Annotated in this window: 188 protein-coding genes and 2 tRNA genes; 93 read left to right on the top strand and 97 right to left on the bottom strand. The window is 36.6% G+C overall.

Annotation, left to right across the window (positions count from 1 at the left end; genetic code table 11):
- Both LGQ90_RS09405 and LGQ90_RS09400 read left to right on the top strand, forming a co-directional pair.
- Positions 1–1,524: T9SS type A sorting domain-containing protein (locus LGQ90_RS09405; RefSeq protein WP_229340454.1), on the top strand; the 1,524-nt coding region annotated here is incomplete at its 5' end.
- 191 nt (positions 1,525–1,715) lie between these two features.
- Positions 1,716–2,078: a hypothetical protein gene (locus LGQ90_RS09400; RefSeq protein WP_229340452.1), complete on the top strand. Its 363-nt coding sequence runs from the start codon at positions 1,716–1,718 to the stop codon at positions 2,076–2,078.
- 91 nt (positions 2,079–2,169) lie between these two features.
- Here LGQ90_RS09400 and LGQ90_RS09395 read toward each other — a convergent pair whose 3' ends face one another.
- From LGQ90_RS09395 to tamL, 9 genes are all read right to left on the bottom strand, one after another.
- Positions 2,170–3,168 carry a YpdA family putative bacillithiol disulfide reductase gene (locus tag LGQ90_RS09395; RefSeq protein WP_229340450.1) on the bottom strand — a complete coding sequence of 333 codons (999 nt, stop codon included), beginning with the start codon at positions 3,166–3,168 and terminating at the stop codon, positions 2,170–2,172.
- The gene (gene rpe, locus LGQ90_RS09390; RefSeq protein WP_229340448.1) at positions 3,155–3,817 is read right to left on the bottom strand and encodes a ribulose-phosphate 3-epimerase; all 663 of its coding nucleotides are present in this window, start codon (positions 3,815–3,817) and stop codon (positions 3,155–3,157) included. The genes LGQ90_RS09395 and rpe overlap by 14 nt, the downstream gene beginning before the upstream one ends.
- Positions 3,818–3,865: 48 nt before the next feature.
- Positions 3,866–4,276 carry a BLUF domain-containing protein gene (locus LGQ90_RS09385; RefSeq protein WP_229340446.1) on the bottom strand — a complete coding sequence of 137 codons (411 nt, stop codon included), beginning with the start codon at positions 4,274–4,276 and terminating at the stop codon, positions 3,866–3,868.
- A 195-nt stretch (positions 4,277–4,471) separates the two neighbouring features.
- Positions 4,472–5,335 carry a sigma-70 family RNA polymerase sigma factor gene (locus tag LGQ90_RS09380; RefSeq protein ID WP_011708302.1) on the bottom strand — a complete coding sequence of 288 codons (864 nt, stop codon included), beginning with the start codon at positions 5,333–5,335 and terminating at the stop codon, positions 4,472–4,474.
- Positions 5,336–5,655: 320 nt separating this feature from the next.
- Positions 5,656–7,911, bottom strand: a complete 2,256-nt coding sequence (locus LGQ90_RS09375; protein ID WP_229340444.1) for a polyribonucleotide nucleotidyltransferase — start codon at positions 7,909–7,911, stop codon at positions 5,656–5,658.
- A 204-nt stretch (positions 7,912–8,115) separates the two neighbouring features.
- Positions 8,116–8,385 (bottom strand): 30S ribosomal protein S15, encoded by a 270-nt coding sequence (rpsO, locus tag LGQ90_RS09370; protein ID WP_229340442.1) that lies wholly within the window; start codon positions 8,383–8,385, stop codon positions 8,116–8,118.
- 111 nt (positions 8,386–8,496) lie between these two features.
- Positions 8,497–9,354, bottom strand: coding sequence for an acetyl-CoA carboxylase, carboxyltransferase subunit beta (gene accD / locus LGQ90_RS09365; protein WP_229340440.1), 858 nt, complete (start codon positions 9,352–9,354; stop codon positions 8,497–8,499).
- Between the two features lie 82 nt (positions 9,355–9,436).
- On the bottom strand, positions 9,437–10,504 hold the full coding sequence (gene fbaA, locus LGQ90_RS09360) for a class II fructose-bisphosphate aldolase (RefSeq protein ID WP_229340438.1): 1,068 nt from the start codon (positions 10,502–10,504) through the stop codon (positions 9,437–9,439).
- A gap of 44 nt (positions 10,505–10,548) precedes the next feature.
- Positions 10,549–13,113, bottom strand: coding sequence for a translocation and assembly module lipoprotein TamL (tamL, locus tag LGQ90_RS09355; RefSeq protein ID WP_229340436.1), 2,565 nt, complete (start codon positions 13,111–13,113; stop codon positions 10,549–10,551).
- Positions 13,114–13,150: 37 nt separating this feature from the next.
- Here tamL and LGQ90_RS09350 point away from each other — a divergent pair, with 37 nt between their 5' ends.
- Complete coding sequence (locus LGQ90_RS09350; protein ID WP_229340434.1) at positions 13,151–13,891, top strand: TrmH family RNA methyltransferase; 741 nt, start codon at positions 13,151–13,153, stop codon at positions 13,889–13,891.
- On the opposite strand, the gene porT is transcribed toward LGQ90_RS09350, so the two are convergent.
- Positions 13,878–14,585, bottom strand: coding sequence for a type IX secretion/gliding motility protein PorT/SprT (gene porT, locus LGQ90_RS09345; protein WP_229340432.1), 708 nt, complete (start codon positions 14,583–14,585; stop codon positions 13,878–13,880). The two genes, LGQ90_RS09350 and porT, sit on opposite strands and share 14 nt — an antisense overlap.
- A gap of 4 nt (positions 14,586–14,589) precedes the next feature.
- Positions 14,590–15,318: a bifunctional demethylmenaquinone methyltransferase/2-methoxy-6-polyprenyl-1,4-benzoquinol methylase UbiE gene (ubiE, locus tag LGQ90_RS09340; RefSeq protein WP_229340430.1), complete on the bottom strand. Its 729-nt coding sequence runs from the start codon at positions 15,316–15,318 to the stop codon at positions 14,590–14,592.
- A 132-nt stretch (positions 15,319–15,450) separates the two neighbouring features.
- On the opposite strand from ubiE, the gene trkA reads away from it, so the two are divergent.
- Together trkA and LGQ90_RS09330 are read left to right on the top strand one after the other, a co-directional pair.
- The gene (gene trkA / locus LGQ90_RS09335; RefSeq protein WP_229340428.1) at positions 15,451–16,800 is read left to right on the top strand and encodes a Trk system potassium transporter TrkA; all 1,350 of its coding nucleotides are present in this window, start codon (positions 15,451–15,453) and stop codon (positions 16,798–16,800) included.
- Positions 16,800–18,296 carry a TrkH family potassium uptake protein gene (locus LGQ90_RS09330; protein ID WP_229340426.1) on the top strand — a complete coding sequence of 499 codons (1,497 nt, stop codon included), beginning with the start codon at positions 16,800–16,802 and terminating at the stop codon, positions 18,294–18,296. The genes trkA and LGQ90_RS09330 overlap by 1 nt, the downstream gene beginning before the upstream one ends.
- Before the next feature lie 69 nt (positions 18,297–18,365).
- On the opposite strand, the gene LGQ90_RS09325 is transcribed toward LGQ90_RS09330, so the two are convergent.
- A complete protein-coding gene (locus LGQ90_RS09325; RefSeq protein WP_229340425.1) occupies positions 18,366–19,553 on the bottom strand; it encodes a pyridoxal phosphate-dependent aminotransferase in 1,188 nt (395 codons plus the stop codon).
- Between the two features lie 158 nt (positions 19,554–19,711).
- Here LGQ90_RS09325 and rsmG point away from each other — a divergent pair, with 158 nt between their 5' ends.
- Positions 19,712–20,341, top strand: coding sequence for a 16S rRNA (guanine(527)-N(7))-methyltransferase RsmG (gene rsmG / locus LGQ90_RS09320; RefSeq protein ID WP_229340423.1), 630 nt, complete (start codon positions 19,712–19,714; stop codon positions 20,339–20,341).
- 1 nt (position 20,342) lies between these two features.
- Here rsmG and LGQ90_RS09315 read toward each other — a convergent pair whose 3' ends face one another.
- The 3 genes from LGQ90_RS09315 to pruA form a co-directional block, all read right to left on the bottom strand.
- Entirely contained in the window at positions 20,343–26,852 is a 6,510-nt protein-coding gene (locus tag LGQ90_RS09315) for a LamG-like jellyroll fold domain-containing protein (RefSeq protein WP_229340420.1), read from the bottom strand.
- 120 nt (positions 26,853–26,972) lie between these two features.
- A complete protein-coding gene (locus LGQ90_RS09310) occupies positions 26,973–37,139 on the bottom strand; it encodes an Ig-like domain-containing protein (protein WP_229340418.1) in 10,167 nt (3,388 codons plus the stop codon).
- A 287-nt stretch (positions 37,140–37,426) separates the two neighbouring features.
- Positions 37,427–39,070, bottom strand: a complete 1,644-nt coding sequence (pruA, locus tag LGQ90_RS09305) for an L-glutamate gamma-semialdehyde dehydrogenase (RefSeq protein ID WP_229340417.1) — start codon at positions 39,068–39,070, stop codon at positions 37,427–37,429.
- A gap of 140 nt (positions 39,071–39,210) precedes the next feature.
- On the opposite strand from pruA, the gene LGQ90_RS09300 reads away from it, so the two are divergent.
- On the top strand, positions 39,211–39,930 hold the full coding sequence (locus LGQ90_RS09300; protein ID WP_229340415.1) for an NRDE family protein: 720 nt from the start codon (positions 39,211–39,213) through the stop codon (positions 39,928–39,930).
- Here the strand turns inward: LGQ90_RS09300 and apaG are convergent.
- From apaG to LGQ90_RS09285, 3 genes are read right to left on the bottom strand one after another with little or no spacing between them, the layout of a single operon-like run.
- Positions 39,915–40,301, bottom strand: coding sequence for a Co2+/Mg2+ efflux protein ApaG (apaG, locus tag LGQ90_RS09295; RefSeq protein ID WP_229340413.1), 387 nt, complete (start codon positions 40,299–40,301; stop codon positions 39,915–39,917). The two genes, LGQ90_RS09300 and apaG, sit on opposite strands and share 16 nt — an antisense overlap.
- A gap of 2 nt (positions 40,302–40,303) precedes the next feature.
- Positions 40,304–41,416: a DUF3667 domain-containing protein gene (locus tag LGQ90_RS09290; protein WP_229340412.1), complete on the bottom strand. Its 1,113-nt coding sequence runs from the start codon at positions 41,414–41,416 to the stop codon at positions 40,304–40,306.
- Between the two features lie 12 nt (positions 41,417–41,428).
- Positions 41,429–42,682 carry a type IX secretion system plug protein gene (locus tag LGQ90_RS09285; protein ID WP_229340410.1) on the bottom strand — a complete coding sequence of 418 codons (1,254 nt, stop codon included), beginning with the start codon at positions 42,680–42,682 and terminating at the stop codon, positions 41,429–41,431.
- 161 nt (positions 42,683–42,843) lie between these two features.
- Between LGQ90_RS09285 and LGQ90_RS09280 the strand changes: the two genes are divergently transcribed.
- Genes LGQ90_RS09280 through LGQ90_RS09245 form a run of 8 tightly spaced genes read left to right on the top strand, consistent with a single transcriptional unit; the run spans position 42,844 to position 50,237 of the window.
- Positions 42,844–44,187, top strand: coding sequence for a Na(+)-translocating NADH-quinone reductase subunit A (locus LGQ90_RS09280; protein ID WP_229340408.1), 1,344 nt, complete (start codon positions 42,844–42,846; stop codon positions 44,185–44,187).
- Between the two features lie 14 nt (positions 44,188–44,201).
- Complete coding sequence (locus LGQ90_RS09275; protein ID WP_229340405.1) at positions 44,202–45,380, top strand: NADH:ubiquinone reductase (Na(+)-transporting) subunit B; 1,179 nt, start codon at positions 44,202–44,204, stop codon at positions 45,378–45,380.
- 2 nt (positions 45,381–45,382) lie between these two features.
- A complete protein-coding gene (locus LGQ90_RS09270) occupies positions 45,383–46,126 on the top strand; it encodes a Na(+)-translocating NADH-quinone reductase subunit C (RefSeq protein ID WP_229340403.1) in 744 nt (247 codons plus the stop codon).
- A gap of 3 nt (positions 46,127–46,129) precedes the next feature.
- A complete protein-coding gene (locus LGQ90_RS09265) occupies positions 46,130–46,876 on the top strand; it encodes an NADH:ubiquinone reductase (Na(+)-transporting) subunit D (RefSeq protein WP_229340401.1) in 747 nt (248 codons plus the stop codon).
- A gap of 27 nt (positions 46,877–46,903) precedes the next feature.
- Positions 46,904–47,518, top strand: a complete 615-nt coding sequence (gene nqrE / locus LGQ90_RS09260; RefSeq protein WP_229340399.1) for an NADH:ubiquinone reductase (Na(+)-transporting) subunit E — start codon at positions 46,904–46,906, stop codon at positions 47,516–47,518.
- A gap of 15 nt (positions 47,519–47,533) precedes the next feature.
- Positions 47,534–48,820 carry an NADH:ubiquinone reductase (Na(+)-transporting) subunit F gene (nqrF, locus tag LGQ90_RS09255; RefSeq protein WP_229340397.1) on the top strand — a complete coding sequence of 429 codons (1,287 nt, stop codon included), beginning with the start codon at positions 47,534–47,536 and terminating at the stop codon, positions 48,818–48,820.
- A gap of 43 nt (positions 48,821–48,863) precedes the next feature.
- Positions 48,864–49,220 carry a Na(+)-translocating NADH-quinone reductase subunit F gene (locus tag LGQ90_RS09250; protein WP_229340395.1) on the top strand — a complete coding sequence of 119 codons (357 nt, stop codon included), beginning with the start codon at positions 48,864–48,866 and terminating at the stop codon, positions 49,218–49,220.
- Between the two features lie 3 nt (positions 49,221–49,223).
- Positions 49,224–50,237 carry an FAD:protein FMN transferase gene (locus LGQ90_RS09245; protein WP_229340393.1) on the top strand — a complete coding sequence of 338 codons (1,014 nt, stop codon included), beginning with the start codon at positions 49,224–49,226 and terminating at the stop codon, positions 50,235–50,237.
- Here LGQ90_RS09245 and LGQ90_RS09240 read toward each other — a convergent pair whose 3' ends face one another.
- The 6 genes from LGQ90_RS09240 to gpmI are packed head-to-tail and all read right to left on the bottom strand — an operon-like array spanning position 50,238 to position 54,930.
- Positions 50,238–51,002, bottom strand: a complete 765-nt coding sequence (locus LGQ90_RS09240) for a class I SAM-dependent methyltransferase (RefSeq protein WP_229340391.1) — start codon at positions 51,000–51,002, stop codon at positions 50,238–50,240.
- A 3-nt stretch (positions 51,003–51,005) separates the two neighbouring features.
- A complete protein-coding gene (locus tag LGQ90_RS09235; protein ID WP_229340389.1) occupies positions 51,006–51,569 on the bottom strand; it encodes an HNH endonuclease in 564 nt (187 codons plus the stop codon).
- Positions 51,562–52,377 (bottom strand): type I methionyl aminopeptidase, encoded by an 816-nt coding sequence (gene map / locus LGQ90_RS09230; protein ID WP_229340387.1) that lies wholly within the window; start codon positions 52,375–52,377, stop codon positions 51,562–51,564. Before map ends, LGQ90_RS09235 begins: the two co-directional genes overlap by 8 nt.
- Before the next feature lie 8 nt (positions 52,378–52,385).
- Positions 52,386–52,787: a BT0820 family HAD-type phosphatase gene (locus LGQ90_RS09225; protein WP_229340385.1), complete on the bottom strand. Its 402-nt coding sequence runs from the start codon at positions 52,785–52,787 to the stop codon at positions 52,386–52,388.
- A gap of 52 nt (positions 52,788–52,839) precedes the next feature.
- Positions 52,840–53,403 carry a TlpA family protein disulfide reductase gene (locus LGQ90_RS09220; protein WP_229340382.1) on the bottom strand — a complete coding sequence of 188 codons (564 nt, stop codon included), beginning with the start codon at positions 53,401–53,403 and terminating at the stop codon, positions 52,840–52,842.
- A gap of 9 nt (positions 53,404–53,412) precedes the next feature.
- Positions 53,413–54,930 (bottom strand): 2,3-bisphosphoglycerate-independent phosphoglycerate mutase, encoded by a 1,518-nt coding sequence (gene gpmI / locus LGQ90_RS09215; RefSeq protein ID WP_229340380.1) that lies wholly within the window; start codon positions 54,928–54,930, stop codon positions 53,413–53,415.
- A gap of 500 nt (positions 54,931–55,430) precedes the next feature.
- Here gpmI and LGQ90_RS09210 point away from each other — a divergent pair, with 500 nt between their 5' ends.
- On the top strand, positions 55,431–56,168 hold the full coding sequence (locus tag LGQ90_RS09210) for a murein L,D-transpeptidase catalytic domain family protein (protein WP_229340378.1): 738 nt from the start codon (positions 55,431–55,433) through the stop codon (positions 56,166–56,168).
- On the opposite strand, the gene LGQ90_RS09205 is transcribed toward LGQ90_RS09210, so the two are convergent.
- Genes LGQ90_RS09205 through LGQ90_RS09195 form a run of 3 tightly spaced genes read right to left on the bottom strand, consistent with a single transcriptional unit; the run spans position 56,169 to position 58,674 of the window.
- A complete protein-coding gene (locus LGQ90_RS09205; protein WP_229340376.1) occupies positions 56,169–57,800 on the bottom strand; it encodes a L,D-transpeptidase family protein in 1,632 nt (543 codons plus the stop codon).
- 30 nt (positions 57,801–57,830) lie between these two features.
- Positions 57,831–58,115 carry a GNAT family N-acetyltransferase gene (locus LGQ90_RS09200; RefSeq protein WP_229340375.1) on the bottom strand — a complete coding sequence of 95 codons (285 nt, stop codon included), beginning with the start codon at positions 58,113–58,115 and terminating at the stop codon, positions 57,831–57,833.
- A gap of 7 nt (positions 58,116–58,122) precedes the next feature.
- Complete coding sequence (locus tag LGQ90_RS09195) at positions 58,123–58,674, bottom strand: ClpP family protease (protein ID WP_229340373.1); 552 nt, start codon at positions 58,672–58,674, stop codon at positions 58,123–58,125.
- 48 nt (positions 58,675–58,722) lie between these two features.
- Here LGQ90_RS09195 and LGQ90_RS09190 point away from each other — a divergent pair, with 48 nt between their 5' ends.
- Both LGQ90_RS09190 and LGQ90_RS09185 read left to right on the top strand, forming a co-directional pair.
- The gene (locus LGQ90_RS09190) at positions 58,723–59,175 is read left to right on the top strand and encodes a GNAT family N-acetyltransferase (protein WP_229340371.1); all 453 of its coding nucleotides are present in this window, start codon (positions 58,723–58,725) and stop codon (positions 59,173–59,175) included.
- 46 nt (positions 59,176–59,221) lie between these two features.
- Positions 59,222–59,294, top strand: a tRNA-Gly gene (locus LGQ90_RS09185).
- Positions 59,295–59,659: 365 nt separating this feature from the next.
- Here the strand turns inward: LGQ90_RS09185 and rho are convergent.
- A complete protein-coding gene (gene rho / locus LGQ90_RS09180; RefSeq protein ID WP_229340369.1) occupies positions 59,660–61,324 on the bottom strand; it encodes a transcription termination factor Rho in 1,665 nt (554 codons plus the stop codon).
- Between the two features lie 192 nt (positions 61,325–61,516).
- Here rho and LGQ90_RS09175 point away from each other — a divergent pair, with 192 nt between their 5' ends.
- Positions 61,517–61,927, top strand: a complete 411-nt coding sequence (locus LGQ90_RS09175) for a DUF4293 domain-containing protein (protein ID WP_229340367.1) — start codon at positions 61,517–61,519, stop codon at positions 61,925–61,927.
- Between the two features lie 144 nt (positions 61,928–62,071).
- Here the strand turns inward: LGQ90_RS09175 and LGQ90_RS09170 are convergent, their stop codons facing one another.
- Positions 62,072–62,560, bottom strand: a complete 489-nt coding sequence (locus LGQ90_RS09170; protein WP_229340364.1) for a metallophosphoesterase family protein — start codon at positions 62,558–62,560, stop codon at positions 62,072–62,074.
- Positions 62,561–62,668: 108 nt separating this feature from the next.
- On the opposite strand from LGQ90_RS09170, the gene truA reads away from it, so the two are divergent.
- Together truA and LGQ90_RS09160 are read left to right on the top strand one after the other, a co-directional pair.
- A complete protein-coding gene (gene truA, locus LGQ90_RS09165; RefSeq protein WP_229340362.1) occupies positions 62,669–63,415 on the top strand; it encodes a tRNA pseudouridine(38-40) synthase TruA in 747 nt (248 codons plus the stop codon).
- Complete coding sequence (locus LGQ90_RS09160) at positions 63,416–65,182, top strand: ABC transporter ATP-binding protein (protein ID WP_229340361.1); 1,767 nt, start codon at positions 63,416–63,418, stop codon at positions 65,180–65,182.
- A 44-nt stretch (positions 65,183–65,226) separates the two neighbouring features.
- On the opposite strand, the gene cdaA is transcribed toward LGQ90_RS09160, so the two are convergent.
- Positions 65,227–66,000, bottom strand: coding sequence for a diadenylate cyclase CdaA (cdaA, locus tag LGQ90_RS09155; protein ID WP_229340359.1), 774 nt, complete (start codon positions 65,998–66,000; stop codon positions 65,227–65,229).
- A 37-nt stretch (positions 66,001–66,037) separates the two neighbouring features.
- Positions 66,038–66,862: a dihydropteroate synthase gene (gene folP / locus LGQ90_RS09150; protein WP_229340357.1), complete on the bottom strand. Its 825-nt coding sequence runs from the start codon at positions 66,860–66,862 to the stop codon at positions 66,038–66,040.
- A gap of 87 nt (positions 66,863–66,949) precedes the next feature.
- On the opposite strand from folP, the gene LGQ90_RS09145 reads away from it, so the two are divergent.
- The 6 genes from LGQ90_RS09145 to LGQ90_RS09120 all read left to right on the top strand — a co-directional run bounded on the left by LGQ90_RS09145 (position 66,950) and on the right by LGQ90_RS09120 (position 70,843).
- Positions 66,950–67,510 carry a DUF1599 domain-containing protein gene (locus LGQ90_RS09145; RefSeq protein ID WP_229340355.1) on the top strand — a complete coding sequence of 187 codons (561 nt, stop codon included), beginning with the start codon at positions 66,950–66,952 and terminating at the stop codon, positions 67,508–67,510.
- A 9-nt stretch (positions 67,511–67,519) separates the two neighbouring features.
- Positions 67,520–68,614, top strand: a complete 1,095-nt coding sequence (locus LGQ90_RS09140) for a BT_3928 family protein (protein ID WP_229340353.1) — start codon at positions 67,520–67,522, stop codon at positions 68,612–68,614.
- 149 nt (positions 68,615–68,763) lie between these two features.
- The gene (tpiA, locus tag LGQ90_RS09135) at positions 68,764–69,516 is read left to right on the top strand and encodes a triose-phosphate isomerase (protein ID WP_229340352.1); all 753 of its coding nucleotides are present in this window, start codon (positions 68,764–68,766) and stop codon (positions 69,514–69,516) included.
- Between the two features lie 2 nt (positions 69,517–69,518).
- Positions 69,519–70,352 carry a 50S ribosomal protein L11 methyltransferase gene (gene prmA / locus LGQ90_RS09130; protein ID WP_229340350.1) on the top strand — a complete coding sequence of 278 codons (834 nt, stop codon included), beginning with the start codon at positions 69,519–69,521 and terminating at the stop codon, positions 70,350–70,352.
- Between the two features lie 54 nt (positions 70,353–70,406).
- Complete coding sequence (locus LGQ90_RS09125; protein WP_229340348.1) at positions 70,407–70,682, top strand: ATP-dependent Clp protease adaptor ClpS; 276 nt, start codon at positions 70,407–70,409, stop codon at positions 70,680–70,682.
- Positions 70,683–70,769: 87 nt separating this feature from the next.
- Positions 70,770–70,843: transfer RNA gene (locus LGQ90_RS09120), tRNA-Arg, on the top strand.
- Positions 70,844–71,067: 224 nt separating this feature from the next.
- Here LGQ90_RS09120 and LGQ90_RS09115 read toward each other — a convergent pair.
- The 3 genes from LGQ90_RS09115 to LGQ90_RS09105 form a co-directional block, all read right to left on the bottom strand.
- Positions 71,068–71,427: a response regulator transcription factor gene (locus LGQ90_RS09115; RefSeq protein WP_229340346.1), complete on the bottom strand. Its 360-nt coding sequence runs from the start codon at positions 71,425–71,427 to the stop codon at positions 71,068–71,070.
- Positions 71,428–71,505: 78 nt separating this feature from the next.
- Positions 71,506–73,881: a PAS domain S-box protein gene (locus LGQ90_RS09110; RefSeq protein WP_229340344.1), complete on the bottom strand. Its 2,376-nt coding sequence runs from the start codon at positions 73,879–73,881 to the stop codon at positions 71,506–71,508.
- A 440-nt stretch (positions 73,882–74,321) separates the two neighbouring features.
- Complete coding sequence (locus LGQ90_RS09105; RefSeq protein WP_229340341.1) at positions 74,322–75,176, bottom strand: M57 family metalloprotease; 855 nt, start codon at positions 75,174–75,176, stop codon at positions 74,322–74,324.
- Positions 75,177–75,490: 314 nt separating this feature from the next.
- Here LGQ90_RS09105 and LGQ90_RS09100 point away from each other — a divergent pair, with 314 nt between their 5' ends.
- The 3 genes from LGQ90_RS09100 (at position 75,491) to LGQ90_RS09090 (ending at position 78,375) form a co-directional block, all read left to right on the top strand.
- Positions 75,491–75,664 carry a hypothetical protein gene (locus LGQ90_RS09100; protein ID WP_229340339.1) on the top strand — a complete coding sequence of 58 codons (174 nt, stop codon included), beginning with the start codon at positions 75,491–75,493 and terminating at the stop codon, positions 75,662–75,664.
- Positions 75,665–75,866: 202 nt separating this feature from the next.
- Positions 75,867–77,717, top strand: coding sequence for an ATP-binding protein (locus tag LGQ90_RS09095; protein ID WP_229340337.1), 1,851 nt, complete (start codon positions 75,867–75,869; stop codon positions 77,715–77,717).
- Positions 77,701–78,375: a response regulator gene (locus tag LGQ90_RS09090; RefSeq protein WP_229340335.1), complete on the top strand. Its 675-nt coding sequence runs from the start codon at positions 77,701–77,703 to the stop codon at positions 78,373–78,375. The genes LGQ90_RS09095 and LGQ90_RS09090 overlap by 17 nt, the downstream gene beginning before the upstream one ends.
- 37 nt (positions 78,376–78,412) lie before the next feature.
- Here LGQ90_RS09090 and LGQ90_RS09085 read toward each other — a convergent pair whose 3' ends face one another.
- Both LGQ90_RS09085 and LGQ90_RS09080 read right to left on the bottom strand, forming a co-directional pair.
- Complete coding sequence (locus tag LGQ90_RS09085; protein ID WP_229340333.1) at positions 78,413–78,973, bottom strand: DinB family protein; 561 nt, start codon at positions 78,971–78,973, stop codon at positions 78,413–78,415.
- A 225-nt stretch (positions 78,974–79,198) separates the two neighbouring features.
- On the bottom strand, positions 79,199–79,546 hold the full coding sequence (locus tag LGQ90_RS09080; RefSeq protein WP_229340331.1) for a hypothetical protein: 348 nt from the start codon (positions 79,544–79,546) through the stop codon (positions 79,199–79,201).
- A 184-nt stretch (positions 79,547–79,730) separates the two neighbouring features.
- Here LGQ90_RS09080 and LGQ90_RS09075 point away from each other — a divergent pair, with 184 nt between their 5' ends.
- Positions 79,731–80,384, top strand: coding sequence for a DUF2461 domain-containing protein (locus LGQ90_RS09075; protein ID WP_229340329.1), 654 nt, complete (start codon positions 79,731–79,733; stop codon positions 80,382–80,384).
- Between the two features lie 9 nt (positions 80,385–80,393).
- On the top strand, positions 80,394–80,909 hold the full coding sequence (locus LGQ90_RS09070) for an adenine phosphoribosyltransferase (protein ID WP_229340327.1): 516 nt from the start codon (positions 80,394–80,396) through the stop codon (positions 80,907–80,909).
- Here LGQ90_RS09070 and LGQ90_RS09065 read toward each other — a convergent pair.
- From LGQ90_RS09065 to LGQ90_RS09050, 4 genes are all read right to left on the bottom strand, one after another.
- Positions 80,906–81,058 carry an SsrA-binding protein gene (locus tag LGQ90_RS09065; RefSeq protein ID WP_229340324.1) on the bottom strand — a complete coding sequence of 51 codons (153 nt, stop codon included), beginning with the start codon at positions 81,056–81,058 and terminating at the stop codon, positions 80,906–80,908. The two genes, LGQ90_RS09070 and LGQ90_RS09065, sit on opposite strands and share 4 nt — an antisense overlap.
- Positions 81,059–81,163: 105 nt before the next feature.
- Complete coding sequence (locus LGQ90_RS09060) at positions 81,164–83,221, bottom strand: M56 family metallopeptidase (protein ID WP_229340322.1); 2,058 nt, start codon at positions 83,219–83,221, stop codon at positions 81,164–81,166.
- Positions 83,221–83,583 (bottom strand): BlaI/MecI/CopY family transcriptional regulator, encoded by a 363-nt coding sequence (locus LGQ90_RS09055; protein ID WP_229340320.1) that lies wholly within the window; start codon positions 83,581–83,583, stop codon positions 83,221–83,223. Before LGQ90_RS09055 ends, LGQ90_RS09060 begins: the two co-directional genes overlap by 1 nt.
- Before the next feature lie 72 nt (positions 83,584–83,655).
- Positions 83,656–84,672 carry a carboxypeptidase-like regulatory domain-containing protein gene (locus LGQ90_RS09050; RefSeq protein WP_229340318.1) on the bottom strand — a complete coding sequence of 339 codons (1,017 nt, stop codon included), beginning with the start codon at positions 84,670–84,672 and terminating at the stop codon, positions 83,656–83,658.
- Between the two features lie 95 nt (positions 84,673–84,767).
- Here LGQ90_RS09050 and LGQ90_RS09045 point away from each other — a divergent pair, with 95 nt between their 5' ends.
- The 8 genes from LGQ90_RS09045 to LGQ90_RS09010 all read left to right on the top strand — a co-directional run bounded on the left by LGQ90_RS09045 (position 84,768) and on the right by LGQ90_RS09010 (position 93,945).
- Positions 84,768–85,712, top strand: coding sequence for a calcium/sodium antiporter (locus tag LGQ90_RS09045; RefSeq protein ID WP_229340316.1), 945 nt, complete (start codon positions 84,768–84,770; stop codon positions 85,710–85,712).
- Between the two features lie 389 nt (positions 85,713–86,101).
- Positions 86,102–88,288: a glutamine synthetase III family protein gene (locus tag LGQ90_RS09040; protein WP_229340314.1), complete on the top strand. Its 2,187-nt coding sequence runs from the start codon at positions 86,102–86,104 to the stop codon at positions 88,286–88,288.
- 124 nt (positions 88,289–88,412) lie between these two features.
- A complete protein-coding gene (locus LGQ90_RS09035) occupies positions 88,413–89,594 on the top strand; it encodes an AIR synthase related protein (RefSeq protein WP_229340312.1) in 1,182 nt (393 codons plus the stop codon).
- Between the two features lie 59 nt (positions 89,595–89,653).
- Positions 89,654–90,247 (top strand): hypothetical protein, encoded by a 594-nt coding sequence (locus tag LGQ90_RS09030; RefSeq protein WP_229340310.1) that lies wholly within the window; start codon positions 89,654–89,656, stop codon positions 90,245–90,247.
- A 169-nt stretch (positions 90,248–90,416) separates the two neighbouring features.
- Complete coding sequence (locus LGQ90_RS09025; RefSeq protein WP_229340307.1) at positions 90,417–91,115, top strand: hypothetical protein; 699 nt, start codon at positions 90,417–90,419, stop codon at positions 91,113–91,115.
- Between the two features lie 62 nt (positions 91,116–91,177).
- On the top strand, positions 91,178–92,254 hold the full coding sequence (gene prfA / locus LGQ90_RS09020; protein ID WP_229340305.1) for a peptide chain release factor 1: 1,077 nt from the start codon (positions 91,178–91,180) through the stop codon (positions 92,252–92,254).
- Between the two features lie 88 nt (positions 92,255–92,342).
- Positions 92,343–93,161, top strand: a complete 819-nt coding sequence (gene pyrF / locus LGQ90_RS09015; protein WP_229340303.1) for an orotidine-5'-phosphate decarboxylase — start codon at positions 92,343–92,345, stop codon at positions 93,159–93,161.
- A 10-nt stretch (positions 93,162–93,171) separates the two neighbouring features.
- Positions 93,172–93,945 carry an ABC transporter substrate-binding protein gene (locus tag LGQ90_RS09010; RefSeq protein ID WP_229340301.1) on the top strand — a complete coding sequence of 258 codons (774 nt, stop codon included), beginning with the start codon at positions 93,172–93,174 and terminating at the stop codon, positions 93,943–93,945.
- Here the strand turns inward: LGQ90_RS09010 and LGQ90_RS09005 are convergent.
- Positions 93,926–94,144: a Lacal_2735 family protein gene (locus tag LGQ90_RS09005; protein WP_229340299.1), complete on the bottom strand. Its 219-nt coding sequence runs from the start codon at positions 94,142–94,144 to the stop codon at positions 93,926–93,928. The genes LGQ90_RS09010 and LGQ90_RS09005 overlap by 20 nt on opposite strands.
- 137 nt (positions 94,145–94,281) lie before the next feature.
- Entirely contained in the window at positions 94,282–94,986 is a 705-nt protein-coding gene (locus LGQ90_RS09000; RefSeq protein ID WP_229340297.1) for a DUF4197 domain-containing protein, read from the bottom strand.
- Positions 94,987–95,211: 225 nt separating this feature from the next.
- Here LGQ90_RS09000 and LGQ90_RS08995 point away from each other — a divergent pair, with 225 nt between their 5' ends.
- On the top strand, positions 95,212–98,667 hold the full coding sequence (locus LGQ90_RS08995) for a methylmalonyl-CoA mutase family protein (RefSeq protein ID WP_229340296.1): 3,456 nt from the start codon (positions 95,212–95,214) through the stop codon (positions 98,665–98,667).
- A gap of 240 nt (positions 98,668–98,907) precedes the next feature.
- Here the strand turns inward: LGQ90_RS08995 and LGQ90_RS08990 are convergent, their stop codons facing one another.
- Together LGQ90_RS08990 and LGQ90_RS08985 are read right to left on the bottom strand one after the other, a co-directional pair.
- Complete coding sequence (locus LGQ90_RS08990; RefSeq protein ID WP_229340293.1) at positions 98,908–99,381, bottom strand: helix-turn-helix domain-containing protein; 474 nt, start codon at positions 99,379–99,381, stop codon at positions 98,908–98,910.
- Between the two features lie 155 nt (positions 99,382–99,536).
- A complete protein-coding gene (locus LGQ90_RS08985) occupies positions 99,537–99,935 on the bottom strand; it encodes a hypothetical protein (protein ID WP_229340292.1) in 399 nt (132 codons plus the stop codon).
- Between the two features lie 113 nt (positions 99,936–100,048).
- Between LGQ90_RS08985 and LGQ90_RS08980 the strand changes: the two genes are divergently transcribed.
- The 3 genes from LGQ90_RS08980 (at position 100,049) to LGQ90_RS08970 (ending at position 102,444) form a co-directional block, all read left to right on the top strand.
- Positions 100,049–100,501 carry an Lrp/AsnC family transcriptional regulator gene (locus LGQ90_RS08980; protein WP_229340290.1) on the top strand — a complete coding sequence of 151 codons (453 nt, stop codon included), beginning with the start codon at positions 100,049–100,051 and terminating at the stop codon, positions 100,499–100,501.
- A gap of 215 nt (positions 100,502–100,716) precedes the next feature.
- Positions 100,717–100,914 carry a DUF1328 domain-containing protein gene (locus LGQ90_RS08975; RefSeq protein ID WP_229340288.1) on the top strand — a complete coding sequence of 66 codons (198 nt, stop codon included), beginning with the start codon at positions 100,717–100,719 and terminating at the stop codon, positions 100,912–100,914.
- A 105-nt stretch (positions 100,915–101,019) separates the two neighbouring features.
- Positions 101,020–102,444 (top strand): hypothetical protein, encoded by a 1,425-nt coding sequence (locus tag LGQ90_RS08970; protein ID WP_229340286.1) that lies wholly within the window; start codon positions 101,020–101,022, stop codon positions 102,442–102,444.
- Here LGQ90_RS08970 and LGQ90_RS08965 read toward each other — a convergent pair.
- Positions 102,441–103,646: an MDR family MFS transporter gene (locus LGQ90_RS08965; protein ID WP_229340284.1), complete on the bottom strand. Its 1,206-nt coding sequence runs from the start codon at positions 103,644–103,646 to the stop codon at positions 102,441–102,443. The genes LGQ90_RS08970 and LGQ90_RS08965 overlap by 4 nt on opposite strands.
- A 79-nt stretch (positions 103,647–103,725) precedes the next feature.
- On the opposite strand from LGQ90_RS08965, the gene LGQ90_RS08960 reads away from it, so the two are divergent.
- The gene (locus LGQ90_RS08960; RefSeq protein ID WP_229340281.1) at positions 103,726–104,340 is read left to right on the top strand and encodes a DUF1684 domain-containing protein; all 615 of its coding nucleotides are present in this window, start codon (positions 103,726–103,728) and stop codon (positions 104,338–104,340) included.
- Positions 104,341–104,346: 6 nt separating this feature from the next.
- On the opposite strand, the gene LGQ90_RS08955 is transcribed toward LGQ90_RS08960, so the two are convergent.
- The 6 genes from LGQ90_RS08955 to LGQ90_RS08930 all read right to left on the bottom strand — a co-directional run bounded on the left by LGQ90_RS08955 (position 104,347) and on the right by LGQ90_RS08930 (position 109,105).
- A complete protein-coding gene (locus tag LGQ90_RS08955) occupies positions 104,347–105,435 on the bottom strand; it encodes a porin (RefSeq protein ID WP_229340279.1) in 1,089 nt (362 codons plus the stop codon).
- 140 nt (positions 105,436–105,575) lie between these two features.
- Positions 105,576–106,802, bottom strand: a complete 1,227-nt coding sequence (locus LGQ90_RS08950) for an ammonium transporter (protein ID WP_229340277.1) — start codon at positions 106,800–106,802, stop codon at positions 105,576–105,578.
- 31 nt (positions 106,803–106,833) lie between these two features.
- Positions 106,834–107,172 carry a P-II family nitrogen regulator gene (locus LGQ90_RS08945; protein ID WP_229340275.1) on the bottom strand — a complete coding sequence of 113 codons (339 nt, stop codon included), beginning with the start codon at positions 107,170–107,172 and terminating at the stop codon, positions 106,834–106,836.
- Between the two features lie 255 nt (positions 107,173–107,427).
- Entirely contained in the window at positions 107,428–107,796 is a 369-nt protein-coding gene (gene crcB / locus LGQ90_RS08940) for a fluoride efflux transporter CrcB (RefSeq protein ID WP_229340461.1), read from the bottom strand.
- Entirely contained in the window at positions 107,792–108,847 is a 1,056-nt protein-coding gene (locus LGQ90_RS08935; protein ID WP_229340273.1) for an SRPBCC family protein, read from the bottom strand. The genes crcB and LGQ90_RS08935 overlap by 5 nt, the downstream gene beginning before the upstream one ends.
- 69 nt (positions 108,848–108,916) lie before the next feature.
- The gene (locus tag LGQ90_RS08930; RefSeq protein ID WP_229340271.1) at positions 108,917–109,105 is read right to left on the bottom strand and encodes a hypothetical protein; all 189 of its coding nucleotides are present in this window, start codon (positions 109,103–109,105) and stop codon (positions 108,917–108,919) included.
- 46 nt (positions 109,106–109,151) lie between these two features.
- Between LGQ90_RS08930 and LGQ90_RS08925 the strand changes: the two genes are divergently transcribed.
- Positions 109,152–109,538 carry a pyrophosphohydrolase domain-containing protein gene (locus LGQ90_RS08925; protein ID WP_229340269.1) on the top strand — a complete coding sequence of 129 codons (387 nt, stop codon included), beginning with the start codon at positions 109,152–109,154 and terminating at the stop codon, positions 109,536–109,538.
- Between the two features lie 75 nt (positions 109,539–109,613).
- Here the strand turns inward: LGQ90_RS08925 and LGQ90_RS08920 are convergent, their stop codons facing one another.
- A complete protein-coding gene (locus LGQ90_RS08920; RefSeq protein WP_229340267.1) occupies positions 109,614–110,681 on the bottom strand; it encodes a branched-chain amino acid aminotransferase in 1,068 nt (355 codons plus the stop codon).
- Between the two features lie 100 nt (positions 110,682–110,781).
- Between LGQ90_RS08920 and LGQ90_RS08915 the strand changes: the two genes are divergently transcribed.
- The 3 genes from LGQ90_RS08915 (at position 110,782) to LGQ90_RS08905 (ending at position 112,945) form a co-directional block, all read left to right on the top strand.
- Positions 110,782–111,294 (top strand): DUF4920 domain-containing protein, encoded by a 513-nt coding sequence (locus tag LGQ90_RS08915; protein WP_229340265.1) that lies wholly within the window; start codon positions 110,782–110,784, stop codon positions 111,292–111,294.
- Between the two features lies 1 nt (position 111,295).
- Entirely contained in the window at positions 111,296–111,970 is a 675-nt protein-coding gene (gene mnmC2 / locus LGQ90_RS08910; RefSeq protein ID WP_229340263.1) for a tRNA (5-methylaminomethyl-2-thiouridine)(34)-methyltransferase MnmC2, read from the top strand.
- Between the two features lie 72 nt (positions 111,971–112,042).
- Complete coding sequence (locus LGQ90_RS08905) at positions 112,043–112,945, top strand: TIGR01777 family oxidoreductase (RefSeq protein ID WP_229340261.1); 903 nt, start codon at positions 112,043–112,045, stop codon at positions 112,943–112,945.
- Between the two features lie 53 nt (positions 112,946–112,998).
- On the opposite strand, the gene LGQ90_RS08900 is transcribed toward LGQ90_RS08905, so the two are convergent.
- Positions 112,999–113,667: a YceI family protein gene (locus tag LGQ90_RS08900; RefSeq protein WP_229340259.1), complete on the bottom strand. Its 669-nt coding sequence runs from the start codon at positions 113,665–113,667 to the stop codon at positions 112,999–113,001.
- Between the two features lie 154 nt (positions 113,668–113,821).
- Here LGQ90_RS08900 and LGQ90_RS08895 point away from each other — a divergent pair, with 154 nt between their 5' ends.
- The 7 genes from LGQ90_RS08895 to LGQ90_RS08865 all read left to right on the top strand — a co-directional run bounded on the left by LGQ90_RS08895 (position 113,822) and on the right by LGQ90_RS08865 (position 120,980).
- A complete protein-coding gene (locus LGQ90_RS08895; protein WP_229340257.1) occupies positions 113,822–114,415 on the top strand; it encodes a nucleotide exchange factor GrpE in 594 nt (197 codons plus the stop codon).
- A 33-nt stretch (positions 114,416–114,448) separates the two neighbouring features.
- Positions 114,449–115,567: a molecular chaperone DnaJ gene (gene dnaJ, locus LGQ90_RS08890; protein WP_229340255.1), complete on the top strand. Its 1,119-nt coding sequence runs from the start codon at positions 114,449–114,451 to the stop codon at positions 115,565–115,567.
- Positions 115,568–115,775: 208 nt separating this feature from the next.
- A complete protein-coding gene (locus LGQ90_RS08885) occupies positions 115,776–116,705 on the top strand; it encodes an ABC transporter ATP-binding protein (RefSeq protein WP_229340253.1) in 930 nt (309 codons plus the stop codon).
- Positions 116,698–117,996, top strand: a complete 1,299-nt coding sequence (locus LGQ90_RS08880) for an ABC transporter permease (protein ID WP_229340250.1) — start codon at positions 116,698–116,700, stop codon at positions 117,994–117,996. The genes LGQ90_RS08885 and LGQ90_RS08880 overlap by 8 nt, the downstream gene beginning before the upstream one ends.
- A gap of 2 nt (positions 117,997–117,998) precedes the next feature.
- Positions 117,999–118,925 (top strand): mechanosensitive ion channel family protein, encoded by a 927-nt coding sequence (locus LGQ90_RS08875; RefSeq protein ID WP_229340248.1) that lies wholly within the window; start codon positions 117,999–118,001, stop codon positions 118,923–118,925.
- Positions 118,918–119,814 (top strand): DUF6268 family outer membrane beta-barrel protein, encoded by an 897-nt coding sequence (locus tag LGQ90_RS08870; RefSeq protein ID WP_229340246.1) that lies wholly within the window; start codon positions 118,918–118,920, stop codon positions 119,812–119,814. The genes LGQ90_RS08875 and LGQ90_RS08870 overlap by 8 nt, the downstream gene beginning before the upstream one ends.
- Positions 119,814–120,980, top strand: coding sequence for a sigma-54-dependent transcriptional regulator (locus LGQ90_RS08865; protein ID WP_229340244.1), 1,167 nt, complete (start codon positions 119,814–119,816; stop codon positions 120,978–120,980). Before LGQ90_RS08870 ends, LGQ90_RS08865 begins: the two co-directional genes overlap by 1 nt.
- Here the strand turns inward: LGQ90_RS08865 and LGQ90_RS08860 are convergent.
- Positions 120,977–121,582, bottom strand: a complete 606-nt coding sequence (locus LGQ90_RS08860; RefSeq protein ID WP_229340242.1) for a hypothetical protein — start codon at positions 121,580–121,582, stop codon at positions 120,977–120,979. The two genes, LGQ90_RS08865 and LGQ90_RS08860, sit on opposite strands and share 4 nt — an antisense overlap.
- Before the next feature lie 79 nt (positions 121,583–121,661).
- Between LGQ90_RS08860 and LGQ90_RS08855 the strand changes: the two genes are divergently transcribed.
- The 5 genes from LGQ90_RS08855 to LGQ90_RS08835 all read left to right on the top strand — a co-directional run bounded on the left by LGQ90_RS08855 (position 121,662) and on the right by LGQ90_RS08835 (position 126,292).
- Positions 121,662–122,546, top strand: coding sequence for a PPK2 family polyphosphate kinase (locus LGQ90_RS08855; protein ID WP_229340240.1), 885 nt, complete (start codon positions 121,662–121,664; stop codon positions 122,544–122,546).
- 57 nt (positions 122,547–122,603) lie between these two features.
- Positions 122,604–124,025, top strand: a complete 1,422-nt coding sequence (locus LGQ90_RS08850; protein WP_229340238.1) for a M20/M25/M40 family metallo-hydrolase — start codon at positions 122,604–122,606, stop codon at positions 124,023–124,025.
- 82 nt (positions 124,026–124,107) lie between these two features.
- Entirely contained in the window at positions 124,108–125,469 is a 1,362-nt protein-coding gene (locus LGQ90_RS08845; RefSeq protein ID WP_229340236.1) for an MATE family efflux transporter, read from the top strand.
- A gap of 10 nt (positions 125,470–125,479) precedes the next feature.
- Entirely contained in the window at positions 125,480–125,710 is a 231-nt protein-coding gene (locus tag LGQ90_RS08840; RefSeq protein ID WP_229340234.1) for a hypothetical protein, read from the top strand.
- Positions 125,711–126,292: a phosphatase PAP2 family protein gene (locus LGQ90_RS08835; RefSeq protein ID WP_229340232.1), complete on the top strand. Its 582-nt coding sequence runs from the start codon at positions 125,711–125,713 to the stop codon at positions 126,290–126,292.
- Here the strand turns inward: LGQ90_RS08835 and meaB are convergent.
- On the bottom strand, positions 126,278–127,354 hold the full coding sequence (gene meaB, locus LGQ90_RS08830) for a methylmalonyl Co-A mutase-associated GTPase MeaB (RefSeq protein ID WP_229340230.1): 1,077 nt from the start codon (positions 127,352–127,354) through the stop codon (positions 126,278–126,280). The two genes, LGQ90_RS08835 and meaB, sit on opposite strands and share 15 nt — an antisense overlap.
- Before the next feature lie 103 nt (positions 127,355–127,457).
- Between meaB and LGQ90_RS08825 the strand changes: the two genes are divergently transcribed.
- Positions 127,458–127,883 carry an organic hydroperoxide resistance protein gene (locus LGQ90_RS08825; protein WP_229340228.1) on the top strand — a complete coding sequence of 142 codons (426 nt, stop codon included), beginning with the start codon at positions 127,458–127,460 and terminating at the stop codon, positions 127,881–127,883.
- A gap of 11 nt (positions 127,884–127,894) precedes the next feature.
- Here LGQ90_RS08825 and LGQ90_RS08820 read toward each other — a convergent pair whose 3' ends face one another.
- Entirely contained in the window at positions 127,895–128,482 is a 588-nt protein-coding gene (locus LGQ90_RS08820) for a DUF2911 domain-containing protein (RefSeq protein WP_229340226.1), read from the bottom strand.
- Between the two features lie 176 nt (positions 128,483–128,658).
- Between LGQ90_RS08820 and LGQ90_RS08815 the strand changes: the two genes are divergently transcribed.
- Genes LGQ90_RS08815 through LGQ90_RS08800 form a run of 4 tightly spaced genes read left to right on the top strand, consistent with a single transcriptional unit; the run spans position 128,659 to position 131,897 of the window.
- Entirely contained in the window at positions 128,659–129,204 is a 546-nt protein-coding gene (locus LGQ90_RS08815) for an RNA polymerase sigma factor (RefSeq protein ID WP_229340223.1), read from the top strand.
- The gene (locus LGQ90_RS08810; protein WP_229340221.1) at positions 129,188–129,799 is read left to right on the top strand and encodes a hypothetical protein; all 612 of its coding nucleotides are present in this window, start codon (positions 129,188–129,190) and stop codon (positions 129,797–129,799) included. The genes LGQ90_RS08815 and LGQ90_RS08810 overlap by 17 nt, the downstream gene beginning before the upstream one ends.
- Positions 129,750–131,180, top strand: coding sequence for a DUF4097 family beta strand repeat-containing protein (locus LGQ90_RS08805; protein WP_229340219.1), 1,431 nt, complete (start codon positions 129,750–129,752; stop codon positions 131,178–131,180). Before LGQ90_RS08810 ends, LGQ90_RS08805 begins: the two co-directional genes overlap by 50 nt.
- 39 nt (positions 131,181–131,219) lie before the next feature.
- Positions 131,220–131,897 (top strand): peptidoglycan DD-metalloendopeptidase family protein, encoded by a 678-nt coding sequence (locus LGQ90_RS08800; protein ID WP_229340217.1) that lies wholly within the window; start codon positions 131,220–131,222, stop codon positions 131,895–131,897.
- A 213-nt stretch (positions 131,898–132,110) separates the two neighbouring features.
- Here LGQ90_RS08800 and LGQ90_RS08795 read toward each other — a convergent pair whose 3' ends face one another.
- The 3 genes from LGQ90_RS08795 to LGQ90_RS08785 all read right to left on the bottom strand — a co-directional run bounded on the left by LGQ90_RS08795 (position 132,111) and on the right by LGQ90_RS08785 (position 133,786).
- Positions 132,111–132,416: a GIY-YIG nuclease family protein gene (locus tag LGQ90_RS08795; RefSeq protein WP_229340215.1), complete on the bottom strand. Its 306-nt coding sequence runs from the start codon at positions 132,414–132,416 to the stop codon at positions 132,111–132,113.
- 318 nt (positions 132,417–132,734) lie between these two features.
- Positions 132,735–133,217 carry a DUF4199 domain-containing protein gene (locus tag LGQ90_RS08790; RefSeq protein ID WP_229340212.1) on the bottom strand — a complete coding sequence of 161 codons (483 nt, stop codon included), beginning with the start codon at positions 133,215–133,217 and terminating at the stop codon, positions 132,735–132,737.
- Between the two features lie 218 nt (positions 133,218–133,435).
- A complete protein-coding gene (locus LGQ90_RS08785) occupies positions 133,436–133,786 on the bottom strand; it encodes a DUF6249 domain-containing protein (protein ID WP_229340211.1) in 351 nt (116 codons plus the stop codon).
- A gap of 138 nt (positions 133,787–133,924) precedes the next feature.
- Between LGQ90_RS08785 and LGQ90_RS08780 the strand changes: the two genes are divergently transcribed.
- On the top strand, positions 133,925–134,512 hold the full coding sequence (locus tag LGQ90_RS08780; RefSeq protein WP_229340209.1) for an RNA polymerase sigma factor: 588 nt from the start codon (positions 133,925–133,927) through the stop codon (positions 134,510–134,512).
- Positions 134,496–134,882, top strand: coding sequence for a hypothetical protein (locus tag LGQ90_RS08775; RefSeq protein WP_229340207.1), 387 nt, complete (start codon positions 134,496–134,498; stop codon positions 134,880–134,882). Before LGQ90_RS08780 ends, LGQ90_RS08775 begins: the two co-directional genes overlap by 17 nt.
- A 367-nt stretch (positions 134,883–135,249) precedes the next feature.
- On the opposite strand, the gene secA is transcribed toward LGQ90_RS08775, so the two are convergent.
- From secA to LGQ90_RS08745, 6 genes are all read right to left on the bottom strand, one after another.
- Positions 135,250–138,609 (bottom strand): preprotein translocase subunit SecA, encoded by a 3,360-nt coding sequence (gene secA, locus LGQ90_RS08770; protein ID WP_229340204.1) that lies wholly within the window; start codon positions 138,607–138,609, stop codon positions 135,250–135,252.
- An 89-nt stretch (positions 138,610–138,698) separates the two neighbouring features.
- The gene (locus LGQ90_RS08765; protein WP_008272287.1) at positions 138,699–138,920 is read right to left on the bottom strand and encodes a DUF2795 domain-containing protein; all 222 of its coding nucleotides are present in this window, start codon (positions 138,918–138,920) and stop codon (positions 138,699–138,701) included.
- A 152-nt stretch (positions 138,921–139,072) separates the two neighbouring features.
- Positions 139,073–139,645: a cob(I)yrinic acid a,c-diamide adenosyltransferase gene (locus tag LGQ90_RS08760; protein WP_229340202.1), complete on the bottom strand. Its 573-nt coding sequence runs from the start codon at positions 139,643–139,645 to the stop codon at positions 139,073–139,075.
- 561 nt (positions 139,646–140,206) lie between these two features.
- Positions 140,207–140,926, bottom strand: coding sequence for an ABC transporter ATP-binding protein (locus tag LGQ90_RS08755; RefSeq protein ID WP_229340200.1), 720 nt, complete (start codon positions 140,924–140,926; stop codon positions 140,207–140,209).
- A 307-nt stretch (positions 140,927–141,233) separates the two neighbouring features.
- Positions 141,234–142,070 (bottom strand): O-methyltransferase, encoded by an 837-nt coding sequence (locus LGQ90_RS08750; RefSeq protein ID WP_229340198.1) that lies wholly within the window; start codon positions 142,068–142,070, stop codon positions 141,234–141,236.
- Between the two features lie 636 nt (positions 142,071–142,706).
- Positions 142,707–144,581 (bottom strand): ABC-F family ATP-binding cassette domain-containing protein, encoded by a 1,875-nt coding sequence (locus LGQ90_RS08745; protein ID WP_229340196.1) that lies wholly within the window; start codon positions 144,579–144,581, stop codon positions 142,707–142,709.
- Positions 144,582–145,255: 674 nt separating this feature from the next.
- On the opposite strand from LGQ90_RS08745, the gene LGQ90_RS08740 reads away from it, so the two are divergent.
- The 3 genes from LGQ90_RS08740 to LGQ90_RS08730 are packed head-to-tail and all read left to right on the top strand — an operon-like array spanning position 145,256 to position 149,379.
- Entirely contained in the window at positions 145,256–146,044 is a 789-nt protein-coding gene (locus LGQ90_RS08740) for a polysaccharide biosynthesis/export family protein (protein WP_229340194.1), read from the top strand.
- Positions 146,044–148,509, top strand: coding sequence for a polysaccharide biosynthesis tyrosine autokinase (locus LGQ90_RS08735; protein WP_229340191.1), 2,466 nt, complete (start codon positions 146,044–146,046; stop codon positions 148,507–148,509). The genes LGQ90_RS08740 and LGQ90_RS08735 overlap by 1 nt, the downstream gene beginning before the upstream one ends.
- 12 nt (positions 148,510–148,521) lie before the next feature.
- Positions 148,522–149,379: an ABC transporter permease gene (locus tag LGQ90_RS08730; RefSeq protein WP_229340190.1), complete on the top strand. Its 858-nt coding sequence runs from the start codon at positions 148,522–148,524 to the stop codon at positions 149,377–149,379.
- A 51-nt stretch (positions 149,380–149,430) separates the two neighbouring features.
- Here the strand turns inward: LGQ90_RS08730 and asnB are convergent, their stop codons facing one another.
- The 19 genes from asnB to LGQ90_RS08635 all read right to left on the bottom strand — a co-directional run bounded on the left by asnB (position 149,431) and on the right by LGQ90_RS08635 (position 168,023).
- Positions 149,431–151,137 (bottom strand): asparagine synthase (glutamine-hydrolyzing), encoded by a 1,707-nt coding sequence (gene asnB / locus LGQ90_RS08725; protein ID WP_229340187.1) that lies wholly within the window; start codon positions 151,135–151,137, stop codon positions 149,431–149,433.
- Positions 151,137–151,832, bottom strand: a complete 696-nt coding sequence (locus LGQ90_RS08720; RefSeq protein ID WP_229340185.1) for an acylneuraminate cytidylyltransferase family protein — start codon at positions 151,830–151,832, stop codon at positions 151,137–151,139. Before LGQ90_RS08720 ends, asnB begins: the two co-directional genes overlap by 1 nt.
- Before the next feature lie 32 nt (positions 151,833–151,864).
- Positions 151,865–153,022, bottom strand: a complete 1,158-nt coding sequence (gene neuC / locus LGQ90_RS08715; RefSeq protein ID WP_229340183.1) for a UDP-N-acetylglucosamine 2-epimerase — start codon at positions 153,020–153,022, stop codon at positions 151,865–151,867.
- An 86-nt stretch (positions 153,023–153,108) separates the two neighbouring features.
- The gene (locus tag LGQ90_RS08710; protein WP_229340180.1) at positions 153,109–154,104 is read right to left on the bottom strand and encodes an N-acetylneuraminate synthase family protein; all 996 of its coding nucleotides are present in this window, start codon (positions 154,102–154,104) and stop codon (positions 153,109–153,111) included.
- Positions 154,095–154,904, bottom strand: coding sequence for a hypothetical protein (locus LGQ90_RS08705; protein ID WP_229340178.1), 810 nt, complete (start codon positions 154,902–154,904; stop codon positions 154,095–154,097). Before LGQ90_RS08705 ends, LGQ90_RS08710 begins: the two co-directional genes overlap by 10 nt.
- The gene (locus tag LGQ90_RS08700) at positions 154,901–155,815 is read right to left on the bottom strand and encodes an FkbM family methyltransferase (RefSeq protein ID WP_229340176.1); all 915 of its coding nucleotides are present in this window, start codon (positions 155,813–155,815) and stop codon (positions 154,901–154,903) included. Before LGQ90_RS08700 ends, LGQ90_RS08705 begins: the two co-directional genes overlap by 4 nt.
- A complete protein-coding gene (locus LGQ90_RS08695) occupies positions 155,812–156,747 on the bottom strand; it encodes a glycosyltransferase family 2 protein (RefSeq protein ID WP_229340175.1) in 936 nt (311 codons plus the stop codon). Before LGQ90_RS08695 ends, LGQ90_RS08700 begins: the two co-directional genes overlap by 4 nt.
- On the bottom strand, positions 156,747–157,766 hold the full coding sequence (locus LGQ90_RS08690) for a glycosyltransferase family 2 protein (protein ID WP_229340173.1): 1,020 nt from the start codon (positions 157,764–157,766) through the stop codon (positions 156,747–156,749). Before LGQ90_RS08690 ends, LGQ90_RS08695 begins: the two co-directional genes overlap by 1 nt.
- 5 nt (positions 157,767–157,771) lie before the next feature.
- Positions 157,772–158,713 (bottom strand): glycosyltransferase family 2 protein, encoded by a 942-nt coding sequence (locus LGQ90_RS08685; RefSeq protein WP_229340171.1) that lies wholly within the window; start codon positions 158,711–158,713, stop codon positions 157,772–157,774.
- Positions 158,714–158,752: 39 nt separating this feature from the next.
- Entirely contained in the window at positions 158,753–159,457 is a 705-nt protein-coding gene (locus tag LGQ90_RS08680; RefSeq protein WP_229340169.1) for a glycosyltransferase family 2 protein, read from the bottom strand.
- A 24-nt stretch (positions 159,458–159,481) separates the two neighbouring features.
- Complete coding sequence (locus LGQ90_RS08675; RefSeq protein WP_229340167.1) at positions 159,482–160,384, bottom strand: glycosyltransferase family 2 protein; 903 nt, start codon at positions 160,382–160,384, stop codon at positions 159,482–159,484.
- Positions 160,385–160,386: 2 nt separating this feature from the next.
- On the bottom strand, positions 160,387–161,292 hold the full coding sequence (locus LGQ90_RS08670; RefSeq protein WP_229340165.1) for a glycosyltransferase: 906 nt from the start codon (positions 161,290–161,292) through the stop codon (positions 160,387–160,389).
- Entirely contained in the window at positions 161,289–162,185 is an 897-nt protein-coding gene (locus LGQ90_RS08665) for a glycosyltransferase family 2 protein (protein ID WP_229340163.1), read from the bottom strand. The genes LGQ90_RS08670 and LGQ90_RS08665 overlap by 4 nt, the downstream gene beginning before the upstream one ends.
- Before the next feature lie 53 nt (positions 162,186–162,238).
- Positions 162,239–163,045: a glycosyltransferase family A protein gene (locus LGQ90_RS08660; protein ID WP_229340161.1), complete on the bottom strand. Its 807-nt coding sequence runs from the start codon at positions 163,043–163,045 to the stop codon at positions 162,239–162,241.
- A complete protein-coding gene (locus LGQ90_RS08655; protein ID WP_229340159.1) occupies positions 163,042–163,950 on the bottom strand; it encodes a glycosyltransferase family 2 protein in 909 nt (302 codons plus the stop codon). Before LGQ90_RS08655 ends, LGQ90_RS08660 begins: the two co-directional genes overlap by 4 nt.
- 107 nt (positions 163,951–164,057) lie before the next feature.
- The gene (locus LGQ90_RS08650) at positions 164,058–165,170 is read right to left on the bottom strand and encodes a glycosyltransferase (protein ID WP_229340156.1); all 1,113 of its coding nucleotides are present in this window, start codon (positions 165,168–165,170) and stop codon (positions 164,058–164,060) included.
- The gene (locus LGQ90_RS08645; RefSeq protein ID WP_229340153.1) at positions 165,167–165,874 is read right to left on the bottom strand and encodes a class I SAM-dependent methyltransferase; all 708 of its coding nucleotides are present in this window, start codon (positions 165,872–165,874) and stop codon (positions 165,167–165,169) included. The genes LGQ90_RS08650 and LGQ90_RS08645 overlap by 4 nt, the downstream gene beginning before the upstream one ends.
- On the bottom strand, positions 165,874–166,761 hold the full coding sequence (locus LGQ90_RS08640; RefSeq protein WP_229340151.1) for a class I SAM-dependent methyltransferase: 888 nt from the start codon (positions 166,759–166,761) through the stop codon (positions 165,874–165,876). The genes LGQ90_RS08645 and LGQ90_RS08640 overlap by 1 nt, the downstream gene beginning before the upstream one ends.
- Positions 166,761–168,023: an ABC transporter ATP-binding protein gene (locus LGQ90_RS08635; RefSeq protein ID WP_229340149.1), complete on the bottom strand. Its 1,263-nt coding sequence runs from the start codon at positions 168,021–168,023 to the stop codon at positions 166,761–166,763. Before LGQ90_RS08635 ends, LGQ90_RS08640 begins: the two co-directional genes overlap by 1 nt.
- 174 nt (positions 168,024–168,197) lie before the next feature.
- On the opposite strand from LGQ90_RS08635, the gene LGQ90_RS08630 reads away from it, so the two are divergent.
- Complete coding sequence (locus tag LGQ90_RS08630; RefSeq protein WP_229340147.1) at positions 168,198–169,130, top strand: class I SAM-dependent methyltransferase; 933 nt, start codon at positions 168,198–168,200, stop codon at positions 169,128–169,130.
- 8 nt (positions 169,131–169,138) lie between these two features.
- Here LGQ90_RS08630 and LGQ90_RS08625 read toward each other — a convergent pair whose 3' ends face one another.
- Complete coding sequence (locus LGQ90_RS08625; protein WP_229340145.1) at positions 169,139–169,987, bottom strand: class I SAM-dependent methyltransferase; 849 nt, start codon at positions 169,985–169,987, stop codon at positions 169,139–169,141.
- Between the two features lie 138 nt (positions 169,988–170,125).
- On the opposite strand from LGQ90_RS08625, the gene LGQ90_RS08620 reads away from it, so the two are divergent.
- From LGQ90_RS08620 to LGQ90_RS08560, 13 genes are all read left to right on the top strand, one after another.
- On the top strand, positions 170,126–171,541 hold the full coding sequence (locus tag LGQ90_RS08620) for a hypothetical protein (RefSeq protein WP_229340142.1): 1,416 nt from the start codon (positions 170,126–170,128) through the stop codon (positions 171,539–171,541).
- The gene (locus tag LGQ90_RS08615; RefSeq protein WP_229340140.1) at positions 171,538–172,614 is read left to right on the top strand and encodes a glycosyltransferase family 4 protein; all 1,077 of its coding nucleotides are present in this window, start codon (positions 171,538–171,540) and stop codon (positions 172,612–172,614) included. Before LGQ90_RS08620 ends, LGQ90_RS08615 begins: the two co-directional genes overlap by 4 nt.
- The gene (locus LGQ90_RS08610; protein ID WP_229340137.1) at positions 172,605–173,750 is read left to right on the top strand and encodes a glycosyltransferase family 4 protein; all 1,146 of its coding nucleotides are present in this window, start codon (positions 172,605–172,607) and stop codon (positions 173,748–173,750) included. The genes LGQ90_RS08615 and LGQ90_RS08610 overlap by 10 nt, the downstream gene beginning before the upstream one ends.
- Positions 173,740–175,278 (top strand): glycosyltransferase family 2 protein, encoded by a 1,539-nt coding sequence (locus tag LGQ90_RS08605; protein WP_229340135.1) that lies wholly within the window; start codon positions 173,740–173,742, stop codon positions 175,276–175,278. Before LGQ90_RS08610 ends, LGQ90_RS08605 begins: the two co-directional genes overlap by 11 nt.
- Positions 175,279–175,327: 49 nt before the next feature.
- The gene (locus LGQ90_RS08600) at positions 175,328–176,344 is read left to right on the top strand and encodes a glycosyltransferase family 2 protein (RefSeq protein WP_229340133.1); all 1,017 of its coding nucleotides are present in this window, start codon (positions 175,328–175,330) and stop codon (positions 176,342–176,344) included.
- A gap of 403 nt (positions 176,345–176,747) precedes the next feature.
- Complete coding sequence (locus LGQ90_RS08595) at positions 176,748–177,545, top strand: class I SAM-dependent methyltransferase (protein WP_229340131.1); 798 nt, start codon at positions 176,748–176,750, stop codon at positions 177,543–177,545.
- Positions 177,546–177,565: 20 nt separating this feature from the next.
- Positions 177,566–178,114, top strand: a complete 549-nt coding sequence (locus LGQ90_RS08590; protein ID WP_229340129.1) for a serine O-acetyltransferase — start codon at positions 177,566–177,568, stop codon at positions 178,112–178,114.
- Positions 178,115–179,248 carry a glycosyltransferase family 4 protein gene (locus LGQ90_RS08585; protein ID WP_229340127.1) on the top strand — a complete coding sequence of 378 codons (1,134 nt, stop codon included), beginning with the start codon at positions 178,115–178,117 and terminating at the stop codon, positions 179,246–179,248. It begins immediately after the preceding gene.
- An 18-nt stretch (positions 179,249–179,266) separates the two neighbouring features.
- Positions 179,267–180,346: a glycosyltransferase gene (locus LGQ90_RS08580; protein ID WP_229340125.1), complete on the top strand. Its 1,080-nt coding sequence runs from the start codon at positions 179,267–179,269 to the stop codon at positions 180,344–180,346.
- Positions 180,347–180,620: 274 nt separating this feature from the next.
- Positions 180,621–181,814 carry an O-antigen ligase family protein gene (locus LGQ90_RS08575; protein WP_229340123.1) on the top strand — a complete coding sequence of 398 codons (1,194 nt, stop codon included), beginning with the start codon at positions 180,621–180,623 and terminating at the stop codon, positions 181,812–181,814.
- A complete protein-coding gene (locus LGQ90_RS08570) occupies positions 181,768–182,781 on the top strand; it encodes a glycosyltransferase family 4 protein (protein ID WP_229340121.1) in 1,014 nt (337 codons plus the stop codon). The genes LGQ90_RS08575 and LGQ90_RS08570 overlap by 47 nt, the downstream gene beginning before the upstream one ends.
- A gap of 481 nt (positions 182,782–183,262) precedes the next feature.
- A complete protein-coding gene (locus LGQ90_RS08565) occupies positions 183,263–184,270 on the top strand; it encodes a glycosyltransferase family 4 protein (protein ID WP_229340119.1) in 1,008 nt (335 codons plus the stop codon).
- A 38-nt stretch (positions 184,271–184,308) separates the two neighbouring features.
- Positions 184,309–185,703: a sugar transferase gene (locus tag LGQ90_RS08560; RefSeq protein ID WP_229340117.1), complete on the top strand. Its 1,395-nt coding sequence runs from the start codon at positions 184,309–184,311 to the stop codon at positions 185,701–185,703.
- 392 nt (positions 185,704–186,095) lie between these two features.
- On the opposite strand, the gene lnt is transcribed toward LGQ90_RS08560, so the two are convergent.
- Entirely contained in the window at positions 186,096–187,688 is a 1,593-nt protein-coding gene (gene lnt, locus LGQ90_RS08555; protein WP_229340115.1) for an apolipoprotein N-acyltransferase, read from the bottom strand.
- Positions 187,689–188,057: 369 nt separating this feature from the next.
- Between lnt and LGQ90_RS08550 the strand changes: the two genes are divergently transcribed.
- Complete coding sequence (locus LGQ90_RS08550; protein ID WP_229340113.1) at positions 188,058–188,807, top strand: CDP-alcohol phosphatidyltransferase family protein; 750 nt, start codon at positions 188,058–188,060, stop codon at positions 188,805–188,807.
- Here the strand turns inward: LGQ90_RS08550 and lptB are convergent.
- From lptB to LGQ90_RS08530, 4 genes are read right to left on the bottom strand one after another with little or no spacing between them, the layout of a single operon-like run.
- Positions 188,804–189,544 carry an LPS export ABC transporter ATP-binding protein gene (gene lptB, locus LGQ90_RS08545; RefSeq protein WP_229340111.1) on the bottom strand — a complete coding sequence of 247 codons (741 nt, stop codon included), beginning with the start codon at positions 189,542–189,544 and terminating at the stop codon, positions 188,804–188,806. The genes LGQ90_RS08550 and lptB overlap by 4 nt on opposite strands.
- A gap of 43 nt (positions 189,545–189,587) precedes the next feature.
- Entirely contained in the window at positions 189,588–189,938 is a 351-nt protein-coding gene (locus LGQ90_RS08540) for a carboxymuconolactone decarboxylase family protein (RefSeq protein ID WP_229340109.1), read from the bottom strand.
- A 3-nt stretch (positions 189,939–189,941) separates the two neighbouring features.
- Positions 189,942–190,775 carry a twin-arginine translocase subunit TatC gene (tatC, locus tag LGQ90_RS08535; RefSeq protein ID WP_229340107.1) on the bottom strand — a complete coding sequence of 278 codons (834 nt, stop codon included), beginning with the start codon at positions 190,773–190,775 and terminating at the stop codon, positions 189,942–189,944.
- On the bottom strand, positions 190,775–191,740 hold the full coding sequence (locus LGQ90_RS08530; protein ID WP_229340104.1) for a KpsF/GutQ family sugar-phosphate isomerase: 966 nt from the start codon (positions 191,738–191,740) through the stop codon (positions 190,775–190,777). The genes tatC and LGQ90_RS08530 overlap by 1 nt, the downstream gene beginning before the upstream one ends.
- Before the next feature lie 84 nt (positions 191,741–191,824).
- On the opposite strand from LGQ90_RS08530, the gene recQ reads away from it, so the two are divergent.
- Positions 191,825–194,023 carry a DNA helicase RecQ gene (gene recQ / locus LGQ90_RS08525; protein ID WP_229340102.1) on the top strand — a complete coding sequence of 733 codons (2,199 nt, stop codon included), beginning with the start codon at positions 191,825–191,827 and terminating at the stop codon, positions 194,021–194,023.
- Between the two features lie 202 nt (positions 194,024–194,225).
- On the opposite strand, the gene LGQ90_RS08520 is transcribed toward recQ, so the two are convergent.
- The 3 genes from LGQ90_RS08520 to LGQ90_RS08510 form a co-directional block, all read right to left on the bottom strand.
- On the bottom strand, positions 194,226–194,828 hold the full coding sequence (locus LGQ90_RS08520; protein WP_229340100.1) for a porin family protein: 603 nt from the start codon (positions 194,826–194,828) through the stop codon (positions 194,226–194,228).
- A 120-nt stretch (positions 194,829–194,948) separates the two neighbouring features.
- Complete coding sequence (locus tag LGQ90_RS08515) at positions 194,949–195,902, bottom strand: transketolase family protein (protein WP_229340098.1); 954 nt, start codon at positions 195,900–195,902, stop codon at positions 194,949–194,951.
- A 27-nt stretch (positions 195,903–195,929) separates the two neighbouring features.
- Positions 195,930–196,775: a transketolase gene (locus tag LGQ90_RS08510; protein ID WP_229340095.1), complete on the bottom strand. Its 846-nt coding sequence runs from the start codon at positions 196,773–196,775 to the stop codon at positions 195,930–195,932.
- A 169-nt stretch (positions 196,776–196,944) separates the two neighbouring features.
- Between LGQ90_RS08510 and tgt the strand changes: the two genes are divergently transcribed.
- From tgt to LGQ90_RS08480, 6 genes are all read left to right on the top strand, one after another.
- Positions 196,945–198,075 carry a tRNA guanosine(34) transglycosylase Tgt gene (gene tgt / locus LGQ90_RS08505; protein WP_229340093.1) on the top strand — a complete coding sequence of 377 codons (1,131 nt, stop codon included), beginning with the start codon at positions 196,945–196,947 and terminating at the stop codon, positions 198,073–198,075.
- A gap of 9 nt (positions 198,076–198,084) precedes the next feature.
- A complete protein-coding gene (locus LGQ90_RS08500) occupies positions 198,085–199,161 on the top strand; it encodes an LptF/LptG family permease (RefSeq protein WP_229340091.1) in 1,077 nt (358 codons plus the stop codon).
- A 98-nt stretch (positions 199,162–199,259) separates the two neighbouring features.
- A complete protein-coding gene (locus LGQ90_RS08495; protein ID WP_229340089.1) occupies positions 199,260–200,213 on the top strand; it encodes an acetyl-CoA carboxylase carboxyltransferase subunit alpha in 954 nt (317 codons plus the stop codon).
- A 168-nt stretch (positions 200,214–200,381) separates the two neighbouring features.
- Positions 200,382–201,932 carry a replicative DNA helicase gene (gene dnaB, locus LGQ90_RS08490; RefSeq protein ID WP_229340087.1) on the top strand — a complete coding sequence of 517 codons (1,551 nt, stop codon included), beginning with the start codon at positions 200,382–200,384 and terminating at the stop codon, positions 201,930–201,932.
- A 94-nt stretch (positions 201,933–202,026) separates the two neighbouring features.
- Complete coding sequence (locus LGQ90_RS08485; RefSeq protein ID WP_229340459.1) at positions 202,027–203,256, top strand: asparagine synthetase B; 1,230 nt, start codon at positions 202,027–202,029, stop codon at positions 203,254–203,256.
- Positions 203,256–203,678, top strand: coding sequence for a secondary thiamine-phosphate synthase enzyme YjbQ (locus LGQ90_RS08480; RefSeq protein WP_229340457.1), 423 nt, complete (start codon positions 203,256–203,258; stop codon positions 203,676–203,678). The genes LGQ90_RS08485 and LGQ90_RS08480 overlap by 1 nt, the downstream gene beginning before the upstream one ends.
- A 53-nt stretch (positions 203,679–203,731) precedes the next feature.
- On the opposite strand, the gene rplT is transcribed toward LGQ90_RS08480, so the two are convergent.
- From rplT to thrS, 4 genes are all read right to left on the bottom strand, one after another.
- The gene (gene rplT, locus LGQ90_RS08475; RefSeq protein WP_229340085.1) at positions 203,732–204,076 is read right to left on the bottom strand and encodes a 50S ribosomal protein L20; all 345 of its coding nucleotides are present in this window, start codon (positions 204,074–204,076) and stop codon (positions 203,732–203,734) included.
- Between the two features lie 135 nt (positions 204,077–204,211).
- Positions 204,212–204,409 carry a 50S ribosomal protein L35 gene (rpmI, locus tag LGQ90_RS08470; protein ID WP_011708523.1) on the bottom strand — a complete coding sequence of 66 codons (198 nt, stop codon included), beginning with the start codon at positions 204,407–204,409 and terminating at the stop codon, positions 204,212–204,214.
- A gap of 107 nt (positions 204,410–204,516) precedes the next feature.
- A complete protein-coding gene (gene infC / locus LGQ90_RS08465) occupies positions 204,517–205,074 on the bottom strand; it encodes a translation initiation factor IF-3 (protein ID WP_341481961.1) in 558 nt (185 codons plus the stop codon).
- A gap of 15 nt (positions 205,075–205,089) precedes the next feature.
- Positions 205,090–207,042 carry a threonine--tRNA ligase gene (gene thrS / locus LGQ90_RS08460; protein ID WP_229340083.1) on the bottom strand — a complete coding sequence of 651 codons (1,953 nt, stop codon included), beginning with the start codon at positions 207,040–207,042 and terminating at the stop codon, positions 205,090–205,092.
- Between the last annotated feature and the right edge of the window lie 392 nt (positions 207,043–207,434).

Raw genomic sequence — 207,434 nt, 5'->3', positions numbered from 1 at the left:
CTAAACAGCACGAGTACTGATGCCTGTGGTATTGCCAGTGAGGTATTGAGTCAGACCAGTTTTGGTTGCTCCGATGTGGGAACTTTTGATATCACTTTAACTGTAAAAGATGTCAACGATAATGAAACTGTAGAGACCATATCAGTAACGGTAGTAGACGATACTGCTCCAAACATTACTTGTGTAGAAGATCAGACTAGAGCTAACGATCCAGAAACCTGTACCTATACAGTGATAGGCACAGAATTCGATCCAACATTTGATGATAACTGTTCCGGTGCCATGGTGTCAAATGATTATAATAATTTGGATAGTCTATCTGGAGCGATATTCGAAGAAGGAGATACTACGGTTAAATGGATGGTTACGGATGCTTCAGGAAATAAAACAACTTGTTCTTTTAGAGTAACTGTAAGTAACGAAGTACCGGTAACAAACAACATTTCTGGACCTATAGATCCTGTACAGGTAAATACAGGAGGGGTAGAATTGACCGCAACCTATACAGATAATAATGTAACTTCTGCAACCTGGAAACTAATCACTAACGATGGGGTGGTGGATCAATATACTTGTGAGGAATGCGTAGATAATGGAATTATAACAGGCAGCTTTAATCCTCAGCCTGGTGTTTATACGATAGAATTGACAGTAACAGATGCATGTGGAGCAGTAGATACATTTGTCTATGAATATATTGTAATATTTGATCCATCTGGCGGATTTGTAACTGGGGGAGGATGGATAGATTCTCCCGTTGGCGCTATGCAGGGAAATTACGCAAGTGTAACCGGCAAAGCGAACTTCGGCTTTAATGCTAAATACAAAAACGGTAAAAATAATTTTACAGAAGTAGATGGTCATACCAACTTCCAGTTTAAAGCAGGAGATTTACATTTTTCAAGCTTTGAGCACGAAGATATGAGTTTGGTGATTTCAGGTAAAAAAGCTACTTATACTGGGTATGGAACTGTAAATGGTACCGGCTCCCATAAGTTCAGAGTGATCGCTATAGATGGTGATGCCAATGGTGGTAATGATCCTGATGAATTCAGGATCAAGATTTGGGGAAGTAATTCCAATAATGAAGTTCTTTACGACAATATGCGTGGAGAGGCTGAGAGTTCAGATCTTGCTACAGTACTTGGTGGGGGTTCTATTGTAATTCACAAGCCTAAAGGTGCAGGTAAGACTAAAACCATGGAAGATTCTACACTAACTACTAAGGAAAAAATAGAGGTAGAAGCAGAACCTATGGAAATTCTTAATAATCTTGAGATCGCTCCTAACCCGGTAACTGCATATGCCAATATCAGGTTTAGCCTTAAAGAGAGATTGAAAGCCGATCTTCGGATTTATGATTTAAACGGAAAACTAATTAAAAGTCTATATTCCGGGATAGTAAATGCAGATCAGGTTGTAGAAGTTGGGTTTGAACGTGAGAATCTAATGAGTGGAATATATATCTGTAAACTGCTAACCGGTGATGGAAGATCTTATGAAAAACAGATCGTAATAAATTAATTATCTAATAATTTTCAGAAAACAAGTCCGGCCTAAAAAACCGGACTTTTTATTTTTTCAATTTCTCATAAATATAAAGCGACTAAAATCTTATTTTGTTTTTTTTAAGCCTTAGCGTTAAATCTTGCATAAATAGTTTTATTAAGTGAGCTTATCCAATAAATTAGCCGTCTAAGAAAAACTTAATACCTATGGCAGCTTATTTTAATTCTAATCAATTGAGAACTTCTTTGCAGGAGTTAGTAAAAACATATATTGCTGAATGTAAGGAGTGTAATATATTGTCACAAGACTGTATTGATCTATTAAGACACAATTTTTTAGCGGAATTTGTGATTTATAATAAGGCAAATAATTCGATTGAGATCGGGATGAATAAATCTGAAGATTTTGATGGGTATCCTGAAATTGAAATCTATACTTTCCCATTAGAGGATATTGGGAAAAAAGTAGATTACTCATTTAAAAATAATAATGAAGACCTTGAGTTCTACGGAAAATTAATTGGTAGGAGAAAAGGAATAGGATCTAATTCTATTGTTTTAATGGAATAGAAAATTTATCCACTCCCCGGAAAAAGCAATTTTAATTTATTTTAAAATTGCTTTTTTTATGAATTAAAGTTATATGGTGCCTCGATGATCTTTACTTTTCTGTTAATAAAGTATTCTTTTTATCAATTGTTTGCATGATGATCTTAGCATGAATCCTGGAATTTTCGATGAACCATTTGTGAGTTTCTACACCCCCACAAATTACTCCGGCAAGAAAAATTCCCGGCACATTGGTTTCCATGGTTTTTTCATCGTAAAGAGGGATTTTTCTTCCGTCGTCAGAGAGTTTAATGCCCATATCCTGTAAAAATCCGAAATTAGGCCTGTAACCCGTAAGTAAAAGCACAAAATCATTTTCAAGAATATCTTCTCCTTGAAGAGTATCTAAGACAACTTCGTTTTCCTTTATTTCTTTGATAGAAGAGTTAAAATATGCTTTAATACTTCCTTCTTCAATTCTATTGATGATATCAGGTCTTACCCAGTATTTTACACGCTCCCCAATCTCAGGTTTTCTAACGATCATGGTAACATCGCCACCCTTTCTATATATTTCTAAAGCAGCATCCACAGCAGAATTACTGGCTCCCACAACAATTGTTTTTTGGGTTGCATAATAATGCGGATCATTGTAATAATGAGACACCTTAGGTAATTCTTCTCCTTTAATACCCAGGTAATTGGGGATATCATAAAAACCTGTAGCAACGATCACATTTTCTGCCTCATATTCACTCTTTGAAGTAATAACAGTATGCGTGTTTTTTTTATTAGATCTTACCGCAGTTACTTTTTCAAAAAGATGAATATTTACCTTATTATTTGTTGCAATCCTTCTGTAATATTCTAAAGCCTCACGTTTTCCAGGTTTTGGGTTATTACTGATAAATGGAATATTATCCAGTTCCAGTTTTTCCGAAGTTGAAAAGAACGTCATATTAGTAGGGTAGTGGTAAAGTGAGTTTACCAGACAACCTTTTTCAAGAATAACGTAGGAAAGACCTTTTTTCTCGGCCTCAAGGGCACAGGCTATACCTATAGGACCACCACCAATAATTACGACTTGATATTTATTTTCAGGAATTTGCAATTTGTTTTAGGTTTTTTATAGTTTGCGGCTGATCTTCTGCTTTAAAAACAAAACTACCTGCCACAAGTACATCAGCCCCAGCTTTAGCAAGCTCAGCGGCATTTTTATCTGTTACACCCCCATCTATTTCAATGATAGTGGTGGCATTGTTCATGGCAATAATTTCTTTTAAGCGTTGCACTTTACTAAAAGTATTTTCAATAAAACTTTGACCGCCGAAACCGGGATTAACACTCATTACAAGTACTACGTCGATATCTTTGATCACATCTTTCAATAAGTCTACGCTGGTATGTGGATTTATCGCTACACCGGCTTTCATACCTTCTGCTTTAATAGCCTGTAAGGTTCTATGTAAATGAGTGCATGCTTCGTAGTGTACGGTAAGAATATCTGCGCCTAACTGAGCAAATTCTTTGATGTACCTATCGGGGTCAACAATCATCAAATGAACATCGATCGTTTTTTTTGCATGTTTGGTGATAGCTTTTAGAACGGGCATTCCATAGGATATATTAGGTACAAATACTCCGTCCATAATATCTATATGGAACCAGTCAGCTTCACTATTGTTAACCATTTCAATATCACGCTGAAGATTTCCAAAATCAGCAGCCAATACAGAAGGGGCAATTAACTTTTTACTCATATTTGTGTTGTTATGTCTTTAATGCACACAAAAATAACAAGTTTAAATCTATTTGATGCCTTCTGTAAACTTATTTAGAATGTACCGGACAGAACTTTGAATATTAGGATTTAATTTTTCGATTTGGGAAAAGTAGACGTCAATTTCTTCCGGTTCGAAACGAGAATCCAGGGAAATAAAATCTGATTGATAATCTTCGAATTTAGGCTGAGATACTTCCTTTTCAAATATTACCATAACATTCTGATGTCTCTTATCAATTAAAATTCTAGAGAATAGGGTTTTTAATAGTTCCTTTTCACCCTCTAGAACCTGAAAAAAATTACCTTCAGAATAGAGTAGAATTCCTGTAATATCATGGTCATTATTCCAATTCCTGCTAAAATTTAGAACTTCCTGTATTTGAGTTTCGGTAAGATTTGGATTTACGCTGCTTACGTAGCTTATAGCAAAACGCATATTTCAATATTTAGGTTAAGTATGACAAAATAGAAAACCTAAAGAAATGCAGGAAATTTTTAGATTGAAATTTTGTTTATAGAAAAGAAAAAACCCCGGTCATCACTCCGGGGTCATTCATCAATCAAAAAACGAACAGTTATTTTCATAACGGGTCATCACTCCCGTCACTAAACTGTTGTTGCTTTAAATATCTTAGCCAAGATACGTTTTTAAAATTTTACTTCTAGACGTATGCTTTAATCTTCTAATGGCTTTTTCTTTAATTTGTCTAACTCTTTCCCTTGTAAGATCAAAAGTCTCGCCAATTTCTTCTAAAGTCATAGGATGTTGATCTCCAAGTCCAAAATAAAGTCTGATCACATCAGCTTCACGCGGAGTAAGAGTTTCTAATGCACGCTCTATCTCTGTTCTAAGAGACTCATGCAATAGCTCCTTATCGGGATTTGGTGATTCACCAGAACGTAAAACGTCATAAAGGTTAGAATCTTCTCCTTCTACTAAGGGAGCATCCATAGATACGTGACGCCCGGAATTCTTCATAGATTCCTTAACGTCATTTATAGTCATGTCAAGTTCTTTCGCTATTTCCTCAGCACTTGGCGGACGCTCATGTGACTGCTCTAAAAAGGCGAAAGTCTTGTTAATCTTGTTTATTGAACCAATTTTGTTCAGTGGCAAACGAACAATTCTTGATTGCTCGGCTAATGCCTGAAGGATAGATTGACGAATCCACCATACAGCATAGGAAATGAATTTAAAACCACGGGTTTCATCGAAACGCTTCGCAGCTTTAATTAGTCCTAAATTCCCTTCATTAATAAGGTCAGGAAGGGTCAAACCTTGATTTTGATATTGTTTTGCTACAGAAACCACAAAACGAAGGTTCGCTTTGGTTAATTTCTCTAAAGCACGGTCATCACCCGCTTTGATTCTTTGTGCCAATTCTACCTCTTCATCAGCGGTGATCAGGTCTACTTTTCCAATTTCTTGCAAATACTTGTCTAACGAAGCGGTTTCACGATTGGTAACCTGCTTCGTAATCTTGAGTTGTCTCATCTATCTTCTACTTGGATTTTAATTGTGCATAGCTCTTGTACATAGTTATACGTAAGAATTACTCTTAATGTTACAAAATCAAAATAAAATTTTATTTGGGCGTTGCACTTCGTGCCGGACTTTACGCTTCAAGTCCTCGCTCCTTGCAGTCGCTGCGGGCTTTACACTGCAATCCCTAACGCGAAACACCACTCAATTAAAAATAAATATTTTATTTCAACTGAAGGGTAGTCGCAAGTTTGTAACTGAAATTTCAAAAAAAATTAAAAATAAAAAAGCCCATGCGATCGCATGGGCTTTTCAATGTAATCAAAGAAAGACTATTCTTTATCTTCTCTTGGTTTTCTATCGTCACGACGATTATCACGACCACGGTTATCTCTATCTCTACTACCACGATTGTCTCGGGAGCCACGATTATCTCGTTTATCATCTCTAGGAGGTCTCGCCTGGTAACCTTCCGGTTTTTCTAACAAGGCTTTCCTGGAAACTTTATCTTTTCTTGTTTTAGGATCAAGACCAAAATATTTTACATCGATCACATCACCTAATTTAAGAACATCGTTCACATCATTGGTGCGTTCCCATGCTAATTCAGAAATATGAAGCAATACTTCGTTACCCGGAGCATCTAAATATTCTACAACAGCACCAAAATCAAGGATTTTAATGACTTTTACTTCGTAAACGCTACCTTTTTCAGGTTTAAAAGTGATAGAGTCTATTTTTGCAAGAACTTTATCAATTCCTTCCTGTTGTGTTCCAAGAATTTCAACGATACCTTCTTCAGTTACCGGATCTTCATTGATCACGATCTCAGTTTTGGTTTCTTTTTGAAGTTCCTGAATCACTTTACCGCCAGGTCCAATCAATGCACCAATAAATTCGTTAGGAATTCTTCTGGTGATAATTTTTGGAGAATGTGCTTTTACTCCCTGGTTTGCTGTGGAAATGGTTTCATTTAATTTATCAAGAATATGAAGTCTTCCTGCTCTGGCTTGTTTTAACGCATTCACAAGGATTTCGTAAGAAAGCCCTTTTACCTTAATGTCCATCTGGCAGGCGGTGATACCATCTTTGGTACCAGTAACTTTAAAGTCCATATCGCCAAGGTGATCTTCATCCCCAAGTATATCAGAAAGTACTGCGTAGTTTTCACCTTCAGAAATTAATCCCATAGCAATACCAGAAACTGGCTTTTTCAACTGCACACCTGCATCCATCAAGGCCATAGTTCCTGCACAAACGGTTGCCATAGAAGAAGAACCATTAGATTCTAAAACTTCAGATACTACCCGAACAGTATAAGGACAATCGGCTGGAATCATTCCCTTTAAAGCTCTTTGAGCAAGGTTTCCATGTCCAATTTCTCTTCTTGAAGTACCTCTTATTGGGTAAGCTTCTCCAGTTGAGAAAGGAGGGAAGTTATAATGTAAATAGAAAGTCTCTTCACCCTGTTGCGTTGGAAGATCTACCTGGTTCGCTTCTCTTGAAGTACCTAAAGTTACTGTTGCCAGTGCCTGAGTTTCTCCACGAGTAAAGATTGCTGAACCATGTGTAGATGGAAGGTAATCTACCTCACTCCATATTGGTCTTATTTCATCAGTTTTTCTACCATCTAATCTAATTCCTTCGTTAAGAGTTAGATCACGAATAGCTTTTTTCTGTGCATCTGCAAAATAACCTGATATCATTTTGCCTTTCTCTTCCAATTCTTCTTCAGAGAACATAGCTTTCACTTCTTCTTTTAGTTCAGAAAAAGCTTCGCTTCTTTCTTTTTTGCTGGTTGCGCTTTTCGCGATATCGTAAGATTTCTGGTAAGTAGCGTCAAGAATTTTCTTCTCGATAGCCTCATCAGTTTCCGCTACTTCATACTCACGTGTTTCTTTCTTTCCGAATGCTTCCGCAAGTTTTACCTGGGCTTCACACTGAACTTTAATAGCTTCATGTGCAAATTTGATTGCTTCAGCCATCTCTTCTTCAGAACATTCGTCAAACTGTCCTTCTACCATCATCACAGAATCTGCAGAAGCTCCAACCATGATATCCATGTCGGCTTCCTTAAGAGCTTCTCTGCTTGGGTTAAGCACAAACTCACCATTAATTCTGGCTACACGAGCTTCAGAAATAGGAGTTTCAAAAGGAATATCAGATAACTGTATAGCTGCAGAAGCGGCTAGACCTGCTAATGCGTCTGGCATAACATCATCGTCATGAGACATTAGCTGGATCATTACCTGTGTTTCGAATTTGTAATCTTTTGGGAATAGGGGACGCAAAACACGGTCTACTAAACGCATTACTAGAATTTCTTCACTACTTGGTCTGGCTTCTCTCTTGAAGTAACCTCCAGGAAAAAGACCTGCAGCAGCAAATTTTTCGCGGTAATCCAATGTTAATGGAAAGAAATCCATGGTTGTAGGCTTGTATGAAGATACTACCGTACAAAGTAACATGGCATTACCCATTTGAACAACAACCGACCCGTGAGCCTGTTTTGCCAATTTTCCGGTTTCGAGGGAAATGGTTCTACCATCTCCTAGATCGATAACCTCTTTAAATGTTTTTGGAATCATAATAATTTCGAATTCTTGATCTGAATAACTTCAACCAGATCATTTTGTTAAACAAAGGTCTCCGCCATCCGGACGGCCGGGTTGTGTGTTGTGTGTAGTTGTTTGTAGACCAATGAAAAACTACCCCTCTGGGCGACAATTTTTGAAAACCTGAATCAGGCCAAACTAATATATAAAAAAAGGGGGCATAAAGCCCCCTGAAAATTATTTTCTTAATCCTAGTTCCTTCACAATGGCACGATACCTCATGATATCTTTCTTTATTAAGTAGTCTAAAAGACTTCTTCTTTTACCAACCAGCCTTACAAGTGAACGCTCTGTGTTATAATCTTTACGATTAGATTTCAAGTGTTCTGATAGGTGAGCAATACGGTGAGTGAACAATGCGATCTGTCCTTCAGCAGATCCGGTATCGTTCTTTCCGTTCCCGTGCTTAGTGAAGATCTCTTCTTTTTTTTCTTTTGTTAAATACATTCCAATATTATTTAAATGATTTTTATGTATGGACAGTTTTTCTGTCAGGCGGCAAAGATACTACTAATTTAAAAATTACCTACTCTTACCGCATTTTTTATTCAGGGGGATTTAAGCTCTTACAGGTTGATTCTGAATAAGATCGAGATAAAGATTTACTTTATCCTTAAGTTCAGAACGTTTGGTGATAAAATCCAGAAATCCTTTTTCCTTTAAGAATTCTGAAGTTTGGAAGTCTTTTGGAAGATCTTTTCCCGTAGTGTCTTTTACTACACGCGGTCCGGCAAAACCAATTAAAGCTCCAGGTTCAGAAATGTTAATGTCACCAAGCATGGCAAAAGAAGCAGTTGTTCCACCTGTGGTGGGGTCTGTAGCCAAAGAGATGTAAGGTATTTTAGCATCTGCAAGTTGGGCTAATTTTACCGAAGTTTTAGCCAATTGCATTAGAGAAAGTGCCGCTTCTTGCATTCTTGCTCCACCAGACTTGGAAATGATCATAAATGGAAGTTTATTTTTCAAGGCATGATCTGCAGCACGGGCAATCTTTTCACCTACTACAGACCCCATACTTCCACCTACAAATTTAAAATCCATACAGGCAATTACCAGATCTTTGCCTTTAGATTTTCCAACAGCACAACGCACAGCATCTTTCAATCCTGTTTTTTCCTGGGCTGCCTTAAGTCTATCAGTGTATTTTTTAGTGTCTTCAAAATCCAGCGGATCTTTTGAGGTCATCCCTTTATCAAGTTCCTTATATTTATTATCGTCAAAAAGAATTTTAAAATATTCATTACTTCCAATTCTTACATGATATCCATCTTCCGGACTTACATAAAAATTGCTTTCTAATTGTTCTGCATCAACGATCTTTCCTGTCGGTGATTTATACCACAAACCTTTTGGAACATCCTTTTTGTGTTCTGTAGGGGTCTGGATTCCTTTTTGTGTTCTTTTAAACCAAGCCATTTCTTTCAATTTTTATCTGCCGATTCTCAATTTATGGCAATAAAAAACAGCCTTTTCATAGAAAAAGGCTGTTAGTGATATTTTATAATGTATTTACATTGTTTAGGTCCTCAAAAGCTTTCTTAAGGCGAGCTTTAAAAGTAAGTTCTCCTTCACGAAGCCATTTGCGAGGATCGTAGTATTTTTTATTTGGTACATCATCACCATCGGGATTTCCTATTTGAGTAGCAAGATAATCTTTCTTATCACCCATATAATCTCTTATTCCTTCAAGAAATGCGTATTGAAGATCAGTATCGATATTCATTTTTATTACTCCGTAACCAATAGCTTCCCGAATCTCTTCAACTGTAGAGCCACTACCACCGTGAAATACAAAATCGATATGATTTTCTTCTACATTGTATTTTTTAGTGATGTACTCCTGAGAGTTCTTTAGAATTTTTGGAGTTAACTTAACATTTCCTGGCTTATATACCCCATGTACATTTCCAAAAGCAGCAGCAATTGTAAATTGATCGCTTACTTTGCTTAATTCTTCATAAGCATAGGCAACTTCTTCAGGCTGAGTATACAATTTTGAAGAATCCACATCTGTATTATCAACACCATCTTCTTCACCACCGGTTATTCCTAATTCAATTTCAAGAGTCATTCCCATTTTGGACATTCTCTTCAAATATTTTTTACAAATTTCGATATTTTCCTCCAATGGTTCTTCTGAAAGATCAATCATATGAGAGCTGTAGAGCGGTTTTCCAAACTGCTCAAAATGCTTTTCACTGGCATTTAATAAACCGTCAATCCAAGGGAGTAATTTCTTTGCACAGTGGTCTGTATGCATGATCACGGTAGCTCCATATACTTTCGCCATTTCGTGAACATGTTTTGCCCCGGCTACACCTCCTGCTATCGCAGCTTTTTCATTTTCATTAGAAAGTCCTTTTCCTGCATTAAACTGAGCTCCTCCATTGGAAAACTGAATAATCACAGGAGATTTTAATTCCGCAGCTGTTTCAAGTACAGCATTAATGCTACTTGAACCAATAACATTTACAGCAGGTAAGGCAAAACCTTTTTTCTTTGCATAATTAAATATATCCTGAACTTCTTTTCCTGTGGCTACGCCTGGTTTAATATTGTGACTCATAATTTTTGTTTATTAGGCTTACAAAAATAAGAAAATAAACTGGCTTAGAAAGGATAATTAATACCTACGTTATAAACTGCATGGTTGAAGTTATAATCCTTGAACCATCGTTCTCCTTCAGGTCTTGCAGGATCATGTGTTTTGAAGCCAACATCGAATCTTAAAACGAAAAAGTTAAAATCGTATCTCAAACCAAAGCCACTACCCACGGCAAGTTCTTTTAGATCCTGAAATCCTTCAAATACAAATTCTTCAGAGGTATTGGAATCAAGTACATTCCAAATATTTCCTACATCTACAAATAAAGCGCCTTTAAACTGATCTATCAGGCTAAAACGATATTCACCATTAAAAGCTAGTTTAAAATTTGCTTCATTAAACTCCAGGATGCTGCCACTGCTTCCAGGGCCAAGATCATAGGCCTGCCAGGCACGATTATCATTTGGACCCCCGGCAAAGAAAGTTTTGGTTATAGGGATGGTGTTAGCATTTCCATAAGGTATTGCAATTCCGCCAAATGCTCTTGTGGCAAACACCTGATCTTTACCAATATCCCAATGTTTTATAAAATCAATCTCTGTCTTTACGTATTGTGAATAGGCCACTCCAACCACTTTACTTTTGCCCTGTTCATTCTGTTCATAATCTAAAACACCAGATAATGCAGAAAGTATATTTCCAGCGGTTTCAAGCTTAAATCGAAAACGTGAAAACTCCCTATCATAAAGACTTTCTCGGGTATTCCACAAATAGGTGAAAGCAGAAGCAAAAATCAGGTTGTTTTCTGTCAACCGTAGTTTACGTTCATAAATATCTAAAACATTGAAAAAATCATCCTCATTTAAACCTGTATTTGGAAAATTATCAGAAACTACATAATTAATAAATTCATCTGCCTCGTTAGGGATTTCAAGGCTGGGATCATTGTTAGGATTATTGAACTCAAAATTGCTTTGCCGTGCAATTTCATTTAACTCTTCGTAGGAATTACGGTAGACATTGAAGTAATTTTCAGTATTTAAATTACGTACATACTGGATGTTTAAAAGATCAAAACTATTGGTAAGTTTTTTAGAAGGCTTCCATGCGTAATTAAGTATTCCGGAAAATGTTTGTTTGTCCAGTCCAATATTTCTTTGGGTACTAAACCCAAGACTCATATTGGTGAAGGGAGACATGTATTTAGGAATAATTTTTTCAGTATTAACCGGAAGAAAAATTCTAGGCAAACTAAGTTTCATATCTGCGCCTACCTCTGTAATATCAAAAAAGCGATTATCATTATTACTTTTGGCTGCATCTGTTGAAGAAGCGATACTGCCTCTTCCGGAAACCTCTAAATTTTCAAGGCCGCCAAAGATATTTCTGATTAAAAAGGAACCTCCAAAGCCAATACCAAATTCCTGAATGTTACTTTGTGAAACATCAAAATCAAAACCCAGGGAATATTTTGGAAGTGGAGTCAAAAAAATATTTGTAACCAGATCTGTGCCCGTACTATCGTCTGGATCTAACGTATATTTAATTTCTGGATATTTGAAAATTCTTAAAGTATTCAGCCGGTTATATGTTCGGGTTCTATCTATGTCACTATAAATACTTCCTGGTTTTACAAAAACCGCATCGCTAATAGACTCTGGTTTGTAGCGCATTTCTTCAAAGCTATATAATGAATAGCCTTCATGACGGGCACTATCTGCTAATACCTCGTTCCTATTGGAGAATTCATAATCTGTAAAAATATTGACCTTACTAATTTTATGAATTTTAAAAGGGATACTAGAAATACTGTCGCCAATATTATTTCTTTGGTTTTTAATAATAAGCGTAGTATTCAATTTGTGATTGGTCTCTACAGTATCGGCGTCAAAGCTTATATATTCCTGGTCAAAATTATAAACTCCGTTATTTCTGAATAACTGAGAAAGTCTATCGCGTTCTTCATTAAAATCAAGGGTATTATATTGAGTGCCCGATTTTATCTCGCTTTCAGCTTTATTCAATTCATAGAGTGAATCCAGGGCTTTTGAAGGAATGTCCGTGTTAATAGAATCTAGAATGTAAGGCTCATGTGGAGTTACATAGTATTCTATCCTGGCTCGTTTTTCTTTATTTTCCAGCGGAATAATCTTATAATCTGTCTCAACGTTAAACCAGCCATTGTTCCAATACCAGGATTGAAGCCTGTTTTCAGATTTCTTGGTGTCTTCCTCGCTAACGATTACCGGAGCTTCCCCCGTTCTTTTTAGCCACTCATTAAACTCAACTCCAGACTTTAAATAACGATCGAATTGTTTTTTAGAAAGTAGGCTTACTAATTTTTTTTGTTTTTGATCATTCTCCAGGAATTTTTCAGAAAGAATACTATCAATATTTGGCCTTGCAAGATTATAAATATGAAGGCCTAAAGGAAAATTGAGTATTCGGGTATTCGGTTCCTGGTATAACTGGCTGTATATTCTGGAATCCTTAACATCTTCCCCGTTGCTGAAAATTTCGTTTTTCACCAGAAGATTCTGGTCAGCATCCAGTCTTTTTACGGCGTTGCAGCTAATTATTAAGACAGGGGTTAAAAAAAATAATAATATTTTTGCGAAAAGCCGTTTCAAACATTCACGTTTAGTGGCTCAAAAATACATATTTTTAATGCTTAGCAAAAGCCAGATTAAGTTAATAAAAAGTCTTTCACAAAAAAAGTTTAGAAATAAGCACCAACTTTTTGTAGTGGAGGGAATAAAAGGGATTCAGGAGTTTTTAAATTCTGATTTTGAATTAGTTTCTCTTTACTCTGCTAATTCAGAATTTGATGTTTCAGATAAATTTTTGGAAATCATTGACGAAAAGGAGTTAAATAAAATAAGTTTTCTAAAGACTCCGCAAAAAGCTTTGGCTGTTTTTAAGATTTTGGAGAATATATGCCCTGAAATTAATGATTTGACCCTAATTCTGGATGGAGTTAGAGATCCGGGTAATTTGGGAACCATAATTAGGCTGTGCGATTGGTTTGGGATTGAAAACCTAATATGTTCTTTAGATACAGTAGATTGCTATAACCCGAAGGTGGTACAGGCAAGTATGGGTTCTCTGGCACGAGTAAAAATTTTTTATAAAGCTTTAGAGCATTTTCTAAACGAGAATCCCGAAATACCAGTTTTCGGAGCTTTGCTCGATGGAAAAAATATATATTCAGAAAAATTGCCTCAAAAAGCTTTTATAGTAATGGGAAATGAAGCTAATGGAATTTCTGAAGAAATTAAAAACCTGATCTCACAAAAAATAACAATTCCTCAATTTGGTAAAAGGAGGGAGACTGAAAGTCTTAATGTGGCAACTGCAACTTCTATTGTTTTGAGTGAATTCCGAAGAAGCTCTGTTATTGAAAAGTAAAGTTTACAAATATAGCCCTGGAGGACATTTTATCAACGTTCCCAGTATATAGACTATTAGGATCTGAATCCCGAATCAGCTCGTCATTGATAGCAAAAACGCCTCGTATTGATGGTGATAATTTGAAATAATAGAGATAAAGGTCAATTCCAAAACCAATCTCATAATAATAAGAGTTTGTAGTCATTCTAAACTGTCCCGCGCTATTATCATCCGGATTATTCTCATTACTACTAAGATTTATAGAGGTAGATACCCCTCCCACTACAAAAGGTCTAAAATTATTGAGCCTATTTGCATTGAATTTTACCAGTAAAGGAATGTGCACGTAGGTGGAGCTTATTTCTCTGTAAGTGTTAGCATCTGCTCTTAAAGCTTGGAATCCCCGGGTGCTAAAATTAACCCCTGGTTCCAGTCTTAAGTCGATATTATTGTTAAGCCTCAAATTTCCCACTAGACCAACATTAAATCCCATTCTTTTTTCTACTACAAGGTCTTGACCTGTCACAGGACTTGGATTGTAATCTTCATAGTCAAAATTGAAGTCATAACTATTAAGACCTAAAAAATAGCCCCAGGACCATCTTTGCTGATCAAAATTCTGTTGATTTAATACACGTTCTCCTGAAAATATCTGAGCCTGTGCGGTATTATAACTTAGAGCAATAATAATTATCGCAATTAATTTTTTCATGGTATTACTTTGAAGCAATATAAATTGTTGAGACGCCAAATGTCTGAGGCAGATCTTCTACATCTATAAACCCGATTTTCTGTAAAATATTGTTGAAAGCTGTGCCGTAAGGAAAATTAGCAGCGCTTTTACTAAGATAAGAATATGCATCCTTATCTTTTGAGAATATCTTACCAATAACAGGCAATATTAAATTAGAATATAAATGATAACCTTGTTTGTAGGGAAATTTGGTAGGCACCGAAGTTTCCAATACTACGAAAATACCGCCGGGTTTCAAAACTCTATAAATTTCTTTAAGTCCTTTTTCCAGATTCTCAAAATTTCTAACACCAAAGGCTACGGTTATAGCGTCAAAAGAATTTGCTTCAAAGGGAAGATTTTCAGAGTCACCCTGAATCATCTCTATCTTAGAATCCAAAGATTTTGCAGAGATCTTTTTGCGACCAACCTTCAGCATTCCTTCTGAAAGATCCAGGCCAACAATCCTTTTAGCTCCTGTGTTGACCATTTGTATAGCCAGATCACCAGTTCCGGTTGCAATATCCAGAATGCTTTCTGGATTGGTAGCTGCTACAGTTGCAACTACTTTTTTTCTCCATTTTACATCTGTTCCTAAAGAAATCACACGATTAAGCCCATCATAATTATCTGATATATTATCAAACATTTGCTCAACCTGCTTCTTTTTTGTGAGTTTGGAGTCCTTGTAAGGCGTAACCTTCTTACTCATAGAAAAAATTTGGTTCAAAGATAACCCATATGCTTAAAATAACCTGTTAATCAATAAAATTTATCTTTTAAAGTCTAATTTTTCGTTTCTCTAAAATAGCTTAACTTTGCCCTCACATTTTTAAGCTTTTATATGAAAATAATTATCGCCGGTGCAGGTGAAGTAGGATTTCATTTAGCTAAATTACTTTCCTTTGAATCTCAGGATATCACGCTAATTGACCCCAATAGAGATAATCTTGCTTACGCAGATACTCATTTGGACATTAGAACGATTAAAGGTGATGCGAGTTCTATAAAAATTCTTAAAGAAGCCCAGGTCAAACATACAGATATGCTTATTAGTGTGACTTCCAGTGAAGCTACTAATATTACCGTTTGTGTTCTTGCGAAACAACTTGGAGCCAAAAAAACTATTGCCCGAATTTCTAATACTGAATTTCTTGAAAATCAGGGAGAGCTTGGATTTACAAGATTTGGAATAGACGAATTAATTTCTCCGGAAGCTCTTGCTTCCCGTGAAATTGAATTACTTCTCAACCAATCGGCTTTTAATGACAGTTACGAATTTGAAGAAGGAGCTTTGACCATGATCGGTGTGAGTTTATCTCGTACAGCAACCTTCGTTGGTAAAACAGTTAAGGAAGCCGCGAAAATTTTTCCTGAATTAAATTTTGTTCCCATTGCCATTCAGAGGTTTGGAACCCAGTATACACTTATTCCAAGAGGTGATACCCAATTCAAAGATGGCGATCAGGTCTATTTTGTAACCTTAAAGAATGGAGTGGAAGAGCTTTATAAACTTACGGGCAAGGTAAGGCAGGAAATAAAGAATGTGATGATTTTGGGTGGTAGTAAAATAGGTAGAAAAACAGCTCAGGATCTTTGTCGAAATAATTTTAAAGTTAAGCTCGTAGAAAAAGATAGGGAAAAGGCTTATGAACTTGCAGATGAACTTCCGGAAACTCTAATTATTAACGGTGATGGCCGAAATGTAGAACTTTTAGAAGAAGAAAACATCCATGATATGGATGCATTTATAGCCGTAACAGGAAATTCAGAGACAAATATTATGTCCTGTCTTGTTGCCAAATCAAAAAGCGTTAAAAAAACGATCTCTTTGGTTGAAAATATGGATTATTTTCAATTGAGCCATTCTATAGGAATTGATACTTTGATCAACAAAAAGCTATTAGCTGCAAATAATATTTTCCGATTTGTTCGTAAAGGTGAAGTAGTAGCCATGACCAAATTGAATAATATGAATGCCGAGTTACTGGAATTCATAGTCAAACCAAAATCACAGGTAAGCAATAAAAAGATTAAAGACCTTGATTTTCCAAGATCTGCTATTATAGGAGGTATTATAAGGAATGGAAAAGGTCTCATCGCTCTGGGTGATTTCCTTATCAAACCCGGTGATAGGATAGTTGTTTGTTGTCTACCACGTTCAATCAATAAAGTTGAAAAACTCTTTTTATAATGCCCAGACTGAATTATAAAATTATTCTTCATGTAATGGGATTATTGCTGCTATGTAATGGCGGCTTTATGCTTTTAGCAACATTAGTAAGCTGGTTCTATCAGGATGGGGTGACGCTTGAAATTTCGACTGCAGCTTTAATAACTCTTTTTATAGGTACCTTATTAATGTTTACCACTCGTGGGCATAGTAAGGAAGTTAAAATTCGGGAAGGTTATATTATTGTGACTTTCGGATGGATATTCATGACCTTAAGTGGAACGCTTCCGTATTTGGTTAGCGAATCTATTCCGAGTTTTACTAATGCTTTCTTTGAAACAATGTCTGGTTATACTACAACCGGAGCTTCAATTTTAAATGATATTGAGGCTATTCCGAAAGGGATTTTATTTTGGAGAAGCCTTACACACTGGATTGGTGGAATGGGAATTATTGTATTAGCCATCGCTATTCTTCCATTGTTAGGAATAGGAGGGATGCAGTTATTTACCGCAGAATCTCCCGGTCCCAGCGCTGATAAATTAAAACCTAGAATTACTGATACTGCAAAGCGACTCTGGCTGATCTATGTATCTTATACTCTAGCGGAAACAATATTACTTTGGGCAGCAGGAATGACATTTTTTGATGCCATCAACCACGCTTTTAGTACACTTTCTACAGGAGGATTTTCCACTAAGAATGCAAGTCTGGCTTTCTGGAATGGTAATCCTTTAATTCAGTATATTATTATATTATTCATGTTATTGGCAGGTAGTAACTTTGTCCTGAGTTATTTCGCTTTTAAAGGAAGGGTTAGTAAGGTTCTTCATGATGATGAGTTTAAGTGGTATATATATTTTATTGCCGGATTTACAGCAATTTCAGCATTGATCGTCTACTTCCAGGCAGATGTTAGTATTTCCTCTATTGATCATCCAATGGTATGGGGAGAGGCGGAAAGCGCTTTTAGACATTCGTTATTCCAGGTTTTAACCATAATTACGACCACTGGGTTTGTTTCTGCCGACTATACCATGTGGACTCCATTCCTCACGATATTATTTTTTGGGCTCTTCTTTCTTGGTGGATCTGCAGGTTCTACTGCGGGTGGTGTCAAGGTGATGCGTCATATTATAATGATCAAAAATGGAATTATTGAGTTTAAAAGAACATTACACCCTAACGCAATTTTACCGGTAAGATTCAATGGAAAATCTATTAGTAAGGAGATCGTATTCAATATTCTTGGATTCTTTATCCTCTACATGCTGTCATTTATCATTGGCGCTGTGGTCCTTGCTTCATTAGGACTGGACTTTGAGACAGCAATTGGTGGAGCTGCTTCATCACTGGGTAATATTGGTCCTGCCTTTGGTGGTTTGAGCCCGGTTAATAATTTTGATATGTTACCAGATTTTGGAAAATGGTGGACGGCATTCCTGATGTTGATAGGAAGACTTGAATTATTTACTGTACTAATACTTCTTACTCCTTTTTTCTGGAGGAATAGATAATATATAAATTTGAAAACATTAAAAAACCGGCTTTACGCCGGTTTTTTAATAAATATTTTTTTTGAATTCTTAAGAAAGAGCTTTTTTGATCCTTGATAAAGCTTCAGTAATTTGAACTTCGCTGGCCGCATAAGAAATTCTTATACATTCAGGATTTCCAAATGCATCACCGGTAACGGTGGCAACATTTGCTTCTTCAAGTAGAAAAAGGCTGAAATCTGTAGCATTCAGAATTTCGTGACCTTTAATGGTTTTCCCGAAGAAAGATGAAACGTTAGGAAATACATAAAAGGCACCTTCCGGTTCAGTCGTTACAAAACCCTTAATTTCATTCAGCAGATCTATGATCAGTTTTCTTCGATTCTTAAAAGTATCGATCATATGACTAATTTTACTAACCGGTGCCTCGAGGGCAGTAATAACAGCACGCTGTGCTATACAGTTCGCGCCACTGGTAATTTGTCCCTGCATTTTATTACAGGCCCGTGCGATGTAAGAAGGAGCGCCAATATAGCCAATTCTCCAACCGGTCATGGCAAAAGCTTTAGAAACGCCGTTTACGGTCACTGTTCTATCGTACATGTCTTCAAAGCCTGCCATAGAAGCATGATCTCCAACAAAATTTATATGCTCATATATTTCATCACTCACTACAATGATATCAGGATACTTTTTAAGGACATCGGCTAATTCTCTAAGTTCCTCTTTGCTATAAACCATTCCGCTGGGATTACAGGGCGAACTATACCAGATCATCTTTGTTTTAGGCGTAATTGCAGTTTCTAGTTGTTCCGGAGTTATCTTGAAATTCGTTTCTACGCTGGTAGGAACTTCTACGGGAACACCTTCAGCTAATTTCACAATTTCGGCGTAACTAACCCAGTATGGGCAGGGTAATAGTACTTCATCTCCAGGGTTAAGTACAACCATCGCCACATTTGCCAGGGATTGCTTAGCTCCTGTGGACACTACGATCTGTGACCTGTCATAAGTTAGGTTATTGTCTCTTTTGAATTTATTGATAATAGCATCCTTCAACTCTACATATCCATCTACCGGAGTATAAGAATTGTAATTATCGTTGATTGCCTTTATAGCTGCTTCTTTAATAAAATCTGGTGTGTTAAAATCTGGTTCGCCAAGGCTAAGACCAATAATATCTTTTCCTTCAGCTTTTAGTTCACGCGCTTTCGCAGCCATGGCGAGCGTTTGAGAGGTTGCCATTGAGTTAATGCGATTCGATAATTTTTCTTGCATAATTTTAATTTTTTTAATTTCTAAAGCAACTTTTTTGCGCGTGTCCTTTAGATATATTTGAGATTAACTTCAAAGTTAAAATATTATAAATTCCACCGATCTGATTTTGAAAAAAATTAGCGATAAAAAATAACTACTTTTGCAGAAAATACATCACTTTGGAATTAGTTAAAAAATATTTCCCTGAATTAACTGAGGATCAAATCTCGAAATTTGAAAAACTAGGAGACCTTTATAAGGATTGGAATTTAAAGATTAATGTAGTCTCCCGTAAGGATATAGATGAACTTTATCTTAGGCATGTTTTACATTCTCTGGGAATTGCTAAAATTCAAAACTTCAAAGCCGGTTCTAAAATACTTGATGTTGGTACCGGAGGTGGCTTTCCAGGAATTCCCTTAGCTATTCTGCATCCTGAAAGTACTTTTCATCTGGTAGATTCTATCGGAAAAAAAATTAAGGTGGTAGATGAGGTTTCTGAAGGTCTTGGCTTAAAGAATGTTACATCTTTTAATCAAAGAGTAGAAGATTTAGAGGGGAATTATGATTTTATCGTTAGCAGGGCAGTCGCTATAATGCCTACTTTTGTAAGATGGGTCAAAGGTAAGATTGCTAAAGAAAATAAGCATGAAAGAAAAAATGGCATCCTTTATTTAAAAGGGGGAGATTTATCAGAAGAACTCAAAGATTATCGCACCGCAAAAATCTTTGAGCTTTCAGACTATTTTGAAGAAGACTTTTTTGATACCAAGAAAGTGGTTTATCTTCCTATGAAATTTAAAGGTTAATTTATTTTGTGATAATTACTTTTCTGGAATAGACCTTTTCACCTGAATACATCTTAACTATATATACAGCTGAACTTAGCTTTTGATCTATGCTCAGTAATATGGATCTTTCTGTAGGTACTTCCTGGAATGATTTGATCAATTGTCCTGAAATACTATAAAGTTCAACATGATCTACCTGTAATAAATCCGGGTTAAGAACCGCAATTTCGTCGGTATTTCTTAAGTAGTTTAAACCTAATTGCGGTTGTTCCAATTCTTCGGGAATTTCCTCAATAGGTTTTTCAGCAACTTGTTTCTTAAAGACGATCTCATAACGCTCATTGAAGTATCCCAGTTCTTGTGCCGTAGTAGTGTAATCTTCTTTACTTAAATTAGTATAAGTGTCGTTTAAATTATCCTTTAAATAAATATTGAATTCTGTTTTTATATTTTCCAGCTCGTCTATTTTAATAGTATACTCACCTTCTTCTGATAATTTTATACCCAGAGGTAATACCTGATCCAGGTTGAAATTTGGAACAGCCTGGATAACAAATTCTGTTTCATCAATCATCCAATACATATCCTCAACATTATTTTCAATAAGAGGAGCGTCGTAGCCAAGATCGAAACCTCCAGAAGCATTTGCATCTGCCGTAACTAGAATCTGTCTGTGATATCCTTTTGGGGATTCAAATTTGAGCCTGATTTTGAATCTGCTGTCGGTGGCATTTCTAGTCTGATCCTTTTTAGGATTAGTCTTTTCCTGCATGTGGAATTGAGATTTTTCACTTTTTTCTGTCACAAAAAACCTATGGCTGTTTTTAAATAAAATTTCACCACCGCTAGAAGAACTTATAAAGAATGCCTGTCCTACTGGAATATATCTTCCCGGAGCTGCCTTTCCACTAATTTCACCGGTATCATCAATTCTCCAGTCATCTGAAACCGCTCGGGAGCCTTTAGTGGATAAAGATGCTACACCTCCAGATTTATTATAAATAGCATAACCGCCCACATAATCTTCCAAATAATGAGAATTAGAAGGACCAAAATGGTCCCAATAATAGATTGCACCATTAAATGAGGAACTGTTGTCATTAATGAAAGCATTAGCATCAATTGCAGAGGGATAGGGGTTACCAATTAGAATGTCATTTCCGGCATCAACAGATAATTTAATATTACCATTATTAGGTTTTCCACGGAAGGTATAATTCTGTTTTCTATTTACGTCAACATACCCTGTGGTCCCTTTCATTGTATAACCTAATCCCGGAGGTAATTGATCAGATTCTGAAATTGGTGACCACTCACTATAATCGTCAGATAATCCATGGAATGTCCATAACCAGTATCTACTTATTCGTTTAATTCCGGAGTAATTACCATCTGCCCAATGATATTGTTCGTTAAATTTAATTTTTGGAGCTTCGCTTGTTTTGGTTCCATCCCGGAGTACCTCTTCCAGTTTAAAGCCTACGTTATTATTTATATTCTGTAATGATACAGGTGGCGTCCAATAATTATAATTAAAGCTATTGGCAGTACCTTGCTGATCCCTGTCTAAATAACCACTTGCAGTACCTTCAAGAATACTTCCTTCTGGTTGTATAAGTTGAGACTCTCCATTAAGATCAATAACCCCGTTAAGTTCCAGGTAATGACTAATGTATAATTCATTACCTGTTTCGTTTACTACGGAACCATCCATTACCAATTTGCTAGACTCGTTTGTTCCAGCTTTGGAAATAAGACCAAGTAATTCAATATTTTTATAATCGGAATTTAGCACATGTGAAGTTATTGCAATATTCCAATTTATAGTATCAGAATTTATACCTAAACTGTTCGGGACATCCCAGACAGTTGGTCTCAACCAGGAGGTTTTATCTCTCCACAACCCATTTTTAGAAGATATGTAGGGAAGAGGTGCGGTATTTTCCTGAGTTGTTTTAATATTTATGAGCTTACCGTTTATTTTATTCGTAGCGATATCAAAAGTTACTCCGTTAGACACTTCACCTGGTAAGAGTCTATAGTAACCTTGTAAGTCTGTCCATGATAAACCTTCAGCATCAATAGGAATAATTTCACCTCTTACCTTTGAATTATTAGATGATATTCGTTGATTCATCAATAATCTTATATTTTCAACGCTTAAAGATTTGGACCATAATCTCACTTCTTCCATCCATCCATGGAAGAAGTTTTTGGGATTATTGGGGGCACTAGAATCATATGTGGCACCTAGAATGAATGGTGCAGAGGTATTCACAGGATTGGTAGCATTTCCTTTAGAACCAAGCGGAATTCCATCCACATATAATGTAGCAGTTGAGCCGTCAAAGGAAACCGCAATATGGTACCATCGGTCTGTGTCTACATTATTACTCGCAAGTCCTGAAACTCCTATTCCTTCTATTGATGGAACTCCGTTTGTTAGTTTAAGCTCAAAACCACCTGATGGGTTTGAAATGTCTTTTTTGGATAAAATAGTCCTGCTTCCGTCCTTGGACTTTGGTTTTATCCAGGCTTCAAAAGTAAATGGACCACCGGTAAACCCATAATTGTCTCCAAAGTTCACATGATCATCAATCCCATCAAAATCCAATGTGCTACAGTTGGTAAATGTAATTTTAACATCATCAGATTTACCGCAATCTACGCTCCATCTTAGAGTATATGTTCCCTGATTTCCCTTGAAAATTGTGTTAGGAATAGTGGCATCAGTAAAACTTCCTCCGGATGGACCGTTCACGATTGTCCATACACCGGGTACTGGTTCGTTATTTATATCGAGATTTACTTCTGCATCCAATTGGGTGGAATTGAAACCGCATCCCAGCACCTGATCGGGTCCTGCATTTGCAATGAGCTCTGCTGGTTGTTCAATAGTAACTGTTTCTAATATCTCACAACCGTTAGCATCAATTATGCTAACTTCATAAGTTCCGGCAGCTAAGTTTGTTGCAGTTGGACCTGTCTGTCCATCAGGCCATACATAGATATAGTCTGGGGTGCCTCCTACAGCAGTAATAGTGGCGCTACCATCTGAACCTCCAAAGCAGGATACATCTGTTTGTGAAATAGATGAAACTTCTAGGGGGTTACTAGGTTGTGTTATTTCTACTTCTTTTGTTATATAGGTATCTCCGCTATCAGTATCTGTTACCTTTACCCTGTATTTTCCGGCTGATACCTCTGTGAATATACCTCCAGAATTTGGTACATTAACAATATTGCCTGCAGAGTTTAGGAGGTCGAAAGAATAATTACCTGAACCTCCAGAGGCTCTATATGTTACTGTTCCGTTCGAAGCACCATTACACAAGAGTTCATTTGCAAACGCGACTGCAAAAAGTGGCGAGCTAACGGTCGCTTCATTATTAGTAGAAAAACATTTTGGATTATTTCCGTTCCCTTGAGTTGTACCACACGCGTCCTTTTTATTATTCTGAAAAGTTAGATAGATCCCTTCTACTTTTACAATATCACCACAATCATAATCTATCGAAAATGTTTGAGCTACTTTTGGTATATCATCTTTATTAAAAAAACAGTCGGTAACTTTGTAGTTACTTATTTCACCAGATTCTATATCCTCCACAGAATATATCAACTCGATCTGTAAAGAATACCTTGTTGCATTGGTTGGAAAATTAATGTAGATGAATTTTTCGTCAGCTGTGTCACAATTTGCAGATGTTATTTCATTCTTAGAGCTATCACCAATGAAGTAGTTTTCTAATCCAAGGTCATTTGATCCACAGTCGTCTGCAAAACATCCTCCAACATATTGAATTATACGCTGTTCAAATTCCCTGCCTTCAGCGTCTGTTACTGTTAGAATAATAAGTTTCTCACCTATATTGTCATAAGTGACATCTGTTGGTCCTACACCAGTACCAGTCGCCGGATTTGCTCTTTCCCCATAATCCCAGGAGTAGGTATAGGGAGCAGTACCACCAATGGCAGTTCCGTTCTCTACAGAAAAAGTAGACGTCCTAATTAATTCACCTTCCTCACATAAGGAAATAGGTACAATATTGGCAGAAAGTGCATCAACAACTTCTATCTGTTCAGTAGCGGTACATTGATTTGAATCTGTTACGGTAACAGTATAAGTTCCTGCAGGTAGGTCTCTAGCTGTCTGCCCCGTTTTACTAATATTAGAGGGTCCTCCAGTCCAGGCAAATGTATAGCCCGGAGTTCCTCCTGAAACTTGTGCGGTAGCGGTACCAGTTGCAGACCCAAATGAAGTTGTTTCTGTGGTTAAAAATCCGGTAATCTTTAATTCGGTCGGTTGAGAAACAGTGACGGTACGTTCTTTAGAGCATTCATTTGCATCGCTTATAGTTACGGTGTGAGTTCCCGGAGCTAAATTTGTGGCAGTTTGAGTGGTTTGACCATTATCCCAAAGATAAGTATAATCTCCTGTTCCCCCCTGGGCAGTTACAGTAGCAGTACCATTATTTTCTCCAAAACAACCTGATGTAGTTTTAACGTCTACGATCTCAATAAATGTGTCAGGTTCATTAACAGTTACAGATACTGGATCTGCAGTACATCCGTTAGCATCAGTTACCGTAACTGTATAGGTTCCTGCCGGTAAATCTGTCTTCTTTGCTCCTGGTCCCAGAGAACCCCAGTTATAGGTTAAAGGGGCAATTCCACCTGTAGCCGTCGCCTCAACTTCCCCGGTGGCAAGACCATTACAAAGAACATCAACCTTGGTAGCTTGGGCTATAACTGGGTCTATAATAATGTTTTGTGTAGTAGAAGAAGAGTTCCCTGCATCATCGGTAAAAATCCAGTTAATAGTATAAGTTCCAGCGTTTGAATAAGTCAGAGGATCAGTAGTGGTACCAATTATCTCACCCGAACAATTATCAACCGTCACAGGTGCTTCTACCGTATATTCACAACCCCACGTAATATCTTCTATCGTAGGTATTTCAGGAGGTTCATTATCTAATACAACCACATTTTGAACAACCTGCTCCGCCTCATTGCCATTGGCATCCTGAACATTCCAGGTTATGGTAGTTGTACCTACTGGGTAAGGTTCGTCCAGTCCCAGTCCATCACTTCTTATACCTGAAGGATTTCCAACACTACAATTATCTGTGGCGGTTGCCGGAGCTATTCCAAGTCCTGCCTGGCAAATTCCTGTATCATTAGTTGCTTCGATGTCATCACCCGCAGAAATTACAGGAAGAATATTGTCTTCAACAGTAACAGTTGCAGTTTGAGAGGCTGAATTTCCATTGACGTCAGTTACAGTTAAGGTAACTGTATTGTTCACTGCTACATTAGAGCAATCAAATGTCGTCTTGTTTAAAGAAATATTATCAACAGCGCAGTTGTCAGATGAGCCATTATCAATATCTTCTGGAGTAATATTAGCATTTCCTGAAGCATCGAGTTGAACCGTAAAATTTTGTACTTGTACGGTAGGTACTATATTGTCTTCAACAGTAACAGTTGCAGTTTGAGAAGATGAATTTCCATTGACATCAGTTACAGTTAAGGTAACTGTATTGTTCACTCCTACATTAGAGCAATCAAATGTCGTCTTGTTTAAAGAAATATTATTAACAGCGCAGTTGTCAGATGAGCCATTATCAATATCTTCTGGAGTAATATTAGCATTTCCTGAAGCATCGAGTTGAACCCTAAAATTTTGTACTTGTACGGTAGGTACTATATTGTCTTCAACAGTAACAGTTGCAGTTTGAGAAGCTGAATTTCCATTGACGTCAGTTACAGTTAAGGTAACTGTATTGTTCACTCCTACATTAGAGCAATCAAATGCCGTCTTGTTTAAAGAAATATTATCAACAGCGCAGTTATCAGATGAGCCATTATCAATATCCTCTGGAGTAATATTAGCATTTCCTGAAGCATCGAGTTGAACCGTAAAATTTTGTACTTGTACGGTAGGTACTATATTGTCTTCAACAGTAACAGTTGCAGTTTGAGAAGCTGAATTTCCATTGACATCAGTTACAGTGAGTGTAACGGTGTTATCGCCAATATTGGTGCAATCAAAATTTGATTTGTTTAAGGTTATGGTATCAATTCCGCAATTGTCAGAAGATCCATTATCAACGTCGGCAGGAGAAATTGATCTCTGACCATTGTTGTCAAGATTGATATTTATGCTTTTAGTGACAATAGTTGGAAGCTGATCATCTATAAAACTTAGTTCGAAAGTCTTTTGAATTGAACTTGAGTTGGAATCTGTGACCGAAAGAGTGTAGTTGCCTGCAGTAAGATTAGAAAGATCCTGAGAAGTATTTGAATTTACTCCCGGTCCACTCCAGGAATATGAGTACGGAGCGGTTCCTCCTGTAACAGTAACATCAATGGCTCCATCAGAAGCATCAGCGCATGTAGGTGCATCAATATTTGCACTTATTTCCTGCGCAAATAATTCACCACTCGTCCATACAGACAGTGTTAAAAATATAAGCGTTAATGTAATTACATAATGGATTCGGGGTCCAAAAGTAGTTTTATACATAGGCTACCAATAAAGATTTTCATCGGTAAAAGTACGTATAAAATAGATAAATGGTTTTAAATTAATAAAAAAATATTTGAATAAGCTACTTTATATCAGGTAGGTAAGTAGTGTTTTCTACTATTTAATTACCACTTTCTTGTCAGAGATTCCATTTTCGCTAAATACTTTTATTATGTAAACTCCCGAACGCACAGGTCGCATTCCCAATAATATCTCTCTTTGCGTAGGGATCTCATCATATTGTTGAATTAATTTTCCTCCCATATCAAAGATCATTACTTTAGAAACATCCAACATATCAAAGTTGCTAATCTTTACTTGTTTACTGAAGGTACTGTAGCTAATACCTACAAGCCCATCAATAACTGGTAGATCAGGATTTAAAATATCATCTGGATCTGGAAGAGTAGGATCCTGAGACTTTTCTTTGAAGAACACGATCTCAAATCTATCATTGATTTCTCCTCCAGTTTCAGCAGTGCCTATATAAGATTCAGTTAGGATATCATGAATGCTGTCTAAAACTTTGTCCTTAAGATAAAGTTCTTTGCCAGATGGCCAGTTTTCAGTTGTATCTATTTTTATGGTGAATTCTCCACCTTCTTTAGACTTTATTGCCAATGGTAATATCTGTTCTTTTTCGAAATCTGGAACTCCCTGTATTACGTATGGTTTTTCATCGAAATACCAGTACATATCTTCCATATTATTTTCAATCAAGGGAGCGTCGTAACCTAAATCGAAACCATTAGTTGTATTCTGATCCATAGTTACAAGTAACTGTCTATAATATTTCATTGGAGATTCAAACTTCACTCTTATCTTGATCCTGTTATCTTCAGCAATTTTTCCTTTGCTTTGATTTTTTCCTTTTACGATGTCTTCTTCGTGCTGTAAGAAAATTGAAGGATGAGTAGATTCTTTGGCAAAAACTCTCTGAGTATTTTTGAAAATAATGTCTCCTCCAAAAGTTTTACCTGCCACAGGAGCGGCAGTAATATAGAACCCTTGAGCTACAGGAATATATTGTTTAGGTAGTACACCGGTATTTTCATCATCGGTAACATTAATACGCCAGTCATTGGAGATAGCTTCAGCAGAGCCGGATAAATTATAACTAGCATATCCTCCTACATACTCAGCGAGAATATGCGTCGCTCCTGCGAAATGATCCCAGTAATAGATTGTTCCATTAAAGACATTTTCATTATTTTCATTACTTCCCGATCCCGTTCCTACATTAACCAAATTGTCTCTTATAAATTTATCAGCATCAATGGCAGATGGAAAAGGGTTTCCGATCAGATAATCATTTCCTTCCGCTACATCAAGAAATGCAGTAGGAATATTACCATTGTTTGGTTTACCTCGAAATACATAGTTTTGAGTATCTGTTAAACTAGCATTGCCGGTAGTCCCTTTCATAGAATAACCAGCGCCAACTATTTCTAAATAAGCTGAGCCAAGATGCAGCCAATCTGCATAAGTATCATTTTTTCCGCCTCTAAAATCCCATATCCACTCATCACTAATGGTAATTGGATTCGTTTTATTTCCGTCTGCCGAAAAGTATCCTGGTTCAAAATTAACAGGAGGTTCATCTATGCTTACATCTGATCCATCAAAAAGGACCTTATTTAAGATAAAACCAGAATTATTATCAGTTCCCTGATTACTAAATGGACTGGTCCAGTAATTATAATTAAAGCTACTCATTCTTCCCTGTTGGTCAATTTCAGCCCAACCTTTACTACTATTAGCCAGAATACTTCCATGATCCTGAAGTAATTGTGATTCATCAACAAGATCCATATTACCATCAAGTAATAAATAATGTGTAATCCTAATAGCATGATTACCATTAATACTTAGCAAGGCACCCTCAGTTTCAGAAAGTAGACCTAACATGGTTATCTCTTTGCTGTCTGAGGTAATATTGTGATTAATCCTGGCGATATTCCATTCTAAAGCTGTTCCATTATATGTGCTATTTGGATAATCCCATACATCTGGTCTGGCCCATGTAGAGCTTTGCGCCCACGTAGCATCAGACCCTGAACAATAAGGGGTGGGAGAAGTGTTTTCCTGGTTTGTGGTAATATTTACAAGCCTGCCCGGTATTTTGTTTATGGAATGATCTGGAGTGTATCCACCAATAGGTTTTAGGCTGTCGTCGAATGTGGCACATTCCGTTAAATTTAATGGATCCGGTTCGTCAGATATCAATCTGTAATATCCGGCAAGATCTCCCCAGGTTTGATTGTAAAATCGATCTCCATCCTGATCGAGATTATGTGTGCCATCGGTATAATAACTACTTATTCCATCCGGAATTTCCAAATTTGGAACGACTTCACCTTCAATTAAAGAACCTGTTGAAGCAGTATTATTAAGTTTTATACGCTGATTCATCATAAAACGAAGTTCCTTAAGGTCTGGAGCTGTATTCCAGATTCTTACTTCTTCAATCCACCCGGAGAAATGATTTTCGGTTGTTTTATCGTCTGTATTCCATCTTGCACCAATTAAAGTTCTTACTCCCCCTTTTCCAGTAGCTGTTTCTGATATAGGTACTCCATCTACCCAAATATTTCCACCATTGGATACAGCTATATGGTACCATCTGGTATTAGGAGTAACCGAAGATGGTAAATCCTCCATTTTTATTTCAAATCCCGGCCCGCTAATGATTGTTCCTTTTGAAGCGTCAGTTCTACTTGAGCCATTAATTTCTCTGTCAAATGGTCTTATCCAGGCTTCGATAAAATAACTACCGGTATAAGCGGCTGTTCCTAAATCGATATAATCATCATCACCATCAAAATCCAAAGTAGTACAGTCTACTAAGTTGATATTTGATGGATTTTCAATTGGAGGACATCCAGAATTATCAATAAGATTATCATTCTCATCTACCGCAGTAGGAGTTAGGACCCATTTAAAATTATAATCACCTAAGTTTTCAGCTGTGAAAATTGCATTAGGATCTTTTTTTGGATCCAGGCCAGTTGATGAATCCTGGTTTGTTATGGTGAAGCCGGTGGTAACTTCATTACCATCTAAATCTTCTACTCTCCATGAACCTTCATAACCATCCAGGGTTGGATATTCGGTAATTGTTTTTGCTTGATATTCTGCGCTTACTGATGCGTCAAGTTTAACAGTTAGGCTACCACAAGCGCCTACTTCTGAAGTAACCGTAGTAGTATACCTATCAAATGCCCAAACTCTTATTGTTTCAAAATTGTCAATACTTTGACAGGCATCTCCATTACTATCCAGAATAATTCTGGTTTGAACCTCAAAATCATTCCATCCTATTTTTCTGGGAATAAAGTTTACGGTGTATTGATTAACAACACCTATCTCTTCCAATTCATTATCAGGATCATTTAAGTCCTCATCGTAGTACCATTGCAATAAAATATCCTGAGGTCCTTCTGGAACTTCAATATTATCTACCGCCCATACATCACCATCTATGGTGCCAATATAAGTAAAACGTATCCTTAGATTACTCATTCCCAGATAATCCCCAAGATCGATAGACATTTGATTTATATCTGGAGTTCCTTCTCCAAAATGGTCGTAATTACCACTACTACCGGTGGCTACGGTTCCATCACCAATATTGTAATAAAGAATTTTTGGGTTTGAAAAATCAATTGGTTGATTTACGTTAGTTACAGGGTAGGTATTTCCTCCATCAGTTGAGATTTCGACGATGATTGTTGCACCATCAGTTAAATTATAGGCCTGATCCCAGGTGAGGATTGCTTCATCCAATCCGCCAAGAGAGAAGACCGGGGTTTCCATATGAGAATCGTTATCACCGGTTACTAATCCAAATCCTTTATTACCCTCACTTCCTGAATAGGTTCTAAAATTCACCAAAGATCCAGTAGAAGGATTCGTAATATTTGCAGTATAAACTTTTTCATTAGCTGGATTACTGCCATGAGGGTTCATTCTTAACCAATGGTCTGCACGTCCATTATTGGCAGCGGAGTCAAAATCGTTAGAGCCACCATTTGGATTTGTAAAATCCCATCCATTTTTCTTAATCCCGGCATTATCAAAAGCTCCACCTGTAAATTTTCCCCCTTCTGAACTGTAACCTGTTTCTGAAGTTAAAGATATCTGGTCTCCAATACAAATAACCTCTTTATCAACCTCTACAGGTGTTGGTTTAATATCTGCCACGATAACGCTTGTAATGGCAGTTTCAGAATAAACACCATCTGTGCAGCTTCCATTACTTAATACCGCTCTAAAAGTTGTAGAAAGATTATTGATTACACTTTCTATCTGAGTACTTTCTAAAAAAGTCTCATTAGTTTCAATTCTAATCCATGTATTAGAAGGTGCATTGCGATATTCCCAGTATGCAACTTCACCGGTATGACCGCTCAATACCAAATCAGTACCAAAACCGTCTGCCGGATTTTCACAGGTTAGGAAAAGACGTTCGCTATTTGATTCCCATAAAAGTTCACCGCCAACCGGTAATTGGTCAACTATGACTGTTGCTTCGGCAGTATCTTCAGAACAGACCCCACTTTTAACAGTCACTCTGTAAGAAGTGGTTTCGGTTAGACTAGTGAAAGTTCTGGAATCATTTAGATCGATGTCTTCTGTTTCTGTCCACGCATCAGCAGTGGTAGCATTTTTATATTCCCATTTTATAATTTCCCCAACCCTGCTTTCCAGGCTTAGAGTTGCAGTACCACTGGAAACACATATTCTTTCCGGAGCATTCAAGTTTCCTGCAACTGAAGTATCATCTACAAAGACCGAGATATTATAGGAGTTTGTGCATCCTTTGGTCGTTCCAACCACGGTATAGATATTTTCTCCCAAGGTGGTGGGAGTTGCCTGATAGGCAGCAGTGGTACCAGTCTGTAATTCAGTTTCTCCCAGGAACCAGGTATAGGTATCGGCTCCAGTCGCGGTTAAATCGATACTGCTTCCCAGACAAATGGTATTTTCTTCTCCAACAATATCCACAACAACATTTGGTATGGCTTTTATAGTTACTTCAACCGGTGTTATATCACTTTCACATCCTGTGGTTGCTGTAAATGTCTGGCTAACATAATAGGTAGTTGTGCCTACTACATCTGTAGCCGGTAGCGGAGGAGATGTTAATGGATTTTCAGCATCGGCCGTATTGTACCAGTTAATTTCCGCTCCCTCGGCAGGTGTTACTGCTAAAGATTCTAAAACTTCCTCATTATGGCAATATTCAAATTTTATGATTTCAGAGGAAACAGGAGGCGGGGTGTCCAGAATTTCTATTGTTAATTTTTCTGAGAAATCACTTTCACAACCATTAGGCCTTGTTTGTGTCGCGTAATACTCGAAAGTATTAGGAGATGAGGTATCAATTGAAATATTGTCACCGATATAAGTGTATGTGTCTCCTTCAAGAGTATACCATTTAATATCATTTCCATCTTCGCCTGCAGCAGTTAAATTTCCTGCATTAACATCTAAACAGAATTGTTGGCTTGTAACCGATGGAGCTTCTGGTCTTGGATCAACTCTAAATGTGAATGTTTTTGAGGTGGCTTCAGGACAGGTGAAATAATCCGGTCCATCTACGGTTACCCAATAAACTCCAGAATCACCAGTCTCTCCAGATTCAGGATCGATTATAGTAAGGGTGCCTGTATATTCTCCATTTGGTCCTGAAGGTTCGGAAACATTCATTTCGATCTTATTTGTAACTTCGGTTACTACTTGGCCATCTTTAATCCACTCAAAAGTCAATGGTGCGCCGTTGGCATGTCCTTTAAATAAGAAAGTAACTTGTTCTTCCTGGTCTTCACAAATAATAATGTCTTCTGTTGGTTCAGTAATTACAATGTCTTCGTCAACGTTTAAGGTTACAGTTTCTGAAGTAACTTCAGTACAGGCATTATCACCGGTAACGGTTACGAAATACTGTAAAGCATCAGCAGAAGTTACATTTGTAAAACTTAAAATCGGCTCATCCTCCCCGGGTATGGATTCTGTTGTACCATCAACAATTCTATACCACTGATAAATCAAATCATCGCCGGTAGCAATAACTTCAAATTCTGCAGGATTGTTGGAGCATACCCCGGTATTAACTGGATCTGTTGTTATTAATGGAGCCTCCTTAATAGTAAAGTTTGCGGTGGCAATCACTTCCGCACAGCCGGCATCAGAGGCGATGATATAAGTTACTGTATGAGGACCTGTGGTGCTTTCTGTCGCGTTAATTGTGCCATCTGTAGAAATAGATAAACCGCCAGTACCAGAATAGACACCACCTTCATAATTGCCATCTTCGCCTGAAATGTTTACAGGGATGGATGTTTCTGAAGAACAAATTGTTTCTGGATAAGAGATATTGATTTGCGGAGTTTGCGTAATAATAACCTCTGTAGTTACAAGAACCTCGTTACAGCCAGAACCTTCACCAATCGTATAATATACATCATAAGTTCCGGGACTGCTGGTTTGTGGATTTATCTTCCCGTTTTCCGGATCTATTGTCAAACCTCCAGGTTCAGAAGATGAAAATGTTCCATTTTCATAATCTCCCACTCCATTGGTGAAGATGGGGTCTTTTAAAACTGAATCGGAATTGCAAAAAGGATCCTCGTAAGATATTTCTACAAATGGTTCGGCTATGATGGTTACTTCAAACGTGGCCACGGCAGGCTTGCAGGTGTCGGGACCATTATAAGATACTGTATAAGTCCCAGGTTCGCTGGAAGCAGGAGTTATAGCACCAGAACTTGCACTTATAGTTAATCCGACAGGTGTGGCGCTGAAATTTCCTCCCGTAAAATCCCCTGTACCCTCAAGGTTTACATTTACACTACCTGCAATAGAAGTACAAATATCCTCAGGATAAGAAATCGTTGCCGTTGGATCTGGGATAACGGTGATCGTTCCACTTTCACTTGTCTGTAGACAACCTCCTTCTGTTTGGACCGTATAGTTAAATACACCATTTTCACCTGCTACAGCACCAGCTTCTGTAGGGATTCCTGATATAGTTAAAATACCATTTGAAAATGAGGTGTCTAATCCCTCAGGTAAACCGGTTACAGTCGCGTGAGTGCCCGGAGAGGTAATTGTAAATTCAATATTATCAATAGCTGTATTAATACAAAGGCTTTGATCACTATTGGCCGGACTACTAATAGTCACATCTGGATTTACGATAATCGTACCAGTGGTGGTGGCAGTCTGGCAGGTTCCCGCCGTTGTTAGGGAATAAGCAAAAGTTCCTGCTTGAGTAGGAGAACCACTTAGAATGAATTTTCCATTGGAAATACTTCCCGTAATTCCCGTTGGTAAACCAGTACTATTAACTGAGGTTACAGTGGAATTTACTGGAAATTCCATGTTTATAAGTTGTTGATTGATACATACCGTCTGATCTTTGTTTGATGCATCGGTAATCGTGTTATTTGGAGTAACTGTAATAGTTCCTGCTCTTGAAATTTGTTGAGCGGTACATGTTCCTGTTGTGCTCACGGTATAAGGATAGGTTCCCGCCTGGCTTGGAGTTCCTGAAATGGTAAACACACCTGCGTTAAAACTTCCACTTAATCCCGGAGGTAAACCTGATACTGAGGCACCTGTTCCACCGCCACCTATATTAAAAATAATATTATTTAAAGCAGTATTGATGCAAACCGTTTGATCCTTGTTTGCAGGATCACTTATCGTAGCATTAGGTGTAAAATAAAGAACCATGGAATCACTCGATGCCCCGCATCTATTTCCATCATTATCTTTTCCATTTGGAGCAGGAACATTCATGGTTAAAGTTACCTGACCGTTGTTTTTATCAGCCTGACTTGGTGTATAAATTACTGTAAAGGGGCCATTTTTATTATTTCCACCTGCGGTAGAACTTGAAAAACCCGAAGAACCTGAACTCGAGCTTGAAAATTGCACATTAAGAGATGCATCTCCAAAACTTCTGTTTCCAGTAATTTGTACCGAGTTTTGGGATTTGCAAATGGTAATATCCGGTCCGAAATTCGCTACAATGTGGTTGTCTACGGTGATTCCTGTAAATACGGAACTTCCACTATCACCACAAATATTTTGAGCTACTACAGAAACATCATAGGTATTACTTGGTGAGGCATCTGTAATTCGGACAGAAATATTGTTAGTACCTGCACCAGACAAAATATCCCAACCTGTTGGTAAGGTCCATTTATGTTTTCCGCTACCTGCCACGCTAAAAGATAAGTCATAAGGGGGACAAACCGTTTTATTATTTGCAGGAATACTGGATGTAATTGTTCCCGGATTTGAAGGAACTCCATTTACTGATGTAACGGCTAAATTGTTAGAAGAAGAACTGTCACCACATGTATTGGTTGCAGTAACTGTAATATTACCACTACTGCTTCCGGCATTCACAGTAACGCTCGATGTTCCAGCTCCAGATGTAATATTCCAACCTGCTGGAAAAGACCAATTATAACTGTCGGCATTTTGTACAGGTGACACCGAATATATTAAACCTGTTGTGGTAGAACATACTTCGGTATTTCCTGAAATTGTTCCTGGGGTATCAGGGGCAGGGGGAAATACCTCCATAGTAATACTATTACTTTCAATATTATTGTTTGCCAGGCAGGTTTCATTAGAACTAAGAATAACAGAAACGCTCTGCCCATCCTGTATGTTCGAAGTGACAAAAGTGGGACTATTAGTTCCTATATTATTTCCATCTACTTTCCATTGGTAAGAAGCTAAAGAACCCCCATTAATAGGTGTTGCCGTAAAAGTTACTTCATCACCAGGGCAAATATCACTATCACTGGCACTAATTGAAACCTCGGGTGTAAGATTTTCATTGACTATTGTAACAATCGAGTTACTTGTGGCTATTGCCTGGGTAAGACAGGTTTCGTTGGATGTTAGTTCTACGCTTACAGATTGATTTCCCAGTGCTAAAGCATTAGTCGTAAAAGTATTGCTATTAGTACCAACATTCGTAGTGCCAATTTTCCATTGATAAGAAGGACTTACTCCCCCATTTGTGGATGTTGCTGTAAAGGTAACTTGGGTTCCCTCACAAATAGTGTTATCTGTATCTGAAGAAGTTATCGATACCGAAGGAGTAAGATTTTCGTTAATTGTAATGGAGCCATTAAGACTTTGCGAATCTCCACAGCTACCAGTAGCGGTAATCGAATAATTATGTGTTCCAATCACAGAGCTTGAACCAGAGATAGTATAAACTCCTCCTGCAAAATCCCCTGATATACCATTCGGTAAACCATTAATACTTGCGCCGGTTCCTGTTTCACCTATATCATAGGTAATGTTTGCAATGCCTTCATTTTGACAAACCTCTTGTTGGTTATTAGCTGAGGTAAGACCAATAGTGGCATTCTTAAGAATGGTTATTGTTCCCGTTTCTGTTACAGACCCACAAGGACCGGTTGCAGTAACTGTGTAATTGAAGGAACCATCAACCGAAGGAGATCCACTAACAGTAAAGTTGCCTGAACTATAATTTCCTGTTACTCCTGTTGGTAATCCTGTTACACTGGCTCCAGTTCCGCTTCCGCCTATTGCAAATACGATGGGATCTATAGCAGTATTAATACAAACATCAGATTGATCCTTGTTACCAGGACTACTAATAGTGGCATTATCTGTAATTGTAATATTGGCAGTGCTTTCTGCAGTAGACGATGTGACGCACGTAAGACTACTGGTTAAAACTACCCGAACACTATTTGCACCAGCCGCAAGATTGCTAATAGAAAATGTATTTGAAGAAGATGTTTGTGCAGGTATTGAACTTGAATTTACATACCATGCATAGGAAGGATTCGAGCCTCCATTTGTGTTAGATGCAGTAAAAGTTACACTCGTTCCAATACACTTGGTAGAAGGAGTGGAACTTAAGCTGACGGTTGGAGTTTTATTTGAATTGACCGTCATGGTGTAATTACTGCTGGTAATAGAACAGGATGTTCCATTAGCGTCGGTAACCACCACCGAAATCTTTTGACCATTTGTTAAGGAAGAGGTGCTGAAGGTATTAGCCGTTGCTGAATTCACATCGGTACCGTTTATTTTCCATTGAAAAGTGAATGGCGCTGTACCGTTATTAGTACTTGCAGTAAAAGTTACATTGGTTCCCTCACAAATTGTATTACCGGTGTCAGCCGATATAGAAACAGAACTAGGACATTCCTGCCCCCAAATAGAAATTGGGAGAAATATGAAGAACCAAACAGGAAGCAAAAGTAATTTTTTCCCCATAGTTGCTAAGGTTTAAATACAAATAATAATCGTGTAGGGTACTCTTTTGTGGGGCAATAAACAGTGGGGCTGTAATAAAAATACTAAATCACAATTGATTGGGGGAAAGTGGTTTAGCAGATAAATTTAACTGAAATATATTAAATAATCCTAAATTTTCGCTAAAAAACGTTAATAGTCGACAAGATTAGTATAAAATTATAATTAGTTATGATTCAGTAGAATATAGCTAAAAATAAAAAACCGCTGTGAAAACAGCGGTTTGTAATAATGTATGTATTATGTGATTACTCTCCCATAAATGGGTATCTGTAATCTGTCGCTGGAACAAAAGTTTCCTTGATCAATCTTACAGAGATCCATCTCATAAGGTTCATCTTAGATCCGGCTTTATCATTGGTACCACTGGATCTTGCTCCACCGAATGGTTGCTGACCTACTACGGCCCCAGTCGGTTTATCATTAATATAGAAATTACCTGCCGCATTTTGAAGTAAATCAGTAGCCTGGGCAGCTGCATAACGGTCTCCAGATAAAATTGCTCCTGTTAATCCGTAAATACTTGTATTATCCACAGTTTCACAGATATCAATCCATTTCTTTTCGCTAAAGTTTTTATCGTCGTATACATAGATAGTTACCACTGGTCCGAATAATTCAGTTTCCATGGTAGTGTAGTGAGGATCTGTAGTTAGAATCACCGTAGGTTCGATAAAGTAACCTTTAGATTTATCATAATTACCACCTACTACGATCTCAGCATTCTTATCTTTTTTGGCTTTATCTATATAACTGGCCAATTTATCAAATGAACTTTCGTGAATAACGGCATTGATAAAATTGGTCATATCTTCCGGAGATCCCATTTTGAAAGATTCAACATCTTCTATCACAAAATCTTTGACTTCCGGCCACAGGCTTTTTGGAATATATACTCGTGAAGCAGCACTACATTTCTGCCCCTGGTATTCAAAAGCACCTCTGGAAATTGCCGTAGCTACTTGTTTAGCTTTGGCAGTTGGATGGGCAAGAATAAAATCTTTACCTCCTGTTTCACCAACAATTCTAGGGTATGTTTTATACTTCTGGATGTTATTACCAATTTTCGACCAGATACCTTTAAATACATCTGTACTTCCGGTAAAATGAATTCCGGCAAAATCAGGACTTGCAAGTACGGTATCAGTGATCATTTCAGGGTCACCATTGATCATATTAATAACACCATCTGGAACTCCGGCTTCCTTAAATACTTCCATAAGAACCTGAGCAGATAGCATCTGGCTGTCACTAGGTTTCCAAACAGCAACATTTCCCATAAGGGCTGCACTGGTAGGAAGGTTACCTGCGATTGCGGTAAAGTTAAAAGGAGTGATCGCGTATACAAATCCTTCAAGAGGTCTATATTCTACGCGGTTCCAGCATCCCTCAGAAGATTCCGGTTGTTCGTTATATAGCTGCGTCATATACTCCACATTAAAACGGAGGAAATCACAGATTTCACAGGCAGAATCTATCTCAGCCTGATAAATATTTTTGGACTGCCCAATCATAGTGGCAGCATTCATTTTTTGTCGGTATGGTCCGGCAATAAGATCTGCTGCTTTAAGAAAAATAGCAGCACGTTGTTCCCATTCTAATTTGGACCATTTCTTTCTGGCTTCCAGGGATTCAGCAATTGCCTTTTCTACATGTTTTTTATTAGCCAGATGATATGTTCCCACTACATGTTTATGATCGTGGGGAGGATTTATAGTTTTGGTGTCACCTGTTTTTATTTCTTCAGATCCAATATATAGTGGAACTTCAGTATTTGCGTTCCATAGATCTTTATAAGTAAGTAATACTTCTTCTCTTTCTGGTGTTCCTGGCTCATAACTCTTAACTGGTTCATTAACAGCGACCGGAACGTGAAAAAATCCTTTTCCCATAAATATTATTTTTGTTTTTTCTAGTATATTTTAATTCCGTTAAAGGTAAAAAAATAAAGTGGTTTGAAATAAGAAGTAAGCTCACTTCACGAAAGCTTAACTTTTTTTGTAATTTTCCTTAAAATTTTTGAGACTTAAACATGTGCACAATCACATTGGTTCCCCATCCAGACTCCATGAATGGTTTTATACTCACTTCTAATAGGGATGAAGCTGTAAGCAGAACTACGCTTCCTCCAAAGAAAGAAGTTTACAAAGGAAAAAGCCTTTTTTTTCCGAAAGATGAACAGGCAGGAGGCACCTGGATTGGGGTAAGTGAAAATTTACGTTGTATCTGCCTGATGAATGGAGCCGAAAAACCCCACGTTAGAAAACCGGAATATCGTAAAAGCAGGGGAGTGGTCGTAAAAGATTTTCTGGCCGGAAATAAACTGAAAGAGCTATTTGGCAATTATGACCTGGATGATATAGAGCCTTTCACCATGATTGTTGTAGACTGGCATAACGGACTTGCTTTTTATGAATTATTATGGGATGGAAATAATCGAAACGTGACCAAACTTCCCATGAAAGAACATATCTGGTCTTCATCTCCATTATATTCGAAAGAAATGAAGGCTTCCCGGGTTAAATGGTTCAAAGATTTAAAAGAGTCTGAAGGTTTTTCTTCGGAGACTTTACTTGATTTTCATCATAAGGGAGGAGAGGGTAACAAGCAATTTGATCTTATCATCGACCGTGGTTTTCTAAAAACACAAAGTATAACTCAGGTATACAATTCACCTAAGGAATTAAAATTCTGGTATAAAAGTCTAATTACAAAAGAGGTGACTGAAAATTTTCTTCAGTTTAAAACATGAGAAACACTTAATTTGAAGGAAGGGATCTTCACCTTAAAATTTTGAGTAGTATCCAGATTTATCATGTTATAGTGACCTTTCATAGCTCCCATGGGTCCGGTTAATAAGCATCCGCTCTGGTAGGTATGTTTTTCTCCGGGTTTTAGAACAGGTTTTCTTCCTACCACACCTTCTCCGGAAACAATCTTAGTGACATTTAAGGCATCCTTTATTTCCCAGAATCGCGATTCCAATTTTACTGAATTGTTACTTTGGTTCTCGATAGTGATCTTGTAACCAAATGCGAATTGCATTTTATATTCCTTATAAAAGCTTCCTTCGAAATGAGTTTCGACTGAAATTTTTATACCCCTGGTTACTTGCTGGATCATTTTTAAAAAATTGAGAATGAAACAATTATAGCGATAATTGCTGCGATCACAGCTAATGTAAAGAATATAATGTTCAGTAATACGAATTTTAAAATCGTTTTAACACGACCCTGTCCGTAAAAATTGCGTAATGCTTTGTATAAATAGAATATAAACACCGTATTGGCAAGCCCAAAGCCCCAATTTGAATTTAAAAGATAGTCGAGAGAATAAGCTATTATATAAAGGACAAAGAGTGTGGTTTGCACATGAAATGCAAATACAAGATGTTCCATATAATTAAATGGACGCCTTAGGTAAAGCAACCAGATAAACAAGGCGAAAACTGGTAGGTAAAAGAAAATGATGAATGGAAGTTTACTTATAAAGTAGTCTGCAAAGATCTTTGGGTTGGCATAGATCAGGTTAAATTTTATAGCTTTTTCATAGAGCCAGTAATTCCATTTAGTTTTTGGGTATTCAAGTTCCGTCATTACCGCTTCCGCAGAAATTTCTTTGGTAGCCCTGTAATACCGATAAAAAACTGTAAGCTTACTAAAATTACGATTCAGGTAATTCATAGTATCCAATTCCTGCTGCGTATGATAATCATCCAGATAAGAATCTTTTTCCTGCTTAGTTGGAATGTTCTTTATTAAAGAATCCAGTTGAATATTGTTCTGTTTTAAAGCAGGGATCTCATTGATTTCAGACTGAAGCGTGGTGTCCTGCTGAATTTTGGTGACTTCATTTCGAAAATTTTCATCCTGTTCCTGCAAATTCACGCCCTCAAACCTGTCAGAAAATCCCGCGATTAGAAAAAATACGATAGAGGCGCTTAAGTAGAAGCGAAAAGGATTGGCATAACGCATCCTTTTTCCTCTTATGTAATCCTTTGAAATTTTCCCCGGCTTAAATAAAAGTACTCGTAAGGTTCTTTGGAATCTCGAATCATAAGCGAATAGTCCGGAAAATAATTCCAGAAAGAAATCGCTAAAATTGAGTTTCTTTGTACTGTTTACCTGGCCGCAATTCGGGCAAAAATGATCGCTTTTATCTAATGGAAGTTCACAGTTGAGACAGGTTTCTCCGCGATATTTATAAAGTGCATCCTTCTTTTCAAATTTTTCCGACATTGGAAATAAGAATTAGTTTCGAATATTTTCAGAGTTTGCGTATCCAACACCAATTAGACGATCATAGCGTGCGCCCGGAGTGCGATAGTAGACCATAATAGTGTATACATTTTCAGTCTCATCAAAATTTCCACTTATAAAGCCATCGTCAATACTACCTTCTTCGTTTAAAAGAACATACTTGTAATTATAATACCCTTGCTTAAATAATCTTGCGCCTTCGTAATATCCGGATTTTTCGTTATAGGTCAATAAAGTGCTTTTATCCAGTTCAAAATTATTGAAACCGCCATAGAGATGTATTTCGCCATCTTCAATAATATCATAATTTTTCAATCGAAAATGCATCCAAATATAATCTGCTTCAGTATCTGAATTTTGCGCCTGGATATTTCTCACCACAAATCCACCATTAATATCAGGATTGTAGGTATAGGGCTGATTTTTTCTGGTGAAATCCAGAAACAGAAAATGATGATAAAGTTCCCCCAGTTCCACGCTGGAAATATCTGAAGTGCTTACCCTTATCTCTTTATTATCAAATTGAAGAAATTCATTCCCTCCCCAAAAGGATGATTCAGTGTCATAACGGTAGATAAGTTCGTTGGCGATGGTGTATTGCGGTTTTAGATCGGTGATGGCAAGTTTGAGATTAAAATTCTGGACAAGGCTTACCATTACATTCTGATCTGGATTTTTCAAAAGAAGATCGGGGGAATTTATACTGAAATTAACCACCTGTTTCTCATCGATAAAATTTAGATCCCGGGACCTTTTAACTTCAGCACTTATCTGAGCAATGGGTTCGTAGACCATAAATTTTCTGGAAAAAACCAGTTCACGGTTGGAATTAAAAACACTCAAAAGATAGTTTCCGGAAACTATTAGTTGCTTTACATTATTGTTAGGTATAGATAACTCATAATGAGTATAGGGCTGAAGGGTGTTGAGGGCATTGGTGTATTGTATGATCCTTACGTCATCAAAACCTTCCATATACTCATTTTTGGAAAGCTGGCTGGGTGTCCAGTCAAAATTATAATGTTCTATACGGTAATAATAATCTGCTTCATCTCCTATAATATCGTCAAAGCTGAGGTTAATTCGGCTCCCCAGCCTAATAATCGGGTTGCCGGTATTTTCCACAGAATCTCCCTGAAATAGTATAGTTCTTATAAATGTAGGGGGAGGCGTTTCTTCAGCAACCTGCGCAAGGCCTGAAAAATATATTCCTCCCAGAAAAAAGATGAATAGAAAAACTTTCATAAAATTTAATTATAAACAAAGTTAATAGAAATAAGCATTTTCAGTGAAATTATTTTAACAGTTGCTCAAAGTAAAATTCTTCTAATTGTTGGGAGAAATGGAGCGAAAATTCTTAAATTTGCCCGACTTTAAACTAAAAATTTTAACATACACTCCATCCTATGTCAAAAGACATTCGAATTAAAAGAGGATTATCTCTGCGATTAGAAGGAGCGGCGGAAAAAGAGCTTGTAAAGGCTCCAAGATCCAAGACTTACGCGATCAAACCGCCAGATTTTCACACTGTTGTACCTAAAATGGTTGTAAAAGAAGGAGCAAAACTTCTTGCCGGTGATGAGATTTTCTATTCAAAATATACAGATCAAATTCGCTTTACCACGCCAGTAAGTGGTGTTCTTAAAGAAATTAAAAGAGGGGATAAAAGAAGGATCCTTGAAGTAATTATCGAGGCAGATGCCGAAGATGCTTATCGTGATTTCGGTAAATTAGATGCATCTAAAGCTGACGTTAAAGACGTAAAGGAAAAAATTCTGGAAAGCGGTTGTGGTGCTTTTATCTATCAGCGACCTTACGATATCGTTGCCGATCCAAAAGACACTCCTAAAGCTATTTTTATCTCAGCGGTTACTACTGCTCCTCTTGCAGCCGATAAAGGTTTTATCATTAAAGATAAGGTTGCGGCATTTCAGGAAGGGATCAATGCTTTAAGAAAACTAACTCCGGGAAAAGTACACGTTTCTGTAGATGATAGTTCAGCGGAATATTTAAAAAATATTCAGGGAGTTGAATTGCATCATGTAAAAGGAGAGCATCCTGCCGGAAATGTTGGTATTCAGATCCATAAGATCGATCCTATTAACAGAGGAGAGTTTGTTTGGACGGTTGGTGTTGAAGATGTTGCCATTATAGGAAATGTTTTTCTAACCGGTGAATTACGTGCCGATCGTACTATTGCGGTGACAGGAAGTGAAGCAAAAGACAGAAAATATTATCAAACTACTATAGGGGCAAATGTGGCCGATCTTATTGGTCAGGCTCCAGATGGAGTTCGAATAATTTCAGGAGATGTATTGACGGGAACTCAGCTTTCCAATAAACAATATATTGGATTCTTTGAAAATGAAGTGACTTTGATCCCGGAAGGTGATAATTACCGAATGTTTGGCTGGTTGCCATTTACATATAATCACATTCATTCAAATTCACATACTTCTTTATCCTGGTTGTTTCCGAAGAGAAAATTTACGCCTACTACCAACCTAAATGGGGAGGAACGTGCTTTGGTGGTAACTGGAGAAATGGAAGAGGTTCTGCCAATGGATATATATCCTATGCAGCTTATTAAAGCCTGTATGGCAGGTGATATTGAGAAAATGGAAAATCTAGGAATCTACGAAGTAGCCCCTGAAGATTTTGCTTTGGTAGAATATGTGAATACTTCTAAAATTGAAATTCAGGAAGTAATTAGATTAGGTCTGGATTTAATGATCACTGAAGTAGGTTAAAAAGCTGAAGAACTATGGAATGGATTAGACAACGATTAGATAAAATTAAGGAGCCTTTTAGCAAAGGACAAAAATTAGAAAAATATGCCCCGGCGGTTAATGCTTTGGATACTTTTCTTTTTACTCCTAATCATACAACAAAAAAAGGAGCTCATATTCGTGATGCGGTAGACCTTAAAAGAACCATGATCACAGTGGTTCTTGCTTTAATTCCGGCACTTATCTTCGGAATGTGGAACGGGGGGTACCAGTATTATTCTCAATTAGGAGAAGCATTTACGACGTTAGACGCTTTTCTTCATGGTGCAATGAAAATCTTACCAATGATCGCCGTATCTTATGGAGTAGGTCTTGGTATTGAATTCGCCTTTGCGATCTTTAGAGGTCACGAAGTGAATGAAGGTTATTTGGTAACCGGACTTCTTATCCCTATGATCATGCCAATAGATATTCCGCTTTGGATGGTGGCATTATCTGTAGTATTTGCAGTACTAGTGGGGAAAGAAGCATTTGGAGGTACTGGAATGAATATTTTAAATCCTGCGCTTACAGCAAGGGCATTTGCATTCTTTGCGTATCCTACTTATATGTCTGGTAACTCGGTATGGGTTAGTAATGCATATGAAGTTGATGCAGTTTCAGGAGAAACTATCTTAGGTACTTTGGCCTCAGGATCAGATGTCTCTTATTCAGCGATGAACATGTTTTCTGGAGTAATTCCAGGGTCTATTGCTGAAACTTCAGTAATTTGTATTCTTGCCGGAGCATTACTGCTAGTATTGACTAAGGTAGGAAGCTGGAGAATTATATTGAGTGCCTTTATTGGTGCAGCGATCATGGGTCTTATTTTTAATGCCCTTCCTTCATTAGGATTAGAAGGTAATGCACTTACCAACTTTCCCTGGTATTTACATCTAATGGTAGGTGGATTGGCCTTTGGTATCGTCTTTATGGCAACAGATCCTGTATCTGCCGCTCAAACGATGAAAGGTAAATGGATCTACGGATTTCTTATCGGATTTTTATCGGTAATGATTCGTGTATTCAATCCGGCTTATCCAGAAGGAGTAATGCTGGGAATTCTATTGATGAATGTATTCGCTCCTACTATAGATCATTATGTGGTTCAGGCTAATGTGAATAGAAGAAAGAAAAGACTTAAGACTGCTAATCCTCAGGTAGAAACAGCATAGTTATGGAAGAGAAATCAGTAAATAAAACAAACAGCAACGGCTATACTTTTATGTTCGCCGTGATCCTTGTAGTGGTGGTAGCTTCAGTACTTGCTTTTACTGCTACTTCTTTACAGCCAACGCAACGTGAGAATGTGCGTCAGGAAAAAATGCAGAACATTCTGGCTACAGTAGGTATTGAAACCGATAGACCTGGAGCACAGAAATTATATGATCAGTATATTGTAGAAGAACTGGCTCTGAACCAAAATGGTGAAGTAGACGAATCTAAAAATGCGTTTGAGGTAGACTTGGCAAAAGAGCTGAAAAAACCGGTTGAAGAGCAAACATTTCCACTTTATATTGCGGAGGTTGAGGGTAAGAGATATTACGTACTTCCTTTAAGAGGTAACGGACTGTGGAATGCGATCTTCGGATATATTTCTCTTAAAGATGATGTGAATACCATAAAAGGAGCAACCTTTGATCACCTTGGTGAAACACCAGGACTTGGTGCAGAGATCACAAAGCAGTGGTTCAAAGAGGCTTTTGAAGAAGAGAAGATCTTTGATTCCAATGGTAATCTTGTAGGAGTATCGGTTGTTAAAGGAAACATTGATGCTTCAGATAAGGATGATAATAAAGTAGATGCGATTTCCGGAGCAACAATTACCGGGGATGGTGTTTCAGATATGATCTCAGAAAGGTTAAAACGTTATTTACCTTATTTTGAGAAGCAAAAAGATATTAAAGTAGCAATAAAATAAATTATGGCTAAAGAGAAAAAATATAACTCTGCTAAAGAGGAAGAGAAGAAACAGGAAATGATCCTTTTTCTTTCAGATTCTGAAGAAAAAGAGCATTTTCTTTCCAAAGGGAATAGAAAATTACTATCAGATCCTTTAGATGATAACAACCCGATTACCGTACAGGTTCTTGGTATTTGTTCTGCACTTGCGATTACAGTGCAGCTGGAACCGGCGGTAGTTATGGCTATAGCGGTAATGGCGGTAATGGCATTTAGTAACATGATAATCTCCATGTTACGTAATTTGATCCCAAGTAGGATCAGGATCATTGTTCAGCTGGTGGTTGTAGCGTCACTGGTTATTCTGGTAGATCAGATATTGAAAGCTTACGCCTATGATGTAAGTAAACAACTTTCAGTATTTATAGGTCTTATTATTACTAACTGTATTGTAATGGGTCGTTTGGAAGCCTTTGCACTCGGGAATGGAGTTTATAAATCTTTCCTTGATGGTATTGGTAATGCCGCAGGATACGGACTTATTTTAATCATCGTTGCTTTCTTTAGAGAACTTTTAGGTTCCGGAAAATTATTCGGATTTGAAGTTCTTGGTCATAAAGGAGCTACGCTTGCTGATTCTACAGGTCTTTATGCACTGGGTTATGAGAATAACGGTTTAATGTTGCTTTCTCCAATGGCTCTTATCGTAGTTGGGCTTATTATATGGGTACAACGTGCGAGAAACCGTAAACTAATTGAAGCAAACTAATAGCTGAACAGCAAAAAAGTATAGAAAATGGAATTAGTTAATCTATTTGTAAGAAGTATTTTCATTGAAAATATGATATTTGCCTACTTTCTGGGAATGTGTTCCTATCTGGCGGTATCAAAAACTGTAAAAACAGCTGTTGGTTTAGGTGCTGCGGTAATATTCGTATTACTTGTTACCGTTCCAATTAACTTTTTACTGGACAATTATCTTTTAAAGCCGGGAGCCCTTAATTGGCTAGGTGCAGAATATGCTAATGTTGATCTAAGCTTCTTGAGTTTTATCATGTTTATTGCGGTTATCGCATCTATGGTACAACTTGTAGAGATGATCGTGGAGAAATTTGCTCCGGCACTATATGGTGCTTTAGGTATTTTCCTTCCTCTTATTGCCGTGAACTGTGCGATCCTTGGTGGTTCGTTATTTATGCAGCAAAAAGATTTTAGTGGAATGGCTGAAGCTGTTACCTACGGTTTAGGTAGTGGAATTGGATGGTTTCTTGCAATTCTTGCAATTGCAGCCATTAGAGAAAAAATTGCATACTCAAATGTTCCTGCTCCATTAAAAGGTCTTGGTATTACATTTATCATTACCGGTTTAATGGCTCTAGGATTTATGAGTTTCATGGGAATTAAATTATAATCGTAAAGAAAGATTATGACAGTTATTATAGCGAGTGTAGTAGTATTTTTAGTACTGATTTTGTTATTGGTTTCTATCCTATTAGGAGCCAAGGCCAAATTGACCCCATCTGGTCCTGTAACTATCAATGTGAATAATGAAAAAGATATCGAAGTAGGTTCCGGCGGAACTTTACTTTCAACTTTAGGTGATAATAAGCTTTTCCTTCCTTCTGCCTGTGGTGGAGGTGGAACCTGTATCCAGTGTAAGTGTATCGTAAAAGATGGTGGTGGTGCAATTCTTCCTACTGAAGAACCTCACTTTACCAGAAAAGAGATCGCAGATGGATGGAGACTTGGTTGCCAGGTGAAGGTTAAGCAGGATATGAAAATCACTATTCCTGAAGAAGTTTTCGGGATCAAGAAGTGGGATGCTACCGTGGTTAGGAATTATAATGTTGCTTCCTTTATTAAGGAATTCGTTGTAGAGATTCCTGAACCAATGGACTATAAAGCAGGTGGATATATTCAAATTGAGATTCCTAAAACGGAAGTTAAATTTGAAGATTTCGATATTACTGCTCACCCTGAAGAACATGAAACTCCAGATAAATTTCAGGCAGAGTGGGATAAATTCAAATTATGGCCACTGGTAATGAAGAACCCGGAGACTGTGGAAAGAGCATATTCAATGGCTTCTTACCCAGCAGAAGGTCGTGAGATCATGTTGAATGTGCGTATTGCTACTCCGCCTTTCGATCGTGCTAAAGACGGTTGGATGGATGTGAATCCTGGAGTTGCTTCTTCTTATATTTTCAGTTTGAAAAAAGGAGATAAAGTTATTATTTCAGGACCTTATGGTGAATTCTTTATCAATGAGAGTGATTCTGAAATGTTATATGTAGGTGGTGGAGCCGGAATGGCGCCGATGAGATCGCACCTATATCACCTCTTCAGAACTTTAAAGACTGGTAGAAAAGTAACTTACTGGTACGGTGGTAGATCTAAAAGAGAGTTATTCTATACAGAACATTTTAGAGCATTAGAAAGAGATTTCCCTAATTTTAAATTCTATTTGGCCCTTTCAGAGCCAGCTGAAGAAGATAACTGGAAAGTGAAATCCAACCTTGATGATGAAGGAGATGGATTTGTAGGATTTATTCACCAGGTAGTGATAGATAACTATTTATCACATCATGAAGAACCGGAAGAAATTGAATTATACTTCTGTGGACCGCCATTGATGAACAAAGCTGTTCAGAAAATGGGTGAGGACTTCGGAATCCCGCCAGAGAATATCAGATTTGATGACTTTGGAGGATAGTAATTATAATCCCGCTTCGGCGGGATTTTTTTATATTTAGCACATGCCGAAATTAAACGAACAGGAACTGCATAATCTCGCGATGAATATCGTGGGGAAAGATCTCGAGGATAATGGCTATGAATTTTTAGGGGTCAATAGCAAATTGAAAAGAAATCCTCAGTTTGTAGCTCTTAAGGATACCAAGCTTCATTTTGTGATCGTAAGAGCGATCATTTATCCGGATGATCCAGGTGCTTTTGATCCTGCCTTTATGAAGGATATAAAAGAACATGCCGAAAAATTTAATGCCCGTACTTTTTATGCCGGGGTGGGGCTGGCTAATTCCAGTGATTATGATGAGCCCATTACCAGCGATGAAGATTATATTGTGAATTATTCCGGTTGGAAAGAATTTTAGTTTATGAAGAACGTATTTTTTTTAGTCATACTCGGTTTGGTGCTGTTTTCCTGCAATTCTGAAACTGAAGTAAAAAGTCATCAGTTTAACGGGGAGGCTCTGGGAACCACTTATATGGTGAAATATTTTTCAGATGATGAAATTGACTTTGAAAAATCTCTAGATAGTATTCTGGACGAAATCAATTCTTCTATGAGTACTTATATTACCAAATCTGATATTTCTAAAATAAACCGGGGCGATACTACTGTAAAGGTCGATCATAACTTCGTAAAGGTTTTTAATGCTTCAGATAAGATATATAAAGAGAGTAATGGCTTCTTTGATCCTACAGTGGGAATTCTGGTTAATGCCTACGGTTTTGGGCCGGGAGACGCTCTTAAAAAGATCGATAGTGTTAAGCTGGATTCTCTCAGAAAACTTGTGGGTTTTGATAAGATCAGGATTAAAGAAAATGGGACCATTCACAAAGAAAATCCTTCTGTTTACCTTGATTTTAATGCCATCGCCAAAGGTTATACCATAGATGTTATCGCGGAATATCTTGAAGCTAAAAATGTCCAAAATTACCTGATAGAACTTGGTGGTGAACTTAGGGCAAAAGGTAAAAATCTTGAAAATGAAGCTGAATGGGTGGTAGGAATCGATGATCCCAATCAAGAGGAAGGAAAACGTAAACTTCAGGCTAAAGTTAAATTGTCAAATTCAGCTATGGCTACCTCTGGAAATTATAGAAAATACAGGCTTGATTCTATTTCAGGTCAGAAATACGTACATACTATTAATCCTCTTACGGGAAAGGCGGAAAGAAGTAATATTTTAAGCTCTTCTGTTATCGCTGAAAGCTGTATGTTGGCCGATGGTTATGCTACTGCATTTATGGCTTTGGGTCTAGAGAGAAGCAAAGAAGTTCTAAAAAACCTGGAAAATATCGAGGTGTATATTTTATATTCGAATAAAGAGGGTGACATGGAGATATTTTCATCTCCAGGTTTTCAAAAGAATTTAGTGGAATAATTATTTATAGCAAACGGGAATGATCTCTCCCTTGGCCAGACGAAATTGGTCAATTTCCTGAGCCGTTAATTCTGAAGTATAATCTGCTTCCTCCACTTTAAAACCTATAGATCTAAGTTTATCGAAGTAGTCTCTTCCATATACCCGGACATGATCATATTGGCCAAAGATCTTTGCCCGTTCCTTAGGATCTGTAATAGTATCATCCTGAAAGGTTTCCGCTCTGTTCAATTCCTGCGGAATTTGTAAAATAGCAGTCCCGCCAGGGCTTAGGATGCGATATAATTCCTGCATCGCCTTCTTATCATCAGGAATATGTTCCAGCACGTGGTTGCATAAAATAAAGTCGAAACTATTATTTTCAAAAGGGAGATTACAAATATCTGCCTTAACATCTGCCAGCGGTGAATTAAGATCTGTAGTGGTATATTCCAGATTATTTAATTTCCTGAAACGTTTGTAAAAAGCCTGCTCTGGTGCAAAATGAAGAACTTTGAGCTTCTTCTTGAAAAATTCAGTTTCATTTTTCAAATAAAGCCATAAGAGCCTATGCCTCTCAAGAGAGAGGGTAGAAGGGGAAAGTACATTTTCCCGCTGTTGCTCGTAACCGTAAGGTAAAAACTTTCTGAAACCGCTCCCATCTATTGGATCGGTATACCGGGTACCTTTAAGATATATCTTTAAAAACGGCCTTACCAGGTAACTAATTCTAATAAGAACAGGCCTGGGAATTGAATTTAAGGCCAGTTTAAAAAGATTACTCATTCTCTATACTTCGATATCTCCCCAGTTTTCACCCGATTTAATACGATACAACTGCATCTCAGACACTCCAAATTGCTTTGCAAGTACCCTGATACGAGTTTTTCTGTCGGGATCTAAAAGTTTTTTCTTCAGGATAACAGCCTGTGCATAGGTTAACTTGGAATAGGAAGTAACTTTTCTAAGTTTCCTTTTCTTTTTGTTTTCCTGTACTTTAGGACTGTTGTATTGATGCTGGACCCATTCGTCTTTGGTGGCCCATGCCAAATTAGAAACGCGATTGTCGTTCTTCACAAAATTCTTGTGGATCACATACTGATCACCTTCTTTTTTCTCTAAAAACATTTCAGCAATAATGCGATGAATGTAATACGTCTTGTGTTTTCCATTCTTCAATTTTACCGCGAAGTTTAAATATCCACCTACTCTTCCGCCTTTCATTAAGTCTCCTTCGGGATTTTTCAGATAACTGATCATTCTTCCGAAATTTGAGACTTTGTAGATAAAGCGGTCTTCCCAGGAATCTTTGTGTAGGGTTTTCCAGATTTCCTGTCTGTAACTTTTAATCATAAACTTTTGCTCTAAATTCTTCTTCTTCTTTAGTATTAATATTTAAGGATTCATAGATGTATTTAAATGTAGATAATAATTCTGGTTTTCCGTCAACCAATGCCACATCATGTTCAAAATGGGCACTTGGCTTATTGTCGGCGGTTAATATGGTCCAGCCGTCTGGCAGCTGTTTGATTCTTTTTGTTCCCAAATTGATCATGGGTTCTATAGCTACCACCATACCTTCAACAAATTTCTTTCCTCTTCCTCTTTTGCCATAATTGGGCATTTCAGGATCTTCATGCATGGTCTTTCCTAATCCATGGCCTACAAGTTCTCTAACAACTCCGTAACCATGATCTTCAGTATATTTCTGTATAGCATAGCCTACATCACCAACGCGGTTTCCCGCTTTAAATTCTCTAATTCCAACATACAGTGACTCTTTGGTCACTTGAAGTAACTTTTTTACTTCAGGAGCCACTTCCCCAACTTCAAAAGTATAGGCATGGTCTCCATAAAAACCATTTTTTAATGCACCACAGTCAATAGAAATAATATCACCTTCTTTTAGAGGTGTGTCATTTGGAATCCCATGCACTACCTGAGCATTAGGGCTCATGCATAGTGAGTTTGGGAAATCATAAAGTCCCAGGAAACCAGGTACTGCACCATGGTCTCTGATAAATTCTTCTGCTAACTTATCAAGCTTTAGGGTAGTAACCCCCGGTTTGATCTCGGGTGCAAGGATTCCTAAGGTTTTAGACACAATAAGTGCACTTTCACGCATCAATTCTATCTCTTCTCTGGACTTTGATATTATCATATTCTTTATTACAATCTTCCGAATAAACCGGATCTTTTCTTCTTTTTCTTTTTTTGAGGATTTTCAATGCTTAGCATCTGGCATATTTCACCCCAGCCTTTAAGACCACCGAGATTACGGTCGTCAATAAAAATATCTGCTAGAATTTTTCTACTGATGGTATTATCAAATTCTTCTTCAGGATAACTCTTATTTACGGCATAGAATTTAAGTCCATTCTTGGCGCAAAAATCTACTGCTTCCTCAAGTCTTACTCCGCTACGATATGTCCATAAAATTAAGCGATGACCTTCATCTTGTAATTTTTTGAGGGATTCAAAAGCAAAAAGTATAGGTTTTCCAATTTCAGGAAATCTGTTCTCTACTATAGTGCCGTCAAAATCAACTGCTATGGTAAGAGAATTGGGCATATTGCGAAATTACTTATTATTTTCTAATTTGAGTATTGATGTGAGGTTTAAGTTATTCTGTGTAGGAATTTTTGTACTCTTTCCCACTCACTATATCAGCGATATCTTCTTCAATACTTTCCCCCTGAGAATATTCTACAAACCTGTTCACTTCTTCACCATTTTTATAAAAAATGATTGTAGGTACCCGGTGAACATTTAATTCTTCCTCAATTTTTGAAGGGGTGGTCTTATTATAATCTACCGCCACCATTTCAATATTCTTGTAATTATAATCGGCATTATCAAGAATTTTTAAAAGCTTAGGAAGTTCTCTTTTACTATCACCGCACCAGGTCCCCATAAGTACTTTGATCTTATAGTCATTGATGTTTTCCTGGATGGTTGCCATCGACTCGGTTTCAGGTGAAAATTCTTCGTAGCGTGGTGAAAACCATTTAGAGAAAGGTTTTTGCTGGAGATCCTGCTTATGGAATTCGCCTAAAAGCATATCCTGTTGAATTTCTTCTTCATCTAGAATTTCTTCTTCTAACGTTTGTGTTTCTGCCGTAGCTTTACTTACAGTATTTCCACAACTAATAGTGATAACTGCCAGTAGGATAAAGAACTTGTTCATATAAATAATTTAAATTAAGGGATCTTCTGTCATTAGATCTGGTTGGGTTATACCCATAAGTTTTAAGATAGTCGGGGCGATATTTCCTAACTTACCATCTTTAATATTTTTTATGTCCTTGTCCATCAAAATTAGCGGGACAGGATTTGTAGTATGGGCCGTATTAGGACTGCCGTCAGGATTTTTCATAACCTCACTATTCCCGTGGTCAGCAATTATAATTACAGAGTAATTTTTCTTAAATGCAGCTTCACCTACTGCTTTGGCACAAATATCAACCGTTTCACAGGCCTTGACTGCAGCATCAAAATCTCCGGTATGTCCTACCATGTCTGGATTAGCGAAATTAAGACAGATGAAATCTGCTGATTCTTTTTCAATTTCAGGAAGAATCTTATCTTTTATTTCATACGCACTCATCTCTGGCTGAAGGTCATAAGTAGCTACTTTTGGAGAATTACACATTATCCTTTTTTCTCCGCTAAAAGGTTCTTCCCTTCCTCCGGAAAAGAAAAATGTAACATGGGGATATTTTTCAGTTTCAGCAATTCTAATTTGCTTTTTACCTTCATATTCAAGAACCTCTCCCAGGGTTGCCTTGATATTGGATTTCTTAAAAATTACGTTTACATTTTTAAATCTATCATCATACTTGGTCATGGTCACGTAGTATAATGGAAGTTTTTTCATATCGTATTCGGGAAAATTATCCTGGGAAAGCGCCTGGGTAAGTTGCCTGCCTCTATCGGTTCTAAAATTGAAATAGATCACGACTTCTTTTTCACCAAGTTTGGCTACAGGATTTCCACTGTCATCAGTAATTACGATTGGTTTTATAAACTCGTCGCTAATATCCTGGTCATAACTTTCCTGGATGGCAGTCACCGCATTCGTAGATTTTTTACCTTTTCCTTTTACAATAAGATCATATGCCTGTTTAACCCGTTCCCACCTGTTATCACGATCCATCGCGTAATACCTTCCAATAACGGATGCCAGCTTGGTATTCGTTTCTTTAAGATGAGGAAGGAGATTCTCAATAAAACCTTTTCCGGAGTGAGGATCTACATCACGCCCATCGGTGAATGCATGAACATATTTTTCTTTTACTCCCAACTTTTCAGCAGCGGAGAGCAATCCCTTTAGATGATTTATATGTGAATGAACTCCACCATCGCTCACCAGGCCTAAAAAATGAACAGGTTTTTTATTTTTTACAGCATAGGTAAAAGCTTCTTCTAATACTGGCTCGTCTATAAGTGTATCTTTCTCAACCGCCATATTTATCTTCACGAGATCCTGATAAACTATACGACCTGCTCCCAGATTCATGTGACCAACTTCACTGTTTCCCATCTGGCCTTCAGGAAGTCCCACGTTCATTCCATCAGTTCTTAGAGTGGCATGCGGAAATTTATCCGGCAACGAATCCATGAATGGAGTTTTTGCTTTGGCAACCGCTGAGACTTCCTCATTCTGAGTTATGCCCCAGCCATCTAATATCATTAAAAGGACTTTCTTATTCATCTACTAAATACTTTGGGGTTAAAGATAAAAACATTTCAATGCAATGCCTGAAGTGCTGAGTATAATGTTTTATTAAAACTAACTACAATATTCAAGTTTTCATGGCTATTTCTGGTTCTGATTTTTTCTTAAGTTCACTCGTTTGTGGATGGAATATATCTCTCTGAGTAAAAAATTATTATTATTTCTACGTATGGTGAATAAAATTTTTACTCTGCAATCTTCAGGGATGTTAGCTTAAATGAGCCTTAACAAATTTTTTAAAACTCTTTAATCATAAATAGCTTAAAAATTTAACAATTAAATTTTTATAAAATAAAATAATTAACGAACCTCTTCGTTTTACTAAAACATTTAAAGTTCGATCTAATAAGTTCATTATTAGTAATATAAAAGTCCTATTTGTTAAATTTTGAGTTTTATTAAAATTCTTTCTAAATTTTCGTATGTTGGCAAGGCTTTTGGTTTTTATTAACAAAACATAGAAAAAACGATATTATATGAAGTACAGAATTCTTACGGTTGTTGGAGTATTAATTTTCTCATTTGCTTTTAGTAGCACAGCTGAAATCAACAATTCTAAAGATTCCAAAATAACTCCGGAATTATCTCTCGAAATTGAAGTTAAAAAGTCTTTTGAAGAAAAAGTGGCAGATCTTTACAAGATCTTTTCGGTGAATAATTCTACAATGCCTAATCTTTCTGTATTCGAAAAGGCCATTAGCGGGTATACAAAACTTGACGAAGCAGGCAAAGTTTCCAATCCATTATTAACGGTTATAGATTTTAATCTTTCTTCTAAAAAGAAGAGGATGTGGATCCTTAATATGGATACCAGAGAGGTTGTATTTAACACGTATGTGGCCCACGGTAGAAATACTGGGGGTGAATTTGCCAGGAACTTTTCTAATAAGGTGAATTCTCACCAGAGTTCTCTTGGTTTTTATGTGACCGGAGAAACTTATTATGGTAAAAATGGACTATCTCTATTTATAGACGGGATGGAAAAAGCTTTCAATTCTAAAGCACGTGAGCGTTATGTGGTAATCCATGGAGCAGATTATGCTGAACCTGAGTTCATCAACAGATATGGAAGACTGGGAAGAAGCTATGGTTGTCCCGCCGTTCCTAATAAGATTGCAAAAAACCTTATCCATAAAATTAAAGGAAAGTCAGTAGTCTACATTCATAAAAGTGATGAAGATTACCTGGAGAAATCAGGGCTTCTAAACGTATAATCAGGATTCGGGTTTTAATTTATCCCATGTTTTCTGATCTAAATTATAGATATCATCAATAAATTTGATGGTATCTTTTTTTTGGTAGGCAGTCCAGTAAAAGTGATGAACCTTTACCTTTTGTTTTACCGGAATTTCAGTTGTCCTGCCAGATTTGAGAATATCCTCAATTTTCTTGTCGTCATACTTCTCCTGGTCATTTAAAAGATAACTGGCCAGTCCAAGTGCATCCTGTACCCGCACACAACCTGAACTTTGTGCCCTGGTATTCTTTTCGAATAAATTTTTAGAAGGGGTGTCATGTAGATAGATCATATACTTATTGGGATAAATGATCTTGACAAGACCCAGAGGATTTGTAGGTCCGGCCGGTTGTCTGTAGATGTAAGATCGGGCTTTTGAAGAGTTCCAGTCTACTGTAGAAGGGTCTACACTGTTACCTTTACTGTCATATATTCTGATATTCTTTTTCTGAAAATAGCCTATATCTTTTTTAGCTCCCGGGATCACATCATTCTTTTTTATTGTTGGGGGAATGGTCCAGGTTGGATTGTAGATAATATAAGCTATCTCATCTGAGAAAACAGGGGTTTTTCTAACTTCAGTTCCCACCATGATCTTATGAGTTCCTACCGTATCGGTATTTTTTACCACATTTAATTCATAACCGGGAATGTTCACAATGATATAATGTTCCCCTAGATCCCTGGGGAACCAACGCCATCTCTCCAGATTTACAATAATTTGGTGATAGCGATCTTCCTTGGTGAGATTAAGATTGGAAATAGTGGTTTTGCCAAGAAGTGCATCTACCTGCAAGTCGTGATCAAGTTGAAATTTTTTAACTGCTTCCTGAATGTCTTCGTTATAAGCTGTATTTGTAGAGTCAATAGTGCCCTTAAAATAACCCAGTTCAGTAAGTCTTTTGGTTACAGAGAATATTCTATCGCTACTTTCACCTGGTCTTATAAGCTTTCCCTGGTTTATTTTTGTAGTAGTTTTATCTGCAATACCGGTCTTCTTGAAATCTTTTAAGGCAGATTTTAATTGACGATATACAATATGTTTAGATTTTAGAGTATCTAAGCTTTTCTGAATATCACCGCGTAAAATGGCATTTTCTAATAATTCCAGGGAATTAATTTCATTTAAGGGTGTTCCCCAGATTTCATGGATAGTGGTAGGATCTAATTTTCCGGTGGCGAGGTCTTTTGAAAGTCTTAAATATGAATCTGTAAGAAGTATTTCCAACAGGTTATTCTCTTCTTCAGAATTAGTATCCAGCGAACGGAATAATTTTTGAAGTTCTTCTCCATGATAATCTTCAAAAAATAGTCCTTCCTCCTCAATATTTTCAATATTTCTGAAAAGATCTTCCCGCAGCTCTCGTTTGGTCCAGACTGGCTGAAAATCGCGTTCCCTATAAAAACCTGAAACCTCGGTGCTATTGTATAATTGGGTTATTCCCGCTTCAGAATCATCAAAAAAGTCTTCAATATCGTCATTCTCGGTAAGGAAAGTTATTTCTTCAACTTCATTTCGCTCTTCTATCCCAGGTTCTTCCTGATCACTCTTACAGGCCGAAATAAGTAGCAGGCAAATAAAGGCGAATGTTAATCTGGGGCTTCGCATAAAAGAAATTTAATCAAAGTTGTTCAGGCCTTAGCTAGCCCGAACATCTTCATAAGATTTATGCAGGTCAAACTGAACTTCTGCAAAAGGACAAAGCGGGTCTATCTTTAAATTATGTTTTCGTGCAAATTCAACACTTTCTTTGATTAGGCTGGAACCAATACCCTGGTTCTCCATTTCACGTTTCACTTCGGTATGATCTATCGTAAGAACATTGTTTTCATTCTTACGATAGGTTAATTCACCGATGAGGCCTTTTTCATTTTCTATATAGAACATGCCGCGGCTGTTGCTTTCTTTATGCTTGATCTCCATTTGCAAACTATTTTTTATAAATCCCATCTACAATTCCATATTCCATAGATTCCTCAGCATCCATCCAGTAATCACGGTTAAAATCTTTCAGAACCTTCTCCACAGTCTGGCCACAATTTTCAGCAAGTATTTCAGCGCTTAGGTGTTTTGTTTTTAAGATCTCATTTGCTGCAATTTCAATATTTGAAGCCTGTCCGCGAGCACCTCCACTAGGTTGATGTATCATCACTTTTGCATGCGGCTGGATAAATCTTCTTCCTTTTTTTCCTGCAGAAAGTAGAATAGATCCCATAGAGGCTGCCAGTCCCGTACATATTGTAGAGACAGGAGATTCTAGGCTCATAATGGTGTCATAGATGGCGAATCCGTCAGTAACATAACCTCCGGGACTATTAATGAATAATTGAATTTCTTCATCTCCTTCAAGATCCAGGTATTCAAGCCTGTCGATCACATATTTGGCGGTTTTATCACTTACCTCACCCCACATGTAGATCTTTCTTTTTTCTAATAATTTATTATCTATTAAATCCTGAATTTTTCCGGTTTTATTTTTCATGAAATCCATTTAAAGCTTATTTATCTTGTTCTAAGTGTAGCTAAAAATATGACTATTTTAGCAGAAAAAAGAATCATGGAACTGGCATTTAACAAGATTTTAAAAGAAGATTTTAACCTGGTTTTGCCTTTTCTGAAGAAACTCCATGAACAGCCACCAAATGATGGATTACTTAAAGAACGCTTGCTGGAAATGTTCGACCAGAATTATGAATGTTTTGGGATTTACAAGGCTGATGAAATGATAGGAGTTTTTGGATTATGGTTTATGACCCGTCATTATGCGGGAAGAGCTTGTGAAGTTGATCATATTTATATTGAGGATCCATACCAGAGGAAAGGAGTAGGGAAGGCTTTGATGGAATTTATACATCAATTTGCTGAATCAAAGGGTTGTGAAACCATGGAATTAAACACTTATGTAGAGAATTTTGGATCTCACAAATTTTATATGAACCTCGGTTATATTATTAGAGGATATCATTTTTTAAAAAAGCTGTAAAAATTTTGGTTTTTGGAATTGTTTCAGATTATATTTGCAGCCTAAGGCGGGAGTAGCTCAGTTGGTAGAGCGTCAGCCTTCCAAGCTGAATGTCGCCGGTTCGAACCCGGTCTCCCGCTCTAAAAGCTTCATCGAAAGATGGAGCTTTTTTTATGCCCGAATTTAAGTATGGATGAATTTTGAAAATTTCCCGGAAAAATCATTGATGCTGAATGCTCTCAGGCTTCCGTTTTACTCGCTTTAAAGAGGCTTTTCAAAAGATCTAAAATAAATTTAATAAGGAATAAATGTGGTTTTATCATTTCGAAGGAGCACGGTAATTAAGAATCTAATTGATCACAGATTTCTCTGTTTCGTAAGTATAACTCTATGAATATTTAGCTGCTATAGAAGGTTACATCGTAGTAAGAGTATACATACTGGAAAATAAAAAAGCCGGAAGGTTGATCTTCCGGCTTTAATAAGTAGGGTTTAACAGTATATTTTAACCGTTCATGGAGATTAAAAACTCTTCGTTGTTTCTGGTGTTTCTTATCTTATCATTAATGAATTCCATAGCTTCCACAGGATTCATATCTGCAAGATATTTTCTAAGCACCCACATACGTTGAATTGTAGTATCGTCTAATAGAAGGTCATCTCTACGCGTACTTGAAGATACAAGGTCTATTGCAGGGAAGATTCTTCGGTTAGAAATTCTTCTGTCTAACTGAAGTTCCATGTTACCTGTTCCTTTAAATTCTTCAAAAATCACTTCATCCATTTTAGATCCTGTCTCTGTTAGCGCAGTGGCTATAATAGATAAGGAACCGCCGTTCTCAATATTACGTGCAGCACCAAAGAATCTCTTTGGTTTGTGAAGTGCATTTGCATCTACACCACCACTTAATACTTTACCGCTGGCAGGCTGAACTGTGTTATAAGCTCTTGCAAGCCTTGTGATAGAATCCAGTAAGATCACTACATCATGACCACATTCAACCAGACGCTTTGCTTTTTCCAGCACAATATTTGCAACTCTCACATGCTCGTGAGCCTCTTTATCAAAAGTTGAAGCTACCACTTCACCTTTTACGTTACGTTGCATATCGGTAACCTCTTCAGGTCTCTCATCGATTAGTAATACGATTTGATATACTTCGGGATGATTCGCTGCAATTGCATTGGCGATATCCTTTAGTAACATCGTTTTACCGGTCTTAGGTTGAGAAACGATCATTCCACGCTGACCTTTTCCGATAGGTGCGAAAAGATCCATTACCCTTGTAGAGATGGAACTCTGCTTATCGGCAAGGTTAAATTTATCTTTAGGGAAAAGCGGGGTAAGGTGTTCAAAAGAAACACGATCTCTTACTACCTGCGGATCAAGTCCATTAATTTTATTGATCTTGATAAGAGGGAAATATTTTTCACCTTCTTTTGGTGGTCTAATTTGCCCTTGTACAGTATCGCCTGTCTTAAGACCAAACAGTCTTATTTGTGACTGAGATACATAAATATCATCTGGTGAAGTAAGATAGTTATAATCTGAAGATCTCAGGAAACCGTAGTTATCCTGCATGATGTCCAGCACTCCTTCGCTTTCTATGATCGCATCAAATTCGTAATCTGGTTCGCGGTAACGATTTCTGTTATCACGGTTTCCATTATTTTTCTTATTGTCGGTACGATTATCGTTGCGATTGGTATTCCTGTTATCGCTGCGGTTCTCATTTCGGTTCTCATTGCGATTATCACTTCGATTCTCATTGCGATTTTCATTTCTACCACGGCTCTCCTTTTTAGGATTCGGACTTCTGTCTCTATCTTTTTTTGGAGGGGGAGTATTCCTTTTTTCATCTCTTTGAGAAGAATGAGAGGAGTCTTTTCCTGAAGGTTTTGAATGAGCGGCTTTTGGATTAGAATCAGGTCGGGATGGCTTTTTATCACTACCAATCTTCGCCGGTCTTTTAGGTTTTTCTTTAGCCTTCTCGTCTTTATCGTCGGTAAGAACTTCTTTCACTTTAGTAGGATTTGATGCCTGGTAATCCAGAATCTGATACACCAAATCTAGTTTTTTCAAAGTCTTATACTTAGGAACGTTAAGAGTTTGAGCAATTTCCTTAAGTTCAGGAAGCTTTTTAGCTTTTAATTCTGAAATTTCAAACATGAATGCGTTTAAATAATTTTTTTTGGATTGATTTTAAAAACTTCTCGTGGAAGAATAAAAAGTTTTGGAGACTTAAGTAACCAATGTTGAATGGGTTACGAAATGTTCCTGCAATAATACAACTTTATTTTAAACTTTTACACAGTAATTCTAAAAAGAATCTTTTATTTTTGTGCCGCAACAGCGACAAATATGCTCCAAAGAATACAAACTGTTTACTTACTTTTAGCAGCTATAACGGCGGCTGGTCTTATTTTCGTATTTTCACTCTGGACAAATTCAGCAGGGGAAGAGATTTATGCTCAGGATCAGTTAATTGCCTTTGGAATGTTCCTTGGATCGGCAGCTATCTCGTTAGTGAGTATCTTTATGTTTAAAAATAGAAAACTCCAGTTTGTACTGGGGCGTCTAAATATAATATTGAACCTTTTTTTACTAGGAGTGTTTGTTTATTGGTCTCTAACTTTACCTGGAGAAATGGATATTTCAGAGAAGGGTATTGGGATGTTTCTTCCTATTATTTCTATCGTTTTTATTGTTTTGGCCAATAAGGCCATCAAAAAGGACGAAGATCTCGTAAAATCTGTTGACCGATTACGATAAGCCTATCATCTTAGTAGTATTAGTGCGTGAAAAACCCGAAGTGAATGCTTCGGGTTTTTTGATAGAATAATTTTCTGATGTTTTATTTTTTCCTCTCCGCGGCGGAAAGGGTAGGGAGAGGGAGATTAAAAAAATGCAATTTTTTTATTCTAATTCAATAACTTCCAGGTCCTTAATTTCCTTTCCATCAATTTTAAATCTTAGCATCGTTCGTTTTTGGTGAAATCCCTGTTTTCCTGCGGCTCCTGGATTCATATGAAGCAGTTTCAGAGTTTTGTCATTCATCACCTTTAATATATGAGAGTGGCCGGATATAAAAATCTTTGGAGGATTTTTCCTGATTTCTTCTCTTACTGCGGGAGAGTATTTTCCAGGATAACCACCAATGTGAGTGATCCATACATCCACATCTTCACACATAAATCTATTGTTTAGCGGAAACTCTTTTCTAATGGTCGCATTATCAATATTTCCGTAAACTGCTTTTAAAGGTTTCAGGGCCTGAAGTTGATCGGTTACCTCAAGAGTGCCTATATCTCCTGCATGCCATATTTCATCAGCCTGTTCCGCATAATGCAGAATTCTGTCATTCATATGGGCATGAGTATCACTTAGAAGAAGGATCTTTTTCAAATCTTAGGATTTTAAAATTCGTTTAACAAAGGATGCTGCGGCAAAGACTTTTTCCTTGCTATAATTGCCTTATCTTTGCATTTCGCTAATATAAAAATAAAGCGGAGCTTGCGGTACTTTATAGAACTCTCATATTTTGGAAAAGCCTATCATGGTTGGCAAAATCAGCCGAACTCTTTAAGTGTTCAGGAGCTCCTGGAAAAAAACCTTAGCAAAGTTCTGGGTTCTTCTATTCAGATTGTTGGTGCAGGAAGAACAGATGCCGGGGTTCATGCCAGGCAAATGTTTGCCCACTTTGATTCTGCTAAACCTATTAATAGAGAACTTTTAAAGTATAAGCTAAATTCCATGCTTCCGAAAGATATAGGCATTGCAAGTATTTTTTCTGTAAAAAAGGAGGCTCATGCCCGTTTCGATGCATTATCCAGAAGTTATGAATATCATATTATTCAGGAAAAAGATCCGTTTAATAGAGATAACTCCTGGTTTTTGAAGCATGAACTGGATGTAGAAAAGATGAATATGGCCGCGGCTATTTTAAAAGAGTACACTAATTTTAAATGTTTCTCTAAAAGCCGTACTGATGTGAGAACTTATAATTGCAGAATTGATGAAGCTGAATGGCGCTTAGAAGAAAATAAGTTGATTTTCCATATTACCGCCGACAGATTTCTTAGAAATATGGTTCGGGCAGTGGTTGGAACTCTTATAGAAATTGGCCAAAATAAATATCCTGTTTCTCATATGCATGAAGTAATTAAGAGTGAAGACAGGGGAAAGGCAGGAACGTCTGTTCCTGCACAAGGATTATACTTAACCAGGATAGAATATCCTGAAAATATCAGAATAGACTAAATGGCATCAAATACTGGAAATGCGTTCGATATGGATTTGTTTAAGCGTTTGCTTAGATATACGAATCCTTATAAGCGAATATTTTATTTCGTTGGAGTCGCGGCTATTCTGGTTTCCTTATTTGCCGTTTTAAGACCAATTCTTTTACAGGAAACGGTAGATGAGGCCTTAATTCCATCAGATTTTGATAGCTTAATTTACTACGTAAGCCTGATGATGGGCGTTTTGGTTCTGGAAGTTATATTCCAGTTCTGTTTTATCTATTATGCTAACTGGCTGGGGCAGGAAGTTGTGCGTGATATCAGAGTGAAGCTATTTAAGCATATGCTTGGCTTTAGAATGAAGTATTACGATAAATCGGCTGTTGGAAGATTGGTAACACGGGCGGTCAGTGATATTGAAACCATTGCCAGTATTTTTAGTCAGGGTCTGTTTATGATCATTAGTGATCTTCTTAAAATGCTGGTTGTTATTGGGGTGATGTTCTATAAAAGCTGGGAATTAACCTTATTGGTGCTCACAGTTCTTCCGTTTATTATTTATGCTACCCGTGTTTTTCAGAAAAAAATGAAACTGGCTTTTGAAGAGGTAAGAACCCAGGTAGCGAATCTCAATACTTTCGTTCAGGAGCGAATTACGGGAATGAAGATCGTTCAGCTTTTTACCAGGGAAAAAACTGAATATGCCAATTTTCAGGAGATCAACGATAAACATAGAAAAGCCTGGGTAAAAACAGTCTGGTATAACTCCATTTTCTTTCCAATTGCGGAAATGTCTACCTCTATCACCATCGGACTCATTGTGTGGTTTGGAGGTTTAAGAGTAGTGGCAGGAGACGATATGTCGCTGGGTATCATCGTAGCCTTTATTGAATTGTCACAAATGCTCTTCAGACCACTAAGGCAGATAGCAGATAAGTTCAATACCCTGCAAATGGGAATGGTCGCGGCAAATCGTGTTTTCGATATCATAGATACCAAAGCGAATATTGAAGATAACGGCACTATAGAAGTTGGAAATCTAAATGGAGAGATCGAATTCAAAGATGTTCGTTTTAGCTATGTAGATGATGAAGAAGTGCTTAAAGGAATTTCCTTTAAAGTAAATCCCGGAGAAACCGTTGCGATTGTTGGAGCCACGGGTGCCGGAAAATCAACCATCATCAATCTGCTTAGCCGTTTTTATGAAATTGATAGCGGTACTATTTTGGTGGACAACACCAACATTAAAGAGATTCAGCTTAGGTCTTTAAGGGCTCAAATAGCCGTGGTATTACAGAATGTTTTTCTTTTTGCTGATACTATTATGAATAATATTAACCTTGACAATCCTGATATTTCTGATGAAGATGTGATCAACGCAGCTAAACAGATCGGGATACACGAGTTTATAAGCTCATTACCTGGCGGGTATTATTACAATGTAAAGGAAAGAGGAGCGATGCTTTCCTCAGGTCAACGGCAGTTGATCTCATTCTTAAGAGCCTATGTTAGTAATCCAAGTATTCTTGTCTTGGATGAAGCGACCTCTTCTGTAGATTCGTATAGCGAACAGTTAATTCAGGATGCTACAGATAAAATTACTGAAGGTAGGACTTCTATCGTGATCGCACACCGTCTTGCTACTATCAAAAAGGCCGATAAGATCATTGTGATGGATCAGGGGGAGATTGTTGAAATTGGTAATCATAAAGAATTACTTCAGAAAACAGAGGGTTATTACAGAAAGCTTTATGAAGTTCAGTTCAAGGAAGAAGAAGCGATTTAAACCAAGTTAATAGAGAAATAAATTAAATTCTCTTTTAAGGAAATTTAGGTGATATCCTCTTTGATCTTGTCTTTCAATTCTTCCATCGTTTCGAACATTATAAACTGGCCGTCTTTTATATAAGAGGTTTGTCCCGTTTCCTCACTTACCACAAGGGCGAGGGCATCTGTTTTTTCAGTAATTCCAACCGCAGCACGGTGCCTTAATCCAAACCTGAGGGGAATGGATCTATCGTTAGAAACAGGTAATATCACCCGGGTGGCCGTGATCTTATTTTCTTCAATAATCATCGCCCCGTCATGTAACGGACTATTTTTAAAAAAGATAGATTCTATAATAGGCTGATTCAGTTCGATCTTCATTTTATCTCCCGTATTCTTAACGAAATCAAGCTTATTGCTTTGCTGAATAACCATAAGTGCTCCGGTATAGGTCTTCCCCATCGTTTCGCAGGCATCTATGATCGCATCCACATTAATTTTTGAATCAAAATCATCCCGGTTAAATTTAAAGCTTCTGAAAAATCTACCTTTTTGGGTGAAGTTCGTAGAACCTATCATTAAAAGGAATTTTCGGATTTCCTGCTGAAAAACCACGATAAGCGCAAATACACCAACTCCCACAAATTCACCCAGCACACTGCTTAGCAATTCCATTTGTAGTAACTGTGTAAGTAGCCAGACAAGGTAAATTACTACGATACCAATAAAAATGTTGACGGCAGCGGTTCCACGTACCAGTTTATATACATAGTAGAGTAGAAGGGCTACAAAAACAATATCCAGGATATCGAGAATTCGAAGATCTATGATGTCCAAATTGCGGGGGTTTTATGTAAAAATAGAAAAACTAAAATTAGTTTCTTAATTCATGAGTTAATTTGATGCATTCCAAGGCTTCTTTCACATCATGAACCCTTAATATATTTGCTCCTTTAAAGAGGGCTGCCGTGTTTAGGACAGTAGTACCGTTCAGGGCTTCATTTGCTGAAATATTCAATTTTTTCCAGATCATACTTTTTCTTGAAACACCCACCAGTAAAGGTAATTCCAGGTTATTAAAAAGTTCAAGTTTGGAAAGTAATTCAAAATTCTGCGCAATATTCTTCGCAAAACCAAAGCCGGGATCAATAATAATATCATTAATTCCAAGTTCTCTGGCAGCTCTGATCCTTTCTGAAAAGTAAAAAAGAACTTCAGAAGTCAGGTCTTCGTATTGATTAAGATCTTTCATGGTTTGCGGAGTTCCCTTCATGTGCATCATGATATATGGAACCTGATTTTCAGCAATAACAGAAAGCATCTCTTGGTCCAGTTTTCCGGCGGAAATATCATTGATCATGGCTGCGCCTGCCTGGATACTATTATTAGCTACTTTGGCTCTAAAGGTATCTACTGAAATTACAGCTTCAGGAAACTCTTTCAAAATAAGTTCAATTGCCGGAATCATTCTTTTTAATTCCTCCTCCACTGAAATATCATCTGCTCCCGGCCTGGAACTATAAGCACCCAGATCAAGAAAGGTAGCTCCCTCCGTTAGCATTTTTTCCGCCTGTTTGAGAATCTCTTTTTCGCTTTCAAAACGGCTTCCGCTGTAAAAAGAATCGGGGGTGATATTAATAATTCCCATCACTTTTGGATGTGAAAGGTCTATCAGGCTTCCTTTACAATTGATAAACATGCGATTGTTCAGATTTTTTGATAGTGCAGAAATAACTTTGACTATCTGAAATATTTGCCCGAAATTTACGGAAATTACATCTACTTCATGCAGGATACTTCAAAACAATACGACGCGGTAATTGAAGGCTGCCGCAGTTTGTTTCTAAATAAAATGAAAGATTACGGTTGTGCCTGGAGAATTTTAAGGCTACCGTCGCTTACCGATCAAATATTCATAAAAGCCCAGCGAATTAGACAATTACAGGAAAGCGATGTGCGTAAAGTAGATGAGGATGAAAAATCTGAATTCATAGGGATCATCAATTATTCTGTAATGGCGCTTATCCAATTGGAGAAAGGGATAGCGGTACAACCAGATCTAAATCCTGATGAAGCTATTGCTCTTTATGATGAAAAGATAGCTGAAACTAAGGAACTAATGATGAATAAGAATCACGATTATGGTGAAGCCTGGCGCGACATGAGAATTAGTTCTTTGACAGATCTTATAATCCAGAAGCTACTTCGGGTAAAACAAATAGAGGATAATAAAGGTAAAACCCTGGTTAGTGAAGGTATAGATGCCAATTATCAAGATATGATCAACTATTCAGTTTTCGCTATGATACATTTTAGCGAAGCCGAAGAAATAACTACTGCTAAATAACACTAGGATATGAAAGCAATTGTAAGTATCGCCAGAATACTGGTTGGAGTTCTTTTTATTTTTTCAGGATTTATAAAATTGAACGACCCGGTTGGTTTCTCTTATAAATTGCAGGAATATTTTAGCGAGCCTGTGCTTGATATTCCGTTTCTAATTCCTTTTGCGCTTGTTATCGCCATATTGTTAGTGATATTTGAGTTAGTAGTGGGGATAATGTTGCTAATTGGCTATGTTCCTAAATTTACCAGTTGGAGTCTTTTGGTGATGATCGTTTTCTTTACCTTCCTTACTTTTTATTCTGCCTATTTTAATAAAGTAACAGATTGTGGATGTTTCGGAGATGCTATTCCGCTCACCCCATGGGAGTCTTTTTATAAGGATATCATTCTGCTGGTTCTGATCTTGATAATTTTCTTCAATCAAAAATTTATCAATCCTATTTTTCCAGTAAAATATCATAAGTGGGTGGTGTTTATCTCTTTTTTGGCTTGTTTTGCCTTTTGCTATCATGTATTGATGCATTTACCTGTATTCGATTTCAGACCCTATAAAGTTGGAAATAATATTCCTGAAAAAATGAAATTACCTGAAGGTGCAGAAAAAGCTGAAGTAGTCTATAGCTGGAAATTCAATGTGAATGGAGAAGAGAAAATAATTAAAAATAATGGTGCTTATCCTCAAATTGATGGGGAGTTTATAGGAGTGGAAACTTCACAATCTGGAGAGAATGCGCTCCCTCCAATTCATGACTTCGTGATAGAAGGAGAGGAAGGAGATATTACCGAAGAAGTTCTTTCTGCAGATAAGGTTTTATTGATAGTAGCTTATAATCTTCGTTCGACAGAAATGGAAGGTTACAAAGCGGTTAAATCACTGAGTGAGAATGCCCGTCAGAAAGGATACCGGGTAATTGGGCTTACCGCATCGGGAGGCGATCTTCAGACTGAATTAAAGAAAAAATACCAGCTCAACTTTGATTTTTACCAGACCGACGAAACGGCGCTAAAAACCATTGTTCGTGCAAACCCCGGATTTCTTACCCTTGAAAACGGAACAATTACACAGAAAAAGCACTGGTTTGATGCTTCAGATATTGAATTATAAATTAATTAGTGTGGTCTTTGAATATTTTCTAAAATTTCAAGGTTTGGCATCGGTTTAAGATTCAGTGAATTCTCCTTTCCTTATATTTGTTTTAACTGATATCTTCTGGTATCAGCTAAAATGATCTAGCAAAAACCAAAAATAAAATCATGAGAGATAATATAGTTGCCGGAAACTGGAAAATGAATAATGACCTTGCGGAAACCGAGGAACTGTTAGGAAAGTTAAAACTTCAGATGGTTAAGGAACCCGAAGCAAAAGTGATGGTTGCTCCTTCTTTTACTAATCTATATCCAACTTTTCAGGCACTTAAAGGCACCCCGGTAATTGTGGCTGCTCAAAATATGCACGAAAGCGAGAAAGGCGCCTATACGGGGGAAATTTCTGCTAGCATGCTTAAAAGTATTGGTGTTACTACCGTGATTATTGGTCACAGTGAGCGAAGAGCTTATTTTAATGAAACCAATGATATCCTGGCTAAAAAGGTAAAGACCGCAATAGAGAATGAAATGACCGTAATTTTCTGTTTTGGTGAGGAATTGGACGATCGAAAGAGCGATAAGCATTTCGATTTGGTAGAAACTCAGTTAAAAGAAAGTCTTTTTCAACTGCCTCAAAGTGCGTGGAAATATATAATCCTGGCTTATGAACCGGTTTGGGCAATTGGAACCGGAGAAACTGCCAGCCCGGAGCAGGCTCAGGAAATGCATAAACATGTACGTGCGCTTTTAAATAAAAATGTTGGAAAAGAAGTGGCTGAAAATACTTCTATTCTTTACGGAGGGAGTGTAAAACCTAATAATGCCAGGGAAATTTTCGCAAAAGAGGATGTAGATGGAGGTCTTATTGGTGGAGCAAGTCTTAATGCCGTAGACTTTGTAGAGATTGTAAATTCATTTTAAGAATGGCTGGAAATTATTTCGAATTTCAGTTTAAAATAGATCCGGTTCAGCCGGCTTCTGAAATCCTTATTGCCGAATTGGGTTACCTGGGATTTGAGAGTTTTGTAGAGAATGATGATGGTATTACCGCTTATATTCCGGAAGAAGAATATGAAGATGATATACTGGCTAATGTTCATATTCTGCAATCAGAAGATTTTAAGATCACTTATAGTCAGAATGAAATAGAACGGGTGAACTGGAACGAAGAGTGGGAGAAGAATTTTACTCCTATTCTTGTAGATGAACGTTGCAGTGTAAGAGCGCCATTTCATGAAAAACTTGATGTTAATTTTGATATTGTTATTGAACCTAAAATGTCCTTTGGTACTGGTCACCATGCCACTACCCATATGATGATACAGCATATTCTGAAGAATGACTGGGAAGGAAAAAGCGTTTTGGATATGGGCTGCGGAACAGGGGTTCTAGCTATTCTTGCTGCCATGAAAGGAGCAAAGACGATAGATGCTATAGATATTGATAACTGGTGTTATTTAAATACTTTGGAGAACATCAGTAGAAATGATTGCGAACATATTAATGTGGAAGAAGGAGGAGCAGAGTTGCTTGAGGGCCGTGAATATGATACCATACTGGCGAATATCAACCGCAATATCCTTTTACGAGATCTGCCTATCTATGAAAAAAGTCTTAAAGCAAATGGAGATTTATTTTTAAGCGGATTTTACGAAGGCGACCTGCCGGCAATTAAAAAGGCCTGTGAAAAAGCTGGTTTGGACTTTATAGAAAATTTTGAGAGGAATGACTGGGTCGCTGCAAAGTTTTCACGCTAAGGTTTTTATCAATAATTGTATCTTTACCGCATGTAGAAAGAGAAATTTTTGAAGATGAGTACGAAAGAAGAATTATTAGAAGAGGTTGAAGTAAAGACCAAAGAAAAGAAAGAGAATGAGATCGTATTATATAACGACGATTATAATACTTTTGATCATGTGATAGAAACTTTGATCTATGCCTGTGAACATACTCCAGAGCAGGCGGAACAATGTTCTATTCTGGTGCATTATAAAGGAAAATGCACGGTTAAAACCGGTCCTTATAAAGAATTAAAACCACGTTGCTCTAAATTATTGGACGCCGGTTTAAGTGCCGAAATAATTTAGTTCAAAAAATCCTATTAAACTTTTCAGATTTTAAAATAAACAATATATTTGCACCCGCTTTGTAAGATAGTAAAGTGGTTAAAAAATGGCCTTGTGGCGCAACTGAATAGCGCACCTGATTACGGCTCAGGAGGTTCCAGGTTTGAATCCTGGCAAGGTCACAAAAAAAGCAAGCTCCTATAGCTTGCTTTTTTATTTTATAAGCTATTTGCTTAGATGGCGCTAAAGTTTAGATTCCCTGATTTTTTGTGATATGATGACTCACTGAATGATATCTTTTCAGGATTTCTTAATTATTTAATACGATTGGGAGGTCGGTTCGAGTTGAATTTGAACCTGCTGGTATAAGTAGTTAAAATGATATAGGGGTAAACCTGGGAAATCCTTAGACCACATATTTTTGAATGCGAGTGTAAAGCTCTTCTATGTCGAATGGTTTTTTTATAAAATCACAGGCCCCCGAATTATCAGCTATGGAAGGGTTCGCATGCGCCGACATTAATAAAACCGGAATCTCTTTTTTATGATTGGATTTCTTCAGGCCTTTACATAAATCTACACCATTACCATCTGGAAGCATAATATCCATAAGAATTAGATCTGGATCTTGATTTGAAGTTTCCAATCTTTTTTCAAAAGAAGTAGCATTTGGAAATGCTTCCACCTCATAATTCTTATCGGTGAGGAGAAAATGTATAAGTTCTCTTAAACCCTGATCATCCTCCACTAAAAAAATCGTTTTCATGTTCATTATAGTTGACGCAAATATATATAGCTAAGAATTTGAAGCTTGAAAGGTTTTGTTAAATGAAGCATTGCTATATTATAAAATTTCATTTTTCAGGGGAAGACTAAAGAAAAATTCTGAACCTTTACCTTCTTCACTTTTTACGCCTAGTTTACCATTATGTGCATCTATGATCTGCTTGGTAAGATATAAACCAAGTCCAAGTCCGTTTATGCCTTTGGTGGATTCAGCCCGATAAAATCGGTTAAAAACGTTTTTCTGTTGTTCCGGGGTTAAGCCTAATCCCTCGTCTTTTACAATAACTGTGACCTTATTGTGATTTTCCTGCAGTTTTAAATATACTTTATCTGCATTAGGAGAGTATTTTATAGCGTTGTTGAGTAGATTGTTAAGAACCTGTTCTATCCTTTGTTTATCAGCTTTAATAAACAATGCTTTGTCCCCAATGTCTGGTAAAATTCTATGACTGATCTCACTGTAATTATAGGTCTCACTCAATTCAAATAGCATTTCCCTGAAATCGAATTCTTCATAATTAAATTCAAGTTTTCCTGCCTCTATGCGGGACATATTTAAAAGATCATCAATAAGAATATTTAAACGGTTAGCCTGATCTAGAGTTTTTGATAAAAAAAGTTTAGATTTTGGCTCTTCAATTTTCTTCTCAAGAATTTGTAGGTAGCCTTTAATTGTAGTGAGAGGAGTTTTAAGTTCGTGACTTGCAAGTGCTATAAACTCATCTTTCTTTTCGCTTAAAGATTTTACTTTTTCAAAGAGCTGAGAATTATCTAAAGTAATTGCTGCTTGCGCCGCAATATTCCTTACCATTATTTCATGCTCTTTTTTAAATACTCCTTTCTCCGGATGTCCAAAAATTAAACCTCCTATAACATTTCCCGAAGTAGAAATTACGGGAATTGCCATATAGCTTGTTACTTGCAGGTGTCCAGTAGGCATTCCGTTGTAAGGAGCATTGCGACCATAACGGGTATCCTGTGTTATATCATCTACCCTCACTATTCCCTGACCAGAGAATGTAGGTTGAAATACGGCGGTATGTCTGGGCATTCCCAGTTTTTCAAATGCCTGCTTTGGTGCACCAGATAAAGTATATAACATCATGGATTCACCAGATTCTATCTGGGTGTTATAAAAGAATGCTCCAAATTTAGCCCCAGATAATTTTGTGGTAGCATCGGTAACTTTTTGAAGTACGGTTTCCAGGTCTAATTTTGAAGAAATATCCTTTCCAACAGAGTTTAGTATCCTAAGTTTCTCTACGTAACTCTCAATTTTTTGTTTGGATTTTATTTGCTCTTCAATATTTCTTACAATTTTAGAGGCGCCAATAATTTTTCCATGACTATCTTTTAATGGAGATACACTTACTGAAACCGGCACTTCTTTTCCATTTTTTGAAAGTCTTATAGTTTCAAAATGCTCTATTCTTTCTCCGGAATGTATCTTTTTTAAGATCACTGTTTCCTCATTCAGTCTTTCTTTAGGAATTAGCAGGGTTATTGATTTTCCTAATACCTCAGATTCTGAATAACCAAATATTCTTTTTGCACCAATATTCCAACTGTTAATGATCCCATTCAGATCTTTACTGATAATTCCGTCGTCAGATGATTCTACAATTGCTGAAAGTCGGGCTTGTTTTTCTTCACTCCTTAACCTGTCAGAAATATCTCTGGCAACTTTCGATGCGCCAATAACTTGTCCTGATTCATCTTTTATGGGCGATACAGTTAAAGAAAGCGGGATCATATTTCCTGCTTTATTTACCCGAATAGTTTCAAAATGATCTAAAGATTTTCCGTTTTTAATAGTTTTCAGAATAAGCTTCTCTTCCTGGCGACGGGATGACGGGATAAGAATACTAACATTTTTGCCCAGCATTTCCTTTTCAGTGTATCCAAAGATCTTTTCGGCACCTTTATTCCAGCTTATTATTTTTCCATTGAGATCTTTACTAATAATCGCGTCATTAGAAGATTCCACTATCGCAGAAAGGGCGATTTGTTTTAAACTTCTTTTTTTGGTTTTATTTAAAGGAAGAAAATCAAACTGAAAAGCCAGATCTTCCGGATTTTCTCCAGTATGTATCTTTGAAGACACAGAATAACCAAGAGTACCCGACCTATCCAGATAATATTTTTGGTTTTTAATGGCTTTTTTTTGCTGTAATGCCTGGAGAAAAGCTAATTCTTCAGGTTTAAGCTTTTTAGCATTTTTATCCAAAAAATTAAATGTATCCTCGTTAAGAATATTAGAATCATCCTCGAGAATTATGGGAAAATGTTCCTTGCAGGCTTTATTTGAAAAAGTAACCACTCCTTTTTGATCACAAATAAAAATTGGAATTGGTAGATCCTGTAGAACTTTTTTATATTCTAACAGGGATATTTCAGGTTTTAAATTTCGTTTAGGATTAGTTGTGGAATGCATAATTAAATAATTCGGGGGCCTCTTATTAATGTAAAATGCACAAGTAATTAAATATCAATGTATTATGATAAAATTTTAGATTTGGTTAAAGCTCGTGTACCCAACCTGCAATGTAGTCTTGTCGTTAAACAAAAGCCAATTATTTAGTAAAATTTTAAGAGTAGACGGGATATGTTTTAAAAATAGCCAGTTATCCTTTAAATCATAAGGCAGTTATAAAGCTACTTTTTACCGAAAAATCATTCCATTTACTAGGATTGCTTACAGACCTGCAAATTTTTTATTCTTCTGAAATTGAACAATTATAGAAATCAATTCCAGATAAATCTTACCAGGGCTAGATCTGGAAATAGGAGGTTTATTTGATCATACAATAAAAAAAGGATGCCAAAAATGACATCCCTTTTCCGTTTGGTTTTCTAAAAATCCCTTACGAGAAATTAGTATAGATACTCTAATGCAACTTCATCATAGTATCCAAAATTTCCAGATTCAGAAGCGCTAAAACAAGCTAACATCAATGAACCTGAATCATATCCAGTTGGGGTACCTGGAATATGTACTGCTCCATCAGGATTAGCGCTTTCTCCGCTTTGTCCACAGCTTTGACGGCTAAACCAGTCTGTGTGACGCAATCCTAAGGTGTGTCCTATTTCGTGAGTCATTACATGCTCATTGGTTGCTGTACTGTAATTTTCCATTCCATCGAATATCTGGATAAATTGATAAGGATCACCATTGCTTGGGAAACCTGCAACACCACCAGCATTCCCATTTTGAGTTTGATATACTACGATATCATAAGACTGGTAATTTGTTCCGAAAGTTAAATTGAAATTCAGTCCAATATTCAGTGCATTGTAATTATTGATAGCACGTTGAAGGGCAGATCTTTGTTTAGAAGTTAATCCCTGGCCATATCCACCGGTATAACCAATCACATTTATTGTTCTGGGGCTACTTACAAGATTATATGTGCGGTACTGCTTATTGGTAATATCACCAGGCTGCATTTCCTTAAGAGTTTCAGGACTCATTATTATATCGCCTTCAATCTGGAAAACAGATTCAGTTTCACCATCCAGGTTCTTTTGGGTAATTACTTCAATATGTTTAGAGTTAAAGTTAAGTTCTTTTACTTTTTCTCTAACGGCATCAGTTACTACTAATTCCTGGTCAGTTTTTACTGCAACATCATTTTCGGTAGGAGTCTCGTTGCCAGCTTCATCTTTTTGACAGGAAGTGATACTTAAAGAAGTAGCAATCACTGATAAAAATAATAATCGTTTAATCATAATATAATAGTTTAGGGTTATTAATGATCCCAAAACTAGAAAGTGATTAGCTGTTTGACTAAACTTTCACCTTACAATAAGTAAGTCTAAATCCTGGGGTGTTTGATTAACTTTTAATAGTTTTCGTTATTATTTCTTCATAAAAAGAAGGTCGAATCCTTCTATAGTCACTCTTAATCAATTAATGCTTGTCATTAAATATTGTGGGCGTGTCTTTTTAGCTTACATTTTGTAAGCCTTTTGCATAGTCTAGTAAGCTAGTAGGTTGTAAATTTGGAAGGCTTTGTAAGAAGAATTAATTTAAAAAAACATGTATGATAACTAAATCGAGAATTTTTTTAGCCCTTTTTGTATGTAGTGTCGCCTTCGTGTCATGTGAGCCGGAGGCTCTTCCTGGAGAGGATCAAACTACAAATATATCAACAGATATTGATCCGGTAGGTACAGGAAGTGAGCAAAATGATGAAGATCATAGAGGGGAAGATTAATAGATCCTTAAATAAATTATTTTATACCCTGGTTTTCCAGGGTTTTTTATTTTAGCTACATAAAATTTTTGATCCTATTAAAACTAGAGTAATTTTTCTCCTTCTAATATTTTTAATTTCTTCCTGTTCAAAAAAGAGAACTTTAGAAGGACAGTCAATTCAGGATATAGATTCTTTAAAGTCGGTTATTACTCAAAATAATTTGGATTCAGCTGAAATTGATAGTATCCTGAATAATATCAAGCAGGATTCTCTTCAATTGCAATTACTTCAAAAATTATCTCTTAATTATCTATTAGAAGATGACTCAAGTAAATTTCGATTTTCAAATTATAGAGCTAAGCTTATCTCCAGGCAATTAGATTTCAGAAAAATAGAAGCTGATTCCTATTGGGATTTAGGTTATTTCTTTACAAAAAAGAATATTCTGGATAGTGCGTATCTCAACTATTATAAAGCCTATAAATTATATAGGCTTGAAGAGGAAAATGCCTATGCCGGAAGAATGCTTTTAAATATGGCCATATCCCAGGAAAAAGTCAAGGATTATTTAGGTAGTGAAATAACTACTGTGGAATCACTTAAAATTTTACCACCAGATGATAGAAAGCAAATTTATAGAGCTTATAATAATTTAGCAGTAGTTGCAAATGGTTTAGAAAACTATGATCAGGCCTTAGAATATCATGAAAAAGCTTTAGAAATTGCATACTCTATAAAGGGTAAAAAATTAATAGCCCAAACTTTAAATAATTATGGCTTCGTTTACCAAGCCATGGATAGTTTAGAAAACGCCTTAACTCAATATGAGAAAGCTATAAAGGTTGAAAATCTTAAAGAGATTGATGTTCAATTATTTGCTATAATTTTAGATAATATTTCTTACACCAAATTTCAACTAGGGAATCATGGTGATTTTTTTGAAACTTCAGAATATTCTTTGAGACTGAGGGATAGTTTAAATCATGAAACTGGAATTATTACCAGTAAATTACACCAGGCAAGTTTTTTTAGTAAATCCAGGGATACTGTAAAGGCATTACAGATTCTTCAGGAAGCCAAATATTTAGCAGATTCAATAAACAGTGCTAAGTATAAATTGAAATCTCTAAAAAAATTAGCAGAAATAGATAGGGTTAATTCGGCAAATTATTTAAAAGACTTTATTCAAATTAATGATAGTTTATTAAAAGAAGAAAGAGCAATTAGAAACAAATTTGCACGTATACGTTTTGAAACTGATCAGTATAGAGAAAAAACACAATTACTTAGTCAGCAGAAATTCTGGATCTCTATCACTGCCGTTATTACCACTTGTGGATTGGTTCTATTGTATTACTACAGAGAACAATATAACAAGTTCAGAGAGTTGAGGATGCAAAAAGAGCAACAGGAATCTAATGAGAAGATTTATAATCTATTACTTAATCAGCAGACTAAACTGGAAGAAGGCCGGCAGGAGGAAAGAAAGCGAATTTCTGGAGACCTTCACGATGGTATTTTAGGGAGATTATTTGGAACCCGCATGGGACTTGGTTTTCTAAATCCTGATTCGAAAAAGCTGGATAATTATTTACTGGAACTTCAGAATATTGAAAAGGAGATTAGAAACATTAGTCATAATCTATCTACAGATATTTCAGATTCTTCAGAGAGTTTTCACAATTTGATAGATCAATTGATCAGAGAAAAAAATGAAATTTCAAATATTTCATTTACTTATCATTTTGAAGAAAGCTTCGATTTTGATCAGATATCCAATGATATTAAAATTAACTTATATCGATTAGTGCAGGAATGTTTACAAAATGCGATAAAGCATTCAAATGCGTTAAGAGTCTCTATTAAATTTCATTCAGATCAAAATTTTTTATATCTGAGCATTAAGGATGATGGGCAGGGATTTGATGTGAATAAAAAAAATAAGGGTATTGGTTTGAGTAGTATGAAATTTCGAATAAATAAATTGGGAGGTGATATGAATTTAAAATCATCTAAATTGGGGACAACCTTTATTTTTAAAATACCAGTTTTGAATGATGAAACAATTTAAAGTATTAATAATAGATGATCATCCACTTATTGCCAGTGCCTACCAGCAGGCTCTGGAAGAAGTGTTTAATGAATCTGATTTTGAATTAGATATACTATTTGCGACAAGCATTGATGAAGCATATGATATCATTGAAGATTCAGCTACTTTTGATAAAATTGATATTATCTTTTTAGACATTAGACTTCCAAAGGGCAAGCATCTTAAAATACTCTCAGGAGAAGATTTAGGTATCATAATAAGAAAAAAATATCCCAAAAAGAAGCTCGTTATTGCCACTACTTTTAATGACAATTATCGAATTCATAGTATTTTGAAAAATATAGATCCAGACGGGTTTCTGGTGAAAAATGATCTAACCCCGGCAGAATTGGTTTGCGCCATAAAAGTCCTTCTTTCAGAGCCTCCATTTTACAGTAAAACCGTGCTTAAAATGTTGCGGAAGCAAATTAGTGATGAAGCACTTCTTGATAATACAGACCGGCGACTGTTGTATGAGATTTCTATTGGTACAAAAATGAAAGAACTTCCAAATATTTTACCACTTTCCAAAGCCGGGATTGAACGTAGAAAGCGCAATCTAAAACTTGTGTTTGAAGTAGAAAGTGGGTCTGATAGAGATTTAGTATTTCAGGCTAAAGAACGCGGATTCATCTAAAATTCAGTAGTTAATTACGCCAATTTGAAATTTTGTTTTAATTCTGGACCTTTACTTTCTGTGGTTTTATCATATTATAAATTTCGTTGGCCTGTTCATAATGCCGCTCTTCATGGGTTATTAAAATATTTAAAGCTGTTTCCAGCTTGTAAACTATATTTTTGTTTACCGGGGAAGATATGATCGCATTTTGCTTAATATGATCCTGAACTTTTAATATTTCTTCTTTTAATCTTTGTTGATGTTCTTCAAACCTGTTTAAAATATTTTTGGTAAAGCTACTTTTAGAAGGCTCCCAGATTTTAAAAGTCTTCATTTTCTTTTTGCGATCGGGCTGAACAGATTTAAGAATCAAATTCCCGAAAAATGTTACTACAAAACCAAATCTCGCGACAAAGGGTAATTTGTAATTTCCTTTCCGCAGACTTTCAAAAGCAGGATAATAAGATTCATTTAGAACAATAAGATGATCTATGTTCTCTGCAATACTCCATGTTTCAGCGTTTGGTTTCCAGTTGAGTTCCTCCTGACTAAGAGGACTATAGGAATTCAAAAATTTCTCTGTAATCCTATCTATTTTAAGTGCCCAGTTATGCATATGAGACTGATAATAATCTATCTAAAGATAAAAAAAGCCTCTATATAAATGAACTGAAATATTCAATATCAGGAATTATATAAAATAAGATTCATTTTTTAGTTATCGAATTAAGCTATAGAAAAGAGAGAAGACTCAATTGAATTAGTTGAATTATACTACAATCATTTTGAGTCAAAAAAAAACCTGCCGTTTAAAGCAGGTTTTTTTACCGAATGGTAAAAGCTAATCACTAAAAGCGCCTTTATTCGATAAGATTAGATTGGTATTTTTAATGTTAGTATTTTTCAGTGAGGCAGGAAGATTACATTCTTGAAGCCCAAGACTCAGCATATGATCTATGGTGTTGGCCTTTACACAATTTTCCATTTCTCCCAGGTTCACCCGGTAGCAGGATTTTCTAATATACATTTTATCATTATCAAATAATTTTGATGTGATATCCAGGTCTATCAAATTGCCATTTATTCTACTTGAGAGATAATAGTTGAATTTGATATCTTCCTTTTTCCTCAGAGGAAATCCATTACTCACAGGAATCTCCAGGTCCTCTCCCAGTTTTTGATATTTCATAATCGGCTGATTTTAGATACTAAATATAGCTGAATGAGTAGTTAAAGATTAACGCTATTACATTTAAAATGAATGGAATAGGTTGGTTTTCAGACTTTGGGAGTTAAATATTTCCGAATAGATTTTCTTTGAAGTTCCAGAAATTCTTAATTCCTATTCAGTTTAATATCTTTAAAATAAAAAAATGAGTTTTAAAAAAATGTTCCAATTTCTGCGAGAACTCGATAAGAATAATCATAAGGAATGGATGGATGAGCACAGGCAGGAATATCATGAAGTACGTGATTTTTATATTCAATGGTTAAATGAATTGGATATAAAATTAGCCGCAATAGATCCAGGTTATTCCCCAACCACCGGGAAGCAGGCTATAAATAGAATAAATAATAATTTACTTTTTCACCCCAATAAACCGGTCTATAAGGATCATTTTGGAGCGGGACTGGATAAAGAAAAGGGCAAGGGAGATTTTTATATTCATATTGGTATAAATGAAAGTTTTGTAACCGGTGGATTATACAGGCCTAAAAAAGAAATGCTAGATAGCATACGAGCTGCAATAGATTATAATGGGGAAGAATTTAAAAAGATCCTGAATAAAAGATCTTTTAAAGAAAGCTTTGGCGGACTCATGGAAGAGGAAAAACTTAAAACCGCACCCAAAGGTTTTTCTAAAGATCATAAACATATAGATCTTTTAAGAAATAAGACTTTTGCGGTAATGCATTCTCTCACTCAAAAGGAAATTCTGGAAGATGATTTTCAGCAGAAGCTTATCCATATTTATAAGGAAATGCTACCTTTCCGAAATTACCTTAATAAAGCAGTGAGCGTTTAAAATTTTTAGATGAATTTAAAATCTTACATTCGGGATATTCCCGATTTTCCAAAAAAAGGAGTGAGTTATAAAGATATTACTCCGCTGTTATTGGATCATAATGCAATGCAGCTGGCAGTAAAACTTTTTATAAATAATCTTCCTCATGGAAATATAGATAAAGTAGTAGGGATCGAATCCCGAGGTTTTTTCTTCGCGACATTACTGGCAGATAAGTTAAAAGCCGGATTTATTCCGGTTAGAAAACCCGGGAAATTACCATACAGTATATATACTGAAAATTATGATCTGGAATATGGTAGTGATACTCTGGAGATCCATAAGGATGCGATAAAGGAAGGAGAGAAGGTCTTGCTACATGACGACGTGCTTGCTACCGGAGGAACGGCTGCAGCTACCTGTAGGCTTATTGAAAAATGTGGTGGAGAAATAGTTCAATGTAATTTCCTGGTAGAACTTGAGTTTCTGAAGGGAGCAGATAAATTGAACAATTATGAAGTTTCGTCCCTGATTAAATATTCTTAATCCAGCGAATTCTTAGTGACCCATAATTTCCATCCGATAATCGCCATTTGAACCTTTGAAGCCTTTTGCAACTCTAATCCTTTTTTGGAGTAACTCGGTAATATTTTCTTGTTGAGTTTAGCAATCGCTTTAAAGATCTTTTTTTTCATTTTTGGCTGATTTGTCTCAAATATATTAAATATTTAGACGTCAGTTTGTTATATAAAAAACAAAAGCCGCTACAATAGCGGCTTTTAGTTATAAAATAATATTTTTTAGTAATTTTCGTAATTGCTTGATACTACGAGTTTATTATCCTTTGAAAGTCCAATAATCACAAGTGGTATTCCTTCAGAATTCTGAAAACTTGCACTGGCCATTTTACCGTCTTTTGTTTTTGCCTTAATACTAACAGCAGTTATATCACCTTCCGAATTTCTCTTGATATCTGTAAATTCAGTTTCAATGTCTGCGCCAGATTTGATCATTTTTTTCAAATTTTCAATATTTTCTTCATTGGAGTTTTTGTGAAGAACATAGAAATCGGTTTTAACAGGATGAGCAGTGTCACCTTCAAATTTTTTAGTATAAATTTCTATCACACCATCAGAAGCAGCTTCTCCGTATTTATCGGTTGCAGATGTTCCTTTTAGGACATTAATTTTTTTGATGCTTTTAGGATCGATTTTGTCCTTCTTGAAATCGCTCTTCTGAACCTCTCCATTTAAGACGTATAAAGGATTGGATTGTTGTATAAACATTTGATCACCCTCTATAGTATTATTGGAATTAGATAAACTTCCCGTATGATTAGAATTTATTTTAACTGACTGAAAAGCAACTGTGTGGTCACTAGTTAAATTCTTAAGTTCTTCAGGATCATCTGTAGAATATCCAGTTCCTGTAACTTTTACTTTAACATTGCGAGGTTGAGCTTTTATAATTTCATGATCGCTCTTTTTCCTGAAACCTTCACCTTTAATTTTTCTAGTTACCAAATAGCGTGGATGGATAATTGCTTCATTAGAGTCTATACCTGATCTTATTTCAATCGTGCGGGGTTTACCATTTTCACCTACAGTAAGATATCTTCCCTTGAATTCTGTAGAAAGCTTTTGAACCTCATTCAGCCTCTTATTAAAATTCTTGAAAATAACCCCATTAGGGATAATAACTACACCATTCTCTCCTTTGCTGCCGTACTTTTGCGTGGCTTCAGCAGGAGACATAAAATCTACTCCAGAATTTATTGCTATAAATTTCTTTTCCAGTCGGGAAGATTTGTACTCCTTGCCATTAACCACATATAAAGGATTATTACCTATAATATCCTGCGCATTTTTCTTTTTAGCCTTAACAACATGAACTTCCTGCGGTTCCTCATCATTGGTAACTTCTACGACTTTATATCCCTGTTCAGATTTCTCTTCATTTTTAACCTCAGCCTCTGATTCTTTTTGTGGAATTTCCTGAGCTTCAGTCTTCACATTAAATAGGAGCATAAAAGCTAGCAGCACAGGCATTAATAGGCTTAATTTCCAAGCGGGGCTATGGGTGGATGATTTTTTGTTTAACATAAGAATTCGTTTTTTGATAAATGATTGATAAAAATGATTAGTAAGTGCCGGTCTATGATCGGCGATGGAAACTTTTACCAGTGCGCGCTGGTATTCTTTAATTTCTGCATTTGTACTTACAGTTTCCCGATCTGCTATAAATTCCAGGTTCTGTTCTACAGATTTTTTATAAAGCCATGCGAAAGGATTGAACCATAAAATACAGCTCACCAGATTTACCAGGAGGATATCTGCTGAATGCAACTGTCTCGCATGTATTTTTTCGTGTTCTAGAATAAGCTCCAGATCTTTTTCAGAATGTATTTTTGGGTTATAAACTATATAATTAAAAAAGGAAAAGGGTAAATGATCATTTTCAGTTTTCAAATATTTCAAACCTGAGATATTCTGAGTTTTATATGAATACAGAATCCTGAAAACAGAGATTAACTGAAGGCTAAACCTAAGCAGAAAAAAACCGGTTAGGATTAAATAAACTATGCCTGCAATTTGCCACCAGTCAATAGGTGTTTCAACTGGAACTGAAGATATTTCTGAGCTATTTACAGTAAAACTGTAAGGTTGAGAACTGGCTTCTACATATACTTTTTTGGTAAAATAGATTGCCGGAAATATTCCCGCCGTGATTATCCCGAGAAGCAAATATTTTCTATTAAGATTAAAAGAGGTTTCCTTTTTAAGGAGGAGAAAATAACTTAGATAGAAAATTCCCAACAGGGCAGAGGCTTTGAGAAGATATATTATAAAACTTTCCATTATTTCTTTTTATTTTCAATAATATCCAGGATCTCCCGTAATTCTTCTGCGCTAATCTTTTCTTCTTTTGCAAAATAGGAAACCACATTTTTAAAAGAGTTGTCAAAAAAGCGCTTAGTGGCCATATTCATAAACTGCTTTCGGTATTTCTCCTTGGAAATCACCGGAAAATATTGATGTGTTTTTCCATAAGCTTTATGAGAAACATAGCCTTTTTCTTCCAGGTTTCTTATAATGGTAGATACCGTATTGTAATGAAGTTTCTGATCTTTTAATTCTGGCAGAACCTCTTTAACAAATGCTTTTTCAAGATCCCAGAGAACTCTCATGATCTCTTCCTCTTTATTAGTTAATTTCTCCATTGAATTTCGGTGTATTTCTTATTTCTTCAAATATAACGAAAAAAATAGTTACAAAACTAAAATACTAGTTTATTATTTAAGCTGATAATTTAAGGGTACCATTTGCGATATTCTAGATTGAGACATTTCGCCACTAAACGTAATGGAATTTGGGGGAGAGAAATTTCCGTAAGTATCTATGATAAAATCATCTTCAAAATTCATGGTACTCCAATGATTTTGATCATATCTAATTCTAATGGATTTTACCAGGGGTTTAGCGTGAGTATAATTTTTTAAAACATCTAAACGTAAAATATTTTCCTGGGAAACAGTATTATGGCCTTTATATAAATCGAATTTTTGCTTGTCTAAAGATTTCTTATTTATAGAACGCATAAAATGTAAGGAAGATCCCAAGTAAGCCTGCTTACGTTTTCTTAAAATTCTTTTAGGAATTTTATCAGTTAGATTTTCAAAATAACTAGTACCCGAATAATAAATGGAGACAGGCGATGAACTTTCATTTTCATCTGGTTTAAACTGTACATTGAAATCAACTAAAGTATAGTTTATTTTATAGCCCAGGTTGTTGTTCTCTATTACCAATTTATTTTCTGAGGAAGCAAGAAGCGTATTTTTTGAAGGGCTGTAGCGTAAAATTATTTCATCTTCATTTAATATTTTGCAGTTTTTAGCAGTCTTTCCCATTCCAATAAACTGTTCTTTAAAAATTTTTAATTTTTTTTCCCGGGACCATGGGTCAGCTTCTAAAAATACCGTCTCTAAACTTTCCTGTTTTTCTCGAAGATAAACCTTCAAAAGTTTTCCACTAAACTTAGATGGATCGGTGAGTTTTATCTGTTCATAACCCATAGAGCTTATGATCATGGTTGCCTGAAAGTCTTTATTCATGTTTAGGTCAAACTTCCCTGAATTGTTTGTCGCAGTTCCAATACTGGTGCCATCTAGATAAATGGATGCCCCGTAAATTGCTGATGAATCTTTTGCATTAAAGACCCTGCCTGAAATTTTCACCTGGGAGAACGAAGAGATAGATGATAGGCAGATCAGTCCTGTAAAAACTATAAATTTTATTCTTATAAGCATAATGAATATTCTATAACTACAATTATAGTTAATTCAAATTTGCTTTCCTATTCGGAAGAACTAAGTTTAATCTTATCTTCGCAAAAAGTTGTTTTATGAGTATTGTATTTCTACTAATCGGTTTTGTATTATTGGTAATAGGAGGGGAATTCCTGGTAAGGTCTTCTGTAGCGCTTTCCCTTAAACTAAATATATCCCGAATGGTCATTGGGCTTACAGTAGTTTCATTTGCTACTTCTGCTCCAGAACTTTTAGTGAGTCTTCAAGCGGCAATTGACGGTTTCTCTGATATCTCTCTGGGAAATGTTATAGGTTCTAATATCGCAAATATTGGGATGGTTTTGGGCTTAACAGCAATGGTGTCGCCATTGATGGTAGACCGTGATTTTTACCGTTTGAACTGGCCGGTAATGATGATTTTTTCTATCGTGCTGTATTTCCTACTTATGAGCAATAATGAATTGTCAAGAATAGAAGGAGGAGCTTTGTTGGTGGGATTGATCGTTTATTTATTCATACTTATAAAACGATCCCGGAAAAAGGATAAAGTGGTGGTGGAAGAGGTCGATGAATCCTTACGAGATGTTAGAGGTTTTAAAATGACTATCTGGCTAATAATCGGGATCCTGGCTCTTTGGGGAGGTTCAGAATTATTAGTAAAAGGAGCGGTAGATCTAGCCACTCAACTGGGAATAAGTGAGCGGGTAGTCTCAGTAACTGTGATTGCGGTGGGTACCAGCGTTCCTGAGCTTGCGGCTTCCCTGATCGCAGCTATAAAAAAAGAGAAGGCAATTTCGTTAGGAAATTTAATAGGTTCCAATATTTTCAATATCGCCTCTGTCTTGGGATTGACTGCTCTTATAAAACCTATCGCGATTCAATCCTCAGCAATTCTTACCAATGATATGTTCTGGATGCTGGGAATCGCTTTTATTCTGTTGCCCCTGCTCTTAATTCCGAAGAGATCTGAAATGGGTAGAAAAGAAGGATTTATTTTACTGGTAGCTTATTCCACGTTTATAGTACTTACCCTGGCTTAAAAAAAGATTTTTTTGTGTGTGAGCTAATCAGGTTAAATATTTATAAATCTGGTTAGCATTTAACTTTTTTTAATCTCTTCAACTTCATAAAGTCGGAATGAAGAAATACTGATATTTATTCTATTAGATAAGTATGTCCAAATCGAGATTAATCGACTTAAAATATTAATTTAATCTTAAACCCTATTAATTGTAGGGTACCAAAAATTAAAAACATGTTAATTTTAATTGATACCCTTCTTTTTTTGGGGTAAAAATTAAATTTTATCATTTTTTAAGGATTAAATCTTTATTTTTTTGATGCATAAATCCTATATTCGCAACTTCAATCGATCTAATCTTATGATTAACCGGTTTTTACAATTAGAAACGCAACTTAAATATTTTATATGTCAACTTTAAGATTTCAAGCTTTAAAAGAAACTTTAAACCGTAAGCCTCTTAAAATTACTGAGCCTGCAAGAAGATCAGAGATATTCTCCAGTAATGTATTTAATGAAACTGTTATGAGACAGTTTCTAACGAAAGAAGCTTTTGAAAATGTGACTGAAGCTATGCGTACGGGAAAGAAAATTGACCGTAACGTAGCCGATCATATCTCTACAGGGATGAAAGAATGGGCAATTTCTAAAGGAGTGACTCATTATACTCACTGGTTTCAACCACTAACCGGAACTACCGCAGAAAAGCATGATTCTTTCTTTGAACCTTTATCAGAAGGCCTTGCGATTGAAAAATTTGGGGGTAGCCAGCTGGTACAGCAGGAGCCTGATGCTTCCAGTTTTCCTAGTGGCGGAATTAGAAATACTTTTGAAGCGCGTGGTTATACTGCATGGGATCCAACTTCGCCAGCATTTATATGGGGAACTACGCTTTGTATTCCAACAATCTTTGTTTCCTATACAGGAGAAGCGCTGGATAATAAGACTCCATTATTAAGAGCACTTCAGGCAGTTGATAATGCAGCTACTAATGTTGTAAAATATTTTGATAAAAATGTAAAGAAAGTCAATGCTACTTTAGGTTGGGAGCAGGAATATTTTCTTATAGATTCGGCACTGGTTGCATCTAGACCAGATATTACTCTTACCGGAAGAACGCTGCTTGGGCATTCCCCGGCAAAGGGTCAGCAGTTAGATGATCACTATTTTGGTTCAATCCCATCAAGAGCAATTTCATTTATGATGGATCTTGAGATTGAATGTATGAAACTGGGTATTCCAGTTAAGACACGTCACAACGAGGTGGCCCCTAATCAGTTTGAGCTGGCTCCGATCTTTGAAGAGGCAAACCTTGCGGTAGATCATAACTCCCTTATTATGGATGTTATGAAGAAAGTTGGGGAGAGACATAATCTTTCTGTATTAATGCATGAGAAACCATTTGCCGGAATTAACGGTAGTGGTAAACATAATAACTGGTCTCTGGCAACAGATACGGGTACAAATCTGCTTTCTCCAGGTTCAACTCCAATGAAGAACCTTCAGTTTTTAACCTTTTTTATCAACACCATCAAGGCAGTTTATGATAATGAGGAATTATTGAGAGCATGTATCGCCAGTGCTTCTAACGACCATCGTTTAGGTGCAAATGAAGCTCCGCCTGCAATTATTTCGGTATTTATTGGTTCACAATTAACCAAGGTCTTGGATGAACTCGAAAAAGTTACTGACGGAAAGCTTTCTCCGCAGGAGAAAACAGATCTTAAGTTAAACGTAGTAGGTAAGATACCGGAAATTCTTCGTGATAATACCGATAGAAACCGTACTTCTTCTTTTGCCTTTACCGGGAATAAATTTGAATTCCGTGCCGTAGGTTCGCTTGCTAACTGTGCAAATGCAATGACGGTACTTAATAGTATCGTGGCCAAGCAACTTAAGGACTTTAAGGTTGAGGTAGATAAGCTTATCAAGGATAAGAAGATGAAGAAGGATGATGCTATCTTTAATGTTCTTAGAGAATACATCAAAAAATCCAAAAAGATTAGATTTGAAGGTGACGGTTATGGAGAAGCCTGGGAAAAAGAAGCTAAAAAACGTGGCTTAAGTAATAACAGAACCACTCCGCAAGCATTAAAAGCTCAAGTTAGTAAGAAGACGATTTCTTTATATAAAGAGCTGGAGGTAATGAATAAAACCGAGGTCGAAGCTCGTCATGAGATCGAACTTGAGGAATATGCCATGAGAATCCAGATAGAAGGACGTATTCTTGGAGATATCGCCAGGAATCATGTGATTCCAACAGCAATTCGTTACCAGAATATTCTTATCAAGAACGTCACCGGATTGAAAGCGATCTATGGAGATGAGTATACCAGACATGCTAAAGAACAATTAGAGATCATAGAAAGTATTTCTGCACATATTGCCAGCATTAACTCTAATGTGAATGCGATGATAGAAGCCAGAAAAGTTGCTAATAAGATAGAAGATGTAGAGAAAAAAGCTTTTGCTTATTGTGATGACATTAAACCTTATTTTGAAGAAATAAGATATCATTGTGATAAACTGGAGTTGTTAGTGGACGATGAACTTTGGCCACTAACAAAATACAGAGAGTTATTGTTTACTAGATAATTTCTGTTATACTGAATATTTCTAAAAGCCACGCTCAAAAAGCGTGGCTTTTTTATTTAAAAATACCTGAATATTTACCAGAACTGTTTAAACTAATTATCTTTGAAGCCTTTAACAAGAAGTCATGAGTAAAGAAGTAAGTAAGCGATATTCAGGAAGAGGTGTTTCCGCGGGAAAAGAAGATGTACACAATGCTATTAAAAATGTAGATAAAGGTCTTTTTCCGAAGGCTTTTTGCAAGATCGTGCCAGATTATTTAACAGGTAGTGATGATCATTGCCTCATCATGCATGCCGATGGTGCGGGAACCAAATCTTCGCTAGCATATATGTACTGGAAAGAGACCGGTGATATTTCCGTCTGGAAGGGGATTGCCCAGGATGCTTTAATAATGAACATCGATGATCTGCTTTGCGTGGGTGCGACAGATAATATTTTGCTTTCTTCCACCATTGGCAGGAATAAGAATTTGATTCCCGGTGAAGTTATTTCAGCGATAATCAATGGAACAGAAGAACTGATCTCTGAACTTAAAGATTTTGGGGTGGAGATCCATTCTACGGGTGGAGAAACTGCCGATGTTGGTGATCTTGTGAGAACGATCATTGTAGATTCAACAGTTACGGCCAGGATGCCTAAAAATAAGGTTATTGATAATGCAAGTATCAAACCGGGGAATGTGATCGTAGGTCTATCATCTTCGGGACAGGCTTCTTATGAAAAGGAATATAACGGCGGTATGGGAAGTAACGGATTGACATCTGCCCGTCACGATGTATTTTCAAAAATTCTTGTTGAAAAATTCCCTGAAAGTTTCGATAATGCTATTCCTGAAGACCTGGTGTATTCTGGCACCAAAAAACTTACCGATTCCGTAAAAGATAGTCCGTTGGATGCGGGGAAATTAGTGCTTTCTCCAACCAGAACCTATGCTCCCGTTATAAAAAAGATCCTGAAAGATATTGGAAATGATAAGATTAACGGAATGGTGCATTGCAGTGGTGGAGCACAAACGAAGATCCTCCATTTCATAGATGAGAATCATATTATCAAAGATGATCTTTTTGAAACTCCTCCTCTTTTTAAACTGATACAAGAAGAAAGTAAAACTGACTGGAAAGAAATGTATCAAGTGTTTAATATGGGACACCGTATGGAGCTATATGTAGATGAAAATACGGCTGCAGAAATTATTGAAATTTCTAAGTCGTTTAATGTGGATGCAAAAATAATTGGTAGGGTAGAAGCTTCCAAAAGTAAAAAGCTTACTATCAAGAGTACTTACGGGACTTTTGAATATAATTAGATCGAATTATATACCTTGAAGGTAAATTACAATAAATTGTCTTTTTGAAAATTGAAAGAATGAAATTCTGGCTAAGCCCGTTGATGATTTTTCTAATTATCGCTAATTTTCTGGCGATCTATTATTTAGATCATACAACAGACAGGTGGTTTAGGTTTGGAACAACCATTATTTTCCTGCTTCTCTATTTATTTAAATACTTCTCGAAATATCGTCTTCTAATAATATTTTTATTGTTTGCAATTGTTGATGGCCTGCTAGTATATTATGAAATTCCTTTTCTGAAAAAAATAATATACACCGTTAGGATAATTGCTTATTTAAATTTGATCTTATTTGTAGTGCCTTCGCTATCCAGTTTAAAATTAAATTTTTTTACAATTGCCATATCTGCTTTTATAATTTCTATAGATATTTATTTAATCCATGAAATGGCGGAATCTTTACCAGAGATTGATCAAAGTCCTGTATTTCTTTTTCTATTCTATTTCCTGGGAATGATCTCCCTTGCTCTTGTAGCTACCAGTCTTTCGTATCTTAACAGGTATGCAGATAGAAAGGCTTTTTTTCTAATGATCGCTTCGGGTTCGTGCTTTCTGATATTTTCTTTTATAATGCATACTATCTGGACTTTGAAGAATTCTACTATCTAGATAGACTGGTTAACATTGTTGGAATTGCTTTTCTTTTAGCGTTTTGTGCTTATCAAAAACCAGTTATTACAGATTCAGCTAATTCGTAATCTTTTAGCTCCGAATTTTATAACTTTCAAAACCAGAGGTATGTTAATTTCGTAGATATTTTACAACCAATCAAATAATAATGTCATCCAGGTTCTTATTATCAGCTATTGTGCTGGTACTTTTAGTTGCAAATTGCTATATCATTTTTGAATACGATCAGGAATTAAGTCGATGGGCACGCTTAATTAGTACGGGAATATTTCTCCTCATTTTACTTTGGCAAAAAACATATAGTAAAAGAATGTTGAGCGTATTTTTCCTTTTCTTAATTTCTGATCTATTATTATTCTATTATGAGTATTCAATTGTAAATGCAGCTACTTTCCTTACGAGAATTTCTGCTTATACTCTGCTTGTTTTTGTAGTAGTGCCTGAGCTTAAAAATCTTAAGACCAATCTTTTTCAGAAATTTATTTTCATCGTTGTTTTTATTCTAAACCTCGGGATGTTATATATGCTGGTAGATATGGTGCCGGGGCAGTTTGTATATCCCGGTTTAAATTTGCTTTTCTATGCGTATGGGATCTCCATGATCATGATGGTGATCGCGGCAATTTCTTATAGTAACCGTTATTCTGATAGGATTTCCTTCTTTTTTACAGCAGCTACACTGTGTCTCGTCTTTTCAGATATTACTTCTTTTATTGCCTATTACCTGGAATTCTCTGAATTTTATTTTCCCGACAGATTTTTCTATATTTTTGGAATTGCCGGACTGGTGAAATTTGCTTCTTTTTCCAGAAGCCACGAGCCGGTGGTAGAATTAGAAAGCCTTTAAAGCTTTCTCTGAAATTCAGGCAAATTATCGTAAATTTGCTATCCTAAATTCAGTAGTAATATATGATTGAGAGACTTAATATCGTAAAACAGCGGTTTGATGAGGTGAACGATTTGATTATTCAGCCGGATGTAATTTCAGACCAGAAGCGATATATTGAATTAAATAAAGAGTACAAAGACCTTCGTGCCTTAATGGACGAACGTGAGAAATATATCAGTCTTACCGATAATATCCAGGAAGCTGAAGAAATCATTTCAGACGGGAGCGATCCGGAAATGACTGATATGGCCAAGCTTCAATTAGACGAAGCCAAAGGCCAGCTTCCCGAGCTAGAGGAAAAGATACGCATGATGCTTATTCCTAAAGATCCTGAAGATGCCAAGAATATCGTTATGGAAATTCGTGCCGGTACCGGCGGGGATGAAGCGAGTATCTTTGCGGGAGATCTTTACCGTATGTACACTAAATATGTGGAAAGCCGGGGCTGGAGCCATAATATTGTAGATTTTAGTGAAGGAACCAGTGGAGGTTTCAAAGAAATGATCTTTGAAGTTTCTGGAGAAGATGTATATGGAACAATGAAATTTGAAGCCGGTGTACACCGTGTTCAGCGTGTTCCTCAAACAGAAACTCAGGGAAGAGTTCATACTTCAGCAGCAACCGTTATGGTTTTGCCTGAAGCTGAGGAATTTGATGTGCAAATAGATCCGAAAGATGTTCGAATAGATTACTTCTGTTCATCTGGTCCTGGGGGGCAGTCGGTGAATACTACCTATTCCGCTGTAAGATTAACTCACGAACCAACCGGGTTAGTGGCGCAGTGTCAGGATCAAAAATCTCAGCACAAGAATAAGGAAAAAGCTTTCCGGGTACTTCGTTCTAGATTGTACGAAATGGAGCTTGCCAAAAAAATGGAGGCCGATGCGGCTAAGAGAAACTCTATGGTTTCCAGTGGTGACCGTAGTGCGAAGATCAGGACTTATAATTATGCGCAAAGTCGTGTAACCGATCACAGAATTAATCTTACGCTTTATGACCTCTCTAATATCATTAATGGTGATATTCAGAAGATCATTGATGAGTTACAGCTTGCTGAAAATACCGCAAAACTTAAAGAGAATTCAGATGTCCTTTAACTCAGTGGAAAGTGAAGTGAGAAGTTGTAAACAATACTTTCTACTGAAGGATGAAATTTTTATTTTCTGATAACTGATAACTGATAACATGACAACACAGGAACTAACTGAGCAGATATTTAAAAAGAAATCCTTCTTATGTGTAGGTCTGGATGCAGATCTGGATAAGATGCCCACCTATTTGCTTTCAGAAAAAAATCCTGTATTCAGTTTTAATAAGGCAATTATAGATGCCACTCATGAATTCTGTGTGGCCTATAAACCTAATATTGCTTTCTATGAAGCCCTGGGGGTTGATGGCTGGAAGGCATTAAAAAAGACTATAGAATATCTCCATCACGAATATCCGGAGATTTATACCATTGCCGATGCCAAACGTGGAGATATCGGGAATACTTCAAGAATGTATGCAAAAGCATTTTTTGAGGATCTTGGTTTCGATTCTATTACTGTGGCGCCTTATATGGGTAAGGATTCTGTAGAGCCATTTCTGGAATTTACCAATAAGCATACGATCTTACTGGCGCTGACTTCCAACGAAGGTGCTTTTGATTTTCAGACGCTAAAAACGGACGATGAAGAACTTTATAAGAAGGTGATCAAAACTTCGCAGAAGTGGAATAATTCCGAAAATCTTATGTATGTGGTAGGGGCCACCAAAGCGGAATATCTTGCTGAAATAAGAAAGATCATTCCTGAAAACTTTTTACTGGTTCCGGGTGTTGGAGCCCAGGGAGGAAACCTGGAAGAAGTTTGTAAATATGGAATGACAAAAAATGTGGGGCTATTAGTAAACTCTTCCCGAAAGATCATTTATGCCTCCGATTCTTCAAATTTTGCTGAAATCGCTGGAGCAAAAGCTGAAGCCATGCAAAGACAAATGGCAACGGAATTAGAGAAACTATAATCTAATATTTATGCAGATTCAGGATCAGTTAGGTAGAAAAATTGAACTGAAAAAGACTCCGAACAGAATAATTTCCCTGGTACCCAGTCAAACAGAACTTCTAGTAGATCTTGGCTTAGAAACTTCTATTGTTGGAATTACCCATTATTGTGTTCATCCAGAATTCTTAAAACAAATAAAGACCAGTGTGGGCGGTACTAAAAAAGTAAATCTGCGCAAGGTTAAAGAGCTCAATCCAGATATTATTCTTTGTAATAAAGAAGAGAATACTAAGAAGATGGTTGAAGAGTTGGAGAAAATTGCACCGGTGCATGTTTCTGATGTTGCTACCCTGGAAGATGCTTACAACTTGATGCAAGAGTATGGAGAGATCTTTAATTGTAAAGAATTGGCATCTACAATGGTTAGTTCAATTCAGAAAAAAACTGAAAGCCTGAAAGAACTTGTAGTTAATTCAAGTGACAGGAAAGTAGCTTATTTTATATGGAATGATCCGCTAATGGTGGTGGGAAACGGGACCTTTATAAATGAAATGCTTAAGCTTAACAAGTTTGAGAATGTTTTTTCTGAGGACAGATATCCTGAAACTAATTTAGATGAATTAAAGAGAAAAAATATAGATAAAATTCTTCTTTCTTCGGAGCCCTTTCCGTTTAAGGAGGAACATAAAACAAAATTTTTAGAGTTTGCTGAAACTGTGCAAATTGTAGATGGGGAGTATTTTAGCTGGTATGGTAGTCGGCTTTTAGAAGCTATGGATTATTTTAAGCAGTTTCACTCCTAACTTCAACCAGGCTGCAATTCATTCTTCTTAATTCAGCCATAATTTTTCTGGCTCTATAGTTTAGCCGATCGCTTTTATCTTTATCTATAAGAGCAATTTTATAAGCCCGGTGCATAAGCCTTGAATACTTTTCACAAAGCCGTTCTTCCCTGGTTTTATTTTCAAAAATTCTAAACATGGCAATTTTTAATCTGTTCATTCAACATCAATCATTTCACAGGAACAAAGCTAAACAGACACTGCTTTATATTTTAATAACATGTAGTTAAGTTTGTTCTAAATTAGTGGGAAAAATAGGGGGAAACTGTTAAAAAATTATAGAATGTAGGTAAATACCTATTTATCCTGAAGTGCAAATACTTTTCGTAAAAGATCTGTTGTTCTGGCAGATAGGCTGCTTCTAATTTCTTTTTCTTCTTTCGCGATCATGAGAAAAACTCCGTCTAAAGCTTCGTTTGTTACATAATCCGGAAGATCAGGATTTATATTTGAAGTGATGGGCAGCGAATTATATTTCTGAATTATATTCGTCCAGACCTGGGTAGCCCCAACTTTGTCCAGAGAATTACTAATAATAGGATTAAACCTGGTATAAAGCTCCTGTTGTGTTCTGCCAGATAGATATTGGGTCGCAGCATCTTCTGAACCTAATAAGATATTACGGGCATCAGCAAAGCTTATTTCTGTAACCGCATTTGCAAACACCGGTATGGCTTCACTTACAGCATCTTCCGCTGCCCGGTTCAATACTTTAAGACCTTCATCGGCCAGGGCATCAAGGCCCACATCACGTAATGTTTTATCAACCTTCTGAAGTTCTGGTGGTAGTCCTATCCTCACCAATTCATTGTTGAAAAAGCCATCTTCTTTAGCCAGACTGGTTACCTCTTTATCAATTCCGAATTGAAGTGCCTGTTTTAAACCCAAACTTATTTCAGCATCACTTATGCCATATTCCTGTGGAAGTTGAGTGGCAATTTGCTGTAATTCAGCGCAAGAAGTAAGTATAAAAATGCCGGCAAGAGCGATGATCTTTTTCATAGAAGTAGTTTTGTCAAATATAATTTCTATAGTGCTACGTCTGGATTTTCAATAGTTATAATAATACTAAAACATTGATCTAGACTATGAAATTAAGTTTTTGCATTTGGGATTGGTAAACATGATTTTTCAATAAAATGATTTTTGTTTACTATAAGAGTTTAAAATCTCTTTTTCGTTGCGATTTTCGTAAATTGCTGCTCCAAAATTCAGACTCTATTAAATATGGAACAACAAAGTCCCTATAAACCTAAAAATAAAATAAGAATTGTAACTGCCGCTTCACTTTTTGATGGTCACGATGCAGCGATCAATATCATGCGTCGTATTATTCAGGCTACCGGTGTTGAGGTAATACATCTTGGGCACGATCGTAGTGTGGAAGAAGTGGTAAATTGTGCAATTCAGGAGGATGCTCAGGCCATAGCCATGACTTCGTATCAGGGTGGCCATACAGAGTATTTTAAATATATGTATGACTTGCTAAATGAAAAAGGAGCAGGTCATATCAAGATCTTTGGAGGTGGAGGTGGAGTAATCCTTCCGGAAGAGATCAAGGAATTGATGGATTATGGGATCGATAGGATCTACGCTCCAGATGATGGTAGAGAGATGGGACTGCAGGGAATGATCAATGACATGATCAAGAGAGTGGATAATGAGGTTCCAGAATTGCAGGAAACTGAAAAAGTTGAGGAGAACTTAAAGAAGAAAGAAGTAACAACCATCGCTAGGCTTATTTCTCTCGCAGAAAATAGGCATGAGGAGTTTAAAAAATATTTCAATAAAGAAAATTACGATACAGAAAAAACACCAGTTTTAGGAATTACCGGTACGGGTGGTTCCGGGAAATCTAGTTTGGTGGATGAGTTGGTAAGGAGATTCTTAATGGATTTTCCAGATAAACACATCGGGATTGTTTCCGTAGATCCTTCAAAAAAGAAAACCGGTGGTGCCTTATTGGGAGATAGAATCCGTATGAATTCTATCAACCATGAGCGGGTTTATATGCGATCTCTGGCGACGAGACAGGCAAACCTTGCGCTTTCCAAATATGTTGCGGAAGCGGTTGATGTATTGAAAGCTTCAGGTTTTGATCTTATAATTCTGGAAACGTCGGGAATTGGTCAGAGTGATACAGAAATCTTAGACCATTCAGATGTTTCACTTTATGTAATGACTCCTGAATTTGGTGCTGCAACTCAGCTTGAAAAGATCGATATGCTTGATTTTGCCGACCTGGTTGCCATCAACAAATTTGATAAACGAGGAGCTCAGGATGCATTGAGAGATGTGAAAAAACAATACCAGCGAAATCACCAATTATGGCATTCAGATGCGGAAACACTTCCTGTTTTTGGAACCATCGCATCCCAGTTCAACGATCCGGGGATGAATACTCTGTATAAAAGCATTATGGACGAGGTTGAAGAAAAGACCAAATCCGGACTTTCATCTACTTTTGAAATTTCGAAAGAGATGAGCGAAAAGATCTTTGTGATCCCGCCAAAACGTACACGTTATCTTTCTGAAATAGCTGAAAATAACAGAGGTTATGATGAAAAAGCTAATGCTCAGGTTGATGTGGCGCAAAGACTTTATGGGATCTATAAGACCATAGAAACTGTTGCCGGAATCAAGACTGAATTCGGAGAAGATCAGCATAAATATTTAGGTAAAAATGGAATAGATCAGGACGAGATTTATGAAATAGCAGAGGATTCTCAATCTGATTTTCTAAAATTACTTTTTGCTGAATTTGATAAGACCAAAATGGATCTTGATCCTTATAACTGGGAGATGATCATTGCCTGGAATGAAAAGGTTACGAAATATAGAGAGCCTGTTTATAGTTTTAAGGTTCGTGATAAAGAGATCAAAATAGATACACATACCGAATCACTTTCTCATACGCAGATTCCGAAAGTGGCCTTGCCAAAATATAAAGCCTGGGGAGATATCCTTTTATGGTGTCTTCAGGAGAATGTACCTGGAGAGTTTCCTTACACTGCTGGATTGTATCCTTTCAAAAGAACAGGTGAAGATCCAACCAGGATGTTTGCCGGGGAAGGTGGCCCGGAAAGAACCAACAGGCGTTTTCATTATGTAAGTGCGGGACTTCCAGCAAAAAGACTTTCCACAGCTTTTGATTCGGTTACTCTTTACGGTAACGACCCGGATCATCGTCCGGACATTTACGGTAAAATCGGGAATTCAGGTGTTTCAATTTGCTGTTTGGATGATGCCAAGAAATTGTACTCAGGATTTGATCTTGCCGATGCAATGACTTCGGTAAGTATGACCATCAATGGTCCTGCGCCGATGTTACTTGGATTTTTTATGAATGCTGCCATAGACCAGAATTGTGAAAAATATATCAAGGAAAACGGACTTGAAGATAAGGTGGAAGCAAAGCTGAAAGAGCTTTATGATGATAATGATATAGACCGGCCATCTTATAAAGGAGAGCTTCCGGAAGGAAATAATGGACTTGGATTGATGCTTTTAGGTTTGACCGGAGATCAGATCTTGCCGAAAGATGTTTACGAAAAGATAAAAGCTGAAACTATCAGCGTGGTTCGTGGAACTGTTCAGGCAGATATTTTAAAAGAAGATCAGGCGCAGAATACCTGTATTTTCTCTACTGAATTTGCGCTTAGGTTAATGGGAGATGTTCAGGAATATTTCATAGAAGAAAAAGTAAGGAATTTTTATTCCGTATCAATTTCAGGATATCATATTGCGGAAGCAGGTGCAAACCCAATTACACAGCTGGCTTTTACTTTGGCGAATGGCTTCACTTACGTGGAATATTATCTAAGCCGTGGAATGGATATCAATAAATTCGGACCGAATTTATCTTTCTTCTTTTCCAATGGGGTAGATCCTGAATATGCCGTGATTGGTCGTGTAGCCAGGAGGATCTGGTCTAAAGCATTAAAGCATAAATACGGTGCAAACTCTCGTGCTCAAATGCTGAAATATCATATACAGACTTCAGGTAGATCCCTACACGCACAGGAGATCGATTTTAATGATATTAGAACGACGCTGCAAGCATTGTATGCGATCTATGATAACTGTAATTCATTGCACACAAATGCCTATGATGAAGCGATTACCACACCTACAGAAGCTTCGGTAAGAAGAGCAATGGCAATTCAGCTCATCATTAATAAAGAATTAGGTCTTACCAAGAATGAGAATCCTATTCAGGGATCTTTTATTATTGAAGAGCTTACAGACCTGGTAGAAGAAGCAGTTCTCACTGAATTTGACAGAATTACGGAAAGAGGAGGCGTGTTAGGCGCAATGGAAACCATGTATCAGCGTGGGAAGATCCAGGAAGAAAGTCTTTATTACGAAACTTTAAAACATAACGGAGATTATCCAATTATTGGGGTAAATACTTTCTTAAGCTCAACAGGTTCTCCAACGGTAACTCCGGGAGAAGTTATTAGAGCAACTGAAGAGGAAAAAGAAGCTCAGATCAAAACCTTGGAGACCCTTCATAAAGCCAAAGAATCCAAAGCTGAGGCGACCCTCGAAAAAATCCAGAAAGCCGCGGTGAATAATGAGAATCTTTTTGAAGAGCTTATGGAAGCCACCAAAGTTTGTTCGCTGGGACAGATCACTTATGCCTTATTTGAAGTAGGAGGACAGTATCGACGAAATATGTAAGCAGAGAGCCACTTTTCCAGCTGATGCTGGAAAAGTGTGTGAATCGCTTATCCCGATGAGCGGGATCTTCTCTTTAAATGAACTTTTTTTGGTAAAAGATGTGTGGATCGCTTATCCCGCTGAGCAAAGTGAAAGCATGATCTTTATAAAACTAAACCTCCCATTTTTTATAATCCGGGAGGTTTTACTTTAAAGAAGGTGTAATGCAAGATCCTTGGCAAGAAGGACCATTAAAAAAATCTATTTTTGAAGTTTTCTCTTAAGTCGTTGAATTGCCCGGTAAACAGTCATGTCTGAAACTTTATAATTCTTTGCGATATTTGAAATTGGAATACCTTTAGAATGACTTACTAAAGCAGAATAAGTTTGATCTTTAGTTAGCTTACTCAGCTTGAGGTCATTTTCAAATTTTCTTTCTTTTGTGATGTGGTGGGTTTTGCTCCAGTATAGATTGTTTGGATGTAAATTTTCTATGTTGCTATCCTTATAAGTAGCATAATGCCGACCTTCGGGCATTTTCCCGCTATAAGTTTCGAGTATTAACTTGGGTACTGAATAGTAAGATTTTTTGAAATAGACTGTCTTCAGAATTTTTCCGGTTTTTCCTTTACGATCTTTAATATTTAGGAGTTTTCCATTAAATTTCAATTCAGAGCCGTCTGCCTTGATCTCTAAATCCTCGAACTCCGGATGTCGCTTCCAATGATCACTCATTCTTCATCAATTAAAATACAACTTCAGTTTAAATTGGATCTACTAAAAGATAAGTACAAAGCTAATTAAAAATCCCTCAGTATCAGTGCTTATGCAGATATTACCAGGAGGAAAGAAAATATAATTAGGCAAATAAAAAGGAATAAATAGTCTGTTTATAATGTTAGTTTCCAGACACGTTGAAGCTTTTTGAACTTTTGAATTTCTTTTTTCAGGAGCCATACAAACTCACGACCATTGCTGTTAGTAAACTCCAGTCTTTCACAATTTCTGGAAAGCCGATCAGTTAATTTTCCAATAGCATTTATATATTGTGCTCTGGAATCCTGAAAGAATTCATTTTCAGCTTTTATGATATTAGGAATGAGTGAGTTAGAATGCCTTATAATATCACCTGTAAAATATACATGTTTATCTTCATTGCCGTTTTCATTCAGAACCGCAAGATCAGGTATCAAATAATCAGAAATATGCCGGGATATTTGCATGATCTCGCGAGCCTTAAGATATAAGGCCTGACGGGGATTATCGGAGCTTCCTGAAAAATAAGACATTTAGCTGAATTTTTCTCTAAATTACTATTCAGTCAGCATACTTGACTTTAAAATTATTAGCTAATAATATATTTATGTTTAAATTTAAAATAAATTACACTAATATACTTTAAATGAATCTGGATAAATTAAACTGGGCCATCCTTGAAGAATTACAGAAAAACGCCAGGGCCTCTTTTTCTGAAATAGGAAGAAAAGTGGGTTTAACTTCCCCTGCGGTAGCAGAGCGGGTTAAGAAAATGGAAGACTCGGGGGTAATAAGTTCTTATAAGGTAAACCTGTCGCATCAAAAAACCGGTTATCAATTACGAGCGGTAATAACATTAAGGGCATTTACCGGAAGATTAAAAGCTTTTCTGGAAACGGTAAAAAGCTTTAAGGAAGTGATTAACTGTTATCGAATAACCGGGAATGAAAATATAATTATGGAAGTCGTTCTACATGATCAGGTGCATTTGGAGAAGCTTATAGACAGATTAATTACCTACGGAGAGACCAGAACCCATATTATACTTTCCAATGTTATTGAAGATGCTCCCATTAAACAACGTATGGGAGAATTCTAAACTCAAAAATTCCTAATATTCCTGAAATATTTAAATCTGAAAAGGTTCATTAACTGTTAAAATATTTATTTTCAGAGCCATAAATTAACATCTACTTATCAGGTGATTTTTTTTTAGTTAAAATGAATCCAATTGTAATTTTGTTATGAATAACGCGTCTAATATCTAATTAAATTTGTTTCAGAAGAAAGCAAGAAAAAGAAAAAGAGCAAGTTATGAAAAGCAAAGCATTATTATTTTTAATACTCGCATTGATTACAGGAGTTGTTGGATTTACCGGATTGTCATTTGACGGTATAGAGGTGATACGAGTAATGTTCCTGATTTTTGCAGATTTACTTGTAATTTCATTAATGGCTAAACTGTTTTTTCCAGATAAGCCAAAATTGAAATATCAGCCGGTAAATAAATAAAAATAAAGAAGAATCTTATTCAAAAGACCCGTTGTTTCCGCAACGGGTTTTTTTTATGGAATAATTAATGATGCAATTCATATATTTAAGCCTATTATCTAAATTATGAGAACATTACTACTGGCAGTTTTTGCTGTATTTAGTTTGAGCAGTTTAACTGCACAGGAATATAGAATAGTTAAAGGTGGTGTTACAGATTCACTTCCTATTCCCACGGGAGGTTCAGATACTTATGCTCTTTATACACCTTCAAATTACAATCCCGGGCAGGAGTGGCCGGTAATTTTTGTCTTTGATCCAAAGGGTCGGGGTGCTACTACGGCAAATTTATTCAGAGGGGCTGCTGAAGATCAGAAATATTTGATTGCTTCTTCTAATATCGATCTCAAATCTAAACCAATAGACAGTATCATAAAGACAGCAACAGCCATGATGAATGGAGTATTAAATTCATTCCCCGTTGATCCTGAAATGGTTTACACCGCCGGGCTTGGAGAAGGTGCCCAGGTAGGGTCTGCACTGCCATTAATCTATAAACAAATGGCGGGGGTGATGGCTATTGGTAATTCTTTTGTAAATCCTAAGTATTTAGATAGGAACAATCCTTATATGTTTATAGGCTTAGCCGGGAATAAAGATTATATGGTCTACGAGATGGAAAGTTATTTGAGATTCTACGATAACCTTAATTTTCCTACTGAGGTTTATTATTTCGATGGAAAAGAGGACGAATGGCCTAATACTTCGGTTATTTCTAATGCGATGTCTGGTTTTACTCTGGAGGCGATCAAGAATGGTGCACGTCCAAAAGATCAGGAATTTATCCAGAAACTTTATGAAGATGAGGTTGCCTATACAGAGACCTTGAGAAGAACCAGAAATTACTATGCGGCATTCGAAAAGCTTGAAAGAATGGAAGAAAAGTATAAAGATCTTGGGTTTGAAGATGAAATTGAAGATCGGAAAAAAGCCGTAAAGAAAACTGACGGTTTCAAATCTCAAAGAAGGGATTTTAATCAAGCTGTAGCTTTTGAAAAAGAACAACAGGCAGAATATGAATATTTGCTGATTGATGATATCATGACAGCCAATTTTCAGAATATAGGTTGGTGGGCATACCAGGTTGATGAACTGGAAAAACTTCAGAAGGGTTCAAACGATGCCAAATCAAATATGGCCTATCGCCTTTTGGGTTATCTGGATTTTCTTACTAAACGTGAGTTTGATAGCATTATTAAATCTAATGCCTCAATAGATACTAAAATATTTATGAGCGTGCTTAGAACAGCGATCAGTAAAAATGATCCTGAAGCTTATCTAAAAATTATCTCGCTTGCCGGAAGTGATGGCGATTATGAAACTGCCCTGCTTTACCTGGAAGATCTTCTAAAAACCGGATATGATGATATGGAATCCCTTTATAATATTGAGGGGGCTTTAGATTTACAATTTTCAGAAGAATATAATCAGATCATAAAGAAATATCTGGGAGAATCTAAGTTCTTTAGTGAAAATGCTGAAGAAAATTAAACTGTTTCTTTTTTCAGCAATCCTTTCAAAATCAATAATAATATACATGCAACAATAGCGAATGCGAGCATGGTATACCAGGTGAATTTAAAACCAAAATTATCTATAAGCTGCATCCCGGAGTTATGTCCAAAAATATGACTTACGGAAAAAGCGATGCTGTAAAGAGCCATATAGGATCCTCTTTTTTTACCATCAGATCGTTTCAAAGCAAAACTATTGGAAAATGGGAATGCGATCATTTCCCCGATGGTGACTAATAACATTCCCACAATGAGAACTCCCACCCAGTCGGTTAAGTTGATCACTAAAAAGCTCAATCCAGTGAGGATAGTTCCGAAGATCACATAGCCCGTGACAGAATGTTTTCTGTTTTCCATAAACTTTATGAGCGGCATTTCAAAGAGAAAAATTGTGAGTCCGTTAAGTCCTAATAAGAGCCCGATCTCAAATTCAGTAAGGGCGTGATGATCTGCATAGAATAACGGCATAGTGGAAAAATACTGGATAAAGATAAATCCAAAGATCATCATGGCCAGGATGAAAATTAAATAGAGTTTATCCTGCATGGCAGATTTCGCCTGAACAATAATATCTTCAGGCTCTACCCTAGCTCGTTTAGGATGTAAAAGTTTGAGAAGTAAGATCCCCGCCGCTAGACAGGTAAGACCGTCTACCCAAAAAAGTCCGTTGTAACCTGCGGTGGCAATTATAAATCCGCCCACAGCCGGTCCTGCTGAAAATCCCAGGTTTATGGCAAGCCTAATAAGAGTTACAGATCTGGTTCGATTTTCGGGTTTGCTATAGGCATTTATAGCCACAAAAACTGCCGGTCTAAAAATATCTGCCACGGTCATTACCAGGTAGATCCCAATACATATAGACCAGAAAGTAGAAGGGAACTGGAGTAAAACGAATAATATTGAGGATAAAATAAGGCTTAACGCCATAGTTTTATAATGTCCTATTTTATCTGTTAGCTTACCACCAAGCCATGAACCGGTTACCGAGCCAAGCCCAAAGAAAGTAAGGATCCAGCCAACTTCTTCCAGGCTAAAACCTCTGTTCCTGGTTAGATAAAGAGAAAGAAAAGGAATGACCATGGTGCCTGCCCTGTTAATGAGCGTAATAAGCGATAAAAGCCAGATTTCTTTTCTTAAGCCTCCAAAGGATTCAAAATAAGATCTAAATAATTTCCCCATATTTGGCGTTAAGCTTCCAAAATTAAATTAAATTTTCAGGCTTTTAATTATTAATTTTAATTGCTTCAAAAACACCTTAATGCGGACTGCAAAAAATATAAGTTTTAATCTTTTTATATTACTGTTTATTGTAAATACAGCAATAGCTCAAAAAACTGATCACATTGCCAGCGCAAAAGAATTTCAGCAAGAACTGGATAAGGAATATGCCAATCCTGAAGAAACTCCTTTAGAAAAGAAAGATCTTAAGGAGTTTAAAGGTCTTGATTTCTTTGAGATAGATCCAAATTTTATTGTGAAGGCTGAATTTGTAAGGACCCCTGCAGAAGCTCCTTTTACCATGCCCACCAGTACAGACCGGCTGCCAGTATATGTGAAATATGGTGAGTTATATTTCACGTTACAGGGAAAAGACCTTAAGCTTAACTTATATCAGAATCAGGAGTTAGTCCAGGATCCTGAATATTTTGATTACCTGTTCTTGCCTTTTACAGATCTTACAAATGGAAAAAGCACGTATGGAGGGGGAAGATATATAGATTTCAGGATTCCAGAATCGAAAGAGGTGATCCTTGACTTTAATAAAGCCTATAATCCTTACTGTGCCTATAGCGGCAAATATTCCTGTCCCATTCCGCCTAAAGAGAATGATCTGGAGATAGAAATATTTGCCGGAGTAAAAGCATTTAAATGAAGCTGATCAAAATGCGTAAATAGCAGCCAGCACAAAGGATGATAAATTATCTGTAGCCTGAAGATCCTGATCCAGGAAAACATCTTCAGAAATACTATCAAGACGAAGTTCCGGCTTTATGATCAAACCACCAACTGCATAGCTACCGGTAAGTGTGAAATCTAGAGATCTTACATCGGCTCCATATACCGGTCCGCCATCTTCCAATTCTTTGAAGTATTCCGCTCTTAGGCCGAGCCCAAAACTATCTGATAAAGCTATCTGGGGATAAAGAGCTGCGCCATAAAAGCCAACACCTTCGGTATCCTGGTAGGTTGTATTAAAACCTAAATAAAATGTTTCCGTGAGATCCCAGCCTGTAGTCAGATCAATTTGAAAAAGGGCATCGTCAGAAAGTGACTGTTCTCCATATATCAAATTAAGAAAGGCGCTACCGGAAGCATTAGAATATCCAAGCAGACCTCCAAAAGTGTATTTTCCAATGGGGTTAAATTCAGTATAATCTGTTGGATTCATAACTGCAAGCATCCCGGTCCAGTTATCATCAAAACTAAAATCAGCTTTTATTCCTGTATGGGAGAACGGTCCGTAGGAAAACATATATGAAGTGGAGTAATTGAAATTTGCCGCCGGGGAGATCACTTCATATCCTAAAAAAGTATTCCAGTTTCCTAAAGTAAATTTCAAGGCATCATTTATCTTATAATAAGCGTAGAGTTGATTGACAATATTTGTAGAAGGTTCTGAAAGAAATACTGCATCTTCCCCACGTGGGCCAAATACAAGATCGGCTACAAAGCCTATTTTATCGTTTTCATATCCAAGAATAATATTGGCCATGCCAATGGCGAAGCCTGGATCATTGGCAAATGAAGTAGCAGGAGCGGCTGGTATAAATGAGGCTTCATCTCCTCCTACAATTTCCTGGGATTTATTTAATCCGTTGAAATTAGTTCTAAAATAGGCATCTATACTACCATTAATGGTGAATTTTGCTGCTTCCTCTTCTTCCTGGGCGATCATTGTAGAAGTTGTTAAGGCTACCGGCAGTAAAAAGAGAAATTTTACTAATTTTGAAGACGTAATTGTTTTCATAATGATATTGATTAATAATTTGGTTTAACTTATTGTTTAGCGACTCTGGTTGATCTTAAATTGATCATGAATTATAAGCGGTTATGTTATACGGAGCGTTCTGCAAAACGCTCCGTTTTTTGTTTAAACAGCCTTAATTTTTAATGTTGCTTTATTCCGAAATCGGGGTAAGCATCCATTCCATGTTCGTGAATATCGAGGCCTTCGGTTTCTTCTTTGGCAGATACTCGAATGCCTATGGTAACTTTAAGCAGGTAGAAAATGATGAACGAACCAATAATGCAAATAGCGGCATAACATGCTACTCCTATGAGCTGATTGATAAACTGATCAAAACCGGCAAGTTTTCCGAAGATCCCTACGGCCAGGGTGCCCCAGATCCCGCAGATGAGGTGAACGGCCACAGCTCCAACCGGATCATCCAGTTTTAATTTGTCTATTAAGGCAACTCCAAGTACGATGATCACACCGGCAATGGCACCAATTAAGATGGCGTCTGTTGGAGACATCTGGTCAGCCCCGGCAGTTATGCCTACCAGTCCGCCCAGAATTCCATTTAAGAACATGGTAATATCATAATTTTTGTAGAGGACGGAGGAGAAGATAAATGAAGCTACTCCACCCGCTGCGGCAGCAAGACAGGTTGTTACCAGTGTAAGTGATGTTAATTCAGGATCTGCAGAAAGTACCGAGCCTCCGTTAAATCCAAACCATCCTAACCATAGTATGATCACACCTGCAGTTGCAAAAGGCATGCTGTGTCCGGGGAAAGCTCCTATTTTTCCATCCTTGAATTTTCCAATTCTTGCTCCCAGCAGCCATATCGCAACCAGGGCCGCCCATCCACCTACTGAATGTACCAGGGTTGATCCTGCAAAATCATAGAATCCCATTTCATCCAGGAATCCGCCACCCCATTTCCAGGAACCGGCAATGGGATACACGAGGCCAATATATAAGATCACAAAAATCATAAAACTGTGCAGTTTTATTCTTTCTGCAACAGCCCCCGATACAATAGTTGCTGCGGTCGCGGCAAACATTCCCTGGAATAGAAAGTCTGTCCAGTACGTGTAACCTTCGCTATAGGCGAGGTCCAGGCTGCCGTCTACCAGGGGACTACTTAATCCAAATCCCGCAAAGCCTATAAACCCGTTAAACTCACCGGGATACATCAAATTGAAGCCTAGCAGGCAGTAGAGCAGAAGTCCCATCGTAATAATAAAGATATTCTTGAATAGTATATTGATAGTGTTCTTTTGTCTTGTTAATCCTATTTCTAATAATGCGAAACCAAGGTGCATGAAAAACACCAGGCCGGTACAGATCATCATCCATACATTATTTATAGTTAATAGTCCTTCCATAATTTCTTAATAGTTAATATGCTTTAATAATTTATTTAAGGGATTCGCTGCCTTTTTCTTTGGTCCTAATTCGGTAGGCTTCGTCTATCGTAGAGACGAAGATCTTCCCGTCACCCACTTTGCCTGTGTAAGCAGTCTTTAAAAGAGTGTCCACAGTTTTCTCCATGAACGAATCGGTTACTACTATAGACAGATATCTTCTTTGAATATCTGCGGTGCTATAGCTAACACCCCTGTAAACATGACCTTCCTTTTCGTTACCAACTCCGGTCACGTCCCAGTAACTAAAGAAGGTCACCCCAATAGTATGAAGTGCTTTCTTAGTTTCATCAAACTCTGATTTTCGAATGATTGCTTCAATTTTTTTCATCTGTTTGTATTTATTTGGTATTAATCTGTCAGAGGAAATGAGCACTAATAATTTTATTTGGTCTTAAAATTAATGACAGCTCATTTCATATTAAATATTAATAATTGGTTAAATTTATAAAAATAGATGGGTGTACCCTTAAAAAAATAGGGTTGATGTGTAACTTTTACGATATAAAAATAAAACACCCCTATTATTTTAGGGGTGTTTATTTATAATTTAAATTTTTGGGAATTCTATATTGTAAATTGTTAACTAGAAGAACTTTGAGATTAAAATTCCGACAAGGACAGCCAGAATTCCCAGAATAATACTTCCGAAAAAGTATATGGAGAAGCTCAGATAGTCTCCAGATTTAATAAGGGAGTAATTTTCAAAAGAAAAGGTAGAAAAGGTTGTAAAACCTCCACAAAAACCTATTCCCAGCAAAAGATTGACGGGACTGTTAAGCAAGTTAGATTTCATGGCCCAGCCCAGAATGATACCCAACAAGAAACTTCCAAGAATATTTACCAGAAATGTTCCATAGGGAATCATTGAAGTAGCATTTAAATGTTTACTTATTAAATATCTTAAACTACTGCCCAATCCACCTCCAATAAATACAAGAAGAAGATTTTTAATCATTGTTTTCTGCTTTTACCTGCTCCAGAGGTATATAAATTTGGGTGATCCATTCCGCTGGATTAGCATTATCATTTGGCCCGGTTAAATAAACTTCAAAGGCTTTTGCATTTTCATCAGCCTTTAAGCCGTTTTTCTGAAGATAGGCATAAGAAGAATCCCATGCTTCTTTAAGGTTTTCATAATCACCTTTTAGAGTGGTCTTTAAAGTCCTCTGATTTGGCATAAACCCATTAAGTACGCTGCTTTCTGCTGTAGTAACCACCTCGCTGGGGGTGAAATAAGCGGCAGAATAAATCGCAGTTCCCTGCTCTTCATTCCATTCATTATAAAGAATAAAAGGTTTGCCAATCTGTTCGATATTATTTGAGGTCATGAAATTTCCTACTTCAGTGATCATTTTTTCCATTCTATTGTTAACCTGGCTTATCTTGCTCGCTGAGGTAATATACATATAGTAACCGCCACCATGCTGAGTGACCCCGTCTATATTAATAGAATAGCTATCCATTTTTAGGCGAATCTCTTCCTGTAGGTTATTGAGTCCTTTTGTAAACATTGGCTGCATCATTTCAGCAAGGCTTTGCTCCTGAAAAATAAATGCTGCTTTTTCCATAAAACTTTGTTCGCCAATCATTCCCCAGGTTACAAGGGTGCTGTCACCCTGCGGTTCAAATTTCCAGTAGACTTCGCTGGTAGATTCCCCAAAAGGGGTAATAAAGGTGATCTCCTGTTCCAGGCTACTATGCGGATTAGCTTTTTTTGTAATCATTTCACCTTCACCCATTTCTTCGCTTTGCCACGAGTAGGAAGCACCTTCTCCGCTTGTTTTCTCGCCGTATTCAATGATCATATCATCAGCTTCCTGAGACCATGGTTCCCAATCTTTCCATGTAGTAAAATCGTTTACTTCATTAAAAACAACTTCCTGTGGCGCTTCCATCATAAGTCTTTTCTCCACCTGAAATTTTCCGTCTTTGGTGGCGATGTATATCGAGGCTCCAATTATAAAAATGAGAGTTAAGAATAATAAGTACTTAAAGATTTTCATGTTTGGTATGATTAGGTAGTGCTAATATAATTAAATTAACAAATTGGGCGTAAGTTAATTCCTATGGAACTAATGATTAAGCTTGGTTTTAATGAAAAAAAGCAAGAGTATAAAAATTATAAAGCCAATGAGAACAAAAAAACTTCCCTTATAGTATTTGTTATGTAGTCTGGTATCTTTTCTGTAACTAAAGATCATTACAATTATAAAAGCAATTAGAAAAAGCCCTGCGAAAATGAGTTGTCCTGTAGAAAACATTTTGGTTATTTTTATGCAAAGTTAACTTTTTAAAGCTTGAATCAATATGAAGAAAAGAATTGCTGCCGTAAAAGAATTTCATTCGGCATTTGGATTGGGAATAGAAGAGAAACCGGTAGCCGACCTTGGAGAAAAAAAGAACCTGCTTCGGTTTAATTTAATGAAAGAGGAGAATGAAGAGTATCTGGAAGCAGCCAATAATAATGACCTCACTGAAGTTGCGGATGCTCTTGGAGATATGTTATATATTCTATGCGGAACAATTATCGAGCATGGGATGCAACACAAAATTGAAGAAGTTTTTGAAGAGATCCAATCCAGTAATATGAGTAAGCTGGGACCAGATGGGCAACCTATCTATAGGGAAGATGGAAAAGTCCTGAAAGGGCCAAATTATTTTAAACCCGATATTGCGAAAGTGCTGAAAAAATAATCTTATTTGATTTCTCCAGTTAAAATAAAAAAATCCCGGTTTCAAGCCGGGATCTTTACATTTATAGAGCTGGATTTATTTCACCTCATATCTCCAGCCAAACTTATCTTCCGCTTCGTTATACTGGATCTTCATTAGTTTATCCTTAAAGAATCTGGCATACGAATCTTCCATTTTTGGAAGTTCAAATTTTTGATCTTTATATCCAAAACCAGCAATCGGGTTTATAACGGTTGCGGTTCCTGAACCAAACATTTCTTTTAGCTCACCTTTTTCAGCAGCGTCAATAATTTCCTGAACGCTCACTCTCCTAACTTCGGTTTCGATATCAAACTCTTCGGCCAGCGTTAATACAGATTTTCTGGTTACCCCATCCAGAATTCTATCATTGGTTGGTGCAGTTACTAGTTTATCTCCTATTCTGAAAAAGATGTTCATAGTCCCGGCTTCCTCAAGATAATCGTGGGTATTAGCATCTGTCCATATAATTTGCTGAAAACCTTCTTCTTTAGCAAGGTTTGTAGGATAAAATTGAGCCCCGTAATTTCCTGCTGCTTTGGCAAAACCAACTCCGCCATCTGCTGCACGGCTATATTTTTCAGAAAATTTAACCCTCACCTCACCGCTATAATAGGCCTGGGCGGGAGAGCAAATGATCATAAATTTATATTCTTTTGCTGCCGATGCCGATACTCCGGCTTCTGTAGCGATCACAAAGGGTCTTAAATAAAGACTATTCCCAAATCCTTTTTTGATCCAGTCTTTATCTATTTTTAATAACTCTTCCAACGCATTGAAAAAATATTCTTTTGGAAATTCAGGAATTGCCAGACGTTTGCTAGACCTGTTTATTCTTTCAAAATTTTGATCTGGTCTAAAAAGCCAGATCTTATCCTCATTATCTTTATAGGCTTTCATCCCTTCGAACACCGCCTGACCGTAGTGAAAAACACGGGCAGATGGTTCCAGCGTTAGTGGACCGTAGGGTTTAATAACGGGGGCTTGCCATTCTCCATTCTTATAATCACACTCCATCATATGATCTGAAAAGACCTGCCCGAAAACCAGATTGTCAAAATTAGTTTCACTTATTTTAGATTGGGGAGCTCTTTGTATATCTATCATGGAGGTTGGATTTTTCATGGTTTAATAATAAGTCTACAAATTTACCCAATTAAAATCAGAATCAAAATCTAAAGTTTTGGTAAATTTGAATCTTTAGACCTTATAATACATATGAAATATGAAAAATAGCATCTTATTTATAGTAATTTTTATTGGATTTATTTCCTGTAAAAACTCGGAAACAAACAGTACCGAAGATCTCGCTGAAGTACAGCAAATACAGGAAGATTATAAAAGCTTTGGAGATAAAATTTCCGCGGAAAACAGTCTTAGCGCGGAAGAAATGAAAGTAAAATTTGAGAACTTAAAACCAGGAGATACGATCACCGCCAAATTTAAAACCACTGTGAACAGTGTATGTAAAATGAAGGGCTGCTGGATGACTCTGGATCTGCCCGAGGCAGAAGAAGATCCCATGGTGAAATTTAAGGACTATGCTTTTTTTGTGCCCAAAGATATCGAAGGTAAAGAGGTAATCGTAGAAGGTATAGCGTTTATTGAAGAAACCTCCGTAGACGACCAGAAGCACTTGGCGAAAGATGCTGGTAGAAGTGAAGAAGAAATTGGTGAAATAACAGAGATAAAAAAATCTCCCGGATTTCTTGCGCATGGAGTACTTCTAAAAGAATAAATTGGAAAGAAAGATTATAAAGACCGATGATGGTTCTGTAACCATACATTTACCTGAGTGGAATGAACAGTATCATTCTAAGCATGGCGCAGTTCAGGAAGCCAGACATGTGTTTTTAAAAATGGGATTGCATCATTTTTTGGAAACAAATAATTCAAAAGTAGTCTCTATTCTTGAGATAGGATTTGGTACAGGTCTCAATGCATTTCTCACACTGCTGGAATCTGAAAGACTTAATATTCAAATAAATTATACTGCCGTAGAAGCTTATCCGGTTCCCCCGGAAGAGGTGAAATTATTAAATTATCCTGAGGCTTCACAGGCCGAGGAAAAGACGGACCTTTTTTTAAAGCTACATGACATTGAATGGGGAAAATCATCATCAATTTCAGATCACTTCTCCCTCATGAAAATGGAGATGAAATTTCATGAGATCAATGAGAATAGTCTTTATGATCTTATTTATTTTGATGCCTTTGGAGCAAGAGTCCAGCCAGAACTTTGGACTGAAGAAATATTTGATATTATGTTCAAAGCACTAAAGCAAAATGGTGTCCTGGTAACTTACGCTGCAAAGGGTAGTGTTAGAAGAGCGATGATCGCTAGCGGATTTCAGGTTCAAAAACTTCCAGGTCCTCCGGGAAAACGAGAGATGTTAAGAGCTGTTAAAAATTAACCAGAATGCCGTTAAACCTCTAATAAAATAAAGCATGCTCAATTTGTCTTGTGTATCTTAACAAGAAAAAAAATGCGGATATTAATTACAGGTGCCACGGGATTGATCGGCTCTAAACTGAGTACTTTATGCCGTGAAGAAGGAATAAAAGTCAACTACCTGACTACCAGTAAATCAAAAATCAAAAATTATGATGATTATCAGGGATTTTACTGGGATCCTAAAAACGAGGTGATAGAAGGTGGATGTCTAAAAGATGTTCATACTATAGTTCATCTTGCGGGTGCAAGTATTGCAGAACCCTGGTCTGATTCTTATAAAAAGACCATTATTAAAAGCCGGACCCAAACCGCAGCCTTACTTCATAAAACTTTAAGCGAAAATTCCCATCAGGTGGAAAATTTCATCTCTGCCAGTGCTATAGGAGTTTACCCAAGCTCTCTTGAAAAATTATATTTTGAAGATGATAAAGTTGTTGCAGATAATTTCGTGGGGGAAGTAGTTGAAAAATGGGAAGCAGCAGCAGATAATTTTGAAAGCCTAGGTCTGGATGTAGCTAAGATAAGGGTAGGACTTGTACTTGCAAAAGATGGTGGGATGCTGGAAAAAATAAAGAAGCCAATTTCACTTAATATGGGAGCGGCTTTAGGAAGTGGTAAACAATGGCAATCCTGGATTCATATTGATGATTTGGCAGGAATATTTCTTTTTGCGATCAAAAATCAACTTACAGGAATCTATAATGCTGTTGCACCAAACCCGGTTACGAATAAAGAACTTACCAAAGAACTAGCGAGCATCATGGGAAAATCAGTTTGGTTGCCCAATGTACCTCCTTTTGCTTTAAAAGCTTTACTTGGTGAAATGTCCCAAATTGTGTTATCCAGTCAGTTAGTCAGTAGTGAAAAAATTGAGAGCGCGGGGTATAATTTCAATTATACCAATTTTTCCCGGGCATTGGCAGATCTTACTTAAAACAAAAAAGGCTGCCAGTTTTGGCAGCCTTTTTAATTCATATGAACAATGAATTAAGCTTTAGTAGCTTTAAGGTTGATTTTTAATGTAACCTCGTCATTAATGAACTTATCACCTAAACCATCAAAAACAGATTTAGAACCATAGTTCACATTCCATTTTGTACGATCTATAGTGAATTCTTCACTTGTAATTTCAATGTTCTCCCCATTATTAGAAATATTTACCGGGAAAGCAATGTTTTTAGTTTCTTCCTTTATAGTAAGGTTACCCTGTAGCATAGACTCACCTTCTTCTTCAGTAATACCTGTTACTTCGAAGGTAGCTTCTGGAAATTCAGTTACATTAAAGAAATCACCTTCTTTACCTTCAACAGTTCCTTTTAAGTGAGCTTCAAGATTAGATTTCTCCTCTCCTTCAAGATCTGTAACTTCAATAGACTCCATGTCTATCACGAAAGTTCCGCTTTCAACAACGCTATCGTTGGCCATAAAAGAACCATTCGCTACCTTAATAGTACCAGTATGAGTTCCTGTTGGTTTTTCACCTTTCCATTCAATTACAGAAGAAGCAGTATCAACTGTAAATTTCATAGATTCAGCTTCAGCAGTAGCAGCTTCTTTTGCTTCTGCAACATCAGCTTCTTTATTGTTGTCTTTACATCCGGTAACGGCCAGTCCAAGACCTGCGATTACGAACGCATTTAAAAATAATCTTTTCATTAGGTTTAATGATTTTAAAAGTTCGGCGCAAAAGTAAATCGAATAACAATCGGGACATCATAAAATTTTATTAAATATATCTTGTGACATTTTGACATTTAGTTTGAATTGGCAATGATTTTGACTTGAACTGCGTGAAAGAAAATTATAGAAAATGAGTCGAAAAGAAGATAAAATAAAAGACGATAACAAAGAGGTGAAAGACCAGGTTGAAGAAGCTATAGATAATGCTATTGATGAAGTGGATGAAAATGACGAGAATAATGATAAAGAACCACAATTAAAAGAGGATGAACTTACTGAGGAAGAGCGTTTGAAGGAAGATGTTCAAAAAGAAAAGGATAAGTTCCTACGACTTTTTGCTGAATTTGAGAATTATAAAAGACGTACTTCCAAAGAAAGACTGGATTTATTCAAGACTGCCAATCAGGAAGTCATGACTGCCATGTTACCAATAATGGACGATTTTGACAGAGCTTTAAATGAGTTAAAGAAATCTGGGGATGAAAATCTTCTAAAAGGAATTGAATTGATCCATAATAAATTAAAGGAAACGCTTAAAGCGAAAGGATTAGAACGAATGGAAGTAGAGCATGGCTCAGACTTTGATTCAGAAGTTCACGAAGCAATTACGCAAATCCCTGCGCCATCAGATGATCTTAAAGGCAAGATTGTTGATGTAGTAGAGCCCGGATATAAGCTTGGGGAAAGAATTATTAGATACCCTAAGGTTATAACCGGAAAATAAGAATCGCTTTTACAAAATTTGTAAAAACCCAACATGAAAGAAGATTATTACGAAATATTAGGCTTAAGTAAAGATGCTTCAGCTGCCGAGATAAAGAAAGCATATAGAAAAAAAGCTTTAAAGTATCATCCAGATAAAAATCCGGGCGACACTGAAGCAGAAGATATGTTTAAGAAATCGGCTGAAGCTTATGAAGTTTTAGGAAATCAAGAGAAAAGAGCAAAATACGATCGTTTTGGTCACCAGGCATTTGACGGTGGCGGCTTTGGCGGCGGAGGAGGTATGAATATGGACGACATTTTCAGCCAGTTCGGTGATATCTTCGGCGGCGGCTTTGGCGGTGGAGGATTTTCAGGATTCGGAGGTTTTGGTGGAGGCCAGCGCCGTGCGAAAGGTAGTAACTTAAGAATTCGCGTAAGTCTTAATCTTGAAGAGATCGCCAACGGATGCGAGAAAAAGATAAAAGTAAAGCGTAAAATACAGGCCTCGGGAACTACTTATAAAACCTGTAGTACCTGTAATGGTACAGGGCAGGTAACCCGTGTAACCAATACTATTTTAGGAAGAATGCAAACCGCATCTCCCTGTACTACTTGTGGCGGAAGCGGGCAAATGATAGATAAGAAACCTGAAGGCGCAGATGCACAGGGTCTTATAATTCAGGAAGAAACGGTTTCCATTAAGATTCCGGCGGGGGTTGAAGATGGAATGCAATTGAAGGTTTCAGGAAAAGGAAACGATGCTCCAGGAAATGGAATTCCGGGGGATCTTTTGGTGGCCATTGAGGAAAAAGCACATCCTAGCCTGCAAAGAGAAGGCGATAACCTACATTATGACCTTTATATAAGTTATTCTGAAGCAGCTCTGGGAACTTCCAGGGAAATTGATGCTGTTACTGGCAAAGTTCGTATCAAGATTGAAGAAGGGGTGCAATCTGGCAAGATACTTAGACTTAGAGGAAAAGGAATTAGTAGTATTAATGGCTACGGAAAAGGTGATCTTCTGGTACATGTGAATGTGTGGACGCCAAAAACCCTTTCCAGAGAACAAAAAGAATTTTTTGAAAGAATGGCTGATGATGAGAACTTCCAGCCAAATCCTGAGAAAAATGACAAGTCATTTTTTGAAAAAGTTAAAGATATGTTTTCTTAAAAGGAAATTTTAAGAAAAAATTTATATATTTGAGAATCACTAAGTCTTTTAGTGATAATTTTTCTTTTTCATAGCAATTTTTTTCCCATCCTTAATTTATTAAGGGTGGGTTTTGTTTTTAGAGAGGTTTTGAAAATTATAAAATCCTCTTAATAGACTTATACTCTCTTTCTATTTCTATATCTTTAAAACTTCTACAATACACTATATGGAAAATCTTTTGGTTGCGGAGAATATCTATAAACGCTTCGGAAATTTTACTGCACTCAACAATGTTTCAATAAATATCCCTCAGGAAAGTATTTTTGGACTTCTGGGACCCAACGGGGCCGGGAAGACCACTTTACTGCGTATTATTAATCAAATCACCATGCCCGATGAAGGTAAGGTCTATCTAGGCGGCAGGCCGTTACATCCAGATGATATCGCTCATATTGGATACCTGCCGGAAGAAAGAGGGCTTTACAAATCTATGAAAGTGGGTGAACAGGCGCTTTATCTGGCCAGGCTGAAAGGCTTAACCCGGGCTGAAGCTAAAGAAAGACTGCAATTCTGGTTCAAAAGACTGGAAATTGAAGGCTGGTGGGATAAAAAGATACAGGAACTTTCTAAAGGAATGGCTCAAAAGGTACAATTTGTCATTACTGTGCTACATCGCCCTAAATTGCTCATTTTTGATGAACCTTTTAGTGGATTTGATCCCGTGAATGCGAACCTTATTAAAGACGAGATTCTGCAGCTGAAAGAAGAGGGAGCCACGATTTTATTCTCCACTCATCGTATGGAAAGCGTAGAAGAACTGTGTGAATATATCGCCCTCATTCATAAATCCAATAAATTACTGGATGGGAAAGTTTCAGATATAAAAAAAGCCTATAAATCCAATACTTTTGAGGTAGGGCTGGACGCTGTAGATGAACCTACCTTAAAACGTGAGCTGGAAGACCGCTTTCAGGTAGGATCGGCGAATTATAAAAGTATTCAGAATGATCTGAAATTAACTATTAAATTAAAGGATAATGAATCTTCCAATGATTTAATCCAGTTCTTACTTACCCGGGCTCGTATCAATCATTTTGTAGAAGTAATTCCTTCAGTGAACGATATTTTCATTAAAACCGTGACTCAAAATGCGTAATTTAAGACTTATCATAAACCGGGAATACCTGGCGCGGGTTAAAAATAAGACCTTCATTGTGATGACTTTTCTGAGTCCGTTGATCTTTGTGGGGATGATATTGCTTATCGCTTATCTGAGCATGTTAAATAGCACAGAGCAAAAGATCATTGGGATATATGATGAAAGCGGAATGTTCGCCACCGAATTTAAGGATGGAGAACAGGTGCAGTATTTAGATTTTTCAAAAAAACCTTTGGAAAAGGCACGACAGGAAGTTCTGGATAATGAATATTATGGACTTATCCATATCTCAGATATAGAGCCGGGCTTAGGAAAACCAGCAGATATCGAATTTTTCGGAAAAGATACCCCGGGCTTTGGAACCATTGAAAATATAGAAAAAACAATTTCAGATAAATTAACCCGGGAGCAGCTTATCGCCAAAGGAATAGATGTTTCGGAAATTGATAAGGCAAGGGCAGATGTAAATGTACAGATCCAGAATTTTTCTGGTGAACGAAGCTCAAAAATGTCCAATTACATCAAAATGTTTTTTGGGGGAGCGGCCGGTTATTTATTGATGATGTTTATTATTATCTACGGGAATATGGTGATGCGGAGTGTGATTGAAGAAAAGACCAACCGGATCATTGAGATCATAGTTTCATCAGTAAAACCTTTTCAATTATTACTGGGAAAAATATTGGGTACTTCACTAGCGGGGATGACGCAATTTAGTGTTTGGGTTATTCTGGGAACCGTATTGCTATGGGGTATTTCATCTTTTCTGGGGATAGATCCTTATGCTGCACAATCACCGGCTTCAGCAGCCATCGAAAGTGCGGCAAGGCCTGAGATAAACCAACTGGTTATAGACATCCTTAAACTTCCCTATGCAAGTTTACTGGTCTTCTTTGTGATCTATTTTCTGGGAGGATATTTCCTATACAGTGCAATCTACGCGGCCATTGGTGCAGCTGTAGATAGCGAAACAGATACCCAGCAATTTATGTTTCCTATAATTTTACCTCTCATTCTTGGGATATATGTAGGCTTCTTTTCGGTAGTGGAAAATCCTCACGGGACGGTTTCAACTATATTCTCAATAATTCCCTTTACGTCACCAATTGTAATGTTAATGAGAATTCCATTTGGCGTACCATGGTGGGAAATTACTGCATCTATAATCGTTTTAATAGCCACTAATTTTGGTATATTATGGTTATCAGCAAAAATATATCGCGTGGGAATATTGATGTATGGGAAAAAGCCTAGCTATAAAGAACTGTATAAATGGCTTAAATATTAAGTATGCAGGATCAATCAGCTACAGAAAAAGTTACGGAAGTAATTGAACAGGACATTTGGGGTCTTATAAAAGATTTCTGGAATGCCGGTTTCAGTTACAATATTGGTAGTGAAGAAATAAAAATAACTGTAGGATTAATTGTTCTTATAGTATCAACCTTCCTGATTACCAGTATAGTTCTTAGGGTTATTAGATCTTTTATCACCTCCAAATTGATGGAGGAAGATAAAATGAAATTCATAAGTGTATTTAAGTTCATTAAATACTTTGTGTATGTAGTGGTCATACTCATCACCTTAAGTTCCACGGGTGTTGATGTTACCATACTTTTAACAGCTTCTGCGGCCTTATTCGTGGGTCTTGGTCTTGCACTTCAGGAATTGTTTCAGGATGTAATTGGAGGTATTTTTATAATCCTGGATAAGTCTTTGCTCGTTGGAGATGTAATTGAACTCGAAGGCAGGGTAGCCAGGGTTTTTGAGATCAAGCTCAGAACTACCAGGGCGCTTACCAGGGATGACAAGGTAATGATCATTCCCAATCATAAATTCATAAGTGATACCGTTTATAATTACACTCAAAATCATAAGACCACGAGAGAAGTGGTTAAAGTAGGTGTTGCCTACGGAAGTGATGTTGAGAAAGTAAGAGAAGTTTTACTGGAATGTGCCCGGGAGCAAAAGGGGATTTTGAAAAAACCTGAACCATTTGTGCTTTTTGAAGATTTTGGAGATTCCGCTTTACTGTTCGGTCTGCACTTTTACATATCAGATAGTTTTGTGGATCCTAAAGTGAAGAGTGAATTGAGATTTAAGATCAATAACAAGTTTAGATTGAACAATATCACCATTCCGTTCCCGCAAAGAGATGTACATATGTTCTATCCAAGAGGGAGAGAGAACACTGATGAATTGAGCGATGATGTATAAAAAACTGTCATTATTATTCTTTTTATTATTTAGCCTGAGCGCTTTTTGTCAGTCGACAGATCTGGCACGACTGGAGTATACCTATTTCCCTCAGAAAAATTCTGATAATTCCTTCCGCAGAATGCGGGCGCAGGTGGCCTTTCCTATTGCTTTAAAAAAAGAGGGCTCCTATTTGATCCCAGGTCTGGAATATCGTAATGTTCAGTTTAAATATGAAGATCCTGAAGTGTTTGATACCCGGGACCTGGATAGATTTCAGAGCTTTACGGCTTCTCTGGGTTACACCTTTAAAATGAACGATTTATGGAGGTTTGGGGCTGAAGGAGGCGTAAAGCTGGCCTCTAACTTCGCGCAGTCTGATATTTTACAGGATGATCTTATTTATACCGGTGCAGTATATTTTATTAAAATAAAAGAAGACGAGAGATATTATGAGCCGTGGAGACTTATTCTCGGGCTACAGTATTCTACCACCACCGGCTTTCCTTTTCCATTGCCCATTGTGAATTACTATAAAAGATGGGATGAGAAATGGTCTTATATGCTTGGGATTCCAAAATCCAATTTAAAGTATTATTTTAATGGCAGGCAGGAAGTTCAGTTATTTCTAACCCTGGATGGTTTTTTCTCTAATATTCAGAATAATTTTGATACCACTCCTGGAAATAATACAAATGATCCCATTGCAGAAAGTATGTCTATGACCATTCTTTTAAGCGGACTGGGATATGAATTTAGTTTTACAGATCATCTAAAGTTTTATGTCTATGGAGGGCATACTTTAATAAATGATATAAGATTCAGGGACGCAGACAGGAATAATATTTATACCATCAACGAAACAAACACATTTTACGCTAGAAGCGGATTAAAATTTACAATATTATAATGGCAAAAATTCTATTAATAGAGGACGAAGCATCGATAAGAAGGGTTCTTAATAAGATCCTAACCGAAGAAAGTAAGGATTATGAAGTGACAGAAGCTGAAGATGGACTGGAAGGAATGGAACTGGTTAAGAATGAAGATTTTGATCTTATCCTGTGCGATATTAAAATGCCAAAAATGGATGGTGTTGAGGTATTGGAAGCAGTAAAAAAGATAAAGCCGGAAATTCCTGTAGTCATGATCTCAGGTCATGGTGATCTTGATACCGCTGTAAATACCATGAAGATCGGAGCATTTGATTATATCTCGAAACCACCAGATCTTAACCGTCTCCTCAATACAGTTAGAAACGCTTTAGACCGAAAAGAACTTGTAGTTGAAAATACAAGACTAAAGAAGAAGGTGAGCAAAAATTATGAGATGATTGGTGAATCTGATGCGATTCATAATATTAAGGATATGATTGAAAAGGTGGCCCATACCGATGCCCGTGTTTTAATTACCGGGCCAAATGGTACGGGGAAAGAACTGGTTGCACACTGGCTGCATCAAAAAAGTGATCGTTCTAAAGGACCCATGATAGAAGTGAATTGTGCGGCCATCCCTTCAGAATTGATCGAGAGTGAACTTTTTGGTCACGTAAAGGGAGCTTTTACCTCGGCCAATAAAGATAGGGCGGGGAAGTTTGAAGCAGCAAATAAAGGAACCATATTTCTTGATGAGATTGGAGATATGAGTCTTTCAGCTCAGGCAAAAGTCCTTAGAGCACTTCAGGAAAACAGGATTTCAAGAGTAGGTAGTGATAAGGATATCAAGGTAGATGTTAGAGTAGTTGCCGCGACTAATAAAGATCTTAAAAAGGAGATCGAAGAGAATAATTTTAGAGAAGATCTTTATCACAGGCTGGCGGTGATCCTCATTGAAGTACCGGCCTTGAAAGATAGAAAAGACGATATCCCGCTACTGGTTGATTATTTTAGTGAAAAGATCGCCCAGGAGCAGGGAACTAATAAAAAAGAATTTACGGCAGATGCTATAAAGGTGCTAAAAGAAAGCGAATGGCGCGGAAATGTGCGTGAACTTAGAAATGTCGTAGAGAGATTATTTATTCTCGGAGGCAAAGAGATTAGCGATGAAGACGTAAAACTCTTTGGAAGCAGGTTCTAAGGTCTCTTGTTTCTAGGATTCTTTGGGTTATATTTTAGAAAATACATGGTGTCACCACTTGGGTGATCCCATTCATGAAAAAGATCAAAACCAACCCGTTGGTAAACGATAGCATTCGTTCTTCCGCGGGTTTCTGCATATAGCTCCAGTCCGGTATCATGAGCGGTCCTGAAAAAAATATCTTTCATGTCTTTTCCAACCTGGGTGTCTGCACCACGAGAGTCTTTAAGAATTCCCCAAAACCAGCAGTATAAATATTCTCCTTCCTGGGGGCGTTGATTCTTAATATATTTTTGTGTTTTTAAAATATCCAGTGCATTCTTAATACCCGTGACATTCACCACAAGTTTTAATTGCGCCCATAGATCTTTCCAAATATTATCGTCTTTCTTGCTGGTTTTAAAAAGAATTGCAATTCCCTGGCGATTTTCAGAAACGATAAGCGCATCTTTTTCAATAGCCTTGTCTACCATATGTGTAGCCAGATATTCAAATCTTTTATCGGTCTTTCCATCTTTTTTTACAATATCCATGGAAGATGGAATCTCTTTCAAAAGTGTGGTAACCTTTTGTATTATATCTTTTCTTTCGAGTTTGTCCAAGCTGAAAAATTATTTCCTGCGAAGATAAAAAAATTAACTCTTATAAAGATTGTATATTGAGGGGAGAATATATTTAGGTATGAAAGAAGTAAAATATTCAGCATTTAAAGTTGTAAAAAATATAGATCTGCATAAGACCGCGACAAAAATTGATCTTAATGCATCTGAAGATAAGATCAAGGATGAAATGAAGGAAATCAGGAAAGATCTTGGAGACTGGCAGGATATACTTTATGCCCATAAAAAATACTCCGTACTTATTTGTCTGCAGGGAATGGATACTTCGGGGAAAGACAGTTTGATCAGAGAAGTTTTTAAGGATTTCAACAGTCGGGGAGTGGTAGTACATAGTTTTAAGGTGCCTTCAGAAAAGGAATTAAAACATGATTATTTATGGAGGCATTATATAGCCTTGCCAGAACGAGGTAAGTTTGGGGTCTTTAACCGAACGCATTATGAGAATGTTTTGGTGACAAGGGTTCATCCAGGCTATATTCTCAGTGAAAATTTACCCGGAATTAATAGTAAAAATGATATAACCGAGAAATTCTGGGATAAGAGATTTGAACAGATCCAAGAATTTGAAAACCATATTGCCGAAAATGGAACTATCATTTTTAAATTTTTTCTTCATCTTTCCAAAGAGGAGCAACGGCAGCGGCTTTTAAGAAGACTTGATAAACCTAATAAGAACTGGAAATTCTCTCCCGGAGATCTAAAAGAAAGGGAGTTATGGGATAAATATCAGTATTGTTACCAGGATGCGATCAATAGGACTTCTACTGAAAAAGCGCCCTGGTATATAATTCCTGCTGATGATAAAGATACCGCCAGGTATTTAGTAGCAAATATTCTTTATTCAGAACTTAAAAAGTATGATGATGTTAAGGAACCTGAATTAGCTCCCGAAATTAAGAAGAATATTGATGAATACCGGGCACAATTAAAACATGAAAAGAATTAATCAGACTTCGCATAAATTAAAAAAATGCTGTTAATTAGCGGCAAAATTAGTAGTCCAATGAAATCATTCTGTCTTTTTCTCATCCTGATCCTTTCGGGAATAACTGTATCCGCACAGACCAATTATACTGCAGATTCTCTCAATATTAGAAAAATTTACGACATGTCCCTCCTTAACGGGAAATCTTATAACTGGCTGGATCATTTATCTAATGAAATTGGAGGTAGATTATCAGGTTCTTTTAATGCGCAACAGGCCGTGGAATATACCAAAGCAGAGCTTGAAAAACTTGGACTGGATAAGGTCTGGTTACAACCGGTGATGGTACCAAAATGGACCAGAGGCGAAAGAGAGTTCGCTTATGTTCAAACGGCTCCTGGAGTAACCCGAAATGTAAATATCACAGCCCTTGGTGGTTCTATTGCTACCCCGGCGGGTGGAACCAAAGCGAAGGTGATTGAGGTACAGGGTTTAGAACAATTAAAAGAATACGGCAGGGAAAATATAGAAGGAAAGATCGTTTTTTATAACCGGCCCATGCGCGCCGATCTTATTCAAACTTTCGATGCTTATGGTGGCTGTGTAGATCAGCGATATTCGGGGGCAGAGGAAGCTGCGAAATATGGCGCGGTAGGGGTGATCGTAAGGTCCATGAATTTAAGAATGGACGATTTTCCTCATACTGGCTCCATGAGTTATGGCGATACGCCTGAAAATAAAAGAATTCCGGCAGCTGCCATCTCCACCAACGATGCTAAATATTTAAGCGGAATTCTGAAAATTCAAAAGGACCTGGAGCTTTATTTCAGGATGAATTGTGAGAATCATGAAGATGTGAAATCTTATAATGTAATTGGTGAGATTACCGGATCTGAAAATCCTAAAGAGATCATGGTAGTTGGCGGCCATCTGGATTCATGGGATCTTGGTGACGGTTCTCATGATGATGGAGCCGGGGTGGTGCAGTCTATGGAAGTACTTAGATTATTCAAGGAAATTGGATATAAACCGAAGAAAACCTTACGAGTGGTTCTTTTTATGAATGAAGAAAACGGCTTACGTGGCGGTAATAAATATGCTGAGGTGGCAAAATCAAAGTCTGAAGATCATGTTTTTGCGCTGGAAAGTGATGCCGGCGGATTTACCCCCAGAGGTTTTGGGATCACTGCTACAGATGCTCAATTTGAAAAAATCCTATCCTGGAAAAAATTATTCAAACCCTATTTGATTCACTATTTTGAAAGAGGCGGCGGGGGTGCAGATATTAATCCGCTTAAGGATGAGAAGATTGTACTGGCTGGTCTAAGACCCGATTCCCAGCGTTATTTTGATTATCATCATGCCGCAAATGATACCTTTGATAAAGTGAATAAAAGAGAACTTGAATTAGGTGCCGCCACCATGGCTTCCCTGGTTTTTTTGGTAGACAAATACGGTTTTAATAATATAAATAAAGAAACCTCTGAGCTAGCCGATTAGTTCCAATCGGCTTAAAAGATTTTATTATTATCGCTTTAAAAGAAACTTAAAGCATCTACCTTTGCAGACCTAAAATTTAGTTTTGCAGCTTTCAGCCTACACCAAAGAATTCGGTAAAAACCTTCATATCGCATATCCTGTTATGCTTGGACAGCTGGGTCATGTTATGGTGGGGCTGGTAGATAACCTGATGATAGGGCAGTTGGGGGCCGCGCCTTTGGCCGCTGTTTCTCTTGGAAATGCACTGGTTTTTATTGCCATGTCCATGGGAATTGGTTTTTCTTTTGCGATCACGCCTTTGATTGCTGAAGCTGATGGAGCCGATGATCTCGAAGGCGGAAGAAGTTATTTTCATCACGGGCTTATTCTTAGCACTATTAATGGGTTGCTTCTTTTTATCCTTCTCTTAATTGCAAAACCTGTTCTTTATTATTTAGATCAGCCGGAAGAAGTGGTAGAACTGGCAATTCCTTATCTCAATATCGTAGCCTTATCAATGTTACCATTGATGGCTTTTCAGGCATTTAAGCAATTTGCAGACGGGCTGTCACAAACCCGCTACGCCATGTACGCTACCATTCTTGCCAATGTTGTGAACGTGGTATTTAATTATTTACTTATCTATGGGGTCTGGTTTTTTCCAAGACTGGAACTGGAAGGAGCAGCCTGGGGAACATTGATTTCCAGATTTTTTATGCTTTGGTTCGTCTGGGAAATATTAAGACGAAAATCCAAGTTTATTGAGTACTTCAAATGGTCTAAAAAAGAAATGTTGCAGTGGTCTATTTTTAAAAGAATTCTTTCTTTAGGATTTCCTACGGCATTACAGATGCTTTTTGAGGTGGCCATCTTTACAGGCACTATTTTCTTAGCTGGTAACCTGGGAACTAATCCCCAGGCAGCAAATCAAATTGCTCTCAACCTTGCTTCTATGACCTTTATGATTGCCGTAGGTCTCGGGGTAACTGCAACTATTCGAGTAGGTAATCAGGTTGGCTTAAAGAAATACCGTGAGTTAAGAAGGATAGGATATTCTATTTTCCTCCTGGTCTTTCTTATTGAGGCCGTATTTGCCATTCTTTTTATTCTCCTGAAAGATATTTTGCCGGTCTTCTACATAGATAATGTGGAGGTGATCTCTCTGGCCGCTCAATTGCTAATTATCGCAGCTTTATTTCAGCTAAGTGATGGAATACAGGTAGTGATCCTGGGAGCATTGAGAGGATTGCAGGACGTGAAAATCCCTACGGTGATCTGTTTTATTTCTTATTGGATCATTGGCTTTCCGGTAAGCTTTTATTTTGGTCAGGCAGATCAGTTAGGCAGCATGGGAATATGGCTTGGATTACTTGCAGGATTGACATCCTCGGCAATATTGTTATATTTCCGCTTTAATTACTTAAGCCGAAAACTAATTCGAACCAAAGAAACTTTAATAGCATAATAAAATATATATGGAACTTCCAAAATTTATACTAGGTGACAATACCGACCTTCCGGAATCAATTTTCGTAATTCATACCGAATTTCCAAGATTCATTATAGACCTTAAAGATGATGAGGTGGAGTGGCTGGAAGATTTTGATAAGGATGATGAAAAAGAACTTTCCAGTGAGGCAGAATCCTTGATCACTCAGGCAAATGAGTTTTACGATCGCGAAGTGAACAGATACGAAGACAGTTAAATGGAGAAATTAGCCGAATTAGACCGGGAGCTTTTTTTATTTCTGAATAATCTTGGTTCAGAGACCTGGGACTGGCTTTGGATTACCATTAGCGATAAATGGATGGCGATTCCTCTATATGCCATATTACTTTACCTGATCTTTAGAAAATTCGGTTGGAAACCTACTTTGATCACGATGGTAGTGATAACATTACTGATAACGGCTACAGATCAACTGGCTAATTTATTCAAACACGGTTTTGAAAGACCCAGACCCTGCCGGCAGGAAGGAGTGATGGAATATGCGAGGTTTGTCGCGGAAAGATGTGGAAGATTTGGTTATTTTTCGGCACATGCAGCGAATTCTACCGGAGTAGCGGTTTTCTTAAGTCTTCTATTTAAAAAGCACTATCCTAAACTCTTTGTATTTCTGCTAATATGGGCGGTAGTAGTTTCGTATAGTAGAATTTACCTGGGAGTTCATTATCCCGGCGATGTAATTACCGGAATGTTGATAGGCGCAATATTCGGATACCTCCTTCATCTGCTTAGAAAATTCCTTATCGCAAAAATTTTAAAGAAAGATCTAGGCCAGGCTTAACAGATGTTTTGCTGCGGCAAAGGCTGTGGTCTGATTTTTTTCAATTAGTTCTAATTGTTCCTTTAAAGCAGTCTTTATTTTGGTGTCTTCATAGAACCTGCTTTTCAGGTAATCATTAATAGTTTGATACAGCCAGAACTTATTCTGTTCTAGTCTATTATGCTGAAAAAATCCATTCTCATCTACCTTGGCTTTAAACTCAGTGATCATATTCCAGATATCAGAAACGCCTTCGTTGTATAATGCACTACAAAGTTTTACTTCAGGTTTCCATTCACTTTCTTTAGCAGGATAAAGTTGAAGCGCCCGGTTAAATTCAAGTTTGGCTTCCCTGGCTGGTTTTTGATTTTCTCCATCTGCTTTATTGATCACGATCGCATCGGCCATTTCTACAATTCCTCTTTTAATTCCCTGTAATTCATCCCCGGCACCGGCGAGCTTTAATAATAAGAAGAAATCGGTCATACTGTGAACGGTAGTCTCGCTTTGTCCAACTCCCACCGTCTCGATCAGGATCACGTCGAACCCAGCAGCTTCACAAAGAAGGATGCTTTCTCGGGTCTTTCTGGCAACTCCTCCTAATGAATCACCACTGGGGGAAGGCCTTATAAAAGCATTGGATTTGGTGACCAGTTTTTCCATTCGGGTCTTATCTCCAAGAATACTTCCGTGAGAGACAGAGCTGCTTGGATCCACAGCAAGTACAGCCACCTTTTTCCCCTGATCTATCAGGTAAGAACCCAGGCTTTCAATAAAAGTACTTTTTCCCACACCAGGCACTCCTGTTATTCCAATTCTAATAGACCGGTGAGCATGAGGTAAGGCTCCTTCAATAAGAAATTCAGCTTGTTTTTGATGAGTTTTCTGGTTACTTTCTATAAGTGTAATACCTCTTCCCAAAGCAGTTTTATTTCCCTCCAATAAATCTTTTAAAAGATCTTTTTCAGAAAATTTATTCTTCCTGAAATTCCTGATCTTTTTGGCAGATTCGGGACTAACATTTGCTGAAGCAGGTTTACTTCCAGACTCGCTTAAAGCTGATTTTTGTTGTTCTTTACTCAAAATAGGGCTGAATATTTATGACAAAATTATGAATTCTCGTTTCAGGCATCCTCAAATGCTTGGTATATTGAAGCAAACTAAATTACTTAAATTATTTTACGCAATGAAGAATTTGTATAAAACTAAAGTTACTACTCATGGGGGTCGTAATGGACATACTCGCAGTGAAGATGGTATTCTAGATATGGAGCTTAAAATGCCCAAAGAAATGGGCGGCGAAGGCGGAGACTATTCTAATCCTGAGCAACTGTTCGCGGCGGGATATTCATCCTGTTATGGCAGCGCTTTAGAGGTGGTTGCTAAAAAGCATAAGGTAGACCTTGGCGAATATAGCGTTACTGCTGTAGTTAAATTAGGGCAAACAGAGTCTGGAAACCTTCAGCTTTCAGTAACCCTGGATTCTTATATTCCGGGAGTAGATGTTGAGACAGGTGAAAAGCTGGTAAATGAAGCTCATGAGATCTGTCCTTATTCCAGAGCTACCAGGGACAATATAGATGTTACTCTTAATTTACTTTTAGACGAATAGAAAGTTAAATATTATTCAGTATAAGAGGTGCCTGTTGGCGCCTCTTCTGTTTTTAAAGGCACACTTACACTGGTTTCATCCCAGGCCAGGACCATATTCACAAATTCTCCATTTTGTTCGAAGAGAATGGTGAACTGCTCAATTACAGAATCCAGTTCTTCCACCGGTCTTTCCAAAACAAGCGAATCAAATTTAGAGTCACGGTAGGCTTCTTTATCCAGGTTTATTCCCCAGGGATACATTTTTGAGTTAAAGATAATCTTCCAGCTATTCTCCATGGGGATTGTCCATAAAGTATATTTTCCAGCTTCCAGCAAACTACCATCCACCAGGATATCTGTATTGGTTTCAAAAGTAGTCGCTTCATTAGCTCCTGTTCTCCATACTTCATTATACGGAACAAGATTCCCGAAAATTTCCCTGTCTTTCTTATAAGGCCTGTTATAGAAAACTTCAAGTTTTAGATCAGCTTGCTCATAGATTATGGTATCCTGAGGACTATGGGCCTTGGTGGTATATCTTAAAATAAAAACTATAATAAGCCCAAGAAAGACAACAATCCCTCCAATTTTAAGTATAAGCTTAGTATTTCTGCTCATCGTATTTTTTTTAGAAAAAAGACTTTTCAAAAATTCAGCCATAATTGATAACCAGGCAGATTTTAATTTTAAATGTATGAATATCAAATGAATTTGAAATTTTTTTCGGAATTTTTGCAACGCGAGACTTTTAGTATCGTCTTTAAAGTGAACTAACCCATCAAAAACCAATTAAATTGATACAGCATAAGCTAATAGAAGCTTGTATACAGAACAACCGGCGGGCTCAGTTGCAGCTGTACAACAAATATTGTGACGGGATGTATTATGTGGCATTGCGATTTATGAAAGATAGCATGGAGGCAGAAGATGCAATGCAGGAAGGGTTTATTAAAGCCTTTGCAAAATTACATCAGTTTAACGGAGAGGTAACATTTGGGGCCTGGCTTAAACGAATCGTTATCAATAAATGTCTGGACAAGCTGAAAGCAAAAAAACTGGAATTAGTCGCGATAAACGAGCAGACCCTGGGAACGGTAGAAGATGAAGATAACTGGGAGGTGGAAGATGGAGTGAGTGTGGAAGAAGTAAAAAAGAAAATGCAGAAGTTGCCCGAAAAATATAAATATCCCCTGATGCTGTTTCTGGTAGAAGGTTACGATCATGAAGAGATCAGTGAAATTTTGAATATCACACAAGTAGCCTCCAGAACACTGGTGCATAGAGGGAAAAAGAAATTACAGGAAGAACTTAAAACATTAAGCAATGGGACAGGATATTAGAGAGATGTTTCGCAAGGAGGAACAGGTAGGAAAGGAAAAGCTTAGCATGGGGCATCAAAAAAGATTTGAAGCCAGGTTGGAAGAGGCACTACCCGCAGAGAAGAAGAGCAATTACAGTTCTTTTCTTCAGATAGCTGCAGTGATCGTCGTTGCCCTGGGAATAGGTGCTTTCTTCTTATTCAATAATGATCAAAACCCGGTTCAGGATAACCATCAAATTGTGGAAACACCGGCAGAAGAACCTGTTGAAGATAAGAGTGTTCCAGCTACCGAATACAGGTTGAGTGACGTTTCACCTGAATTCAAAAAAATAGAAGATTATTATATGGCGAGTGTGAATATTCAACTGGCCAAGCTGGAAATGACTCCGGCTAACAAAGAACTTATAGATGCATTTATGAAGAAACTGGAAACCCTGAATGAAGAATATATAGCGTTGAATGCTGAAATTCAGGAAACCGGTTTAAATGAGGAAACAGTGGAAGCGATGATCGCGAACTTACAGCTGAGACTGGATCTTCTTAAAAAATTGAAAACAAAATTAAATGAAATTAAACAATCAAAAGACAACAGATATGAGAACTATCAGGCTTAAATATGTGATGCTATCACTGTTTTTTATCACAGCGGGAAGTTTTGCTCAAACAAAAAAGCTGAGCAAAAACTATAAAACTTCACCCGATGTGAATGTAGAACTCGATTCCCGCCATACCAACATCATCATCGAAAACTGGGACAGGAACGAAGTGCAGATTGAAGCTTATCTTGAAGGAGATACAGGGGATAAACAGATGACAAAAAAACTCCTGGATTCCTGGAAGCTTGAAACTTCAGCTTCCAATGGAAAGATAAACATTGAATCTGGCGGGAGTGTGAACTGGAATATGGATATGGACATGGATTTGGGGATGGCCCAATTACAACCCGCCTTATCTGAATTACCCGAAATGTTAGGTCCTTTAATGGAAAATCTCGTAGGACCGATACTGAACAATATCGCTGAAAATCCACTTCCGCCAGGTTTTGCTGAAGATATGAAAGGGATGAAATTCGATTATGAAGCCTATAAAAAGGATGGTGACAAATACCTTGAGAAATGGGAATCAGATTTTGAGAAGAAATTCGGAAAGGAATACGAAGTCAAAATGGAAAAATGGGCAAAAGAGATGGAGAAGAATTCTGAAAAATGGGAGAAAGAATATGAAGTGAAAATGGAGGCCTGGGGCAAGGATTTTGAAAAAGATATGGAAGTATGGGGAGAAGAATTCGGTAAAAAAATGGAAGCCTGGGGCGAACAGTTTGGAAAACAATTCGAAGCCCAGATGGAAAGTGGTGAAAATTCTGTATTCATTATGGAAAATGGAAAAGGGATTAAATCCAAAAAAACCATCAAACTAAAGATCCCAAAAGATGCAAAACTGGAACTTAATGTTCGTCACGGCGAGCTTAAACTGGGAAGTACTATAAAAAACCTGAAGGCCGATCTGTCACACAGTCGGCTTTCAGCTAACCGAATATCCGGAAAAAACACCAATATAAAGGCCTCTTATACCCCGGTAAAGGTGGCTTTCTGGGATTATGGGATTCTTTCTACTGACTTTGTAAAGAACTGCCATATAGATAAGGCGGTAAGCATTAAGCTGAATTCCAATTCCAGTGATGTGGTGATCAATGAACTTCAAAAGACCGGGGTATTAACCGGTTCTTTTGGAAAGCTTGACATTAATAATCTGGGGGCAGATTTTGAAACTTTAAATATCAGTCTTGAAAATAGTGATCTTGAGTTGAATTTACCTGATACAGCTTTCAATTTTAGTTTTAACGGGATGCAAAGTTCCATAAAGCATCCTTCAGGTTTGAAATTGAAGTCTACCAAATCTTATGATAATGAGATCCTTAACGGATATAATAAATCGAGGGAAGGAAATTCCAATATCACTATAAAAGCTAATTTTAGCGATGTATTGATAAATTAAAACTTAGCTGTTACATTTGGCTTTCTTAAGTTGAATGCGATGCAAAGTTTTTCTGATTTTTTAAATGAATTAACCTCCGGTTTCACTCCCGTAATAGGAGGGAATTATACACAGGAGGATTACGCGTATATAGATCTTTCAGAAAATAATCCTGATCTTCTAAAACTTGAAGTTGCTTCTTCGGAAGCATTTTCCATTTTCATAGATGAATATCTTAGGAATAGAGAATCCAAGGCAGCCTATGGTGGTTATAATGAATTGAGGACTTTATATAACCGAAGTCAGCTTTTCAATAATACAGAAGCTAACCGTAATATTCATATTGGCCTGGATGTCTGGGTGCCTGCCTTTTCAGAAATTATTAGTCCGTTAGATGGGAAAATTCACAGTTACCAGGATAATGCTAATTTCGGCGATTATGGACCCACCATTATTCTTGAGCATCAGCTAAATGGAAGAAAATTTTATACCCTTTACGGTCATCTTTCCAGGAAATCCCTTGATAATTTAAAGATTGGGACAGAGGTAAAGGCAGGTGATAGGCTTGCCGAGTTAGGAGATTTTAATGAGAATGGTGATTATGCCCCGCATCTGCATTTTCAAGTGATGGAAGAAATGCATGATAAAATTGGCGATTATCCAGGAGTGGTCAAAAAAGAAGACCTGGACATGTATTTAAAGAATTGCCCGGATCCTAATTTGTTGTTGAAGATATAATTTCAAAAAAAGTTTCTGGGTTGTCATTCCGACGATAGGAGGAATCTTTTGTTTGATGAATTTCCGACTGCGTTGCGCTCTGAATAACATTCGCCTGTCATTTCTGAGTGTCGTCATTCCGATGATAGGAGGAATCTTTAGTTTAGAGGATTTGTCTGGAAAAGATTCTTCGCTTCACTGCGTTGCGCTTTGAATGACAAACGAAGAAGAATTTCATATACTATCGTTTAAGAACTTCCAAGTATGGTTAAAGTTTGTAATGAGATTATCTTTCTTTTGTCGAGACCAACCTTTTATTACTTTCTCCCGATTGATAGCGGTATCTATTTCAAAGAAATGTTCATAATATACAAGATAATAGCAACTATACTTTGCAGTAAAGGCTTTGGTGTTTGCTTCGGGATTTTTATGATGATACAACCGATCTTTTAAATTATTGGTAACTCCAGTATAAAGAACAGTTTTATTTTTATTCGTTAAAATATAAACATAATAATTATGTGTCCCGAAGGTTTTCATAATCCCAAATTAGGAAAAAATAGAATACGATTTCTTCACTTCACTACGTTGCGCTCTGTTCATTCGAGGGAATTGTCATTCCGACGAAAGGAGGAGTTTTTGGTTTGAAGCATTTCCCTCAGAGAGATTCTTCGCTTCACTACGTTTCGCTCTGAATGAAATACGGTTGTAATTCCTGAGGTTTGTCATTCCGGCGAAAAGAGGAATCTTCAGTTTAAAAGATATCTCTTGAAAAGATTCTTCGCTTGACTACGTTCCGCTCTGAGTGGCATTTAACCGTCATTTCATAGTAGTAAAAATCTATTGTTCATTAGTGAGCTAAGCCTTTTTTGTTTTCACAAAAAACGCTACAATAGCAGAAGTTACTACCCCCACTACTAAAGCAAAGAAGAAAGACTGTATGATGTAGGAGGTCAGATTAAAATATTCTTCTGCAGCAGCTCTGCTCATCGCACCGTTTTCAACGGAATATTCAATTACATTATTAAAATAATCAGGCGTAATAAATTCATGGGTGATATATTGTGCTAAAGGAGATAAGATCGCGACAACTATACTAATCACAATTCCTGAAATAAATCCCTGGCTCCAGGTCATTTTTCCGTTGTAGAAATTCTTTCGTTTATCCAGCAAAGCGATCACATAAAGGGCAATCGCCACAATAGCAAAGAGATTGGTATATATAGCATGTTGCGCTATATTTTCATCATGCCAGCCCAGACCTTTTTCCAGGAACATCCATAATAAAGAAATGATTGTAAAGATGATTCCCCACTTGATTTCAATTGAGAATTTTTTCATTGATTAGTTTGATTGGTTATCAATGTTAAAATTAGTAAAAATCCTTTAGTCATGACTACAAATAAAAAAGACCATCTAAAAGTTAATTTATCTGTCATTGCGAAGTACGAAGCGATCTCCAAATTACTGGTAATCTAATTAGAGATTACTTCACTTCGTTCGTAATGACTTTCAGAATTAACTTTTTAGACAGTCCTGTGATGAAATTTGACAAAAACTTAAGCGTCTTTATTTAGTTTTTTAGTGGCAAAGAATCCCGCAAATAATCCAATTCCTGCTAACAGGAAAATAGTTCCCGGGTAAGCCACCTCTTCATCCACGTTCATGTTGATGCTAAGGAAGTTGGCGATAAAAATCCCAACTCCTATGCCTGCCAGTAGTAAAGCCAGGTTTAATACAATGACCTTCCAAACCGGGGTTACATGTTTCTTTTTGCTGTAAAAAATACTGGCATCGGCTCCTTTATCAATAAGGGCGAGGCGTTCCCGGTTTCTGGCAGAGATGTATAAATAAAATATCCCGAAAAGTGTTCCGAAAATGACTGGTAAAACAATAACTTCTGATCCCATGATTTCTTAGTTTTTAATTTGAAAATAATGTTCGTTTGCTATTAGGACGTCATGATCTCTAAACCGGTTACAAAAAAGCGTAAATTTATTTTAGAATCTTTTGTAACCGATGCCTGAAAGTGGTCGTCTTAAGTAATAATGATCAAGAACACTGACCAATATTTGATTGACAAGGTCCTTAATGGCAATACCAATGCCTTTGGGGAGCTGGTAGATCGTTATCAAAATTTTGTGTTCACCATCGCTATTAGAATTTTAAAAGTTTCTGAAGAAGCTGAAGAAGTTGCCCAGGATAGTTTTATTAAAGCTTATGATTCATTATCCACTTTTCGTGGAGAATCTAAATTTTCAACCTGGCTTTACAGGATCGTTTATCATAAAAGCCTGGATAGGATTAAACTGAACAGGAGACACAGGACTTATGAAATAAATGAGGAAATCACTGAGGATAGTCTGGACCATATAGAGAACGGACTGGAGTTTATGCTGAGTGAAGAGAGAAGCAGTATTATACAAAAATGTGTTGCACAATTACCGGAAGAGGAGGCGGCGATCATTAGTTTGTATTATTTCGATGAGCAATCTGTAAAAGAGATCGCGCAAGTGACCGATTTAACGGAAGACAACATAAAGATTAAATTGTATCGTAGCCGGAAAAAGCTATTTTCGTTATTGCAAGGCTACATTAAACCGGAAATATCAAATAAGAATGGAAAAGCAATTTAACAGAGAAGACGAGCTGATAAAGAGGTTGCTAAATGAAGCAGGCCCTGAAAAACCTTCAGCAGATTTTAAAAATCGTGTCATGAAGACAGTCGAGGCAAGGAATGCTAAGATCAGGCCTTATGAACCGCTAATTTCAAAAACAGGTTGGCTAAGTATTGCTGCTATAATTTTTATTTCCATGAGCGGGTTATCATTTTTATATGCCGATGTTTCTTTTTCTAATTATTTGAACTTTGATTTTCCTTATCTGATGGATATGCCCAAGATTGATCTTTCAAGAACTATGCAGATCGCTTTTGGCTTTGTTGCTTTATTCTTTTTGGAGATACCATTTTTAAAAAGGTTTTTGGATAGGGAGTATCAATTGTAAAGCACTATATATCTGGATATTCTCTGAGAATAGGAAGGATCAATTTTCAATTTCTTATTAAAATGAGATCCTAATAATATTGAGATTTCTCCCTACGGTCGAAATGACCAAATCTTTTTTTCCATTTTTTTAAGGAATGTAGTGACTAAGGAATCTGAACCTATGCATCTGTTTTTGCTTTGAGTATATTATTTAAATTCTGACTTTGAAGAGATTCCTCCCTACGGTCGGAATGACAAAATCGCATATAATAATTTTGAATTTAAGAATAAATAAAAAAATCCTGAAGTTAATTTACTTCAGGATTTTTAATTTCGTCTAACGTCTAACGTCTAACGTCTAACGTCTAACGTCTAACGTCTAACGTCTATTCGTCTACAAGTACCCAGTCTCCCTTATCAAGAAGCGGGATAGCCTGTTTGAATTTCATCGATTTAGTTTCTCCGCTCATTACATTCTTGATGGAAACTTTATCATTTCTACCAATTTTTGGACGATCCCGAACAATAGTTTCGGTTATCTCAGGTTGCTGACGTTGCGTATTTCCTGCAGCTCTGCTCTGTGCGGCTCTTTCATCCATATTTGGAATTTCTTCCTTCTTGGTTTCAACCTGCTCTTTTGATCTGGTCTGACGTGCTTCATGTATGCTTGGCGCACCGGTAGATGGAATCTCTCCTTTGAAAAGGAAGGACATTACATCACGGTTCACATTTTCAAGCATAACTTTGAAAAGTTCGAAAGCCTCAAACTTATAGATCAATAATGGATCTTTTTGCTCATGAACGGCTAGCTGAACACTCTGTTTCAACTCATCCATTTTTCTCAGGTGAGTTTTCCAGGCATCATCAATAATCGCAAGAGTAATATTTTTCTCGAAATCTTTGATCAGTTGTTTACCCTTAGATTCATAAGCTTTTTCCAGATTGGTAACAACACTAAGTGTTTTTGTACCGTCTGTAAAAGGAACTGAAATTCTTTCGAAATTATTTCTTTCGTCCTCGTGTACCTGCTTGATCACCGGGAATGCCCGATCAGCATTATTAGACATCTTTTCGTCATAATGCTTATAGGCCGCTTTGTAAACTTCACCGGCCAACTTCTGAGCATTCATTTTCTTAAACTCTTCTTCTGAAACCGGGGAACTCATAGAGAAATTCCTGATCAGCTCAAATTCAAAATTCTTGAAATCTTCTGCTGCTTTATTTGTTTCAGTAATAGATTCTGAAATATCAAAGATCATATTCGCAAGATCCACTCTAAGTCTTTCCCCGAATAAGGCATGATAACGACGCTTGTAGATCACTTCACGCTGCGCATTCATCACATCATCATATTCCAGCAATCTTTTACGAACGCCGAAGTTATTCTCTTCAACTTTCTTTTGAGCTCTTTCAATAGATTTAGAGATCATGGAATGCTGAATTACCTCACCTTCTTCAAGTCCCATACGGTCCATTAGTTTGGCAATCCTTTCAGAACCGAATAAACGCATCAGGTTGTCTTCCAGGGAAACATAGAACTGTGAGCTTCCCGGATCACCCTGACGACCTGCACGACCTCTTAACTGGCGGTCCACACGTCTCGAATCATGGCGTTCTGTACCCACTATGGCCAAACCACCGGCTTCTTTCACTTCCTTGCTCAGCTTAATATCGGTACCACGACCCGCCATGTTGGTAGCAATGGTCACGATCCCCGATTTACCAGCTTCCGCAACAATATCAGCTTCCTGTTTGTGGCGTTTCGCATTCAGAACGTTATGGGGTACATTTCTAAGCTTTAGCATTCGGCTTAGGAGCTCTGAGATCTCTACGGAAGTTGTACCAATAAGCACAGGTCTCCCCGCATTGGAAAGATCGGTTACATGGTCTATAACCGCATTGTATTTTTCTCTTTTGGTCTTGTAAACCAAATCTTCTTTGTCATTTCTGGCGATAGGACGGTTGGTTGGAATTTCCACCACATCCAGTTTGTAGATCTCCCATAACTCACCAGCTTCAGTTACTGCAGTACCCGTCATACCCGACAGTTTTCGGTACATCCTGAAATAATTCTGAAGGGTTACCGTTGCAAAAGTTTGGGTTGCATCCTCGATCTTCACATTTTCCTTCGCCTCGATCGCCTGGTGTAAACCGTCACTATAACGACGACCCTCCATGATACGACCTGTCTGCTCATCAACAATCTTTACTTTATTGTCGATAACCACATATTCGGTATCCTTTTCAAAAAGGGTATAAGATTTCAATAATTGGCGAAGCGTATGTATACGTTCACTTTTAACGCTATATTCTCTAAAAAGTTCCTCTTTTCTTTCGGCTTCTTCTTCCGGGGTAAGATCTTCTTTCTCGATCTTGGCGATCTCCATTCCTATCTCCGGCATTACGAAGAAATCGGGATCGTCTTTTCCTGAAAGAAATTCAATTCCCTTATCGGTAAGATCTATCTGATTGCTTTTTTCTTCAATAGTGAAATACAATTCGGCATCAACCTTAGGCATTTCACGATTATTATCCTGCATATAGTGATTCTCGGTTTTCTGAAGCAATTGCTTCACACCTTCTTCACTCAGGAATTTAATAAGTGCTTTATTTTTAGGCAGACCACGGTAAACCCTTAATAACTGGAATCCACCTTCTTTAGTGTCACCTTCTTTGATAAGTCTTTTGGCTTCAGCAAGGACCTTAACCAGATGTTTACGCTGCACCTCCACAATATTGGCAATTGCAGGTTTCAGCTCCATGAATTCGTGCGTATCTCCTTTTGGTACAGGACCAGAAATGATCAAGGGAGTACGGGCATCATCTACTAATACCGAATCCACCTCATCCACGATCGCATAGTTATGCGGTCTCTGTACAAGATCATCCGGCGCATGAGACATATTATCTCTCAGGTAATCAAAACCGAATTCATTATTTGTTCCGTAAGTAATATCAGCATTATAGGCTTTTCTACGTGCGGCAGAATTAGGACGGTGATAATCTATACAATCTACACTCATCCCATGGAACTCAAAAATAGGAGCCATCCACGCACTATCACGTTTCGCCAGGTAATCGTTTACTGTTACCAGGTGAACACCGTTTCCGGTAAGCGCGTTAAGGTACATAGGCAAGGTTGCCACAAGTGTTTTACCTTCACCAGTCTGCATCTCTGCGATCTTTCCCTGGTGCATGGCCACACCACCAATAAGCTGAACATCATAATGCACCATATCCCAGGTCACCGGTTTACCGGCCGCATCCCAGGAATTGTTCCATATAGCGTGATCTTCCTCTAAAGTCACATATTCTTTTTCTGCAGAGATCTCCCTGTCAAAGGCAGAAGCCTTTACTTTTAGCTGCGAATTATTTACGAAACGCTTGGCGGTTTCCTTTACGATAGCGAAAGCTTCCGGCAGAATCTCATTCAGAACTTCTTCAGAGATCTCATAAGATTTGTCTTTTAGAGCATCAACTTCAGCATAGATATCTTCCTTACGGGTAATATCATCAGTTTCGTCTGCTTCTTTATTCAGCGCTATAATCTTATCTTTTACTTCTTTGGTCGCGGCAGTGATCTTCGCTTTGAATTCAGAAGTTTTAGCTCTGAGTTCATCAAGGCTGAGAGCCTCAAATTCAGACTCCAGAGCCTTTATTTTATTTACTATGGGTTGTATTTCTTTAACATCTTTCTTCGACTTATCGCCTACGAAAGCTTTTAATACAGAATCTAAAAAACTCATGTTGGTTTTTTTATTTAAACGGGTTCAAATTTACGCAAAAAAAAAGCCTCGTGAATGAGACTTTTCCTTATTTTTTGCGTGTTGTCAATTTAATATTCATCCTCATTCCAGAGGTAATCTTCATCGGTTGGATAATCCGGCCAGATCTCCTCAATAGAATCATATGAGTCGCCCTCATCCTCAATTGCCTGCAAATTTTCAACTACCTCTAACGGAGCCCCGGTTCTAATTGCGTAGTCTATTAATTCGTCTTTTGTTGCCGGCCAGGGGGCATCGCTTAAATAAGATGCTAATTCTAATGTCCAATACATTGATTAATCGGGTTTTAAATTTTGGCAAAAATAATTTTTTTGCCGTAATAGCCAAGAAAAAAATCTATTATTTATACAATAATGATAAGAACATAATAATTTTTGCCATTCTTTGCAATTTTCGCAAAGGATTTTTCAAAATTTAGAAGGAATCAGGATTTTTTTGGGATCCATTGAATTTCTTCGGCATGTAGTTCTTTAGACAACTTCCGTGCCAGCACAAATAGGTAGTCGGATAGTCGGTTTAGATATATAAGTACCTTCTCATCAAAGGTCTCGATGTCATATAAAGCAGTAGAAAGTCTTTCAGCTCTGCGGCATACACAGCGGGCTATGTGACAGAATGACACGCTTTGATGACCACCGGGAAGGATGAAATGTGTCATCTCCGGAAGTTCTTCGTTCATTTTATCCATGGCTTTCTCCAGTTTCTCAATATCTTCATCGGAAATCTTAGGGATATTAAGCCGGTCTTTGCCATTTTTTAGTTTTTGTTTTTCGGGATCGGTGGCCAGAATGGAACCGATGGTAAAAAGTCTATCCTGAATTTCGATCAGCATTTCTGAGGTTTCTTTATCAACCTTCTGATCTCGTAATAAGCCTATGTGTGAGTTTAGCTCATCAACGGTTCCGTAGCTTTCAATTCTTATATGGTGTTTAGGAACACGGGTGCCTCCAAATAATGAGGTGGTGCCTTTGTCCCCGGTTTTGGTATAAATTTTCATGTTTTTAGCTTTTAGGCTAAAATACAAAGTTTCGGGCAGGTGGGGGTAGTTGTTTGAGGACTGTTGTGTGTTTTGGTTCTGGATTTAAAGTTTTAGGTTAGGATGAGATTTCTCACTTCGCTTCGCTTCGTCTCGAAATGACAATTTCAATGAGCAATTGACAATAATCAGTTTTTGGTTGTGCGTTTGGGAATTTATGGACTTTCGCTTTCCCGTTTTCTTGCTAAATATCTTTTTCGGAAACTTCGGTTCTTCCGTTCTTTTTTGATCCTTTTACTGCGGCGTGAATTCCAAAGAAAATAAGCTAAAAAAGCAGCTATTATAGCAAGATAAATCCAGGTTTCCTGGTCTAAATCAATCATTGTGAGTATCTTAATAAATACAAGGTAATAAAGTTTTTTAGAAGTTCAAAGTACGAAGTTCGGAGTTTATAGTTCCGGGTTCAGGCTTTGCAACGAAAATTTCAAAATCAAGGATTGCTTCGCTTAGTTTTACTTCGCTCGCAATGATTCTGAAAAAGTAATAGGTTAAAGAGGGACTATGAAAATATGATTTGAATTTTTAACTTCTGCTGTCTGCTCCCTGCTCACTGAGTACTGTTTTCCTTTCGTCACTTGCAACCATACCATCCATAAGTCGAATGACCCTGTGGGCGTGTTTGGCAATATCTTCTTCGTGGGTTACTAAAATCACTGTATTTCCCGCGGCATGGATGTCATCAAAAAGATTCATGATCTCTACCGAAGTTTTCGAATCCAGGTTCCCGGTAGGTTCATCAGCAAGAATAATAGAAGGTTTATTAACCAAAGCTCTTCCTACGGCCACCCTTTGTCTTTGTCCACCAGATAGCTGATTTGGTTTATGATCCATTCGGTCTCCAAGGCCAACACTTCTTAAAACATCCTGAGCCCTTTCAACTCTTTCAGATTTTGAAGCCCCCGCATAGATCATGGGTAAGGCGACGTTATCAAGTGCAGTTGTTCTGGGTAAAAGATTAAAGGTTTGAAAAACAAAACCGATCTCCTTATTTCTGATCTCGGCAAGTTCGTCATCACTCATCTGGCTGGCATCTTTTCCGTTTAATATATAAGATCCTGAAGTTGGAGTATCCAGACAACCTAAAAGATTCATCAGAGTAGATTTTCCAGAACCTGAAGGTCCCATAATTGCCACATATTCTCCTCGATCTATATCCAGGTCTATGCCTTTTAAAACTTTAACCACTTCCTGTCCCAGAGGAAAATCCCTGGTGATATTGCGAATCTCGATTACTTTGCTCATGAAGACTGAATTTTCACTTGTATGACGTGAAATTAGGATTTTTGTTACACAAATTTGGTAATTGAGTGTTTCAGTTCATTTTTTCCATTGATGAAAAAACGAACCAAAAAAATCTAGGCTTACGAAAATTGAGCTGAATTTATTGTTTAGCACCTAAATTTTAGGAACTCGCTTTGCTCAAACAGCCTAAAATTTTACGGTGCTTTCACTTCAAATTCTTTGCTGAATTTTCGATAGGCCGCCAATTATCGGGATAAAAGGAATTCAAAATTTAATACTTGAAATAATAAACTCTATTATAAGTGTTTTATACTCTGATTGTAAAATCCTGTTTTTGCTGTTCTTTTCTGAAAAATACGAGGCCCCATTGGTAGGTGTCTATGGTTACCTGGACTTTGGGATTCGCTTTTATTTCTTCCCAGGCTTCTTCCATCTCAGGTGACCAGTGGATGTCATCAAAAATAAACACTGAATCGTTATGAGCTGTGGGAAGAAGTTTTTTAAAATAATTTAAAGTTGCTTGTTTCTGATGATTTCCGTCAAAATAGATAAGGTCGAATTTCTGGTCGGTTCGGGGTTGGGAGTTTGGAGGTTGTCCGTTGTCTGTTGTCTCTTGTTTGTTCTTTAAATATGGGCTTAGCTGAGAAATAGCGGTTTCAAACCGGGTATTCATTAGCTGAATATTATTGAGATCATATTTTTTGATCTGCTTCCTCACAACTTTTGATGTTTCCGGGCAGCCCTCAATAGTGATCAAACTTGTTTTTTTATTGGCAGCAATAGCCGAGGAGGCTATTCCGAGGGAAGTTCCTAATTCCAGTGCCTTATTTATGTTCAGATATTTTGTAAGTCGGTGTATTAATTTCGCGCGGTGTAAAGTGATACCGGCATTTTTAGCGATAGAAAATACAGGTCGCCTATTAGATTTAAATACCCGACTGCCCGCCCCAAAATCGGTAACTTCAATCAAATTCTTATTCCTTAAAAGATCGTTGCGATAATCTTTGATAAGCTCATATCCTCCATGATAGCTTTTGTCATAAAAACATTTAGTTACCAGATCATATACAAAAGGGGAGTGGAGCCCATGTTGGTTTTGGCTTTTAAGTAAGAATTTTAAATAAGAGGTTAATTGGAAGAGCATTAAGCGATAATCAGTTTTCTGCAAATAAGTGGAAAGAGGACAATATGATTTTAATCGGATTTTTTATTTTTCAAATAATATTGAAGACTTCTAATCATTTTCAGAAGTTCTAGTAATATGGTACGTGCCTTTAAGTGGGGTAACATTGACGGATTTCTTTGAATGATCATTATATCTTACTTAATATAGTTATCATGCTAATTTCATGATTGTTCATTTTTTTGCTTGTCCAAAAAAACGAACCAAAAAAAGGACACTTTTTTGTAGGTGTTTTCAATTTTGCTACCGCAAATTGAAACCGTACTTCCATGACTAAATTTTCTCCAGGGCTTCGAAAATTTTTAACGTCATGAAAGCACTACACTTGCAAAAAAGATAAAACTAAAAATTGTATATTTTGGAATATTAATTATTCCTATTTTTCTAGTTCAGAGTTATTTTATAAAGTAATAAACAGCCTAAAATTTCAAGGTTCTTTCTTTTTAAGTTTTACATTAAATTTTCAAAAGGCCGATATTCTCGAAGGCTTAATTTTGAAAGCTTATGATATAATTAAATTGAAGTAAAAGTGATTTTTTAATTTTTGCTCACTGCTCACTGCTCACTGCTCACTGCTCACTGCTCACTGCTCACTGCTCACTGCTCAAGCTTCTCCATCAACTCAAACCATCTTTCAGTTTTAGCTTCGATCTCATTTTCAATCTCTTTTAGCTTCATTGAATTCTCAGCTACTTCATCTCCGTCCAATTCCTGCAGGAATCTTTTCTGAACTTCTTCTTTTTTAGTTTCCAGCGTGGCGATCTGTTTTTCCAGCTTAGAATATTCCTTTTTCTCGTTATAACTTAAAGAAGGACCTGTGCTATTAGATTTATATTCCTTTTTCTCTTTTTTTGACTGAGTATCTTCCGAAGGCGATTTGTCGGCCTTAGGCTTGGAAGCCTCGTATTCCCTGTAATCGGTATAATTTCCCGGAAAATCTGTGATCTCACCTTCCCCCTGAAATACGAATAGGTGATCTGTGATCTTATCCATAAAATAACGGTCGTGAGAAACGACGATGATGCAACCGGGGAAGTCGAGTAAAAAGTTCTCCAGGACATTTAATGTTAATACATCCAGGTCGTTGGTAGGTTCATCCAGAATTAGAAAATTCGGATTCTGAACTAAAACTGTACAGAGGTAAAGCCTTTTCTTTTCCCCACCACTGAGCTTTTCAACAAAATCGTATTGTTTTTTTCTGCTGAAAAGAAACCTTTCCAGAAGCTGCTCTGCTGAGATCTGTCTGCCCTTTTTAAGCGGAATATAATCTCCAAACTCTTTAATGACTTCAATAACTTTCTGGCCGGGTTTTATTTTAATTCCTTTCTGGGTATAATAACCAAATTTGACCGTCTCGCCAATTACTATTTTGCCCGTGTCTGGTTTCATATTGCCGGTAAGCATATTCAAAAAGGTGGATTTTCCAGTTCCGTTCTTACCTATGATCCCAAGGCGCTCACCTTTTTGAAAAGTATAGCTGAAATGATTTATTAGCTCCTTACCACCCAGTTCTTTCGAGATATTATGAATTTCCACGATCTTACTTCCCAGACGTTCCATATTAAGTTCAAGTTGAACTTTATGATCCTGTCTTCGCTGACTTGCCCTATGCTTTATTTCATGAAAATCCTCGATACGTGACTTGGATTTCGTGGTACGGGCCTTGGGCTGGCGACGCATCCAATCCAGTTCTTTCTTATATAACTGCTGGGCTTTATCGGTATTTGTAGCCTCCAGCTGATGTCTTTCTTCCTTTTTATCGAGGTAATAAGAGTAGTTTCCCTTATAAGTATAAAGCTTGCCATCTTCCAGTTCGATGATCTCATTACAGACCCTTTCCAGGAAATAGCGGTCGTGAGTGACCATAAAAATGGTGAAGTCCTGCTTTTTAAAATAATCTTCCAGCCATTCTATCATATCCAGATCAAGGTGGTTGGTAGGTTCATCCAGGATTATAAAATCCGGTTTTTTCAACAACATTCTGGCCAGGGCGAGACGTTTTTTTTGTCCGCCGGAAAGGTTCTTTACTACCGCCTGAAGATCTTCCAGGTTAAGCTTGTACAGAATCTGTTTGAATTCGGTCTCAAAATCCCAGGCGTTATTTGCTTCCATAGCATCCATGGCTTTTTGAAGGGCATCGGCATCTTCCGGATTCAGCATGGCCTTTTCGTATTGTTCCACTACCTTAAGCGTTGGGTTTTCACTGGTAAAGATGCTTTGTTCAATGGTAAGCTCGGGATCAAGGTTGGGTTCCTGGGAAAGGAAAGCTACGCGAATATCGTTACGGTAGATCACCTGGCCTTCATCGGGGGAGTCGGTGCCTGCGAGAATATTTAAAAGGCTGGTTTTACCGGTTCCATTCTTAGCTACAAAGCCAACTTTTTGGTCTTTGTTAATTCCGAAGCTGATATTTTCGAAAAGCCTGCGTTCGCCGTAGGATTTAGCTATGTTTTCTACTGAGAGGTAATTCATGTTCTATGTTCTCGGTTGTATGTTTTCCGTTCTGGTTTCAAAAGTACGAAGTAAGATTAATCAATTAGTAATAATCAATAAACAATGATCAATAAGCAGTTATAGGTTATCTGTTAAGATGCTGAAACAAGTTCAGCATGACGGAGGAATAGATGGAACAAAAAATATAACCCTGCATTTATTTCAAAATCTCCCACCTCTTATATCTGAGTTGTCATTTCGACCGTAGGGAGAAATCTCTTTCGAGTGAGTCAAATTATTGAGATTTCTCAGTCGCTATGCTCCTTCGAAATGACAGTAAAAAGTTATCTGGATCCCTATTCTCTATGTTGGATCTTTGTTTGGTTGTTAATTGTCACTCTGAGTGCAACGAAGAGTCTCTTACTAAACGGAATTTGGTTCTTCTATTGAGCGTTATTCGAATTTTTAGCATGAGATTTCTCACTTCGCTGCACTTCGTTCGAAATGACATTAAAAAAAATGAATTACAAAGTACGAGTTAAGAAATTTTGATAAACTTTACCAGACAACAGACAACAGACAACAGACAACAGACAACAGACAACAGACAACAGACAACAGACAACAGACAACAGACAATAACTTAATTCCTTTCTAAAGTTTTGATATTTGCCTGTAAAAACTATATTTGTTAAAACAATGTGAAGCCCTTTATGCGATTTAAATCTTTTTTGTTTTTATTCGCTGCAATACTAGCCTTAACCTCCTGCGTATCTACCAAGCAGATGTCTTATCTTCAGGAATATGAAGAAGAGGCAGACAGCATAATCCAGGTTGAGCGATTGCGCAAACCCTACCGGATACAGGTAGGAGATCTATTAAGCATAAGAGTTAAAGCCCTGGACCAGGAACTTGTGGGAATGTTTAATCCAATTAGTGAAGCTAATCCAAATGCAACAACAGAACAGAATGTTTATTTTGATGGCTTTACCGTAGATGACCATGGAAATATTCGGGTACCCACGATGGGAGAGATCAATGTTTTGGGATTTACCGAAAAGGAAGTTCGGGAGAAAATAGAGAAAAAGTTACTCGAAGAATATTTTAAGGAGGAGGCAAATATATTCGTGACCGTAAAACTTGCCGGGATTCGCTACACTACTTTGGGTGAAATTAGTCAGGGCAGCCAGGTTGTTTATAAAGAACAACTCACCATCATGGAGGCTATTGCCAATGCCGGAGGGATCACAGATTATGGAGACCGGGAAAATGTACAGATCATCAGGCAATATCCGCAGGGCGAAGAGGTTCATACTATTGATGTTACAGATATTGATGCACTAAGCAGTCCCTATTATTATATTCAACCTAATGATATGATCGTGGTGAATCCTTTACCCAGAAAAGCATTGGGCCTTGGAACGACCGGAATAGAGGTTTTCAGGACGGTAGTTAGTTTAGTAACCCTGGTTACCTCTATTTATTTAATAACAACTAGATAATGGCACATGAAGATGATCATATATCAGAGGTAGGTTCCACCTTTGATTTTAAAGGATTTATTCTTAAAGTGATTAGCTACTGGAAGTTGATCCTTCTTTCTGTAGGTATAAGTCTTGCAGTAGCTTATTATAATAATGTTCGTAAGTTGCCGGTATACCGTTTATGGAATACCATTTCTATAAAGGATGATCAAAATCCCTTTTTCACTTCCAATACCAGTTTAACTTTTAACTGGGGTGGGACTTCAGATAAAGTAAACACGGCTATGACAATTCTGAGGTCCAGGTCGCATAATGAAGAAGTAGTAGAAAAACTTCAATTCTATATTAAATATCTCGAGGATGGTGAATATCAAAGAGTTGATGCCTATGGGAAAACACCTTTTATAGTAATTGCAGACACTACTGCTTTTCAGGCCAATAATGTTATTATAGAAATCCAAATGCTGGATGCAACAAGCTTTAATTTACGCGCTAATGTTCCTAAGAATTTATCCCGAACTAATTATAAAACCAAAGAAACTGATTCTCGCATAGTTGAGGCGAGAGAGTTTAATAGAATTTTTAAGATAGGGGAACATATAAAACTTCCTTTTTTTTCAGGACATCTGAAACTTAGTGATAAACCTATTCAACTTAAAAGCTTTTATATTAGTTTTACTCCATTCGATGAGTCAGTGGGGAAATATAACACTATAAGTGTAAATCCTGAATCTAATGGTTCCTCGGTACTCAATTTAAGTCAGGTGGGACTAAATAAGGACCGCCTGGTAGATTATCTCAATGGATCGGTAAATGTGTTGAGTGGAAATATGCTGAAACGAAAGAATTTATTCGCTACCAAGACGATAAGATTCATAGATAGTAGTTTGGCGGTTCAGGCTATTTCCTTAAAACAGGTTGAAAACGAACTTAATAATTTTAGGAACAATAATTCAATTCTTGATATATCAGCTGAAAGTAGTGAACTATCTAACAAATTAGCGAATCTTGATGTTAGAAAAGAAGAAGTTAGGCGACAGTTAGCATATTTTGATAACCTACAAGATTATTTACAGACTAGAACTGATTACTCCAATGTTCCTGCGCCATCTGTGGCTGGAATAAGCGAAGTTAGTATTTCTAGTGGTGTATCCAAGATTATTCAACTGGCTGAAGAACGTCAAAATTATCAGTATACGCTAAAAGAAAATTCTCCAATATTTGATGATATTGATCGTCAGATCAATTCGGTCAAATCGATTCTTTTAGAAAATATTAGTTCTTCAAAGGGGCTTCTAAGTACTGAATTAAATAATATAAATGGGCAGATAGGCAGACTTGAAAATGAAGTTCGAAAATTACCCCAAGAGGAACAGGACCTTCTTAAGATTCAAAGAAAGTATGCGATAAATGAGAAAACTTACAATATGTTTCTTGAAAAGCGCAGCGAAGCAGGACTTATAAAGGCAGCAAATGTAAGTGACGTATTAATAATTGATAAAGCCAAGGATACTGGTGGAGGGCGAATAGGGCCTAATACACAATTGAATTATGTGATGGCGGTAATGGTAGGTGGAGTTATACCTTTAATATTTGTATTCCTTTTAGTATTTTTAAACACAAATATTCATAATGCCCAGGAAATTACCCGACTCTCACCCATCCCCATTCTAGGGCTAATAGGTAAAAATAAGATGGACGGAAACCTGGCAGTATTTAATTCTCCAAAATCCTCGATAGCCGAGAGTTTCCGAGGTCTCAGATCGAGTTTACAATTTATGTATAAAAGGCAGGGTGTAACTGGCTCCAAAACCGTTATGATCACCTCTTCGGTATCGGGTGAAGGAAAAACATTCTGCGCTATGAACCTGGCTACAGTATTCGCCTTAAGTGAGAAAAAAACGGTACTGGTTGGAGTGGATCTTAGGAAGCCGAAGATATTCGACGATTTTGAATTGAATAATGATCTGGGAATTGTTAATTACCTAATAGATCAGGCAACATCAGAAGAGATAGTACAGAAGAGTAAGATACCTTACTTAGATGTAATCACCTCGGGACCGGTGCCGCCAAATCCTTCTGAATTACTCTTAACAGAGAAAATGGATAAATTAATTGAAGATCTTAAACAAGATTATGACTACATAATTCTTGATACCCCGCCAATCGGGATGGTAGCTGATGCACTTAATTTAGTTAAACATGCCGATGCAACTCTATATATGATAAGGCAGGATTATACCAAAAGAGGAATGCTGGAAACCATCAATCAAAAATACGATAAGGGAGAGATCAAGAATATCAGTTTTGTATTGAACCATTTTGTACATAGTGCCAAATACGGCTATGGTTATGGCTATGGTTATGGCTACGGTTATGGTTACGGATATAATCGTTATGCTAAAGGTTATTATGGTGCAGCTCCTTCCCGAACTGCCCAATTGAAAGATTCCTGGAGAAAATTCATGCGAAACTTCGAATAGTTCATTTGTATTATGCAGAAAGATGAGGAATGGTTATATGAAATAAGTCCTAAGAGAAAACTTATTGATCTTAATTTTAGGGAGATCTGGAGATACCGGGATTTGCTTGTTCTTTTTGTCAAAAGGGATATTGTTACAGTTTATAAACAAACTATTCTAGGACCCCTTTGGTTTTTTATTCAACCATTATTTACTTCTATCATTTTTACGTTGGTGTTTAATAATATCGCAAGTATTCCTACCGGGAATGTGCCATCTTTTCTTTTTAATCTAACCGGGATAACGGCCTGGAATTATTTTAATCAATGTCTTACAGGAACTTCCAATACTTTTGCTGCCAATGCAGGAATATTTGGGAAGGTCTATTTTCCCAGGGTTATTATGCCCTTAAAGACTGTAATTTCCAATCTTTTTAAATTTGGAATCCAACTTATAATATTAATTGTTTTTTATTTTTATTTTATCTGGAGAGGCTATGATATAAATCCCAATTCCAATTTATTTTTATTTCCTGTGTATGTTTTAATGATGGCGTTGTTGGGACTCGGAGCAGGAATGATAATTTCAGCGCTCACTACAAAATACAGAGATCTAAGCGTATTAATAGGTTTTGCTACTTCTTTATTGATGTATATTTCTGCAGTGCCTTATCCTCTGAGTGAAGTCTCGAAAAAAATGCCGGAATGGGACTGGATTGTAAAATATAATCCCTTAACCCAGATCATAGAGGGATTCAGGTTTATGATCCTTGATTCAGGAATATTTACCTGGTCCGGATTCTTTTATACTCTAGGAATTTCAGTTTTACTGTTCCTAATTGGTTTGATAATTTTTAACCGCACAGAAAAGAATTTTATAGATACTGTTTAAGAATAAGTAGAAGAATAAAATTTGATTGGTGTAATTGAATGAATTGAATTTTTAAGCCAAAAGTTGCGCAGCGTTAATCCACTGCCAGATATGAAAACTACTATAATTATCACCGGCCAGATATTTTTTCCATTCTTTTTCAATTTCCTGATGGTCAAACCAATCTGCTAAAACACATGATTTAAGATTTTCAAGATTTTCAGAAACATACTTTTTAAGTTCATCCCCCAGCCATTCCCTTTGCGGGGTTTGTAATGGGCGTTTAGGAGCATGGCTGATCTCTCTCGAGGTAATTTGGCTTAATATTTCTCTGATTAAAAATTTCTGGACTTCCCCTTTAATCTTAAAATTTTGGGGCTGAGCAAATGCGAATTCTACCAGGCGATGATCTAAAAAAGGCTCTCTTAGTTCAGTGCTATAAGCCATGGAAACCCGATCATTAAACCTTAGAGCTCTTGGTATTTTTGTGTAAAATAGATCACGATATTGGAGATTCTGTAGTCTATTTTCAAATGGTTCAGGATATTCAGGTTTTACCGAATATTTAGCAAATTCCGGGTTTAATACATTTTTGCGGAATGGGCTCAAATTTCCTGTTCCCTGAATTGTAGTATTTCTTGAATTTAAATAATAATCATATCCGGCCCATTGCTCATCCATCCCCTGACCATCCAGAAGAACTTTAATACCATCATTATGAGCTTGCTTAAAAATTTTGGAGTAAGCCAGGGTAGGTATACCTCCAAAAGGTTCATCCTGAATTTTACTGATAAATTCGTTATCCTTTTCAACCTCTGAGGCTACAAATTTCACCTTATGGAGAGGGTTATCTGTATATGAGATCATTTCTTTAACCCAGGGTAATTCATCATAGCGTTTATCTCCGGTATAAAAAGTATAGGCATTGATATTGCTTTTTTCCTTGGATAGATTTACAAGTGCTAAAAGAAGAGAACTATCTACCCCACCGCTAATATTGAAACCGACAGGAACATCGGCTCGAAATCTGAGTGTAATACTATCGCGAAGCATTTCAAGGTAATATTCTTTTGCCTGGTGGAATTCGTAGTTATTAGGGGTGTCTTTAATACGTGCCTCAAAATTGTACCATCTGGATATAGATAAGGTTCCTTTAGAATATTCAAGGGAATAGCCTCCCGGAAGTTGATTTATATCTTTATAAAAAGTTTCATGGGACATGCCATAGGATCCATATTTAAAATAATTCGCCCAGACCTTTTTATTTGGAGAATTAAATTTGGTCACGGATAGTATACTCTTAATTTCACTGGCAAAATAAAAAAACCCATTACCTGAAAAATAATAAAAAGGCTTTACTCCAAATCTGTCTCTTGCAGCGAATAAGGTCTTTTCCTGAGTATCCCAAATTGCAAAAGAAAACATTCCATTTAATTTATGAAGGCATTCTTTTCCCCAGTGCATAAATGCGGCTAATAATACTTCTGTGTCAGAGGAGGTCTGGAATCTATAAACATGTTTTAATTCCAGTTTTAGCTCTTTATAGTTGTAAATTTCCCCATTGAAAGTGAGATAATATCTTTTAGATAGATCACAAAATGGTTGATTAGCTTCTGGGGAGAGATCAATTATGGAGAGGCGATTATGTCCTAATCTAGCAAAACCCTTGTCCATAAATACTCCCGTATGGTCTGGACCCCGATGAGACTGCTTTTTCAACATGGTTTTTAAAGCTGTTTCTTTAGGGTTTTCTGAAATAATTCCTGCAATACCACACATTATCTTATCGATTTTAATAAGTTTTCCGCCTTTTTCCAGTCCGCAGGCTCATCGATATTTACATAACTACTTCCGGTATTATCGATGAATGAAATTTTTTCACCATATAGGGAGTTTTGATTTTTTATCACAGAAGTCTTGCTTAAGTATATAGAACCATCCCTATGATAGGCTTTTGGTAGTTTTTGTCGTTGTGAAATAATTTCTGATTCCCCGGTGGCAATCTTCAAAAGATTAGTTTCAGCTTCCTCAAATACCCAGTGTGGATTATATTCTGAAGGAACTTCCCTGACTGAAATAAGGGAATCAGCCCGGGATTCTATAAATTTTAAAATAGCCTTATCGATAAGGGATTTTTCCCGGAAAGGTGAGGTTACCTGTAATAGGCAAACTGCGTCAAAAAAATCATTCTTTGATTCGAAAAAATCGATAGCATGTCTTATGACATCCAGTGAAGTACTATTGTCATCTGCAAGGTTCTCTGGACGCTTAAAAGGTACATCCAGTCCAAGCTGATGGGCAATCTGGATAATATTATTATCTTCAGAGCTAAGAATACAACGATCTAGAAGACTGGATGATCTTACGGCATCAACAGTGTACTCCAGGAGTGGTTTCTTTCCCAGAAGCTTAATGTTCTTGCCCGGGATACCTTTGCTTCCTCCACGCGCCGGTATAATTCCTAAGATTTTCAAGTTATTTTTTTTAATGCTTAATGATGATTAATTTAATATGAAATTGTCTTGGAGAACGATAGCTCTACGGTTGCAAGTATCTCAGCAATCTTATTTCCCGACTCTCCAACGCCATATATTTCTGAAGCTGGATAATGTTCCCTGTTAATTCCTTCCTCTATCGCTGAAAGAATTTGACGCTCATTGTAATCAACATCTGTAACATTTTGCGCACGTTTTCTACGATTTTGACGGTTGCCTATATTTACTACTGGGATACCAAGATAAGAACATTCCCTTATTCCGGCACTGGAATTTCCAACCAAAACCCTGGCATTCTTCATTAATTTCAAGAAATCTATGGGATTCATATTCTTAAAAAAATGTATGTTTTCTGGCTTCTCCAGTTCGCGAAAAGATCTGATTCCGTTTGAGGTTCCATCAGAACCTGCATCCACGTTAGGCCAAAACCAAAATGCAGGATAACCTGAAGCTTTCACTGCTTTCAGAGTTTTCAAAATATGGGCTTTTGCGTCTTTATACTCTGTAGTTACCGGATGTTGCATTATTACCATGTATCCATTTATCCAGGAAAATTCTGGTCCAACACCACCATACTTTTTTACCGGATCAAAATCAAGCTCAGGATCCTGGGCAACCTGTTTTGCGAGATCTATAGAAGGACAGCCAGTATTAATAACCTTATGAGGATATTCACCCAATTTAATTACTCTTTGCTTTGCATCTTCTGTACATACCAAATGCAGATCTGCAAGTTTTGTGTTGGCATGTCTAACTTTTTCATCTATACTACCGGTAACTTCTCCTCCCTGAAGGTGGACCAATGGAATATTCTGGTAGGCTGCGGCTATGGATGTAGCAATGGTTTCAAAACGATCAGCAATCGTAATTACGGCATCTGGTTTAAGATTATAAAAAACATTGGTTAATTCCATAACTCCCAGACCTGTAGTTTTTGCCATTGTGGTTGGGTTTTCTCCTTCGAGCACCATAAATACTTTGGCAGCAATTGGAAACCCATCTTTTTCGATAAAATCGATAGCGTTTCCATACCTGTCAAGTAGTGCAGAGCCAGCAATTACCAGTTGAAGTTCCAGTTCTGGATGTGCCTGAATGGCAGTAAGTGCAGTCTTTATCCTGCTGTATGAAGGCCTGGCGGTTACTACAACACATATCTTTCGTTTGGGCATAAGCTGTTTGTTATCGAAAAAATTTCAATTAAGCTAAAGTAGTAAATATGTATTGGACTGGCATATAAGTGAGAAACTTGTACATCTCAATGAATATGATCTTCCTTTAGGAAATCCCACTTTTTTAATTCACTCTTTATACTTTTCCCTATTACTTGTTGAAATTGAAAAGCAGGAATTCCATATCCTCTTGGTTTCTTTGATTCCAGATCTTCAAAAGTGATTATATGACCCAATGGTAAATCTTTATTTACTGCCAATGACTTCTCAAAAATTTCCTTTAAATCCAATAAGGAGGAGTTATCATCCTTGTCTACTTTGTGCTGCAGGGCATTTTCTAAATTTCTTATGGAAGATACCAATTGTTTGATTTCATTTAATTCCAGAGAAGAAGAGGCGTCGGGGCCAAACATTTCCCGATTAAATACTGCATGAAATTCAAGAATTTCTGCGCCAAGCGTGATCGCTGCAATACCGGTTTCTAATTTTGCGGAGTGGTCGGAATATCCAATGGGGACTTCGTACCTTTTTTTCATCTCCTTGATTACATTAAGACCATAGTTCTCAGGTACGGTGGGGTAGGAGGTGGTGCATTGCAAAATAGAAAACTCTATATTTTTATTTTTTAAAAATTTTACGGTATCATCCAGTTCCTCAAAAGAGCTCAACCCAGAAGATAGGATAATCGGTTTGCCAGTCCTCGCAATTTTTTCTAGTAATAAAAAATTATTAACCTCACCAGAACCAATTTTATAACGTTTTACGTCAAGTTCTTCAAGAAGGTCAACAGCGGTATTACTGAAAGGGGAAGCCATAAACTCAATATTAACTTTATCACAATGAGTTTTTAATTCCCGCCATTGTTCAGTAGAAAATTCCATACGCTTCCAATAATCATAACGGCTATTCTCCTGTTTGGAAAAATTAATACGGAAAGGCTCATAGATGCTACTTTCAGCTTCAGCGATATGTACTTGAAACTTTACCGCGTCTACGCCAGTTTTTGCAAGGGCATCAATATAAGAATGGGCAATTCCAAGGCTGCCTTCATGTGCCTGTGCTATTTCCGCTATTAGTAACATCCTAATTTGTTTAATTTCATTTTAATTTTTCTAAAATTCTTCTTCATTCTAAGTTTCCACCTGAAATGCGGATCTTTAAATACAACCGGGGAAAAAGAAGACCTTGCAGATTTTGGGATTGTATTTAAAATTTTGTTTATACGTTTTGTATGTTTTTCATTTTGGCCATAAGCTCTGGCATACCAGGTATGGTATAATAATAGATTTCCAGCTGGATCATAGACCGAACTAGTAAAATTGTCATGGGGAAAGTCAGTACTTACATTAAGATATAGAAATTTAAATCCTTTCCTTTTTAACCAGAAATAAAAACAATAATAGGGCTCATATAAACTTTCAATATCGAAATCCATTTTTAGACCTTTCAATTCATCATTGAATTCATTTGGTTCGATATATTGTTGATTTTTAATTTCTCTTCTATTAAAAATTTTTTCAATTTCGGAAAAATGAAGAATAGAAAAAAAAGTATTTATCGCGTAAGGATTAAAAGGTTTATGAGAAATAACTCCACCTTCCCGAACTCCTGCTACTCGATAATCGTTTTCTTTCATGTATTCAATTAATTCAAAAACTTGTTCAGATTTTTGAAAGATCACATCTTCATCTGCCATTATAAGCCATTCAATACCTTTATTTTTTAATTTTTTGAAGGTGTAAAAAATGCTGGCCAGACCATGCATGCCATTTCTTCCATCTATTACGTAATGAGGGATATTATTAGGGAAAAATTGAGAAGTTTTTTGATAAAGATCAAAATTAGAAACGGATGTTATTAAGGCAGTTGTTTCTTTTATCATGTACTGGCTATTTCTTTTTCAGCTCTTAAAATCCCTTTTCTAAGAAAAGGTGGCTGGATATCCTTGTCATAATAAAATATCATATAACCTCTGGGACTACTTAAATAGAAATGATTTTTTTGTAGAATACGAGAAAAACTCATAAAATCTTCCTGTTGGTGATATGTGCAAATGGCTAGCTTTAGTGGTATTTCTTTTTTTAGCGTGCCTCTTAGTCCTTCAATTAATTTAGATTCGTAGCCTTCTATGTCTGCTTTAATAAAAGTAAATTTTTCGTGCTCATAAAAGTCATCGAGTTTTATTTCAAATTCATCAGTTTTATCAGATATTTTTTTTTGAATAATTTCAACCTTGTCTTTCCATGGCTCAAAAGTAGCATTTAAAGGTTCTATCCATTCTGGATCAGATTCAAAAAGAATAATTTTTTGAACGTAATCAATAATCAAAAGGGAGAAGTTACCTTCAGCCGCACCGGCATCCACAACAATATCTGTATTATCAACCTGGAATTTTTTATCTAAGTATCTATGTGGAGAATTCTCATCTTGATCAATAAGTAATCCAATAAATAAACTTTTTATTGCCTGCTCTGACATTCTTCTTTTAAAATATAATTTTTTTTGATAATAATTGACGTATTTCAAATCCTTAATTTCATCATAAAATATTTGAATTTCATTAAAATTATATTTTTTTACAAAACTATATGGAAAGACATGGAGTGGATTTAGCTTTAGAAAATTCAGAATCTCTTTTTCTTCTAATGTCAAATGCTTTCTAGCGCTATAGTAAGTAATTATTTTCCTTCTTAGATCATTTAAAAAAAAGCAATGCTTCCAATGGTTTATTCTTAATGCAAGTCTTTTTTGTACACTCGATGGAAGAATATATTTTAGAAGTTGTTTTTTCATCTTTTTTCCCTGGATGGGTGCCAATAAATTTTTGTATCCGATAAACCAATATAGATATTATATTCTCTTGCGGACAGCTTTTTTCTAAAAGCTATTAACCTAGGTAGGTTAAAGAGAAGATCTTTTCCTGCCAGCAGAAGACTTTTCAGAGCCTGCTTATTACCTTTAAAAACTTTTATTTTTAATTGAATCCAAATAGAGTAGGCTAATTTTCTTGGGATGAACTTTAATGGTAAAAAAAGCAAATACAAGAACCATCCTGCTCTTAAAGAATATCTTAATCTTTGACTATAATCTTTTTCAGTTCTTCTTGCCTTTACGTTCACCCGGTGATGCACTAAAACTTGTGGTAGGTAATGAACTTCCCAGTTTTTTTTAAAAAGATGATAGGAGGCAAAATCCTCTTCACCATAGAAAATAAACCAGTCTGGATAATTGGGGATATCTCTCCAAGCTTTCATACGCCAGGCATGACCGCAACCAACAAAACTTTTGACCCTTATAGGTTTATCCGTCGAATAAGTGACTTCAGGAATTTCCCTGGACCAAAATATCCGGAAAGAGGTCACCGCACAATTATGATTTGCATCAAAATACTTACCTATTTCCAAAAGAGGATGATCACTCAAAAAATTAGCATCATCATCTAGTGAAATAGCAAAGTCTGTTTCAACCATATTTAGTAACCTGTTACGGCTAAAGATTAAGCCCCGGCTTTCAATATTGCATATAACTCTAATTTCAGGATAATTGGCTTTTAAAAAATGAGAAGTCCCATCTGTTGAACCATCATCGCAAATTATTACCGGCATTCCGGCCTTTAATAATAAGCTTAATTTATCAAGTGTTTCTCTTAATTCATCAATACGATCCTTTGTAGAAATAACAAGGGTGATATTTTCAATTTGGGGAATGTGGTTAGTTTTATTCATTAAAAATATTTTCTAACCTCTTTAGGCAAACCTTTATGTTTTAAAAATACCATCCTTATTTTAAAACTCTTTAAAGCTTTATTCATGAGCTTTTCTTTAAATTGAGAAAAAGCACTAGCAGTCTTTTTTGTAAATGGGGTTTCCTTTAAAGTTAATTCTTTCTCTTCTGAATCTAATGTAGAAAATTTTTTTTGCATCCAATCTTCATAAACATTCCCCAAATGATATGCATAATTGTCATAAGTAGTGAAACGGTATAAACCATATTTTAAGGGGAGATCATCCAGAATTTGTTCGCTACCACCGCCCATTTTATAAGGATTATAGAGTGGAAAATCAAAATTAAATAGTTCTCTTCTATATGTTGCAACGGCATGTCCAGAACCTACACAAGCTATATGTCCATTTTCAGCGGTAAGACCTAAAATATAATCTAATTTGGCACGGGAATAATTAGGTTCCCACCCAATACTCTCGTAAAACTTTGCAAGGGCAAACGGATTTTTAACCGGAATAAAACGAAGTTTTTTATTCCAGAAATGCTCCAATAGCAGATTTTCGCTTTTGTTTTGATAAGTAAGGAACTGTGGAATTAAACCTACAACACCTGCTTTTGGAAACGCATTAAAAACTTTTACTGTCTCACTTTGCCAGTTACTCAAGAAAAGCATATCAGCATCGGTAATGGTTACTAAAGGAATATTTTGCCCGGCAACAGCCTTTATTATAGCGTTTAATTTTCCAATGTTTTTCGTGGTGGTTAACTCTTGAATTTCACCTGAGTTTAGTAAGTTTTGTAAATACTCAGAAACTTCATTGCAACTACCATTATCGATAATACTAATAAAAGTTTTAGGATGACTGGTTTTTAAGATGGAACCTATACATAATTTGAGAATTTGAAAAGAGTCTTTAAAATAGTCTTTTTGATGCGGAATATAAACTGGTATAACCACCTGATGGGAAAAAGGTAATGGTTTAGTTTTATTATCTTTATAAGGGTTATAGCCTTGGCGCATCTAAATTATTGGATAAAACTCTTTATTTTTTTTATGATCTTTTTTTTAACCTTCATATATTTCACATATAAATTGTCATTTTTAATTTCTTGTGGAAAAAACCGTTTGTTTTTTTTAATTAGATGCGGATAGGCCTTCTTTAATTCAAAATATACGCTTTCTTTTTTTTTGATTAAATACGTAGATTTTTTGTTAGGATATTTAGTAAAATACAATGCTTCAATAATTTTCCAGCTATTTAGTAAATCCTGAGCTTTTGTCGAAGTATTTAAAATACTTAAATTATCTTTTCTTTCACTTTTATTTCTATATCTAACATATGTATTTTCTGTAAAAAGTATTTTTTCACAATTTAAAATAATCCTAAAAAAAAATTCACCATCATCATTTAGACTTATATTTTCGTTCCAATAGCCCGAATAGCATAGTAGTTCTTTATGAATTAAAAAGCAGTGAGGTGGAAAGAATCCACCAACTTTTCCAATAACTTCAAAATATTCTATTGGAGAACAAAATGTTTTATAATCTGCTTTATTCTCATAAAGCTCCAAAGGATCGGATTTAAAGTTAAATATACCCCATTTACAGGTAGAAATGCATTTTGAAGAATAGGCTGATAATATTTCGAACTGTTCTTTCAATTTATTCGAGGCCAAGATGTCATCTGAATCTAAAAATTGTAAATATTCACCTTTAGACATCGATATTCCAATATTTCTAGATATACTTGCACCTCGATTAATATCTTTGCCTTTATTGATATACCGAAATCTTTTGTCTTCTTCTATGAAATCACAAACGATAGTTTTAGTATTATCTGTGGAATGATCATCAATTATCAAACACTCCCAATTTTTAAAATCTTGATTTCTAACACTTTCTAGTGTCTCAAGAATAAGGTGAGCTCGATTGTAAGTAGGAATAATTATACTTATTGTTGGCTTCATAACTTTTTAATATGAGAACAGTTTAATTATTTTTTTCTATTAATATTTCTTAACTGTTCGCTTCTCCCCAATATGACTTACAAATACTATCTTATTATACTTATAGATTCTTGAATTAATAGAGTTTTCTCTAGCTCTGTCTGAAAAGGTTCTTTCCGTACTTTTATTAGAAAATGGAAGTATTTTTAGTATTGATTTATATTTAACTAGATGAGGGTTAAAACTATAGTATCTTCTTAAATATGCTTCTCCGTTAATTAAATCAGGAGCTTCTTTTTGGGGCTGTTTTCTGTTTAAGATGAGTTGTTCTTTAGATTTTAACTGAGATATAATTAGATCTAGGTTAATTTCATTTAAAAACTCCCAATCATCTTCACAATGAAATATATATTTAGTAAAAACACTTCTATAGATACGATTTAAACTGTAGCCCAGGCCCCTGTTTTTTTTATTTAAAATTATTTTATCAAAATTCATTGACCGAATATACTTTTGAGTTTCATTAGAAACAGGGTTGTCGTCAATGATATACCAATATACTTTTCTTTTAGAGATAAGATTTTTCCTCAGACTGGTGATAGTTTGCACCAAATATTCTTTTCGCCCCGAGCTTGTAATAATAATGGTAACTGCATCTTCAAATTCTTTTTTTTCTAGAATATGATAAATTTTTTGTAAAGTGGTTAAAAAAGTATTGTAAGAAAAATATAGATGGTAGAATCGTTTTATTTGATAAAGTGTCATTTATTTATAATAAAAGTAAAAAAATTATTTTTGGGTTAATTTTTTATGGAAAATTTTATTTTTAAACTTTATAAAAGTCTGACTCTTAAAATATCTAGTATAGGTATATCCAATAATCATTATTTCCCTAAACTCGAAAGATTTTATTTCCTTTAGAAAAGTTTTATATCTCCTTACTATTTGAATTTTTTGATATTGCTGGAATTTAAACAACTTCTTTAAGATTAAATACTCATAGAAACTTTTTGTAGCTACGAGTTTCTCAATATCGTTGTCTGTTCTTCCGGAAATACTTAGAGAAGAAATTCTAATAGAAACAATTGCATCGTTGATAGAATAAATAGGTTTATTATTTGAAAACTCCAACCAAGCTCGATCATCGCTGTGCCAACCTAATGGGTAGTTATGAAACCCATGCATCTTATAGGAGTTTCTGGAAAATATATGTTCAGATAATGAACTTCTAGTCCATCCTTTGAATCTTCTATAATAGGAATCGGTTGCTGCTTCCCAAATAGGATGAAAAAATGGATCGGAATATACAAAAGATTTGTGATTAATTTTGACTGAAGCAAATCTTACAACATTTGCTTTGCCTATAAAAAAATTATATTTCTCATACCATTTTTCGATAACATTCGATTGTAGAACATCATCATCACCTAAAAGCATTATCCATTCTTCATTTCTTGTCATCTCAATACATCTTTCCCATTGTTGAATTAATGAGGTCGATCCCAAATTAGAAGAAAATCTTTTATAAGTAATTCTTAAATTAGTTTTATCTATTAGTTCTAAAGGGTCTTCTGGTGAAGCGTCATCACCTAAATAGATATTAAAGTTTTTATTAGTTTGATTTTCAAGACTTTCTAAAGTTTGATGAAAATAGGCGATTTTAAAATAGGGTATTACGATTGCTAACTTCATAATTACCATTTAATGGTTATTAATTTCCATCTGTGCATGAAAAATCTTCTTGAAAATTTAAAAAAAGTTAAAAATTGAAAATTATAAAGGTGTAACCTAAATAATTTAAACCAATCTTTGAAGGATAAGCTTTTATCCTTTCCTAATTCGGTTTCTAACTCAATAATCAATTTTAATCTCTGACTTCGAGTAAATTTTTTAGATTTGTTATTGATTAAATAAAGTAAAAAGGTTTTGGCTGCAATTGCTTTTTCTCTTTGTTTATATTTTTTATTTGAGATGTTCATAGAAGAGCTTCTAATGTAAACTACAGCATTATTTATAGAATTGATAGTTGAAAAATTTGAGACTTCTAATACCGCAAGGATATCTGAACACCATCCTATTGGAAAATCATGAAAACCTTTTTCTTTTAATACATTTTTATTGAAAACATATTCACTTAATGAACTTCTTCTGTTCCTAAAAAAGAAATCAATTGATGATTCATATTCAGGGTGCTGAAAAACCTTCCAGGTTTCTTTACCATTCGCATCAATAGGTGAACTTGCAAAACGAATAACGTTTGTCATTATTTCAGATTTATTCAACTGCTTATAAAATTGATCAATGACATTATAGCTAAGAACATCATCATCACCTAAAAGCATTATCCATTCTTCATCTCGTGTCATCTCAATACACCTTTCCCAGTGCTTAGCCAGCGAAATGCTTCCTAAGTTGGTATCAAATTTTTTATATTGTAGGTTGCATTTAGACTTATACAAGTTAATCAGTGGATATGGGTCTTCAGGGGAATTGTCATCTCCTATATAAACGTGGAAATCCTTGTTACTTTGATTAGCTAAAGAAGCCAGAGTTTCTTTAAAAAATGTAATTTTAAAGTAGGGGATAACAATGGCAATCATTTCTTTTTATTATATAGATAGGATATTCTGCGAATTGGGTGGTTGCGGTTTATGCTTTTAAATAGTTTCCATCTAACAGAAGAATTTAAGTGCCAAAAAACTCTTTTATAACATAGCTTTTCTAATAATTCTTTTTCATTAATTCCTTTGCTTTGATTCAATTGAGTGGCCTGATCTTGATGTATTCTGAAACTTATCAATTGATCTTCTAAAAAACCTACTTTATATCTTTTCATTATTCGTAGCCAGTACTCCACGTCTAATGCCTGTTGTAAACTCTCCTCAAAATATCCAAGTCGGTTAAAACATTCCGTTCTAATTAAAACTGCAGATGGTTCACCAATTTTATTTTGTGGAAAACTTAAAATATGGTTGTCCCTCAATAATTTTTTACCACTGATAATATCATTATCTCTAAAAATGATACTCTTCCAATGAACATGTAATTCTTTATGATATTTGAGCCATGCGTTGAACTTACTCTTTTCTTGTTCAAACAAGAAATTTCTTCTACAAAAAACAAGACCTACCTGTTTATCTTTTTCTGCTAGTAAAACTAATTTTTCAACGCATTCAGGGAGTAAAATATCATCTTGAAAAAGAAATTTAATATATTTCCCATTCGCTCTTTTTACACAGTTATTCCAGTTTGATCCAATTCCTTTGGGCGTATGGTGGTAAATATAAACTGGAGAATGAAATCTTTTCTTAAATTCTAAAATAATCTTCATTGTTTGATCTTTAGAATTGTCATCGCTAAAAATAACTTCTAAATTTTCATAAGATTGTTTTTGAACTGATTCTAATGCCTCTTTTAGATATTTATCACCATTGTATGTTGGTATGCAAATGGAAACTAGTGGTGCATGTTTTGAGGTTGAATTCTTTCTCATGGAAGGATTAAAATGGAAGTGAAGAAAAAAATATAAACAATAATTTTACAATCTTATTTAAAAAAAGTAAAATTCAGAATCCTTTTAAATAAGCAATTTAAAAGAAATTTTTCACTTTTAAGAAGGTATTCTAAATCTTGTAATTCCTGTACTATCGCATTATAGTTGGAGATAAAAAACCTGGGGTGTTTTTTAAGGACATAATTTTCAGTCCAAAGGATTTCTTCTGCTGTGATAGCTTTAGACATTGATATTTTTTTAATTCTATAGTAAATTCCTCTAATTTGAAGTTTTTTTACATTACCACCATTTTGAAGGATTGCAATCCAAAACTCCCAGTCTTCTAAACCATATATTAAGTTAGGATCATATCCTCCAACCTTTTTCCACTCATTTTTTTTAAAGAGTGCTGAACAAATAATCATGTTTTGCCTTGCTAATGTAATCCTGGAAAAATCTGGAACACTGAGTAAACCTGTTTCCTCTCCGAACTTTTCTACTTCGGGATACACTAGCTTTAATTCTGGATCTTCCATAAAAGATTTTACAGCCGAATTTATATAATCAGAACTAACCATGTCATCTGCATCCAATGGCAAAATATATTCACCAGAAGCTTTTTCAATACCATTATTCCTGGCCGTACTTAAACCTGCATTTTTTTGAAAAAGATATTGGAATCGATCATCTTTTTTTAACCATTTTGCAGCTATAATTTCTGTTTTATCAGAACTCCCATCATTAACAATAATACATTCCCAATTAGAATACTTTTGATTTAACACAGATTCCAGTGCATCATCGAGATATTTAGCTTGATTATAACACGGGACAATTATTGAAACTAACGGGGTATTCATATTTTTCTCAATGTTATATACACTAAACCTTTAAGAATAGAAAATGGTCTGTAAAATGGAGCAGCTATAAAGGATTGATATAGGAAATAAAATTTTGAACAATAATTCTTAGAGTTCTTAAATGTCTCAAAACGATTAAGGTAATAATCTGACTTATATTTTTTTATTGCTTTTGAAGTAAAGTTATCAATATCTGAATTTAATTTCTTCCTTCTTTTATATGCATCTAATATTGCCCTAAAATGCCAGTAATGTGCTTTGTATTTATTTTGACCTAGAGAAATATTATGTGAATGATTTCTATATATATATAAATACTGATTAATAAAAACATGGTTGCCTTGTTCTTCCATTTTATAATAAAGATCCTGATCTACAGCTCTTTTATAATTCTTATTAATACCTATTGTTTTATTATATGCTGCTTTTTTAAATGAAGCAAAGTGCGTCATAGCCCCTTTACCGTAGGTTAAATATGACATTCCTGAAGGGATTTCATTGCCATGAGAACATTCCCCAACAATTTCCATGTCTTTATTGGCTATGATATATTTTGAAGTAACAATAGCTATCTTAGGAGATTTTTGATGAGTTTCGACCATTAATTTTAAGGAGTCTTTTTTTAAGGCATCATCAGAATCAAGAAAACCGCATATTATTCCATTCGCCAGATCTACACATCTATTTTTCGTATAACCGCATCCTTGATTTTTTTTATTAGTGTAAAATTGAAATCTTGGGTCATTTCCAATAAGATGTTTTATTTTTTCGACAGAGTTGTCTGTAGAGCAATCATCAATAATGATGACTTCCCAATTATTATAGGTTTGATCTATAATACTTCTATAACAATCTTTAAAGAAGGCGCCATTATTAAAATTTGCAATAAGTATTGAAAATTTCATCTACTCCAATTTATGATATTAAAGTTTGATTAGATTTTTTAAAATACGGTCAGGTTTTTCTACCACAACCCAGGCTTTAAATTAATTGACTAATAAATATTCAAAAATTAATTCATTCTGAATTTTACAGCAGAATTTATAAGATGGTTGATTTTTTCTAAATGCTTTTCAATGGAGTAATTTTCATAAACATTCTTTTTTCCTTTCCTACCCATTTCTTTTGCTAATTCTAAGTTGTCTAAAAGTACTTTCATTTTTTGAGCCATTGAATCAACATCATGTTCTTTTACAAGTAAACCTGTAGTTCCATTTATAATAATATCGGGTATCCCAGCATGAATTGTAGAAATTACAGGTAAACCCGCGCCACTAGCTTCAAGTATTGCTACTGGTGTGCCTTCAGAATCACCATTTTCTGCAGTAATGGAATGTTGTAAAAATGCTAATGAATTTTCTAAATATTTTCTATAATTTTCAGGTGTTATAATACCAGGAAAAGAAACACTACTTTCCATTCCCAGATACTGCGCTATATTTTTACAGGTATTAATTAATACACCATCTCCAGCCATTACAAGTTTTGCTTCTGGATAGTTGTTTAAAATCTTAGAGAATGCTAATAATGTATAATAAGGCGCTTTTTTGTCTACAAACCTACCGACAGATATAAACTGCTGGTTTGTAAATTTTGGAGAGATATCCAGAAATTTATCATGAGGACCACATGGGTTATAGATAATTTTTTCTTCACGACATCCCATATTTAGTATATCATCATGCATTTTTTTTGAGACAACTATGATATAGCTGGAATAATCAAAAACCTCCTTATAGTTATTGTATCTTTTAATTATATCTTTACGGGATGCATCGTAACCATGAAAATGCACGATTAAAGGCAAATTTAGCTGTTTTATAGCCGGTAGATGAATTGCGGCGGTTACTCCATACTCCGCCAATACTACTTGAATATTATTTTTTTTAAATGATTTTATTAATAGTTGCTCTTGAAGATATGAATAAGGTTTTTTGAATAGCTTTCGTTTTACTTTCAAAATTGTTGTTTTAGGCATGTTTGGAAGCGGACCCTCACCTTCTAAATGCAAGAATGATTTATCACCGTAATAGTAAAAAATATTCCCTTCCAACCTTTTGTGAGCTTGGATAAAAGTTTCAGAATATGCATTCTGTGAAGGTGAAATTATTGCAGTATTTATCATACCTTTTTCTTTGCTGTTCCCGTGAGTCCGGTTATCATTTGACCTTCTGTAAACTCTATATTTTTAGGTTGGTCCATTTTTATCAAATAGCGTATTACAGGTTTTAAAAAATAAGAAAGTATTTTTCGCTTAATAGAAGTCATGGGGCTTCTTCTTGCCCACAGTCCTAGCATTTGGGCCATTGAGGCATGCCAGCCTCCTGTGGCTTTAATTTCTATATCTTCAAAACCAGCATTCATTAAATGACGTTTCAGTGAAAAAGGGGTGTATCGATATTCATCATGAGGTACTTCATGTAAATTCCATAAAAATGGAACTGTAAAAAAAAATATACTATCTGTTTTAAGGATACGATATATTTCCTTTAAAACAACTTCCGGCTCCGGACAGTGTTCCAACACTTCCGTAGCTAAAGCACAGTCAAAAGAATTTGAATCAAAAGGCATCGTTATGCCATCCCAGTAAAAATCAGGTTTTATATTTTCATCATAATTAATTGCGGTTTCTATATCCAATCCAATATAAGCTTCAACTTGAGAATTCTTAAGGATATAATTTTTATAAGGCATCTTTCCACAGCCAATATCAATTAATTCCCCTGTAAGCTTTGAAGAAATTAGTTCTATATTCTCAAGGATACTCTTTCTAATAAAATACCTGTCTAAATTAGAAACCGTTAAATTAACATTAGTAAAATTCTCCATTATTTTTTCGTGAATACGGCTAAAACATTTCTACCTTTAATTAATCGGCATAAAATTTTCTTCAATAATTTTGGAAATAATTTTCTGGTAATGTTAACAAGCTTTCTATAATAAAAATTTTGTTTATTAGATAATAGATGGTTTATAAATTGATCATATGATTCTTCTAATGGTTCAAACTCTATTACCTCCAATTCTAATGGAAAAACTTTTTCTAAAGATTTTAATGATTTTTTGTTCCATAAACCGGCATGGTGTGGGGGTAGGTTCAATGTATGGTGTTTGTCATTGATGAATAAATAAGGATTGTTATTAGGAACGCCAATTATAAGTTTGCCGCCTTTCTTGAGCGAATTTAAGGCGTCAGTAATAAAACTGTTTACTTTTGGGACATGCTCCAGAACCTGAAACATAACAACAGCATCATATTTATTAGGATTTTCTTTCGATTCTTCCCCAATCAATTTGTTTTCAATTGTATAAGGTGAATTATTATTTTCTATTGCTTGAGGATTTAACTCTAACCCCTTTCCATTAATTTTATTTTCTGCTAATAAGGATAAATAGATTCCAAATCCCGAACCTATCTCCAATACATTTTCTTTATTTTTTAAATATGCTAAAGACTGAAGATGTTCCCATCGTGTTGAATAGTAATTTTTTCTAACTTTTGATAATTCTGAGTAGAAATGAGCATCCCCAATTGAGGTATATGGATAATAAAACCTATATCCGGTAGATTTACACTTATAAAGAGAAAGGCTTTTAGTACTAAAAAAGTGATTTACATTTAATCCCAATTCCCTATAGGAATTAATAATACTTTCAGTATTAAATTCTTCTATAAGTACTGCATCGTTAGATTTTAAACTGACGGGGCTTACCATTACTTAGATATATTTAAAATTTGCCAATTCGTGGAGTTTTCTTTATATACCGCAGAACCGGTGGCCCAGTAGACCGGACGTTTATTGCTATTAATAACTTCAAATTTACATATTTCATTTAAAGAATCTATTAAAATACCTGATTTGTAATCTGAAAAAAACACGTTCAGTTTGTAAAAACCTTGGTACAGTTTTAATTGATTAATAGTGGAAATTAACTTAAAGGTACCTTGATCTTGACAAAATTCTTTTTCTTCATTTAAAATTAATTCATGAACAATCGGTTGGTTATCATTATTCAAAATTTGATATGAAACCGCTGGGTTTCTTATTGTCGAATTTGAATATATTTCAATTTCTATTTTAATTGTTTCAAGGAAGTCATGTATTCCATTTTTATAACTGGTTCTTACAAATACATTTTTTATAAAGGCACTAGAGTTATTTTGAAAGCTTGTAAAGTGCCACTTTTGTTCAATATCATCATTGAGATAATTCTCTACACATTTTCTGATATTTCCATTGTAAGATATGCTACCATTTTTTAGAACTAATCCACTAGTACATAAACTTTTTATACTAGCCATATTATGACTTACAAATAACACTGTTCTACCTTCGCCAATAGACAGATCCTGCATTTTACCGATGGCTTTTTTTTGGAATTCGGCATCTCCTACGGCGAGTACTTCATCTACCACTAAAATTTCAGGCTCTAAATGTGCGGCAACGGCAAAACCCAGGCGAACTGTCATCCCGCTACTATACCGCTTTACCGGGGTGTCTATATATTTTTCGCAACCGGAAAAAGCGATGATCTCATCCAGCTTATTTTTGATCTCCGTTTTTGTCATCCCAAGTACCGCTCCGTTCATAAAGATATTTTCCCGGCCGGTTAACTCGCCATGAAAACCGGTACCAACTTCTAAAAGGGAAGCGATTCGTCCTTTTGTTTTTATACTCCCGGTAGTGGGTGAAGTAACCCGGGACAATATTTTTAATAAGGTAGATTTACCGGCTCCGTTCTTTCCAATGATCCCAAGAACTTCACCATGCTTAACCTCAAAATTAATGTCTTTTAAAGCCCACACATAGTCTTCACTGGCTTTGCTGGAGCGGTCATTTACTGCACCTACTTTTAAGAAAGGATCTTCTTTGCCTCTAATCCCGGCCCACCAACGCTGTGCATCGTGCTTTAAGGTGCCCGTGCCTACTGTCCCCAGTCGATATTGTTTGGAAATATTTTCGGCCTTTAAGATCATTCTAGATTTTTATTTTTTAGCAATTGAAAAAGATAATGATTTTAGATGCAAGAAAACTATTAATTTTCGAGTAGCAAAAGATAATGGGGTTTAGGAATAAAAGTTATTAGGTTATGATTTAAAATTCGATGAAAAAATCTTTATTTGTTAAAAGGTCATAAAATTAACTTTTTGTTGAAAAATATCATGATGATTAAGTTTAAAAAACATGTAAAGAAGAAAATAAAAAGAACGACTATTTATAAGAACTATATGTTATGGAAGGAAGGAAAGAAGCATTCTGAAAATTCTTGTCATCTTCCAGGACACTTTTATTCTCCTATTATATTAAAAAGCGAAATAGTAAAATATCAGGATAAAATCTGGAATTCTAGTGTTAATTTGAACGGAATAGATTTGGAGGAAGATAACCAGATTAAATTACTGGACAAATTTATAGAATTTTATGAGGAGATGCCTTTTACTACATCAAAATTAGAAGGATTAGAATATTATTTTGATAATGGGTTTTATTCTTATACTGATGGAATCATACTATATTCAATGATGAGGTATTTGAAACCTAAAAGTATAATTGAAGTTGGTTCAGGTTTTTCTTCAGCTCTTATGATCGATGTAAACAGAATATTCTTTGATAGTAAAATTCAAATCAACTTTATTGAGCCATATCCTGAAAGACTCAAATCCTTAATTTCAGATAAAAAAAGGGAGAACGTACATTTACAAGAGATGAATGTACAACTTATACCTTTAGATGCATTTAAGAATTTAGAGCAAGGAGATATTCTTTTTATTGATAGTTCTCATGTCGTTAAAACGGGTAGTGACGTGAATTATATTATAAGTGAAATTCTCCCCATTTTGAAAGATGGAGTTTACATTCATTTTCATGATATTTTCTATCCATTTGAATATCCCAGGGAATGGGTTCTTGAGGGTAGAAATTGGAATGAAATTTATTTTTTAAAATCTTTTCTCATGTATAACAAAAATTTTAAAATTCGTTTTTTTTCACACTATCTTCATCTCCATCATAAAGACGCCTTTTTAAGAATGCCTTTAAGCTATAAAAATTTTGGAGGTAATTTATGGTTGGAAAAAGTTTGATATTAATTTTAAAGTTTATTGCGGTATATTATTAATTGACTTCTTGCAAACGCAATGTTAAGGATACTAGGTAAAAACCGCTCATTTTTTAAAGCCCATCTTCGATACCTTGAATTGAATCGGTTTCCAGGAATTATTCTATGAAATCTTTCTAAGGTGCCTACAGGAATAATTTCAGTTTCTTTAAAGAACTTTCGGCCTACATTCTCAAAATGCCTGGAATTTAAGGACCTGTCTGGATGAACATCCTGCTCTTTCCATATTCTAAATGCCTTTTTATTAAATTTTGATGGCCTACCGGGTACGGGAATATGCCACCTTAGCTCGTCCAGTATTTTACTATTTACGGCCGGTTCAAAAAAACGCGCTTCCCCTTCAGCTTTAAGAAGTCTGGCAGTTTCCTTAATAAAAGATTTTTCAACCGGTATGGTTAAATGGTGTAAAAAAGCCTTGCCAATAACAAAATCAAAGCTACCCGATGCCAGAGAATTTTCTAAAAAATCACCTTCGATAAAACGAATTGGATGTTTAAAATCATAATTGTTATTTAGCTTATTAACAATGATTCCGCTCGCAGAAGCAATATCATTAGCATATACTTCCGCTCCAAGTGCTGCCATAACAGCAGCATTCGAGCAATCTCCACAACCCATCTCAAGGACCTTTTTTCCTTTCAAACATTTTTGGAAGTTATATTTGTAAAGTCCGTTCCAGGTAGTATTTGTACTGATAATTCGTGGAAGAACTTCCTCTAAATTTTTTATCCAGTAAAGAATTCCTTCTATATCATAATTATCATAAAGCTTTTCATAATAGTCTTTATTTTTATCCTGGTTTAATTGTGAATCGGTTGTCATACTAATAGCTATAATCCAAGGGCAATATAGAAAAGTTTCAATTAACTGCTTTCATCTAAAGAATGGAAAACAATAGTTTTAATTCTAAGAAGGTAAAGTTAATATTTCTACTATTTTTGCTTTAACACCTGCCAAAAAATGAAGGAAAAAAACTCAGGAAAACTCGGTTTGGTAATTACAGATGGCGTTGGTTATAGAAATTTTATTTTAAGTAATTTTCTTGCTGAGGCAGTCAAAAATTTTGAAGAAGTAATTATTTATTCCGGTTTACCAGAAAAAGTATATAGTCACAATAGTTATAATAATTTAAAAATAACTGAGCTACCGGTGTATGTTGAGCCATTCCAAACCTGGTTTTGGAGAAAATTCAAAGAAGTAGCACATTTACAACTACACAAAGATTATTTCGGAATTAATGATAATTTAAAAGCTAATAAGTCAAATAGCGAATCTAACCGGGGTAAGGCAATCCGTCTTATTTACAGGATCACAAATTTATTTCATTCTGAAAAATTTATCAGGATTCTGGAAAAGAGACAACAGAGATCTTTGAGAAATCATAAGGTTACCAAAGAATGCTTAGGCATTTTAAAGAATAATGAGCCAGGACTTCTTTTTTTTACCCATCAGCGTCCCCCATATGTAGTACCTTTAGTTGCTGCAGCTCAGAATCTTGGGATCAAAACCAGTTCTTTTATTTTTAGTTGGGATAACCTGGCTTCAAAAGGTCGTATGGCTGCGGGATTTAATTTTTACCTGGTATGGAGTGATCTAATGAAAGAAGAGTTGATTCATTTCTACCCAGCTACAAAGGCAGACGATGTGGAGGTTGTAGGTACCCCACAATTTGAACCATATATAATGCCCGAATATGAATCAACTAAAAATGATTTCTTTAAGAAATTTGAATTAGACCCCACAAAAAAAACTATTTGTTATAGCTGCGGAGATGTTTCTACCAGCCAGAATGACGCGCTTTATATTGAAGCCATAGCTTCAGCGATACAGGCAGACAAAGTTTCTGAGGAAGTGAATTTCATTGTGCGTACTTCACCTGCTGAAGAGCCTGAAAGATTTCTTTATTTAAAAGAAAAATATCCATTTATAAGCTGGAATTTCCCCGATTGGTTTGTTGCCAGGGAAGAACATCCTGAACCATGGTCACAACGTATTCCCAGAGTTCAGGATATTAAAGATCTAAGAGCACTTCTGGAATACACAGACCTGAACCTTAATATGTGTTCTACCATGAGCCTTGATTTTATGTTGTTCAATAAGCCGGTTATCAATCCGGTTTTTGGAAACGAAGAAAATGGGCTATATAATGACCAGCGTTTTCTTAAGTTTGGTCATTATGAGAAAGTAGTGCAAAGTGGAGCTGTTCAAATTTCAAAAAATAAAGCGGAACTTATTGAAGCGATCAATACCTATCTTATGGATCCGCATCTTAATAAAGCTAACCGAATGAAGTTGCTGGATCTTCAAATAGGTAAGAGTCTGGAAGGAACCAGTATGCGAATTGTAAAAAAATTAAAGAAGATAATAGAGGTTTGAGTAGTGAGCAACATATCGCCGTAGTTTGTAATTATGAATTAAAACCTGACCGAATAGGGGGAATGGACAGGTTCTTTAGAGCTTACGATAAAGAACTCAAAAGAAAAGGATGTTATGTAAAGTGGTTTTTCGCGGGGAATAATCATCCTGATTTTCATTCAGACTTAGATGTAAGTCTAGCGGGAACCGAAGCTTTGGAAAGCTTTTTTACTAAACATTTACACTTGAAAAAAGATTACTCAGTTGTAGTAACCCATTTTATTGCATTATGTACGCCCTTCTTTAAAAAGATTAAAGAAAGAACACCAGCATATATTATTGCTGTAGATCATAATCCGCGCCCTTTGGAAGGTTTCTCCCAAAAAAAACGTCTTAAAAACAAAGTAAGAGGAATGCTCTACGCCTCTTATATAGATCATTTTGCAGGAGTCTCCCAATATACTGCCGATGCCATCATTAAGGATTATGGAAAAGCCTTAATGAAAAAGACAAGTGTTGTTTATAATGGAATAGATTTCAAGTGCTATAAAAAAAGGGAACAGATAAATCATGGAAGGTTTATAGTCGCCTCACATTTGCGTAAATCAAAAGGTATTTCAGACCTGATTATGGCTGTTGGGAGGTTGCCTGACGGTATTAAAGAGAAAATGAAAATTGATGTATATGGAGAAGGGCCATTAGAAAATGAACTAAAAGAACAGGTGGTTTTTAATAACTTAAATGGTATAATAGAACTACGAGGTAGCACTTCGCGACTACCAGAATTATTTCAAAATTATTCCTTTTTAATTCAACCCACCTATATGGAATGTTTTAGTCTGTCTATTCTAGAAAGCCTGGCATCTAATGTTCCCGTTATTACCACTCCGGTTGGAGGTAACCTGGAGATCATCAATGACAATATGAATGGCTATATATTCGAGCCAAAAAATACAGAACAGTTAATTGTTATTTTACAGGATATAATGACAGGAAAAAAAGAGATAAGCCAGCCAGTACACAATTTGATAGAAAAGAGATTCAATTTAGAGGAAATGTTATCTAATCACTTAAAACTGCTTCCATGCATTTAGGCTTTCTCACTCCAGAATATCCCCACGTTCGCACTAATGCCGCCGCAGGAATAGGAACAAGTATCAAAAATATGGTAGAATCTTTGGTTAAGAAGGGGGTTAGGGTTTCTTTGTTTATATACGGCCAGGAAGATGATGATGTTTTTGAGGAAAATGGAATTAAATTTCATCTAATAAAGCAGCGCAGGTTTCGATTGATGGGATGGTACCTTTATAGAAAATTTCTTCAGAATTATCTAAACAAATATATTACAATTGAGAAGATAGATGCAATCGAAGCTCCAGATTGGACAGGTATTACGGCCTTTATGAAAATTCGTTGTTCTCTGGTTATAAGAATGAACGGTAGCGATGCTTATTTTTGTCATCTCGAGCAAAGAGAACAGAAAAGAAAAAATTTCTGGTTTGAAAAAAATGCTCTAAAGGGTGCAGATCACTTAATCTCTGTAAGTAAGTTTACAGCAGAGAAAACCAGAGAAATTTTTAGGTTGAAAAAAGAGATAGTGGTTATTCCGAACTCTGTTAATACTCTATTTTTTAAGCCTATAACTGATGATATTAAAAAAAATAGGATACTTTATTTTGGAAGTATCATTAGGAAAAAGGGAGTTATTGAGCTGGCCGAAATTTTTAATATCGTAAATAAAGTTATACCCGAAGCTGAATTGGTATTTGCAGGAAAAGATGTGGTCGATAAAAAAACCTCGAATTCAACTATAAACATTATTAAACAAATACTTTCTCCTGAAGCTATAGCGAAAGTAAAATTTTTAGGTGAAATATCTTACCATGATGTTCTTAACCAGGTGGATAGCGCCGGAGTAGTAGTTTTGCCGAGTTTTGCAGAAGCCTTACCCATGACCTGGCTGGAGGCAATGGCAATGGAAAAACCACTTGTTACTTCTGATATTGGATGGGCCAAAGAAGTAATAATCAATGGAGAAACAGGTTTTGCAGTAGATCCCAAAGATCATAATAAGTATGCAGATAAGATTTTTGAGCTACTAAAAAATGAAGATTTGAGCAGATTGATGGGGAAAGCAGCTAGAGAAAGAGTTAAAGAATTATTTTCTGCTGAAGTGGTTGCTTCACAAAATATTGAATTCTATAAAAAAATACTTAGTAATGGATCTTAAGGAATATAAGGCCAGTAACGGAAATACCCTGCTATACCGTGGTGATCCTCAATTAGAAATGCTTGATGAACTGGCTAAAGGACCAGGCGATTTGTGGCATAGTTCCCTCGACCAGGGGTTTAAAGACATCTTCCCTGAACTGGTATATCAAATCGCTGTTTTTTGGTGGTTCTTAAATGATATCACGCATCTAAAAATCGCAGTTAATTGGAGAATAAATCCAAAACAATTTGTAGTAAGAAAAGAAGTGTGGGAGCTTTTTGACGGGTTTCCAGAGAATTATAGGTCAGAGGTTATGCCTGCATTAGATATGGGATTTCGAATGCTGCGATATGGAGGTGGTATTCCATTATATGTAAAAGGCCTTTACCCTGCATATAACGAATTCGTAGAAATTTCAGCTTTTGATAGATATATGTTCTTTAAAAAGAATTTTAAAAGAGAACATGCTTTAAACATGTTGTTGAAAGAAGGTTTAAAACATCCATTCAAAGAGATTAATGCATATCTAAATGTAAAGAATGCCGAATCGCTGAATAATGTATTTCCAATAGTTCCCCCCAGGAAATTAGCAGAAATTGAGGGTAAGCCTGAAATTAGCGTAATAATCCCCACTATGTTACGGCAGAATTATACTTTACAGCTTTTGCATGACTATGATAAACAGGAATACCCTGTAAAAGAAATCATTGTTGTAGATGCTACACCAGAGGAGGACAGGAAGGACGATATCTATACTAAAAATAGATTTTCTTTTGACCTTAAAATATTTTGGCAAAAAAGTAAGGGTAGTTGTAAGGCTAGAAATGAAGCTATACAAAGGTGCCAGGGAGATTATATAATTTTTGCTGATGATGATACACGAATACCTACAGATTTTACAAAAAACCACATTAAACTAATTCAAACCTACAAGGCAAACGCTACCAATGGATTGGATATCATGGCTAATAAGCATACAGATGGACTTCAAGAACTAGAAAAAGCCTTAATTAGTCTAGGTGAAAATCGTTGGAAGGTAGGAGCTGCACAGACTTTTAGCAATGCTAATTCATGTGTTAAAAAGGACTGGGTAGAAAGGCTAGGTGGGAATGATGTGAATTTTGATGGCGGTTATGGAGAGGATAGCGATTTTGGTTTTTCCTTATTCCATGAAGGAGCAATGGTAGTATTTAATCCTTTTTCGGCTAATCTGCATCTGAAACCACCATCAGGTGGTTATCGGCATTGGGGAATCCAATCTAAGCTCTTAGGGAAAAAAAGAAATAAACAGGCCTGGGAATTAGACAGGCCGGTACGTTATATTAGACCCGTGCCAAGTCCTACAATTCTTTACGGTATAATAAAGCGTTTTAACTCAAGTCAGATAAAGGAATATCGATCAAAATACTTTTTTTTATATCTTTTCAAAAATCCACGGCGTAGCTTTTTATTAAGGGTGTTTAAAATGCCCTTTAAGATATTACAATTCAATCGCTCAATGTTATATGCACAGAACCTTAATAAAAGGGGGGTGAGATATGAATAATTTCAAAAGAATACCATTCCCTACAAAAATTAATTTTTAGAATTTCTCAATGTATTTCAGTCTTATCATTTGTACTTATCAGAGACCTCACTCTTTGATTAATTTATTGGAATCAGTGTCCATTCAGACTATGCATCCTAATGAAGTTTTAATTATTGATGGTTCAGAGGATGATAGAACAAAGAATATACTTAATGAACAGTCCTATGCGAATTTAAAATACTACCAGGTAAAAGAAAAAGACCGGGGATTAACCAGGCAAAGGAATTTTGGAATTTCTAAAACTTCGATAAAATCTGAGATCATTTTTTTTCTGGATGATGATACAGTAGTCTCAACTCATTACTTCGAGGAAATACTAAAAGTGTATCGACAGGTTCCCGAAGCTTTGGGTGTGTCTGGTTATATATCTAATGAAACTAGATGGAGAAAAGTTGAAGAAAGCTATACACCTTGCGAAAAGGAATATTTTTTTGACGGCTGGGTTAGAGAAGAAGGGGCCCGGTTTTCTTTGCGAAGAAAATTTGGTTTGGCACCCGATGAAAAACCAGGAATTATGCCAGATTTTTCTCATGGATATTCAATAGGCTTTTTGCCCCCTAGCGATAAGATTTATGAGGTTGAATTGCTTATGGGAGGTATAGCCTCTTACAAAAGAATAGTCTTTGATAAAATTAGGTTTTCTAAATACTTTGAAGGTTATGGTTTATATGAGGATGCCGATTTTTCTTTACGTACCTCTCGAATGGGAAAATTGTATGTTAATACTGCAGCTAGGATAGAACATCATCATGATGTAGCAGGCAGACCAAATAAATTCAAGTATGGAAAAATGGTGGTAAGAAATGGCTGGTATGTTTGGAGGGTAAAAAACCCAAATCCCAGCTTAAAAGCAAGAATAAAATGGAATAGCACCTCTTTTTTACTTTCTTTGATTAGGTTAGGTAATATTTTTAATACAAAAAATAGAATGGAAGCTTTAACTGAGAGTTTTGGTAGATTTATAGGATGGTGGAGTTTAATGATTAAAAAACCTTTTGCAAGGAAAAATGAAAAAATGCAGTAAAACATTTTTACTTTAACTGCTATATATTGTGTTACTTTAATAATGTTCAACAACAGTTATCCTTTTCTTTCTCCTGGAATAAAAGGATGATAGATAGGTTTTAAATCTGTTGAAACGTCACTTCAGAAAATTAAGCCTTTAAATAATATATACAGAAAAGATCTACTTAACAAAAGTAAAATTTCTTAGATCAGTGGAGGCAAGTGATATTTAACTTTTCAAAAAAAATGCTATAGTTATTGTACTGCATATCATTGATTAAGTAAAAAAGAATAGATTTGAAAAGAATCTCCTGTCAATTTTATAAAAATGAGGCCATTGAAAATTAAACTGGAAATCATTTATTGAATATAATCTTAATGATTACAATATTATTTTTAGATAAACCTGGAAACGCAATTTGATGGCCGAAAAGAAAGATTTAACAGATAAGCAAAAAGAATTTTACGAAACCAAAAAGAAGAATCTCCCTACGAAAGTATGGTCTTTTTTCAGAAATGGCTTATTAAATAAAACCAGAAAAAATATAGGAATCCAAAATGATATATATGAACTCCATAAAGTGTGGTTTGGTGATTTGTCAAATAAGAAAGTTCTGGATCTTGGATGTTTTGAAGGAAATGCCTTATCAATATTTTTAGCTCAGAATGCCAGAGAATATATAGCAATAGACCTAAGTGAATCTGCTATAACTAAATTCAGTAAAAGACTTGAAAATATTCCCCATGCTCGAGCTATTGCCGTAGATTTTTTGTCTGAAGAGTTTTTGGAAAATGAATTTGACCTAATATATGCATATGGAGTTTTACATCATTTTAAGGACACTAAATTTTTAATTGAAAGATTAAAGCTAAAATTGAAACCTAAGGGAGAGATTATAAGTTATGATCCTTTAGAAACAAGTTTGCCTATAAAATTAATCAGAAGAATTTATAGACCATTTCAAAGTGACAAAGAATGGGAATGGCCATTTTCCCGAAAAGTTTATTATTTATATGCTAAGGCATTTGATGTCAAAGAGCGACATGCTGTATTAGGCAAAGCAAAATGGTTCTTTATGATTTCATTATTACCCCTATCTTCTAAGAAAAAAGATTTGCTGGGGAAAAAGTGGCATGTGGAAGATTGGAAAAGGTCTCAAAATTCTGATTCATATATGTTTAGTTGTATGCATTTAACTATTTTAATGCGTAATAAGTAGAATATAAAATTGAGTTTTGAATGCCGCGCTTTAGAGATGATTTAAAAAAATATAAAGAGTATAGTGGGAAATCTTCCATAACTCTTTTATTGACTCAACAAAGTCTTTGGGCAATTTTTATTTATAGAATGAGTAACGGAATTTTTAAATCCAGCCTTCCAAAACCTCTAAAACGGATACTGTTAATTGCCGGTGTTTTTCTTCAGAAAATAATTGAAATTCTTACGGGGATTTCTATACCATATTCAGCTAAAATTGGAAAAGAATTTTATATCGGGCACTTTGGGGGTGTAATAATAAATAGCCGGGCAATTATCGGTGACAATTGTAATGTTTCTCAAGGAGTGACCATTGGTGTTAGTGGGAGAAAGAATAATAGAGGAGTTCCTAAGATTGGAAATAATGTATATATAGGCGTGAATTCTGTAATAGCTGGACCGATTGAAATTGGCGACAATTCAGTAATTGGAGCTAATTCTTTAGTTATAACAAATGTTCCGAAAGATTCGACGGTATTAGGAGTTCCTGCATCGAAAATTAGCAATAAAACATCTCAAGATTATATATAATTGAAGTTTCTAACAATTACAAATGCTCCTACAATCAAAAGAGGCAATAAATACTCCTCTTATGGTCCATACGTTCGCGAGATGGAACTATGGTTTGATCATGTTGAGCAGGTTGCAATAGCATCTCCTACTACTTATCCGGAAAAAATATTGTTATCAGATTTTAACACACCTATAAAATTATTTAAGTTACCTTTTTTCTCATTTAAGAATATATGGGAGATTTGTAAATCATTTTTATTATTGCCAATAATTTTTTCACAGATTTTTCGGTCATTTATTTGGGCAGATCATGTTCATATACGTTGCCCGGGTAATGTTGGCTTATTAGCTTGTATTGTACAGATATTTTTTCCAGGCAAACCTAAATCAGTTAAATATGCAGGGAATTGGGACCCAAAAAGTAAGCAACCCTGGAGCTATAACTTACAAAAATGGATTTTAGGGAACAGTTTTCTAACCAGGAATATAAAGGTGCTTGTATATGGAAATTGGAGTAATCAGGGGGAAAATATAATTCCCTTTTTTACCGCAAGTTACTCTGATTCCGAAAAAATTGAAATTAATAAAGATTTTTCTCCGCCTTACAGGTTTATTTTTGCCGGTACCCTTTCTCAAGGAAAAAGACCTTTGATGGCTGTTAAAATCATACATGAACTTCTTAAAGATAACTTTCCTGTTAAACTCGATATTTACGGAGGGGGTCAAGAATTTGAAAAAATGGATACATATATTACTGAAAATAATTTAACAAATTCAGTCATTCTTCATGGTAACCGCGATAGCCAGATTTTAAAGGAGGCTTATATGAATTCTCATTTTTCTATATTACCCTCTATTAGTGAAGGCTGGCCGAAAGCTCTGGCAGAAGGAATGTTTTTTGGTTGTATACCATTAGCAAGTGAAGTAAGCTGTGTATCGTGGATGCTAGGGGGTGAAAGTCGGGGTTTACTTATATCAAAAGAGGAAGTAATTGAATCAGAATTTACCAAGGAAACTTTAAAAAAAATAAAAGACCTTCTTAAGGATCCTGTTGAAATGAGGGAAAAATCTTTAGCAGCGACGGAATGGTCTCAGGAATATACTCTCGAAAAATTGGAAGATGGAATTAAAATCCTACTTAGTAATTCCTAGGCTACTATAATTAAATTAATGAGGATATTACAGCTTATAGATTCATTGAGACCCGGAGGGGCTGAGCAAATGGCTGTAAATTATGCCAATTCGTTTTCAGGAGAAATCGTAGATTCCCATTTATGTTGTACCAGGCTGGAAGGAAGTTTAAAGAAAAAAATAAAAAATAAAGAGAATTATATTTTTCTTAATCGTAAAGGTACTTTTGACATAAGGGCCATACTAAAGCTAAAGGACTATATTAAATTATATAAAATTGATTTAATACATGCACACGGTAGTTCTTTTTTTGTGGGTGTTCTTATTAAAATAATGATCCCAAATACTAAACTAGTATGGCATGATCATTTGGGAGCTAGAGCACTAAATAATAAAAATTTGGGATTTCTAAAGATAGCGTCTAAATTTTTTAATGGAATAATTGTTGTCAATCAAGATCTATACGAATGGACAAAAAAGAACCTTCTCTGTAAAGAAGTGCTTTTACTAAAAAACTTTGTAAGGTTAGAGGAAACTAGCTCTATAGATATTAATTTACGGGGTAATAGCGATATTAATATAATTTGTGTTGCAAATTTTCGTCATCCAAAAGATCATATTACCCTCCTAAAAGCTTTTTCTCTTTTAGATCATCAAAAATTTTCTCTTAGTCTGCATCTTGTAGGTAATAATTCAGATAAAAATTATACTGCCAAGCTTTTAGAATTTATTGATGATAATAATTTGAAGGATAACGTTTTTATGTATGGTCAAAAAGAAAATATTAATTCGTTGTTACATCCTGCATCGATTGGAGTGTTATCTTCAAGCTCAGAAGGTTTGCCTATGGCGCTTCTGGAGTATGGTCTTGCTGGATTACCAGTGGTTTGCACCAATGTTGGTGATATTAAAGAAGTAATTGGGAACTATGGAATAGTTGTAGAACAAGAGAATCCGAAAGCCTTTGCAGCAGGTATTACTTATTATTTGCGCAATCCTGAAGAAATGAAAAAAGATGCAAATAATTTTCAAAAAAGGATCATTGAAAATTATTCAGAAAAAAATTCAATACCATTAGTGATTGAATTCTTTCAGTCCATTTTTAAAAATAAAGAATGATCTATTATATGTAAACAAGGTGTAACCTACTATTTTTTTTGAATTCTAAAGATAAGATCATAGTTATTTCAACTAGATTTAATCGAATAAAATAAAGTTTTAAGACATTAAAAATCTCACCCAAATACAATATATACAGTTAGTGCTTTTACATTTTGTAATCGCATTAATACTTTATTCATTTCGTCCTTCCGCGACCATTATATTTTCTGCCATTTGGATTTTTTGGATTCTATTTATTATTATTCGAAAAAACAAGAACAATGAAGCTTTAATGGCAGCAGCATATATTTCAGGAGCTGAAGTTCTTTTTCGAATGACCGAAGGAATTATTTTCTATGAAACGGGAAAATATTCGGTAATCCTATTCTTATTAATAGGTATGTTTTTTAAAGGTGCTTCTATTAAAACAACACCTTTCTGGATCTATCTTATCATATTAATACCTGGAATCCTTGTGGCGTCTCAAACTCTGGATTATGAGGTGGTTTTTAGAAAAGCAGTAGCTTTTAACCTGGCAGGGCCTGTTTGTCTGGGCATAGCAGCTTTATACTGTTATTATAAAAAGATCACAGGGGTGCAATTCAATTATATTTTAATGTTCTTGCTTTTACCATTGGTATGTCATATGTTTTATTTATTTCTTTATACACCGAGTATAGGAGAGTCATTATCCAGTGGAACCAACTCTAATTATGCAGCCTCGGGTTATTTTGGTCCGAACCAAATATCAACAGTGATGGGGCTTGGTGCATTCCTTCTTGCCACGCGGCTATTTATTATTAAAGTGCCAATAATTAATCTTATAGATTTAATTTTATTTGGAATGATAAGCTATCGGGCAATTGTCACCTTTTCTCGTGGAGGCGTTATAACTGCTTTAATTTGTATTATTTTATTTTTGATTTTTTACTATTACAATCAGTCTAGTAAAGGGAAATCCAGTATTAATAAAAAGATAATATTCTTATTTACTGCAGTATTTGTAACCTGGTTTATAACCTCAATTTTTACACAGGGTCTTATTGATTATCGGTATACCAACAGAGATGCCGCAGGCAAATTAGAAGATGATATTACTACTGGCAGAACTGAATTAATAGTTAGCGAACTTCAGGGATTTTACGAAAATCCCTTTATTGGCGTAGGAGTGGGAAAGGCTAAAGAATATCGTAGTGAAGCTACAGGTTTTGAGACTGCATCTCATAATGAAATAAGCAGACTTTTATCTGAACATGGCATATTCGGATTATTAGCGATCCTAATTCTTATATTTGTCCCAATAGTTTTCTGGTTCAAGTTCAAGAACAATTATTATTTTATGGCTTTCGTGGCTTTTTGGTTTTTAACCATCAACCACTCCGCCATGCGTATTGCTTTGCCGGCATTTGTATATGGACTTGCTTTATTATATATAGTAGATGAAAAAAAGAATCCTGTACATAGGAAACGACTTGCAGGTCAATAGTTTTACAGTTACCTATATTTCCTTTTTTAGTAAAATGCTAAGGAAGGAGGGCTATAAGGTTAAAACGGCTTCCACAAGGAATAATAAGGCGCTTAGACTTGCTGAAATGCTAGGACTTATAGCTAAGTACAAAAATTCTACAGACATAGTTCTAATAGACACCTACGGGGCGATGAATTTCTATTATGCTTACCTGGTTGGAAAAACCTGTGAAATGTTCGATCTGGAATATATTCCTATACTTCATGGTGGAAATTTGCCAGACAGACTGGAAAATTCCAAAAAATTCAGTCAGAGTTTATTTGGAAAGGCGAAGGCAAATATAGCGCCCTCTAAATTCCTCTACGATATCTTTAGATCCTACGGATTCGAGAATACCCAGATCATCCCCAATGCGATCAGGACTGATAAATATCCTTTTAAACAACGAAAGAAGTTCAGACCAAAACTTTTGTGGGTAAGACGTTTTCAAAAACGCTACAATCCGCTAATGGCCTTAAATGTTTTAAGCAGATTACAAAAAAAATATCCCGGGGCGAGTTTGTGTATGGTAGGCCCGGAAAAGGATGGGAGTATGGCTGCCTGTAAAAAACTAGCCAGAAAATATAACCTGGATGTCCGTTTTACCGGGAAGCTTAAAAAGAAGCACTGGGCACAACTTTCTACTAACTATGATTTTTTTATTAATACCACTTCCATAGATAATACGCCTATTAGTGTGATCGAAGCAATGAGCCTGGGACTGGCTATTATCAGTACTGATGTGGGAGGAATGCCCATGTTGATCAAGAATAATCATGACGGGGTGCTGGTTCCCGAAGAAGATGAAGAGGCCATGGTGAGAGAAATTTCCGAGATCCTGGAGAATCCCGAAAAAGGAGAGAGATTATGTATGAATGCGAGGGAAAAAGTTGAAACTTTTGACTGGGATAATATAAAAGACCAGTGGAACGAAGTTCTTAATTAATGAACAATTTTATCTTAAAAAATTATTACTGTTCATTTTTTCCATCGCCTGTTCCTTCGACAAGCTCAGGAGAAATAAAAAATCCACTTACGAAACTTAACTAAATTTATCGCTCAGCACCTAAATTTTAGGAACTCGCCTCAAAAATTCAGGTAAGAAAAATAATTCCTATGGCTCAAACAGCCAAAAATTTCACGGTGCGATCACTTCAAATTTGAAGATAAATTTTCGATAGGCCGATTAAAAACTAAAAAAAATTATGCATATCCGTTTTTTATCCTAAAAATTCTTTCGTCAGCCTGTCCCGATTTTTATCGAGATTATTTCAGGGTCTCTATATAGTATTGATTTACATTGAAATGAGATTCTGAAACAAGTTCAGAATGACGTTCTTTTTTAGTTAAGGATACTTTACGGACAAACAAAAAAAATAATCGTTTTTATTATTAAGTTAATATATTTAAAAAAGTTTAGGACGCTCTTGAAAAAAATTCTCTATTTAGGAAATAAACTGGAAAAGCATGGGGGCGCTCCTACGAGTATTGATACACTTACTCCGTTGCTGAAAGCTGATGGATATAAAATAGATTCGGTTTCCTCTTTTAAAAATAAGGCCCTGAGGTTAATGCATATGCTGGGAAGCGTACTCCTGAAAAGGAATGTAGATCTGGTGATGATAGATACCTATAGTACTTCCAATTTCTGGTATGCTGTTTTGAGCGCGAAGGCCTGTCAGCTTTTTAATACTCCGTATATTTTTATTCTGCATGGAGGGAATCTGGAAGACAGGTTTGCCAGGTCTTCCACAAAAATCCTGGATATTTTCAGAAATGCGAAAGCGAATGTGGTACCCTCGCATTTTTTGAAAGACAAACTGAAAAGATTTCAGTTCAGGAATATGGTTTTTTTACCTAATTCTATTGAGCTTTCAGCTTATGATTTTAAAAAAAGGAGTTCTGTGAGACCTAAATTATTATGGGTAAGGGCCTTTGATAAGGTTTACCATCCTGAAATGCTTTTAGAGGTCATGGTAAAGCTATCCCTTGTTTATCCTGAAATTGAGGCTTGCATGGTTGGGCCAGATAAGGATGGGAGTCTGCACAAATTAAAAGGGATTTCAGAAGATAAAGGTCTGAATATTCAATTTAAAGGAAAACTCAGCAAGGCGGAATGGATAAAAGTCTCTGAAGACTATGATATTTTTATCAATACCACGCTAATAGACAATACACCGGTAAGTCTTATTGAAGCGATGGCCCTGGGATTGCCTGTGGTTTCTACAGATGTAGGCGGAATTCCCTACCTGGTCACACATGGAGAGAACGGACTTCTGGTAAAACCGAGGGATGTGGAATCGATGACGTTAGCCATAAACAGACTGCTAGAAAATCCGGAACTTGCTGAAAGTTTAAGTACTAAAGGAAGAAAACAAGCTGAAAAATTTAACTGGACACAGGTAAAGGAACTTTGGTTAGAATTGCTAGGTTAAAGTTTATATATTTATCCCGAGCGGAAACCTAACCAGTAATGTCTCAGAAACCCCTTTTTCATTTCGAAATATCAGAGCGGAAAATACTTTTGCGACTCTTTGATATGGTGGCGGTTTTGTTGACCCTAGCCGTGGTGGGAATCATTTTTAAATTTGATTATTTCAGTATAGATAGCCATAACTGGACATGGACCCTCGTATTTCTGGTTTACCTTAATTTGTTTGCGAGTATCTTTGAACTTTACGACCTTCAAAAGGCCGACCGATTTGACAGTGTACTTAAAAATGTATTGTTAACAACCAGTTTAACGGTGTTGTTTTATATGCTTACCCCGTTTTTAACGCCTAGCTTACCGGAAAACCGCTTGCAGATCCTGTTCTTCTTTCTTTCGGTTGCCGGAGCCCTTCTTATCTGGAGATTTCTTTATATCAACCTTATTTCCTCCCCCAGATTTTATAAAAGAGTCCTGGTAGTGGGCGATTCTTTCGATATCAAATTAATTGCTGAATCTTTACAGAAGTCTGATCCTAATTATTTTGTGGTAGGGTATATCAATACCGATCAGAGATTTAAAACCGAATTAGAAAGAGAAGATCTTCTGCGTTTTGAGGTAGAAGAGCTGCAGGATGCGATAAAGGAAAATCATATTAATGAAGTCGTGGTAGCCAGTGCCTATCAAAAGGGATTGATGCTGAATTTATATAATCAGCTAAGCGATCTTTTGAAAAAAGGCTTTCCCATTCGTGATTATACGCAGGTATATGAAGAGATCACCAGAAGGATTCCCGTACAGAATGTAGACAAAGATTTCTACAGATATTTTCCGTTTAGCAGAAGTAACCAGAACAAGTTTTATATTCTGGTCTTTAGGGTTTTTGATATTTTTATTTCATTATTAGGTCTTGTTTTTGGGATTATTATTAGTCCGCTGATCATCCTGGGAAATTTAACAGCTAACCGGGGGAAGCTCTTTTACAGTCAGGAACGCGTAGGAAAGAATGGGGTTATTTTCAATATTCTGAAGCTAAGAACGATGACCAAGGATGCGGAGGCAACGGGACCGCAGTATGCTCAAAAGAACGATTACAGGATCACAAAGTTTGGCAGGTTTCTGCGGCGTTCACGTATAGATGAGATTCCACAATTCTATAATGTTTTAAAGGGGGAGATGAGTTTAATTGGTCCAAGACCGGAAAGACCGGTATTTGTAAGGGATCTATCAAAACTTATTCCGTTCTATGATACCAGGCATATCATTAAACCCGGATTAACCGGATGGGCCCAGGTCATGGCTAATTACGGAGATTGCTATGAGGACAGTCTGGAGAAGTTACAGTACGATCTTTATTATATTAAGCATCGCGGGATCTTTCTGGATCTTAGTATTTTGCTGAAGACATTAAGTACGGTCATTTTCTTTAGGGGACAGTAGTTCAGTAGGCAGTTCACAGTGATCAGTTTGCAGGAGGAATTGAGACTGCTTCGGTCATTTCATTTCCATGCAGTGACAATTAAAAGAAGATTTCTGACTCGGCTTTACTGCGTATCCGAAATGAGGCCAAAAGCTTTTTTTTATTTGGAATTATAAAGGATTTTCGTCTCTAAGTCATTTCGACCGTAGGGAGAAATCTCAACAGTAATAAGAAGTAAAGTAATTGGCCATTTTTATTCGACCTTTGACTACGCTCAGGTTGACGTTGTTGGAAATTTAGTTGGAAGAATGCCCAAAAAGTTTGCGAAATGATTCTTGAATAAACAACTTAACACACTTCACACTTCACACTTCACACTTCACACTTCACACTTCACACTTCACACTTCACACTACGGCCGGTTTCTTCTGAATTTAACTATAGAAAAGAGAAAAATAAAAAGCGCCAGGAATTGAGCAATTCTGGGAATATAATCGCCATACTTTACATAAAATGTTTTTTCAGAGAGGAGTCCGATACTGCCAACGATACTGCCTTTTTCTTCGTAGCCAAGTTTCTGAACAATATCTCCCCGGGCATTTATAATAGCAGAGATACCCGTATTTGCACTTCTGGCCACATAACGTCTGTTCTCAACAGCGCGTAATCTTGCATAGCTTAGGTGTTGTTGATGACCTTGTGTATCACCCCACCAGGCGTCATTGGTAATAATACTAAGAAAGTCAGCCCCGTTTTGCACATAGCCGGTAACATATTCACCGTAAACCGATTCATAGCATATTATAGGAGCCGTACCAATGCTATCATTCAGCCATAATACTTCGCGATCTTCCTGGGTTGTTTTCATAGCAACGGTACCACCAAGATCTATCATGATATTGCCCAGTATAGGTTTTAGGATATTCTGATACGGGAAATTTTCGACCCCTACCACGAGTTTAGATTTATGATAAAGCTGAGTATTATCAGTATTATTTTTAACCAGAAACGCAGAATTATAGTCATCATACCAGTCATTAGGCCCCAGTTGGTTTGTTTGTTTTCTGACTTTTGCGGGATCACTAAAGCGATCATACATACTGAGACCTCCCAGAAAACTAAGTTCGGGTTGAATCCTGCTAATCTGCCTTCCGAAAAATACAGCTTCAGAGTTATTGAAATTTGAAAGTTGGGTACCATCGGCAAAGACGGTTTCCGGGGCAATGATAAGATTGGTAGAATCGGTTAGCGATTTTTTGCTAAGATCGAATAGCAGCTCACCAATTCTGGTATCGGTAGTGTTATACTTTTCAGTATAGGGATTAATATTCGGTTGCAGGATGACGACATCCAGGGTTTCTTTAGGTTCCTGGTAATTGTAGTAAAGGATGAGCGAGCCAGTAATTGGAATTTGAATGAGTAGGGCAAGTTTAAAAACAGCTCTGTAGATGATGCTTTTTTCCCTGAATTCTCTATACTGAAGTAGGGCCTTAAAAATGGCAATATTGGCAAGCCAGATCCATAGTGTTCCCCCAAAAGTTCCCGTGAATTCATACCATTGGACCCAGCTGATATATTCAGAAAAGACATTCCCGAGATTTAACCAGGGCCACGAGAAATCCCAGTTGAGGTGAATTTTTTCAAAGACCATCCATATACTTACCAGAAAGGCTGAAGCAGCACTGAAGCCTGTACGTTTAGCGACGATATGGTAGAGTAAAAAAACCAGGGCCATCAGAAGGGAATTTGCCAGTACGGCAAAGCTTCCTCCAAATAGCGTAGAATACGATACCCAATAAGTGGTGATAAGATTCCAGATGAAAAAACTCAGGTAGGATAGCGCAAAGACTTTCAGTTTTATACGGCTTTTTGAATGGTTCCTTATCTGAAATTCCGTTAAAAGCAGCGGGACAAAAGCAAAAAATATAAATAACGGAAAACCGTAGGTAGGCCAGGAAATGGCCAGGAAGATTCCGGTTAGACTAGCATAAATAAAATTCTTCATAGAGCAGAGCTGTGTTCAAAAATAGGAAACTCTGTTCAGTTACCAATTACCAGGTATCAATTATAAGATAAGCATGTGAATTTATAGTCATTGTTCATGGTTTGTCTTTTAAGGAGTTATTATAAAGAAATGCTGAAAAAAGTTCAGCGTAAGTTGATAATAGTTTAATGAGATTTCTCACTTCGCTCTTGCTGCGTTCGAAATGACAGTTTATATTCTAAGTTGTCATTTCGACCGTAGGGAGAAATCTCTTCCACGCAGTAAGTATATTAAAACTTTTCCTTGCGGATTACTGACAACATATAACAAATTTTTAGAAGTTTTTAAATTCAAAATAGTAGCTTAGTGAATTCTAACTAAAACCAATCCATGGGAATTAAAAGACATATCCCCAATCTTATAACGCTTCTCAACCTGTTTAGCGGAAGCCTTGCCGTTATTTTTGCAGTAAAAGGAAACCTGGTGCTGGCGGCAATTTTTGTGGCTGCAGGAATATTTTTTGACTTTTTTGACGGCCTGGCAGCTCGTCTTTTAGATGTAAAGAGTGAAGTGGGCCTTCAATTGGATTCTCTTGCCGATGTGGTGACCAGTGGAGTAGTGCCGGGTATCGTGATGTACCAGTTAATGACTAAAGCCTTACCCGCCAGTGGCGGATTGGGTGCTGACTGGAACTCTTCAGTATTCGATATACAGATGAAGCCATTCGCTTTAATAGGATTGCTGATTATTTTAGCTTCGGCCTATAGACTAGCAAAATTTAACGTAGATGAGCGACAGACAGATTCATTTATTGGATTGCCAACTCCAGCCAATGCTTTATTAATTTTGAGCTTACCCTTAATTCTTACTTACCAGCCGGGGCCTTTTATTTCGGGTCTTTTATTGAATGAATGGTTTCTGGTAGTTTTAACTTTGATAAGCTGTTATTTGCTGAATGCTGAACTTCCTTTGTTCGCTTTAAAGTTCTCCGACTGGGGTTTTAAAGAAAATAAACTGCGCTATTTCTTTATAATCAGTTGTATAGTTTTGATAATCTTCCTGAAATTTATAGCGATACCAGTGATATTATTACTCTATGTACTTTTATCGATTATTTCGAATAGAAGAACAGTAGATTAAGTAAAAAGCTTTTTCTTTCTCAGCTCAAAGTTTTGGCCCAGGTATACTTTACGTACCATTTCATCTTCGGCAAGTTCTTCCGGAATTCCATGTTTTAGAATACTCCCCTCGAACATTAAGTAAGTTCTGTCTGTAATAGCAAGAGTTTCCTGTACATTATGGTCGGTAATCAGGATGCCGATATTCTTATCTTTTAATTGCGCCACAATTCGCTGAATATCTTCTACCGCCACCGGGTCTACTCCGGCGAAAGGTTCATCGAGTAAAATGAAATTAGGATCGGTAGCCAGAGCCCTGGCAATCTCAGTTCTTCGACGTTCACCACCACTCAAAAGATCTCCACGATTTTTCCGGATATGATTTAATCCGAATTCTTCAATTAGAGATTCCATTTTCATAAGTCTTTCTTTCCTAGACATGCTGGTAAGTTCCAGAACGCTCAGAATATTGTCTTCAATACTAAGTTTTCTGAATACCGAAGCTTCCTGGGCGAGATATCCAATTCCGTGCTGAGCCCTTTTATACATTGGAAATTTAGTGATCTGCTGTTTGTCCAGAATAATATCACCACTGTTAGGTTTTATCAAACCCACGATCATATAGAAAGAAGTGGTTTTACCCGCACCGTTTGGTCCCAGTAATCCCACGATCTCTCCCTGGTTCACTTCTACTGAAATGCCTTTAACAACATCCCTTCCTTTATATGTTTTGACAAGATTTTCAGCACGTAATTTCATAAACTGATTTTATATTTCTGATAACACAGAAACTATACCGTAATTATTGCTTATTATCTTCCAAAGCTTCCCAGTACTCAAATGCTCTTCTCAAGTGCGGGATTACAATGGTTCCTCCAATAAGAGTTCCTATACTCAAAGTTTCCATAACTTCTTCTCTGGAGATGCCTTCTTTATGACTTGCTTCCAGATGATATTTCACGCAATCGTCACATCTTAGAACAGTTGAGGCTACAAGGCCAAGAAGCTCCTTAGTCTTTTTATCCAGAGCACCTTCAGCAAAGGCATTGGTATCTAAGTTAAAAATTCGTTTTAAAACTTTATTATTTTCAGACAAGATCTTGTCGTTCATTTTGGCGCGGTACGAATTGAATTCGTCTACCTTATCTATCATAGCTTAATTTTTTAATTTTTCTTTTTCTTCTTTATACATGATCCTGGAAATAACAATACTTACTTCATATAAGATCAATACGGGAATAGCAACAATTATCTGACTTACAATGTCTGGCGGGGTTATTACTGCGGAAAGGATGAGCACGATAATTAGCGCATACTTTCTATATTTTCTTAGAAACTGGGGAGTGACCACACCCACTTTAGTAAGGAAGTAGATCACAATAGGTAATTCAAAAATGAGTCCGCTGGCTAATACCGAAGCCCTGACCAGACTTATATAACTACTTAAATCAAAATCGTTGAAAACAGTTTCACTTACCTGATATTTTCCGAGGAAATTAATGGAAAGCGGAGTTACCACATAATATCCAAAAAGCACGCCTATAAAGAATAATAATGAGGTCACAAAAATAAAACCTTTGGCATGTTTACGTTCTGTACTATGCATAGCCGGAGCGACAAATTTCCAGAATTCATAGATCACATAGGGAAATGCAATGATAAAACCGGCAGTTATGGAAGTCCATACATGTGCAGAGAACTGTCCGCCCATGGTTCTACTCTGAATACGGAAAGGCATTTCCTCAAAACAGAAGCCTCCGTCTATACCTACATATGTAGAAATCCGACAAAGCATATCATACGAAAAGAAATCACCCCTGGAGGGGCCAAAAAGAAGCACATCAAAAATAAAGCTTTTTAGCATAAAAGCGATTCCACCAGCTATAACTATGGCCAGTACCGCTCTTATAAGATGCCATCTTAATTCTTCAAGATGGTCTAGAAAAGACATCTCATTACCGGGTTCTTCCTGGGGGGCTATTTTATCCATTATAAAATTCCTTCTCTTATTAAGTTATGTAAATGTACCACGCCTGCATATTTTCCGTTTTCCACCGCTAGTAATTGCGAGATCTGGTTTTTCTGCAAAACATCCAAAGCTTCCACAGCCAGGGTATCCTGATCTATGGTCTTAGGATTTTTACTCATAATATCTTTAGCCTTCAGGCCTTTAATTTCCTCATGATCTTTAAGCATCCTACGAATATCTCCATCGGTAATGATACCCAGGATTTTATCGTTTTCCAAAACAGCGGTTACTCCAAGCATTTTTTCAGAAATCTCTATGATCGCATTGGCAACATCTGTATCTGGGGAAACCTGTGGGATCATATTCTGCGAAGTGATATCTCTAACACGCAGATAAAGCTTTTTCCCCAGGGATCCACCGGGATGATATTTGGCAAAATCCTTACTACTAAATCCTTTAAGATTTAAAAGGCATACGGCAAGTGCATCGCCCATCACCATTTGAGCAGTAGTACTGGTAGTGGGGGCCAGGTTATTAGGACAGGCTTCTTTTTCTATATAGCAATTCAAAACATAATCTGCTTCTTTTCCCAAAAATGATTCTTTATTACCGGTAAGGGCAATAAGGGTATTATGGAAATTCTTAATTAAGGGTACCAAGACCTGAATTTCGGGACTGGTTCCGCTTTTAGAAATACAAATAACGATATCATTTTCCTGAACGATGCCGAGGTCGCCATGAATGGCATCGGCGGCATGCATAAAGATAGAAGGTGTCCCCGTAGAATTTAAAGTCGCTACTATTTTATTGGCAATAATGGCACTTTTTCCTATACCGGTAACCACAACCCGACCTTCAGATTTATAGATGATCTCCACGGCTTTGGTGAAATCTTCGTCAATAAAATTTTCGAGGTTGGCAATTGCTTCTGCTTCGTTGGAAATGGTTTCTTTGGCAGTGGAAATGATTTGATCGCTAAGTTTCAAATTAGATTAAATTAAGAATTGCAGGTACTAAAGAAATATGTATATTTAGTAATGCAAATGTATGTAAAATTGTAACACAATTGAATGGGTTTGACCGAAATTGATTTACACAAAGAACTCAAGAGGTACTTTGGATTTAGTCAGTTTAAGGGGCTTCAGGAAGAAGTAATTACCAGCATCGTGAAAGGAAACGACACGTTTGTGGTAATGCCAACTGGCGGAGGTAAATCACTATGTTACCAGCTCCCTGCGCTTATATCAGACGGTACTGCTATTGTCGTATCGCCCCTTATAGCTTTAATGAAAAATCAGGTAGATGCCATACGTAGTATCTCCTCTGAACATGGCGTGGCCCATGTGCTGAACTCCTCTTTAAATAAAACTGAAGTTAATCAGGTAAAATCTGATATCCAGAATGGTATCTGTAAACTCCTGTATGTAGCCCCTGAATCCCTTACCAAGGAAGATTATGTTGATTTTCTTAAAAATCAGACCATAGCATTTCTTGCCGTGGACGAGGCTCACTGTATAAGTGAGTGGGGACATGACTTTAGACCTGAGTACCGGAACCTTCGGCATATCCTGAAAAGGATTGGCGACAATATCCCAATTATTGGTCTAACGGCTACTGCTACCCCCAAAGTTCAGGAAGATATTCTGAAGAACCTTGGGATCACCGATGCAAAAACTTTTAAAGCCAGTTTTAACCGGCCAAATCTTTATTACGAAGTAAGGCCGAAAACAAAGAATATTGAGGCTGATATTACCCGTTTTGTAAAACAGAATGATGGTAAATCGGGGATTATTTATTGTTTAAGCAGAAAAAAAGTAGAAGAGTTAGCACAGACGCTTCAGGTAAATGGTATAAAAGCAGTGCCTTATCATGCGGGACTGGATGCGAAAACCAGGTCCAGACACCAGGATATGTTCTTGATGGAAGACATAGATGTGGTGGTGGCCACCATTGCTTTTGGGATGGGAATTGACAAACCAGACGTTCGTTTTGTGATCCACCATGATATTCCCAAAAGTATTGAAAGTTATTATCAGGAGACAGGTCGTGCCGGCAGGGATGGCGGCGAAGGGCATTGTCTCGCCTTCTATTCATATAAAGACATTGAAAAGTTAGAAAAATTTATGAGCGGTAAACCTGTTGCAGAACAGGAGATTGGTCATGCCTTACTTCAGGAAGTAGTAGCCTATGCTGAAACTTCGGTGTCCAGAAGAAAATTCATTCTGCATTATTTCGGGGAAGAATTTGATTCTGAAACCGGTGAAGGTGCCAGTATGGACGATAATGTAAGGAATCCGAAGAAACAGCATGAGGCTAAGGATGATGCGGAACTTTTATTGAAAACAATAAAAGAGACCAATGAACTTTATAAATCCAAGGAGGTCGTAAAAACGATGATCGGGAAATCCAACGCGCTTATTCTTTCTCATAAAACAGATGAACATCCGCTCTTTGGAAAAGGGGCACATCGAGATTCCAATTACTGGATGGCGCTTACCCGTCAGGCTTTAGTAGCCGGATACCTGAAAAAAGATATTGAAACTTATGGCGTTGTAAAATTAACAGACAAGGGAAGACAATACCTTCAGAAACCTGTGTCCTTTATGATGACTGAAGACCATATTTATAATGCTGCCACAGAAGAGGCCGTTGCCAAAGCTGACAAAGGCGGAGCTTCAGTAGATGCCCAGCTGGTAAAGATGTTGAAGGAATTAAGGAAAAAGGTCGCAAAAAAGAAAGATCTGCCTCCTTTTGTGATCTTTCAGGATCCCTCCCTGGAGGATATGGCCTTGAAATATCCTGTAAATATTGAAGAACTAAGTAATATACACGGAGTAGGAGAGGGAAAAGCGAAGAAATACGGGCAGGAGTTTGTAGAACTTATTTCCAGGTATGTAGAGGATAATGATATTGTTAGACCTGACGATTTTGTAGTGAAATCTACCGGGGCCAACTCTGCCTTAAAACTTTATATTATCCAGAATGTGGACAGGAAATTACCTTTAACCGATATCGCTTCGGCAAAAGGAATGGCCATGCCTGAATTTATTAAGGAAATGGAAGCTATTGTTTATAGCGGAACAAAACTCAATATAGATTACTGGCTGGATGATATTCTTGATGAAGATCAGCAGGAAGAGATCCACGATTATTTTCTGGAAGCAGAAACCGATAAGATCGATGAAGCCATGGAAGAATTTGATGGAGATTATGATGATGAAGAGCTAAGGCTTTACCGGATCAAATTTATCAGTCAGGTTGCGAACTAGGAATTAATGCAACTTTAAGCCTGGTTCAGAAAAAAATAATTCTTATTTATATGTCTTTTCGAAAGAGTAAGGAGACTGAGAAATTTTATTAACTAATAGATTTCTCCCATTGGTCGAAATGACATACATAATTTCATTTTAAGTTTATTGCATAAAAAAACCCGGGATCTCCGGGTTTTTCTATATGAAGCATTATTATCTGCTAAAGAGTGTAGGATAAACTTAAGATCCATTGCGATGGTCTGGAATCTATTGTAAAGCCTGAATCTGCGGCGATGTCGCCACCACTGGCAAAATTGTCCTGGAAAGAACCTTCATATCTAAGATCGAAGCCCAGTCTTCCCAGATCGAGACCTGCCCCCAGCTGATAGCCTACGGTAATATCTTTCTCAACATCATCAATATCAAGATCACTCCCTTCTATTTCATTATTCAGAATATACTGAAAAGATGGTCCCGCTTTAATATTCAATGGACCAAGAACATTTAGTCCCAACAATACCGGAGCATCTATTTTATTTAATTTATAATCGAATGCAGAGTATTCTGTGTTTAGTTCGGTATACATTAATTCCGGCTGAATAAAAATTCCCAGAACTTCAAATTGAGCAAATACCCCCGCGTGAAAACCGGTTTTATTTTCCCCGTCTTCAAAAGATGAGGTGAAATCTCCAGCAACCTGACTAAAAGATTCAAATTCACCGGTAGCTCCGTAGTTTAATCCTCCTTTTAGGCCAAAGCTGGCATTTTGAGCAGAAAGGTTTACACTTACAAAGATCACGGCCAGTAACATTAGCTTTTTCATATTCAAATTATTTATCGTTCGGCTAATATAACGTTGTTTAGTAATTGTTTATTACCGGAAAATATAAAAGCCTCTCAACTTATAGGTTGAGAGGCTTTTATAATATTGATAATTAGAATATTATTTACGCTTTAAAACTTTTTCAGTAGCCTTAATAATTGCTGCTGCATTTAAACCGTATTTATCCATTAGTTGCGCAGGAGTTCCACTTTCTCCAAAAGTATCCTGGGTGGCCACAAACTCCTGAGGAGTTGGATGGTTCTCTGCCAGGGTTCGTGCAACGCTTTCACCTAATCCGCCAAGGAAGTTATGCTCTTCAGCAGTCACCACACAACCTGTTTTCTTAGCTGAAGCAATAATAGCTTCTTCATCAAGAGGTTTAATTGTATGAATATTGATCACTTCTGCACTGATACCTTTTTCGTTCAGTTCAACAGCAGCCTGGATCGCTTCCCAAACCAAATGACCTGTAGCGATAATGGTCACATCACTTCCTTCGTATAGCTTAACGGCTTTTCCAATCTCAAATTTCTGATCTTCCGGAGTGAAATTAGCCACTTTCGGTCTTCCAAACCTAAGGTAAACCGGTCCGTTATGTTCAGAAATAGCTAGCGTTGCCGCTTTAGTCTGATTGAAATCGCAAGTATTGATCACCGTCATTCCCGGTAACATTTTCATTAGTCCAAGATCTTCAAGGATCTGGTGAGTTGCTCCATCTTCTCCTAAAGTAACACCGGCATGAGATGCACAAATCTTAACATTCTTTCCCGAATAGGCCACACTCTGGCGAATCTGGTCGTAAACTCTTCCGGTAGAAAAGTTAGCAAAGGTTCCCGTAAAAGGAATTTTTCCGCCAATGGTCATCCCGGCAGCCATTCCAATCATATTAGCTTCTGCAATTCCAACCTGGAAAAATCGTTCCGGATGATTTTCCTTGAAATCATCCATTTTAAGTGATCCGGTAAGGTCAGCGCAAAGTGCTACTACATTCTCATTGGTTTTACCCAGTTCAGTTAAACCAGCTCCAAATCCAGATCTTGTATCCTTACTTCCTGTATTTTTATATTCTTTCATGATTCTTCTTTTGTAATGAATTACAGATTAATAATCTCCAAGGGTTTCAGGATTTTGAGAAAGTCCTGTTTCCAGTTGTTCATCGTTTGGAGCTTTTCCATGCCACGCATGTGTGTGCATCATAAAGTCTACTCCGTGACCCATTACCGTATTCATTAATATACAAACCGGCTTTCCTTTGCCAGTTCTGGTTTTAGCTTCTTTAAGACCGTCTATAACCTGTTGCAGATCATTACCATCTTCTATTTCCATCACATCCCAGCCAAAAGCCTCAAATTTAGCTTTTAGATTTCCCAATGGAAGAACCGTTTCAGTACTTCCGTCGATCTGCTGACCGTTTAGATCTATTGTGGAAACAATATTATCTACTTTATTTCCAGAGGCGTACATAATAGCTTCCCAGTTCTGGCCTTCCTGTAGTTCGCCGTCCCCGTGGAGAGTGTATATGATATGCTTATCCTTGTTCAGTTTTTTGGTTTGAGCAGCACCAAGAGCCACGCTCATTCCCTGTCCTAAAGAACCCGAAGCGATTCGAATTCCCGGTAATCCTTCATGTGTTGTGGGATGACCCTGTAATCTTGAATCTATAAGGCGGAAAGTATTCAGTTCTTCTACCGGAAAGTATCCGCTACGAGCAAGCACACTGTAAAAAACAGGTGAAATATGTCCGTTAGAAAGGAAAAAGAGGTCTTCGTCTTTTCCGTCCATATTAAAGTTGGTGTTGTGCTCCATAACTTCCTGGTACAGTGCCGTAAAAAATTCTGTACAGCCCAAAGAACCTCCCGGGTGTCCGGAATTTACTTTATGAACCTGCCTTAGAATATCCCGGCGAACCTGGGTAGCAAAATCTTGTAATTCGTTGATGTCTGGCATTTTATAATTGTGTTGTTTTATTGCGGCAAAAATAACTTTTTAAAAGGCTTTGGCAAAGCAAGTATGGGGCAGTTATTAACTTTTTATCGAAAATACTAACAGTCTTAACCTATAATTGAGCTTCCATTTGATATTTACTTGAGTATCTTTGCAGCGATTAAATTTAACTATGGATTTTGAACTTTTAACTACCGATCCCGGTAGTAGAGCACGTGCAGGAAAAATTACTACAGATCACGGAGAAATTGAAACTCCTATTTTTATGCCGGTTGGTACGGTAGCTTCAGTAAAAGGAGTACACCAGAGAGAATTAAAGGAAGATATAAATCCCGATGTGATCCTGGGAAATACCTACCATCTTTATTTAAGGCCTAAAACCGAAATTCTGAAGAAAGCCGGAGGGCTTCATAAATTTATGAACTGGGACCGGAATATTCTAACCGATAGCGGAGGCTATCAGGTTTATTCGCTTTCAGCCAGAAGAAAGATCAAGGAAGAAGGAGTAAAATTCAAATCTCATATTGATGGGTCCTATCATACATTTACTCCGGAAAATGTGATGGAAATACAAAGAGCGATCGGCGCCGATATTATCATGGCTTTCGATGAATGTACTCCTTATCCCTGTGATTATAATTACGCCAAGAGGTCGATGCATATGACACATCGGTGGCTGGACAGATGTATCAATCACTTGGGAAAGACTCCTGAAATTTACGATTATAAACAGACTTTTTTCCCGATTGTTCAGGGAAGTACTTATAAAGATCTGCGGAAACAGTCTGCGGAATATATAGCCAATGCCGGAGCTGAAGGAAATGCCATCGGCGGACTTTCAGTAGGAGAACCTGCGGAAGAAATGTATGCCATGACCGATGTGGTTACCGAAATTCTTCCGGAAGATAAACCTAGGTACTTAATGGGAGTGGGTACTCCAATCAATATTCTTGAAAATATTGCCCTGGGAATAGATATGTTCGACTGTGTGATGCCAACCAGAAATGGTAGAAACGGGATGTTATTTACCTCTCATGGTACCATTAATATCAAGAATAAAAAGTGGGAAGATGATTTTTCACCCATAGATCCCGAGGGAGTAAGTTTTGTAGATTCAGAATATTCCAAGGCCTACGTGAGGCATTTATTCAGCGTTAATGAGATGCTTGGCAGGCAAATTGCTAGTATTCATAACCTGAGCTTTTATCTTTGGTTGGTAAGAGAGGCGAGAAAACATATCTTAGCCGGAGATTTTACTTCATGGAAAGATAAAATGGTAAAACAAATGGATAAACGACTTTAATTCCGGAATTTGAAAATTCTCGATTGGTACATACTTAAAAGATATCTGGGAACCTTCACGATGATGTTGGTTCTTTTTATTCCGATTGGGATCACTGTAAACCTTGCTGAAAAGATAGATAAGATCCTGGAAAATGAAGTTCCTTTTATAGAGGTGGCCTATTATTACCTAGATTTTACGATCTATTTTGCCAATCTCTTATTTCCTATTTTCCTCTTTCTATCGGTAATATGGTTTACTTCCAAACTGGCGATGAATACAGAGATCATTGCCTTTTTAAGTAGTGGAGTTTCTTTCTATCGATTTTTGAGACCTTACCTTATAGGTGCCACTATCGTTTGTATAGGTGCTTTAATTTTGGCTATGTACCTGGCTCCCCAGGCGAGTAAAGGTTTTAATGAATTCAAATATCAATACCTGAAGCGGGGAGAGCAAACTCAGGAAACAAGTGATGTCTATAGGCAGATTAATGATAATGAATATATTTACGCAAGTCACTTCCAACCCAAAAGTAAATCTGCCAGAAACTTTACGTTGGAACACTTTGAAGGGAACGAGCTTAAATTCAAGATCAGTGCAGCCAACCTAAGATATAGCGAAGAAGATAGTCTTTATAAACTAACCCGGGTAGATAAGCGAATTATTGGTAAAGAAGAAGATAGTATCATGTTTATGAGAACCCTGGATACTATATTACCGTTTGAATTTGATGAGCTTACCCCTGAATCTTATATCGCCGAAACCCTTAATTATACTGAATTAAACGAATTTATCGAAAAAGAGAGACGTCGAGGATCGGGTAATATCAACAGATATTTGGTGGTAGCTTATAAACGTTGGAGCATTCCAATTTCAGCATTTATTTTAACTATTATCGCCGTTGCCGTGGCTTCTTTTAAAAGAAGAGGAGGGATGGGCGTGAATCTGGCTGTAGGGATCACCCTGGCCTTTATATTTATCTTTTTTGATAAAGTCTTTGGGACCATGGCAGAGCAATCTACCTTCTCCCCATTAATCGCTGTATGGTTTCCGAATATCGTATTCGGCGTACTGGCTGTAGTGCTTTTATTCCGCGCCAAACGCTAGCTCACAAATTCGTTTCAAAATTTAAACTTTATCGGGGAAATCTATCCTCTCAAAGTTGTTATATTTGTAAGCTATAAAAAATAATTACCATAAGAAGTATGGAATATTTAGATTTTGAACAACCTATCAAAGAGCTTGAAGACCAATATTCTAAAGCATGTAATATTGGAGAAGAAAGCGAGGTTGATGTTACCGCCACCTGTAAGCAGATCGAGAAGAAATTAATAGAAAAGAAGAAGGAGATCTATAAAAATTTGACTCCCTGGCAGCGTGTTCAACTATCGAGACATCCTAATCGACCATATACCTTAGATTATATTAACGCTATTTGTGGGGATACTTTTCTTGAATTACATGGAGATCGAAATGTAAAGGATGATAAAGCCATGATTGGTGGTCTTGGAAAAATAGACGATCAGAGTTTTATGTTCGTTGGTCAGCAAAAAGGTTACAATACTAAAACCAGACAGTATAGAAACTTTGGGATGGCAAATCCTGAAGGTTATAGAAAAGCCCTTAGATTAATGAAATCTGCGGAAAAATTTGGCGTTCCTGTAGTTTGTTTCGTAGATACTCCTGGAGCCTATCCTGGCCTTGAAGCTGAAGAGCGCGGACAGGGGGAGGCAATTGCCCGGAATATCCTGGAAATGACTCGCCTTAAAGTGCCGATCTTTGTAGTGATCATTGGTGAAGGAGCCAGTGGAGGCGCTCTGGGTATAGGTGTGGGAGATAAGGTGATGATGCTGGAGAATACCTGGTACTCTGTAATTTCGCCTGAATCCTGTTCTTCAATCCTCTGGAGAAGCTGGGAATATAAAGAAAGAGCCGCAGAAGCACTCAAGCTTACTGCAATAGATATGAAGAAACAGAGGTTGATAGATGAGATCGTAAAAGAACCTCTTGGTGGAGCACATGCCAACAGAGAAGTGATTTTTGATACGGTAAAATCTTCGATTTCCAATGCTTATTCTGAATTCAAAAACTTATCACCACAAGAACTGGTAGAAAAGAGAATGGATAAATATTTAAACATGGGAGTGTTTAAAGGATAAGCTCTTTATCTATACAACATCATTAAAAAATCCGGGGAAATGTTTCCGGATTTTTTTATCTTATTAACAGAAAAACTTACTTATTAACAGGTGGAATGTTCATTACCTGTTAAGTAACTTAGGTCGATTTTATTAAGATTGTCTTAACAAATTAATTATTTTCGTTTTATGGAAAAAATGACCTCCCCCCAAAATATTACCTACAAAAAATCTAATGTAGTAAGTCTTGAAAAAGGAAAAGTTCCGCCGCAGGCCGTTGATTTAGAGGAAGTTGTGCTTGGAGCTATGATGATAGATAAAAAAGGGGTTGATGAAATTATCGATATTCTAATCCCGGAAGCTTTCTATAAAAACAGTCATAAGCTTATCTATGATGCGATTAAAAAATTATTCGATGCATCTGAAGCAATTGACTTATTAACCGTTTCTAACCAACTTAAAAAAGATAAGGTTTTTGATAAAGTAGGGGGAGACTATTACCTGATTCAACTTACGCAAAAGGTTTCGAGCTCGGCGCATATTGAGTTTCATGCCCGTATCATCCTTCAGAAATATATTCAGCGGAGTTTGATCAAAATTTCCAATGAAATTATTGAAGAAGCTTTTGATGAAGGAACAGATGTTTTTGATCTGTTGGATTCTGCCGAATCTAAACTTTATGAAGTTACCCAGGGGAATATTAAACGCTCTACCGAAACTGCTCAGAGTTTGGTTATTCAGGCGAAAAAGAAAATTCAGGAAATTTCCAACAAGGAAGGTCTTAGTGGAGTTCCGTCCGGCTTTGATAAACTGGATGAACTTACCTCGGGCTGGCAGCCTTCAGATTTGATTATTGTAGCTGCGCGTCCTGGTATGGGTAAAACTGCACTTACGCTGTCTATGGCTCGTAATATTGCCGTAGATCAGGGGATTCCTGTGGCTTTCTTTTCCCTGGAAATGTCTTCGGTACAGTTGATCACACGTTTGATCTCTTCTGAAACCGGTCTTTCTTCGGAAAAACTAAGAACCGGTAAATTGGAGCAACACGAATGGGAGCAATTGAATGTGAAAGTAAAAGATCTTGAGAAAGCTCCTTTGTTTATTGATGATACCCCATCGCTTTCAATTTTCGATCTTAGGGCAAAAGCCCGCCGACTTGCTTCCCAACACGGTATTAAAATGATTGTTGTTGATTATTTGCAGTTGATGACGGCTGGAGGAAGTCAAAAAGGTGGAGGAAACAGGGAACAGGAAATTTCAACAATTTCACGAAACCTGAAAGCCCTGGCTAAAGAACTTGGAATTCCAGTAATTGCACTTTCCCAGCTTTCTCGTGCGGTGGAAACACGTGGAGGAAGCAAAAGACCATTACTTTCTGACCTTAGGGAATCCGGAGCGATCGAGCAGGATGCAGATATCGTATCTTTCATTTATCGTCCAGAATATTATAAGATCGAAGAGTGGGATGATGAAGAGAGAACACCTACCCAGGGACAGGGAGAATTTATTGTAGCAAAACACCGTAATGGGGGATTAGAAAATATCCGTCTAAAATTCATTGGAGAACTCGGTAAATTTGATAATTTAGAAGACTTTAATTTTCCATCTGAAATTCCGTCAAGTATGAATAGTGGCGATGATAATGAATTTGGGAATTTCAATTTACCAAATCCAAGTGCCGATGAAGCTTTTGGAAGTTCAATGAATAGCGATGATGATGACAATGATGTTCCGTTCTAAACTAAACCGGCTAATTTCAGCTAAAGGAATAAGCATATCTAAAAATTTTAAAAGCAGCAAAGTGTATAAAACCACTTTGCTGCTTTCTTTTTTTATGCTGATGGGTTCCCAGGTTTTTGCCTCGAAGATCCTTATCCCGATGGATGCTGAAACTCAGGGCAACCACCTGAAGGCATACGGAATTGTCTATTATTCCCTGGAAAATCAATTATCGGTTAACTGGCTTCTTAATTACAGGGGGGGAGCTTTTTTGATCTCAGATTCAGATAAACTCCGCAGGGAATGTCAGATTCGCGGAGTAGATTTTGAGGTGATCAGTGATAATATGTCTGCTTCAATTCTGGAGGAGATCAGCAGTCCTTCGAAAAATATGGAATCTGTCGTATTGGAAAAGGCACCTAAAATTGCCGTTTATAGTCCTACCGGGAATAAACCCTGGGATGATGCCGTGACCATGGCTCTTTCCTACGCTGAGATCCCTTACCAAACCATTTATGATACTGAGGTGCTTAATGATGCCTTAGTGCTTTATGACTGGCTGCATTTGCATCATGAAGATTTTACAGGCCAGTATGGAAAGTTTTATCGTGCATTCAGAACTACTCCCTGGTATATAGAGGAAAAACGTGAAGCCGAGCGTTTAGCTCAAGAACTTGGATATTCGAAAGTCTCTGAAGAGAAACTTGCCGTAGCTGTAAAAATTAGAGATTATGTCATTGGTGGTGGATTCATGTTTGCCATGTGCAGCGCTACCGATAGTTTTGATATAGCTCTCGCCGCGGAAGGAGTTGATATTGCAGAAGCAATGTTTGACGGGGATCCAAGTGAACCGGGATATCAGGCCAAAATTGATTTTAATAAGACCCTTGCTTTTACAAATTTCGAACTGGAAAGAAGCCCCATGATATATGAATTCTCAAGTATAGATATGACCGAAAAAAGGCAGATCCAAAAAGAGAACGATTATTTTAGTTTAATGGATTATTCAGCCAAATGGGATGTGGTGCCTACCATGCTAACCCAAAACCATACTCGTTTGGTAAAAGGATTCATGGGACAAACTACCAGTTACGATCCCGATACTATTAAACCGGGTGTTTTGATCATGGGAGAAAGTAAACTTAATGGTGAAGCAAGATATATTCATGGAATAAAAGGAAAAGGATTCTTTACCTTTTATGGAGGTCATGATCCTGAAGATTATCAGCACAGGGTAGGAGATCCTAAAACTGAATTGCAATTACATCCAAATTCACCTGGTTACCGGCTTATTCTTAATAATGTGCTTTTTCCGGCAGCTAAGAAAAAAGAACAGAAGACATGATGGAATTTCACCAAACTGAAATTAGACTCAAACCCCGACCGAGGGGTTTTCATTTGATCACCGAGGAGATCGTTAATCAGTTTTCAGAAATTGAAGATATAGATATTGGAATGCTTCAGATATTTATAAAGCATACTTCAGCCGGTCTGGCTATAAACGAAAATGCAGATCCAACAGTTCGCGAAGATTTCAGAAGTCATTTTGATAAAATGGTTCCGGAGAATCAGCCATATTATAAACATACCACAGAAGGGCCAGACGATATGCCTGCGCATATCAAATCATCTTTAACGGGAACTTCAGTACAGATCCCGATCTCTAACGGAAAGCTTAATCTTGGTACCTGGCAGGGAATATATCTTTGTGAACACCGAGACCATGGAGGTTCAAGAAAACTAGTTCTCACAGCATTTGGGGAATAAAAACAAAAAATCCCGCCAAAAGGCAGGATTTTTTTATAAGAGAGTGTAATCGTTTATTTTACTTTTTCTACAATTGCTTTAAAAGCCTCTGGGTTATTCATCGCTAGATCTGCAAGAACCTTACGGTTCAAACCGATTTCACTAACTTTAAGTTTCCCCATGAATTGAGAATAAGATAATCCTTCTTGTCTGGCTGCAGCGTTAATACGCATTATCCATAAAGAACGGAAGTTGCGTTTCTTGGCTTTACGGTCTCTGTATGCATAAAGCATCGCTTTATCAACCGCATTTTTAGCAACGGTCCAAACGTTTTTACGACGTCCGAAATAACCTTTTGCTTGCTTTAAAACTTTTTTTCTACGTGCCCTTTTGGCAACTGAGTTTACTGATCTTGGCATATTTTACATTTTTTTGTAGCAGGCGGTCGATAACCGACACTTTTAACTTAAACTTCAAACTGTCACACTGAGCGCAGTCGAAGTGTTGCCCAACTCCATGGTTAAATAATTTATTAAAACCTCAAGAGCTTCAAATTACTTTAAACGTAATTGAAGTTTGACATTGTCCTTATCTGCATCATGAACTAAAGTACTGTGCGTTAAGGCTAGCTTACGTTTCTTAGACTTCTTTGTTAAGATATGACTCTTAAACGCGTGCTTTCTTTTAATCTTACCTGTACCTGTTAGCTTAAAACGCTTCTTGGCACTGGATTTAGTTTTCATCTTAGGCATTGCTGTCCTTTTTTATAATTAACTCTCTTATTTCTATTTATGTTTTAACCTTTCAATATCCTCTCTTTTGGAGAGGTCAAAACTGCAATTGCAGTTTTGGGAGAGGTTTATTTCGATTTCTTAGTTGGAGATAAGAACATGGTCATTCTTTTCCCTTCTAATTTCGGCATTTGTTCTACTTTACCATATTCTTCAAGATCCTGAGCAAGTCTTAAAAGAAGGATCTCTCCTTTATCTTTAAAAACAATTGAACGTCCCTTGAAAAACACAAAAGCCTTTAGCTTTGCTCCGTCCTTTAAGAATTTCTCTGCATTACGTTTTTTAAACTCGTAATCATGGTCATCTGTATTGGGACCAAAACGAATTTCTTTTACAACCACTTTACTGGCTTTGGCTTTCATGGCTTTTTCCCGTTTCTTTTGTTCATAAAGAAACTTCTTGTAATCCATGACCTTTACGACCGGTGGTTTCGCGTTGGGAGAAATCTCCACAAGATCTAGACCCTGTTCCTCTGCAATTGCAAGAGCTTGTTTCACAGGATAAACGTCCATCTCTACGTTATCACCAACCAGACGCACTTCGTCTGCTTTGATTTTCTCGTTGATTCGGTGTTGCTCTTCTTTTTGTCTGCCGAATCTGTTCGGTTTTCTTCTACGTATAGCTATGGCTTAAAATTTAAATTAAACTTCAGTTTTAAAAGGCTTTAAGGTACTATTGATTTCTGAATTTATCAAATCTGCAAATTCTTCGATCTTCATGGTGCCCAAATCGCCTTCGCTGTGTTTACGAACAGAAATCGTACCATCTTTGGCTTCCTGCTCCCCAACGATAAGCATATAAGGGAATTTCTTAACTTCTGCTTCCCTGATTTTCTTACCTATAGTCTCATTCCTGTTGTCAACAAGGGCGCGAATTTCGTTATTTTCAAGCAAAGTTAAAACTTTTTGTGAGTATTTTTCATATTTCTCACTGAGTGAGAGAATAATAGCCTGCTCAGGCATTAGCCATAGCGGAAAGTTGCCTCCGGTATGTTCCAGTAAAATTGCCACAAACCTTTCCATGCTGCCAAAAGGTGCCCGGTGAATCATTACCGGACGGTGTGACTCATTGTCACTTCCTTTATATGTCAGGTCAAAACGTTCAGGTAAATTATAATCTACCTGTATCGTTCCTAATTGCCAGCTTCGGCCTAAAGCATCTCTCACCATAAAGTCCAGTTTTGGACCATAAAATGCGGCCTCGCCGGTTTCAATTACATAATTAAGTCCTTTTTCTTCCGCAGCATTAATAATAGCTGATTCGGCTTTTTCCCAAACATCATCAGAACCTATATATTTTTCTTTATTATCAGGATCTCTCAAAGAAACCTGGGTAACGAAATCATTAAATCCTAAAGACTGGAATACATATAAGGTAAGGTCTATTACTTTTTTAAATTCCTCGTCCAGTTGTTCAGGCATGCAGAAAATATGAGCATCATCCTGAGTAAAACCTCGAACCCGGGTCAACCCATGAAGTTCACCACTCTGTTCATATCTATATACTGTACCAAATTCAGCAAATCTTTTTGGAAGATCTCTGTAGCTCCATGAAGATGCGTTATACATTTCACAATGGTGTGGGCAGTTCATGGGTTTCAGCATGAATTCCTCCCCTTCATTAGGAGTAGTGATAGGCTGGAAACTGTCTTCACCGTATTTGGCATAGTGACCAGAAGTTACATATAGTTCCTTGCTTCCTATATGTGGACTAACTACCATCTCATATCCGGCTTTCTTCTGTGCTTTTTTCAAGAAGTTCTCCAGACGTTCTCTTAGAGCAGCTCCTTTTGGCAGCCATAATGGTAAACCCTGTCCAACTTTTTGAGAAAAAGTGAAAAGTTCCAGTTCCTTTCCAAGTTTTCGATGGTCCCTTTTTTTGGCCTCTTCTAATAGTTCCAGATATTCTTTCAATTCTTTCTGCTTCGGAAATGAGATTCCATAAACCCGGGTAAGTTGAGGGTTGTTTTCGTCGCCTCTCCAGTAAGCACCGGCTACACTCATCAATTTTACCGCTTTAATGATGCCTGTATTCGGAATATGTCCGCCACGACATAGATCGGTAAAGGTATCATGGTCGCAGAAAGTGATATCACCGTCGGTAAGGTTTTCAATTAATTCAACCTTGAATTGATTGTTTTCTCCTTTATAAAACTCAAGAGCTTCTTGCTTGGAAACTTCTCTCATTTGGAAATCATGTTTACCTCTAGCAATCTCAAGCATTCTGTCTTCGATCTTTTTAAAGTCGTTATCTGAAATTTTATGCTCTCCAAAATCTACATCATAATAAAAGCCTCTTTCGATCGCTGGTCCAATTGTAAGTTTCGCACCGGGATAAAGATCCTGGATGGCCTGAGCCATTACGTGAGAAGTAGAATGCCAGAATGCTTTCTTCCCCAATTCATCATTCCAGGTGAATAATACAAGATTACCATCGGTGTTTAATGCGGTGGAAGTTTCCACTGTTTCATCATTGAATTTAGCCGAAATTACATTTCGGGCTAAACCTTCACTTATACTTTTAGCAACCTCCATTGGAGTAGTGCCCTTTTCAAACTCTTTAATACTTCCGTCTGGCAGAGTAATCTTGATCATTTTATTCATTTTTTGCGAAGGCACAAAGATAAGGTGTTGAGTTTGGTTGCGCAATACATATATACATATAGGTAATATTATAATTGAAGAATGAGTTCGGTATAGGCTAGGGAATGTATTTATCATTGTGTTTTGGAATTTTCTTCAATCTGAAGTTGCTGGAAAGCAATAGCTTATAATTTATTTTAATTTTCCTTAAAAAACCTTGATTATTATTTGGTAGAAAGCAATGAGTTGGTGTATATTTGCAGCCGCTTTGAGAGCGAGGCGTAAGTTCACTGAGAGTACTGGGAGTAAGCAATAGCAAGGAAAAGGCTTGAAAAAAATAATTAATTTTTTTAGGAATTAATTTGGTTGGAGAGCAAAACTCGTTTTATATTTGCACCCGCTTT

The sequence above is a fragment of the Christiangramia sediminis genome, from assembly GCF_020552705.1.
In the GTDB taxonomy this organism is placed as follows: Bacteria; Bacteroidota; Bacteroidia; order Flavobacteriales; family Flavobacteriaceae; genus Christiangramia; species Christiangramia sediminis.
The sequence above is the reverse complement of the archived record's forward strand: the minus strand, read 5'-3'. Positions and strand labels throughout refer to the sequence as shown.

Coding starts and splice junctions, on each gene's coding strand:
- LGQ90_RS09160 (WP_229340361.1), top strand. CDS start 63,416: ATGGCATCAAATACTGGAAATGCGTTCGATATGGATTTGTTTAAGCGT.
- pyrF (WP_229340303.1), top strand. CDS start 92,343: ATGACAACACAGGAACTAACTGAGCAGATATTTAAAAAGAAATCCTTC.
- gpmI (WP_229340380.1), bottom strand. CDS start 54,930: ATGAATAAGAAAGTCCTTTTAATGATATTAGATGGCTGGGGCATAACT.
- LGQ90_RS08560 (WP_229340117.1), top strand. CDS start 184,309: ATGTCTCAGAAACCCCTTTTTCATTTCGAAATATCAGAGCGGAAAATA.
- LGQ90_RS08650 (WP_229340156.1), bottom strand. CDS start 165,170: ATGATAAATACTGCAATAATTTCACCTTCACAGAATGCATATTCTGAA.
- LGQ90_RS09035 (WP_229340312.1), top strand. CDS start 88,413: ATGAGTAAAGAAGTAAGTAAGCGATATTCAGGAAGAGGTGTTTCCGCG.
- LGQ90_RS09000 (WP_229340297.1), bottom strand. CDS start 94,986: ATGAAAAAGATCATCGCTCTTGCCGGCATTTTTATACTTACTTCTTGC.
- dnaB (WP_229340087.1), top strand. CDS start 200,382: ATGGAAAAAATGACCTCCCCCCAAAATATTACCTACAAAAAATCTAAT.
- LGQ90_RS08745 (WP_229340196.1), bottom strand. CDS start 144,581: ATGAATTACCTCTCAGTAGAAAACATAGCTAAATCCTACGGCGAACGC.
- LGQ90_RS09140 (WP_229340353.1), top strand. CDS start 67,520: ATGAAAGCAATTGTAAGTATCGCCAGAATACTGGTTGGAGTTCTTTTT.
- LGQ90_RS08655 (WP_229340159.1), bottom strand. CDS start 163,950: ATGAAATTTTCAATACTTATTGCAAATTTTAATAATGGCGCCTTCTTT.
- LGQ90_RS08755 (WP_229340200.1), bottom strand. CDS start 140,926: ATGAGCAAAGTAATCGAGATTCGCAATATCACCAGGGATTTTCCTCTG.
- map (WP_229340387.1), bottom strand. CDS start 52,377: ATGATAATATCAAAGTCCAGAGAAGAGATAGAATTGATGCGTGAAAGT.
- LGQ90_RS08925 (WP_229340269.1), top strand. CDS start 109,152: ATGAAGAAAAGAATTGCTGCCGTAAAAGAATTTCATTCGGCATTTGGA.
- thrS (WP_229340083.1), bottom strand. CDS start 207,042: ATGATCAAGATTACTCTGCCAGACGGAAGTATTAAAGAGTTTGAAAAG.
- LGQ90_RS08645 (WP_229340153.1), bottom strand. CDS start 165,874: ATGGAGAATTTTACTAATGTTAATTTAACGGTTTCTAATTTAGACAGG.
- LGQ90_RS08875 (WP_229340248.1), top strand. CDS start 117,999: ATGCAGGATCAATCAGCTACAGAAAAAGTTACGGAAGTAATTGAACAG.
- LGQ90_RS08570 (WP_229340121.1), top strand. CDS start 181,768: ATGAAAAAAAGAATCCTGTACATAGGAAACGACTTGCAGGTCAATAGT.
- apaG (WP_229340413.1), bottom strand. CDS start 40,301: ATGATCCAGCAAGTAACCAGGGGTATAAAAATTTCAGTCGAAACTCAT.
- LGQ90_RS08970 (WP_229340286.1), top strand. CDS start 101,020: ATGAGAACATTACTACTGGCAGTTTTTGCTGTATTTAGTTTGAGCAGT.
- LGQ90_RS09085 (WP_229340333.1), bottom strand. CDS start 78,973: ATGCATAACTGGGCACTTAAAATAGATAGGATTACAGAGAAATTTTTG.
- LGQ90_RS08905 (WP_229340261.1), top strand. CDS start 112,043: ATGCGGATATTAATTACAGGTGCCACGGGATTGATCGGCTCTAAACTG.
- LGQ90_RS08680 (WP_229340169.1), bottom strand. CDS start 159,457: ATGACACTTTATCAAATAAAACGATTCTACCATCTATATTTTTCTTAC.
- LGQ90_RS08590 (WP_229340129.1), top strand. CDS start 177,566: ATGCCGCGCTTTAGAGATGATTTAAAAAAATATAAAGAGTATAGTGGG.
- LGQ90_RS08610 (WP_229340137.1), top strand. CDS start 172,605: ATGCATTTAGGCTTTCTCACTCCAGAATATCCCCACGTTCGCACTAAT.
- LGQ90_RS08950 (WP_229340277.1), bottom strand. CDS start 106,802: ATGGAAGGACTATTAACTATAAATAATGTATGGATGATGATCTGTACC.
- LGQ90_RS08945 (WP_229340275.1), bottom strand. CDS start 107,172: ATGAAAAAAATTGAAGCAATCATTCGAAAATCAGAGTTTGATGAAACT.
- LGQ90_RS09375 (WP_229340444.1), bottom strand. CDS start 7,911: ATGATTCCAAAAACATTTAAAGAGGTTATCGATCTAGGAGATGGTAGA.
- LGQ90_RS08485 (WP_229340459.1), top strand. CDS start 202,027: ATGCTGATGGGTTCCCAGGTTTTTGCCTCGAAGATCCTTATCCCGATG.
- LGQ90_RS08915 (WP_229340265.1), top strand. CDS start 110,782: ATGAAAAATAGCATCTTATTTATAGTAATTTTTATTGGATTTATTTCC.
- LGQ90_RS09075 (WP_229340329.1), top strand. CDS start 79,731: ATGAGTTTTAAAAAAATGTTCCAATTTCTGCGAGAACTCGATAAGAAT.
- LGQ90_RS08920 (WP_229340267.1), bottom strand. CDS start 110,681: ATGAAAAATCCAACCTCCATGATAGATATACAAAGAGCTCCCCAATCT.
- LGQ90_RS09330 (WP_229340426.1), top strand. CDS start 16,800: ATGCCCAGACTGAATTATAAAATTATTCTTCATGTAATGGGATTATTG.
- LGQ90_RS09110 (WP_229340344.1), bottom strand. CDS start 73,881: ATGCATTCCACAACTAATCCTAAACGAAATTTAAAACCTGAAATATCC.
- LGQ90_RS08990 (WP_229340293.1), bottom strand. CDS start 99,381: ATGAGTGATCATTGGAAGCGACATCCGGAGTTCGAGGATTTAGAGATC.
- LGQ90_RS08635 (WP_229340149.1), bottom strand. CDS start 168,023: ATGATCTTAAAGGCCGAAAATATTTCCAAACAATATCGACTGGGGACA.
- fbaA (WP_229340438.1), bottom strand. CDS start 10,504: ATGAGTCACAATATTAAACCAGGCGTAGCCACAGGAAAAGAAGTTCAG.
- LGQ90_RS08740 (WP_229340194.1), top strand. CDS start 145,256: ATGCGATTTAAATCTTTTTTGTTTTTATTCGCTGCAATACTAGCCTTA.
- LGQ90_RS08865 (WP_229340244.1), top strand. CDS start 119,814: ATGGCAAAAATTCTATTAATAGAGGACGAAGCATCGATAAGAAGGGTT.
- LGQ90_RS08550 (WP_229340113.1), top strand. CDS start 188,058: ATGGGAATTAAAAGACATATCCCCAATCTTATAACGCTTCTCAACCTG.
- LGQ90_RS09210 (WP_229340378.1), top strand. CDS start 55,431: ATGAAGTACAGAATTCTTACGGTTGTTGGAGTATTAATTTTCTCATTT.
- rpmI (WP_011708523.1), bottom strand. CDS start 204,409: ATGCCTAAGATGAAAACTAAATCCAGTGCCAAGAAGCGTTTTAAGCTA.
- asnB (WP_229340187.1), bottom strand. CDS start 151,137: ATGTGTGGTATTGCAGGAATTATTTCAGAAAACCCTAAAGAAACAGCT.
- LGQ90_RS09115 (WP_229340346.1), bottom strand. CDS start 71,427: ATGAAAACGATTTTTTTAGTGGAGGATGATCAGGGTTTAAGAGAACTT.
- folP (WP_229340357.1), bottom strand. CDS start 66,862: ATGTTTATCAATTGTAAAGGAAGCCTGATAGACCTTTCACATCCAAAA.
- tpiA (WP_229340352.1), top strand. CDS start 68,764: ATGAGAGATAATATAGTTGCCGGAAACTGGAAAATGAATAATGACCTT.
- LGQ90_RS09250 (WP_229340395.1), top strand. CDS start 48,864: ATGCCGAAATTAAACGAACAGGAACTGCATAATCTCGCGATGAATATC.
- LGQ90_RS08785 (WP_229340211.1), bottom strand. CDS start 133,786: ATGGGATCAGAAGTTATTGTTTTACCAGTCATTTTCGGAACACTTTTC.
- LGQ90_RS08695 (WP_229340175.1), bottom strand. CDS start 156,747: ATGAATAAAACTAACCACATTCCCCAAATTGAAAATATCACCCTTGTT.
- LGQ90_RS08965 (WP_229340284.1), bottom strand. CDS start 103,646: ATGGGGAAATTATTTAGATCTTATTTTGAATCCTTTGGAGGCTTAAGA.
- LGQ90_RS09270 (WP_229340403.1), top strand. CDS start 45,383: ATGGAAGAGAAATCAGTAAATAAAACAAACAGCAACGGCTATACTTTT.
- LGQ90_RS08980 (WP_229340290.1), top strand. CDS start 100,049: ATGAATCTGGATAAATTAAACTGGGCCATCCTTGAAGAATTACAGAAA.
- rplT (WP_229340085.1), bottom strand. CDS start 204,076: ATGCCAAGATCAGTAAACTCAGTTGCCAAAAGGGCACGTAGAAAAAAA.
- LGQ90_RS09315 (WP_229340420.1), bottom strand. CDS start 26,852: ATGTATAAAACTACTTTTGGACCCCGAATCCATTATGTAATTACATTA.
- LGQ90_RS08520 (WP_229340100.1), bottom strand. CDS start 194,828: ATGAAAAAGCTAATGTTACTGGCCGTGATCTTTGTAAGTGTAAACCTT.
- tatC (WP_229340107.1), bottom strand. CDS start 190,775: ATGGATAAAATAGCCCCCCAGGAAGAACCCGGTAATGAGATGTCTTTT.
- LGQ90_RS08605 (WP_229340135.1), top strand. CDS start 173,740: ATGGATCTTAAGGAATATAAGGCCAGTAACGGAAATACCCTGCTATAC.
- LGQ90_RS08870 (WP_229340246.1), top strand. CDS start 118,918: ATGTATAAAAAACTGTCATTATTATTCTTTTTATTATTTAGCCTGAGC.
- dnaJ (WP_229340255.1), top strand. CDS start 114,449: ATGAAAGAAGATTATTACGAAATATTAGGCTTAAGTAAAGATGCTTCA.
- prmA (WP_229340350.1), top strand. CDS start 69,519: ATGGCTGGAAATTATTTCGAATTTCAGTTTAAAATAGATCCGGTTCAG.
- LGQ90_RS08480 (WP_229340457.1), top strand. CDS start 203,256: ATGGAATTTCACCAAACTGAAATTAGACTCAAACCCCGACCGAGGGGT.
- LGQ90_RS08690 (WP_229340173.1), bottom strand. CDS start 157,766: ATGCGCCAAGGCTATAACCCTTATAAAGATAATAAAACTAAACCATTA.
- LGQ90_RS08730 (WP_229340190.1), top strand. CDS start 148,522: ATGCAGAAAGATGAGGAATGGTTATATGAAATAAGTCCTAAGAGAAAA.
- LGQ90_RS09105 (WP_229340341.1), bottom strand. CDS start 75,176: ATGATTAAACGATTATTATTTTTATCAGTGATTGCTACTTCTTTAAGT.
- LGQ90_RS08805 (WP_229340219.1), top strand. CDS start 129,750: ATGAAATTAAACAATCAAAAGACAACAGATATGAGAACTATCAGGCTT.
- LGQ90_RS08510 (WP_229340095.1), bottom strand. CDS start 196,775: ATGCCAGACATCAACGAATTACAAGATTTTGCTACCCAGGTTCGCCGG.
- LGQ90_RS08620 (WP_229340142.1), top strand. CDS start 170,126: ATGAAGGAAAAAAACTCAGGAAAACTCGGTTTGGTAATTACAGATGGC.
- LGQ90_RS08790 (WP_229340212.1), bottom strand. CDS start 133,217: ATGAAAAAATTCTCAATTGAAATCAAGTGGGGAATCATCTTTACAATC.
- LGQ90_RS09025 (WP_229340307.1), top strand. CDS start 90,417: ATGTCATCCAGGTTCTTATTATCAGCTATTGTGCTGGTACTTTTAGTT.
- LGQ90_RS08640 (WP_229340151.1), bottom strand. CDS start 166,761: ATGGTAAGCCCCGTCAGTTTAAAATCTAACGATGCAGTACTTATAGAA.
- LGQ90_RS08855 (WP_229340240.1), top strand. CDS start 121,662: ATGAAAGAAGTAAAATATTCAGCATTTAAAGTTGTAAAAAATATAGAT.
- LGQ90_RS08765 (WP_008272287.1), bottom strand. CDS start 138,920: ATGTATTGGACATTAGAATTAGCATCTTATTTAAGCGATGCCCCCTGG.
- LGQ90_RS09010 (WP_229340301.1), top strand. CDS start 93,172: ATGCAGATTCAGGATCAGTTAGGTAGAAAAATTGAACTGAAAAAGACT.
- LGQ90_RS09200 (WP_229340375.1), bottom strand. CDS start 58,115: ATGGAGATCAAGCATAAAGAAAGCAACAGCCGCGGCATGTTCTATATA.
- rpe (WP_229340448.1), bottom strand. CDS start 3,817: ATGAGTAAAAAGTTAATTGCCCCTTCTGTATTGGCTGCTGATTTTGGA.
- LGQ90_RS09060 (WP_229340322.1), bottom strand. CDS start 83,221: ATGGAAAGTTTTATAATATATCTTCTCAAAGCCTCTGCCCTGTTGGGA.
- LGQ90_RS08995 (WP_229340296.1), top strand. CDS start 95,212: ATGGAACAACAAAGTCCCTATAAACCTAAAAATAAAATAAGAATTGTA.
- LGQ90_RS08780 (WP_229340209.1), top strand. CDS start 133,925: ATGATCAAGAACACTGACCAATATTTGATTGACAAGGTCCTTAATGGC.
- LGQ90_RS08625 (WP_229340145.1), bottom strand. CDS start 169,987: ATGACAACCGATTCACAATTAAACCAGGATAAAAATAAAGACTATTAT.
- LGQ90_RS08975 (WP_229340288.1), top strand. CDS start 100,717: ATGAAAAGCAAAGCATTATTATTTTTAATACTCGCATTGATTACAGGA.
- LGQ90_RS08800 (WP_229340217.1), top strand. CDS start 131,220: ATGCAAAGTTTTTCTGATTTTTTAAATGAATTAACCTCCGGTTTCACT.
- LGQ90_RS09290 (WP_229340412.1), bottom strand. CDS start 41,416: ATGTCGGAAAAATTTGAAAAGAAGGATGCACTTTATAAATATCGCGGA.
- LGQ90_RS09100 (WP_229340339.1), top strand. CDS start 75,491: ATGATAACTAAATCGAGAATTTTTTTAGCCCTTTTTGTATGTAGTGTC.
- LGQ90_RS08665 (WP_229340163.1), bottom strand. CDS start 162,185: ATGAGAAAGAATTCAACCTCAAAACATGCACCACTAGTTTCCATTTGC.
- LGQ90_RS08685 (WP_229340171.1), bottom strand. CDS start 158,713: ATGAAGCCAACAATAAGTATAATTATTCCTACTTACAATCGAGCTCAC.
- LGQ90_RS09195 (WP_229340373.1), bottom strand. CDS start 58,674: ATGAAAAATAAAACCGGAAAAATTCAGGATTTAATAGATAATAAATTA.
- LGQ90_RS09380 (WP_011708302.1), bottom strand. CDS start 5,335: ATGAGACAACTCAAGATTACGAAGCAGGTTACCAATCGTGAAACCGCT.
- LGQ90_RS08580 (WP_229340125.1), top strand. CDS start 179,267: ATGAGGATATTACAGCTTATAGATTCATTGAGACCCGGAGGGGCTGAG.
- LGQ90_RS08835 (WP_229340232.1), top strand. CDS start 125,711: ATGGAGAAATTAGCCGAATTAGACCGGGAGCTTTTTTTATTTCTGAAT.
- LGQ90_RS09125 (WP_229340348.1), top strand. CDS start 70,407: ATGAGTACGAAAGAAGAATTATTAGAAGAGGTTGAAGTAAAGACCAAA.
- LGQ90_RS09265 (WP_229340401.1), top strand. CDS start 46,130: ATGGCTAAAGAGAAAAAATATAACTCTGCTAAAGAGGAAGAGAAGAAA.
- porT (WP_229340432.1), bottom strand. CDS start 14,585: ATGAAAAAATTAATTGCGATAATTATTATTGCTCTAAGTTATAATACC.
- LGQ90_RS08705 (WP_229340178.1), bottom strand. CDS start 154,904: ATGATAAAAGAAACAACTGCCTTAATAACATCCGTTTCTAATTTTGAT.
- LGQ90_RS08675 (WP_229340167.1), bottom strand. CDS start 160,384: ATGAAGTTAGCAATCGTAATACCCTATTTTAAAATCGCCTATTTTCAT.
- LGQ90_RS08900 (WP_229340259.1), bottom strand. CDS start 113,667: ATGAAAAGATTATTTTTAAATGCGTTCGTAATCGCAGGTCTTGGACTG.
- LGQ90_RS08540 (WP_229340109.1), bottom strand. CDS start 189,938: ATGATAGATAAGGTAGACGAATTCAATTCGTACCGCGCCAAAATGAAC.
- ubiE (WP_229340430.1), bottom strand. CDS start 15,318: ATGAGTAAGAAGGTTACGCCTTACAAGGACTCCAAACTCACAAAAAAG.
- LGQ90_RS08750 (WP_229340198.1), bottom strand. CDS start 142,070: ATGCTCTTCCAATTAACCTCTTATTTAAAATTCTTACTTAAAAGCCAA.
- accD (WP_229340440.1), bottom strand. CDS start 9,354: ATGGCTTGGTTTAAAAGAACACAAAAAGGAATCCAGACCCCTACAGAA.
- LGQ90_RS08760 (WP_229340202.1), bottom strand. CDS start 139,645: ATGAAAATTTATACCAAAACCGGGGACAAAGGCACCACCTCATTATTT.
- LGQ90_RS09385 (WP_229340446.1), bottom strand. CDS start 4,276: ATGCGTTTTGCTATAAGCTACGTAAGCAGCGTAAATCCAAATCTTACC.
- rpsO (WP_229340442.1), bottom strand. CDS start 8,385: ATGTATTTAACAAAAGAAAAAAAAGAAGAGATCTTCACTAAGCACGGG.
- LGQ90_RS08595 (WP_229340131.1), top strand. CDS start 176,748: ATGGCCGAAAAGAAAGATTTAACAGATAAGCAAAAAGAATTTTACGAA.
- LGQ90_RS08880 (WP_229340250.1), top strand. CDS start 116,698: ATGCGTAATTTAAGACTTATCATAAACCGGGAATACCTGGCGCGGGTT.
- LGQ90_RS09070 (WP_229340327.1), top strand. CDS start 80,394: ATGAATTTAAAATCTTACATTCGGGATATTCCCGATTTTCCAAAAAAA.
- lptB (WP_229340111.1), bottom strand. CDS start 189,544: ATGAAATTACGTGCTGAAAATCTTGTCAAAACATATAAAGGAAGGGAT.
- LGQ90_RS08495 (WP_229340089.1), top strand. CDS start 199,260: ATGGAATATTTAGATTTTGAACAACCTATCAAAGAGCTTGAAGACCAA.
- LGQ90_RS08820 (WP_229340226.1), bottom strand. CDS start 128,482: ATGAGCAGAAATACTAAGCTTATACTTAAAATTGGAGGGATTGTTGTC.
- LGQ90_RS08840 (WP_229340234.1), top strand. CDS start 125,480: ATGGAACTTCCAAAATTTATACTAGGTGACAATACCGACCTTCCGGAA.
- LGQ90_RS08960 (WP_229340281.1), top strand. CDS start 103,726: ATGCGGACTGCAAAAAATATAAGTTTTAATCTTTTTATATTACTGTTT.
- LGQ90_RS09090 (WP_229340335.1), top strand. CDS start 77,701: ATGATGAAACAATTTAAAGTATTAATAATAGATGATCATCCACTTATT.
- tgt (WP_229340093.1), top strand. CDS start 196,945: ATGGATTTTGAACTTTTAACTACCGATCCCGGTAGTAGAGCACGTGCA.
- LGQ90_RS08935 (WP_229340273.1), bottom strand. CDS start 108,847: ATGAAAATCTTTAAGTACTTATTATTCTTAACTCTCATTTTTATAATT.
- LGQ90_RS09145 (WP_229340355.1), top strand. CDS start 66,950: ATGCAGGATACTTCAAAACAATACGACGCGGTAATTGAAGGCTGCCGC.
- pruA (WP_229340417.1), bottom strand. CDS start 39,070: ATGGGAAAAGGATTTTTTCACGTTCCGGTCGCTGTTAATGAACCAGTT.
- LGQ90_RS09245 (WP_229340393.1), top strand. CDS start 49,224: ATGAAGAACGTATTTTTTTTAGTCATACTCGGTTTGGTGCTGTTTTCC.
- LGQ90_RS08895 (WP_229340257.1), top strand. CDS start 113,822: ATGAGTCGAAAAGAAGATAAAATAAAAGACGATAACAAAGAGGTGAAA.
- LGQ90_RS09400 (WP_229340452.1), top strand. CDS start 1,716: ATGGCAGCTTATTTTAATTCTAATCAATTGAGAACTTCTTTGCAGGAG.
- LGQ90_RS08700 (WP_229340176.1), bottom strand. CDS start 155,815: ATGAAAAAACAACTTCTAAAATATATTCTTCCATCGAGTGTACAAAAA.
- LGQ90_RS09285 (WP_229340410.1), bottom strand. CDS start 42,682: ATGAAAGTTTTTCTATTCATCTTTTTTCTGGGAGGAATATATTTTTCA.
- LGQ90_RS09175 (WP_229340367.1), top strand. CDS start 61,517: ATGCTCCAAAGAATACAAACTGTTTACTTACTTTTAGCAGCTATAACG.
- lnt (WP_229340115.1), bottom strand. CDS start 187,688: ATGAAGAATTTTATTTATGCTAGTCTAACCGGAATCTTCCTGGCCATT.
- LGQ90_RS08955 (WP_229340279.1), bottom strand. CDS start 105,435: ATGAAAACAATTACGTCTTCAAAATTAGTAAAATTTCTCTTTTTACTG.
- LGQ90_RS09235 (WP_229340389.1), bottom strand. CDS start 51,569: ATGATTAAAAGTTACAGACAGGAAATCTGGAAAACCCTACACAAAGAT.
- LGQ90_RS08885 (WP_229340253.1), top strand. CDS start 115,776: ATGGAAAATCTTTTGGTTGCGGAGAATATCTATAAACGCTTCGGAAAT.
- trkA (WP_229340428.1), top strand. CDS start 15,451: ATGAAAATAATTATCGCCGGTGCAGGTGAAGTAGGATTTCATTTAGCT.
- LGQ90_RS08600 (WP_229340133.1), top strand. CDS start 175,328: ATGTATTTCAGTCTTATCATTTGTACTTATCAGAGACCTCACTCTTTG.
- LGQ90_RS08985 (WP_229340292.1), bottom strand. CDS start 99,935: ATGTCTTATTTTTCAGGAAGCTCCGATAATCCCCGTCAGGCCTTATAT.
- LGQ90_RS09005 (WP_229340299.1), bottom strand. CDS start 94,144: ATGAACAGATTAAAAATTGCCATGTTTAGAATTTTTGAAAATAAAACC.
- LGQ90_RS08810 (WP_229340221.1), top strand. CDS start 129,188: ATGGGACAGGATATTAGAGAGATGTTTCGCAAGGAGGAACAGGTAGGA.
- LGQ90_RS09280 (WP_229340408.1), top strand. CDS start 42,844: ATGTCAAAAGACATTCGAATTAAAAGAGGATTATCTCTGCGATTAGAA.
- LGQ90_RS08930 (WP_229340271.1), bottom strand. CDS start 109,105: ATGTTTTCTACAGGACAACTCATTTTCGCAGGGCTTTTTCTAATTGCT.
- LGQ90_RS09040 (WP_229340314.1), top strand. CDS start 86,102: ATGTCAACTTTAAGATTTCAAGCTTTAAAAGAAACTTTAAACCGTAAG.
- rho (WP_229340369.1), bottom strand. CDS start 61,324: ATGTTTGAAATTTCAGAATTAAAAGCTAAAAAGCTTCCTGAACTTAAG.
- prfA (WP_229340305.1), top strand. CDS start 91,178: ATGATTGAGAGACTTAATATCGTAAAACAGCGGTTTGATGAGGTGAAC.
- LGQ90_RS08515 (WP_229340098.1), bottom strand. CDS start 195,902: ATGAAAGAATATAAAAATACAGGAAGTAAGGATACAAGATCTGGATTT.
- neuC (WP_229340183.1), bottom strand. CDS start 153,022: ATGCCCAAACGAAAGATATGTGTTGTAGTAACCGCCAGGCCTTCATAC.
- LGQ90_RS08670 (WP_229340165.1), bottom strand. CDS start 161,292: ATGATTGCCATTGTTATCCCCTACTTTAAAATTACATTTTTTAAAGAA.
- LGQ90_RS09065 (WP_229340324.1), bottom strand. CDS start 81,058: ATGAAAAAAAAGATCTTTAAAGCGATTGCTAAACTCAACAAGAAAATA.
- LGQ90_RS09205 (WP_229340376.1), bottom strand. CDS start 57,800: ATGCGAAGCCCCAGATTAACATTCGCCTTTATTTGCCTGCTACTTATT.
- LGQ90_RS09030 (WP_229340310.1), top strand. CDS start 89,654: ATGAAATTCTGGCTAAGCCCGTTGATGATTTTTCTAATTATCGCTAAT.
- LGQ90_RS09275 (WP_229340405.1), top strand. CDS start 44,202: ATGGAATGGATTAGACAACGATTAGATAAAATTAAGGAGCCTTTTAGC.
- recQ (WP_229340102.1), top strand. CDS start 191,825: ATGGGTTTGACCGAAATTGATTTACACAAAGAACTCAAGAGGTACTTT.
- LGQ90_RS09350 (WP_229340434.1), top strand. CDS start 13,151: ATGCTTAGCAAAAGCCAGATTAAGTTAATAAAAAGTCTTTCACAAAAA.
- LGQ90_RS08735 (WP_229340191.1), top strand. CDS start 146,044: ATGGCACATGAAGATGATCATATATCAGAGGTAGGTTCCACCTTTGAT.
- LGQ90_RS09045 (WP_229340316.1), top strand. CDS start 84,768: ATGAGTATTGTATTTCTACTAATCGGTTTTGTATTATTGGTAATAGGA.
- LGQ90_RS08710 (WP_229340180.1), bottom strand. CDS start 154,104: ATGTTACTAATAGCGGAAATAGCACAGGCACATGAAGGCAGCCTTGGA.
- LGQ90_RS09055 (WP_229340320.1), bottom strand. CDS start 83,583: ATGGAGAAATTAACTAATAAAGAGGAAGAGATCATGAGAGTTCTCTGG.
- LGQ90_RS08775 (WP_229340207.1), top strand. CDS start 134,496: ATGGAAAAGCAATTTAACAGAGAAGACGAGCTGATAAAGAGGTTGCTA.
- LGQ90_RS08660 (WP_229340161.1), bottom strand. CDS start 163,045: ATGAATACCCCGTTAGTTTCAATAATTGTCCCGTGTTATAATCAAGCT.
- nqrE (WP_229340399.1), top strand. CDS start 46,904: ATGGAATTAGTTAATCTATTTGTAAGAAGTATTTTCATTGAAAATATG.
- LGQ90_RS09080 (WP_229340331.1), bottom strand. CDS start 79,546: ATGAAATATCAAAAACTGGGAGAGGACCTGGAGATTCCTGTGAGTAAT.
- LGQ90_RS09190 (WP_229340371.1), top strand. CDS start 58,723: ATGACTATTTTAGCAGAAAAAAGAATCATGGAACTGGCATTTAACAAG.
- LGQ90_RS09300 (WP_229340415.1), top strand. CDS start 39,211: ATGTGCACAATCACATTGGTTCCCCATCCAGACTCCATGAATGGTTTT.
- LGQ90_RS08825 (WP_229340228.1), top strand. CDS start 127,458: ATGAAGAATTTGTATAAAACTAAAGTTACTACTCATGGGGGTCGTAAT.
- LGQ90_RS09050 (WP_229340318.1), bottom strand. CDS start 84,672: ATGCTTATAAGAATAAAATTTATAGTTTTTACAGGACTGATCTGCCTA.
- LGQ90_RS09325 (WP_229340425.1), bottom strand. CDS start 19,553: ATGCAAGAAAAATTATCGAATCGCATTAACTCAATGGCAACCTCTCAA.
- LGQ90_RS08795 (WP_229340215.1), bottom strand. CDS start 132,416: ATGAAAACCTTCGGGACACATAATTATTATGTTTATATTTTAACGAAT.
- LGQ90_RS08575 (WP_229340123.1), top strand. CDS start 180,621: ATGGCAGCAGCATATATTTCAGGAGCTGAAGTTCTTTTTCGAATGACC.
- LGQ90_RS08850 (WP_229340238.1), top strand. CDS start 122,604: ATGAAATCATTCTGTCTTTTTCTCATCCTGATCCTTTCGGGAATAACT.
- secA (WP_229340204.1), bottom strand. CDS start 138,609: ATGAGTTTTTTAGATTCTGTATTAAAAGCTTTCGTAGGCGATAAGTCG.
- nqrF (WP_229340397.1), top strand. CDS start 47,534: ATGACAGTTATTATAGCGAGTGTAGTAGTATTTTTAGTACTGATTTTG.
- LGQ90_RS09220 (WP_229340382.1), bottom strand. CDS start 53,403: ATGAACAAGTTCTTTATCCTACTGGCAGTTATCACTATTAGTTGTGGA.
- LGQ90_RS09225 (WP_229340385.1), bottom strand. CDS start 52,787: ATGCCCAATTCTCTTACCATAGCAGTTGATTTTGACGGCACTATAGTA.
- LGQ90_RS09310 (WP_229340418.1), bottom strand. CDS start 37,139: ATGGGGAAAAAATTACTTTTGCTTCCTGTTTGGTTCTTCATATTTCTC.
- LGQ90_RS09240 (WP_229340391.1), bottom strand. CDS start 51,002: ATGAGTAATCTTTTTAAACTGGCCTTAAATTCAATTCCCAGGCCTGTT.